The 183,839-nt window shown below is 49.5% G+C and carries 159 protein-coding genes, 13 tRNA genes, 1 other RNA gene, 2 pseudogenes, 1 riboswitch and 1 other annotated feature; of the genes and pseudogenes, 43 read left to right on the forward strand and 132 right to left on the reverse strand.

The window, feature by feature from the left end; translation table 11 throughout:
- Nucleotides 1-140: 140 nt before the first annotated feature.
- Both HMPREF1246_RS01710 and HMPREF1246_RS01715 read right to left on the reverse strand, forming a co-directional pair.
- Nucleotides 141-848: an RraA family protein gene (locus HMPREF1246_RS01710; protein ID WP_009015987.1), complete on the reverse strand. Its 708-nt coding sequence runs from the start codon at nucleotides 846-848 to the stop codon at nucleotides 141-143.
- A 69-nt stretch (nucleotides 849-917) separates the two neighbouring features.
- On the reverse strand, nucleotides 918-1,424 hold the full coding sequence (locus tag HMPREF1246_RS01715; RefSeq protein ID WP_009015988.1) for a transcription repressor NadR: 507 nt from the start codon (nucleotides 1,422-1,424) through the stop codon (nucleotides 918-920).
- Between the two features lie 205 nt (nucleotides 1,425-1,629).
- Here HMPREF1246_RS01715 and HMPREF1246_RS01720 point away from each other — a divergent pair, with 205 nt between their 5' ends.
- Nucleotides 1,630-2,700, forward strand: coding sequence for a DUF2939 domain-containing protein (locus HMPREF1246_RS01720; RefSeq protein WP_231368201.1), 1,071 nt, complete (start codon nucleotides 1,630-1,632; stop codon nucleotides 2,698-2,700).
- A gap of 1,518 nt (nucleotides 2,701-4,218) precedes the next feature.
- Here HMPREF1246_RS01720 and HMPREF1246_RS01730 read toward each other — a convergent pair.
- From HMPREF1246_RS01730 to dnaX, 47 genes are all read right to left on the reverse strand, one after another.
- Complete coding sequence (locus tag HMPREF1246_RS01730) at nucleotides 4,219-4,419, reverse strand: hypothetical protein (protein WP_021736587.1); 201 nt, start codon at nucleotides 4,417-4,419, stop codon at nucleotides 4,219-4,221.
- Nucleotides 4,420-4,662: 243 nt separating this feature from the next.
- Nucleotides 4,663-6,009 (reverse strand): MATE family efflux transporter, encoded by a 1,347-nt coding sequence (locus HMPREF1246_RS01735; RefSeq protein WP_021736609.1) that lies wholly within the window; start codon nucleotides 6,007-6,009, stop codon nucleotides 4,663-4,665.
- Nucleotides 6,010-6,322: 313 nt separating this feature from the next.
- Nucleotides 6,323-7,162, reverse strand: coding sequence for a transporter substrate-binding domain-containing protein (locus tag HMPREF1246_RS01740; RefSeq protein WP_021736584.1), 840 nt, complete (start codon nucleotides 7,160-7,162; stop codon nucleotides 6,323-6,325).
- A gap of 368 nt (nucleotides 7,163-7,530) precedes the next feature.
- Nucleotides 7,531-8,361 (reverse strand): LpxI family protein, encoded by an 831-nt coding sequence (locus HMPREF1246_RS01745; RefSeq protein ID WP_009016379.1) that lies wholly within the window; start codon nucleotides 8,359-8,361, stop codon nucleotides 7,531-7,533.
- A 4-nt stretch (nucleotides 8,362-8,365) separates the two neighbouring features.
- Nucleotides 8,366-9,175: an acyl-ACP--UDP-N-acetylglucosamine O-acyltransferase gene (gene lpxA / locus HMPREF1246_RS01750; protein ID WP_009016380.1), complete on the reverse strand. Its 810-nt coding sequence runs from the start codon at nucleotides 9,173-9,175 to the stop codon at nucleotides 8,366-8,368.
- A gap of 17 nt (nucleotides 9,176-9,192) precedes the next feature.
- Nucleotides 9,193-9,633, reverse strand: coding sequence for a 3-hydroxyacyl-ACP dehydratase FabZ (gene fabZ, locus HMPREF1246_RS01755; protein ID WP_014128804.1), 441 nt, complete (start codon nucleotides 9,631-9,633; stop codon nucleotides 9,193-9,195).
- A gap of 42 nt (nucleotides 9,634-9,675) precedes the next feature.
- The gene (gene lpxC / locus HMPREF1246_RS01760; RefSeq protein WP_021736601.1) at nucleotides 9,676-10,524 is read right to left on the reverse strand and encodes a UDP-3-O-acyl-N-acetylglucosamine deacetylase; all 849 of its coding nucleotides are present in this window, start codon (nucleotides 10,522-10,524) and stop codon (nucleotides 9,676-9,678) included.
- A 20-nt stretch (nucleotides 10,525-10,544) separates the two neighbouring features.
- The gene (locus HMPREF1246_RS01765; RefSeq protein ID WP_009016382.1) at nucleotides 10,545-11,462 is read right to left on the reverse strand and encodes a lysophospholipid acyltransferase family protein; all 918 of its coding nucleotides are present in this window, start codon (nucleotides 11,460-11,462) and stop codon (nucleotides 10,545-10,547) included.
- Between the two features lie 143 nt (nucleotides 11,463-11,605).
- Complete coding sequence (locus HMPREF1246_RS01770; protein ID WP_009016383.1) at nucleotides 11,606-12,214, reverse strand: YjbH domain-containing protein; 609 nt, start codon at nucleotides 12,212-12,214, stop codon at nucleotides 11,606-11,608.
- Nucleotides 12,215-12,229: 15 nt separating this feature from the next.
- Nucleotides 12,230-13,264 carry a UDP-3-O-(3-hydroxymyristoyl)glucosamine N-acyltransferase gene (lpxD, locus tag HMPREF1246_RS01775; RefSeq protein ID WP_021736593.1) on the reverse strand — a complete coding sequence of 345 codons (1,035 nt, stop codon included), beginning with the start codon at nucleotides 13,262-13,264 and terminating at the stop codon, nucleotides 12,230-12,232.
- A gap of 134 nt (nucleotides 13,265-13,398) precedes the next feature.
- Entirely contained in the window at nucleotides 13,399-13,803 is a 405-nt protein-coding gene (locus tag HMPREF1246_RS01780; protein ID WP_009016385.1) for an OmpH family outer membrane protein, read from the reverse strand.
- Between the two features lie 14 nt (nucleotides 13,804-13,817).
- Entirely contained in the window at nucleotides 13,818-14,741 is a 924-nt protein-coding gene (locus tag HMPREF1246_RS01785) for an OmpH family outer membrane protein (protein ID WP_021736547.1), read from the reverse strand.
- Between the two features lie 24 nt (nucleotides 14,742-14,765).
- Complete coding sequence (locus HMPREF1246_RS01790) at nucleotides 14,766-15,254, reverse strand: OmpH family outer membrane protein (RefSeq protein WP_014128806.1); 489 nt, start codon at nucleotides 15,252-15,254, stop codon at nucleotides 14,766-14,768.
- Nucleotides 15,255-15,281: 27 nt separating this feature from the next.
- Complete coding sequence (locus tag HMPREF1246_RS01795; RefSeq protein WP_016459429.1) at nucleotides 15,282-17,480, reverse strand: outer membrane protein assembly factor; 2,199 nt, start codon at nucleotides 17,478-17,480, stop codon at nucleotides 15,282-15,284.
- A 329-nt stretch (nucleotides 17,481-17,809) separates the two neighbouring features.
- Nucleotides 17,810-22,129, reverse strand: a complete 4,320-nt coding sequence (locus HMPREF1246_RS01800; protein WP_021736526.1) for a translocation/assembly module TamB domain-containing protein — start codon at nucleotides 22,127-22,129, stop codon at nucleotides 17,810-17,812.
- 341 nt (nucleotides 22,130-22,470) lie between these two features.
- The gene (locus tag HMPREF1246_RS01805) at nucleotides 22,471-23,790 is read right to left on the reverse strand and encodes a TolC family protein (protein ID WP_021736579.1); all 1,320 of its coding nucleotides are present in this window, start codon (nucleotides 23,788-23,790) and stop codon (nucleotides 22,471-22,473) included.
- A 125-nt stretch (nucleotides 23,791-23,915) separates the two neighbouring features.
- Entirely contained in the window at nucleotides 23,916-25,172 is a 1,257-nt protein-coding gene (locus HMPREF1246_RS01810) for an MlaD family protein (protein WP_021736535.1), read from the reverse strand.
- Nucleotides 25,173-25,176: 4 nt separating this feature from the next.
- Nucleotides 25,177-25,938, reverse strand: coding sequence for an ABC transporter ATP-binding protein (locus HMPREF1246_RS01815; protein WP_021736585.1), 762 nt, complete (start codon nucleotides 25,936-25,938; stop codon nucleotides 25,177-25,179).
- Nucleotide 25,939: 1 nt separating this feature from the next.
- Nucleotides 25,940-26,722 (reverse strand): ABC transporter permease, encoded by a 783-nt coding sequence (locus HMPREF1246_RS01820; RefSeq protein ID WP_021736525.1) that lies wholly within the window; start codon nucleotides 26,720-26,722, stop codon nucleotides 25,940-25,942.
- Nucleotides 26,723-26,984: 262 nt separating this feature from the next.
- Nucleotides 26,985-28,700 (reverse strand): SpoIVB peptidase S55 domain-containing protein, encoded by a 1,716-nt coding sequence (locus HMPREF1246_RS01825; protein ID WP_021736578.1) that lies wholly within the window; start codon nucleotides 28,698-28,700, stop codon nucleotides 26,985-26,987.
- Nucleotides 28,701-28,773: 73 nt separating this feature from the next.
- Entirely contained in the window at nucleotides 28,774-29,082 is a 309-nt protein-coding gene (locus tag HMPREF1246_RS01830) for a biotin/lipoyl-containing protein (protein WP_021736571.1), read from the reverse strand.
- Between the two features lie 87 nt (nucleotides 29,083-29,169).
- A complete protein-coding gene (locus tag HMPREF1246_RS01835; protein WP_021736564.1) occupies nucleotides 29,170-30,582 on the reverse strand; it encodes a phosphodiester glycosidase family protein in 1,413 nt (470 codons plus the stop codon).
- Nucleotides 30,583-30,652: 70 nt separating this feature from the next.
- Nucleotides 30,653-31,693 carry a rod shape-determining protein gene (locus HMPREF1246_RS01840; protein ID WP_021736575.1) on the reverse strand — a complete coding sequence of 347 codons (1,041 nt, stop codon included), beginning with the start codon at nucleotides 31,691-31,693 and terminating at the stop codon, nucleotides 30,653-30,655.
- A gap of 7 nt (nucleotides 31,694-31,700) precedes the next feature.
- The gene (murA, locus tag HMPREF1246_RS01845) at nucleotides 31,701-32,960 is read right to left on the reverse strand and encodes a UDP-N-acetylglucosamine 1-carboxyvinyltransferase (RefSeq protein WP_021736530.1); all 1,260 of its coding nucleotides are present in this window, start codon (nucleotides 32,958-32,960) and stop codon (nucleotides 31,701-31,703) included.
- Nucleotides 32,961-33,034: 74 nt separating this feature from the next.
- Nucleotides 33,035-33,454: a hypothetical protein gene (locus tag HMPREF1246_RS01850; protein ID WP_131219503.1), complete on the reverse strand. Its 420-nt coding sequence runs from the start codon at nucleotides 33,452-33,454 to the stop codon at nucleotides 33,035-33,037.
- Between the two features lie 182 nt (nucleotides 33,455-33,636).
- Entirely contained in the window at nucleotides 33,637-33,825 is a 189-nt protein-coding gene (locus HMPREF1246_RS01855) for a hypothetical protein (RefSeq protein ID WP_014128814.1), read from the reverse strand.
- 48 nt (nucleotides 33,826-33,873) lie between these two features.
- Entirely contained in the window at nucleotides 33,874-34,314 is a 441-nt protein-coding gene (gene atpC, locus HMPREF1246_RS01860; RefSeq protein WP_009015837.1) for an ATP synthase F1 subunit epsilon, read from the reverse strand.
- A 1-nt stretch (nucleotide 34,315) separates the two neighbouring features.
- A complete protein-coding gene (gene atpD, locus HMPREF1246_RS01865) occupies nucleotides 34,316-35,785 on the reverse strand; it encodes a F0F1 ATP synthase subunit beta (protein ID WP_367281716.1) in 1,470 nt (489 codons plus the stop codon).
- A gap of 24 nt (nucleotides 35,786-35,809) precedes the next feature.
- Nucleotides 35,810-36,718, reverse strand: coding sequence for an ATP synthase F1 subunit gamma (gene atpG / locus HMPREF1246_RS01870; RefSeq protein WP_016459423.1), 909 nt, complete (start codon nucleotides 36,716-36,718; stop codon nucleotides 35,810-35,812).
- A gap of 2 nt (nucleotides 36,719-36,720) precedes the next feature.
- Nucleotides 36,721-38,589: a F0F1 ATP synthase subunit alpha gene (gene atpA, locus HMPREF1246_RS01875; RefSeq protein ID WP_009015840.1), complete on the reverse strand. Its 1,869-nt coding sequence runs from the start codon at nucleotides 38,587-38,589 to the stop codon at nucleotides 36,721-36,723.
- Between the two features lie 133 nt (nucleotides 38,590-38,722).
- Nucleotides 38,723-39,208 carry a F0F1 ATP synthase subunit B gene (atpF, locus tag HMPREF1246_RS01880; protein WP_009015841.1) on the reverse strand — a complete coding sequence of 162 codons (486 nt, stop codon included), beginning with the start codon at nucleotides 39,206-39,208 and terminating at the stop codon, nucleotides 38,723-38,725.
- Nucleotides 39,209-39,240: 32 nt separating this feature from the next.
- Nucleotides 39,241-39,501: an ATP synthase F0 subunit C gene (gene atpE, locus HMPREF1246_RS01885; RefSeq protein ID WP_009015842.1), complete on the reverse strand. Its 261-nt coding sequence runs from the start codon at nucleotides 39,499-39,501 to the stop codon at nucleotides 39,241-39,243.
- 30 nt (nucleotides 39,502-39,531) lie between these two features.
- Nucleotides 39,532-40,233 (reverse strand): F0F1 ATP synthase subunit A, encoded by a 702-nt coding sequence (gene atpB, locus HMPREF1246_RS01890; RefSeq protein ID WP_009015843.1) that lies wholly within the window; start codon nucleotides 40,231-40,233, stop codon nucleotides 39,532-39,534.
- A 12-nt stretch (nucleotides 40,234-40,245) separates the two neighbouring features.
- Nucleotides 40,246-40,620, reverse strand: a complete 375-nt coding sequence (locus tag HMPREF1246_RS01895; protein ID WP_231368202.1) for a hypothetical protein — start codon at nucleotides 40,618-40,620, stop codon at nucleotides 40,246-40,248.
- A gap of 22 nt (nucleotides 40,621-40,642) precedes the next feature.
- On the reverse strand, nucleotides 40,643-41,803 hold the full coding sequence (wecB, locus tag HMPREF1246_RS01900; RefSeq protein ID WP_021736573.1) for a non-hydrolyzing UDP-N-acetylglucosamine 2-epimerase: 1,161 nt from the start codon (nucleotides 41,801-41,803) through the stop codon (nucleotides 40,643-40,645).
- Between the two features lie 15 nt (nucleotides 41,804-41,818).
- The gene (locus tag HMPREF1246_RS01905) at nucleotides 41,819-42,829 is read right to left on the reverse strand and encodes a glycosyltransferase family 4 protein (protein ID WP_009015846.1); all 1,011 of its coding nucleotides are present in this window, start codon (nucleotides 42,827-42,829) and stop codon (nucleotides 41,819-41,821) included.
- Between the two features lie 129 nt (nucleotides 42,830-42,958).
- On the reverse strand, nucleotides 42,959-43,606 hold the full coding sequence (locus HMPREF1246_RS01910; RefSeq protein WP_009015847.1) for a hypothetical protein: 648 nt from the start codon (nucleotides 43,604-43,606) through the stop codon (nucleotides 42,959-42,961).
- 440 nt (nucleotides 43,607-44,046) lie between these two features.
- Nucleotides 44,047-44,622 (reverse strand): chromate transporter, encoded by a 576-nt coding sequence (locus HMPREF1246_RS01915; protein ID WP_016459420.1) that lies wholly within the window; start codon nucleotides 44,620-44,622, stop codon nucleotides 44,047-44,049.
- A complete protein-coding gene (locus tag HMPREF1246_RS01920; RefSeq protein WP_009015849.1) occupies nucleotides 44,619-45,158 on the reverse strand; it encodes a chromate transporter in 540 nt (179 codons plus the stop codon). Before HMPREF1246_RS01920 ends, HMPREF1246_RS01915 begins: the two co-directional genes overlap by 4 nt.
- A gap of 451 nt (nucleotides 45,159-45,609) precedes the next feature.
- Complete coding sequence (locus tag HMPREF1246_RS01925) at nucleotides 45,610-46,965, reverse strand: MATE family efflux transporter (protein ID WP_035224139.1); 1,356 nt, start codon at nucleotides 46,963-46,965, stop codon at nucleotides 45,610-45,612.
- A gap of 96 nt (nucleotides 46,966-47,061) precedes the next feature.
- Complete coding sequence (locus HMPREF1246_RS01930) at nucleotides 47,062-49,098, reverse strand: LTA synthase family protein (protein WP_021736566.1); 2,037 nt, start codon at nucleotides 49,096-49,098, stop codon at nucleotides 47,062-47,064.
- A 9-nt stretch (nucleotides 49,099-49,107) separates the two neighbouring features.
- Entirely contained in the window at nucleotides 49,108-50,055 is a 948-nt protein-coding gene (locus HMPREF1246_RS01935) for a diacylglycerol kinase family protein (RefSeq protein WP_021736600.1), read from the reverse strand.
- 45 nt (nucleotides 50,056-50,100) lie between these two features.
- Nucleotides 50,101-50,499, reverse strand: a complete 399-nt coding sequence (locus HMPREF1246_RS01940) for a GtrA family protein (protein WP_009015853.1) — start codon at nucleotides 50,497-50,499, stop codon at nucleotides 50,101-50,103.
- Nucleotides 50,500-50,502: 3 nt separating this feature from the next.
- Nucleotides 50,503-50,748, reverse strand: coding sequence for a pro-sigmaK processing inhibitor BofA family protein (locus HMPREF1246_RS01945; RefSeq protein ID WP_009015854.1), 246 nt, complete (start codon nucleotides 50,746-50,748; stop codon nucleotides 50,503-50,505).
- A 37-nt stretch (nucleotides 50,749-50,785) separates the two neighbouring features.
- Nucleotides 50,786-51,382, reverse strand: coding sequence for a recombination mediator RecR (gene recR, locus HMPREF1246_RS01950; RefSeq protein WP_021736552.1), 597 nt, complete (start codon nucleotides 51,380-51,382; stop codon nucleotides 50,786-50,788).
- Nucleotides 51,383-51,389: 7 nt separating this feature from the next.
- Nucleotides 51,390-51,722 carry a YbaB/EbfC family nucleoid-associated protein gene (locus HMPREF1246_RS01955; protein ID WP_009015856.1) on the reverse strand — a complete coding sequence of 111 codons (333 nt, stop codon included), beginning with the start codon at nucleotides 51,720-51,722 and terminating at the stop codon, nucleotides 51,390-51,392.
- A gap of 12 nt (nucleotides 51,723-51,734) precedes the next feature.
- Nucleotides 51,735-53,630: a DNA polymerase III subunit gamma/tau gene (gene dnaX, locus HMPREF1246_RS01960; RefSeq protein WP_231368203.1), complete on the reverse strand. Its 1,896-nt coding sequence runs from the start codon at nucleotides 53,628-53,630 to the stop codon at nucleotides 51,735-51,737.
- 155 nt (nucleotides 53,631-53,785) lie between these two features.
- Here dnaX and HMPREF1246_RS01965 point away from each other — a divergent pair.
- A tRNA-Ser gene (locus HMPREF1246_RS01965) sits at nucleotides 53,786-53,876 on the forward strand.
- Nucleotides 53,877-53,943: 67 nt separating this feature from the next.
- Nucleotides 53,944-54,043, forward strand: an RNA gene (ffs, locus tag HMPREF1246_RS10120) — signal recognition particle sRNA small type.
- A 395-nt stretch (nucleotides 54,044-54,438) separates the two neighbouring features.
- Here ffs and HMPREF1246_RS01975 read toward each other — a convergent pair.
- Together HMPREF1246_RS01975 and alr are read right to left on the reverse strand one after the other, a co-directional pair.
- A complete protein-coding gene (locus tag HMPREF1246_RS01975) occupies nucleotides 54,439-55,839 on the reverse strand; it encodes an FAD-binding oxidoreductase (protein ID WP_009015858.1) in 1,401 nt (466 codons plus the stop codon).
- Between the two features lie 98 nt (nucleotides 55,840-55,937).
- Nucleotides 55,938-57,083 (reverse strand): alanine racemase, encoded by a 1,146-nt coding sequence (alr, locus tag HMPREF1246_RS01980; protein WP_021736543.1) that lies wholly within the window; start codon nucleotides 57,081-57,083, stop codon nucleotides 55,938-55,940.
- A gap of 251 nt (nucleotides 57,084-57,334) precedes the next feature.
- Nucleotides 57,335-57,575: a binding site (T-box leader), on the forward strand.
- A gap of 41 nt (nucleotides 57,576-57,616) precedes the next feature.
- Between alr and metA the strand changes: the two genes are divergently transcribed.
- From metA to HMPREF1246_RS01995, 3 genes are all read left to right on the forward strand, one after another.
- Nucleotides 57,617-58,540 (forward strand): homoserine O-succinyltransferase, encoded by a 924-nt coding sequence (gene metA, locus HMPREF1246_RS01985; protein ID WP_009015860.1) that lies wholly within the window; start codon nucleotides 57,617-57,619, stop codon nucleotides 58,538-58,540.
- Between the two features lie 10 nt (nucleotides 58,541-58,550).
- The gene (tadA, locus tag HMPREF1246_RS01990) at nucleotides 58,551-59,012 is read left to right on the forward strand and encodes a tRNA adenosine(34) deaminase TadA (RefSeq protein ID WP_009015861.1); all 462 of its coding nucleotides are present in this window, start codon (nucleotides 58,551-58,553) and stop codon (nucleotides 59,010-59,012) included.
- 23 nt (nucleotides 59,013-59,035) lie between these two features.
- A tRNA-Ser gene (locus HMPREF1246_RS01995) sits at nucleotides 59,036-59,123 on the forward strand.
- Nucleotides 59,124-59,243: 120 nt separating this feature from the next.
- Here HMPREF1246_RS01995 and HMPREF1246_RS02000 read toward each other — a convergent pair.
- Nucleotides 59,244-60,128 (reverse strand): LysR family transcriptional regulator, encoded by an 885-nt coding sequence (locus HMPREF1246_RS02000; RefSeq protein WP_009015862.1) that lies wholly within the window; start codon nucleotides 60,126-60,128, stop codon nucleotides 59,244-59,246.
- 156 nt (nucleotides 60,129-60,284) lie between these two features.
- Between HMPREF1246_RS02000 and HMPREF1246_RS02005 the strand changes: the two genes are divergently transcribed.
- Complete coding sequence (locus HMPREF1246_RS02005) at nucleotides 60,285-60,899, forward strand: chromate transporter (RefSeq protein ID WP_035224183.1); 615 nt, start codon at nucleotides 60,285-60,287, stop codon at nucleotides 60,897-60,899.
- Nucleotides 60,887-61,462: a chromate transporter gene (locus HMPREF1246_RS02010; RefSeq protein WP_009015864.1), complete on the forward strand. Its 576-nt coding sequence runs from the start codon at nucleotides 60,887-60,889 to the stop codon at nucleotides 61,460-61,462. The genes HMPREF1246_RS02005 and HMPREF1246_RS02010 overlap by 13 nt, the downstream gene beginning before the upstream one ends.
- Before the next feature lie 155 nt (nucleotides 61,463-61,617).
- Here HMPREF1246_RS02010 and HMPREF1246_RS02015 read toward each other — a convergent pair whose 3' ends face one another.
- Complete coding sequence (locus HMPREF1246_RS02015; RefSeq protein WP_021736551.1) at nucleotides 61,618-62,373, reverse strand: ATP-binding protein; 756 nt, start codon at nucleotides 62,371-62,373, stop codon at nucleotides 61,618-61,620.
- Nucleotides 62,374-62,490: 117 nt separating this feature from the next.
- Between HMPREF1246_RS02015 and HMPREF1246_RS02020 the strand changes: the two genes are divergently transcribed.
- Nucleotides 62,491-63,156, forward strand: a complete 666-nt coding sequence (locus HMPREF1246_RS02020) for a Crp/Fnr family transcriptional regulator (RefSeq protein ID WP_009015866.1) — start codon at nucleotides 62,491-62,493, stop codon at nucleotides 63,154-63,156.
- A gap of 42 nt (nucleotides 63,157-63,198) precedes the next feature.
- Here HMPREF1246_RS02020 and HMPREF1246_RS02025 read toward each other — a convergent pair whose 3' ends face one another.
- A complete protein-coding gene (locus tag HMPREF1246_RS02025) occupies nucleotides 63,199-64,293 on the reverse strand; it encodes a metallophosphoesterase (protein ID WP_158306815.1) in 1,095 nt (364 codons plus the stop codon).
- Between the two features lie 35 nt (nucleotides 64,294-64,328).
- Nucleotides 64,329-64,721: a CrcB family protein gene (locus HMPREF1246_RS02030; protein WP_016459414.1), complete on the reverse strand. Its 393-nt coding sequence runs from the start codon at nucleotides 64,719-64,721 to the stop codon at nucleotides 64,329-64,331.
- A gap of 326 nt (nucleotides 64,722-65,047) precedes the next feature.
- Here HMPREF1246_RS02030 and rlmD point away from each other — a divergent pair, with 326 nt between their 5' ends.
- Both rlmD and HMPREF1246_RS02040 read left to right on the forward strand, forming a co-directional pair.
- Nucleotides 65,048-66,430 carry a 23S rRNA (uracil(1939)-C(5))-methyltransferase RlmD gene (gene rlmD / locus HMPREF1246_RS02035; protein WP_035224186.1) on the forward strand — a complete coding sequence of 461 codons (1,383 nt, stop codon included), beginning with the start codon at nucleotides 65,048-65,050 and terminating at the stop codon, nucleotides 66,428-66,430.
- Between the two features lie 140 nt (nucleotides 66,431-66,570).
- Nucleotides 66,571-66,981, forward strand: coding sequence for a TIGR04076 family protein (locus HMPREF1246_RS02040; protein ID WP_035224150.1), 411 nt, complete (start codon nucleotides 66,571-66,573; stop codon nucleotides 66,979-66,981).
- A gap of 775 nt (nucleotides 66,982-67,756) precedes the next feature.
- Here the strand turns inward: HMPREF1246_RS02040 and HMPREF1246_RS02045 are convergent.
- The 4 genes from HMPREF1246_RS02045 to HMPREF1246_RS02060 form a co-directional block, all read right to left on the reverse strand.
- The gene (locus tag HMPREF1246_RS02045) at nucleotides 67,757-68,440 is read right to left on the reverse strand and encodes a ComF family protein (protein WP_021736582.1); all 684 of its coding nucleotides are present in this window, start codon (nucleotides 68,438-68,440) and stop codon (nucleotides 67,757-67,759) included.
- An 83-nt stretch (nucleotides 68,441-68,523) separates the two neighbouring features.
- Complete coding sequence (locus HMPREF1246_RS02050; protein ID WP_009014581.1) at nucleotides 68,524-69,216, reverse strand: FAD-dependent oxidoreductase; 693 nt, start codon at nucleotides 69,214-69,216, stop codon at nucleotides 68,524-68,526.
- 136 nt (nucleotides 69,217-69,352) lie between these two features.
- Nucleotides 69,353-71,521 (reverse strand): ATP-dependent RecD-like DNA helicase, encoded by a 2,169-nt coding sequence (locus HMPREF1246_RS02055; RefSeq protein ID WP_021736541.1) that lies wholly within the window; start codon nucleotides 71,519-71,521, stop codon nucleotides 69,353-69,355.
- Nucleotides 71,522-71,608: 87 nt separating this feature from the next.
- Nucleotides 71,609-71,953 (reverse strand): helix-turn-helix domain-containing protein, encoded by a 345-nt coding sequence (locus HMPREF1246_RS02060; protein WP_021736554.1) that lies wholly within the window; start codon nucleotides 71,951-71,953, stop codon nucleotides 71,609-71,611.
- 146 nt (nucleotides 71,954-72,099) lie between these two features.
- On the opposite strand from HMPREF1246_RS02060, the gene HMPREF1246_RS02065 reads away from it, so the two are divergent.
- On the forward strand, nucleotides 72,100-72,729 hold the full coding sequence (locus HMPREF1246_RS02065; protein WP_021736605.1) for an NAD(P)-dependent oxidoreductase: 630 nt from the start codon (nucleotides 72,100-72,102) through the stop codon (nucleotides 72,727-72,729).
- A 394-nt stretch (nucleotides 72,730-73,123) separates the two neighbouring features.
- On the opposite strand, the gene HMPREF1246_RS02070 is transcribed toward HMPREF1246_RS02065, so the two are convergent.
- The gene (locus HMPREF1246_RS02070; RefSeq protein ID WP_014128999.1) at nucleotides 73,124-73,672 is read right to left on the reverse strand and encodes a hypothetical protein; all 549 of its coding nucleotides are present in this window, start codon (nucleotides 73,670-73,672) and stop codon (nucleotides 73,124-73,126) included.
- Between the two features lie 123 nt (nucleotides 73,673-73,795).
- Here HMPREF1246_RS02070 and HMPREF1246_RS02075 point away from each other — a divergent pair, with 123 nt between their 5' ends.
- Nucleotides 73,796-74,464 carry an HAD family hydrolase gene (locus HMPREF1246_RS02075; RefSeq protein WP_021736531.1) on the forward strand — a complete coding sequence of 223 codons (669 nt, stop codon included), beginning with the start codon at nucleotides 73,796-73,798 and terminating at the stop codon, nucleotides 74,462-74,464.
- Between the two features lie 315 nt (nucleotides 74,465-74,779).
- On the opposite strand, the gene HMPREF1246_RS02080 is transcribed toward HMPREF1246_RS02075, so the two are convergent.
- From HMPREF1246_RS02080 to HMPREF1246_RS02090, 3 genes are all read right to left on the reverse strand, one after another.
- Nucleotides 74,780-75,532, reverse strand: a complete 753-nt coding sequence (locus tag HMPREF1246_RS02080) for a pentapeptide repeat-containing protein (RefSeq protein WP_009014587.1) — start codon at nucleotides 75,530-75,532, stop codon at nucleotides 74,780-74,782.
- A gap of 5 nt (nucleotides 75,533-75,537) precedes the next feature.
- Nucleotides 75,538-76,224, reverse strand: a complete 687-nt coding sequence (locus HMPREF1246_RS02085; protein ID WP_035224193.1) for an HAD family hydrolase — start codon at nucleotides 76,222-76,224, stop codon at nucleotides 75,538-75,540.
- A 93-nt stretch (nucleotides 76,225-76,317) separates the two neighbouring features.
- Nucleotides 76,318-76,770, reverse strand: coding sequence for an S-adenosylmethionine decarboxylase family protein (locus HMPREF1246_RS02090; protein ID WP_021736546.1), 453 nt, complete (start codon nucleotides 76,768-76,770; stop codon nucleotides 76,318-76,320).
- Between the two features lie 365 nt (nucleotides 76,771-77,135).
- Here HMPREF1246_RS02090 and HMPREF1246_RS02100 point away from each other — a divergent pair, with 365 nt between their 5' ends.
- Both HMPREF1246_RS02100 and gltA read left to right on the forward strand, forming a co-directional pair.
- Nucleotides 77,136-77,993 (forward strand): sulfide/dihydroorotate dehydrogenase-like FAD/NAD-binding protein, encoded by an 858-nt coding sequence (locus HMPREF1246_RS02100; RefSeq protein WP_009014605.1) that lies wholly within the window; start codon nucleotides 77,136-77,138, stop codon nucleotides 77,991-77,993.
- Complete coding sequence (gene gltA, locus HMPREF1246_RS02105; protein WP_009014606.1) at nucleotides 77,990-79,381, forward strand: NADPH-dependent glutamate synthase; 1,392 nt, start codon at nucleotides 77,990-77,992, stop codon at nucleotides 79,379-79,381. Before HMPREF1246_RS02100 ends, gltA begins: the two co-directional genes overlap by 4 nt.
- Before the next feature lie 121 nt (nucleotides 79,382-79,502).
- Here the strand turns inward: gltA and HMPREF1246_RS02110 are convergent, their stop codons facing one another.
- Entirely contained in the window at nucleotides 79,503-80,591 is a 1,089-nt protein-coding gene (locus HMPREF1246_RS02110; RefSeq protein ID WP_009014607.1) for a PTS transporter subunit IIC, read from the reverse strand.
- A 135-nt stretch (nucleotides 80,592-80,726) separates the two neighbouring features.
- Nucleotides 80,727-81,134, reverse strand: coding sequence for a GNAT family N-acetyltransferase (locus tag HMPREF1246_RS02115; RefSeq protein ID WP_009014608.1), 408 nt, complete (start codon nucleotides 81,132-81,134; stop codon nucleotides 80,727-80,729).
- Between the two features lie 167 nt (nucleotides 81,135-81,301).
- Here HMPREF1246_RS02115 and rpoN point away from each other — a divergent pair, with 167 nt between their 5' ends.
- A complete protein-coding gene (gene rpoN / locus HMPREF1246_RS02120; protein WP_021736610.1) occupies nucleotides 81,302-82,660 on the forward strand; it encodes an RNA polymerase factor sigma-54 in 1,359 nt (452 codons plus the stop codon).
- Between the two features lie 171 nt (nucleotides 82,661-82,831).
- A complete protein-coding gene (locus HMPREF1246_RS11030) occupies nucleotides 82,832-83,035 on the forward strand; it encodes a hypothetical protein (protein WP_369794609.1) in 204 nt (67 codons plus the stop codon).
- Between the two features lie 66 nt (nucleotides 83,036-83,101).
- Here the strand turns inward: HMPREF1246_RS11030 and HMPREF1246_RS02125 are convergent, their stop codons facing one another.
- The 11 genes and pseudogenes from HMPREF1246_RS02125 to HMPREF1246_RS02170 form a co-directional block, all read right to left on the reverse strand.
- Nucleotides 83,102-84,565, reverse strand: a complete 1,464-nt coding sequence (locus HMPREF1246_RS02125) for an ATP-binding protein (RefSeq protein WP_009014610.1) — start codon at nucleotides 84,563-84,565, stop codon at nucleotides 83,102-83,104.
- Entirely contained in the window at nucleotides 84,562-85,248 is a 687-nt protein-coding gene (locus HMPREF1246_RS02130) for a response regulator transcription factor (protein WP_035224156.1), read from the reverse strand. Before HMPREF1246_RS02130 ends, HMPREF1246_RS02125 begins: the two co-directional genes overlap by 4 nt.
- A 171-nt stretch (nucleotides 85,249-85,419) precedes the next feature.
- A complete protein-coding gene (gene pta, locus HMPREF1246_RS02135; protein WP_009014612.1) occupies nucleotides 85,420-86,433 on the reverse strand; it encodes a phosphate acetyltransferase in 1,014 nt (337 codons plus the stop codon).
- 117 nt (nucleotides 86,434-86,550) lie between these two features.
- On the reverse strand, nucleotides 86,551-87,075 hold the full coding sequence (locus HMPREF1246_RS02140; protein ID WP_021736559.1) for a cysteine hydrolase family protein: 525 nt from the start codon (nucleotides 87,073-87,075) through the stop codon (nucleotides 86,551-86,553).
- Between the two features lie 85 nt (nucleotides 87,076-87,160).
- Nucleotides 87,161-88,311, reverse strand: a pseudogene (locus HMPREF1246_RS11035) (aldo/keto reductase).
- Between the two features lie 256 nt (nucleotides 88,312-88,567).
- Nucleotides 88,568-89,056, reverse strand: coding sequence for a GNAT family N-acetyltransferase (locus tag HMPREF1246_RS02150; RefSeq protein WP_014129015.1), 489 nt, complete (start codon nucleotides 89,054-89,056; stop codon nucleotides 88,568-88,570).
- Between the two features lie 256 nt (nucleotides 89,057-89,312).
- On the reverse strand, nucleotides 89,313-89,504 hold the full coding sequence (locus HMPREF1246_RS02155) for a helix-turn-helix domain-containing protein (RefSeq protein ID WP_021736523.1): 192 nt from the start codon (nucleotides 89,502-89,504) through the stop codon (nucleotides 89,313-89,315).
- Nucleotides 89,505-90,127: 623 nt separating this feature from the next.
- The gene (locus HMPREF1246_RS02160; protein ID WP_009014623.1) at nucleotides 90,128-90,319 is read right to left on the reverse strand and encodes a helix-turn-helix domain-containing protein; all 192 of its coding nucleotides are present in this window, start codon (nucleotides 90,317-90,319) and stop codon (nucleotides 90,128-90,130) included.
- A gap of 484 nt (nucleotides 90,320-90,803) precedes the next feature.
- Nucleotides 90,804-90,992, reverse strand: a complete 189-nt coding sequence (locus HMPREF1246_RS02165; RefSeq protein ID WP_009014624.1) for a helix-turn-helix domain-containing protein — start codon at nucleotides 90,990-90,992, stop codon at nucleotides 90,804-90,806.
- Nucleotides 90,993-91,412: 420 nt separating this feature from the next.
- Nucleotides 91,413-91,583 carry an excisionase family DNA-binding protein gene (locus HMPREF1246_RS10210; protein WP_108911970.1) on the reverse strand — a complete coding sequence of 57 codons (171 nt, stop codon included), beginning with the start codon at nucleotides 91,581-91,583 and terminating at the stop codon, nucleotides 91,413-91,415.
- A gap of 487 nt (nucleotides 91,584-92,070) precedes the next feature.
- Nucleotides 92,071-92,265, reverse strand: a complete 195-nt coding sequence (locus tag HMPREF1246_RS02170) for a helix-turn-helix domain-containing protein (RefSeq protein WP_009014626.1) — start codon at nucleotides 92,263-92,265, stop codon at nucleotides 92,071-92,073.
- A gap of 427 nt (nucleotides 92,266-92,692) precedes the next feature.
- Between HMPREF1246_RS02170 and HMPREF1246_RS02175 the strand changes: the two genes are divergently transcribed.
- Nucleotides 92,693-92,776 (forward strand) — tRNA-Leu (locus tag HMPREF1246_RS02175).
- A gap of 46 nt (nucleotides 92,777-92,822) precedes the next feature.
- Here the strand turns inward: HMPREF1246_RS02175 and HMPREF1246_RS02180 are convergent.
- From HMPREF1246_RS02180 to HMPREF1246_RS02205, 6 genes are all read right to left on the reverse strand, one after another.
- Nucleotides 92,823-93,299, reverse strand: a complete 477-nt coding sequence (locus tag HMPREF1246_RS02180; RefSeq protein WP_009014627.1) for an S-ribosylhomocysteine lyase — start codon at nucleotides 93,297-93,299, stop codon at nucleotides 92,823-92,825.
- Nucleotides 93,300-93,393: 94 nt separating this feature from the next.
- Nucleotides 93,394-93,469, reverse strand: a tRNA-Lys gene (locus HMPREF1246_RS02185).
- Nucleotides 93,470-93,472: 3 nt separating this feature from the next.
- A tRNA-Gln gene (locus HMPREF1246_RS02190) sits at nucleotides 93,473-93,548 on the reverse strand.
- 16 nt (nucleotides 93,549-93,564) lie between these two features.
- Nucleotides 93,565-93,640 (reverse strand) — tRNA-His (locus tag HMPREF1246_RS02195).
- Between the two features lie 127 nt (nucleotides 93,641-93,767).
- Nucleotides 93,768-94,196, reverse strand: a complete 429-nt coding sequence (locus HMPREF1246_RS02200; RefSeq protein WP_009014628.1) for a HutP family protein — start codon at nucleotides 94,194-94,196, stop codon at nucleotides 93,768-93,770.
- 28 nt (nucleotides 94,197-94,224) lie between these two features.
- Nucleotides 94,225-94,455, reverse strand: a complete 231-nt coding sequence (locus tag HMPREF1246_RS02205; protein ID WP_009014629.1) for a hypothetical protein — start codon at nucleotides 94,453-94,455, stop codon at nucleotides 94,225-94,227.
- A gap of 156 nt (nucleotides 94,456-94,611) precedes the next feature.
- Between HMPREF1246_RS02205 and HMPREF1246_RS02210 the strand changes: the two genes are divergently transcribed.
- On the forward strand, nucleotides 94,612-97,803 hold the full coding sequence (locus tag HMPREF1246_RS02210; RefSeq protein ID WP_021736588.1) for a DUF3427 domain-containing protein: 3,192 nt from the start codon (nucleotides 94,612-94,614) through the stop codon (nucleotides 97,801-97,803).
- A gap of 58 nt (nucleotides 97,804-97,861) precedes the next feature.
- Here HMPREF1246_RS02210 and HMPREF1246_RS02215 read toward each other — a convergent pair whose 3' ends face one another.
- The 13 genes from HMPREF1246_RS02215 to argB all read right to left on the reverse strand — a co-directional run bounded on the left by HMPREF1246_RS02215 (nucleotide 97,862) and on the right by argB (nucleotide 114,245).
- Nucleotides 97,862-98,890, reverse strand: coding sequence for a ribonucleotide-diphosphate reductase subunit beta (locus tag HMPREF1246_RS02215; RefSeq protein WP_009014631.1), 1,029 nt, complete (start codon nucleotides 98,888-98,890; stop codon nucleotides 97,862-97,864).
- Nucleotides 98,891-98,911: 21 nt separating this feature from the next.
- Nucleotides 98,912-101,194, reverse strand: coding sequence for a ribonucleoside-diphosphate reductase subunit alpha (locus HMPREF1246_RS02220; RefSeq protein WP_021736583.1), 2,283 nt, complete (start codon nucleotides 101,192-101,194; stop codon nucleotides 98,912-98,914).
- 159 nt (nucleotides 101,195-101,353) lie between these two features.
- A complete protein-coding gene (locus HMPREF1246_RS02225; RefSeq protein ID WP_016460016.1) occupies nucleotides 101,354-102,454 on the reverse strand; it encodes a glycosyl hydrolase family 18 protein in 1,101 nt (366 codons plus the stop codon).
- Nucleotides 102,455-102,559: 105 nt separating this feature from the next.
- Complete coding sequence (locus HMPREF1246_RS02230) at nucleotides 102,560-103,492, reverse strand: manganese-dependent inorganic pyrophosphatase (RefSeq protein WP_009014634.1); 933 nt, start codon at nucleotides 103,490-103,492, stop codon at nucleotides 102,560-102,562.
- Between the two features lie 46 nt (nucleotides 103,493-103,538).
- Nucleotides 103,539-105,137, reverse strand: a complete 1,599-nt coding sequence (locus tag HMPREF1246_RS02235; protein ID WP_021736553.1) for an NAD(P)/FAD-dependent oxidoreductase — start codon at nucleotides 105,135-105,137, stop codon at nucleotides 103,539-103,541.
- A gap of 3 nt (nucleotides 105,138-105,140) precedes the next feature.
- A complete protein-coding gene (locus HMPREF1246_RS02240; RefSeq protein ID WP_035224158.1) occupies nucleotides 105,141-106,079 on the reverse strand; it encodes a YbbR-like domain-containing protein in 939 nt (312 codons plus the stop codon).
- Entirely contained in the window at nucleotides 106,060-106,920 is an 861-nt protein-coding gene (cdaA, locus tag HMPREF1246_RS02245; protein WP_014129023.1) for a diadenylate cyclase CdaA, read from the reverse strand. Before cdaA ends, HMPREF1246_RS02240 begins: the two co-directional genes overlap by 20 nt.
- Nucleotides 106,921-106,950: 30 nt before the next feature.
- Entirely contained in the window at nucleotides 106,951-108,207 is a 1,257-nt protein-coding gene (locus HMPREF1246_RS02250; protein WP_035224195.1) for a M20 family metallopeptidase, read from the reverse strand.
- Between the two features lie 318 nt (nucleotides 108,208-108,525).
- A complete protein-coding gene (argH, locus tag HMPREF1246_RS02255; RefSeq protein WP_009016378.1) occupies nucleotides 108,526-109,938 on the reverse strand; it encodes an argininosuccinate lyase in 1,413 nt (470 codons plus the stop codon).
- Between the two features lies 1 nt (nucleotide 109,939).
- The gene (locus HMPREF1246_RS02260) at nucleotides 109,940-111,163 is read right to left on the reverse strand and encodes an argininosuccinate synthase (RefSeq protein WP_009016377.1); all 1,224 of its coding nucleotides are present in this window, start codon (nucleotides 111,161-111,163) and stop codon (nucleotides 109,940-109,942) included.
- Nucleotides 111,164-111,189: 26 nt separating this feature from the next.
- Entirely contained in the window at nucleotides 111,190-112,131 is a 942-nt protein-coding gene (gene argF, locus HMPREF1246_RS02265; RefSeq protein WP_009016376.1) for an ornithine carbamoyltransferase, read from the reverse strand.
- A gap of 20 nt (nucleotides 112,132-112,151) precedes the next feature.
- Nucleotides 112,152-113,342, reverse strand: a complete 1,191-nt coding sequence (locus HMPREF1246_RS02270) for an aspartate aminotransferase family protein (RefSeq protein WP_009016375.1) — start codon at nucleotides 113,340-113,342, stop codon at nucleotides 112,152-112,154.
- A 15-nt stretch (nucleotides 113,343-113,357) separates the two neighbouring features.
- Nucleotides 113,358-114,245 carry an acetylglutamate kinase gene (gene argB / locus HMPREF1246_RS02275; RefSeq protein ID WP_009016374.1) on the reverse strand — a complete coding sequence of 296 codons (888 nt, stop codon included), beginning with the start codon at nucleotides 114,243-114,245 and terminating at the stop codon, nucleotides 113,358-113,360.
- A 399-nt stretch (nucleotides 114,246-114,644) separates the two neighbouring features.
- On the opposite strand from argB, the gene HMPREF1246_RS02280 reads away from it, so the two are divergent.
- Nucleotides 114,645-115,415 (forward strand): transglycosylase domain-containing protein, encoded by a 771-nt coding sequence (locus HMPREF1246_RS02280; protein ID WP_009016373.1) that lies wholly within the window; start codon nucleotides 114,645-114,647, stop codon nucleotides 115,413-115,415.
- A gap of 442 nt (nucleotides 115,416-115,857) precedes the next feature.
- Here HMPREF1246_RS02280 and HMPREF1246_RS02285 read toward each other — a convergent pair whose 3' ends face one another.
- The gene (locus HMPREF1246_RS02285) at nucleotides 115,858-117,297 is read right to left on the reverse strand and encodes a glucose-6-phosphate isomerase (RefSeq protein WP_021736602.1); all 1,440 of its coding nucleotides are present in this window, start codon (nucleotides 117,295-117,297) and stop codon (nucleotides 115,858-115,860) included.
- Nucleotides 117,298-117,780: 483 nt separating this feature from the next.
- On the opposite strand from HMPREF1246_RS02285, the gene HMPREF1246_RS02290 reads away from it, so the two are divergent.
- A complete protein-coding gene (locus HMPREF1246_RS02290; protein ID WP_016460008.1) occupies nucleotides 117,781-118,794 on the forward strand; it encodes a YafY family protein in 1,014 nt (337 codons plus the stop codon).
- A 44-nt stretch (nucleotides 118,795-118,838) separates the two neighbouring features.
- Here the strand turns inward: HMPREF1246_RS02290 and HMPREF1246_RS02295 are convergent, their stop codons facing one another.
- The 9 genes from HMPREF1246_RS02295 to polA form a co-directional block, all read right to left on the reverse strand.
- Nucleotides 118,839-119,144: an HIRAN domain-containing protein gene (locus HMPREF1246_RS02295; RefSeq protein WP_014129030.1), complete on the reverse strand. Its 306-nt coding sequence runs from the start codon at nucleotides 119,142-119,144 to the stop codon at nucleotides 118,839-118,841.
- Nucleotides 119,145-119,224: 80 nt separating this feature from the next.
- Entirely contained in the window at nucleotides 119,225-120,409 is a 1,185-nt protein-coding gene (locus HMPREF1246_RS02300; protein WP_021736580.1) for a Zn-dependent hydrolase, read from the reverse strand.
- Nucleotides 120,410-120,605: 196 nt separating this feature from the next.
- Nucleotides 120,606-121,820, reverse strand: a complete 1,215-nt coding sequence (locus HMPREF1246_RS02305; protein ID WP_035224162.1) for an NADP-dependent isocitrate dehydrogenase — start codon at nucleotides 121,818-121,820, stop codon at nucleotides 120,606-120,608.
- A gap of 390 nt (nucleotides 121,821-122,210) precedes the next feature.
- A tRNA-Leu gene (locus HMPREF1246_RS02310) sits at nucleotides 122,211-122,296 on the reverse strand.
- A gap of 16 nt (nucleotides 122,297-122,312) precedes the next feature.
- A tRNA-Leu gene (locus HMPREF1246_RS02315) sits at nucleotides 122,313-122,399 on the reverse strand.
- A 101-nt stretch (nucleotides 122,400-122,500) separates the two neighbouring features.
- On the reverse strand, nucleotides 122,501-123,097 hold the full coding sequence (locus HMPREF1246_RS02320) for a lytic transglycosylase domain-containing protein (protein ID WP_009014915.1): 597 nt from the start codon (nucleotides 123,095-123,097) through the stop codon (nucleotides 122,501-122,503).
- A 258-nt stretch (nucleotides 123,098-123,355) separates the two neighbouring features.
- Nucleotides 123,356-123,973 carry a dephospho-CoA kinase gene (gene coaE, locus HMPREF1246_RS10385; protein ID WP_021736565.1) on the reverse strand — a complete coding sequence of 206 codons (618 nt, stop codon included), beginning with the start codon at nucleotides 123,971-123,973 and terminating at the stop codon, nucleotides 123,356-123,358.
- A gap of 9 nt (nucleotides 123,974-123,982) precedes the next feature.
- Entirely contained in the window at nucleotides 123,983-124,807 is an 825-nt protein-coding gene (gene mutM, locus HMPREF1246_RS10390) for a bifunctional DNA-formamidopyrimidine glycosylase/DNA-(apurinic or apyrimidinic site) lyase (RefSeq protein ID WP_081690361.1), read from the reverse strand.
- Between the two features lie 50 nt (nucleotides 124,808-124,857).
- Nucleotides 124,858-127,479 carry a DNA polymerase I gene (gene polA / locus HMPREF1246_RS02335; protein ID WP_009014918.1) on the reverse strand — a complete coding sequence of 874 codons (2,622 nt, stop codon included), beginning with the start codon at nucleotides 127,477-127,479 and terminating at the stop codon, nucleotides 124,858-124,860.
- 314 nt (nucleotides 127,480-127,793) lie between these two features.
- Here polA and HMPREF1246_RS02340 point away from each other — a divergent pair, with 314 nt between their 5' ends.
- Entirely contained in the window at nucleotides 127,794-128,987 is a 1,194-nt protein-coding gene (locus HMPREF1246_RS02340) for a PLP-dependent aminotransferase family protein (protein WP_009014919.1), read from the forward strand.
- 885 nt (nucleotides 128,988-129,872) lie between these two features.
- Here HMPREF1246_RS02340 and HMPREF1246_RS02350 read toward each other — a convergent pair.
- On the reverse strand, nucleotides 129,873-130,628 hold the full coding sequence (locus HMPREF1246_RS02350) for a heparan-alpha-glucosaminide N-acetyltransferase domain-containing protein (protein WP_021736569.1): 756 nt from the start codon (nucleotides 130,626-130,628) through the stop codon (nucleotides 129,873-129,875).
- Nucleotides 130,629-130,639: 11 nt separating this feature from the next.
- Nucleotides 130,640-132,172, reverse strand: coding sequence for a sodium:alanine symporter family protein (locus HMPREF1246_RS02355; protein ID WP_016460004.1), 1,533 nt, complete (start codon nucleotides 132,170-132,172; stop codon nucleotides 130,640-130,642).
- A gap of 178 nt (nucleotides 132,173-132,350) precedes the next feature.
- Between HMPREF1246_RS02355 and HMPREF1246_RS02360 the strand changes: the two genes are divergently transcribed.
- On the forward strand, nucleotides 132,351-133,889 hold the full coding sequence (locus HMPREF1246_RS02360) for a Na+/H+ antiporter NhaC family protein (protein WP_009014922.1): 1,539 nt from the start codon (nucleotides 132,351-132,353) through the stop codon (nucleotides 133,887-133,889).
- Nucleotides 133,890-133,928: 39 nt separating this feature from the next.
- Here HMPREF1246_RS02360 and arsB read toward each other — a convergent pair whose 3' ends face one another.
- Together arsB and HMPREF1246_RS02370 are read right to left on the reverse strand one after the other, a co-directional pair.
- Nucleotides 133,929-134,963, reverse strand: a complete 1,035-nt coding sequence (arsB, locus tag HMPREF1246_RS02365) for an ACR3 family arsenite efflux transporter (RefSeq protein WP_035224198.1) — start codon at nucleotides 134,961-134,963, stop codon at nucleotides 133,929-133,931.
- A 19-nt stretch (nucleotides 134,964-134,982) separates the two neighbouring features.
- Nucleotides 134,983-135,315: a helix-turn-helix transcriptional regulator gene (locus HMPREF1246_RS02370; RefSeq protein ID WP_009014924.1), complete on the reverse strand. Its 333-nt coding sequence runs from the start codon at nucleotides 135,313-135,315 to the stop codon at nucleotides 134,983-134,985.
- 155 nt (nucleotides 135,316-135,470) lie between these two features.
- On the opposite strand from HMPREF1246_RS02370, the gene HMPREF1246_RS02375 reads away from it, so the two are divergent.
- The 10 genes from HMPREF1246_RS02375 (at nucleotide 135,471) to HMPREF1246_RS02420 (ending at nucleotide 146,885) form a co-directional block, all read left to right on the forward strand.
- A complete protein-coding gene (locus HMPREF1246_RS02375; RefSeq protein ID WP_009014925.1) occupies nucleotides 135,471-136,391 on the forward strand; it encodes an AAA family ATPase in 921 nt (306 codons plus the stop codon).
- A gap of 11 nt (nucleotides 136,392-136,402) precedes the next feature.
- Nucleotides 136,403-138,133 (forward strand): hypothetical protein, encoded by a 1,731-nt coding sequence (locus HMPREF1246_RS02380; RefSeq protein WP_021736528.1) that lies wholly within the window; start codon nucleotides 136,403-136,405, stop codon nucleotides 138,131-138,133.
- Nucleotides 138,134-138,185: 52 nt separating this feature from the next.
- Nucleotides 138,186-138,284: riboswitch (TPP riboswitch) on the forward strand.
- A gap of 144 nt (nucleotides 138,285-138,428) precedes the next feature.
- Nucleotides 138,429-138,629, forward strand: coding sequence for a sulfur carrier protein ThiS (gene thiS / locus HMPREF1246_RS02385; protein WP_009014927.1), 201 nt, complete (start codon nucleotides 138,429-138,431; stop codon nucleotides 138,627-138,629).
- Nucleotides 138,613-139,299 (forward strand): sulfur carrier protein ThiS adenylyltransferase ThiF, encoded by a 687-nt coding sequence (gene thiF / locus HMPREF1246_RS02390; RefSeq protein ID WP_035224165.1) that lies wholly within the window; start codon nucleotides 138,613-138,615, stop codon nucleotides 139,297-139,299. Before thiS ends, thiF begins: the two co-directional genes overlap by 17 nt.
- Before the next feature lie 37 nt (nucleotides 139,300-139,336).
- Nucleotides 139,337-140,116, forward strand: a complete 780-nt coding sequence (locus tag HMPREF1246_RS02395) for a thiazole synthase (RefSeq protein WP_009014929.1) — start codon at nucleotides 139,337-139,339, stop codon at nucleotides 140,114-140,116.
- A 6-nt stretch (nucleotides 140,117-140,122) separates the two neighbouring features.
- Nucleotides 140,123-141,340: a 2-iminoacetate synthase ThiH gene (thiH, locus tag HMPREF1246_RS02400; RefSeq protein WP_009014930.1), complete on the forward strand. Its 1,218-nt coding sequence runs from the start codon at nucleotides 140,123-140,125 to the stop codon at nucleotides 141,338-141,340.
- Nucleotides 141,337-141,954 carry a thiamine phosphate synthase gene (locus HMPREF1246_RS02405; RefSeq protein ID WP_021736608.1) on the forward strand — a complete coding sequence of 206 codons (618 nt, stop codon included), beginning with the start codon at nucleotides 141,337-141,339 and terminating at the stop codon, nucleotides 141,952-141,954. Before thiH ends, HMPREF1246_RS02405 begins: the two co-directional genes overlap by 4 nt.
- A 180-nt stretch (nucleotides 141,955-142,134) precedes the next feature.
- Nucleotides 142,135-145,626: an autotransporter outer membrane beta-barrel domain-containing protein gene (locus tag HMPREF1246_RS02410; protein ID WP_021736558.1), complete on the forward strand. Its 3,492-nt coding sequence runs from the start codon at nucleotides 142,135-142,137 to the stop codon at nucleotides 145,624-145,626.
- Nucleotides 145,627-145,747: 121 nt separating this feature from the next.
- Nucleotides 145,748-146,707: a LysR family transcriptional regulator gene (locus HMPREF1246_RS02415; RefSeq protein ID WP_021736607.1), complete on the forward strand. Its 960-nt coding sequence runs from the start codon at nucleotides 145,748-145,750 to the stop codon at nucleotides 146,705-146,707.
- Complete coding sequence (locus HMPREF1246_RS02420; RefSeq protein ID WP_021736562.1) at nucleotides 146,697-146,885, forward strand: hypothetical protein; 189 nt, start codon at nucleotides 146,697-146,699, stop codon at nucleotides 146,883-146,885. The genes HMPREF1246_RS02415 and HMPREF1246_RS02420 overlap by 11 nt, the downstream gene beginning before the upstream one ends.
- A gap of 47 nt (nucleotides 146,886-146,932) precedes the next feature.
- Here HMPREF1246_RS02420 and HMPREF1246_RS02425 read toward each other — a convergent pair whose 3' ends face one another.
- Nucleotides 146,933-147,856, reverse strand: coding sequence for a LysR family transcriptional regulator (locus HMPREF1246_RS02425; RefSeq protein WP_021736532.1), 924 nt, complete (start codon nucleotides 147,854-147,856; stop codon nucleotides 146,933-146,935).
- Nucleotides 147,857-147,993: 137 nt separating this feature from the next.
- On the opposite strand from HMPREF1246_RS02425, the gene HMPREF1246_RS02430 reads away from it, so the two are divergent.
- A complete protein-coding gene (locus HMPREF1246_RS02430; protein ID WP_021736561.1) occupies nucleotides 147,994-149,331 on the forward strand; it encodes an enolase C-terminal domain-like protein in 1,338 nt (445 codons plus the stop codon).
- Between the two features lie 143 nt (nucleotides 149,332-149,474).
- Here HMPREF1246_RS02430 and HMPREF1246_RS02435 read toward each other — a convergent pair whose 3' ends face one another.
- The 4 genes from HMPREF1246_RS02435 to HMPREF1246_RS02450 form a co-directional block, all read right to left on the reverse strand.
- Nucleotides 149,475-150,998 (reverse strand): tripartite tricarboxylate transporter permease, encoded by a 1,524-nt coding sequence (locus HMPREF1246_RS02435; RefSeq protein WP_021736596.1) that lies wholly within the window; start codon nucleotides 150,996-150,998, stop codon nucleotides 149,475-149,477.
- Between the two features lie 20 nt (nucleotides 150,999-151,018).
- Nucleotides 151,019-151,507: a tripartite tricarboxylate transporter TctB family protein gene (locus HMPREF1246_RS02440; RefSeq protein WP_021736606.1), complete on the reverse strand. Its 489-nt coding sequence runs from the start codon at nucleotides 151,505-151,507 to the stop codon at nucleotides 151,019-151,021.
- 153 nt (nucleotides 151,508-151,660) lie between these two features.
- On the reverse strand, nucleotides 151,661-152,647 hold the full coding sequence (locus HMPREF1246_RS02445; protein WP_021736574.1) for a tripartite tricarboxylate transporter substrate binding protein: 987 nt from the start codon (nucleotides 152,645-152,647) through the stop codon (nucleotides 151,661-151,663).
- A gap of 370 nt (nucleotides 152,648-153,017) precedes the next feature.
- Entirely contained in the window at nucleotides 153,018-153,989 is a 972-nt protein-coding gene (locus HMPREF1246_RS02450) for a LysR family transcriptional regulator (protein ID WP_016459998.1), read from the reverse strand.
- Nucleotides 153,990-154,143: 154 nt separating this feature from the next.
- Here HMPREF1246_RS02450 and HMPREF1246_RS02455 point away from each other — a divergent pair, with 154 nt between their 5' ends.
- From HMPREF1246_RS02455 to HMPREF1246_RS02475, 6 genes and pseudogenes are all read left to right on the forward strand, one after another.
- Nucleotides 154,144-154,671, forward strand: coding sequence for a TRAP transporter small permease (locus HMPREF1246_RS02455; protein ID WP_009014939.1), 528 nt, complete (start codon nucleotides 154,144-154,146; stop codon nucleotides 154,669-154,671).
- Nucleotides 154,671-155,954: pseudogene (locus HMPREF1246_RS11040) on the forward strand (TRAP transporter large permease); the annotation flags it as partial. The gene HMPREF1246_RS02455 and the pseudogene HMPREF1246_RS11040, both read left to right, overlap by 1 nt.
- Nucleotides 155,955-156,095: 141 nt before the next feature.
- Complete coding sequence (locus tag HMPREF1246_RS11045) at nucleotides 156,096-157,001, forward strand: TRAP transporter substrate-binding protein (RefSeq protein ID WP_369794610.1); 906 nt, start codon at nucleotides 156,096-156,098, stop codon at nucleotides 156,999-157,001.
- Nucleotides 157,002-157,053: 52 nt separating this feature from the next.
- Nucleotides 157,054-158,193: a metallo-dependent hydrolase gene (locus HMPREF1246_RS02465; protein ID WP_021736603.1), complete on the forward strand. Its 1,140-nt coding sequence runs from the start codon at nucleotides 157,054-157,056 to the stop codon at nucleotides 158,191-158,193.
- 183 nt (nucleotides 158,194-158,376) lie between these two features.
- A complete protein-coding gene (locus HMPREF1246_RS02470) occupies nucleotides 158,377-159,321 on the forward strand; it encodes a LysR family transcriptional regulator (RefSeq protein WP_021736557.1) in 945 nt (314 codons plus the stop codon).
- The gene (locus tag HMPREF1246_RS02475; protein WP_009014943.1) at nucleotides 159,308-160,615 is read left to right on the forward strand and encodes a lactate racemase domain-containing protein; all 1,308 of its coding nucleotides are present in this window, start codon (nucleotides 159,308-159,310) and stop codon (nucleotides 160,613-160,615) included. The genes HMPREF1246_RS02470 and HMPREF1246_RS02475 overlap by 14 nt, the downstream gene beginning before the upstream one ends.
- A gap of 50 nt (nucleotides 160,616-160,665) precedes the next feature.
- Here the strand turns inward: HMPREF1246_RS02475 and HMPREF1246_RS02480 are convergent, their stop codons facing one another.
- From HMPREF1246_RS02480 to HMPREF1246_RS02495, 4 genes are read right to left on the reverse strand one after another with little or no spacing between them, the layout of a single operon-like run.
- Nucleotides 160,666-161,046: a DUF1667 domain-containing protein gene (locus HMPREF1246_RS02480; protein ID WP_009014944.1), complete on the reverse strand. Its 381-nt coding sequence runs from the start codon at nucleotides 161,044-161,046 to the stop codon at nucleotides 160,666-160,668.
- Nucleotides 161,039-162,298 carry an NAD(P)/FAD-dependent oxidoreductase gene (locus tag HMPREF1246_RS02485; RefSeq protein ID WP_021736604.1) on the reverse strand — a complete coding sequence of 420 codons (1,260 nt, stop codon included), beginning with the start codon at nucleotides 162,296-162,298 and terminating at the stop codon, nucleotides 161,039-161,041. Before HMPREF1246_RS02485 ends, HMPREF1246_RS02480 begins: the two co-directional genes overlap by 8 nt.
- 10 nt (nucleotides 162,299-162,308) lie before the next feature.
- Nucleotides 162,309-163,847, reverse strand: a complete 1,539-nt coding sequence (locus HMPREF1246_RS02490; protein WP_009014946.1) for an NAD(P)/FAD-dependent oxidoreductase — start codon at nucleotides 163,845-163,847, stop codon at nucleotides 162,309-162,311.
- 32 nt (nucleotides 163,848-163,879) lie between these two features.
- Nucleotides 163,880-165,211, reverse strand: coding sequence for an SLC13 family permease (locus HMPREF1246_RS02495; protein WP_021736527.1), 1,332 nt, complete (start codon nucleotides 165,209-165,211; stop codon nucleotides 163,880-163,882).
- A 199-nt stretch (nucleotides 165,212-165,410) separates the two neighbouring features.
- Between HMPREF1246_RS02495 and HMPREF1246_RS02500 the strand changes: the two genes are divergently transcribed.
- Nucleotides 165,411-166,220: an AraC family transcriptional regulator gene (locus HMPREF1246_RS02500; protein ID WP_009014948.1), complete on the forward strand. Its 810-nt coding sequence runs from the start codon at nucleotides 165,411-165,413 to the stop codon at nucleotides 166,218-166,220.
- Nucleotides 166,221-166,308: 88 nt separating this feature from the next.
- On the opposite strand, the gene HMPREF1246_RS02505 is transcribed toward HMPREF1246_RS02500, so the two are convergent.
- The 4 genes from HMPREF1246_RS02505 to HMPREF1246_RS02520 all read right to left on the reverse strand — a co-directional run bounded on the left by HMPREF1246_RS02505 (nucleotide 166,309) and on the right by HMPREF1246_RS02520 (nucleotide 171,363).
- A complete protein-coding gene (locus tag HMPREF1246_RS02505) occupies nucleotides 166,309-167,583 on the reverse strand; it encodes a DUF362 domain-containing protein (protein ID WP_021736595.1) in 1,275 nt (424 codons plus the stop codon).
- A 248-nt stretch (nucleotides 167,584-167,831) separates the two neighbouring features.
- Complete coding sequence (locus tag HMPREF1246_RS02510; RefSeq protein WP_035224175.1) at nucleotides 167,832-169,859, reverse strand: TRAP transporter permease; 2,028 nt, start codon at nucleotides 169,857-169,859, stop codon at nucleotides 167,832-167,834.
- Entirely contained in the window at nucleotides 169,801-170,346 is a 546-nt protein-coding gene (locus HMPREF1246_RS02515; RefSeq protein ID WP_009014951.1) for a DUF1850 domain-containing protein, read from the reverse strand. The genes HMPREF1246_RS02510 and HMPREF1246_RS02515 overlap by 59 nt, the downstream gene beginning before the upstream one ends.
- Before the next feature lie 6 nt (nucleotides 170,347-170,352).
- Nucleotides 170,353-171,363 (reverse strand): TAXI family TRAP transporter solute-binding subunit, encoded by a 1,011-nt coding sequence (locus HMPREF1246_RS02520; protein WP_009014952.1) that lies wholly within the window; start codon nucleotides 171,361-171,363, stop codon nucleotides 170,353-170,355.
- A 745-nt stretch (nucleotides 171,364-172,108) separates the two neighbouring features.
- On the opposite strand from HMPREF1246_RS02520, the gene HMPREF1246_RS02525 reads away from it, so the two are divergent.
- Complete coding sequence (locus tag HMPREF1246_RS02525; RefSeq protein ID WP_009014953.1) at nucleotides 172,109-173,140, forward strand: hypothetical protein; 1,032 nt, start codon at nucleotides 172,109-172,111, stop codon at nucleotides 173,138-173,140.
- 617 nt (nucleotides 173,141-173,757) lie between these two features.
- Here HMPREF1246_RS02525 and HMPREF1246_RS02530 read toward each other — a convergent pair.
- The 10 genes from HMPREF1246_RS02530 to HMPREF1246_RS02580 form a co-directional block, all read right to left on the reverse strand.
- Nucleotides 173,758-175,680, reverse strand: a complete 1,923-nt coding sequence (locus HMPREF1246_RS02530; protein WP_226828459.1) for a TonB-dependent siderophore receptor — start codon at nucleotides 175,678-175,680, stop codon at nucleotides 173,758-173,760.
- 193 nt (nucleotides 175,681-175,873) lie between these two features.
- Nucleotides 175,874-176,239 carry a hypothetical protein gene (locus HMPREF1246_RS02535; RefSeq protein ID WP_009014955.1) on the reverse strand — a complete coding sequence of 122 codons (366 nt, stop codon included), beginning with the start codon at nucleotides 176,237-176,239 and terminating at the stop codon, nucleotides 175,874-175,876.
- Between the two features lie 191 nt (nucleotides 176,240-176,430).
- Nucleotides 176,431-176,507, reverse strand: a tRNA-Arg gene (locus tag HMPREF1246_RS02540).
- Between the two features lie 9 nt (nucleotides 176,508-176,516).
- Nucleotides 176,517-176,590: transfer RNA gene (locus HMPREF1246_RS02545), tRNA-Gly, on the reverse strand.
- 10 nt (nucleotides 176,591-176,600) lie between these two features.
- Nucleotides 176,601-176,677: transfer RNA gene (locus tag HMPREF1246_RS02550), tRNA-Pro, on the reverse strand.
- Nucleotides 176,678-176,779: 102 nt separating this feature from the next.
- Nucleotides 176,780-176,854: transfer RNA gene (locus HMPREF1246_RS02560), tRNA-Glu, on the reverse strand.
- A gap of 2 nt (nucleotides 176,855-176,856) precedes the next feature.
- A tRNA-Asn gene (locus tag HMPREF1246_RS02565) sits at nucleotides 176,857-176,931 on the reverse strand.
- A gap of 183 nt (nucleotides 176,932-177,114) precedes the next feature.
- The gene (locus HMPREF1246_RS02570; RefSeq protein ID WP_021736550.1) at nucleotides 177,115-178,659 is read right to left on the reverse strand and encodes an AbgT family transporter; all 1,545 of its coding nucleotides are present in this window, start codon (nucleotides 178,657-178,659) and stop codon (nucleotides 177,115-177,117) included.
- Nucleotides 178,660-179,273: 614 nt separating this feature from the next.
- Nucleotides 179,274-180,821, reverse strand: coding sequence for an AbgT family transporter (locus tag HMPREF1246_RS02575; RefSeq protein ID WP_014129053.1), 1,548 nt, complete (start codon nucleotides 180,819-180,821; stop codon nucleotides 179,274-179,276).
- Nucleotides 180,822-180,952: 131 nt separating this feature from the next.
- Nucleotides 180,953-182,497 (reverse strand): AbgT family transporter, encoded by a 1,545-nt coding sequence (locus HMPREF1246_RS02580; RefSeq protein WP_016459991.1) that lies wholly within the window; start codon nucleotides 182,495-182,497, stop codon nucleotides 180,953-180,955.
- A gap of 186 nt (nucleotides 182,498-182,683) precedes the next feature.
- Here HMPREF1246_RS02580 and HMPREF1246_RS02585 point away from each other — a divergent pair, with 186 nt between their 5' ends.
- Complete coding sequence (locus HMPREF1246_RS02585; RefSeq protein WP_009014959.1) at nucleotides 182,684-183,331, forward strand: NERD domain-containing protein; 648 nt, start codon at nucleotides 182,684-182,686, stop codon at nucleotides 183,329-183,331.
- Nucleotides 183,332-183,839 lie beyond the last annotated feature (508 nt).

The following is a 183,839-nucleotide window of genomic DNA, read 5'->3' on the forward strand; positions in this document are numbered from 1 at the left end:
ACGCCGCTGATAGACCGTAGTGTATGGCGCCAAACCGCCCTACGGGAGGGCGTCGAATTGATCTTTCGATCATACGGTCCTACTGCCTTTTCGCTCGGCAGCCTTGGCATCAAATCAGTTTGCTCTTTAGGCTGACGCCTTTACTTTTCCGAATGATCGGCCATATCTACAAACTCACAATTCAAGGCCTTTAATTTTTCATAGACCCAATCCTGGTTGCAGGATCCCGTTTCTTCGAGTTGGCGTAGGTTGGCCTGGTCCCGGGCCGTAATCTTCTTTGACTGTTCCAGGACCTGTTCGGCCTGGTCCGGACGAATAAAGACAATCCCGTCCGAATCGGCAACAACGATATCACCAGGATACACAATCTGTCCCCCGACAACAATCGGCACGTTGACTTCCCCCGGTCCGTTAAAGAATGGTCCGTTAGGGCTGACGCCTTTGGTAAAGACGAGAAAATCGTCCATTTCAGCAAGGGCCGCCGAGTCACGGGTTGCCCCATCGATGATAAGGCCCTTGACGCCGCGAGCTTTGCAGTATTTGGCCGTCACTTCGCCTGCCACGGCGCGGTCTGCGAACCCACCAGCATCGATGACAACAACATCGCCCCGTTTCGTATACTGGATTGCGGCGCGAAAAAGCAGGTTGTCCCCATGGGGCAGACGGATGGTAAAGGCCGTTCCCACGACAGAACGGGTATATTTCTTAAGAGGCGTAATGCTGTGATCAACAGCCCCAAAACGGCTCATCGTATCGTCCAGATCGGACGTAGCAAGATCATAGAATTGGCGGACAAGTTCCTTTGGCGGACGCGTAAAGTCCTTGATGATGCGGCAACCAATATTCATATAATTATCTCCTTTTTTCTTTAAGTACCAAAATGCCATTATAGACGTTTTACAAAATTTTGCAAGCCTTTACTTAACCAAAAAGCCCGCCGCCTCTAGGGCCTCTTTAATCTCATTGAGGGCCTCCCTACTGGGAGCTTCCACGGTATGGTAATGGACGCCGCCAGCGATATTGGACAAGGGGGCTTCCGGATGGGCCCGGATGGCTTTCATGAAACGCTGCACATCCCGCCGGCTCGATAGATTGAGTTTTCCTTCCAGCGTCCCATAGACAGGATGATCGATGGTCACGTTGCGGACCGTAGCTCCTGCATCAACGAAGATATTGAGTTCCTCTTCCATCCGTGACAGGTCGTGACGGACCTTGAAGCGATGCACGCGGCACGCCTCTCCCAAGATGAGATACCCCCGGTTTGTCGAAATGACCGGCACGTCCTGGGCGCGCAGAAGCGCGATATCTTGCACAATGACCTGACGGCTCACTTGAAAGGCAGCGGCAAGGACCGCCCCTGAAATCGGCGTTTTGGCTCCCTGCAGCCGCTGCCTGAGATTTTCGCGTCGTGTATGTCCATCCATCTAAATTGCCACCCTTCCTCTGATTGGTATTTAACCGACCTTATTAGGGCCATTTTTTCACAAATCACCTGTCCTGTCAATTTTCCCACTCGCCTTAAAAAAGAGAGATAAGATTTTACAAAAAAAATGGATTTTTACGGTTTCTTTGGCAGAAACCTGCTATAATGAGGAACGTGATTTTAATGTAGGAAAGTGAGTGAACACGATGGCAAATATGAATGACCGCTATATGGAAGAATACGAAGCGGCCCGCAGCGGCAGACCCAGCATCCAGGAAACGCTGACGAAGGCGCAGGAACAGGAACGAAAGAAAAAACGGCACCGCTATGAAAAAATAGGGGCCGCCCTCCTCGTCCTGATTGGTGCCTTGAGTTGGTACTTCTTCTACTACACCCAGACGCCGCAGTATACGGTCAAACAGATTCAAAAAGCGGTCCAGCAGCATGACGCCGTAACGGTCCACCAAAAAGTTGATATGGACGGCCTGCTTTCAAAGAGCACCGACGCCATCCGCGATGCCGAGTGGGAGCTCAATCCAGACAGCGAATTCACGGAAGAAGACAAGCCCGAATTCATCAAGCACATGAAAGAAGTCATCGATAACGGCATCCTGACCGGTGACTGGACTGACTCCTACCAAAAGACCCATCCCGAGCGGGCCCTCAAGGTCAACCTGGGAGACCTTACCCTGACCGAGATCAAGGACGTGAAGACGCAAAAAGACGAAGCCCTGGTCAATGTCAAGATGAAAAATGATGCCAGTAAGAGCGATGACATCCTCGTCCTGCGCCTGCGCAAAGACAAAAAAGGCTGGAAGCTCGAGGAAATCATGAACCTCAAATGGTACTACACCAAGATCCTCAAAGGGGAAAGTATGACGAAAAAAGAAAACACCCCCACCCCAGGAACGGACGCCGCCCTCTATGAAGCCGTCAAAAACAAGATTGCCGAAGAAGTCCCAGAAGCCAAAGTCATCTTGAACCAACTGCCGCAGGCATCGGGGACGAAGGGGACCAAGGAAATTACGCCGGAAGACGCCAAAAAAGTCGAGGACGCCGCCCAAAAAATGCAGACAATCTTGGAAAAACCGGTTGCCGGCAAAGTCCTCCGCTCCCTATTGGAACATCAGGATGAACTGCAGGCAAAGACCCAGCAGCTCCTTGAAAAAGTCCAGAACGGAAACAACACCAAGGAAATCGTGGACCAGCTGAAACAAAACGAGACCCTCCTGGAATGGGGGAACAAAATCCTGACCTGGGTCATCAATAACCTCTAACCCTAAGGACGTAAGCGTTTGTCGCTTGCGTCCTTTTTTGCTGCCTCCTCAAGAGGGCGTGCGGCCCAAAAGATCTTCTGTCCTTTCCCTTTTTTCACCGGAACGGGGCGCGCCTTTCAACGTTAGAGGCCAGTACTGTCGTATCATGATCTTTGGATGATAGGAAAAACGATTTTCCTACGATAAACCGCATAATACTGCTCATCTTTTTTTCCACTCTGATTCCATCATCCATGCCCCGTTCACGTTATTTATTTTATTGCAGCACTGGGGAAAGGTGATGCGGGGGCAGTCAATTGGACTGGATTTGTTCAGATCAAAGATCGCTCTGATTCACTACAATGACGTGCCTCCATTACACTATGAAAAATCTATGGAAGTAATGGAGGCATGACGATTCGTACCATGTTTCGTTCCTGATTGGGGATACCTTACGCCTGGGCGCTCCCCCTCCTAACCACGTGTCGTCACTCCCGCGCCCAGCTCATCAAAGCGGGAGCTTTTTACAAATTCGTCCCATAGGCCCATCTACTTTGTCGCCCGCGACCTCAATCTCCTCGACGTACACAAACCGTATGCCTCGTCGCTGAGGCCGAGAGCGCTTCGTATCTGAACCCATCGGAACCGAATTTGTAAAAAGCAAATGGAATAAAAGAATAAAAAAGCAGCACTATTTTTCGTATCAACCCAGATACGTAATACCGGGAAATCTTTGTACGGCGTCGCCCTTCCGCTCTCGCGTTTTTCCTAGCATCTGGACCAATCTGGGCCATATTCGAAAAAGGTAAATGAAAAAAAGACCGTGAGGGAAAAAAATTGAAAGTGCATCCCCATACAAAAAACCTCCCACCCCTACCAACTAGTAGGAACAGGAGGGCTTTTTCTCCTTATAAACTCTCAAACTTAAAAGAAGTCATAGAAATGCAGGAGGCAAAGGATCTTCACTTTACTGAAAATTACCTGCCGCAGATCAGCAAAAAGTCAGGAATGGATTCGCTGCTACATTTATCCTCCAGGGACAAATGAAGAAACACAAATGCTTTCAAGCTATGGGATGAAGCAAAATGCAATGTCCACGACAGGCATTTACATTTTTGACAACCAGTTCCGCGAAGCACAGAAACTCGAGAGGTTTGAGCCATGCCGTCAAGAGGGGGAAACTCTTTTCTATGCTGTAACATATGGAAAAATGAACCCCAACCATTTCTTAAATGGGTAAAAAGGCATTACCTTGGTAAAGGTTCCCCGAAAGGCAATTTTGCAAAAGTTATCAGTCTGGCATCCGAGCAGGAAACCTTCCCGGAAGATGCCAATCTTGATATCACAATCAGCTCTCTCCAGACACGTTACGCCTGCAGCGAAGCCATTCAAACAGCCACGAACCGGTGGAAGGAATACGTAAAAACGCATAATAAAAATTCTTTCTTTTTTCTTACATGCACCCTTCTTACATAGTACAAAGGGGATTCCTTATATCAAGCAACATAGGTGCCTTGGTCTTACAGCCAGTCCTTCAACTTATGACTCATACAGCCTATGGGCGCTTTCCATAAAGGCTTCCAATTCGTCTGCCATCAGACGGTTCGGGTTGTTGTAGTCCATATAAACACAGCAAAGCGTGCCGTTTTGCACCATCTCCACAGGGCAGGCAACAATCTTAGCAAGGTGCTGGTTTTTGAGGAGCCAAAATTCTCCAGTTTGCGGAATGGGTCGATCCATTGTCAGTTCCTTTCTTGAAAGAGGGTAGGTATCATCTTGTCATTTTTTCGTAAGTCTCCCCTAGTATAAGGCACTATCCGGATTCCTTGCAATATCTGGATTCCATTTACCATTTTAGGATACAAGAAGTACAAAAAGCAGGACTCACTTTACGTCTTGCCTATCTTTTCGCATGTTTATGCTTTCATTATTCCGCTCCACTTGCCAGAACTTTACGGGCGTTATGGTACAGGAAAGGGTGCATTACGTTTTCCCCTTTTCCTTTCCGCGAAGAAAAGATATCATCTTAGGCAGCTCATAACAAGTCATGGCAATCCAGCCAATCAGCATGGCATAGGCAACGGAAAGAAAGCCCACAGAAAAATAAAATGCAAGAATGGCGCAGCTTGCGACGCGGACACTAATATTAACAACACTGCTGTAAAGGGTTGTGGATAGCTCACCCATTCCCCTGAAAAATCCCTGCATCACATTCGTCAGGGCGCACAGCAAATAGATCCAGCTCATGGTAAGGAGATAAGCCTCTCCCAATCGGATAATGGCCAGCTCTTGTGTAAAAAGGCCCAAGATCCGTCCACTTGCGCCATACATCACCCCAGCAAAGGCCAACACATAGATAAGGGAAAAGGAAAGACTTGCAAAAACACTCCTGCGCACCCGTGCGGACGTACCCGCTCCGATATTCTGGGCAATGAAGGTGGTCATGGCATAGGCTATCGTCGATAAAGGCACCATGGCATAATCTTCAAACCGGCTGCTGACGCTGTAGGCAGCAATGACGGTCGTACCAAGCGTGTTCACAATCGCTTGGGTGCCCAGTTTGCCAATCTGCAGGGAAGACTGCTGCAGGGCGCTCACCATACTGAAAGAAAAGATTTTTTTTACTATGGTCCACTCAACGGCAAGATGCTGCTTGATCGCAAGTTTACCCATAAAACTTGCAAGAAAAGGCAAACAGAACAAGGATGAGAGCAATTCGCAAAGGACCGTGCTTGCGGCAGCACCTACGATGCCCCAGCCAAAAACAACAACAAAAAGATAATCACCAAGAACATTGAGCCCCGCACTTACAGCGAGAATGAAGAGCGTCGTTTGACTGTCCCCCATGGCCCTTAGGACCGTTGAAAAATAGCCATAGCAAAAATGGAAAAAGAGCCCCACCATGATGATCCTCACGTAGAGCGCTGCTTCCGTTAAGATAGCCACTGGGACTTGAAGAAGAAGCAGGATGGGCCGCGCAAACATAATCAGCACGGCTGAAAGAGCAAGGGACACCAGGGCTCCTGCGGCAAGGCCGCTCACTATCTGGCGGCGCAGGGCTTCCTTGTCTTTTGCCCCATAGGCCTTACCAATAAGGATGCTTGCACCAAGGCAGATGCCATTGATAAAAAGAAGTGAAAACGTCATGAGCGGATTGCTCGTTCCCACCGCTGCAAGAGCCAAATCCCCAATATAGCGGCCGACAATGGCACTATCGACAGCATTGTAGGTCAGGGTGAGATAATTGGACAAAATAAGCGGCAGTAAATAAGAAAGAAGCTGGAGGGAAATATTTCCTTTTGTCAAGTCATGGGTTTTCACGGAAATCACCAACCTTATTATCTTTTCCACCGCAGGATGAGACGATAAAAAGCTTGCGCTGTCTTGATTATACCATTTACTAGGGGCTAACGGCATCTTTAAATGAAGGCTAGGAAACTGAAACTGCAGTCTGGAAGATCCAGCTCGACCACTAAAGCAAATCATAGCTTACCCTTCCCTTTCTGTAGCTTAACAGTCCTTATCCAAGAAACACACCCTCTTCCCGTTGACCCATCCGTTAGTTTCATCGCCTCCCTTCGCATAAAAAACGACCGAATACAGTTTTCTGCATTCGGTCAGGGGAATACATGATGATAATCTTTTACAGTCCCAGTGCTTTTTCTGCACTTTCCGGCAGGTTCGGGGCTTTCTGGTTGAACCATTTCTTATAGAGTTTTGCATACGTGCCATCTTTTTTCATATCCGCAATGGCTTTATTGATGGCATCCTTGAGTTCTTTATCGTCTTGATTTAGGACAAAACCCAAGAGTTCCGATTTAGAATCAGGGATAGGAATGACGCGGACTTTTCCCTTGCCTTTACCTTCAAGGGTGGAAAAATATTCACCCACCGGTTTGTCGACGATGGCAGCTGGCGCATTCCCAACCTGGACTTCAAGAAGGGCGTTAGCGCTGGAATCAAACTGTTTAGCCACCATACCGTGGCTTTCGGCGTATTTGGCGCCTGTTGTGCCAACCATAACGGCGACGTTCTTGCCCTTAAGATCAGCAGCCGACTGGACAGGACTATCCGTGGGAACAACAATGGCCAGTTTCGATTCGTAGAAAGGCGCCGCAAAGGCAACTTTCTTAGCCCGCTCTTTTGTCATGGTCATACCTGTAGCGGCAACGTCGACTTGTTTTGATTGGATGGCTGGAATGATACCGTTAAAAGGAATATTTTCCATCTGCGGCTCGCGGCCAAGGCGCTTTGCCACTTCCCGGATCATATCGATTTCCATGCCTTTATAATCGCTTTCGTCGCCACTCGCGCCTTTATCTTTAAATTCAAAAGGCACATAGGTTGCATTTGTCGCAATCTTGAGAACTTTTTTAGCGTCCGCGTTTTTTGCCGTCTCTTTATTGGTACCGCAGGCCGCGACTGATAGGGCAAGTGCGGCACCCAGTCCGGCGGCAAGAAGTTTTTTATAAAATTTTTTCATGATAGGACCTCCCTGTAAGCATGGGATTATTATACAGCTAAGCGAATTTTTATGCAACAAGAATCAATCCTTCATAATAGGCCAAATGTCCCTATACGCCTTGAGGAATACAGGAGCTTTTTTAGTGCAATCTCAATCGGTCTCTCGAGGATCTCTTTTCCATGGAATCAGTGCAGTCAGCGCCCTTTGTGGATTCTTCCTAAAAAGACGCATGGCGGCATATTTTAGTTCCTTTCGGATGAACCTGCAACGCATGCCTTCTCGTCATGAAACAACATACCCCCATAGCTCTCAAATCGTTTATCTGAGGCTATGGGGGTACGCATCACCCTTTACGATATACGGCGCAATCACAGGCCAAGTGTCTTTTATCTTCCAGCGGTTTCCTCACTCATGGAAACGACAACGAGGTTATGCTCATTGGCAAGGGCAAGGGCCTGTTCTCTTTCTACAAAAAGAGTACGGCCGGTTTCCATGACGATGCCGGCACAGCCCGATTCAATCATGGATTCCATGGTTTTTACACCGACACCGGGCACGTCAAAGCGATGGTCCTGGGCCGGTTTGGCCGTCTTTGCGACAATGGCCCCCCTGCCTAGGCTGCCGCCGCGCTTGATGCAGGCATCGGTACCTTCGATGGCTTCCACGGCCATAATGGCCATGTCCTTGACGACGACCGTTTGACCAATATCAAGACCGCCAATCTTTTTAGCCATCCTGAAACCATATTTCATGTCTTCCCATTCCTTATCCGTCGGTTTACGGCGGCTAAGAACACCTTCTTCCGGCATGATGTGCTTGAGGAAGAGGGTCTGGTCCATGACGTGGATTCCCATCTCTTCAAGTTTTGCCACAAGGGCATTCATGATGGTGTCGTCATGACGATCCGGCAGGGACATAAGGAGCTTTACAGCCTGCCAGTCCGGAATGAGGATGCCTCCTTTGTAGAGGATTTCTTTTGTCACCTTGCCAATCATGGTGACTTCGCTGACCCCTTCATTTTTGAGGGTGCTGAAGATTTTCCCAACTTTGCCGATATTGATTGCATAAAAGACGTCGGCTTCCTTTGGGAGGTCTTCATGGGTTTCGGGCACAAGGGCGATAGCGACGGTGCGGTAGCCTGCCTGTTTGGCGCCGCGTACGACGTCAACGGGCAAGTGTCCTACGCCAGCAAGGACGCCTAAGGTCTTTTCCATCATGGAATCACTCCCTCCCGTGGGAGACGGATGAACGGCAAATACCCCGTTCTACGCTGCGTAAAAAGCGCATAAAATGCTCAACTTCTTCGTAGCTGTCAAGTTCCTGTTCCATAGTGGCAATAGCATCTGGCAGGGAAAGGCCACGTTTATAAAGAATCTTATAAGCCTTTTTCAGCTCCCGGCGAACAGGCATGGCAATTCCTGCACGGGAAATGCCCACGCTGTTAAGGCCTGCCACGACGGGCGGGTTGCCAGCAACGATGACAAAAGGCGGTACATCCTGGTTGATTCGGCTCATGCCGCCGCACATGCAGTTGCGGCCAATCTTGGTGAACTGGTGCACAGCCGTGAGACCGCCGATGACGGCGCGGTCTTCGACAATAACGTGACCGGCCAGAGTCGCCACGTTGCTCATGATGACGTTGTTGCCGACAATACAGTTATGGGCAACATGGGTATAGGCCATCATCAGGACATTGTTGCCGATGCGCGTTTCATTGCCTTCCCCGACAGCGCGATGAACAGAAGCACATTCGCGGATGGTCACATGGTCACCAATGATGGTCGCCGTATCTTCCCCTTTATATTTAAGGTCCTGGGGCACTTCCCCAATGCTGGCCCCCTGGAAGAATTCACAGCCTTTCCCGATGGTCGTACGCCCCGTAATGACGACATGCGGATGAATGATGGTCCCTTCCCCAATCTTGACATCCGGTCCAATGACTGAATAAGGACCAATCTTTACGTTTGGGCCAATCTGTGCATGCGGATCGATGATTGCTGTTTCATGAATTAAACTGGAATCTGCACTCATACTGATTCACCCCTTGTTTATTGCTTGTTCTCGGCCAGAGCAAAGAAGAAGTCCCCTTCGCAGGCTGGTTCCCCATCGACGGTGCCTTCGCAGTGGGCAACGCCCATGTTGCCTTTGATTTTCGTAATGACGGCCGTCGTAACGAGCTGATCACCCGGTTTGATTGGACGGCGGAAACGCACCTTGTCGATCTTGCCAAAGACAGCAATCTTACCGCGGTTTTCTTCCGGATAAAGCAGCGTCACGCCCCCAACCTGTGCCATGGCTTCAATGAGCAGGACACCCGGCATGATGGGATTACCCGGGAAGTGGCCCATGAACTGCGGTTCGTTGAAGGTGATATTCTTGATACCCACAGCCCGTTTCATCGGTTCCAGTTCGACCACACGGTCAACGAGGAGCATGGGATACCGATGGGGAAGGATTTTTTGGATTTCCTGAATGTCTAACGTAATCATTTTCTTGACTCCTTACTTTCAAAATCTAAGGCGCTGCGGCGATTACTGGGCCGGATTCGCCTTGCGGTAGGCATCGATTTGGCGGGAAACGCTGTCGTTGAAGGCGTGCCCCGATTTCATACAGATAACATGGGCCGATATGGGTCCCAACAGATACAAGTCACCAATGACATCAAGGATCTTATGACGGATAAGCTCGTCAGGGAAGCGGACCTTGGACAGGGTTCCCCCGTCCTTAGTAAAGACAACGACATTTTCGACGGTGCCGCCAAGGCCAAGGCCCATCTTGCGCAGTTGGGCAATTTCCTCTTCAAAGGCTACGGTTCTTGCCGGAGCAATTTCCTGGGAAAGCGTATCCCCCGCATCCGTCACATCAAGGACCTGGGTCCCAAGCAGCGGATGGGGATTGATGGAGGTAAAGGTCACGCGAAAGCCGTCATAAGGCAGGACCACAAGATAGCGGTCGCCGTCATAACAGCTGAAGGCGTGATCAATGGCGTAGACGTGACGCGGTGCGTCCTGTTCAAGAAGGCCCATCCTTAAGATAGGATCCATGAAGCCTTTGGCTGAGCCATCACCAACGAGCGGTTCGGCGCTGTTCATTTCGATGTAGCAGTTATCAATGGCAAGGATGGCAAGGGCGGCCATGACGTGTTCGATGGTCGTGACGCTGGCTCCGTTTTCAGTCAGCGTCGTGGCTCGTGTCGTTGCCGAAATATTTGAAGCAATGGCTCGCACACTGGGCCGACCCTCAAGATCCGTACGGATAAAGACAATGCCTGTGTCCGCAGGAGCCGGCTTCAGCGTCATTGCAACTGGGTTGCCGGAGTGGAGCCCAATCCCGTCACAGCAGACATCTGCTTTGAGGGTGTGCTGTTTATTGTTGTCCATATTGAATCACCTTTCTATGTTCAATTGCCCGTCATGGGCGTGCTGAAATGCTTGCGGTCACGGTAACGTCTCTTTCCATCCTTCCAGCGGTCATGGACCCAGAACCACATAGCCGGGTCGCGGCGGATTTCCTCTTCGGCAATCCGGATGAGCTTTTCCATGATAACGTGGCTGTTTTCTTCTCGGCTCAGTTGGGGATCTGCGTGGAAACAGGGATGAATAACGGCCGTAAGCGTCCCATCAGGCTGATTATGCATGAAAAGCGGGACAATGGGAGCTTTGAAGACCCGTGCCAGCTGGGCTGCCCCATCAGGGACGCGGGCCGGTTTCCCAAACAGTTCAAGGTGCTCCCCCGTATGGGCAGAATCTTGATCGTAGAGAATTCCTACAAGATGTTTATCTTTTAGATAACGTCCGATGGAAAGCATGCTGCTCTTTCCATGGTTGTAGGTGACATGCTGGCCGACCATCTGCCGGTATTCGTTGATGAAGCGGTCCGCGTCACCATCGTTTTGTTTGCGGGTGATGGAAAGGATGGGATAGCCCAGAAGGGCCATACTGGCCCCCAGCATTTCCCAATTTCCGTAATGGGCCGTACACATGATGACGCCGCGGCCTTCGGCATAAGCCTCTTCGAGGTGTTCCAGGCCTTCGAAGTGGACAAGGTTCCTAAAATTGGCTTGATTGATGAGGGGATAGCGCAGGACTTCGATGAGCATGCGCCCGAAACGGGTAACGCTCTCCTTGGCGATGCGTTCTGCTTCAGTCTCAGACACGCCAAGACATTCCTTGACGTTTTCCTTGGCCATATAGCGCCGCCATTTGGGTGTAGCCAACCAGCCAATTTGGCCCAAGGCATAGGCCAGGGCATCATTGAAGCAGGTTGGCTGCACGCAGGCAATCCGGCTCATCAGTTTCATGAGGGAATACGCAAGCATTGCAGCAGTGCCTCCTTAAGGCAGGGTCTCCTTCTTTGGCACCCCTTCCCGCGGGAATGAGCTGCCCAAAGGGCCCTTGAAAGGATGCGGCGCTGCCTTGGGACAAATCAGCCCGAAAGGCGGCCGCGGACCTTTCTCATGAGTTAGAAAGTAAAGTTGACGCTCCCATAAAGATGATGGGTCCGATAGCCAACTTCAGCCGTCGTAAATTTAGCAAGGGGAATGGATGCGCCATAGTTGAAATGGCTGCCGTCATATTCCCCCATAAGGGTAAGGGACTGGCTTCCGAGTTTGATGTCCTTTTCAATGGCACCAAATCCCTTTTTGTATTGGTCCGTACCAATCCCGCCATGAATCTTAAACCCAAACGGCAGGGCCTTACTGACGACAACATAACCGCGACGGTCCTTTTCATCCCCCAGGTCGTCGCCGCCAATGGCAATGGCCGGAGTTACAGGGGTTTCGCGCAGAAGCTCCCATTTCGCACTTACTGTGCTGTAGATATCGCTGTCTTTCGGATCAAAGCGGGCGCCTGCCACTTCAAGGCCCAGGGGCAAGGCCACATTGCCATGAAGGATCTGTCCATCCTTTGTCATGTCGTAACCAACGGAAACATGGCCTGGCAAACGGACAAAGGCGCTCGGGGTATTAATAATGCCGCTCGTTCCGTTTGGCGTAATCTTGGCTTCTGCCGCCAGCGGCATGGCAGAAGCAAGCGTCAGAATGGCAAGGGTCGCAACAGTCTTTTTCATGAAACCAAAACTCCTTTATTTATCGTCTTTTTTCTCGAGGGTTTCCACGAGTTTTTCCAGTTTGCGGACTTTTTTCACAAGATCACCGAGCTTACGCTGACTGGCCATCATGCGCAGCCAGTCTACATGGCTCTGCGCCGGGAAGCCAGCCCAGACAACATTGTCCGGGACGTCACTGATGATGCCGGTTCGCCCGGCAAAGGTGCAGTTGCTGCCAATCTTGAGGTGGCCTGCGGTCGCGGCCTGACCGCCAAAAGTCGTATTGTGGCCTACCGTGACAGATCCTGAAATACCGACGTGGGCCACAAGGATGCAGTTTTCTCCGATAACATCATTATGCCCGACATGGACAAGGTTATCGATCTTGGTGCCCTTGCCGATGACCGTACTGTCAACGGTTGCTCGGTCAATACAGGTGTTGCAGCCGATTTCGACATCATCGCCAACAACGACGTTTCCCGTCTGAAGGACCTTGGTATGCTTTCCTTCGCTCGTGATATAGCCAAAGCCATCACCGCCGATGACACAGCCAGACTGGAGGATGACCCGGTCACCGATGATACAGTTTTCACGGACTGTGACATTCGAATAAAAAGTGCAGTCGCTGCCCACTTTTGCATGGCGGCCGATATAAACATGCGGGTAGATGATGGCATTATCCCCAATTTCAGCATCTTCTGCAATATAGGCAAAAGGCAGGATGGCGGCATTTTTTCCAATACGAGCCGTCGGATGGACAAATGCGTACTGACTGATACCTGATTCGACACTTTCAGGCGGACGGAAGAGCATCAGCAGTTTGGCAAAAGCCGCCCGTGGGTTCTTTACACGGATCAGGGCCTGGGGGCCTTTGAGTTCTCCTTCTTCAGGAATCATGATGGCGCCGGCCCGGCTCTTACCGGCCAGTTCCAAATAGGGCGGTACGGCAAAGGAAATTTCCGTAGGGCCTGCTTCCTCAAGGCCGTTCACGCCTGTAAGCTTCAGGGAAGGATCTCCTTGGATAATACTACCCTGTAAGAGATCTGCCAGTTCCTGCAGCGTTTTTTCCATAGCTAACATCCTTTCTTGTGATTTGTTCAGCCTGGGCAGTGCGCTCCCCTGCGTACCTGTCTATCCCAGAGTGACAAAAATGGAGCGTTGGAATACGGGAAAAAGGCGAACACACGGTTCGCCCTTTATGTCCATTATTTCATGGCTTTGATGATGTCTTCCGTGACGTCGACGCCGCCTTGCGGAACAGCTTCCTTCACGAGAATGGCACCGAGGTTCTTTTCCTTGGCAACCTGAGCCGCGGCAGCTTCAAAACTGCTCTTTACTTTATTTTGCTGCTCAGCCTGGAAGGTACGGATTTTGGCACTTTTTTCCGTATAGATTTTTTTTGCTTCTTCATCGCTCTTACCCTCTGTTTCCTTGGTAAGTTCGTCTTCCATAGCCTTGCCTTTTTCCTGCAGTTCCTTTGTGGCATTCTTGAAGACTTCACTGTCCGTCTGGACCTTCTGCATATCTACAACGCCAAACTGCTGATTGCGGCCACAGCCAAAAGCAAAGATGGCCATAACGATCATACCGATTGCCAAAATTTTTTTCATGTTTCTGATCCCTCTTACTCAACTATATTTTGTACTTCTTTTTCCACGTCGTCCGTGATGTCATCGGCCGATATGTTGGCCCGCGGATTCCGAAAAACCAGGGTGTACTTCCTGGTAAGATTGATTTTCTTGATGGCGCTGAGGATATCACTGTCGATTTCCTCACGCAGTTTCTGCGTCTCCGCGTCCTGACGCTGAATCTGAGTATCCATGGAAGCAATGAGCGTATCAAGCTCTTTTTGTCCAGGTTGCTGTTCTTTTTTCGTCAGGTCAAGACCCGTTTCTTCCTTTACAAGATCCACCGTAAGGGATTGTTGGAAGGCATCCATGCGGGCACGGCTTTCGCTGATGTCAGAAGCCATCTGCTCCTTGATCCACGCCGCTTTCTTTTCCTCGATGGCCTCAATGGCCTCACGGCGCTTATCCAAAAGCTCCTGTTCTTCTTGGAGCAAGGCATTTTGGGAGGCTTCACTCATCTTGATACTGCCAAGCTTTAAGCGCACATTAAAGAGCGGGATACGGAAGCGGGTTTCCACATCTTCCCGGTCCTTTTGGACATAGGATTCAGCCGCTGCATCAAGGCTTTCCGCCTTTTTCTGGAGAAGATCCTGTTCCTGGGCTTCTTTTTCCGCAATCTTTGCCGCCAGCTGGGCGGAACGGAAGCGGTCTCGGCCCTTTCCTGCAAGGGAGCGCATCTTACCCAAAATGGCAAGCTGCTGATGACCGTCCTTGAGCTGCCGTTCCCGGAGGGCCTTTGCTGTTTCAAGGTCCGTTTTTTGTTTTTGCCACACCTTGTACTTGGGATGCTGTTTGACGAGCCGGTCCCAATCCACGACGGCAAACCGTGGTACTTCCCTCGAAAGGAGGCCGTTTTTCAGGGACGCACAGCCCGCTGTCACCATAAGGCACGCCACTAGGAGGCAGATAAGCTTCCTCATAGGTCCCTCCTCCTTCATGAGCCCTTAGTTTTTCTTGGCTTGTTTCTGGAGTTCTGCCTGGACATCAGCCGTCACATCAACACCGCCATAAACGACAGCGCCTTCATTGACGATGACCGTAAGCCCCTTGGTCTTGCCGACAGCGACAATGGCGTCATCAACTTTTTTCTTCAAGGGGTCGACAAGTTCTTTCTGCTTATCCTCAAGGCCTTTTTGCAGCTCTTCGTGGAGCTTTTGCTTATCGGCGTCACTCATGTCCTTACTTTTTTCGTTGTACTGGCTTTCAGCATCCTGGGCAGCTTTCTGCATTTCCACCTGAGCATCCTGGATGCCTGGGACGGCCTGGACCAGTTGGTTGTAGTTTACTTTGCCAATGGCAGAATCAGTTGTTCCGCCGGAACCACCCGTGAGACCGGCACCCCGCACAGCAATGGCGAAAGCACCGATGACGAAGATGGCGGCAATCGCAAGGGACACCACTTTCACGTTTTTCTTATTGGCAAATTCAATCATTTCTATCCCTCGTTCCTCGTTTTTCTTTTAGAATTGTCCACCGAAGCTGAAGTGGAAGCGGCCGCCCCGATCAGAACTGTCAAGGCGATAGCCATAGTCCAGACGGATTGGGCCAAGCGGAGAGTTGATGCGCAGTCCCAAGCCCACCGTGTACTTCAGGTCGGACAGGTCAAAATCCGTTTCATCATAATCCTTGCTCCAAGCATAGCCAGCATCCGTAAAGGTGACACCCTGAACCTGCTTGATGATTGGATAACGGAATTCCAGGGAGCCCTTCAGCATGCTGTTGCCCTTGAACTGGTCATCGCGGTAGCCACGCAGGAATTCACTGCCGCCGACGGTAAAGCGCTGGCTGAGCGGCATATCCCCGTTGGCATAGCCGGCACCGAGATTAAGTGCCCAGACATTGTCCTTACCCATGCGATAGTAGTAACGATAATCGGCTTGATATTTTTCAAAGCGGAAGTCACCGCCGAAGTTTGCCCATTCAAAGGAATACATGGTACGCTTGCCTTCGCGGGGATCATAAATGTTATCACGCGTATCAAGGATACGGGCAAAGGTGATACTGCGGGTCGTACCGAAGTTCTTCTTACGGCGTTCCGCAGCAACGTCTTCACCAAGATACCTGCCTTCATCAACGCCTTCAAAGTACTGGTTCGAATCGTAGCCATCGACCTTGCCCTTGTACTTGTCGTCGCGGTTTTTCAAGGTAATCTGGTTAGTGATGAATTCGTTGTCAGTGACGCGGCTGAAGAAAATTTCTTCGCCGATGCGCTTTTTGTAGTAACGGGCAATTTCATCGCCGTCACGATCGTAATCGGCATATTCGTTCGTCATATTATAGAACGTAAAGCCCGCCGTAGTTTCCTTGTCATCAATCCACGGTTTGATGTAGGAGACTTCAAAGTTGGTATTGGTTTCATCATCGCCGCCAAATTCCCAACGGACATTGACACTGTCACCCGTCCCGCGGAAGTTCTTATCGCCGACGCTGACCATGCCTAAGAAACCATCTGCATCGGAGTACCCGGCCCCAATGCCGAAAGTTCCCGTGCTCTGCTCAACGACCGTGATTTCAACGGATACGGTATTGGGCATCTGACCTGGATTCAGTCGGATATTGACATCCTCGAAGAAGCCGAGGTTGTAGATTTTCTGCATGGAACGGCGCGCCAGCTTGGCGTTGAAGGGATCGCCCTTTTTCATGCGCATTTCACGGATGATGACATAATCCTTCGTCTTTGTGTTGCCCTTGACGCGATAATCTTCAATGACGCCTTCAGCAACCTGAAGGATCAGATGACCATCAGGGAGCATGCGGATATCGCTGACTTTGGCCAAAATATAGCCTTGTTCCGCATAGAGGCTTTCCACCTTGCGGGCCCCGACATTGACGTCGCGGGAATTCACCACTTCGCCTTCCTTAAGTCCCATGGCACGGATGATGTCATGGCTCGAGATCTTCGTGTTGCCTTCAACTTCAAGTTCCGTGAGGATGGGGTTTTCAGCGACATGATAGACAATCTGGACGCCTTCGGGAACGCGGGTAAAGGTCGGAACGATATCATAGAACCAGCCAGTTTCATAAAGGGAACGGATGTCGTCCTGCATTTGAACCGCAGTAAACTTCGTACCCGCGCTCATCTTGAGGCTGTCTTGAAGGACTTCCGCCTTTTCATGCTGATTGCCCTCAAAGGTTACTTTTGTCACCGTCAGATTCTCATATCCCTTAACTGAATTGGCAAGCTTATCGTATTCGTCAACAATGCCTGCTCCATCATCAGGCGTAAGGAAACTGCGGCCAGGTGCCTTGCGGTTTTGGGCTTCGGCGATTTCCTTCTGCTGCTGCATACGGGCTGCCAGCTGCTCATCCTGGGCTTCTTGCTCCTTGCTTTCTTTTTGGAGGGTTTCCTTCCCTACCTTTTCGATATAGGTAATGCCATTGCGGCGCACTTCACGATAGATGGGCTTATCAGGCAGGGTTTCTTCTGTCTTGGCACTCTCTTTTTGAGAGTCATCCGTGATTCCGGTTCCGGTGCCAATTCCTTCTTTTGCTTCTTCCGTTACCTCAATGGTTCCGACTTCTCCCGATTGGGTCTGGACCCCATTTTTGGTCAACGTCACTTCCTGGCTGTGGGAAACCTCTGCATAGGCAGGCGAACTCAGCAGTAAAGATGCAAAAATGGCTGCCGACAGCTGTTGCCAATGTAATTTGCTATTCATACATAACCCCCTACAAGTTTCGGTTAGAATCCTTCTAGCTGGTTGGATTCAGTAAATATACGCTACAATTATACCCTTTAGAAAGAAAAATTACTAGTCAAAGGCAGGATTCGAGAAAAAAGTTCACAAAAAAGAATTCCCCTTTCCGGCCTTTTCCTGGGCGGCTCCTAGCGCAGAAAAAGGCAGAAGGGGAAAATGATCAGTCAAAGGGGGCGGGCTCCAGACTGGACGAAGGCGCTCGCTCCCCATAGCCCGTGAGCCCACCGCCACCTTACGCCGAAAAGAAGCAATGGGCCACGCACCTAGGTCAATCAGGGCCGTGCTTTTCTTTAGAACCTCGTATGATACTGTACACCATACCAGGCCCTGTTTTCTTCGTCAACGGATACGCTGAGGTTCAGGCGGCGGTTGAGGAAGTATTCCGCAAAGATGCTCGAGTCTTCCCCATCGAAGCTTGCCGTATAGCCAAGACGAAGTTTGTCGCCGAAACTTTTAGCCACAAGCCAGTTGTATTGCCGCCGATCATCGCCAATCACTTCATTTGCCCGTTTCGCATCGACGCTAAAGCCAATGCCGGACTGGAGACTGCCACTGTAGACGCGCAGTTCGTCCAGCTGCAGGGCCTGTTTGATGGCATCTTCCACATCGGACAGGTAGCTTAGCTGGATACCAGCGTCGATGAGCCCCATCCAATCATTGTTGGTCAGGTCCGCGTTATCCGTCTTCAAGGTCAGGAAGCGTTTGAGCGTATTTTCATCCTTGGGCGGATCACTCTTTAGATGGACCTGCAGTCCATCCATGGACAGCGGTCCTTCGATGGTGGCAAGGATCATGTACTGGCCAAGACGCGTAAAAGCTTTCATATCAAGGTGGGGCGTAAACGTTCCTCGCTCCGGCCAAGTGACGATGCTGCGGCCCATCCTAAAGGGGGTATTGAGGTAATTGAGGGTTCCCTTTGTCAGATTGATGGCGCCTGTAATATCCGGATCTGCTGTCGTTCCCCCGAGGTGGATCTTGCCGCCGCCCCAGATATCGTAGAAGGACGCTGTATGAAGGTGCATCTTCTCCCCGAGGTCAACTGTAAAGTCAAGACCAATAGGCGATCCGCCGCTGCCAAAACTCGGCACGGAGGTCAGTCCGATATAGAGATCCTCCAGATTGAGAGCGCCCGCTACAAATGGCATCCCATTTTTCTGTGTAACGGAAATGTCCCCATTGACCTTGCCTCCAATCTGCCGCGAATCAATGAAGACATCGCGGATGGCCGCCGTAAGGGCATAAGGCGATTCCCCGCCATGAAGTTCATAGCTTCCTGACGCCATGACGCTGCCATGATCGCCAATGACGGCAGACAGTTCCTTAAGATTGACTTTCGTTCCTGCAAATTCTGTATCTAGCTTCACGTGGTCGATGGTATTATTCATGCCCCGCAGCTTGATAGTGCCGTCATCGAGACGAATCGCACCATCTAAGGTATAGTCCTCCAAGGTCCCGCTCACATTGAGGTTTCCTTTCATAGGACCGGTTGCCCACTGGACATATTTCGTAAGCGTCGGCAGGATGTCAAGATTTGCATTGTCAAGGTGCAAGTCAAGGTTCATCCGCGCGTCGGGATTACGGCGATCCTCCTTGGCCCGTAACAGGTCAAGGGGCAGGGTACCGTAGGCAGACAGCTTATAGATTCCGCGCTGGACAAGGAACTGGTTCAAGGTAAACATACCATCCCGCAGTGTGGCCATGCCGTAAATGGAGTCGAAGGTTACTCCGCTTACAGAGCCGCCCGTTACTTCAAGGGAGAAGTTCCCATTTGGATCATCAAAGGGCCCCTTGACCTGTGCGGCCATATTGAGGGCACCCCCAATTTCCGGCGGATCATCAAGGCTTACCGTAAGGATTTTAGGCGAAATGCCATTTGCCGCGACTTCAAGGTCCAAGGTCCGGTTCTTCATATCCACTTCACCTTGGGCAGCAAAGAGACCGCCGCCTTTTTCAAGGGCCTGGAGCTGGTTGATATGCCAAACGCCGAGGTGACCAAAAATATCAAAATCAGCGGAATCAAAGGGAACACCCTGCACTTTTCCATCTTCCACCTTACCTTTGATGGCAAGGCCCGTTCGGCGTCCATTCGGATTAAGGGCAATGGTACCGGAAAGAAACCCATCAATATCAAGGTCGTAGCCGCCCATTTTAAGGAGACTCCGTACGTTCCCCCGCTCCACTTCCGCTTTCCACTGGTAGTAATGGTTCAAAAGGTCAATATGAGCGGACAGGAAATAGTCTCCTCCTGATTTCTGCTGGAAGGAGCCTTCAAGTTCATTGATTTTGCCCCCCGTGGAATCAATGGATAGGGCAAGTCCCGTGAACTCCTCACCGTTGATGATTACGGAATTTGAGGACAATACACCGGTGAAAAGCGGATTGGAAAGGTTGCCGCTTACAGCCCCGTTAAAGTTCACGCTGCCTTGGAGACTGGCTGCTTCCTTAAGCCAAGGCAGACGCTGGAGCATGATGCCGTAGGCGTCGATTCCTAGGGCAAGGTCTCCATTTTTAGCAATGGTCCCTGCAAAGGTTGCGGTCGATGTCAAGGCCTGGAGCTTGAAGTTTTTCATCGTAATAGCGCCGTCATTGACGGAGTAGTCACCAGATAGCTCATCGACAAGGAACTTATTGACCGAGCCATCGTAGGCCCGCACATGACCCGTAATATTAGGATTTTTTAGCGTCCCTGTCACGTGGACCGTATTGGTGAGGTTTCCTGTAACAGGAAGAGGCAGGGCAAAGGCATCGGAGAAAGGTTCAAGACGTACGCCCTTGGTGACGACTGTCAGGTCAAGCCATGGATCATCACCCGTAAGGACAACGGAGCCATCAAGTTCGTGACGGCCTTGCGGCGGATCAAGCTCCACCTTCGTCAGACGGACGACACGATCCTTCCAGCTGACAAGACCGTGGGCTTCTTTTGCGATAAAGCCTTTAACGGAGACATCCTTGAGAGAAAAGGCTGCCGTCCCTTCTGGGTCATCCGTGGTTCCTTCAATCATCATGTGGGCAGAAAGGAGACCCTCTCCTTCTTCTCCGAAGGAGGCAAGGATAGGTCCCACAGGGAGATCCGTAACATAAAAATTTCCCTTAAGGGCTGAGCCTTCAAGACTGCCCGAGCCTGTCACAGAGCCGCCATTTTCCGAATTGGCCGCAAAGCGGTCCAAGGTCAAGCGACCCTTTTCATACACAGCGCCCAAATCAACATGGGTAAAGGAGAGCCCATGGACCGTGAGGGACAGATCATCACTAAGGACGTGGGCAAAAAGGTCATCATCATAGCGTCCCTCAGCATAGAGGTCGCCGGAAAGGACAATGCTGCCTACATCAGGGGCCACCGCTCCCAAATCAAGACTCTCGCTTTTAAGCGTCGCAGCAAAAGTGCGGTCCTGCGTATCATATGAAGCCGTCAAGGTTCCTTTGCCGCCAGCAAGATAGAAGGTTCCGTCCGTAACATTTACTTGGGTTCCCTGAGCCGAAAGGGGCAAGTGAAGGTTATCTATTTCATATCCATTCACGGTCAAGGCCGGACTGTCCACGGTTCCCGCGGCAAGAAGGCTGTCAAAAGAGCCATCCAGGGAGGCACTTGCCGTAACACGGCCTGAAAGAGGAAGGTCCAAGGGAATTGCGTCAAGGTCAAAGTCATCCGTCTTTACAGCAAATTGGTGAAAAACAGGCGTCTGTGCGTCTGTAAGGTCAAGTCCCCCATTCAAGGTAACCGATGACCTATCAAGGGACACCGTAAAATCTGTAAAAGCAAAGTCCTTATTATCAAAGTGGACTGTTCCTACAGCCGTAAGCGGCAGCAGGAGATTGTCCTTATGAACGGATAAGGATAGGGAATCTGCCTTGACGCTCCCCGAAAGCTTACTTTCCTGATCATCGTTGCGCCAGGTAACAGAAAGCTTTGAAAGGGTTCCTGCAAGATCCGCTATAGGGGCATAGTGTGCCACAAGGGCCGCGTAGGGCGTTACGCAAAAAGTTTCAGTGCTCGCCGACACTTCTCCGGTTCCGTCACTTTTAATGGAACCAATCAGCTGCAGCTTCTCCCCCTTTACCGTCGTAAGATCCATGTCAAGACCATAGACAGGGTTATGGACAAGGTCAATGGAACCGGATGCACCGACATGCCATGCGCCATAAGGCGTTGAAAGCTGAATCGAGCCTCGATTGACCGTCACTAAGCCGCGGAAGTCCTCACTGGACGACTCAGACTTTTTAATAAGATTTTCCACGTTCCAGCGATCGCTGCTGTCCATGACCATATACACCGTTGGATCGTTGATGGCAACAAGGCTCACCATCCTGCTAATTCCGTGTCCCAGCAACAGGTTCAATGGATTGACGCGAACAGCGACTTCCGGAATCTTTGCCACAAGGATACCCGCTCGGTCATAGACCGCACTGTCCTTGATGCGGAAGGTCAGGTCCGGGCTGACCTCAATCCGGTCAATATGGAGTTTTCCGTTGATATACTGAGCCGCTGTTTCCTCCACCATGGGCCGCACCGTGGGGAGCACCCTTGGCATGAGAACCTTGAATGTCCCTACATAGAGTGCCGGTATGACAAGGAGAAGGAAAGGCAGGCGTTTTTTCCATTTTGGCCGCATGATCCGCCTTTCTGGAACGGGATACCGTTCCCCTTGGGAAAATCGGGTGAAAAAGGGGCTGGTTGTTCCGTTTTCCCATAGATACAACTATAGTATACCAAAGTGAAGGGAAAGAAGAAAATAAATTTTAGTTGAACGGGATTAGGAATGCTGTAATGCTATGAGGGAGTAACGCTAAAACTGTAAAGCGCGGTGCAAATTCATTCGCAGTCCGACGGGCCGGCCCTTTCCTAAGGTGAGACGTCCATCACACAAAAGAACATGCCCCCATTGTTTCCATAGAACAATGGGGGCATGTCTTCACATCAAATCGGTCGATTTGTGCGCCGAGCACTCCTATCTTATTCTTCCACATCCGTCGGAACACCCATGGACTGTTCAAGCAGTGCCCATGACGTGTTGTAATCATAGAGGGCTTGGATGTAGTTATTTTTGGCGGTCGTCAGGGCAACGGAAGCATCGAGGACGTCCGTGTTCGTTCCCACACCGGCCTGGTAGCGCAGCTGGGCGATACGGTAATCTTCTTCTGCTTGTTCAACCGCGACTTCCGTTGTCTTGATGCGTTTTTCTGCTTCCCGCATGCTAAGGTACGACGTTCTGACAGCAAGGTTCACTTGATCGCTGATCTGGCGATAGCTTTCCTCGGCTTTGACAACGTTAGCCTTGGCCTGACGGATCTTAGCAGCATTGACGCCATAGTCCCAGATGTTGAAGTCCACAGAAGCCCCAACGGACCACTCATATTTATGGGCACCAGGGAAACGGTCATCAGCCCAGCCATTAGCGGCGCTGAGGCTCAATTGTGGCAGGGTTGCCGCGTTGGCAATCTTTTGTTCTGCTTTTGCCATATCAACGGAAGCCTGGGCCTGATGGATCTCGGGCCGGTTCAGCATGGCATAGGACAGGCAGTTATCAAGGGTATAATCATTGGGTTTATATTCCAGTCCTTCACTCAAGGAAAGAGGGGTTCCCGTCGGAAGTCCCAAGACATTGTTCAAGGTGGCTACAGCCACATCATAGTTATTTTGGGCCTGGGTCAGGGTCTGCTGGGCATCGACAAGTTCCACCTGACTGCGAAGAACATCGACTTTTGCGGAAACACCTACATTAAACTGGGACTGGGTATTCCTCAGATGCTCAGCCAGCCGGTCCACGGTTTCTTTCTGGAGGTTCACCGTATTGATGCTTTCAAGGACATCATAATATCCCTTGGCCGCATTGTAGCGCGTCGTCTGGTAGGCGCTATTCATGCCATATTCATAATATTTTTGGTTGGCCTTGGCTTCTTCTATCTGACCTTCGAGTCTCCCGCCCGTGTAGATAGGAACGGAAATGCTCACAGTGTTCGTGCTGCTGTTTGTCCCCACAGGGCCAGTAGCGAGCGTTGCACCAGCAGCCGTCTTATACCTCATGTTCCGCCCCGTGGAATGAGCAAAATCAATGCTTCCCCAACGAGCTGCCCGAGCCGCGTCAAGTCCTGCCTTAGCGGCATCCAGTTCGGACGAGGAAATCTTGACATCAGAGTTATTTTCAAGGGCCATGCGAACGGCCTTATTCAGATCGAGGCTGACAGATTGAGGTGCCTCTTGGGCAAAAGCGGTACCAAGAGACAGGACACTCAAGAAGACAGCGCCGATCAGTGCTTTTTTATGGATATGCATGACGTATCGTACCCTCCTCAAATTCTGACTGGCTAGTCAGTAATACACATTATATGCGCAATATTTTTGAAAGTCAACGGGGTGAGCCGGTTTTTACTCCCGTTCCACCAATTGTTCACAAATCCTTAAAAACGGGCCCTCAGTCCCAAGTAGGTGAGATCACTATGCCCATCAAGGACATCCATGTTTTCTCCAATGAGGGACAGTTTTGGGGAAAAGGCCCACTCAGCGCCTACCTTGAGCTTACCGTCATTGAAGTCATAGTAATCCGTAAAGAGATGGAATTTGGGCGACAAGAGCCAATCCGCACCAACACCAAATTCGCCTTCCATGAGGCCAACACGGCCCACAATGAACTTGCCAAGGCGCTTGTTGTAATGGAAATTGAAATCATCATCGCCGCCGGCGTCGCTCACACCGAGGTAGAAGAAATCATTTTGGCTTGTCGGCAGTTCGGCACCGATATCGGCACGCCATTTACTGTCCTTGTCGCGATACATGACATCTGTCCGAATGCGGGCATCGGCAACGACGCCCATGACGCGGTTTGCTTTTTCGCTTGTTTCAGCCGCGTTATGGATGGTAATCTTAAGATCGTCCTGGACCTTAGGGTCGGTCACAACGCCCTGAAGGGAAGCCGCTGTTTCCTTGATGGTTTCACTGACGTCCTTCATATTGGCCGCCATGAGGGCTACGTTGCGGCCCGTTTCGCCGTTATTGTCAGCCTGGGTCATGATGCTGTTCATGTGGACTGTCATTTCCTTCATTTGGCCGACCATGGCATGGATATCACCTTGGTTATCCTGGGCCATCTGGGCCAAAGCCTTCGTAAAAGCATTGAGGTTCTTTGTGATTTCTCCGGTCTGGACAAAACCTTCCCGCATGGACTTCTGGACAGCTTTATCACCAAAGACGTTGCTGAAGGCATCAGCAACAGTCTCCAATTTTTCCATAACCTTGCCCGATGAATTCATGAGCTTATCAACGCCTCCCGTTGTTTGCCCCGTGATTGTCTCCCCTTCCCGGAAGGTGACACCCGTAGCAATCTCCGGAGGGGTAATGGTAACAAACTTGGTTCCCATGACGCCGTCCATGCCAATGCCAAACTGGGAATTACGGGGCACTTTTTGTTTCTGGTCAATTTTCATGACAACCTTGACTTTGGACCCATCGACGAGAATATCATCGACCTTTCCAATCGGAACACCGGCAAAGCGGACTTCGTTGCCGACTTTGAGACCATTGACATTGTCAAAGATGACATTGAGCTTATACTGCCGGGACGCAAAACTGAATACACCCAAAAAGGTGAGCATCAGCGCCAGGATAACAAACCCGCCCAGCGTCACGGCTCCAACTTTTACTTCGTCTGTGGATTTCATGATTTCACTCCTTTGTTGGGTTCTCTTCAAATAGGTCACTGCGGATGAAGGCCTTTACAAGGGGCTGGTCCGTATGACGGGCCTCGTGGGGCGTCCCAGAAAAGACAATCTTACCCTGATTGAGCATGAGGATTCGGTCCGCGCAGAGGAAGGCGGACGCCATATCGTGGGTTACAAGGACGGACGTAATGCCCCGCTTACGTTTCGTATCAAGGATAAGCTGACTGATGTTTGCCGCCATAATGGGATCAAGGCCAGCCGTAGGTTCATCATAAAGGATGATTTCAGGATCAAGGGCAAGGGCACGGGCGAGGTCAACGCGCTTTTTCATTCCCCCAGAAAGTTCTGCGGGATAGGCTTTTTCGTTCCCAGAAAGTCCTACGGACGAAAGGAGGTCCCTTACCCGCAGTTTGATATCGTCTGTTAGCATGTGGGTATGCTGCTTAAGACCAAAGGCCACATTTTCTTCCACTGTCAGAAAATCAAAAAGGGCAGAATACTGGAAAACCATCCCCATGTGAAGTCGCAGTTCGTTCCACTGTTTTTCCGTAAAATGATTGACCTCACGGCCTTTTATCCGGACACTGCCCCCCATCGGTTCAAGAAGCCCAATAAGAAGTTTCAGGGTCGTACTTTTGCCCGTACCGCTCGGACCGATAATAGCAACGGTCTCTCCTTTTTCAACGGAAAAGGATACATGGTCAAGGACCGTCTTGTCCCCAAAGGACATGTCCACGTCCTTAAATTCAATTACCGTTTCGCTCATATCAGCCTCCATGGACGTACAACATAACGGAGAGGAAATAGTTGAAGATAAAGATCAAGATAATGGAAAGAACAACGGATGCCGTTGTAGCCTTGCCTACCCCTTCGGCCCCTTGCTGAGCATTAAGGCCCTTATGGCATCCGATGACGGCGATGATGGCACCAAAAACGGCACCTTTGATGAGGCCGCCCACAAGGTCCCAAGATTCAACGAAGCCACGAATGGATTCGATGAACATATGGCTCCCGATTCCGGCATAGTTCATAGCAACAAACCCGCCGCCGATATCACCGACGAGGTTGGCATAAATAACCAGGATGGGCATCATGAGCACAATGGCGAGAAAGCGCGGGGCCACAAGATACTGGGTTGGACTAGTCGCCATAACGCGTAGGGCATCGATTTGTTCCGTGACCTTCATAGTACCGATTTCAGCAGCAATGGCGGCTCCGATTCGGCCGGCCACAACAACACCGGCAAGGATAGGTGCCAACTCGCGGGCCATAGCAATGGCCACAATGCCGCCGACGGAATCAGCTGCACCAAAACGGACAAATTCCTTCGCCGTCTGAACGGATAGGACCATGCCCGTACACATACTCGTCATGCTTACAATAGGCAGGGAATCTGCCCCAAGCTTTGCCATCTGGCGCAGGACCTCCCGCGGTGTGGCCTTGGAAAGGGCGCTGCATGTCGCAAAAAAAAGATTCATGATGCGTCCTGTCGCCTGAAAGGCATAAACGGCCCGGCGGCCCAAATAGGCACAGATTGTCTTAAGTCCCATGACGTAACTCCTTTATTGCAGGAACGCAGGCGTTCTGCATACTTAGAAATCATTCTATCATTATACCGCATTTTGTAGAAAAAATTAATGAAAAAATAGGTCTCTTTATGAAGCCTTGCTGGCCCGTCACGACTTGTATGCGAGAAAAATCGTCCGGACAGTTTTCCTGATACGGCATGAGCCCATTGCTTCAGGACCTTCTTTCCTAAAGCAATGGGCTCACTATCGTTATCAAGGTGCCGCAATTATTGCGGGAATCATTTTATCGCTTTTTCACCTGCACTGTAATTCCTGTTTCCCCGCTGATGATGAAGTCCATGGTATATTTCTGCTTGTTTGGGCTTCCTTTGAGGAGGGTCGAAACACCGGAAGCAAAGCTTTGGGCATCTCCGTCCTTAGCTTCTACAGAATCAAGATTCTGGGCAAGATCTACGACAATTTCATTATTGGCATCCATACTATTGAAATCACTCAGGAAATCCTTGAATTCCCGCTGAGCATTGGCCATAGAGCCAGCCATCTGCTCATCCCCCGCATTTTGCTGGTTACGGCGGTTCAAGGCGTTTTGCAGCCATTGTGTCGCGTTGCCGCTGCGTACAATGAGGTTCATGGGCCCCGGTTTCTGCTTATCAGGGACCTTGAAGTGGATGGTCCTCGTAAATTCCTTGGCCCGATAGGGCTTAAAGGTCAGGCGAATGGGCAGATCCCCGCCCTGTACCACAGGCTGATTGGGGAAGGAGGCGCTGACCAGTTCCGCTACTTCGCACTGAGCGCTTGTTTCCACATCAACATTGACATCAAAGATCTTCACCGTGTCAAAGCGGTTGTTCATAAGCATATCAAGCGCGATATTGAGCTCGGAATTCGTGATCTTGCCGATGTCCTTGCTGCTATAGAACATGTTCTCCCGGCGCAGGCGGATGGGACCTTCCTTCTCTCCCTGGGCAGTTACGGTGAAACGGATACGGCTTGTTCCGCCGCCTTTACGGTCCTTGGCAAGGCTTACGGCGTTATACGCAACCCCGTCCACAAGGGTTGGCACAAGGTCCTCATCAGTGACAAGCTGAACATTCGTTGATTGGTGAAGGCCACGGTCCATATCAGTGACAGACACGTACATGGGGATGATCTTGGCATTTTCTCCCAATTTTCCCGCAACGCCGCTTAAGCGATCCTCTGTAATGCGCCCCAAGGTATCACCAAGAGAGCCCACTTTAAAGGCGCTCTGAATATTAGGGACAGCTGCATAGATATAGGCATTTGTCATGAAATAGTCACTCTTACCATGCTGCATAAAGGGATGACCAAAAGCCAGGATATGGCCATCATCCCCCACCCAAGTAACAGTGCCAATGGCACCAATATTCATATCACCCCGGACCAAGGAAACACCGACGGAACTTCCCGGTTCGAGTCCCACACCGGAAAGAGCATCAGCCCCTGTCGGTACGGCATAACTTGTAAGACCAAAGGGTTTCAAGTTCTCGTTGAGGTGATGAAGTCCATCTTCCGTAAACCCACTGACCATGAGGGGCGTGCTTTTTGCCGCGAGGCCCTCAAAGACGGACGGACGCGGATCAGGTTCCTGAAGCATATCGAGCATCTGGCTAATGGGGGTCAAAAAGCAGTAGTTAGGGTCTGAAAAGGCCTGTCCATACGCCACAGCACCGGCTAGGCGTCCATCAATATAGACCGGGCTGCCGCTCATGCCTTGGGAAATACCGCCATTTTTCCTGAGGTTATCTCCAGAAGCACGGATGAGGATGCTATAGCCCCCTGTTTCCGAACCGGTCACGCCAAGGACCTCCACATCAAAGGTCTCTATCTTGGTACCTTGGAAAACGGTCTTGCCGTAGCCCGTCATGCCTGGGCGCAACTCCTCCACCGCAATGGTGGGTACATTGGCAAATGCCACCGAAATGAGCATCATCCAAACAAGGCTTACCATGAGCCCCATTCGTTTCAAAAAGCGTAGCATAGGTCCTCCCTACTTTTGTTATAGATACGAAAAAGAAGCTGCAACCCTTCACGCGCTGCAGCTTTAAGACTTGTTATGGTTCTTCAATCTGGGCAACAACTTGGCCAGCCGAAACCGTACTTCCTGGCTTTGCCGATACGGAAACGACCTTGCCGCTGCAGTTGGCTCTTGCAGCCGACGCCGAACCAGCAAGGGTCTTGACCGTAACCAGGACGCTGCCTTCCTGGACAGAAGCCCCAACGGAAACAGCGGTCACCACCTGTCCGGAAAGACTGGCTGTCTGCGGTCTTGTGGTTGCTGCCTGAGCAATACCCAGCGCAGCAATGACCATAAGGATAGCGAGGGCCCACACATTTCTTTTATGGAGTAAATTTCTCATCATGATATCCACCTTCTTTATGACAACGACAAATTAGGTTTCGTTGTAGCTATCATTATATATCGAAAGTATCCCTTCATGCAAGTCCCCTTAGCGCGGGAAAAGGCCCAGAGCCACACGGACTGGCCGTTCAGCACCATCGCTGGGACGGTTCTTCACGGCTCCATTCACCACCATTTCACTGGATCCTCCGCCGTCAAAGTTCATGGCCCGATCCGCGCCAAGCTGGATCAGGTAACGTGCCAGTTCAGGAAGGGTCATCCCTGCACTGCGGCTTGACCGTCCGTCTGCCACCACAACAAGGATAGTCCCATCCTTCTTGATGCCAACCGCGGTCCGGGGTGCCCGTCCATCCGCGATATCGGAAGGAATCTCTTCAAGACTTGCCGTCACATTCACAAGGCCGTCATAAACCAGAAGAGGCCCTGCCGTACCCACACTAGGCGCCTTATCGGCAAGAGGACTGCCAAGACTGGTCTTGATCTTGACCTTATCCCCAACAGCAAGGGGGCGCAGGAAGTCCGCTGCCGTGCCATGTCCGGAAAGAACGGTCATGTTCCAGCTCATGGGCATGCTGCCTGTTGTGCCAGTCTTTATGACGCGGCCGTTACGGATGGCCACTTCCACGCCTGCCGCGTTCGTATCCGTTGTATCGTCATAGCCATTATTATAAAAAATCAGGTCATTTTCAAGGCGCATGCGATTCAGACCCGTTATCTTCATTTCCGCCCCATCAGGTCGGGTCACGGTGCCCGTAAAAGAAAGCCGCGGCAAGATGGCTGCTTTTCCCTTTTCTTCAAGAACGAGACCTGTGCGGGGCGTTTCTTCCATACCAAGCCACTTGCCACGAATCTTGAGATTTCCAACAACCCAGATATCGGAGTCAAAATAGGAAGCATTGACAAGGGCCTTGGCCCCAGAACGGCGGGAAATCATGGAAAGGGTCCCCTTTTGGATGGTATGGCCATAACCCGGTACAAATTGGAGTTCATAAGCACTGTCAGGCGCAATCGTGAGAACATAGGTGTCAACATTGCCTGCTCCCAAATTAACGCGGCTCTTTCGGTAGGTCACCCCTTTGCCGAGGTTCTCGCCCGTTTTTTGGGGGGATTCCGTGCTGCTTTTGCTCTTTGTCGGAAAATCAATGACCAAGCGGCCTGGCTTCTTAAGGAAAAAGACCTTGTAGTCCGGTACACTTTCCCGGAAGGTGACGACAAGACGGCTCTTTTTTCCCAATGGCGCCAGGACCGCGTTTTTGACGCGCCGGTCCCTCACCCGTACGGACCGCGTCCGGTCCGTCTTGGCGTCAAAGGTAAGGATGAGTGTCCTGCCTTGGGCCCGTTCCTCATAGTGCATAGTCTCATCAATATCCATGACAAGCCGCGCCCGTGTATCCTTGACGCCGCCCCGAAGGTCACTGATGGTTGCTGCCATGGCCGAACCAGCCATAAGACTTGCTAGAAGCGCAATGGTCAGGGTTCGCCCAATTTGTTTTATGTTCATGTTTTTTGTTCCCTCTCATACAGATGAAAACGGGGCGCCGCACAGCAGCACCCCGTCTATGATGTTGTTGCTATTCCTGATGGAGCAGTCCGTCCATGATGACCGAATGGGAAAAAGCCTTGCCGGCTCCGATGGCAACGCAGTCCAAAGGATCTTCAGCGACCTTTGTCCGAATGTGTGTATCAGACTGGACAACGTCGGCCAGTCCCTCCAAAAGAGCACCCCCACCCGTCAGGACAATGCCTTCACTAAGGATATCCGCCGCAAGCTCCGGCGGCGTCTTTTCGAAAACGGAACGGATGCATGATAGGATCTGGGATACGGGTTCCCCCATGGCACGCATTGTGTCACGGCTCGTCATGCGCAGTGCAGTCGGCAGGCCCGTAATCTGATCACGTCCGTGGACGAGCATATCACCGTGCATTCCCAGACGGCTCACACTGCCAATCTGGAGTTTGATTTCTTCGGCCACGTTGTCTGCGACCTGAATGTTCAAATCCTTTTTGAGGTAACGCACAATGGCCTCATCAAATTTATTGCCGCCGATGCGCAGTGCCTTGCTGGCAACAATACCGCCAAGGCTGATGACGGCCACATCCGTCGTCCCGCCGCCAATATCGACGACCATGCGTCCTTTTGCTTCCCGCACGTCGATGCCAGCTCCAATGGCCGCTGCCAAGGGTTCCTCAATGAGAAAGGTCCTTGCCGCGCCAGCCTGGGCACAAGCCTCAATGACAGCTCGCTTTTCAACACTTGTCACTCCCGTCGGGATGCAGACCATAAGACGGGGCTTAAAAAAGATGTTGCGTCCTACGACCCGTTCGAGAACAGTACCAAGCATGCCGGCAGTCGCTTCATAGTCGGCGACAACGCCGCCAGCAAGAGGTTGGACCACATCGATGCGGTCAGGCGTCTTCCCCAGCATTTCCTTTGCCCGCCGACCGACGGCAACGACTTTTCCATTTGTTTTGTCAATGGCCACCATGGAAGGCTCACGGTAAACAATGCCCCGCTCTGGCAGGAAAATAAGCAGATTGCTCGTTCCCAGGTCCACGCCGACGTCAACATTGGTAAAGAGCCTTGACAGGAAACCTTCTTCCAGCCGCTTCATATGCGCCTCAGCCTACGCGCTGGATGTCGGCCCCAAGGGCCGTCATCTTTGTTACTAGATTCTCGTAGCCGCGGTCGATATGGTAGATATCGGTGATTTCCGTTGTACCATCAGCCACAAGTCCCGCAAGGACCATGGCCGCCCCAGCCCGCAGGTCCGTCGCCCGTACCTGGCAGCCATAAAGCTTATCCACGCCTTCAATGAGAGCTGCCCTGCCGCCGCTTGTCTTGATGTTGGCTCCCATGCGCAGGAGCTCATCCACATGCATGAAACGGTTTTCAAAGACCGTTTCAAGGACCGAACTCTGTCCATCGGCAATGCACATCATGGCCATGACCTGGGCCTGCATATCCGTTGGGAACCCTGGGTAAGGCAAGGTCTTGATTGTAATCGGCTTGAGTTTTCTCGGTCCCACGACGCGCACGTCGTTGATTCCTTCTTCAACGGTACAGCCTGCCTCACGGAGTTTGGCAATGAGCGGTTTCATATGTTCGCACAGGACATTTTCCACCTTGATGTCCCCCTGAGTCATGGCACTGGCCACCATATAGGTTCCAGCTTCGATGCGGTCGGGGATGACAATATGCTCACCGCCCTTCATGCATTCCACCCCATCGATATGGATGGCCGTCGTACCTGCGCCGCGCACCTTTCCTCCCATCACATTGATGTAGTTGGCAAGGTCAACGATTTCCGGTTCCTGGGCTGCATTTTCAATGATGGTCGTGCCTTTGGCCATGGAAGCCGCCATCATAAGGTTTTCCGTTGCTCCAACACTGGGGAAATCAAGGTAGATGGTCGTTCCCACAAGTCCGTTCGGAGCCGAGGCCTCAATACTGCCATGACCTTGTTCAATCCGTGCTCCCAGCGCCTCAAAGCCTTTCAGATGGATATCAATGGGACGCGTCCCAATGGCGCAGCCCCCGGGCAGAGAAATCTTGGCTTTTCCCACACGGGCAAGAAGTGATCCCATGACAAGGAACGAAGCCCGCATGGTGCTCACAAGGTCGTAGGGAGCTTCATACCCCGTAACGACATGGCTGTCGATTTTCAGTGTATGAGGTTTGGATGCATCGACTTTAAGGCCCAGGCACTCCAGGACCTTGCAGATGGTCGATACATCTTCCAGTTCAGGCACTTCTGAAATGACGCTGCCTTCCGTCCCCAGGACAGAGGCGGCAATGATGGGCAGGACCGCATTCTTGGCCCCGCTCACGCGAACCGTTCCCGAAAGGCGATGTCCGCCTTTGACTACCAATTTTTCCACTCTGATTCCCTCACTTCTTTGACTGGGGCCTTGACCCAGTACAAGGCTAAACTTCAATCAAAAACCACAGGCGCCTAATGGCGGACGCCCATGCGGTGCTTTCGTAATTTTTCCTGTCTTTCAAGCTCGTCTTCAAACTGCTCGCGCAGGGCTTCTTTCTCCTCTTCTACGCGTTCCTTGGTTTCCTTGAATCCATCTGGATCCCTTTTCTTGTAACCTTTTTCAGCCTTTGACCACGCCTTGCGGTCAGCATCGGCTTTTTTCATCCGCGCCCGGCTCTTGCGGCGTTTGATGAGCTCCCGCACCTGACGTTTGGACAGTTTGGTCTGTGACAGGTGCTGATAGCGGCGAATGAGATACAGGACAAGCATGGGCGGGAAAAAGGCCACCGCAACAATCCAAAAATTTGGATGGTGCATTTTGGTCCTTTTTGCGTCCCAATGGACAAACGCAACAGAAACAACGAGGAACACAACTCCCAGAACGTGTCTCACGCCCAATGGCACCCCCTCAAATGTCCATGGGTCTTGTTACGTCATCATGCGACGATTGATTTTCTTGCTAACTTTTAGATTATACCATACTATACGGCGCTTGCCTACTGTATAGAGCAAAGAAATAAGGCCCTTGGCGCATAAAGCGGGAACCAGGACCATGGCCCCAGTTCCCGCTGAAATCAAAAAATGGAATGCATACGGATACGATCGGCTAGAATGTTATAGTACGTCTCTTTTTCTCGGATGGTCTTTTTAAGGCGCGCCCGCTGCTCGTCTGTATGGGTTTCCTCGAGACGTTCCTTCAGCTCGGCAATCTCGGCCTTTAGTTGACCCATCTTGCTTGCAGCCATCTTGCTGATAAAATCCATTGTGGCTGTCCCCCTCTCGCAAAACATGCTGCAGACAGTTGATTTTCATTAGGTTTCCCATTCATAGGGTGCGACATGCCCCATGAGGTTTGCCGTCTTGAGCCGTGCTTCGGCTCGGCGCAGCGTCTTTTCCGTATGTTCAATATCGGTGAGGACGCCGGGACGGGTTAGGCGCGCCGCAGCTTCATCGCGGACAGCCTCCCATTTTTTCACATCAATATGTTCTGCAAGTTCTGCCTTGGGCGTGAGGATGATGACCTTGTTATCCTTGACTTCGGCGAACCCGCCTTCAACATATAATAGAATAACATGGTTGTTTCCATCCTGCAACTTAAGGGTCCCCTCACCGAGAACGGCAATGAGGGGTCCGTGGTTTGCGAGGATTCCAATGCCGCCTGTGACCGTATTAAGGAGCACATAGGCAATATCCTTTCGCTTCATGAGATACTGATCAGGCGTCAGGACCTCAAGGGTCATTAAACTTGCCATATCACTCGCCTCTCATCTTCCGGCCCTTTTCAATTGCCTCATCAATGGTTCCCACCATATAGAAAGCTGATTCAGGCAAGTCGTCATGCTTGCCTTCAAGGATTTCCTTAAAGCCCCGGATAGTTTCCTTAAGGGGCACATAACAGCCCGGCTGGCCCGTAAACTGTTCGGCGACATGGAAAGGCTGACTCAGGAAGCGCTGGACCTTGCGGGCCCGAGAAACGATAATCTTATCGGCTTCGCCCAGTTCTTCCATGCCGAGAATGGCGATGATGTCCTGGAGTTCCTTATAACGCTGGAGGATTTCCTGAACGCCGCGGGCTACTTTATAGTGCTCTTCGCCGATAATGAGCGGGTCGAGGATTCGGCTCGTCGAAGCTAGGGGATCAACGGCAGGATAAATGCCCAGTTCTACGATTTCACGCGAAAGGACGGTCGTCGCATCGAGGTGGGAGAAGGTAGCTGCCGGCGCCGGGTCGGTGAGGTCATCAGCGGGGACGTAGACAGCCTGGACGGAAGTGATGGATCCATTTTTCGTCGATGTGATTCTCTCTTCCAGGGCCCCCAGTTCATTGGCAAGGGTCGGCTGGTAACCAACGGCACTTGGCATACGCCCCAAAAGGGCAGAAACTTCTGAACCAGCCTGGATGAAACGGAAGATATTATCGATGAAGAGCAGGACATCCTGACTCATGGCGTCACGGAAGTATTCTGCCATAGTCAGTCCTGTCAGGCCAACGCGCATTCTGGCTCCTGGCGGTTCATTCATCTGACCGTATACAAGGGCCGTCTTGTCGATGACACCAGATTCCTTCATTTCACCCCACAGGTCATTGCCTTCGCGGGTCCGCTCACCAACGCCGGAAAATACGGAATAGCCGCCATGGTTGGTGGCCACGTTATGGATCAGTTCCATGATTAGGACGGTCTTACCGACACCAGCCCCGCCAAAAAGACCGATCTTACCACCCAAAGCATAAGGTGCAATTAGATCGACAACCTTGATGCCCGTTTCCATGATCTTCGTTTCTGTTGACTGTTCACTAAGGGCCGGTGCAGGCCGATGGATAGGCCAATATTCACTGGCGTCCACTGGGGTCGGGTCATCATCGACGGCCTCGCCCAGGACGTTGAAGACACGGCCTAGACATCCTTTTCCAACGGGGACGGTAATGGGATGCCCCGTATCAAAGGCTTCCATCCCTCTCACAAGCCCGTCAGTAGAGCTCATGGCGACGCTGCGCACCGTATCGCTGCCGATATGCTGCACGACTTCCGTCGTCAAATGGATATGGATGTCCTTGGTCGGATTCCCGTCAATTTCAATGGCATTGAAAATTGCAGGCAGGGATCCTTCAGGAAATTGAATGTCGACAACAGGTCCCATGACCTGCACAATCTTGCCGACATGACCTTCTTTTTTAGCGGTTAGCCGGGCAACTGCCTGGTCAACACGATTTGTTAACTTAATATCTGACACAGATGGGACCTCCTCTTATTTCAAGGCTTCCGCCCCGCCCACAATTTCATTGATTTCCGTCGTAATGGACGACTGCCGGACCTTCTGGTAATGCAGGCGCAGTTTTCCTAGGAGAGTATTGGCATTATCTGTAGCAGTCGTCATGGCCGTCATACGAGCGGCGAGCTCACTGGCGGAACTTTGGATGAGGGCCGTAAAAATCTGACTCTTGAGATAGTAAGAAGCCAGATAGGGAAGCATCTCCCCAGCTTCCGGTTCGTAGACAAGGGTCGAAAAATCCGTTGGGTCATCTTTTTCCCACACTTCCTGGGCTTGCCATTGCTCATCATTTTCAAAGTTCGTCTTCAGGGGCAGGATGGCATCAGTGCGGGGAATCTGGACCATAGGAGACTTAAAGTACGTAAAGATGAGGTCCACTTCGTCCACTTCGCGGTGCGTAAACATACTAGCCGCATAGTCGGCAATCTCCTCGGCGGCTTCGTAGGTTGGCTTCTCGCTGAATCCTTCCCATTCCCGCACGACGTTGTAGCCGTGGTGCAACAGTCCCAGACGGGCCTGCTTTCCTACAGCAATGAGAGGGGACTCTTCCTTTCCACGAAGCTCGATGGCCGTGTGCTTGACTATGTTGCTGTTATAGGAACCGGCAAGACCCTTATCGGAACCGATCACAATATAGGCCGTCCTGTACAGAGGCCGCCGTTCAAGGAGCGGGTTCTTTACAGGATCCAAATGGGCCAGGACGGACGGATCACTGATGGCTTCCTGAAGGAGGCGCTGGAGCTTCCTTGCAAAGGGCAGGCTCGCCGTGGCTCGCTGCTGGGCCTGATGCATACGGGCCGACGCGACCATCTGCATGGCACCGGTAATTTTTCCGATGCTGCTGACGCTCTTCATGTGGGCCCTGATTCCACTGGTATTGGCCATGATCATTCACTCCCTATAGGGGCATCTTCCGGCGTGGGGATAAAGACCTTGTTATGATCCGTAAGTGCATCATTCAAGGTTTCCTTGACCTCATCCGTCAGTTTCCCCGTACTCGAGATCTGCGCGAGGATGCCTTCGTAATGGGCCTTGATGTAGGTCAGCATCTCATGTTCATAGCGAATGACATCGGACACAGGGATATGGTCCATATATCCCTGTGTCACAGCATACAGTCCAATGACTTCTTCTGCCATGGTCAGGGGATGATACTGGGCTTGTTTCAGCATTTCTGTCACGCGGGCCCCACGGTCAAGCTGCATCTTGGTTGCTTTATCGAGATCGGAACCAAACTGAGCAAAGGCGGCGAGTTCCCGATACTGGGCCAACGTGAGTCGCAGCGTTCCCGCAACGGATTTCATGGCCTTTGTCTGGGCTGCCCCACCAACACGAGAAACGGAAAGACCGGCGTTAATGGCAGGCCGCACACCGGAATTGAAAAGATCCGTTTCCAAATAAATCTGCCCATCCGTAATGGAAATGACGTTCGTTGGAATATACCCGCTCACGTCGCCAGCTTGGGTCTCGATGATAGGAAGAGCCGTCATGCTCCCTCCGCCATGGGCTTTATTTCGGCGGCAAGCACGTTCAAGCAGTCTGGAATGGAGATAGAATACATCGCCCGGATAAGCTTCCCGTCCAGGCGGACGGCGCAGGAGCAGGCTCATGGCGCGGTAAGCCACCGCGTGCTTGCTTAGGTCATCATAAACAATGAGGACATCTTTGCCCTGATCCATGAAGTATTCCCCAACAGCCGCTCCGGCATAAGGCGCCAGATACTGCAGCGGGGCCGTATCGGCAGCGGTCGCGGCAACAATGAGGGTATAGCCGGAAGCTCCATATTTTTCAAAAGCAGCCGATAAACGGGCTACACTGGAAGCTTTCTGCCCAATGGCTACATAAATGCAGATGACGTTCTTACCTTTTTGATTGAGGATAGTATCGATGGCAATGGCCGTTTTTCCCGTTCCGCGGTCACCGATAATGAGTTCACGCTGGCCGCGGCCAATCGGAACAAGGGCATCCACAGCCTTAAGACCTGTTTCCAGAGGCACATCAACAGGCTGTCGCGCTGCAATGCCAGGAGCCGGTGATTCGATGGGACGATAATCGGAAGCTTTGATGCTGCCCCGCCCGTCCAGGGGCAGACCCAAAGGACTGATGATGCGACCCAGCATTTCCTCGCTCACGGGAATGCTCATAATCTTCCCTGTGCGGCGCACCGTGTCCCCTTCCTTGACCTGACTGGCACCGCCCAAAAGGACGATGCCCACCTCTTGTGGCCAAAGGTTCTGGACCATGCCGTAAATCCCATCATGGAGAGAAACAAGTTCACCGCTCATAGCTCCCCCAAGACCCGTCGCTGTACAGATTCCGTCGCCGACAGTCTTGACTATTCCGATTTCCTCAAGACCCACTTCATTATCAAAATGTTCAACGCCGGCTTTCAGTGCGTCTGTCAGATGATCCGTGCCGGACAGGCTCTCTTCTCTTAGGTGGATAGTCTTCATGAGTTCATCCATCTTTTCAAGCTGGCGCTTGACCGTGGCATCGAAGATATGATCTTCATAGCGAACGGCAATGCCGCCCACAACAGAAGGATCCACCGTGCGAGACGCGATTTCAACATTTTTTCCAAACTTTTCACTTAAAAGCTTTGTTACAAGGACTTCTTCGTCCCCGACGAGCGGTCTTGCCGTCGTCACGTCAAGGGGAAGAACGGAACCAGCAGGGAAAATCGCCCTGTCATCGTCCGTTACATGGAGCCGCATGAAGACCTGCTTCCAAAAGCTTTCCTTATTTTGACTATCCATACGTTCTATTTTCCTCCCAAAACGGCTGCCTGCGGCAGCCGTGGAATCTCATGCATCACCTGAGGCCATTGTCACAAAAATGGCCGTTATGACGACGAAAAGAAGCCCGCCACAATGGGGAGCTTCCTTTTTTTCAGCGACTTTGGAGAGCCTCATCCGTCTTACGGGCCACAAGCGCCTGGTCTTCCTCACTGGTAAGTTTTGCCTGCAGGACGCGGCTGGCAATTTCTGTACTGAGGGCAATAACCTGTTCACGCACATCAAGAAGGGCCTTTTTCTTTTCAGCTTCCACCCGCTCGCGGCCGCTTTCAAGGAGAGCATCCCGTTCCTTTTGTGCTTGGGCCAAAGCCTCGTCATGGAGCTTCTGGGCATCAGCGTTAGCCTTAGCAATGATATCGCTGGCTTCCTTACGGGCCGTCTTCAGCTGATTGGCATATTCAAGCTTTAGGGTCTCAGCTTCCTTACGGGCGTGTTCTGCCGAATCAAGGTCCTTGACAATGCGGTTGCGGCGATCATCCATGGCCTTTAACAGCGGCTTGTAGGCGAATTTTGCCAAGATCCAGAGCAGGATGATGAAGTTCACGATCTGGGCAATTATCGTATAGTTCACACTGACCATTCAAAGCACATCCTTTCTCGGAAACTGAAGCCTCATTTCGTCACAAAGGGATTGGCAAAGATGAGGACAATGGCGATAACGGAGGCAATAATAGGAATGGATTCGACAAGACCGATGCCGATCAGCATGTTAGTCTGGAAGCTGCCGGCCTGTTCAGGCTGGCGGGCCATGCATTCGAGGGCCTTTGTGGCGACACTAGAGTCCCCGCGGGTGGCAGCAAAGGAGGCACCGACACCAATGAGGGCAGCCCCTAAGATAGAAGCAACAATGATAATGGTATTCGAATCAAGCATTTTGATCGTCCTTTCGTTTCTCAAAGAAATTTACTCGTGGGCCTGTTTGAAAATAGGCGCCAAAGCAATGATGGTCAGCATGGTAAAGATAAAGGCCTGCAAGAAACCAATGATCAAGCTGAAGCCGATCCAAAGATTAGGGATGATGAACGGGACCAGCTGATACAAGACGGCAAGCAGGATTTCACCGGCAAGGATGTTGCCAAAAAGACGCAGGGCCATGGTCAGTGGCTTTGCGAGCTCTTCCAAAAGATTAAGCGGCAGCATGAGGGCAAAAGGAGAAATGAGATGTTTGAAGTATTTCGGTCCCTGCTTGATGCAGCCAAAGATATAGGTTGCCACCGCAACCATGATGGATAGACCCAGCGCCACGTTGATATCATTCGTAGGTGACGAAAAATGGAAGGCTATGGAGGGCATCAATCCAATTTCGTTCGCCACAAAGATAAACAGGAACAGGGTGATGACAAAGGGAGTCGCCATCCGGCGTCCTTCAATGCCAAGGTTAGCGTCCATGAGTTTATCAAGCCACTCAATGAACATTTCAACGAGGTTCTGGATTCCGTGGGGAATCCGCTCCACGTGGCGGGTAGCCGCAAAGACAATCGCTGCCACAATCAGCATGGTAAGCCATGACATGTACATGGTTTGCATGTTGATGACAACACCGGGCAGGATCTCCGTTGGTCCATAATGGATGATTTCCGTACCCGCAGCTTCTGCTACACCCATGTTATCACTTCCTTAATCTGTAGGGAATTTCCCGATGCCCTTTCGGGCCATCTGGATGAGAAGAAGTCCATAAAAAAGCAAATAGGAAAAAAGCACCCTGTGTCCACCCCAATCAAGCTTGAGACCAATGAGGACAAAGACCAGGACAGTACCAAGCCGCACGAACATCATGCGGTGCATGGAAAGCGCCGCATGATGGGGAGCCTTTTTCATTCCGCTGTAAAGGCCATAAAGGAACAAGGCCGAATCACACCAGCCAGCGAGGCTTCCCAGAAGCCAACCGCCGGGCTGGGGTGAGAACATGAAGGCAAGGCCGCCTACCAAAGGAATTGCCAAGGCCTGGAGGGCCGCAAGACGAAGAACATCACGCTTAAATGAAGGCGGCAAGGGATGTGGCATATTTTTTCCCTTATTTTTCACTTTCAAATTCCGTCATACGCCCCGTTTGATAACCATAGGCTTCCAAGAGATAACTTACGATGCGCTCCGAGGCTTTGCCATCCCCATAGGGATTGACGGCTTCGGCCATACTGCGGTAATAGGCTTCATCACTCAAAAGGCGCATGGTCGCGGCATATACATCTTCCTTGCCCGTCCCGATGAGTTTCACCGTCCCTGCCGTAACTGCTTCAGGACGTTCCGTCGTATTCCGCAGGACAAGGACCGGTTTACCAAGAGCCGGAGCTTCTTCCTGGATTCCGCCCGAATCCGTAAGGACGATATCGACGCGAGCCATGAGATTGGCAAACGGTTCATAATCCATGGGTTCAATGAGGTGTACGCGGTCCATCTTACCAAGGACCTGTTCCGCCACTTCCCGAACTTTGGGATTCTTGTGCATGGGGAAAATGGCTTCCGCTTCCGGATAGTCACGGAGAACTTCCTTCAGGGCCTGATAGACATGGCGCATCGGTGCCCCCAGGTTTTCCCGGCGATGAGTCGTCATGAGGATCAGCTTATGATTGCTCCGGATGGCCGCTTCCAGTTTCGGATTGTGGAAATCAAAGACATCCTTTACAGTCTTTTTAAGGGCATCGATGACCGTATTCCCCGTTACATAAATGGCATCTTCCGGGACATTTTCCTTTAGCAGGTTCCGCTTGGCGTTGCCGGTTGGTGCAAAATGAAAGTCAGCAATGGCACCGGTGAGCTTGCGGTTCATTTCTTCCGGATAGGGAGAATATTTGTTTCCCGTACGCAGACCGGCTTCTACATGCCCAACACGGATTTGACGGTAAAAAGCAGCCAAAGCACCTACAAAAGTGGTTGTCGTATCTCCATGGACAAGGACAAGATCGGGCTGGGCTTTTTCGAGAACATCCCTAAGGCCCATGAGGGCACGGGTCGTGACATCATAAAGGGTCTGTCCAGCTGTCATGATGTTAAGGTCATAATCCGGCTTGATATCAAAAAGGGTCATGACCTGATCCAGCATTTCCCGGTGCTGGGCCGTCACAGCAACAATCGGTTCGATAGTGTTCGGATATTTCCTCATTTCGAGAATAAGCGGACACATCTTGATAGCCTCCGGCCTCGTTCCAAAGATTGTCATGACTTTAAGTTTTTCCATAATTACGCCCCTATTCTAGCGATCCTTCAGGATGCCGATTTTCTTGGCACCAATGAAGATGATGGTAATGAGTACGCCCAGAAGGACAAGGGCATAAACCCCGTCCACTTCTGTAAGCAGTACGGCGGCAAGGCAAAGCCCTGCACTGATGAGATACATGAAAATAACAGCCTGACGCTGACTAAAGCCCATAGCAAGGAGCCGATGGTGGATGTGACCTTTGTCGGGCTGAAAAATGGGCCGGCCATTTTTATAGCGACGCAAAATGGCAAAGGCCGTATCCATAATGGGAAGCCCCAAGGCAATGGCAGGGACCAAAAGTGCAATGGTCGCTGCACTCTTGACAGCGCCAAAGATTGAGATGGCCGCCAACATGTAACCCAAAAACAAGCTTCCCGTATCTCCCATGAATATGGTAGCAGGATTGAAATTGTAACGGATGAACCCAATAATGGCACCAGCAAGGGAAGCCGTCATGATGGCGACTGGATACATGCCCTGCTGGAGCGCAACCATAATGACCGTCACGGAGGCAATGGCCGAGACACCTGCCGCAAGGCCATCAAGACCGTCAATGAGGTTCACGACATTGGTTAGGCTGACAATCCAAAAAACAGTAAAGGGAACGGAAAGATAATCCAGATAAAAATAACCACCCCAAGGGTTATTGAGCCACTCGATGCGGACACCAAAAAGGACGGGGATCAAAGCCGCCACAATCTGTCCCACGAGTTTGACCTTGGCCGACAGCTGGATCATATCGTCGACCATGCCAACAGCTGCAATTGCGGCACCGCCCAAGAGAATCCCGATGACATCCGTTGTCAGTTCAAGTGTTGTGAGCGCCGCCGTCATAAAGCCAATAAAAATGGCAAGACCGCCCATGCGCGGCATGATGCGGTGATGAACCTTTCTAGCATTCGGCCGGTCCACAGCGCCGAGGTGAAATGCCAGTTTTTTGACAGCCGGTGTCAGGATCCAGCTGATAACAAGAGAGAGGCCCAACGCCACAAGATATGGTTTCACAAAAATCCCCTTCTGCGGATGCTTCCGCCTTTGAGTCTATGTATTGCTGAAAGATGGGAAGCATCACTTCTTCCCGTTGGTACATACAAAGTATATTATAGTACATCGTCAGAAAATCTACAATGACTCTTACAGCCTATCCAACGATTTGCCCGTTCCTTCCTGTTCTATTACCGGACGGGAAAAGAGGATGAGTCCCCCTTTTTGTTTATAGCCCGTATCCCAAAGTTCCTTAAGAGAAAGCCAGCGCCAGGATCCATAGGTTGTGACTTTCACCATGACCTCATCGTGGAAAGTCTCATAGCCCGTAAGCAGGAACCAGTGCCAAACAAGATCCCGAAAGCTAGGTGCGCGGTGCTTAAGATTAAGGTACGGCAGGGGCCATCCGGCATCAATCTGGTGTTTTACAAGTTCAGCTGAGGATTCATAGGAATGATTCCCCGACCATCCTGTCAGGATAAGATCATTTATACCGCGGTCACACAAGTAGTTCGTAAAGCCTTCCATATAGATGGAAAGCTTGTCGATGCCCGTGATACGGGGCTTTAGGTAGGGTTTCATGATCATGCCCAGTTCCAGGTAGGCTGCTTTGGTCATTTTTTTCTGGGCCTGGGGCGCTGCATCAGGAAGGTTTTTATAAAGGGAAAAATAAAGGCTGCAGTCTGTAGCTGTAACGGCAGCACAGCCGCCCTTTCGCATCCACCAGTCGTGGGTAAACCATTCCTGGCTGCCCCCAAAAGCACCCTCTATGGAAAAATATGGAAGTTCACGTTTCATGAGTCCGCCCCCTCACAAATAAGTTAGGTATAGGTAATCTCTAGCGTGCCCCTAGTGTATCACATTTTTGTAGGAGAGGAAATATGGAAGGGAAAAACAAAAGGCAGGCTCCCTCACCAGCCAGGAAAAAGACAAATGAAATCAGTCCAGCCAAAATCGCAGGTTAGGGTGACCAAAGATGACTTGAAGCTAGGCGTTCCACTCTTTTCCTTATCTTTGCCTTGCTGCAAGATGGCCTTAGCCTGGAATCGCCTTGACAAGATATGATGTTATCTTGGAATCATCTTTTTTCACTACGCCATAAGGCACAGCATGACAGCAAATCAAAACGGTTTTGTCCTTATTAAAAAGCCATGGGCGACCTTTCCCCTCAGCTCCATAAATAAAAATCAGCCCCCTGCCTTACCCTTTCGGTGGAAACAGGAGAGCTTTTTATTTTTCTACCTTCCAAAATGAAATACGACGCCAACCACGGCAGCTGCAGCAAGCCAGACCACAGGGTGGACCTTTTTGAACTTCGTCGTAAGGATGAGCAGTACAGCTGCCAATAAGAGACGGCTCCCAATGAGAGACGAGAAGAAGTTTCCCGTTTCTTTCCAGACAGCGGCGTCAATCAGGGTCACTTTTGCTACCAACAGTCCTGCTGCCGCTATCAGGCCGCAGGAGGCAGCCCTGAGACCATACATACCAGACTTGACGTAATGATTCTGGCCGAATTTCTTGAGCACACTGTAGATAGCGATTACAACGATAACAGACGGTGTCACAAGGCCAATGGTGGCAGATAACATCCCCGTCAGCCCATCAATATGGAATCCCACATAGGTGGCCGTATTGACGCCAATAGGCCCTGGTGTCGATTCTGAGACGGCAATCATGTTGAGCAAATCCATCTGCGTAAACCAGTGTGTCTTATCAGCGAGTTTCGTTAAGAACGGGATGGTAGCCATGCCGCCGCCTATCGCAAATAGGCCAATCTTGAAATACTCTATGAACAGGGCTAAGAGAAGCATCATGCGTCACCGTCCTTTCTTTTTGCCGCAATTCCGACAAGGCCGGCAGCCACGACGAGATAGGCGGGTGAAATGTCCGTAATCACGTTAATGATAAGGACGAGAAAAAAAAGTACAGCGGTCAGTTTGTCCACGACGGCCTTTGCAAAAAGTTTCCGCACGGCCTGAAAAATCAGGATACATACCCCAACGCGAATTCCGGCAAAAGCATCGGCCACAGCAGGAATATGGGCAAAATTTGACAAAAAGGCCGCTATGGTTGTAATGATGACCATGGATGGGAAAATAACACCAAGCGTGGCCGCCAGTGCACCGGCAACACCTCGCAGCTTCATACCAATAAAGGTTGCCGTATTGACGGCAATGACACCAGGCGTGCACTGTCCAACGGCATAATAGTCGGCCAGTTCTTCATCCGTTGCCCAGTGATATTTGTTTACAACTTCTGCCTGCAAGATGGGCAGCATTGCGTAGCCACCGCCAAAGGTTACCGCACCCATGCGGGCAAACACGCTGAATAATTGCCAAAGTGAGGCCATAGGATCGACTCCTTTCATATTTTACAAGTGTAGCACATCGGCTTCCTAAATACTACCGCCTGATAAAAATGATTCTTTATCCTAGTAAAAAAGAAACAGGAAAAAACATTTGAAATGGTCTTTTCCTGCTATCTTTTGTATTTTTTATATTTTCTTTTATTTTCTTATAAATTATGACATATTTACATAAAAATCATTGCGTACTTTTTGGATAAATCGTATCTATACGCCTTTTCATTATGCGTCGCCATCGCTATTATTGAGTTCAATCATAAGAGCGTGATGAGAGAAACTCAGGCTGAAAGGAAAAGTAGGAAAAGGGCTCACCCCCTATTTAGAGCTGAACTTTCCCACTCCTTAGGAACGCGGCACAGCTTTCTATCAATGATCTGTTATCCCCCAACGAGCGAAGCAGGCTGCAGGTCTCTTTTTTCATAACCCAGACCGCTCTTTACGCATGATATTTCTTTTCAATATAGCGCAGGCGGAGCGTTAAAAACAGGGCCGAAAAGAAGATTCCTGATATCAGGCCCATCCAGTAGCCATCGGCTTCTTTATGGAATCCATAGTCCATCACGAGCCCAATGGGAAGGGCAAGGATCCAATAAGCGGCAAGGGACGAATAGAAAGTTGCTTTGACATCTTTATAACCGCGTAAAATGCCTTGAATAGGCGCCGCCGTACTATCACAGAGCTGGAACGCAATAGCAAAACCAAGAAAATGCTCAATAGGCGCCACAAGGCTCGGATCCTGAGTGTAGAGCCTAGCTATAAGTGTCCGCCCGACAAGCAGGAAAACAGCAAAGGAAAGCCCGACCATGACATTGCCGACGCGTCCTGTCCTGCCATACAGCCGAGCCGCAGCATAATCCTTGGCTCCAACAAAGGCCCCAATAATGATAGTAAGGGAGAGGGAAAAACTAAGAGGCACCATATAGAGCAGATTCGTAAAGCTCATGGCGGCTTGGTTTGCCGCAACCGTCACAGTCCCAAACCTTGATACAAAAAGACATTCCACGCCAAAGATGCTCGTTTCAAGGAAGATTGCAACACCCATGGGAATCCCCACGCGCAGATGCTCCCGCAGGTGACTGAAGGAAAAACCTGTGCGATCAAAGACGCGGAAACTACGAAAGACGCCCAGATGCGTAACCAAAAAAGAAAAGGACAGAAAGAGCAGCCAGCAGGTAATGGCCGTTCCCACACCCGCTCCAGCGCCGCCCATACGGGGCAATCCCAGCTTTCCAAAGATAAAAAGGTAGTTCATGAAGCAGTTGACCGGCATGGTAAGAAGAAAAAGCCGCATGGTGAGCTGCGTATACCCCATGGTATCGACAAAAGAGCGCAGGATACTGGCTCCAAATAAGGGTACAATGCCCATGGCCACGTAGCTTAGATAGTTATGGCTTACAACCTCGACCGAGCTTTCAAGATTCATTAATGACAGGACCTTATCAAGCTGCAGAATACCCACGCTGATGATGCTCACGCTGAGGATCAAGGCAAGCATCAGCCCACTGAAGACCGCGCCGGAAATCTTTTCATAGGCTTTTGCACCGCGGTAGTTGGCGACAATCGGAGTCAAGGCCTGGAGGATGCCATTGAGTCCTGTGAAAATAGGCATCCAAATATTGGCTCCGATGGCAACCCCGGCGAGTTCGGCCGTGCCCGCGTGACCACTCATGATTGTATCGGCGAGGTTCATCCCCGTGATGGCAAGCTGGGTAATCAGGATTGGCACCATCACTTCCAGGATTTTTTTCATCCGTCTTCCAAAGGACGGGGTCACGTTTTCTTGCATCAGCATACACTCCTTACAAATAAACCAAGGGAGGAACCGGCGGCGGGTGGTCCCGCCACTTGGCTCCTCCCCAATTGATAACAGGCTGAGGAAGTATGTGCCTTAAAGGGAAGGCATATACTTAAGATGCCGCTCCACATAGTTGTACATCACATAATTTGCCAGGGCATCCTTTTCCTCCCGATCCGGTGTTGGCTCGTCCAACGTGGAAACAAAGGATAAGTCGGCGGAATAGTAATAGGCTTTACCGCCAAAATAGCCCAAGGCATAGGGATGATCCGTAGGCTGCAGGAGATTTCTCCCCATGAATTCTTCCGGTACGGGGACGCCCATGAGCGCAAGGAGCGTCGGAGCCAGGTCTTCCTGGCTGCCATAATCCGTACTTTCGAGATTTTTCAACGGTTCCAGATTCTTACTCACAAAGATAAGTGGAATCGGCGCCACGCTCTTCTTGTCCTGCGGCTTTTGGACAAGGGTCTTATATTCCCCACCCGAATGGGGATTATGGTCGCTTGTAATCACAAAAAGGGTCCGATCATCCATGAGTCCTTCCTTTTCCGCTTCCTCAAAGAAATGCTTCACGGTCTGATCTACCCAATACATGCCGCACACGGTTACCGTGCCTTGGGTTCGCACGGACTCAGGCATGTTTTCGTAAGTAATCCCATAATAGGGATAAGGTTGGTGCATATCAAGGGTCTTCGTGACAACAAGGAATGACTGACCGCGGCTTTTCTTTAAAAAGCGCAGCATGTTGTCATACATAACATCGTTATGAAAACCCCAGCCACTTGCTCCAGAGTAGCCTTCTTTGGCAATATCTTCCTTAGCAAAATAGTGAGCCATACCAAACTGTTCTGGATACTCGCGGTACTCATTATTGTAGTAGCGGCTTGATGCACTGAAAAATGTCCCCGGAATCCCCGCTTTTTCAAGGGAACGAAACAGTGACGGCTGGTGGGTCCCCGGCAGGTCACCATCATAGATGAGCTGACTGCGGAATGTCGCATTAAGGCCCTGTGTCGTCGGAACTGCCGATGAGTAATAGTGGTCAAGGTGCGGATACTTTTCGACAAGCAAGTCCAGATAAGGCGTCGTTTCCTTGGGAATCGCGGGATTATAGTAATGGAGATAATCCCGATGGACGGACTCAAAGATGATCATGACAATTCGGTCATAAGCAGGTTTATCTCGAACAATGACTGGTGTTTTAGGCAGGATGCCCAGACGTTTCAAGATGGTACGATCCTTATCGGTCAGTTCCCGTTTCTTATATTCACTGGGATCGTGAACAACCTTATCGGTCTTGAAAAAGGCTTTTTGGAAAAAGTTCACGTTCACAGGGTATGCCACAGCATCCCGTGTCGTTTTTCGGTTCTTTTCCAAATCCACTTCAAGATCAAGGCCCGGCACGAGGTCAAGGCCATGATAGACGCCTTCACGGCACAAAAGATAGGTCAGGTTAAGACCCAAGGCAAAAACAGCAACGCACAGGAGCGACCAAGGCAGGTTAGGCTTGCGTCGCTGGGGGCGATCGACACGGAAAAGGGCAGTAAGCACGATAAGAAGCAGGGCGCCAAGAACCAGCTTCCAAGAAGCCGTCGTTGACAGGATGCCTATGGCCGCATAATAATTGAGGTTCTCAAAAAGAACACTCTCTACATGCATGCTCGTATTCCAGAAGTAGACTGCATCCCCCAACATAATGAAGGCTGTTACAAAATAAACAAGGAAATAAAATGCCTTCATTCCCCGATTGGGGTAATGGTGATAGACCATGGCCGTTACCAAAAGGACAACGATATTGTTAAAAAGACCGGCAAGAATTGAAAGGACCGTCATAAATCCCCAGTCAAGCTCAACATAGGTCACCATGAAGAGAGCGTCCAAAAGATACAGCACGCCAATGACCACGACGGGGAAATAGCGCCGGGCCCGATCCTTGATCCGGTGCTTCTTAAGATAAAGGAGTGAGCCCGTCCCAAGAAGCAGAAAATCCCGCAGAAAGTGATTCAAAGTTCGGTACCAGCATTCAGCCAGAGGAAAAGGCGAAATGGCTTTCAGATCATTCCAGCATAAAAAGTATTCCAGGCCCAAAATAAGAAGGGCCGGAAGAATGAGCGCAAGCTTCTTTTTCACAATGCCTCCCTAGGAAATAAAATTAAGCGGAGTCGGTAGGAGGGAAATGGAAAGGGGCGACGTTGCTACGCTATCCCCATCCAATTCGGCCGCAAAGTTCTTCACGTTGCAGCGAATCTGGACCTCCTGGGCCTTACAGATTTCGACCGATTTATCCAAGGAGAGCATATCGGCCGCAATGAGCGCTGTGTAGCGCAGGAAGTCGACACAACGGTCCTTTTTAAATAAGATGACATATAGTGCAGGATTGGATAAGGAGCCCCCGTTAACAAGAGAGAAACGGCCTGCATAGTAACGGCTCTTTGTGACGATAACGGAACTGGCCGCCCGCCATATGCCATCACCGTCAATCATAACCTCAAACTTATACTTCCACGGATGCAGCAGCATTTCATTCCCCGCCACAAGGCCGCTCTGGCGCACATAGGCAAGGGTTGAAAGAAGCTTTTTTTCTTTGGGCGTGACCATATCGACGACGAGGGAATCAACGCCGATGCCGGCCACAGTCAGAAAAATCCGGTCATTGGCCTTTCCTAGCCAGACTGGAGCCGTAATGCCCTTTTCAACGCGCATGAGCCAACTTGTGGCATCGGTTTTCTGGGCCAGTTCCTTGGCAACAAGGTTCACCGTGCCAGCAGGGTAGATACTCACATAGGGCATATAGTCCCGTTCAACGAGTACTTCTGAAATGGCGCGCAGTGTACCATCGCCGCCAGCAATGATGATCCAATCGACTTGTTCATCGCAGGCCTTACGTGCCACGATTTGAGCATCGTTGAAGGTGTTGATGCGGTAATAGGAAAAGGCAGCCGGTCCATACATCGCGATAAACTCGTCGGCAAGGCGCTCCACACTGCGGTGCATGGCAGCAAAGAAAGTCTGCTTACCCGCATTGTGGTTATGAACGAGATATACTTTTTTGAATGACTTGATATCAACTTTTTTTCGAAACATCATGAACCCACCCTTTTTAGTGAGACGGGAGCTGTGGGAGCCGCCGTCTTATGAATAGATCCATTTTTTTCTGGATAGATAGTTCCAAATGGTCACAAGTGCCGATGCAAGGATCTTACTCGGCATGACGCTGCCGCCTAGGGCACCGACGAAAAGGCGCATCAAAAGAAGGTTCAGCAAAAGACCCAGGGTCGATACAATAAGGACCAGGGAAAACTCCTTTTTTCTGCTGTAGCGGACGCCACTGTCAAAAACAAAGCAATTGGTCGCAATATAGTGGCAGACCGTGGAACAAAGATAAGCAAGGCCTGTTGACAAAAGATAATTGAGACCGAGGCGCACGGCAAATAAATACACCAAGGCCCATTCAAAAAGGGCCGCCGTCCCGCCAATCACAAGATAGCACAGGATTCGTACCCTTTCATTTTCTGATTTACTAAATGCCATCGCTTAGTGCCCCATGAGCTGATAAAGCAGCAGGAGAATGACGCCGGGAATTCCAAAGAATCCCGCCACCAAAGCAGAAACAGCACCAATTTCAAGATGCAGACCGACAATTCCCCCTACCAGATTGAACAGCCAAAGAAGGATCATGCCAACAACCCCGTTCCACAAAAGCTTGAGGGAAAGGGAAAAGATATTGACGACTATCAGAAGGATGACAAGGGCCGCAAGGCCAAACACCCAAACTTCCATAACTACGTACCGCCTTTCTTCACATCCTAAGGGACAATCAAAGCTCCCGACGGTTTTCCAAGGCCTTGTAAAGCGTCAATTCATCGGCATATTCAAGGTCCCCACCCATGGGGAGGCCGTGGGCAATGCGGCTGACCTTGATGCCCAAGGGACGGATGAGACTCGCCAGATAGGCTGCTGTTGCCTCCCCCTCCACATCGGAATTGGTTGCAAGGATCACTTCGTGTACCGAACCGTCCTGCAAACGGCGCATGAGTTCGCGGATCTTCAGTTGGTCAGGGCCCACGCCATCAAGGGGAGACAGAACGCCATGAAGGACGTGGTACACCCCTTCAAAACCCTTTGTCCGTTCCATAGCCGCTACATCCTGCGGTTCTTCAACGACACAGATGAGCCCATGATCCCGCTTTTCATCCTCACAAATTTCGCACCGCGTGCCTTCACAAAGATTGAAACAGGACGCACAGAGATGGACCTGATCCTTGACAGCAACCAGCGCCGCTGCCAGAGCTTCCACATCGCTTCGTTTCATATCAAGGACGTGGTAGGAAAGACGCAGCGCCGATTTGGAGCCAATCCCCGGCAATTTGCGCAGCTGCTCATGAAGCCGGGCCAGAGGTTTGATCATGCGCATGGTGTTCTCAGTACATCCCCGGCAGCTTCATGCCGCCCGTTACTTTGCCCATTTCCTTTTCTGTCATTTCATCAACCTTCTTCATTGCTTCGTTGACAGCTGTCACGATGAGATCTTGGAGCATTTCTACATCATCTGGATCGACAGCTTCAGGCGAAATGGCAAGGCTTACGACATTCTTGCTGCCATTTACAACAACCTTGACTGCCTCCCCGCCTGCCGTGGCTTCCACGGTGCGTTCCTTGAGTTCATCCTGGAGTTTCAGCATCTCACTTTGCATCTTCTGGACTTTTTTCAGCATGCCCTGCATACCATTCATTCCCATTCCGCCTTTAAACATTGTTCATTCCTCCTATTGATTCGAATCATCTTTTACAAGGCTTCCGCCAAAGACCATCATGGCCCGTTTGACGGTTTCAGGAAGTTCGTCGTCTTCTTTGGGAAGGGGCGCTTCCTTGGGCGGCGCAGGCGGCGCCGCCTTATGCTGGGGGCGGGAAGCCACGCGAGGCGCAGTTTTCCTTGCCGCTTCCATTTGTTTTTCGCTGGCCTGTTCGACCGCAAATTCGAAATTCTGCCCTGTCCCCGCCTTTAAGATGGCAAGGACCTCGTCCCTTAGATCATTGCGTTCAAGGCGGTCCTTGGCCAATTGCGTTGCCGTCCCCACCGTGAGCCTTTTGCCATCAAAGTCAAGGGGAGTTGCCTCCCGCGCATAGGCAAAAAAGCCCATCTTATGACGCTGTTTGAGACCCTGCAGAACGCCATTCCAGAGTCGCTGGGCCCCTGCTAGATCAGAAGGCTGACGGGGAGCGTCCGTTTTTTCTTCAAAGGGCGGAGTAAAAGAGGCACCCTCGGCTTCCATTTTCTGGCCCGCTCGCTGCGGTACAGCGGATGCCTGCTTTTCAAAAGAAGCTTCTTGCCGTTTTTCCAAAGGAATGGCAGCAGGCCCTTCTGCAGAGGGGAAAGAAGCTTCTTTCTGAGTTACAGAAGGCATGTCCGGTGCCGTTGCCATCGGGGAAGCATAAGCCGCTTCCTGCGTCTTGCTCCTTTTTTCCCTTGGCAGCTCAAATGCGGGTGATACGGCTGGAGCACCGCCTGCCATAAGGTGGGTGACTTTCCCTTCAAGTGTCTCAATACGGGACAGAAGTGCCGCAGGACTCTCCCCTTCGCCGCGGCAGAGATCATAAAGACAAATCTCTGCGACAATCTTTGACCGCAGGGAACGCTTCACATCAAGGGAGGCCTCATGGATACGCGCTGTTGCAGCAAGAATGCGGCTGCGCGTAAAAAGCGGTTCCACAGTTTTGAGATTTTCCGCTGTATCGGTCAAGTAAATCTCCTGATACGCCGGATCAGCCTGATAAAGGAGCAGGGCTCGCATATATTCGAGGAGCTCTGTCAGGACCTGGGTGACATCTTTTCCATCGTCCATGAGCTGATTGAGGAGATCCAAGGCAGCAGGCAGATCGCGGCGGCCAATTTTCTCTACCAAGGCCCGCATCGTATCGCGCCCGGCAATACCAAGGACCTGCCGCACCGTTTCAGCTGTCACGGGATTAGCCATGATACTGCATTGATCCAGAAGACCAACGGCATCGCGCATGCCCCCATCGGCCTGAATGGCCATAAGACGCAGGGCATCCGGTTCCGCATTGATATTGCTGCCTTCTGCTACTTTTTGCAGGTGGGCAGCAATATCGTCGACCGTAACGCGGCGAAAATCAAAACGCTGACACCGGGAATGGATGGTCGTCGGGATCTTCTGCGGCTCCGTTGTCGCAAGGATAAAGACGACATGCTCTGGAGGCTCTTCAAGAGTCTTTAACAGGGCATTGAATGCGTCTGCCGTGATCATATGCACTTCGTCGATAATATAGACCTTGTAACGGCTGGAAACAGGTGCAAAATGGACCTGTTCCCGAAGCTTCCGGATCTCATCAATTCCGCGGTTGCTGGCCGCGTCGATTTCAATGACATCGGCACTGGTACCTTCCGTAATTTCCCGACAATGATCACAAGTATTGCAAGGATGGGGCGTTGGCCCCTTCTCACAGTTCAGGGCCTTAGCAAGGATCCGCGCCGTACTCGTCTTACCCGTACCGCGAGGGCCTGTAAACAGGTAAGCATGGGAAATGCGCCCCGACTCAAGTGCGTTCGTGAGCGCTTTCCTGATGTGTTCCTGCCCCACGAGGCCATCAAAATCCTGGGGTCTCCAAGTACGATATAATGCGACGTAAGACATGGAATCCATCCTTTCTCTCTGTTGTACCATGGTATTATACCTTGTTTCCATAAAAAAATTCAACTTATTTCTTGACAACGGCATGAATATCCTTTATACTAAAACACGCAGTCATTTTTAAAGACTGCATACAATCGAAAAGCTTTGCCTAAGCATTTCAACCTGGAGAGTTGTCCGAGTGGTTGAAGGAGCACGCCTGGAAAGCGTGTATACGGGATAACCGTATCGAGGGTTCGAATCCCTCACTCTCCGCCATTTAAGAATCCGCCGCAGCATGCGGCTTTTCTTTTAAGTACGCTTTTATTTTTTGGATGGACCATAGGGATAGGTCCTGCGCAATGAAGCCCTGTGAACCTTGTCAGGTCCGGAAGGAAGCAGCAATAAGCAGACCGCTTCGTGTGCCGCAGGAGTGCCTGTTCCTGTGGCCCATCGAGAAAATAAAGACGGGAAAGTCCCGCTGGGAAACGAAAAGTCTCCCAGCGGGACTTTTTTGCCGTGGAGGAAAAATGGCGGTCAGGCAATCCATTCAGGAAGAGTCCAGAATGCTGTCTCGAGACGCCGGCTCTGGCTGCCAAGCAAAAGACGTAAAGGTGCCTGCAATGCTGTGATGCCATGGGGCGAAAAGACCGCAGGGGAAAAGACCTTAAGGCCTTCGTGTTGTAACCCACAATTTTTAAACTCACAACTGAACTATCCTGTCCCCAAACGTGAGACGGTCCATCGTACGCTACAACGTGAGCCCCTTGCCTCAGGTCGACTTTTTCTAAAGCAAGTGGCTCAGGTCCTGCATCAAATCAGCCCGATTTTTGAGCCGGCCTCAATATCTTGCAATGACCTTCCCCGGATTGAGTACATCCAAAGGATCCAAGGCCTTCTTGATGGCTGTCATCATGAACATCTGCCCAGGGTCCGTCAAACGCTCGAGCTGTCCTACTTTCTTTGCCCCAATTCCATGTTCACCGGAAAGAAGGCCGTCATGGGCATAGACATAGGCATAGGCCTTTTCATGGAAGGATGAAAGGGTTTCCTCCCAAGCTTCATCGCTGAGCTCCCCTTTAAGGATATTAAAGTGCAAGTTCCCATCTCCCGCATGAGCTAGGGTAAAGACGCGGAAGGGATAGGTTGCGGCAAGTTCCGACAGATCCATGATGGCATCTGAAATCTTATCCAACGGAAAGACAAAATCGTCACTAGTACTGACGCGGCTTAGGATTCTCGTCGCTTCAAGACAATTTTTGCGGATTGTCCACACCCGGTCATCAGCAAGGGACACTTCCACGGCACCATGCGCCTGAGCCAGCTCATCGACCTTTATGAGCTTTTTATCCATCTCATCTTCATCAAAGGTTTCGAGGGTCAAAATAACGTAGCAGCCGTCGTCATAATGACTGAGTCGAATCTTTGAATAGTCGCTGGAAGCCTGCACAAAACCATGGTCCATGAATTCAACACTCGTCGGGTCAAGCCCAGCTTTTAAAAGAATGGGAACAAGGCTCGTGGCCTTCCGTGGATCTGTGAAGACAAGAAGGACGTCCGACCGGTAGGGGGCAATGGGCAGCAGTTTCAGCGTTGCTTTTGTAATGACGCCAAGGGTCCCTTCACTCCCAAGAACGAGCTGATCAAGACAGAAACCAGTTGTATTTTTCTTCGTTCGGGCCCCCAGGTGTGCAATCTCGCCCGTGGGCAGGACCACTTCGATGGCATGGACCTGACTGCGCGTCGTGCCGTAGCGAACGGCCTTATCGCCACCGGCATTTGTCGCAAGGTTGCCGCCAATGAGGCAGCTGTCGGCGCTGCACGGATCACCGGCATAAAAGAGACCTTCCTTCTTGGCCGCTTCCTGCACATCGAGGGTCCTAGCCCCGGCTTCGACAACCATATACATACCATCCGGGTTTACTTCCAAGATGCGGTTCATGCGCTCCATGAGCATGACAATGCCACCGCAGACAGCAATGGCTCCGTCGGAGACGCTGGTCCCGCCGGAGCGGGGTGTTACGGAAAAATGGCGCTTGTTGGCAAGTTTCATGATGGCCGCCACTTCTTCCGTACTTCCTGGCGCTGCAACAGCTTCCGGCACATGGAAGAACCGGGAATCTGTCTCTTGATCCGTTTGATACGTTTCGAGGGTCTCCGGCGTCGTGAGGACATATTTTTCGCCTACAATGGCTTTTAGTTCTTCAATTGTACTTTCTGTTAATTTTTCATAGTGCTCCATACTGCTTTCCTACCTTCCTGATGCAAAAAAGGGCCCGCCTTTCTGCAGAAAAAGAAGCGGAACCCGTGTGTGAACCTAGTGGGCTTACGCCCTTTTTCCTAAAAACGATTGTTTTCGTAATGCTTGATGGTATACGTGTAGGTGTACTTTCTGGGAACGCGCGTTGACAAAAGACACATGAGCTCATAGGGTATGGTTCCCACCCACTTAGCCAATTGGTCAAGGGAAACACCGCCCGGCCCAAAGATAACCGCTTCATCCCCCTTATGGACACCCGGCACATTCGTCACGTCAACCATAAACTGGTCCATACAGATGCGACCCACAACAGGAGCCTTATAACCACGGATCGTAATATAGCCACGGTTTGACAGGGCGCGGGAATAGCCATCAGCATAGCCCAAGGGGATCGTAGCTACCTTCATGGGTGCTTTCGTCTCGTAGGTACAGCCATAACCGATCTTCTCACCGGCTGGAACATCCTTCACAAAGACGACTTCTGCCTTGAGGCTGAGGGCCGGTTTTAGGTCAAGACAGCGTTCTACGTCGTCCGATGGCCACAGTCCATAAAGGGTGATGCCCTGACGGACCATGTCACATTCTGTATGCTTCATCTCCGTGATACCAGCGCTGTTATCGATGTGGACCAAGGGAATCTGGATGCCTCGGTCCTTGACAGCGCGGTCAGCTTCCATGAATTTTCGATACTGGCTTTCAGCAAAACTTTTATCCATTTCATCGGCGCTGGCAAAATGGGAAAACATCCCTTCAAGCTCCACATGGGGCAGCTTGCTGATGGCCTCAGCAAGATCGGCCGCTTCTTCAGGACGGCAGCCGATCCGGTTCATCCCCGTATCGACAGCCAGGTGGACCTTGGCCACCTTGTTTTCCTGCAGGGCTGCTGCCGAAAGCTCCTGGGCCACGGCAAGATCATAGACCGTTTGGGTGATGTTATAGTCCACAAGGGCCTTTTCATGTTCTTCCGTCATGGTCCCCAAAATGAGGATAGGCGCCATGATACCAGCTTCGCGAAGCTCCAGGGCTTCCTGTGTCATGGACACCGCCAGATAATTGACGCCTGCCGCCAGGGCTGCCGTTGCAACGGGCACGGCTCCGTGGCCATAGGCATCAGCTTTGACAACCGCGCAGATTTTTGTCCCCGGTTTGAGGACTTTGCGCGTGACCTGTACGTTATGGGCAATGGCCGACAGATCGACTTCGGCCCAAACATTCCTCGCTCTCATAAAACGCCACCGTTTCCTTAAAATTTACGGGAATTGTTCCCCGGCCCTTTTTTAGAAAAGGGCTATACGCCTTTATCATACTCTTTCCCTTTTTGTTTGGCAACGAAAATTCCAAGGGGGCCTTGCTTTTTTCAGGTCTATTCAAGATGACTTTGTAACAGATTGTACAAGATATCCTTTTCCTACGGAATTTCTCCCCTTGCTCCTTGACGGACCTTTCCATGCATGCTAAAATTTTTCCAATTTCATAGTAAAATGCGATGAAAGGAAGAGTACTTTTTATTGTCTGGTTCCAGAGAACTCCCGCACCGGTGAAAGGGAGTGCAGATGAGAAAAGGAAGATGGTCCTGGAGCTGATTGGCTGAAATCACAGTAGGCCGTACGGATGTGCCCGTTATTGCACTGGGGAATCCGGCTTTGGCCGCGTTTCCAAGAGACCTTGCCCAACAGCAAGGTAAAGCTGGGTGGTACCACGATGCTTTCGTCCCTGCAGGGAGGAAGGCTTTTTTTATTGCAGGAAAGGAGTTTTTGTCATGCCCATTAAAATTGACGGCGGCCTGTCCGCTGTAAACCGTCTCCGTGAAGAAGGAATCGTCACCATTGGAAAAGACCGTGCCATGACGCAGGATATCCGGCCCTTGAAGATCCTGATTCTTAACCTCATGCCCCTTAAAAAGCCGACGGAACTGCAGCTCCTGCGCCTATTGGGCAACTCCCCTATCCAAATCGAGATTGATTTCTGCCGCCCTGTGTCCCGCGTCAGTACGCACACGGATAATTCCTATTTAGACCGAGTCTATCTTGAATGGAATGACATCAAGGACCGCTATTATGATGGCTTCATCATCACCGGCGCACCAGTCGAAAAGATTGACTTTGAAGATGTTGAATACTGGCCTGAACTTGTCCAGTACTTTGAGTGGGCCCGGAGCCATGTCTTTTCTGTTCTCCACTATTGTTGGGGCGCCCAAGCTGGGTTATACTATTACTACAATATACCAAAGATCATGCTCCCCAAAAAGCTCTACGGCATCTATCCCTATGGACTTACGACAAACTTCCATCCGCTCCTGCGCGGCTTTGATGACCGCTACTTCATTCCCCAATCGCGTTATACCCGTGTCGATGACAATAAGATCGACGCTGACCCGCGCCTTGAAGTGTTGAGCCGCAGCGCCGAAAACGGCATCAACATCTGCAGTACGAGCGACATGCGCCATATCTTTGTCATGGGCCATTTTGAATATGACCGAAATTCCCTGCAGGATGAATTCATCCGTGACAAAAACAAGGGCCTTGACCCGGAGCAGCCGAAATTTTACTATCCCGACAATGACAGCAGTGAGCAGCCCTGCTTCAAATGGTGCAGCTATGCTCACCTGTTTTACACCAATTGGGTCAATATGGTCTATCAGGAAACGCCCTATGACCTGCTGCAGCTGACCCGGAAAGAATAGGAATCCTACCATGGAGCTTGCAACAGACGAAGAAAAGATGTATATGGAAGAAGCCCTGAAGGAAGCAGCCTTGGCCGCTCTTGAAGGGGAAATTCCCGTAGGGGCCATTCTCGTCCAGGATGGACGCGTCATTGCCCGGAACCATAACCGGCGGGAAAGAGCGCATGATGCCACGGCCCATGCAGAAATCCTTGTCATCCGGGAAGCCTGTGAAAAGCTCCGGCGCTGGCGCCTAGCTGACTCCACCCTTTATGTGACCATGGAACCCTGCCCCATGTGCGCCGGTGCCATCTATAATGCCCGGATCGGACGCGTTGTCTTTGGGGCGAGCGACAGCGTAGCCGGAGCCTGTGGGAGCCTCTTCCAGATTCCCCTCCACCCCAGTCTCCATGCAAATACCATCATCAAAGCCGGTATCGAAGCAGAGCGCTGTAAAAAAATTTTGCAGGAATTTTTTACACGGCGCCGTTAATATGATATAATAGCCTAGTCTGCGGATGGGTGTCCGAGTGGTCGAAGGTGCTTGACTCGAAATCAAGTATACCGCAAGGTATCGTGGGTTCGAATCCCACCCCATCCGCCATTATTATAAGTCACATCAACCCCCACCATGGGTCACGCCATGGTGGGGGTTTCTTATTGGGTAAAAAAGTCCAGAAGCCAGCCTCCTGCTGATTCAAAATACCGTCCATGCCAGTTGTCCCTATTCCTCCTGATTTTTGTCACGCTCTTTAAAAACAGTAAATAAGGCTTTTGCACTGGCTGAAATATAGGCATCCTTACGAAGTACAAGTTCAAGCGTGGAAACAAGGCCCTTTTCCGCAATCACCCGACGCGTCAGATGGGGATAGCCGCGAAGAGCCTCCAAGGGTGTCACGCTGATTCCCAGTCCATAATCAGCCATCATAAGGCAAGTACGAAGGTCGTCTGCAACACCAACAATTTGCGGCTGCCTTCCAGCGTGAGAAAAAAGATCACGGATCCTTGCTTCCCAGCGTTTATAAAGGATCAGAGGACACGCTGCAAGGTCTTTCATGATGAGCTTCCTATGCGAAGGAATCTCACTGAAAAACGCTCGTTTGCCGGAAGCCATCATCGGATCCTGGCGAAGGGGAAGACGCTCAACATGCTTAAAAGTTTCCGGAGTCCGAACAAAAGCAGCTTCCAGCTCATTTCGAGCCAGTTTTTCTTCCAGTTCAAGCGTATTGCCTTCTACGATTCGCAGCCGGACAAGGGGATATTGCCTGTGAAAAGCATCAAGCCCTTCATAGACTTCCTTCACGTGGGCGGAAGAGATACAACCAAGATGCACGGTCCCAGTTCCGCCTCGGCCCATATCGCGGATTTCTTCCAAGGCTTGCCGTTCTATATCTGTCATTTCCAGTGCATACTGGTAGAACCGGCGTCCGGCCGGTGTCAGCGTGATCTGGCGCGCACCGCGTATAAACAACTCCGTTCCTACCTCTTCTTCCAGCAGCTTGATTTGGGTAGACAGGGGTGGCTGAGAAAGATTCAGTTTCCTGGCTGCTGCTGAAATCGTACCTTCTTCAACGACAGCGATGTAATAGCGCAGTTGATATATATTCATATCATATACCTCATTATAAAACAAATATTATTCATATAGTTAATTCTATGATACGCTATGGTGCAGAAAAAGAAAACCGCCAAAATCCCGTAAACGGTACCTAGATGCGCCTAAGGGGACGAAAGCAGCCTAAAGGAGGAAGCTAAAATGGATGGAATGAAAAAGTGTTGGAAGCTTTTCTGGGTATTTGCCCAAATCGGGATCACCACATTCGGCGGTGGTTATGCCATGCTGTCGATTCTGCAGCGGGAAGTGGTGGAAAAGCGCCACTGGGCAACGGAAGAGGAACTCATGGATGACTATGCCATTGGGCAGTGTACGCCCGGCGTCATCGCCATCAATACGGCTACCTTTATTGGCTACAAGCTGTACGGGATCACAGGCGGCATCATTGCTACACTGGGAGTTATCTTTCCTTCCCTTTTGATTATTACGTCCATTGCCGCCTTTCTTTTGAATTTTGCTGACCTTGCCATTGTAAAACATGCCTTTGACGGGATCCGCGCCTGCGTCACCGTCCTGATTTTTGATGCGGTCATCAAATTAGGGAAAAAAGCCCTCATTGACAAGACCAGCTGGCTGTTATTTTTCATCGTCCTTGTCTTATCTCTCTTGACAAGCATCCCAACTGTCATGCTGATTGTTCTTTCCGGCATAGCAGGCTGTCTCTTTTCCTCAAAGTCTGCCTCTATTAAGACAAGGAGCAAGGAACAAGATCCACAAGACCACGCTGAAAACGACGCAAAGGAGGACGAATCATGGAAACACTGATTCTTTACGGCCAACTATTTTGGCAATTTTTCAAAACCGGGTTATTTGCCGTTGGCGGCGGGCTCGCGACACTGCCTTTTCTTCAGGAGATGAGCCGTCTGACCCATTGGTTTACTACGACCGACATTGCCGATATGGTTGCCGTCTCTGAATCGACGCCGGGGCCCCTGGGCGTCAACATGGCGACCTATGTCGGCTTCAAAACGGCGGGATTTGCAGGCGGTGCCATCGCCACCTTAGGACTCATTGCCCCGTCCATCATCATCATCCTCATCATTGCACGGATGCTCCGTAGATTTCAATCCTCAGCCATCGTCAGCCAGATCTTTTCCGGCCTCCGCCCTGCGTCAGCGGCCCTCATCATGGCTGCAGGCCTGAGTGTCGCACAGATTGCCCTCTTCCAGGTAAATACCTGGAAAGTTACGGGAAACCTGGCCGACCTCTTTAAAGTTAAAATGATGATACTGACAGCCTTCATCTGGTTTTGCTATCGCAAGTGGCAGCTCCATCCCATCATCTACATTGCCTTTTCTGCTGCCGTCGGCATCCTTTTGGAACACTAAAAAATGGCCCCGAACCTAGCGGATTCGAGGCCATTTTGCACTTTTAGAAAGATCATCTGTTCGGAGCTAAATAAAGCCCTGCAACTAGCTTCCAGCTAGAGACGCGCCTTAAGGAAATGCCGAACTTTAAGAAGCGCCTCGTTTCAAAGGCCGCCTTACGTCCGATCAAGAATCCTGCCATCGGTCGAAATCGTTACAACGGACCAAGGGATCATCTTGCCGCTTTCCTGAAGGGCTTTGACGGCAGCATGTTCCAGACCGCCGCAGCAAGGGACTTCCATGCGGACCACGGTCACGCTCTTGATATCATTTGAAGCAAAAATCGCACCTAATTTTTCCGAATAGTCGACGGCATCAAGTTTCGGGCAGCCCACGATGGTAATATGACCTTTGATGAATTCTTCGTGGAAATTTGCATACGCATAAGCTGAACAGTCAGCCGCAATGAGGAGCTTTGCTCCGTCAAAGAACGGAGCCTGGATAGGAACGAGTTTAATCTGCACAGGCCACTGGCGCAGCTGGCTTACAGACGCGGCAGCCGGTGCAGCAGGCGCAGCTGCTTTTCCCGCCTGATCCATTATCTTCATACGGGAACCGGGGCAGCCGCCTTGAGGCGCCATCATGCGTACGCGGGAACCGGGGCAGCCACCTTGAGGTGGTACAGGTTTTCCTTCAGCCCGCATCTTTGCTTCAACAGCTTCCCGGTCATAAGGCAGGGCTTCCCGTTCTTCAAAAGTAATGGCATCGGTCGGGCAGTGCGGCAGACAGTCGCCAAGGCCATCACAATAATCATCGCGCAAGAGCTTGGCTTTGCCATTGACCATGCCGATGGCACCTTCGTGGCAGGCTTTAGCGCAAAGGCCGCAGCCGTTGCATTTATTTTCGTCGATTTTGATGATTCTCCGTTTCATGAGTGTTTCCTCCCCTGTATGTAAAAGATTCATGGTTTCACTTGCTTTTTCGATGGTGTCATTATACGATAGGGGTACAATTAATTACGTTGTTTCAACAACAAAAGGGGAGAAACCATGGATTTTGCATTTTTAGCGAAAACACCCTTTTTCCGTACCTTACGTACGGAGGAAATCAAGTCGGCCCTCACCTGTTTGGGCGCAGTGACCCGCCATTTTGAAAAAGGCAGCTACATTCACCGTGCCGGTGACAAGGTCCACACAGTCAGTCTTATCCTCAAAGGCTGCGTCAACATCGCCTACGATGACATCTGGGGAAACCGGACCATCTTGGGACAGGCCCACAGCGGGGAAATCTTTGCCGAAGCCTATGCCTGCATGGATGACGAGCCGCTCCTTATCAGCGTGGAAGTAGCAGAAGATACGGAAGTCCTTATGATGGATATGCACAAGATACTGACCATCTGTCCCTCAAACTGCAGTCATCATCATAAGCTTGTAGAAAACCTCCTGACCATCTTGGCCCGCAAAAACTTGGGCCTATCCCGGCGTATGGTCTATACAGCATCAAAATCGATTCGCGGCCGTGTCCTGTCCTATCTGTCCTTTCTCGCTGACAAACAAGGAAAAAAGCAGGTTTCCATCCCCTTTGACCGTCAGGAAATGGCGGATTACCTCGGCGTCGACCGTTCTGCTCTCTCAGCGGAACTGAGCCGCATGCAAAAAGACGGACTTATTGCCTACAAAAAGAACCATTTCACCCTTTTCACCGATGAACTTTGAAGTAAAAAGCCGTTACGAACACAGGATTCGTAACGGCCTTTTTTATTTTTTAATTGGTTCTACACTGACAACCACAATTTCCGGCGGTACGCCAAGACGCATGGGAATAACGGACAGGCCATGGCCTGTCGATACAGTCGCCAGCATATTCCCAAAGGCCTGAGTGCCATGGTCCAGCGCAAAAAGTCGCTGTGTAATGAGGTTTAAAGGAATGAATTGTCCTCCATGAGTATGGCCGGCAAAATAAAGGTCATACTCCTTTTGTGATGCTTCCAAAACATGGTATGGTTCATGTTCCGCAAAGATATGGAGGTCACTGCCTTGGGCTGCAGGCGCCTCATAGCCCTTTTTTCCAAAGCGCTCATCATCAAGGCCTGTGATCCAAACGGAACTGCTCACAGGAATGGACTCATTTACAATGAACCGAATGCCCATTCGTTCCAGATAAGTCCGTTCCTGCTCTCCCGTACCTGCCATGAGATCATGATTGCCCATGACGGAATATAGGCCCATAGGAGCGCGGAGGCTGCGCAAGGCATCCATACTGCCCTCGCGCATGACAAAGGAAAGACTGCGGTCCACAAGGTCACCGCCAAAAATCACAAGATCGGGGTCTTCCGCATTAATGCGGCTCACGAGCTTTTGCCCATACCGGCGGCCCCAAAGAGTTCCAAAATGCAGGTCCGAAGCAAAGACGATACGCATGGACCGCGTCAAAGGTTTATACGTGCGAAGGGTGATCCGCCGCACATGGGGATGAAGGGCCTGGTAAACGCCAAGACCGGTCCCCAAAAAAGCGATGAAAAAAATTGTGATGGCCGCATTGGGTGCAAGGTTCGGAGACTGGGAAAACCGGCCAAGGAGCCAACAAACACCATAAAAGATAGATAAGAGCACAGAATAAAAGATAAAACCCATCCACACTCCGCCACTCCAACTAAAATAACGAATCAGCGTAACAGGAAGCGATTCCGTAAAAATATTACCAATGGCAAAAATCAAGGGCATGAGTAAAAAGGGCAGGAGCGTCCAAGCAGAGTGAAGCAGGGAAAATCCCGTTCGGTACATCCCCCAGGAAAAGGTCGATCCCACAAGACCCAAAGCCGTCACAATAAGAAAAAACATATTGATACTCACTTCCATCACCCCTTACAAAGGAGCCGCGGTCATCCTTAAAGCAGCATCTTGCCCAACCAAAAAGCGGCACCGGCAGCAAACATGCCAAGCATGTTCTGCAGGAAAATATAAAGGAATCCCGTAATATGCTCCCCATGCAGGAAAAAATGCATTCCTTCTTTGATAAATGAAGAAAAGGCTGTAAAACCTCCAATGAATCCCCAATAAAAGAGGTTGATCCAACGAGGATGCGGCAATTTCACATATAATACGGCCACAAAAAAACCAACCAAAATGCAGCCAAGCGTATTGACAGCAATCATGTGCCAGGGAAAATCCGTTCCCCCCACACCTTTGAGGCTTCCGGCAACAAGATAACGCCCCACGGAGCCCAAGGCGCCTCCAAGCGCCACATAAAGCAGCATGTGCAAATCTTCTGTAATTGTCATGATTCCCCCCTCAATTCAATAAAGCAACATTCCCAGTCCCGAGCAAACACCCGCTACAAGAATAATCATTTTTTTATTTTCTTACGCTATTTTTGTATACTTTTTACCGTTGAAAAAAGGCGCTTGCTAAAGAAGCGTCTCTCTATCCTGAATAGCTACTCTTATGGTAGATGATGAAGATATTATCTGTCAATCATTAATTTTGCAAGATGATTCATTTTTTCAAAATATCGTTTTTTTGAGGTAAATTTAGCTTTACAATTTTTGTACAAAGAGAAAACAGGGAAAAGTTGCCTTCCCTCTTCTTCCCCGCTATAATGATTGGTATGAAAAGAGATAAACGCACAACCACACCTAACGAACATATTGAAATCACCATAACGGGGCTGGGCAGTTCCGGTGAAGGGGTCGGTAAAGTGAAAGGATTTACCTATTTTATCCCCGGAGCCCTTCCTGGTGAACGAGTAACGGCCGCAGTCACAGCCAAAAAGAAAAACTACGGCCTGGGACGCTTGGAAAAGATCCTGGTCCCCAGTCCGGACCGAATCACACCGCCCTGCCCTGTCTATGAAGCCTGCGGCGGCTGCCAGATCCAGCATCTAGCCTATGAGGCGCAGCTTGTTCAAAAGCGTCAGACCGTCATCGATGCCTTGGAACGCATTGGTCATTTTTCGGGCATCAAAGTGAATCCCACTTTGGGAGCCGATGATCCGTGGCATTACCGCAACAAGATGCAGGTCCCTGTGGCAGAAGGGAAAAAGCACAGCCTGTCTATTGGCTGCTTTGCCCAGGGCACGCACCACGTCATCGACGTAAAGCGCTGCCTCATCCAGCATGATGCAAATAACGAACTTACGGCCGTCGTCCGTGCCTGGATGGAACGCTACCATATCCCGGCGTTAAAAGAAGACGCCCGCACGGGCATCGTGCGCCATATCATGGGCCGCGTCGGCGTCCAGACCAGAGAGGTCATGGCTGTCCTTGTCACCAATACGGACCGTGTACCCCATCTCAAGGAACTGACCCATATGCTGAAAGAAGCCATCCCCGGCTTTGTTACCTTGGTACAGAACGTCAATACCCGCCACACAAACGTCATTATGGGTCCCCACAACAAGGTAATCTACGGGCCCGGTGTCATCCATGACCGCTTGGGCGACCTGACCTTTGTCATTTCCCCCCATTCCTTCTTCCAGGTCAATACGCTGCAGGCGCAGCGCCTTTATGAAACTGCCCTTTCCTATGCCGCCTTGGAAGGAAAGGAAAACGTTATCGACCTTTACTGCGGCACAGGAACGATTACCCTTTTTCTCGCCCAAAAGGCACGGCACGCCTTGGGAATCGAGATTGTCGCACCAGCGATTGCTGACGCCAGAAAAAATGCCCGGGACAATCACATCAAAAACAGTGAATTCATCTGTGCTGATGCGGCTAAAGAACTGCCTCTTCTTGTGAGGGACGGAATCCGCCCCGACGTCGTTGTCCTTGATCCGCCAAGAGCCGGCTGTGAGCGGCCCGTTCTTGACGCCATCCTTGCCGTGCGTCCCAAACGCGTCGTCTACGTTTCCTGCGGACCGGCCTCTCTTGCCCGTGACGCCGCCATCCTTTGTGAAGGCGGCTATAAGATTCGTCAAGTCCAGCCCGTTGATATGTTCCCTCACACGAGCCATGTCGAGTCAGTGGTATTGATGTCAAAGAAAGAACAATAGATACCAGAAAGTGGCTTAAATATGGGCTTTTAGAGATTCATGTTTTGGATAAGTTCCCTCTGGAATTTATCCAAAATTGCTTTATCAGGACTTATCTAGGATTTACTAAAGATGAATCGATATTTTTAAGGAGAATGATAATGAAACATCAGTGCAAAATAACGGTTTTGGAAACTAAGGTATTTCCGGATTTGCAGGAAAAATATCTTGCTGATCCGAAGTCTGGACCATGTCCGTGTTTTAAAGTTGGAGATGAGTTTATTTTGGATAGGACATCCCAAAAAGATGACTTCTATCATCTGATGAATGGTCAGTTTTGCGGTGAAGCGTGGGATGCAGTTAGTCGCTATGTATATACTGCGCTGCAGGGAGGATCCATCATGCACGGCTGGACAAATGACGAACGCATGATGATTGCCTGCTGCAATGATGGAACTAGACCAGTTATCTTCAAGATTGAGCGTATAGATATTCCTGAAAACAGGGATGAAGAAGAATGGCTATCTAAGCAGAACTTCAAAAATACTGCAAATAATGCATATACGGGATAAATCAAAATTCCATTTTATAGAATCGTTATTAGTAAAAAATTATCCTTAAAATACTTCGTGGATATGTTTCCAACAACTAGGACTTTAGACAAAAAACAGTGGGTATGTTCCCGACAACGTTCAACGACTAAAAAAGTGATATGACGTTCTTGCTATCCTCTCATGCCATGTCGAGACAGTCGTTCTCATGACGCGGGCGCAGTAAGGAAGCCTCGCAAAGATGCTGTGATGCTCTCTTGCGGAAAAGGCACCTATCTCAAACGAAAAACAGAGAGTCACCATCCAAATCCGTCTTGTGATTTGGATGGTGACCTCTTTATTTAATGAGTCCCATGTAGAAAAAAGCGTTTTCTACATGGCTCATTTCTTTGGTTTGTACGCTTGTTAAGAAAATTTGTCCCTTACAAAAACGATAAGAGCCAGCCTTAGAACTGTATTTCCTTCAGGAACTCGTCTTGTTTTTCAAAAATATCTTTCAAGGCAGCATCGCGCTTTTTGCATACCTCGTCTTCAGATAGAGTTTCTTCAACATGAGCCCTTACAGCCCGAAGAATCGTCCTCCCCTCCCATTTATCGAAAGATGTTTCCGTATTGGAAAATCGGATTGCCTTCCCATAAAAAATAGAGTCATATCAATCTGATAGGGTTCTATTTTTAAATGGATGACACGACGCCCTAGCGGAACGGACCCGTTTTGAAGAAATCGAGTTCCAAGGCAAAGTGCGTAAAGGCGTAGCGAGAACTTAGAGACCCAATGAGTTTAAATTCTTTCCCATCAGTCCAAATTGGAAACGGACGCCATGGGCGCATTACTGGCAAGGACGAGGCCCACCACCTTTTCCGCCCCGCCTTCTTTGAGGAGGCGGGCCGCTTCTTCAAGGGATGCGCCCGTCGTTGCAATATCATCGATGACGATAACCGTCCCATCAAGCTTCACCGGATGGAAGGCAAAGGAACCTGCTATATTTTCCCGCCGTTCCGCACGGCTGAGCCCATACTGCGGTTTTGTGGCCTTCTGCCGCCAAAGGGCCTGCGTCAGGATCATCGCATGTTTTTTCAGGTAAGGTCCAAAAATAGCGGGCGGGATTTCATAACCCCGCGTCTTTCGGCGTTTGGGGTCTGTCGGAAGGGCTACGACAAAAGGATTTCCTGTAAATAAAGGCTCAAGATCCGCCTCGTGGTGCAGGACTTCCTCCCCCATGCGGTCCAGATAGTCCCGGCGCTTTTCATATTTGAGACCATGAAGGGCCCGTTTGACGCCCCCTTCATAGCGATAGAGACGGTAAACAGCGTCAAGGTGAGGCACCGTTTCTTTTTTAAGTTCCAAATAGCCTGGTGCATAGGTGCTGCGGCGGCAGGCCTCACATAAAAGGCCCGGGCCTTCTACTTCTTCATGGCAGGCAGGACAGTAATGGGGATAAAAAATAGCGAGAATGAGTTCTTTCAGTACTTGCCACATAGTCATCCTTTCAAAAAAGAGCGGGGGCAAAACATGCCCCCGCCCATGAAAAAGTGCCGCCCGCAGGCAGCACGCTTTTCTTTTTAGTAACCAATAAAGACGTCGGTCTTGATATTTTCCTTCTTGATGCCAAGGCCTTCGAGACGTTCCGTAAAGGCATTGTTCATCCCCGGGGACCCAGCGATGAGGTATTCGGCATCATTTTGTACGTCTTTGGCATAAGTGTCCGTATCCTTCATAAAGATTTCCCTGTCCGAAATGAGCCGCACTTCCACACCCGGAACCGTTTCAAGGTCTTTCCAGAAGTCCTTGTAGCAGAATTCGCCGCGGTCATCGGAATAAAGAACCGTAATGGCATGGCCTTCTACAGGGTGATCCTTGTAGGCCCGCAAGAGAGCACGGATGGGCGTAATGCCAATGCCACCGGCAACGATGAGGGTCTTCTTGAAGCCTTCCGCATCCAGGGCGAAGGTCCCCAAGGGGCGCGCGACACCAATCTTATCACCAGGTTTGATTTTACGGAGCAGGGCTTCCTTGAAACTTGTGTGCTTGTCGGCAATACGGGTCGTAAACATGAGATATCCGTCAGCCATGGTTGAGGCAATGGTAAAAACGCGTGTGTTGCGGTCCTCAGCATCAAGTTCAAAGCCGTTTATCTGCCAGGCAACATGCTGGCCGGCTTTCCACGTAAAGCCTTCGGGGATGGTCATGATAAAGCTGTAGGAATCACTGGTTTCTTGTACGATCTTGGTCAGGGTTGCTTCTAAAAATTCCATAGTACACCTCCACATATTGAAAAACTGATATGATTTATTACAGGTTACTTACTTTATCTTATTCGCTGTAAAAGGCAGGATTCCTCTTTTTAATAATCATTTTCCATTATGAAATTTTTAAATTGATTTTTCCATGTCAATCAATACCAAGTTCCCCATGCAGCCGTTCGGCAAGAAGGGAATAGCGCTTGCGCGTCCGGTCGTTCGTGACGGCCATCTGCATCGCTTTCTTGCTGCCGGCAAGATAAACCTGTTTTTTGGCCCTTGTAATGGCCGTATAAAAAAGGTTCCGCTGAAGCATGATATAGTGTCCAGGCACTAGGGGCATGATGACAACAGCGTATTCACTGCCTTGGGCCTTATGGACACTCATCGCATAAGCAAGGCGCAGGTCGTCCACTTCGCCGCCTTCATAGGTCACATTGCCCCCTTCGGGACGGTCCGGAAAGGATACAAAGACCGTCTTGCCGCGAATGAGGTCAATTTGTCCGATGTCCCCATTAAAAACGTTCTTTTCATAGTTGTTGCGGATCTGCATGACCTTGTCCCCTTCACGATAGACCGTGTTCCCCGCCTTATGTTCTGCTTTATCGGGACTTGGCGGATTGACGCGGGCCTGGAGCAGGCGATTCAGGTTTTCTACACCGCAGGGATTGCGGTGCATGGGAGAAAGGACCTGTACATTCTGCCAGGAAAGGGTTCTAACCATACGGGCATACGTATCAACGACGTAACGCACGGTCTCTTCTTCGTTCATGAACTGGCGGAACGTAAAATCCGTTTCTCCATCAACAAGTGGCATAAGGCCTTGGTTGATGCGGTGGGCATTTCGCACAATGGGGCTTAGTTGGGCCTGCCGAAAGACATTTTCGAGCCGTACGACAGGCATGGCGCCGCTGCGGATAATATCCTTGAGGACACTGCCCGGACCTACGGACGGCAGCTGGTCAACGTCGCCAACAAGGACCAGGCGGCAGCCAATGGGCAGGGCCCGTAGGAGATGGTACATGAGGACAATATCCATCATGGACGCTTCATCGACGATAACGGCATCCGCTTCAAGGGGCGTATCCTCGTTGCGCCCCCACAAGGCCTCGTCGCCATTTGGCGTATATTCGAGCATGCGGTGAACCGTCAGGGCCGGCTCGCCGGCTGATTCAGCAAGGCGTTTGGCTGCCCGTCCTGTCGGTGCCGAAAGAAGGATCTTGCAGCCTGCTTCCTTAAGAACGGACAGGATGCCCTTGATGACGGTCGTTTTCCCTGTGCCCGGTCCGCCCGTAAGGACAAAGACGCCGTGATCAACGCTCGTCTTAATGGCTTCTATCTGTTCCGGTGCCAGCGTCAGGTTCTCATCTTTTTCCCACGCTTCGATGATCTTTTGGTAGTCCACCTGCCACAGTTGGTTCACACGGTCACGCAGGACCATGAGGCGTTTAGCAACGCCCACTTCGGCCTGGTAGAGATATTCTGCGTACACGCAGGTTTCCCCGCCCACTTCTTCCGTGCGCAGCCTATTTTCATCAATCAGATGCTGGAAAACCGTCCGCACGTCGACAGGGTCCACAGAAAGAAGGGACGCCGCGCTTTTTACAAGCCATTCATCAGGGACACAGGTATGCCCCTGGGTACCGCTCTGCATGAGGGCAAACCGGATGCCTGCCTGGATGCGCTCCTCGCCGTCAAGGTCCACGCCTAGGCTGACGGCAAGCCGGTCCGCCGTTTTGAAACCGATTCCCTCTACATCTTCGGCAAGACAATAAGGATTATTGGCAATCCGCGTAAGCGCCGTTGACCCATACAGGGATTGGATACGGGGCGCATAGTTGCCGCTGATACCGTGACTTTCAAGGAAAAAGACCAGTTCCCGCGTATCCGTCATCTCACTGTAGGAACTGATGATATCCTCAGCCTTTTTCTTGCCAATACCGGGCACTTCCCGCAGTCGTTCAGGATGCTCATCAATGATGCGGAACGTATCCTCCCCAAAACAATCGACAATGCGCTGCGCCATGGCAGGCCCTACGCCCTTGATGGCGCCGCTGCCGAGCATTTTGACGATGGCGGCTTCTCCGGTAGGCTTGAGGGCTTCCCATGTGCGGCAATCAAATTGGCGGCCAAAACGAGGATGTTCAGTCCACGACCCAGTAAGGCGCACTTTTTCGCCGGCAAAAGGAGCTATGCCCTTATAGACAACAGACACTGCACCGAGATCCCGATTTTCTCCTCGAAAAACGCAAAATGTCCCCTGATCGGATTGAAAGACAATATTTTGGATGGTGACTTCAAGGGTCTGTTCTTCTGCCATGGTCGCTGCTCCTTTTTCGCATCGCTTCAACAATGATTCGCTCTATTATAGCATAGAATAGAGGATGATTGGGGAGTTAGCATAAGGTCAGAGACTTTCCATTACTTTATGGACCGCTTTTTGATACCCTCTGCCCCAATGATCAAGGGCGTCAAGGATGGGCTTTAGGCTCATGCCAAGGTCTGTCAGGGCATATTCAACGCGAGGCGGTACTTCAGCATAGACGGTACGGGTCAATAGTCCGCAGGCTTCCATATCCCGAAGGTTTGCGGTCAGGACCTTTTGGGAGATATGGCCAACGGAATGACGCAGTTCACCAAAACGCTTTTTGCCAGGCAGGAGATCACGCAAAATGAGGACCTTCCATTTATCTCCAATCAGCATAAGGGTGGTTTCCACTGGACAAGCAGGCAGTGATTCAATGAATTTCATAGCATTCCTCCGCAATAGTTTCTTTTAGGTACTTATAGCACTTTATTGTGCCTACTTCACAAAAGTTACTTCTATGAAGTATGATAAATCCATCGAAAGAAAAACACAAGCCCCTAAAGGGCTCCATCTTAAAGGAGGATCTCATTATGAAAATTGCCGTTGTTGCCGCTAATGGAAAAGCCGGTCAGCTGATTGTAAAGGAAGCCCTTGCCCAGGGCCTTGACGTAACGGCCATCGTTCGTCACACCAATCATTCCCTTGCCCAAAGGGTCATTGAAAAGGACCTCTTCGACCTCACACGGGACGATCTTGCCGGGTTCGATGCTGTCGTCGACGCCTTTGGTGCCTGGACGCCGGAAACACTGCCGCTTCATAGCTCATCCTTGAAGCATCTCTGCGATACCTTGAGTGGTACGAAGGTCCGTCTCCTTGTTGTAGGCGGTGCTGGAAGCCTTTACACGGATAAGACCCATACCCTGCAGCTTGTTGATACGCCGGACTTTCCAAGCGCCTTTAAGCCCCTTGCAACGGCCATGGGAAAAGCCCTCACCGAGCTGCGCAGCCGCTCCGACGTCAATTGGACCTACATCAGCCCGGCCGCGGATTTTCAGGCAGATGGAGGGCGCACAGGAAGCTACATACTTGCTGGCGAAGAACTGACGCTCAATAGCCGCGGCGAAAGTGTCATCAGCTACGCTGACTTTGCCCTTGCCATGATTGATGAAATCGTCAAAGGCAGTCACATCAAGGAACGGATTTCTGTGGTTCGTAAGTAATGCTGCTGTCCTAGGTCAGGCATAAAAGTAAACTCATTTGAGGAAGAACGTGAACCCCTTGCTTTAATCTAAAGCAAGGGGTTCACGGCTTATTGTATGATACCTGTATCACGGTTGGGAATAGGGACTGTTGTGAATTGTGAATTGTGAATTGTGAGTTGTGGGTCTTGAGTTGTGTAACCGCTACCCAAGGTCGTTGACACTCTGATTTTTTAAAACCCTTCATTTTTGACAACCTTTTTTGACTATACCCAGCGTTGTTGACACCTTAACTGATTGAAATCGCTGGGAGAAAACTTTATAAAGAGGTTTGCTCTAACGCAGGGAAAGCTAGAAAACATAAAAAGGAGACTGCGAAGAAATGAATGACTCATTTCTCACAGTCTCTTTTTTATCATTTCAGCGATTCAAAATAGGAGAAGCGCCAGCCCTTGGCAGTCTTTACGTACGGGAAATCGACGGATTCCGTTTTGACAAGGGTCTTATGTTCCTTATCGGCATAGACCGGAGTCTTTGCCGTCACAACAATCCGGTCGCTTGACGGACGGCTCAAGCTGTAGGTCGGTGTACCCTTGAGAGGGTTTGCTTTTTTGGCGGCAGGTGCCACAAAAAGTTTGTTATCAGCCTGGCGGTACATCTTATTGCCGCTGATGATGAAGCTTGCCAGGGAATCCGTAAAGATGTCATGGACGGCAGCTTTTAGATCCAACATGTTGTGAATGGTCGGGTCCGATACGGAATAATAGAGCATGTAGCCACTGTCAAAGCGTTCCTTTCCATCCGTCGGCAGGGGGTTATGTTCGAACCACTCAAAGACCGTCGTTGCACGTGTAAGGGCGGTCATCACTTCTTCATTGGTCGGATTTTCAGGGGAAGCAAAGGCCGTCATGGCACCCATGATCAGTGCGAGGGCCGTCAGCATCAAAGTGCGGATTTTTTTCATAACTAGCACTCTCCTTTGTTAGACTGCCTCCATTTTACCATATTCTGAAGTCATAGTATAATAAAAACCTGAAAAAGAATCGATTTCCTCTGGGAAATCAATACAATAAAGGATGGAGAAAATATGAAACCATACAAAGCGGTCATCTTTGACCTTGACGGAACGCTCCTTGATACCTTGGCGGACCTTGCGGCCTCCCTGAACGCCGTCCTCACGCGGCACGGTTACGGGCCCCAGCCCCTTCACGCGGTGCGGCGCTATTTAGGAAACGGAGCAGAACGCCTCTGCCGTCTGGCCCTGCCAAAAAGCGTCAAAGAGGAGGAATTCCAGACCATTTTCAATGAGTTCAAGGCCTACTACAAGGATCACTGCCACATCGCCACAAAACCATATGATGGCATTCTTGGCCTTCTTAAGGGCCTTCAGGCGCAAGGCATCAAGACGGCCATCGTCTCCAATAAACCCGATGAATCTGTCCGCGCCCTGCGGGATGATTTCTTTCCTGCCGTGACCCTTGCCGTGGGGCAAACGGAGGGCATTCCCCGCAAACCGTCCCCCACCATGGTAGAAAAAGCCCTGCATGACCTAGGCATCAAAAAGGATGACGCTGTCTACATTGGCGATTCAGAAGTTGATTTTGAAACCGCCCGGCGCGCCGCCATGGATGTCATCCTTGTAAGCTGGGGATTCCGGGACCGTGCCGAGCTGGAAGCCTTGGGAAAAGCGGTCATTGTCGATACACGGGAGGCATTATCTGCCTATCTTTTGGGATCAGTCCAAAAATCGGACTGATCTGATACAAGTAAGGGTCCCTTTGCTCTATGAAAAAGGGAGAAGAACCATGAGGCAGGCCTACCAGACAACAGCCCATTTGAAGATGGTTATCGTCTAGGCACTTTTAGAGGAGCTTTTGCCCTTTTCTGCCTGTATAGGCCCGCCGCCTTGTCCCCCACTCCTCAACTTTCTTTAGCATACACGAACGATTGCTCTGTCGCAGGTTCTATTCGGAGGACAAGAGGCCCCCATTGTTATAGCATGTTTCGTCTCTCAAAACGCAAAAAGGAGCTGTAAAGCAATGAACAAGCCATTGCTTTACAGCTCCCTCTTTTATTTTTTATAGGCTTCTCGGATACTATCTGCAGTAAACTTGGCATCTTCCATATCTGTACCTGCAAGATTTGCATCGTCAAGATTGGCACTTGTTAGTTCCGCTTTTGTCAGGTTTGACCCCACGACCGTGGCGCTTGTCAAATTGGCGCTGCGCAGGAGGGCTTCTGAGAGGTTGGCTCTCCGGAAACGTGCATCATAGAGGTTTGCCGATGTAAAGTTGGCACTCATGAAGTTGGACCGGAAGAACCAGCTCCTAGCAAGGTTCGCCGAATAAAAATTGGCCATGGCCCCAGAAGCATAGTCAAAATTGCTTTCCCGCAGGTCTGCCGTATAAAGGTTTGCAAAAGTAAGCGATGCATGGGCAAAGCTCGTGCGATACGCCGTTACGCCGATCAGGGAGCCTCGGTTCAAGACCGCGTAAGAAAGGTTGGCGTGGGTAAGGTCTGCCCCATCCAGCTTTGCCTTCACAAGATAGGCTTTGCGCAGATTGGCCTTTTGAAGGTTTGCCTTGGAAAGGTCAGCGCCTTCCAGGACGGCACCGGAAAGATCAGCATAACTGAGATCGGCTCCCGTAAGATCTGCCCCTGTGAGGTCCTTGTTTTTAAGGGTCGCCCCCCGAAGGTCCCCGCCTGGACAGGATCGGGTCTCCACAAGACGCGCCACATCTCCCGCATCAAACGCAAGGACCGGCGACATCACAAGGCACGAAAGGGCCAGCAGGGCCGCGATTTTCCATTTTTTCTTACTCATTCCACTCATTCCTTTATTAACTGCAGCAGCGTTTCCGGTGCTTTGGGTAAAGTCTCAATGATTTTCCAAGGCGTGTATTTTTTTAAATCTTCCGCCTTGTAGGTCGAACCGCCCTTTACAATCAAGGCCCGCACCCCGATGGCATCAGCGCAGGTGATATCATGGGGCGTATCGCCGATCACAACGGCATCACTCGGCGTTACCTCTGGATCAAGGGCTGTCAGTTTTTTCCACAGGGCCCTTGAAAGATCATCGCGAAGCTCACTGATTTCTCCAAAGGCACTGACACGGCGGTCAAAATAGTTATCAATCCCAAAATGGGCAAGTTTTGCCAAAGCGGCCTTTTCACAATTTCCTGTCAAAAGAAGGTTTGTTACATCCGGTGCGGCCTGCGTATAAGCAAGGGTTTCCTTGACAAAAGGCAACAAATGACCATGCCGTTCGGCAAGGGTTTCTGGCAAGCGCTTGGCATAAGCTTCGATGAAGGTCTCTACATCGGATTTTGTGCAGCTTCCTTTGATTTGTTCAATGGCCCGGCGCGCAATATAAGTATCGGTACGTCCGCTCATGCTGTAGGAAAAATTGAAACCATCGACGCCATACAGGTCGCGGATGGTCTCTTTCATAGCCGTAACCCCGGCAAAATTAGTCAGCATCAGCGTTCCATCAATATCCCAAAGTAAATAGTTCATCTTTTTTCCCCATGTCACAAAATCGAGGCGTTCCAGCAAGAAGCTTCTTGCTGGAAAAAAGGCACTGAGCCAATGATTCTTAGCATGCTGGGATCATTTTTTCAGCATGAAATTCTTGAGTTTCACTCCAGCGTTTTTAGCCCGCCGCATAGGTTTTACCATCTTCTGGCGCCGCGGTTTCATATCCTCTATATTGCCAAAATCACCGCGTTTGATGACTGTCATCTTTGACTGATCCGGTCCCATTTCCTTACGGATGGCAATGCCCAGTTCCTCAGGAATGAAGTCCCCATTCATGTTCATGATATCGAGGCCAGCATAACCAAATTCTTCGCAGACTCGCAGAATGACGTGCCCACCCTTTACGGGAACCGTAAAGATAAGACTGCCTTCGTCCGGATCTTCATCCAAATAAAAATGAAGGGCCTTGACGGAAAACCGTTCCATACATTCTTTCAAAATGGTTTCGATTTGAATGGGGTCCTGGATGACCGTTTCTAGACAGCGATACATATCGAGTGCAATTTGTGTTCCTTCTCCAATCACAGGGTTCACATCCTTGTGGGTTTATTTTAAATCTCTTCATTATATCCCACGAATGGATGGACTGTCAAAAAAATAAGGAACAGGGTTAGTCTGCCCTGCATTTCGACTTTCCTTGATTCCATCAAGGAACTTCTTAGGACCTTTCCTCTTCCTGAAAAGTCATCGCCCAGAAGAAGGAATTTGCTAAAATCATTGCGGGAATCGTCGATAAGGATTAAAATAGTAAAATAAGCGTCGTGATACGTTTTAAATCCATCTTTAAAGCGTGACATGATCCTGCGCAAATAAGGCAGACCCGCGCCTACGCCTTTGTAGGTTGGGCCTGCCTTCCCGTTGCAGGCTGTACAGTCACAAAAGGAGAGATAATGCCTAAGAAGTTTGAAATCATCCACAAAAGGGTGCTGAACCCTGAAATGAGCTCGATTTCGGTCTATGCTCCCTGGATTGCTGCCAAAGCAAAACCGGGCCAATTCATCATTCTCCGTTCGAACGAAGAAGCAGAACGGATTCCTCTCACCATTTCCAGCCATGACGACGGACTCATTACGGTCATCTTCCAAAAAGCCGGTGCTGGCACGATGGAACTGGATCTTTTGAATGAAGGCGACTGTCTGGCCGATATGGCAGGTCCCCTTGGCAAACCGACCCCTGTTGAGGGCTATGGCCGTGTTGCCGTGTTAGGCGGCGGTCTTGGCTGCGCCATTGCCCTGCCGGTTGCCCGCGGTCTTCATGAGGCCGGCAACCAAGTTGATCTCATTGCTGGATTCAGAAATGAAGAACGTGTCATTCTCCAAGATGAAATGAAAGCAGCCTGTACCGATCTTCATACCTGTACCGATGATGGTTCCTTCGGCTACCATGGCTTTGTCACCAATAAGCTCGAAGAACTCATCAAAAGCGGCGTCAAGTTCAATCAGATCTTTGCCATTGGGCCCCTTCCCATGATGAAGTTTGCGACCCTCATGGCCAAGAAGTATGATATTCCCTGCATGATCAGCATGTGCCCCCTCATGATTGACGGAACGGGTATGTGCGGTTGCTGCCGCGTCACTGTTGGCGGTGAAACGAAGTTTGCCTGCGTCGATGGACCGGACTTTGACGGCTATCTGGTTGATTTTGATGAAGCCATCGAACGCAACCGCACCTACCAGGCCTTCGAAACGGAGCGTCGCGAGGAAGAAGCAGAACACATCTGCAATCTCACAGGGGAGGTCCGCAAATGAGTATCAACATGCAAGCTGAAAAGACGCCCATGCCGACCCAGGCACCGGACGTGAGAAACCATAATTTCAAGGAAGTAGCCCTGGGCTATACGGAAGAACAAGCCATCAACGAAGCAAAGCGCTGCCTGCAGTGCAAGAAGCCGTTGTGTGTCACGGGCTGTCCTGTCGGGATTCCTATCCCCCAGTTCATTGCCAAAGTCGCTGAAGGCGATTTCCGCGGTGCCTTTGACATCATCTCTTCGGCTAACGCCCTGCCCCGCATCTCGGGCCGCGTCTGCCCTCAGGAAACACAGTGCGAAGGCAAATGCGTCCGCGGCATCAAGAATGAACCGGTTGCCATCGGTCGCCTGGAACGTTTCGTAGCTGACTGGGCCGCTGAACATGCAGCCGATATCATCTGTGTGGATCCCCAAAATGGTCATAAAGCCGCGGTCATCGGCTCCGGCCCGGCGGGTCTTACCTGCGCCGGTGAACTTGCCCGCAAAGGATTTGACGTAACTGTCTTTGAAGCGTTCCACGTAGCGGGCGGTGTATTGAGCTACGGCATTCCTGAATTCCGTCTGCCAAAATCCATCGTGGCTTCCCAGGTTGAAAAACTGAAGGAACTGGGCGTCAAATTTGATACGGACATGGTCATCGGCAAAGTTCTCACCATTACGGAACTCATGAAGGAACATGGCTATGAAGCTGTCTTCATTGCTTCCGGTGCCGGCCTGCCCCAGTTTATGCATATTCCCGGTGAAGGCCATGTGGGCGTCTATTCCGCCAACGAATACCTCACCCGTATCAACCTCATGAAGGCCTATGATGAAAAGAGCAGCACACCGGTCTTAAAAAGTAAGTCCGCAGCAATTGTCGGCGGCGGCAACGTGGCTATGGACGCGGCTCGCTGCGCCAAACGTCTGGGGGCCGATGTCCACATCGTTTATCGCCGCGGTGAAGCTGAACTGCCAGCACGACTCGAAGAAATCCATCACGCCAAGGAAGAAGGAATCCACTTCAACTTCCTTACAAGCCCGGTTGAAATCCGCGCCGATGAAAAAGGCCGCGTTTCTTCCCTTGTCTGCCAGAAGATGGAACTGGGTGAACCGGATGCTTCGGGGCGCCGCCGTCCTGTACCCATCAAGGGCAGCGAATTTGAACTGCCGGTTGATATGGTCATCATGGCTATTGGGACGCGTCCCAACCCCATGAGCTATGACGATACACCGAATCTTGACCGCACGAAGAAAGGTACCGTTGCTGCAAGCGATGACACCTGTGCTACGTCTGTTCCCGGCGTTTACGCTGGCGGTGATGCCGCAACCGGCGCCGCTACAGTCATCCTTGCCATGGGTGCCGGAAAGAAAGCCGCAGCCGCCATGGCAGACTACATGCTAAAAAAATAAAGCATCATCAACGCAACCGTTAACAGCTGCAGATAGTACTCTGCAGCTGTTTTTCTTCATTCAAAAAGGAGGCCCCCTCAGGGAGTCTCCTTTTTCCTTTATGGAAGGGAGCACCATAAGCTCAAAGTTTCATATCCCCGTTTTTGACCCAGCCCAGGCGGCAGCAGCCTTGATTGATGATGGGAGATAGGATGGCTGGCAGGACAAAGGAAATAAAAAGAAGACCCAGCCAGTCAAAGGACGTAATCGCCGCTTTGGTCCCCGCTGCCATATCAGAGATCCATCCTGTAAATACACCAATCTGTCCTACAAGACCACAGGTCCCCATGCCAGAAGAAACGGCCGCTCCATCCATTCGCAGCTTAAAGACACAGGTTGCCAGCGGTCCCGTTATGGCAGAAGCAAAGATGGGCCCAATCCAGATGCGCGGGTTCCTAACGATGTTGGGCATCTGCAGCATGGATGTGCCAAGACCTTGAGACAGCAGGCCGCCCACTCCATTTTCCCGGTAGGACTGGACGGCAAAGCCAATCATCTGAGCCGAGCAGCCTGCTACAGCAGCGCCGCCGGCAAGACCGGTGAGGCCCAAGGCCGCACAGATGGCAGCCGATGAAATCGGAAGGGTAAGGGCAATGCCAACAAAAACGGAAACAAGGATGCCCATAAGAAAGGGCTGCAATTCCGTAGCCCACATGATGACAGTCCCTGTCTGCATCGCAAGTTTCCCTAAGGGCGGCGCACATAAAGCTGCGAGCGTGGCACCGACACCGATGGTCACAAGGGGCGTTACAAGGATATCGACTTTTGTTTCCCCAGCGGCCAGTTTCCCGATTTCACTTGTGGCTATGGCGACAAAAAGCACCGCCAAAGGCCCACCAGCGCCGCCCAGTGCATTGGTTGCAAACCCTACGGTGAGAAGCGAATAAAGGACCAAGGGCGGACAATGCAGCGCGCGGCCAATGGCAACTGCCATGGCAGGTCCGCTCATGGCCATAGCAAGGCCGCCAACCGTATACTTGATGCCGCCTACGGTCGCAACGACAATCTTTAAGGCACGGATATCAAAAAGAAGGCCCATGGCATTGATGATGGTCCCTATGAGCAAGGAACAAAAAAGACCTTGTGCCATGGCCCCCATGGCATCAATGAGATATCGTTTGGTTGAAATTTCTACGTCCTTCTTTTTTAAAAATGCCTGAATCGCTTCCATTTGTTTTCCTCCCTGATGCTCGTGCTCTCTTTCGCATCTTGTATACAAGATATATCAAGAAAAAGGATACGCTCTGGAAAATATCCTGTCAACTTATATGACAAGACAATTATGATTTCAAAAAAAACACCCTTTTTATGCGTCCCCTACATCTTTTTTTCGCATAAAGAAAAAGATGAGGCTTTCTTTGCCTGTCCCACAGTCCTTTTTACGCCGCAAAAGAACGAATTCTTCCCGCTGATAGACCCGGATGACTCCCATCTTTTTGCTAAAAGCTGCAACGGCGAGTGAACTCCCTTCATTTTTGACAGCGTCGATCAGTGCCTTTCCCCTACCTTTTTTCCGATATGCTAGCCCAACAAAAAGACCCTCAATAGAGCTTTTTATAAGATCAATGAAGCCAAGGATGATTCCTGCATCTTTAGCTGCAATCATATGCGCTTCAGGGAAAGGGCTCTTGACACAGGTCAAATTGTCCTCAAAATAGGGAGCATCGATGAAGGGATAGGTGTCAAGATTTCCCTCCAGCCAAAATCCAAGCACTGTATCAAGGCAGCGCTTTTCATGGTGCGCAGGTTCATAACAGCTCCTTTCTCCAATCTTTCCTTTGGCTTAGATGAAAGCCCTCTTTCTGTCAAAGAGGGAACGAAAAGAAAACAAAAATGCAAATGTCCACCCTCTCCCATGATATAATAAAAAGAAGAAAACCTATGAAAGGAGTCCTCGCCATGCCTTTATCCATGACCCTTGAACCGGTCCAAAAACAGCAGCTCACGCAGCACCTCATCCAGCAGATGAACCTCCTCCAAATGACGAGCGAGGAACTGGATGCCTTTGTGGCAAGGGAAGTGGAGCAAAATCCCCTCCTTGACTTCCCTGAAGAGCGGGAAACATGGCGGGAAGAAGGACCGGAATGGCGCCGCATGCACCTAAGGGCGCGAGATCCCAGCGATGATCCCCCTTCAAGCCCTGTGGAAAATGCCCACGCCCTTGAAATGACCTTGGAAGCCTTTTTGGATGACCAGATTGGTTGCCTTTCCCTCTCGCCTCTTGAAGCACGTCTTGCCTATTTCATTGCTGGCACCTTGGATCCCAGCGGATATTGGAGGGAAGATCCTGTCGCTGTTGCAGAACGCTTTGACGCAACGGAAGAAGTGGTCCTTGCCGTCCTTCAACAGGTGCAGCATCTCGAACCCTGCGGCGTTGCAGCCCGTTCCCTCAAAGAGTGTCTCCTCATGCAGCTTGCCCAGCAAAAAGGCGACACATCCCTTGCCCAAAAGATCATCGAAGAGGGGCTTGATGATCTTGCAAGGAATCGGATTCCCCAGCTTGCCTCCCGGTTTAACGTGACAAAAGAGGCAATTCTTGCGGCGCGGGACCTCATCCGCAGCCTGAATCCCAAGCCCGGCACCGCCTTTAGTGAAGCAGGCCCCGTGGAATTTCTCCACGAAGATGCCTTCGTCAAGACGACGGAAAAAGGGCTTAAAATCACCCTGTCAACATCCTATGGCAGGACGCTTGTCATCAACAAGGGATATCTGTCGATCTTAGACAACTCGGATCGGCCCAAAGTTAAGGAATACCTAAAAAAAGAGCTCAAAAGGGCCAAAGAGCTTCAAGCCCTCTTAAAAAGCCGCGAAGATACGCTCGCTGTTGTCCTCGATGCTCTTGCAACGCACCAGGAACGCTTTTTCCGCTATGGGCCGGGACATAAAGTGCCCTTAAAACTGGCGGATCTTGCGGATGATACGGGTTTTGCCATTTCCACAATCAGCCGCGCCCTCTCCCATAAGGTCATCGCCTGCCGTTGGGGCGCTTACCCAGCAGATGCCTTCCTTGTCGGGACGGCTGCCAAAGCCTCTGAGGAAAAAGGAACGGAAACAACGGATGAAGCCTTGGAACTTGCCCTGCAATCCCTCATTGATGACGAAGATAAGCACCATCCCTTGAGCGACCAAACCCTTTGCGACAAGCTCAACGCAATGGGCATTCCCGTAGCCCGCCGGACGGTCAATAAATACCGTACCAAACTTGGTATTCCCGGCAAAAGCGCCCGCAAAGTCTGGTAAAAAGGAATCGAACCAAAGAAAATGGACCCATTGGCTGCAACCTGCGTAGGGTCCATTTTTTACTGATGTGAAACCTCTTTTGAACAGACGGCTGAACACACTCTCAGCAAAGTAAAGGATATCCATTCTGTGAAAAAAAATGGCACAGGAAATCAAAAATGAGCCCCCCGCATCTCTTCCAAGGAATTGGTTGATTTTCTCTTTGAACAGCCTTACTGCAAGATTCGCTTTTTGGTCAGCCGTAACATGGCAAAAGCGCGGACTGCTTCAAAATACTCGTGCCAACTTCACGAAAGAGGATTTTTAGATGTTCCGAGTATTGGCTGTAAAAAAAAGGTTATCAACCCACAATTGTGGGATATCCTGACTCGATAATGTAAAAAAGACACGATGAAAAAATGATTGTTTTCATTCTTTCATCGTGCCTTTTTCGACTTTTCCTTATTCTTTGGGATTATCTTCCTGGTATAGGGGCAGGGTCACGACAATCTTCGTGCCGAAATGTTCGCGGCTTGTGAGGGCGATCGTGCCATGATGCTGCTCAATGATATGCTTGACAATGGAAAGACCTAAGCCCGTACCGCCTATGCGCTTGCTGCGGCTTTCTTCAACGCGGTAGAAACGTTCAAAGACGCGGTCCTGTTTATCCTTGGGGATCCCGATGCCCGTATCTTCAACGGTAAAAAGAAGGTTCCTGCCGGTTTCTGCTTTTTCCATTGTTACGTAGACATGTCCACCAGGGCGATTGTACTTTACAGCATTATCGACAAGGTTCAGAACCACTTCGCGCAGCATATCGCTGTGCCCCATGACCTTATCCTCCGTGAGTGCAAGATGGAGCTGGATTTTCTTATCCGCAATCACGGGTTCCATAAAGCCTGCGACACTTTCCGTAATGGATTTGAGGCTTACGGCTACGGCCAGGTCCTGTGTTTCCGGTCCTTCAATCTTTGTGAGGAAGAGGATGCTGTTGATGAGTTCCAAAAGGCGCTTGGATTCCTTCACGATAAGGGCACCAAAACGCGTCACATCTTCCTTTTTCCCCACCATACCTGCCGCCATCATTTCCGCAAACCCCTGGATGCTTGTAAGCGGCGTCTTCAGTTCATGGGTGACGTTCGCTGTAAACTCGCGTCGCAGCTTTTCCTGCTCCCGACTGATCCGCTTGATGGTCTTTTTATCTTCTTCCAAGGTATAAATATATTCCTGGATGGTACGGCTTTGTTCCGTGATCTTATCGACAAGGGGACTCAGCTCGGGATACGTGGCTGGAAGTTTCGGAATGTCCACTTCCTTATCCGTTGTCACAAGGGGTTTGGTCCCCATGACACGCATGTAATCGGCCGTCTCTGTAAGTGGCCGAAGAAGGCGCTTGGTCAGGTTCGTTGCAACGAAAAAGCAGCCGCTGCCTATGAGGACGAGAAAAATCAGGATATAGGGAATGAGACTGAAATAGGCCGCGTAAACCGTATCCTGACGAATGGCTACCCGCAGAACCGATCCGTCGGGCAGGCGCCGCGCCGCATAATACGTAATATGGTCCAAGGTAGCGGACTGACGCGTAGCAACGCCGTCTACTTCCTTAAGGGCTCGCACAACTTCCGGACGATTGCCATGATTTTCCATTTGGGCAGCGCTGTAATCCGTTTCATAAAGAACGCGCCCATCGTGACCAATCCACGTAAAGCGAAGGCGATGATTGGAAGCCTCAGCAGTTTCCTCAATAAACTCAATGATATCATCCGTACGGGTTGCCTTAGCGGCAATAACCGTGACGGTGTCTTGAAGGACAGTCATGGTCTGCGCCCTAAGGGTTCGCCAAAAGCCAACAGTCAGGAAAAGGAGCGTCAATAGAGCTGCACCGATTCCAATGCCAATAAGACTCAAAAAGATTTTCTTTTTCATGATTCTGGCTCATCAAGCCGGTATCCCACGCCGCGGATTGTCTTGATAATCTGTCCTCCCTCACCGAGCTTCTGACGCAGGCTCTTGATATGCATGTCTATGGTACGGCTTTCACCGGCGTAGGTAAAGCCCCATACAGATTCCATGATCTGTTCCCGTTGGAGCACGATGCCCACGTTCATCATAAGATAGTGGAGCAGTTCAAATTCCTTGGCCGTCAGCATTACCTCTTCCCCATAAGATGAGACGGCATGCTTTAAGGGGTCCAAGGTGACAGGCCCGCACACCAGCATCTCAGAAGGTTTCTCCACTCGGTGGGAACGGCGTAAAACGGCCCTGATCCTTGAAATCAATTCCAAGATGCCAAAAGGTTTGGTGACATAATCATCAGCCCCAATGGTGAGTCCTTTGACAACATCATATTCACTGGTTCGTGCCGTCAGCATGATGACCGGAAGGTCTGCCGTCCTCTCCTTATGCCGGATCTTTTTAAGGATTTCGATTCCACTTTCGCCCGGCAGCATGATATCAAGCAACACCAAATCAGGGATCTTTTTTTCGAGGACTTTATAAAAAGATTCCCCGTCAGCAAATGTCTGTGTCTCAAACTGCTGGCTTTCCAGGGCATAGGCCACAAGTTCACGGATGTTCTCATCATCTTCCACACAGTAGATACAAGGCATCATCACCCCTCCTTTTTTCTTTATTATAATACGAAGTTGGAGTGACGTCCCCTTTTTTGTGTAAAAATTGTGTAAGAATAGAGTACAATTTTTACACAAGGCGAAAAAATAAAAAGCTGCAGGAAAATGAAAATCCATTTTCTTGCAGCTTTTGCAACTTCTTAACCGGAATTACTTCAGGCTGTCAGCAAGGATAGCATCGCTTGCGCAGACAGCAACAACATCAACGATATCGCTGACAGAGCAACCGCGGGACAGGTCGAGGATCGGTTTAGCCAGACCCTGAACCAGAGGCCCAAGGCAGGTAGCGCCGCTGAAGCGTTCAACCAACTTGTAGCCAATGTTAGCGGCAGCAAGGTTCGGGAAAATGAGGACGTTGGCATGGCCAGCTACGCTGGAACCAGGAGCTTTTCTTTCGCCAACTTCAGGAACAAGGGCAGCGTCAGCCTGGAGTTCACCGTCGAAAGCAAAGTCGACATTTCTTTGTTTCAGGATTTCAACAGCCTGCTGAACCTTATCAACGGATTCACCAGTGCCGGATCCCTTCGTGGAATAGGTCAGGAGGGCAACGCGGACATCTTTGATACCCAGGGTATAACGGGCACGGATGGCGCAGCTCGTAGCAATATCAGCAAGCTGTTCAGCTGTCGGGTCAAGGATAACACCGCAGTCACCGAAGACCAGTTTACCGCCTTCACCAAGGTTGGTGTTGCTGAGGACGATAAAGCCGGAGCAAACAGTCTTGTTGCCAGGACGGACACCGATAACCTGGAGACCTGCCTTGATAACATCAGCAGAAGTACGGGTAGAACCAGAAACGCACCCGTCAGCATCGCCCATGGCAACCAAGCCAGCCCCAAAGAAGGTCGTGTCCTTGGTCATGATTTCGCGGGCTTTATCAACGGTCATGCCCTTCTTTTCACGGCGTTTTGCAAAATAAGCGCACAGCTCATCCATGCGTTCATAGGTTGCAGGATTGATGATTTCAATGCCTTCAAAGGAGACACCCAGTCTCTTGGCATCACGGTTCAGCTGTTCAGGATCCCCAACAAGGATGATCTTGGCAAATCCTTCACGAGCAACAATGGCAGCTGCTTTAAGGGCTCTGTCAGAGTTGTTTTCCGGAAGAACGATTCTCTTTTGAATCGGTTTGACGCGAGATTTCAGATGATCAATAAAAGGCATTCCTAACCACTCCTATTTGTTTTTTGAATGAAGAGCTGGGCGCTCCACTTCTAATTTGACATTATATCACGTTTTGTAGATTTGTGCTTGTCCTTGGGACAATTTTTTCTTGAGGGCTCATAAAATTTTCACTTGTGAGCTCCGCATCGTCTCCAGAGCCGCCTCATGGGAATGAGGCGTAACCCCAGCGCAGCAGTGACTGTCGACAAGGACGGGCACTTCGGGCAGGGCTGCCTTGATGATCAGGGCATTGGAAACAACGCAGATATCCGTGCAAAGGCCCACAAGTTCGACGCTCTCGATGGTATCCCGCACTTTTTCAAGCTTTCCAGCAAGAGCAAGGGAGCCAAAAGCTTCCTTTTCCACTTTTTCCGCGCCAAGCCGTTCCGCCAGATTCTCCAGTTCCGGCACAAGGCGATGACCAGCCGTTCCTTTGATGCAATGCGGCACAGGAAGGATCCTGCCTTCCTGCGTTTTGAGGTAATCAGCCCCATGGGTATCGAGGGTGAAAATGACCGTTCCATCAAAATGGGCGGCTTTTTCTGCCACGCGGGGCACAATGGCCTGGGCTTCCTTGGTACCAAGACTTCCTGAAACAAAATCTTCCTGCATATCGACAACAATCAAGACCTTTTTCTTCATGACCCGTCTCCTCCATGCTTTTGCGCCATTATACCATGGGAACTACAGGTCCTTATGCTGTCTGTCTTGTCACTGTGACGTTTTATTATCCTTTCTTTGGTTCTTCAAACGTCGCTGCCGCCTCCTTAAGGAATTTGCGAATCGTCAAATGCTGGGGACAGACATGCTCGCAGGCACCGCAGAGAATGCAGTCACTGGCCTTTCCTGCATTTGCTGTCACAACATTTTCATAGTAAAAATTGGCATTATGATTGTTGAAGACACGCATGGAATTGAGAAGGGAAAAAATATCTGGAATAGGAATCTTCTTCGGGCAGTGATTTTCTTCGATGCAGTAGCGGCACGCCGTACAAGGGACAGCGTCAAGCTGGCTGAAGACTTCGACAACGCCGTCTAGGGTTCTTTTTTCTTTATCCGTAAGAGGTTTGAAATCCTTCATGAAAGACGTATTGTCCGCCACCTGGGAAAGCGTGCTCATGCCCGATAAAACCATGAAAATTCCCTCATGACCTGCCACGAAACGAATGGCATAGCTTGCGTTTGACGCCTTGGGATAAGCGCCCTGCTGGAGGGTATCGAAAAGATGCTGCGCCTTTGGCGGCAGCTTTACAAGACTCCCGCCCTTAACGGGTTCCATGACAATCACGGGTTTATGAAAGCGGAGACATGTCTCATAAACCCGTCTTGCGTCAACGGCAGTGCTTTCCATATCAATATAGTTCATCTGGATCTGGACAAATTCAACATCCGGGTGATCTCCCAAAATCCGTTCCAAGACCTCTGCCTTATCATGGAAAGAAAGGCCCACATGGCGGATCTTGCCTTCTTTTTAAGGGCAAAGGCGGTCTCATAAGCATGGCAGCGCTGGAACTTATCATAGTTGCCAAGATTCTGGGCATGCATCAGGTAAAAGTCAAAATAACTGACGCCGCACCATTGAAGCTGTTTTTCAAAAAAAGGCCGGATATCTGATTCTTGATCAAAATAAGGGGCCGTGAGCTTATTGGCAAGAAGGTAGGCTTCCCGCGGGTAGCGGCTCGTCAAGGCCTCGCGGAGCGCTAGTTCCGATTCACCATTAAGATAAGGATGAGCCGTATCAAAGTAATTGAAGCCTTCCGACAGAAAAAGATCCACCATCTTTGAAAAAGCTGCAAGATCAACTTTCTCCCCAATCATGGGAAGACGCATGGCTCCAAAACCAAGTTTTTTCTTCACTTCTGGAAATCCCGTCTGCATTGTCATCCCTCTCTTTCTAAAAGCGCCGTTTTCATAAAATAATGCGTCCTCGTTCTTTCTCATTATTTTACAATGGAGAAAATAGAAAAGAAAGAATAAAAAACATCGAAGGAATGCGAAAAAGGGTCTCTTCCGAAAGGTACCCCTTAAGGAAAAGACCCCCATGCCCCGCCTTAGGCGGAATAAGGAACGATATAACACCACGAGGTCACCAAGGGTGAACCCAAAAGGCTTTATGTTCTTTCAGGCCTTGATTCTAAACGGCAAAGGTGAGCCTCATCTGGTGCCACACGACATTTCCGTGTGTTGAGCCCGAAACCCCCTCATCGACAAAGCCAAAACGGGCATAGTAATGAATCAAGCGTTTCTTACAGGTAAGGACAAGACCTTTGCGGCCTTCCTTACGGGCCTGTTCAATAAAAGCCATAAGGACCTTAGCAGCAAGACCCTGACATTGATAATCTGGATCCGTATCAAGCCCAAAAATCATCTGCCAGGCCCCATTTTCATCATGCATACCTGCCTTTTCATACATTTCATCCGTAAGATTCCTTTCATCCGTCACAAATCCATTGACAAACGAAACCAGACGTGTCCCGTCAAATAAGAGCAGAAAATGATTCGGGTAGACCGCAACCCGGTCCCTTACAGAAGCTTCCGTCGCCGCCTCCAGTTTGGGAAAACAGCGTGCTTCTAGGGCTGCAATGGCCGCAACATCTTCTTTTGTCGCCTTCTTCAGTTCCATATCCAAGTCCTCCATGATTTCAATCGGCACGACGAAATGATATCACTTCATGTTTAAAAAGACAAAAGGAAAAGGATCCATTGGTTCCACATCCCTTCTGTCCCATAAACAAAAAGAACCAGCCTGAAGCACACAGCCCCCGCCAGTCCTTTCCGCCTGCCTTTATAATTGCGGCAGGTTATCCGATATGGAAATCTCATCCCAGCTATGCTGGGATAAAGTTTTCTGCATCATTTTTCCCAGGCATTTATATGCCTCAAGTAAAACTGCTTTTTCCTGAGCTAATCCATTCATCAATGGATGCTTTTTTGAAACGCCATTGCCGCCCAATCCGCACAGCCGGGATTCCCCTTCCCGACCGGATCCAAAAACGGACAGTTACGGAGCTTACCCCTAGATATTTTGCTACTTGTTCGATTGAAATCCATTGATCTTTAACGTCTGCCATATGTGCCAATCCTCCATATTCTCCAAATTCCTTTTCTGCATTGCATAGAACGTGCACCAGAATTCCACTATTACAGTACCATACCGACATCTATTTTTCACTTCTCAATTTCTTACATTATTTTCTAACAGTTTTTATTCAAAAAAATAATTTACTCTATATCCTTGTCCAAATAAGGACGTTCTGGGCAATCAATTTCCGGTATGTTCATTTTTTCTTTATCTTTTACGGGATCTATCGTTTTTTATGCACGTTTTTTTCTTTTCCCCCATCAAGTGAATCTTTTTCCTATCTGGTTATACCTAATACATCTACTAGTTGATTTCTCTAATCGCAGCGCCTCTTTTCATGGAAACGCCAAAGCGCTTCGTAATCATCTCTTTATTTTACTAAACAAAGAGACTTTATTATTATACTATAGTTCGAATTGTATGGGACTTTAAAAAAATTGAAAAATACGCTATAACAAATAAATATTACTTGCAATAACTTTTTTATCAAAAAGTTAGGGTTAACCATTGGGTTCTCATAAGAAAAAACTCCCCACAGAAGACGTTACCATCCTTCTTTGGGGAGTTCCTACATGAGGGGACCGGCAGCAAACCAACATCCACCCATTCATTTCAACTGAAATTGCTTTTTCCCGATTTAATCCATTCATCAATATCCGAGATCCGAAAACGCCATTGACGGCCAATACGGACAGCAGGGATGTCCTTTCCCGAGCGGATCCAGAAACGTATGGTCACAGCGCTGATGCCAAGATATTCAGAAAGTTCCTCAATGGAGATCCACTGTTTCTCAATCTTTGACATAGAGCATCCTCCTTTCCGTGATTTGATGGGCCATGCCTTCGCAAAGTAAGCAGAAATCATTATAGCAGATTTATATTTCCTTTTCAATTGATTTTAATATATTATTTGATATTTATATTTATTTTATTATTAAATCAATTATCAATTATATAATTTTTTCTTTATACTGAAATTGTTTATTCTTATTCCATCTTTCACTATGATTCTTTTATTCTATTTGTAAAAGATGAAAATTTCATGAAGATTTTACTCTTGCCAATTCATCATCGCGATTTTCTTCTGTTTTCTCTAAATCTCTTTTGTTTTTACCTTTTTATTGTAGTGAATGCATCCTATCAAAACAACAAGTTCCAATCTATAGGAATAGCAAGATCTACAAAATCATAAGAAAAAAATTATTTATGAATGCATGAAAGAAGCGGGGCCTATTCTCTTATGCCCCGCATTTATCATCCGATACGAATCAGCAGCCATTTTCAGGCTGTCATACGAGTTCACTTCTTCCGGATTCAATCCATTCATCAATCTCTTCAATCCGAAAGCGCCATTGACGGCCAATCCGGACAGCCGGAATATCTTTTCCCGAACGGATCCAAGAGCGAATGGTCACGGCACTGATACCAAGATACTCAGACAGCTCTTCAATGGATATCCACTTATGGTCCACCATCATCCTCTCCCATCTCTTTCCGTATTGATAACCATGATACAGCTTCATGGTTATTACGGTTATTATGTTTATTACGGTTATTATGTTTATTACGGTTATTATGGTTATTATGGTTATTATGGTATTTATTTTCTTTAGTTGGTATTATACTACAAAAAGAAATATAATAAAAGTTGCAATTTTCTTACTTATTATCAAAAAAAAAAAAACGCTAATATATTAAATTATATAAAATTATACGAAATTATATAGGATAATATATATATTTTCTTTTTCCTTATAGTTTTTATTATTCGCACAAAAAAGAGACCCCTAAGCTTCATGATGCTTACTGAACCAGCCTCAGGGTCCCTCACTTTTTACCCGATTCTATAAAAAGTCTTCCGATCCTGTAGACGGAGGAATATGTGCACACGCCTTTGTTCAGGCGCTGAAATTGCTTCTTCCTGATTGGGTCCATTCATCGACGTCCTCGATCTTGAAGCGCCACTGACTGCCAACCCGAACAGCTGGAATATCCTTTTTCGAACAGATCCAAGAGCGATTGGTCACGGTACTGACATCAGGATATTCAGAACGTTCTTCAATGGATATCCACTTTCTTTAAATTTGAGATATAGCCAGCCTCTCCTTACATGAAATCCATGAGTGACTGAGAAGAAGACGCATCTCGATTTCCTTGGCATCCTGAGAAAAGCCTGACGCGCATTTATGAGCAGATGGCAATCCTTTTGACCTCTTATTCATGGCGTATTCCGCAGCCCAGCAAATCGTATAAAAAGATGAAATCAGTCCCCACCTTTCGTCATCGTGTCCGAATCCCAAGTCCTCATCAAAAAGAAATCATCTTTCTTATGATTCTTCATATCTACTTTTTCTTATCATTCTATTCATCCTTTGATGATTTAGATTGTACTAAAATTTGAATTACATGTAAATTTAGTATTTTCTAATTATAGCGATATCCATAGTAGATAAGGATCCACCCGCAGGATACAAACACATTGTCTTCATCGCAAAAAAGGCCCTGCCCTTTTTCAGGCAGAGCCTTCTTTCCCATGGAAAAAGAGGAAAAAATCGGTCAATCATCGAAATTGCTTTTTCCTGATTTGATCCATTCATCAATATCCTTGATTCGGAAACGCCACTGCCGCCCCACCCTTTTTCCAGGCAGGTTCTTTCCACTGCGCAGCCAGTAGCGAACCGTCACAGGACTGACACCGATATATTCGGCGACTTCTTCAATATTGATCCAACGCTCTTTGTTTTCATTCATAAGCCCTCGCAATCTACGGCCGCCAGAAAAATCAATTCTGGCTCCTACCGCCCTGCACAGTTCATCCTTATGGAAGGTATGAACCCCTACGACGCTCACCGTATCTCTTTCAGGAATCGTGCTGCGATTTATTTTTTGAATGATGACGATTTATCTTTCATTGAATCATTCTTACATCAAATATATTATATAGTAAATATTTTATAACTTAAAGTTTTGTCCTTTATATCACGATGTTAAAGTAATATTAAGTACCAAGTTTTACAATTTATAAAAATCTACATCTTTTATTTATCAATTTGATAACAAACCCTCCAAATTGTAGACAACTCTTCTCCACGCCTTCCCAAAATCAACATTTGCAATTCTTGTCATTTTAGATTATAATCTTTCATATCCCTGTATGGCTTGACGCGGGGATCTTTATGCGGATGTGGCGGAATTGGCAGACGCGCTAGACTTAGGATCTAGTGTCTTCGACGTGCAGGTTCAAGTCCTGTCATCCGCACCAAAAAAGGACCTATCGCTTTGAGCGACAGGTCCTTTTCCTTTTTCATTTACACCAAACGACGTTCATAGGGATCACTGCTGATTCCCTTTTTTAGGATTTGTTTGGCCCATTCCTGGGCGCAAAAGAGGGAATGGTCCTTATAGTTGCCGCATTCCTTTTCCTTTGTTCCCGGCACGTCTTCCCATTTTGTCGTTACAATAAGTTCCAACGCTTCCTTGAGGGCTTTTGCCACGTCCCTGGGATCATGGTGGCCCCAGCACAGGAGATGGAAGCCCGTGCGGCAGCCAAAGGGAGAGCAGTCAAGATATCCTTTGATGCGAGGGCGTAGATAAAGGGCCAAAAGATGCTCTAAGGTATGCATGCCCCCTGTAGGGATTTCTTCTTTGTTTGGCTGGGCCAGGCGGACATCAAAATTGGAGACAATATCGCCGTGTTCCCCTTGTTCTTCCCCAATGAGACGTACATAGGGGGCAATGACCTTTGTATGGTCAAGGGTAAAGCTTTCGATGATAACTTTTTCCATGATTGTTCCTTTCCGCGTTATCGCATGACAGCAAAAGTCGTACATAAATCAAAACTCCCCACCCTCTTTGAGGATAGGGAGCTTACAGTTGAAGTGGTGATCCACCCGGGATTCGAACCCGGGACACCCTGATTAAAAGTCAGGTGCTCTACCAACTGAGCTAGTGAATCAAATGGCTGGGGCAGCTGGACTCGAACCAACGCATGCGGGAGTCAAAGTCCCGTGCCTTACCGACTTGGCTATGCCCCAATAAGCACAAAAAAAGTGGGGTGGCTAGTGAGGATCGAACTCACGCGTGCCGGAGCCACAATCCGGTGTGTTAACCGCTTCACCATAGCCACCATGTCGTACTTATCAGCGACTTTGTCATTTTACCACATCTTATAGGGTGTGTCAACAAAATTGTAAAAGGAAAAACAGGGCGGCAAAGGGAGCCTTCCGGCAACAGCCCATCTTTTAGACTGCGGTTCAGTCCACACCGGCAAGGGTCCGATGAGCAAGGCCAACAGCCATTTCATTGAGGTTCAGAACGCCAACACTCATGAAGATGGCGACGCAGACGTGTTCCCCATAACGAGCAATGCCCACCTTGCCGCCGACATTAAAGCCCGAGGCTTTGGCAATAACCTGGCTTAGGGCTTCATGGGCAGCACCTGCCACAGTTCCAGCCCCGACGTGACTGTCTGAGACGATATGCTGCCGTTCGGCCGCCACCATGGCACGTTCCACAATCTTTGTGACGCTTGGCAAAAACTCACCGCCAAAATTAACGGCAGCCGTACGGAATCCTTCTTTGGCGTAATTTGCTTTCAGGCGGTCCTCATCGTCCCTTGTTTCAGACATGGCCATGCGCAGGGCCGCTCTCCCAACATCAATGCTGAAAATTTCTTTTTCCATTGTTTTGCTCCATTTCTACTTCGATTCATCAATAGGACCGATCACCCATGAGGGGATGATGGACCCGTTTCAGTGTCAGTTTCTTAGCAATCTCCACAGCTTCCTTGAGGTGAACATCGGTTTTAAAATCCTTGTCCTCAAAAATACACATGGGATCGTCCACACCAATCTCACTGCCCGGCATATATAGATATTGGTCATTATCTGGATCACCGAGGATGTACCCAGCTCTCAGTTCTTCTGCAATGATTACGGACACAGCGAGGCCTCCTTTGCTTTTTCTGTCCTACATACTGCATTTATTGTAACAGGTGCCGGCCATTCATGCAATGGATTTGCCACGCTCCCCCTCTTTCTTTTAGCTGCAGGAAAGGACGCGATCTGCTATACTGGAAAGCATAAAGGAGGATGCCCTATGGAACTTACGCTGCTGCCTGATGGAATCTATGAGCGCGTCATTTCAGACGAACTCGGGAAGGTGCTTGACGAGGCAAGCAAAGAAGAACAGATTTGGAAGGAGACGGAGACGGTCGATTCCCAGGAAGGGGCCCGTTATCTATCTGATTATGCCGGCCGCCTCATTCACTGTTGCCTAAAGGAAATCGCCGATCAGGATGAAGAAGGAAGTACGGCCCTTAGTAAGGAACTTCATCTTGTCAATGACCTCATCCGGCTTCTTTCAAAACGCATGGAAACCTTAGGCGAAGGCCACACCGTAAGCCGTGAGGATTTTCTTCTCACCCAGCTGAAACGGCGTCAGAATACCCTCAAGGAAATCATTCTGGAGCGGCCTTTATCGGGGCTTTCCCATTCCACGCTCTTTACCAACAGCAAAAAGGACGTTTCCCTTGTAACGGAACTGCAGCGGGAAATCCAATCCGCGGACCGCATCGACCTGCTCGTTTCCTTTATCAAATATTCAGGGTATATTATGATCCGCCCCTATCTCCAGGAATTCACCCGCCATGGAGGAAAGCTCCGCGTCCTTACGACAACCTATATGGGTGCGACCGATCCCAAGGCCGTAGCCGAGCTGGCAGCTCTTCCCAATACGGAGGTCCGGATTTCCTACAATGTCAAGGAAACGCGTCTTCATGCCAAGGCCTATATTTTTTACCGCAGCAGCGGCTTTTCCTCGGCTTATGTCGGATCATCAAATCTCTCCCATGCAGCCATCGCCGATGGACTTGAATGGAATATGAAGATCACCCAGCAGGATATGCCCATTGTCATGGAAAAAATCCATACGACCTTTGATACATACTGGCATAGTGATGAATTTCAGGACTTTAGCGAAAAAGACCGTCCGTATCTTGAAGACGCCATTGATGCTGAACGGGGACGGGGCAAAAAGGAAGGTTCCGCCCTTTCCTATGCTTTCCGAATCCGTCCCTACCCGTATCAGGAACAGATCCTTGATGCCCTGCAGGCTGAGCGGCAAATCCATCACCGCACGCGCAATCTCGTTGTTGCCGCTACGGGTACAGGAAAAACCGCCATTGCAGCTTTTGATTACGCTCGCTTTGCCAAAAATAGAAACAAGGAAACCCGTCTTCTTTTTGTGGCCCACCGGGAGGAAATCCTCACCCAATCCCTTTCCGCCTTTCGTCAAGTCCTCCAAGATCCAGGCTTTGGGGAACTTTCCGTAGGAAACTTCAAGGCCAAACGGGCGGACCATCTTTTTATCTCCATTCAAACCTTTCAGCACCAGCGTCTGTGGGAAAAACTTGATTCCCATTACTATGACATGATCATTGTTGACGAATTCCATCATGCAGCAGCACCGAGTTACCAGAAACTACTCTCCTATTTCAAGCCAAGGATCCTTCTGGGCCTTACGGCAACGCCAGAACGCATGGATGGGAAAGACATCCTCTCTTATTTTGATGGTCATATGGCAGCGGAAATCCGTCTTTCTGAAGCGATTGAAAGACGTCTCTTGGTTCCTTTCCATTATTTTGGCGTAGAGGACCCCATCGACTTGAGTCACGTTGCTTGGTCAAAGGGGCAGTATGAAACAGATGAGCTTATCCATCTTTATGCTAGGGATCATACGGCAGAGATCAGGGCCAACGCCATCTTAAGGGCTCTCACTCGCTATACCAGTGATCTGCGGGATGTAAAAGGCATCGGTTTTTGCGTTGGAATCCAGCATGCCGAATTCATGGCCCGTTTCTTCACCAAGGCGGGGATTCCTTCCCTTGCCCTATCGGGGGATACACCTGATGAAGTGCGCCGGAAAGCAGCAGCTGACCTAGCTTCCGGCAGGCTGACCTTCCTTTTTGTTGTCGACATCTTTAATGAAGGCGTCGATATCCCCGCCGTCAATACGGTACTTTTCCTGCGTCCCACGAACAGTCTCACCATTTTTTTACAGCAGCTGGGACGCGGCCTGCGCCTTTTTGAAGGCAAGGACTGCCTTACGGTCCTTGATTTTGTCGCTCAGGCAAACCGAAAATACGACTTTGCTTCCCGTCTTTTTGCCCTCATGGGGACAAGGAACCTCTCCATTCGCCGTGAAGTTCAGCTAGGCTTTCCCCACGCACCCAAGGGCTGCTGCATTCAGCTGGAAAAAGTTGCCCAGCAAAGAATCCTTGAAAATATCAACAGCCAGCTAAAAGGCCTTTCCTACTATCTGGAAACCATTCGTGAACTTTACGAGATAACAGGGAGCGTACCGACACTTGCGGAATTTTTCAAAGCTTCCGGCATCGATTCCCACCTTTTTTATAATGGGAAGCGAACCTACACAAGGCTGCTCATGAAGGCCGGCCTCATAGAAGAACGGGAAGAAAGCCTTGAGGAAAAAGTCCTCATGAGAGCTTATCCGACGCTCCTTTCCCTGGATTCCCCGCACTGGATTTCCTATCTCAAGGAAAACCTGAAAGCTCCTCAACGGCCAACAACGATTCTTGATAGGGAATATGCGGCCATGCTGTACCACACTCTTCTTTCAAAGGATCTGGAAGCCCTTGGGATTATTTCCCCAGAAGCGCTCATCTTGAGCCTTAGCCACTGGCATCCCTTTATCAAGGAACTGGAGGCCTTTTTGACGATGCAGGAAAACGCCTTGTCCTTCCTGCCCCAGTCCCCCGGGGTCCTTTATCCCTGTGCCCTTGAAGTCTATTGTCACTACACAAGAAACCAAATCTTTGCCGCGCTTGGGTACGATCATCCCAGTTCCATCCGCGAGGGCGTCAAGTTCCTGACCCCAGAAAAGAGTTTTGCTGTCACCCATCCAACGGATGTCTTTCTTGTAACCCTGAATAAATCAGACCGCGACTTTTCGGAGACAACACGTTATGAAGACTATTCCATCGATCGGATGACCTTTCACTGGCAAAGCCAAAGTACGACGACACCCCATTCAAAGACGGGGCAGCGTTATGAAAGGCTGTGCAGGGAAAAGGAAAAAGCGGGTTATATTCTTCTTTTTGTTCGTGAAAATAAAAAAGATGCCTACGGCGGCACCCAAAGCTATACGTTTCTTGGCCGTGTAAGCATCGAGCGTCTTCAAGGCTCACAGCCCATGACCGCGATCTTGAAACTTGCCCTGCCCCTATCTGCCGGCCTCCTCACGGAAACCGACGCAAGCGGCGTCCTGTAAATGAAAGATCCCAACAAACGCGTCACATAGACCATTCGTTGGGATCTTTTATGTTATGCTATACCAAATCGTCAAAGTCAAAAGCGGCGGCTTTCGTGTAGTTCGTTACTTTCGCTTCAAAAAAGTCCGTTTTCGTTCCATTGAGATTGGAGAAGCTTTCAATCCATTCCATGGGATTCTGACTGATTTCCGGGTAAAGGGGCGCAAGTCCAATGGCTTCAAGGCGGATATTGGCCAAATACTTGATGTACTTTTCGATCAGGCCATTATTGAGCCCCAGAATCTTATCATCCGTAATATACTGGCCCCATTTGATTTCATTTTCCGCACCCTGACGGATCATGTCGGCAATATGAGCATCCTGCTCCTTTGTAAAAAGATCGGGCCGTTCATGACGCAGTTCGCGGAGGATATTCTGGAAGAGAATGAGGTGCGTCACTTCGTCACGGTTGATATATTTGAAGATGGTGCTCGTTGCGGTCATTTTCCCCTGGCGGGCCAAGGTGTAAAAGAAACTAAAACCTGAGTAGAAATAAATGCCTTCAAGGATATAGTTTGCCACAATGGTATGAAGGAAATTGCCTTCGTTCGGATCATCGCTGAAGCGCTGATACGCATCGGCAATAAACCGATTCCGTTCCAATAGCGTCGAATCCGTGCGCCATTCATCATAAATCTTATCCCGTGTAATGGGATTTGTCACCGTATCAAGGATATAGGAATAACTCTGCGCGTGAATTTCCTCTTGAAAAGCCTGGATGTTTAAGAGGGACGCCACTTCCGGTGCCGTGATATAACGACTTATGTTTGGCAGGTTTTCGCTCTGGACGCTGTCAAGAAAGTTCAGGAAAGAAATAATCTTATCGAAGGCACGGCGCTCGCTGTCCGTAAGGTACGGGAACTGCTTGATATCTTCGTTCAAGGAAATTTCTTCGGGAATCCAGAAGTTATTGAGCATGGTCCGGTAAAGTGTATTGGCCCAATCATATTTGATTCGGTTCCATTCGCGCAGGTTTGTCGTATTACCGCCAATCATTGCCTGGGTCCCGCGCTGCCCATGTTCATTAAAAATAAGTTTCTTTTTCATCTTGCGCTCCTTCTCACACAGTCAGGATGAACAGCTTGTGCATTCATCCATTTCAAGGGACTGGTTCCGCACATAGTAAATGGTCTTGATGCCCTGTTTATAGGCTTCAATATAGAGGTTCAGTATTTCCGAGGCCTTCATGCGGGGCGTGATATAAAGATTAAAGGATTGGGCCTGATCGATGTGGCGCTGACGGGCTGCATTGGCACGAATGGACCACTGCTGGTCAATGGTATGAGCTTCCTTATAGAGCCAGAATGTCTTTGGGTTAAGGTCCGGTGCCGTTTTCGGGGTAAAGGATCCTTGTTTTTCCTCTATGAAGAATTTCTTGAAAATAGGATCGATGCCAGCCGTTGTATTGGCAATGTTGCTCGTTGAACCGGTTGGCGCCACAGCAAGGAGATACCCATTGCGCATACCGTACTTGTGGACGTCGGCAGCAAGACGCTGCCATTTTTCACTGGTATAGCCGCGCCGGGTAAAGTATTTGCCCGTATCCCATTCAGATCCCTTGAAGGCAGGATAAGCCCCCTTTTCTTTGGAAAGTTCCATGGACGCTTTGATGGCATAGTAGGCAATCTTTTCAAAAAGGGCATCAGCCGCGGCTATGTGTTCTTTTGATTCCCAGCGCAGGCCGTGCTTTACAAGATAATGGTGGTAGCCGCTCGTGCCAAGGCCAATGGCCCGGTATTTGTCACAAGTCAGCCGGGACTCCGGTACCGGCGTCTGGTTGATGGTAATGACATTATCGAGCATGCGCACCTGAAGGGCAATCTGTTCTTCCAGGAAATCCTCATCAATCTTGCCAAGGTTGATGGAATTCAAGTTGCAGGTGACCATATCGCCTGGCGCTGTCACTGTCGTAATGGTCCCATCGTCCTCAAGGATTTCTTTTTTGAGGTTCGTAAAGCCCACATTCTGTGCGATTTCATGACACAGGTTCGAAGCATAGATCATCCCCGCGTGCTTATTGGGATTGGCTTCATTGACCGTATCCCGGAAAAAGATGAAAGGGGTTCCCGTTTCAACGGCACTTTTCATGATTTTTTTCATCATCTCAAGGGCGGGGACGCTGATGCCATGGAGACGGGAATCCTTTTCACAAGCAAGGTAATGCTCCGTAAAGGCTTTATCTTCCTCCGTATCGTAGAAGTCTTCCAGAGCAAAGCCCATGACCGTATTCACTTCATGCGGATCAAAGAGGGTAAAATTTTCGCGTTTGATGAGGCGCTCCATGAAGAGGTTCGGAACGGAAATAGAGGGAAAGATATCATGGGCCTTGCGCCGATCATCGCCGTTATTGGTCCTCAGTTCAACAAATTCATAAAAATCCTTGTGCCAAATATCAAGGGTCACCGTCGCGCCGCCCTTGCGCTTACCGAGCTGGTCAACGGCAACAGCCGTATCGTTATAGAGCCGGACCCAGGGAATGACCCCTCCGGAAGAGTTCTTGAATCCCCGGATATCACTGTTGAGGGCCCGAACCTTCCCCAGATAGATGCCTAGGGCCCCTCCATGCTTGGAAACACGGGAGAACTTGCTGTTCACATCATAAATGGACCAAAGGTTGTCATCGACACCTGCCACAAAACAGCTGGACAGCTGATGAAATGGCGTGCCAGCATTAGCAAGGGTCGGCGTTGCCGTTGTCATCTTGAGCTCGCTCATAAGGTCATAGAACTTCTTGGCGTAGGCCACCTTGTTTTTCCCTTCAACGAGAGCAAGATGCATGGCAATGGCCATAAAGCGTTCCTGCGGCAGTTCATAGACTTCCTTGTTAAATCCCCGTACAAGATAACGGTCTGCCAGGAGTTTGAGTCCTTCATAGTTAAAAAGGTAGTCCCGTTTCGGTTTGATATAATCCCCCAATTCCTGGAGCTCATCTTCCGTATAGTCCGTCACAAAAAAATCAGCATATTTCTTCTTGTCAACCAGCATATGGATGAGATTGGAGAAATTCCCATAACCAAAGGCCTTATAACGGCGCTGGATGGCAGCCTCTTTATAGAGGTCAAAGAGGAACAGGCGGGCAGCCACAAACTGCCAATCCGGATTCATCTCCTGAAGGGGTACCCCGCCCCCTTCATGACGGGAGGGAATGACTTTTTCAATGGCCGTGCGGATCAAGGTCTGCTGGATCTGTTTCGTGGTCATACCATCGACAAACTGAAGCTTGGAATCCATTTCAAGCTCCATGGGATCGCATGAATCAAGTCCCAGACAGGCAAAAGCAATCATACGCTTGGTCTTTTCGACGGAAAGGGGTTCAAAATGCCCGTCCCGTTTGCGGATCATGATGTCCATAAGTGGCTTCCTTTCTTGTTCCTAAAAGTAAGAAAGACCACAAGATATAGTGGTCTTTGATTGTTTCTTTGGGTTCCTCATACATTATACGGGCTCATAGTCCATAAATCAAGTAAGAATTATTTTATGATTATTATTATAAAAATAGGAAACAGGACATTATTGTTGGGAAGCATGGGCTCCATTTTTCTGACTGATTTCAAGAAGGTGCCAGACATCGGGCGTTTCAAAGCCATATCGCCAGGCTGCCGTCCCTGCCAGCTGATACTGTATTGCGAGACGGGACTTATAGTAGAGGCTCAAGGCATCTTCCTGCCAAAAGACATAATCCCTGCCGCCTTCCGTATAGGAAACCCGAGTCATCTTTTCCTCTGGGAGCCAGGTCTTCCGGAAGGTCGGAAGGTTCTTTTTATCATGAATGAGCTGCTGGGCCTGCCACATACCAAGGGTTCTCGCCCGATACTCCTTGGTGCCTTCCGGGGCCTCCCATAGGCGCATATAAAGTGGGAGACCAAATAGAAGTTTTTCCGGGGGAACGCCCTGGGCAAGAGTCTCTTGGACCTTCTTTTCATCCCAATTGAAAGAAGCCGTCGGTCCCGGCACTTTACTCAGCCGAGAAAATTGATCATACGTCATGAGAACAAGATAATCCACGCTTTTCGTCAAGGCCTTCCGGTCGTAGCAGCGGGACCAATTGGGATTGCGGCTGGGAGCTGTGACATCCATACTGAGGATCAGTCCCTTCTTTTGGGATTGACGGCGCAGATAGGCCATGAAGCTTGTGAGGGCATCACGATCTTTTTCATAGATGTTCTCAAAATCGATATTGATTCCATCAAAACCGTGCGTTTCAGCCTCTTTCAGGAGCTGGTCAATGATAAAGCGCTGGGCATGGGGGTCTTGAAGGAATTTATGAGTAAGATCCGGATCAAAGGAATTGGTCACAAGCGGCCAGACCTGGTACCCTTTTTTGTGGGCCCGTTCCGTATACCCTGGCACAGCCGCGCCTTCCACCTTTCCATATTCCCCCGTTACACGGTACCAACACGGCGAAACAACGGTCAGGCCTGGGACCTTGGGCAGCGATGAAAGATCCACGCTGGGATCATCCTTATGCTGCCAAACCATACTGATGGGATGCGTCAAGCTAGGCGCCGGTTGGGGCTTAGCTTGGCTGTCCTTTTTAGGGGTGGCGCAGCTTCCCATCCCTATGACAAAGGTGAGGAGTACAAGTCCCAACAAAAAAGAAATTTTTCGCATAGAAGCCTCCTGGATCATTGTTTGTCCTTATTGTATCAGGTACGAAAAAAGAGAGGCCATGAAGAAAATGAAATTCTCATTTTTTCACAGCCTCTCGTACATTTTTTATTTTCTGAAAGCGTCCGTCAGAGGCGGAACAATCTGTTTCTTACGGGACAGGACGCCGGGCATATGGAAGTGACCGTCAGCTTCAGGGTTGCCGAAGGCTTTTTCCAGGACGTCGCCGTTCTTGCCAGCCCAAAGAAGTTCCGTCACTTCCGTCATGATATCCGTAACCATGAGAAGGCTCGTGTCAGATTCACCAGAAGCCACCATTTTTTCCAGTGCGGCCTTCAATGCCGGCCATTTTTCCTTGGCTTTTTCGCCGTCCATGACGTTCACTTGGGCAACGGTGACTTTTCCTTGCGGGAAATCAAATTCCTTCATATCACCGTGGCAGATTTCATCAGGCGTGCTGCTGTTGATGGCAGAACCATGCTGCAGCATATCAAGGGCATAGGCTTTCGGATCCTTGATGCCGGCGATTTCAGCAAGTTCCAGACCAATCTTGCGGTCCGTTTCCGTTGTTGTCGGAGATTTGAAAAAGAGCGTATCAGAGCTAATGGCAGAAAAGAGCAGGCCTGCATACTGCGGCGGCAGGGCAATACCATTTTCCTTGGCCAGTTTGGCAATAATGGTAGAGCAGCAGCCCAGCGGTTCAACGCGCATATAAAGGGGTGCAGCCGTCTTCAGGCCGCCCAAGCGATGGTGATCGATGACTTCCTTTAGGTCCGCATCGGCAAGACCGTCTACAGCTTGGGATTCTTCGTTATGGTCGACGAGGATAAGCTTTTGGCCCGGTTCGACTTCTTCGATGAGTTTCGGTGCTTCCATCTTGAAGGCATCAAGAACGTATTGGGTTTCCTTGCTGACTTTGCCGGCTCTGCAAGCGACAGCCGGTACACCGAGCTGCTGTTTGACATAGGTATAGGTCAAAGCGCAGCAGATGGAATCCGTATCAGGGTTCTTATGACCCGTTACAATCGTCATGTTTTCCATGAATGAACTCTCCTTTTTACCTGTACAGAATTGTATATACACAAAATTATACCACAGTTGGCGCAAATCGTGCCATAAAATGCCGTGCCTCATGGAATCCGTCCATAGCGGCACTCGTGATGCCGCCGGCGTAGCCGGCTCCTTCACCGCAGGGGTAAAGGCCGCGGCAGTTCAGGGACTGTCCATTTTCTCCGCGTACAATGCGCAGGGGCGCGCTGGTTCTTGTTTCCACGCCTATCATAAGACCTTCCCGGCTGAAACCGGGCAGACGGCGTTCAAAATCACGGAGCCCGTTTTCCAAGGGATCGGTGACAAAGTTTGGCAGGATCTTTCTCAAATCATAGGGAACAAGGCCGCGCCGATAGGTTGTCTTAAAAGGAACGGATAGATCCGGTGCCGTATGATCCACAAAGCTGCGGCTTGACTGGGCCGGAGCCCGGTAAGCGCCAGCAGCCCTGTAAGCAAGAGCCTCATAACGGCGCTGAAAGACCATCCCACCCAAAGGACCTTCGGGAAAATCGTCGGGTGTCACAGCAACAACAAGGGCACTGTTGGCCCGACCCGTATCCCTTTTGTAGGGGCTCATGCCATTTACGACAAGTCCTCCTATCTCAGAGCTGGAGGCAACGACTTCGCCGCCCGGGCACATGCAGAAGGAATAAACAGCCCGGCCGGACGCGTCATGATAGATGAGGGCATAGTCAGCAGCCCCCAGCTTCGGATGCGCGGCAAATGGCCCGTATTGAGCCTTGTTGATGAGGGCCTGACTATGCTCAATGCGCACGCCGACAGCAAATGCCTTGGCTTCCATATGGACGCCGCGGGAATAAAGGGCTTCATACGTATCGCGGGCGCTGTGTCCGCAGCAAAGGATGACGCCGTTTGTTTCGAGGCGTTCCCGGCCGTTTAGGGTAACAGCCGTCAGCCCTTTTTTCGAATCCAGATGAAAATCCGTCACCTGTGTTTCATAACGGATTTCCCCACCCGCCTTTTTGATGCGATGGATCAAGCCCGTGACCATGATGCGGAGACGGTCCGTCCCAACATGGGGCTTTTGTTCATACAAGATTTCTTCCGGAGCACCGGCGGCAACAAAGGTTTCAAGGATATGTCCCACAATGGGGTCATTGACCCGCGTCGTGAGTTTTCCATCGGAAAAGGTGCCCGCCCCGCCAGCGCCAAACTGGACATTGCTGACAGGATCAAGTTGTCCCGTTTGCCAAAATGTTTCCACATCTTTTACGCGGTGGGCAAGATCCCGTCCCCGCTCCACTACAAGGGGATGGTAGCCGTTTTCCGCAAGTTCGAGGGCAGCCATCAGCCCGGCAGGGCCAAGTCCCACCACGAGGGGACGCCCGTGCAGCTTTTCGCTTCCAATCTGGGGCTTTGGGGTCTGTGCCCTTTTATAGGGCAGGATGAGCTGCTTTTTTTCAAGACGGCTGCGTTCCCCATTGGTTAGCTCCAAATCAAGGAGCAGATGATAGACAAAGGTGATACTCTTCTTGCGTCGGGCATCGATGGCCTTTTTAAGGAGTGTCACGCGGCGGATCTTTTGGGGAACAATCCCAAGCTGCCGTGCCGCCGCTTCCTCTAGGGTGCGGCGGCTTTCAAGACCGACGCGGAGGTTATTCATTCTAAAAAGCATGGTTTATTGGTCCTTTTCGTTTTTCACGGTGATTTCAACAATGACATTATGCGTATCGGCAAGGACCTTGTCAGGAATCTGGAGAGGCATATTAAGCTCCACATTGCTTGTGATATTGTCAAGGACAATGGGGGCCGTCTTGATTTCCTTCAGTTCTCCCAGGACCTTGGGATCTGCCGTCAGGCGCACGGTCTGGGGCGTGATCTTGGTTCCGACCAGCGTGATGCCACTTGGCAGTTTACCCGAAAGATCGGCTTTGATAGGAAAAACGTTGGTCCCTAGCTGACGCACGATGGTGACCGTCGTCGAAACCTTGCTGGGCGTCACCTTGACATCGTACATTTCGCGGCCCAACTGGTCAACGGCCACGGCGGTCGCATCTGTTTCAAAGTTCTTATCGTGGTTTGAGATATCGACCATGACAAGGACCTTGGCCACTTGATTGATGCGCTCTTCCGCCCCGCTGATTTTCACCTGTAGGGGATTGAGATCCATCCGGCTTACGGTGATGCCGCTATGAGGTACGCCCACAATGCGCGCTTCCAGTTTCATCTCTTTTGAAACCTGTGTATCGATTTCAAGCTGGAGCAGACTCGGCGTGATCTCGATGACCTCGCCGTTCTTGACTTGGGCCGTGACGCGGTAGGTATTGCGTCCTTTGCTGGCCCCCTCAAAATCGATAAAGGCTTTTACATCCGCTGTGCGAAGCGCCGCAATCTGGCTTCGCGTCCCGCTTACGCGCACGTTGACCGTTTCAGGCAAATCCTTGACGAGCATGTCATCCTGAAGATGCACTGTCTGCAAGGGTACGGTAAAGCTACGGGTGGTGATTGGATTCTGTTCATTCATGACATAGACCCAAAGGATGGACGCAACGATGACGCACATGATCCGGGCCAGCCACGAATTTCTTGTTGGGTGTTTACTGCTTAGCATCATCATCGCCTCCTTTGCTGCGATCCTTGAGGCTCAGAAGCTTTGCCTTGATGGAATCTTTCCAGTTGAGCATGGGTTCCTTCATGACAGGACGCAAAAGGTCCTTCACGTCGCGGTGGGTCAGATAGCGCTGGAGTGCGCCGCCGCGGGCAAGGGAAATTGCCCCTGTCTCTTCACTTACGACAAGGATCAGGGCATCAGTCTGTTCCGATAGACCAATGGCCGCACGGTGCCGCGTCCCCAGCTCCTGGCTGAGGTTCCTCGCTTCCGTCAAGGGCAACAGGCAGCTTGCAGCTGCAATGCGGTCGCCGCGGACAATGACAGCTCCGTCATGGAGCGGCGTATTCGGAATAAAGATATTTTCAAATAGGGCCGTGCTGATCAGTCCGTCAATGCGGACGCCCGTTTCAATATAATCGTCAAGGCCTGTTTCCCGTTCAAAGACAATCAGGGCCCCAATCTTGTTGCGGGACAGATCATCAGCCGTCAAAGCCACCGATTCAAGCATGTTTTCTACCTGCATCTCATTAAGGACCGTGCTGCGGCGGAACAGTTTGCCTCGGCCAATCTGCTCTAGGGCACGGCGCAGTTCGGGCTGGAAAACAATAGGCAGGGCAAACATGACAATGGTCATGAATTTTTCAAGGAGCCAGTTGATCACATACAGATTCAGCCATTTGCTGACGAGCATGACCAAAAGCAGCATCAAAAGGCCCTTGACAAGGGACGCCGCCCGTGTGTTTTTCAGCATTTGGTAGAGCTTATTGAGGAAATAAGCAACCACCAAGATATCGATGACATCCAGGAAGGTGATGGTATGGATGAGATCTAGGACATGGGATTCCAAGGGTTTCGCCTCCTCAAGGTTCTGGATTGGTTAAATATTCCGTTCGACCAGTTCTTCAACCGGTTCATCCGTCTTTTTAAAAGGAATGTCTCCTTCATAAGCAAGGAAGGCCAAGGCATAACTGACGGCCATGGCAGAGCCCATCATGAGGCCCCTTTCGTCCATATCAAATTCCGGCGTATGGTGATTGGCCCCGCATCCAAGGTCCGTATTTTGAATGCCTGTAAAGGAAAGGACCCCTGGATAGAGCTTTTGGAAAAGGGCGAAGCTTTCGGACGCCATCCAAGGCGCCGCGTCAACGACAGCGTCTTTTCCAAGATCCCGCACAAGAGCCTTTCGTCCCAGCGCCGCGCAGGTTTCATTATTGCGCACCTCATAAAGGGCCTTGGGCATGTGGGTGATTTTATAGGAACATTGATAAAGGGCCGTAAGATGATCCAAGGTCTTTTTTAGATAGGTCTCAAAAAGGGACCCCGCTTTTTCATAGCTGAAGAAACGAGCCGTACCGCCAAAGGTGAGAGTACCGGGAATGACGTTGTACTGATCACCACTATGGACAAAACCCAAGGAAATGGTCAGGCATTCAAAGGGGTCGACACGGCGCATCCGGAAGCTTGAAAGCTCACTATAAATCGCGTAAAAACAGTCAATCGGGCTCCGGGCAAGATCGGGCCGGGCTCCGTGACCAAACTGACCAGAAAGCTCGACAACAAAAGCGCAGCCTCCACTCATGACAGGACCAGGACAAAGCGATACGGTTCCAGCGGCCATATCCCAGCGCACATGGGTCGCATAGCAGCCATCGATGGAAAGCTTCAGGTCATGAACGATGTAGGGCAGGAGATTCCTAATGTCTCCACTTGTTTCCTCACCGCGTTCAAAACAAAAGACAATCTTGCCGACAAATTCATCCTTATGGGCGGCAAGGATGCGTGCCGCCGTAAGGGTCATGGCCATATGGCCATCGTGCCCGCAGGCGTGACTGACACCGGGGATCTTGGAAATACAGGCTTTGGGTTCTTGCAGGTTTTTCTCACTTTCCTTAATGGGAAGCGCGTCTGTATCACTGCGCATGAGGAGGGTTCTCCCCTTTTTCCCGCTGTCAAGGATGGCCAGAAGGCCCCCGTCAGGGACATTCACGGTTTCAAGGCCGAGGCCCTTGAGATACGATTCGAGGAAGGCAATGGTCTTTTCTTCTTCATTGCTTAGTTCCGGATATTCATGAAAATAACGGCGCAGACGGACCGTTTCCGCAAATTCCGCCTTTGCCTCGCTGAGGATGTTCATAGGCGTTCCTTTCATAATAAGACGCTGCTTGGCAGCTTATGAAGGTGCCCGTAGGGCCCTTCCGGAGACATAAAATTACAGTTTATTATACCATGAATTGCCGATTCTTCCATGCCTTTAGCCTCTTTGCCCCGCAAAAGTTCCATAAAAAGACACAACCTCCTTCCATAGGAAAAGAGACACTCACCGGTGCTTTTATTTTCCTACGGAAGGAGGCTCATGTGGACACGAGGAAATGGACACTCCCGGTCCCCTTTATTTCAAGGTGCCAGATGATTGTGTTTGCGGAAAAGGTAAGCCTTTTCCTATAACAAAAGCTCAGCGCTTTGTTACCAACTCATGAAGGGTCTTCTTCTGCCCATCAACAAGTGACCGTCCCAAGGTCAGTTGCTTAGCATTTTCCTTTGGTGCAGGGCCGCCGTAGGACGTACGGGCAGCCACGCAGTTTTCTGGACGCAGGGCTTCAAGGAGATCCTTTTCAAAAAGAGGCGAAAACTGTTTGTACTCGTCCAAGGTCAACTCTACAAGATACTTGCGGTGCTTGATGCCATAAGCCACGGCTTCGCCAACGACTTTATGGGCCTTACGGAAGGGCAGGCCTTTCTTGACAAGGTAATCAGCAAGGTCTGTCGCATTGGAATAATCCTTATGGACAGCTTCGGCCATGCGATCCTTGTTCACCGTCATAGTAAGGAGCATATCCCGAAAAACAGTGAGGGAAAACTTCACCGTATCAACCGCGTCAAAAAAACCTTCCTTATCTTCCTGCAGATCCTTGTTATAGGCAAGAGGCAGGCCCTTGAGCGTTGTCAAAAGGGCCATGAGGTGACCATAGGTCCGCCCCGTCTTGCCACGAACGAGTTCGGAAATATCGGGATTCTTTTTCTGGGGCATCATGGATGAACCCGTTGCAAAAGCATCATCAAGATCAATGAACCCAAATTCCGTCGATGACCAAAGACAGATTTCCTCACTGAGGCGGGACAGGTGCATCATGAGGATGGACGCGGCAGAAAGAAATTCCAAGAGGTAATCCCGGTCGCTTACAGCGTCCATGCTGTTGCCATAAACCGCGTCAAAATTGAGTTCCTCGGCCACCTGGAAGCGGTCAATGGGAAGCGTTGTCCCCGCCACGGCACCTGCCCCGAGGGGCATGATGTCCGCACCTTTCCACACCCCTTCAAGGCGGCGGAAATCGCGCAGGAACATATTGAAGTAGGCCAAGAGATGATGGCAGAAAGTAATGGGCTGCGCCCGCTGCAAATGGGTGTACCCGGGCATAAGCGTATCCTGGTTTTTATCTGCCACCATTAAAAGTGCTTCTTCAAAGCGGATGACAAGGTCCATGACTTCGGTCACAACCCGTTTCATGTACATATGCATGTCAAGGGCCACCTGGTCATTGCGGCTTCTGGCCGTATGGAGACGAGCACCGGCATCACCGATGCGTTCCGTAAGGGCCGCTTCCACATTCATGTGGATATCTTCCAGTTCGGTCTTGAATTCGAACGTTCCCTTTTCAATATCGTCAAGGATGCTCGTAAGCCCCTTCACGATCTTTTCGGCATCACTTTCCGAAATGATGCCCGTTTTGGCCAGCATATGCGTGTGAGCAATGCTGCCGCGGATATCTTCATGATAGAGGCGCTGATCATATTCAATGGATGCGTTGAAAGCGTCTACCAAGGCATTTGTATCCTTACTGAATCTTCCACCCCATAACTTTGCCATCTTATTTCAGTTTCCCCTGTTTCATGAGGGCCCGAACCGTCAGCGGCAGGCCAAAAAGGGTGATAAAGCCCTTGGCATCGGTCTGATCATATACATCGTCTTCGCCGAAGGTGACATATTCCTTGCTGTAAAGGGAATAAGGGCTCGTCGTGCCGGCAGAAATGATATTGCCTTTATAGAGCTTCAGGCGGACCGTACCGGTCACCGTTTTCTGCGTTTCATCGACAAAGGCCTGGAGGGCTTCCCGCAGCTGGGAGAACCACATGCCGTCATAGACAAGTTCTGCATAACGAATGCCAATCTGTTCCTTATAGTTGTAGGTGGCCCGATCAAGGCAAATATTTTCCAGTTCATTATGGGCATAATAGATGATGGTACCGCCCGGCGTTTCATAGACACCGCGGTCCTTCATGCCAACCAGCCGGTTTTCCACCATGTCAGCAATCCCAATGCCGTTGCGCTTGCCGATTTCGTTAAGGGTGGTGAGAAGTTCCACCGGTTCCATCTTCTTGCCATTGACGGCGACTGGAACCCCTTCAACAAATTCCAGTTCCACATATTCGTCCTTATCGGGAGCGCCTTCAGGGGTACCGGAGAAGATATAGATATCCGGATTGGGTTCATTGGCCGGATCTTCGAGGTCGCTGCCTTCATGGGAAAGATGCCAGATATTCCAGTCCATGCTATAGTCTTTTTTCTTCGTGACCGGAACCGGGATATTATGGGCGGAGGCAAAATCGATGGCATCTTCACGGGATTTGATGTTCCATTCCCGCCAAGGAGCGATGACCTGGAGCTGCGGAGCCAGCGCCTTGATGCCCAGTTCAAAACGAACCTGATCGTTGCCCTTACCTGTAGCACCATGGCAGATGGCATCGGCATTTTCCTTCAGGGCCACTTCAACAAGATGCTTTGCAATGACCGGACGGGCAATGGACGTTCCCAGGAGATATTTCTTTTCATAAACGGCGCCGGATTTGACCATGGGCCAAGCATAATCGCGAAGGAATTCATCCCGCAGATCAAGAACATAAGCCTTGGAAGCCCCGCTCTTTAACGCCTTATCATGAACAAAGCTCATATCATCGCCTTGTCCCAAATCGGCCGTTACGGTAATGACTTCACAGTTATTATAGTTTTCCTTCAGCCAAGGAATGATGACGGACGTATCGAGACCGCCGGAATAAGCAAGAACAACTTTTTTGATTTCGTCTTTTTTCTTCATGATCGGGTTCTCCTTCTTTCTAGGGATTAGAGGACTTCATCGCTCATCAGCAAAGCCATAATGGCCTTTTGGACGTGGAGCCTGTTTTCAGCTTCATCAAAGACAGCAGAGTGTGGTCCTTCAATGACATCATCGGTAATTTCTTCCCCCCTGTGGGCCGGCAGGCAGTGGAGCACCATGGCATCGGGGCGAGCCACATCAAGAAGGGCTTGATTGATCTGGTAACCCTGGAACTTCTTTACCCTTTCCTCGTGCTCTGCCTCCTCGCCCATGGAAGCCCACACATCCGTGTACAGGACGTCGGCCCCTTCAGCCGCTTTCATGACGTCTTCTTCGACAGTAATGGAAGCACCTGTCAGCGCGGCATCTTCCTGGGCCTGTTTCAGGACCTGCGGATCAGGGTAGTACCCCTTGGGGCTTGCACAGACCATGTTCATCCCCACCTTGGCGCAGGCATACATCAGGGAATGGGCCATGTTGTTGCCATCACCGACAAAGACAAGCTTGCGGCCTTTGAGGACTTCCTTGTACTCCATGATGGTAAATAGGTCCGTCAGGGCCTGGCAGGGATGGAGCAAGTCCGTCAGTCCATTGATGACAGGAACAGAAGCATAAGCTGCCAGTTCCTTAACCGCTTCATGAGAATAGGTGCGGATCATGATGCCGTCGACAAAACGGGAAAGGACGCGGGCCGTGTCCTTGACGGGCTCGCCGCGGCCAATCTGGCTTGTGGCCTCACTCATATAGATTGGATGACCACCCAGCTGATGGAACCCCGTTTCAAAGGAAACCCGGGTTCGTGTGGACGCCTTGGAAAAAATCATGGCAAGGGTCTTCCCTTTCAGGTATTCATGAGGTTCGCCCATTTTCTGTTTTTTCTTCAGCTTGCGGCTCACATCAAGGATGGTTGCCACTTCCCCAACACTCAAATCATGGATGGAAATCAAATCTTTATTTTTTAAGGCCATTTTCTTCCCTCTTTTTCTTCTTAGAATTCCGCCAAAAGCTCGTCAAGACATTGAAGGAGCTGATCGATTTCCCCTTCCGTAATGATGAGGGGCGGAACAAAACGCAGAACATTTCCTGCCGTGCAGTTGATGATAAAGCCTTTTTCCAAGGCACGTCCAACAAGACAGGCCCCGGCTTTTGAAAGTTCAGCCCCAATCAGGAGCCCCTTGCCGCGCACATCGGCAATCTTGTCAGGATGCTTTTTTTGAAGTGCCTTAAGGCCCTTTTGGAAATAATCACCTTTCCTAGCAGCGGCTTCATCCATATGGAGTTCCTTTAATGTCTTGAGCGTGGCATAGCAGGAGGCACAGGAAATGGCATTGCCGCCAAAGGTAGAGCCATGATCGCCCGGCTTAAAGACATGGGCAAGACGCTCCGTCGTGACAAAGGCCCCCATGGGGAACCCGCCGCCAATGGCCTTGGCAAGGCTCATGGCATCAGGCTTGACGGTGCTGTGCATATAAGCAAACCATTTGCCCGTGCGGCAGACACCAGTCTGAACCTCATCGAGGAGGAAAAGGGCATCGTGCTTCTCGCACAAGGCCTTGACCCCTTCAAGATACCCCGGAGCTGGGACATGGACGCCGCCTTCGCCCTGGATCGGTTCGATGAGGACGCCGCATACATCATCGTCCATAACGGCTTCGATGGCCGCAAGGTCGCCGAAAGGCACATACGTAAAACCCTCAGGCAGAGGCGTCAGTCCTTCATGATAGTGGTCCTGACCGGTCGCGGTCAGCGTTTCCATGGTGCGGCCGTGAAAAGAATCCTTTGCCGTAATGATGCGAAATTTTGCCGGGTTCTTACGGCTGCCATATTTGCGGGCAAGCTTGATGATTCCTTCATTGGCTTCGGCCCCACTATTGGCAAAAAAAACCCGGTCCATGCCCGTTACTTCAGCAAGCTGCTGCGCCGCCTTGGCCTGGATTTCCGTATAAAACAGGTTTGACGTATGCATAACCTTTTGGGTCTGTTCGCATACCGCCTTGACAATTGCCGGATGATGATAGCCCAGGGCATTGGTTGCGATACCGGCAAGAAAGTCAATATAGGCCTTGCCGTCCGCATCATATAAGGTTGCTCCTTCGCCATGGTCAATGGCAATGGGAAAACGGCCGAAGACGGGAAGGTAATGTGCTTCCGTCATTGCAATGATTTCTTTTGTATTCATGCTTGCTCCCCCTCATCAGCCCTTAATGACTTCCGTACCAACACCCTCATCGGAGAAGATTTCCTGAAGGATGGAGTGTTCCCGGCGCCCATCGATGATGTGCGTCTTGTGTGCCCCGCCGGAAAGGGCCGTAATGCAGGCCTTGACCTTAGGGATCATGCCGCCGTCGATACTTCCCTTGATAATCAGTTCATGTGCCTTTTCGAAGGTCAGCGTAGAAAGGAAAGTACTTTCATCATGATGGTCTTCGTAGATGCCGCGCACATCGGTGAGCATAAGAAGCTTTTCTGCTTTGAGGGCCCCTGCCACTTCACCGGCCACACTGTCGGCATTGATATTGTAGGTCTCACCATCGGCGCCAAGACCAATCGGCGCAATGACGGGAATATAGTCATTTTGGATCAGGAGATTCAAAAGATCCGTGTTAATCTTGTCCACGGTTCCCACAAATCCGATATCGACCAAGTTCACTTGCCCGTCTTCATAAACATCGGCCAAATGTTTCTTGGCTTCAAGGAGTTTGCCATCCTTGCCATTCAGTCCGATGGCGTTACCACCCAGGATGTTCAGTCTTCGGACAAGGTCCGTATTGGTGCGTCCTACAAGGGCCAATTCAGCAATAGCCACCGTTTCCGCGTCCGTAACGCGTAGGCCGCTTACAAATTCGCTCTTTTTGCCTGCTTGCTTCAGCATAGCCGTAATTTCTGGGCCGCCGCCATGAACGACAACGGGACGCATGCCTGCAAGGCGCAGGAACACAATGTCTTGGAGGACCTTGTTTTTGAGGTCATCACTTAGCATGGCGTTACCGCCATATTTGACAACAACGGTCTTTCCTTTGAAAGCACTCAGGTATGGCAGGGCTTCAACTAGGATATTCATTTCATCGCCTTTGATCTGCATCTTGTTTCCTCCTCATGTGCGGAACTCGCATCATCATTAATATTCATGCAATCTTGAATCCCAAGATTCCTCGGTAATTCAGCAGATGCATCGCTGCGGTACCGTCTGCCAAGCCTCTTCAAGGAAAAGGATGATTCCCCCGAAATTTTCCATAAAGCACTATCTCCTCCTTTATGTTGCAATATTATACGTCTTTATGTATAAGTTTGCAATACTTTTTTTCTTTTCTTTTTCCTCTTTTTTTAGGATGCCTACATTATAGTACTCAGGCCCTCATGGTACTAGTCATTTTGCAAAAATATTGCAAGTTTTTTCTCCCCTCTTCCCCATGGATTTTTAGGCCTCTTTCAGGTAGAATTAGAATGAAAAGAAATAAACATCCTTGGAAAGGAGCCATCCATGAAAAAATTACTCTTCATCCTCACCCTCATCCTCAGCGGGCTCCTCTGGTATGTCATGGTCCCTGCTGCACCAACACCCAGTGCGGGCCGGCCGCCCCTCATGGAATCTTTTTCGTATCCCTACCTAGGAAAGAAACTGCCCCGTCCCCTTCGACTCTGCTACCTTGCCTATCATATGAAGGACGTGGCAAAGGAACGGATTGATAAAAGCGACTGGGTCAGTCTTGATAACATGCCCGCCTATCTTCCTCAGGCCCTCATCGCAACAGAAGATCGGCGTTTTTATTCCCACATCGGCATCGATCCCAGTGCCATCATGCGAGCCGTGCTCGTCAATCTTCAGTACGACGAAGTCGCCCAAGGCGGCAGTACTCTAACGCAGCAGCTGGTAAAAAACAATCTCCTGTCGCCGGAACGCTCCTTGGAGCGAAAGCTATGGGAAGCTGGCCTCGCCCTCATCGTCGAAGCCAGGTATTCCAAAGAAGAGATTCTTGAGATGTATTTTAATACAACTTTTTTTGGTAACCACTCGACAGGCATCAGAAGAGCCGCGCGAAATTACTTCGGCATTGAACCTAAGCAGCTCTCCCTCATGGAGTGTGCCGTCCTTGCAGGCCTGCCCAACGCGCCGACGGACCTCAACCCCTATAACGATATGGAAGCCTGCCGCAGGCGGCGGGACCTGGTCCTTGAAAATATGCATGACCAAGGATTCATTACAGGAAACCAGCTGAACCACGCGAAGAAAGCGGACATTGTCCTGAGGTAGGGAAGATAGAAAAAGAAAGAAAGACTGAAAAGCAAGCCCTAAACCAAACGTAGACGCAGGTTTGGTTTAGGGCTCTTATCTTGTCTTATCTTGTATAGAGATTCTCTAAAAGGCTGGTCTTTTGAAATATAGGGAAGACGGCAAGGGTGGGGACAGCCAACGTTCGTGATTTTATCAAGTGCTAAGCGAAAAAGCCTAACGGAAACGATTCAACCCATCCTGCAGCAAACTAAAAAAAAGAGCCTTACCCCAAATCAAGGCCCAAATTCAGGGTAAGGCTTCAGCATGATTTATTTTCAATTGGCGGTCATAGGAAAGGTTCCCTATTACCCGAATTGAGCGGAGTAATGTGAGGAACCTTTAAGACCTTTTTTCTTGAATCTTTTTTTACTCATGGGCTCACGCCGTTCGTCAAAAGGGAGCGATTTTTGCTCCTGCGCCATTATTTTCCTAGTTTCCTTCTCATGATTTTTTTATAGACTTCCACGCCAGGCTGATCAAAAGCATCCACATTGGCCAGCTCACCTTCGTAGGCAATGCTCAGCATGAGGTAGTAGAACATTTGCCCGAGATAAAATTCATCAAGCTGGGGCAGCCGGTAAAGGGCACTCATGCGACCGTCGCTCATAAGGGCCTCTTCATTTGCTTCCATGGCAATTTCCAAGGCCCGCCCGACATCCATATTTTCATAAGGCCGAAGCGACTGGATTTCAGGGAAGGGATTATGAAGATGGATTTTTCCTTTTAGGCTATCAATAAAAAGGAACTGAACCACTTTATCCCTGATTCCATCCTGGTGGAGCTGGGTCTGGGCATGCATATCCGTCGTACCGATAGCAACAAGGGGCGTCCGGCCATAAAAGACGGTCTGGCCATTCCGATCCTCACGCTTGCCCAAGGATTCAGCAAGCAGCTGGACATACCATTCCCCGAGCGCCTTAAGCCGCATCGCATAAGGCATGAAGACTTCGATGGAAGCACCATGATCCCGGGCGGCCAGATATTTCACGGCCGCTCCAAAAAGGGCCGGATTGCGCCGCCAGTCACTGCCGCGGCAAACTTCGTCCATATTGGCAGCACCGGCAAGCAACTGAGAAAGATTCATTCCAAGAGTTGCAGCGACAATAAGTCCCGGAGTCGAAAGAACGCTGAACCGCCCGCCGATTCCATAAGGAACGGGGAACACTTCCCAGTCATAGGCCTTTGAAAGACGCATGAGCGGGCCGTCTTTTTGAGCCGGGTCGGTCACGACGGTAACGGAAAGCTCCATCTTATCCGCATGCTTTTGGCAGCGATCGTAAAAGAAGAGAAAACCTGTCGTCGGTTCCATGGTCGTTCCTGATTTGCTGATGGGAACGAGCATAACGCGAAGCTTGCGCCCTTCCTGTTCTTTGACAGCATTTGCCATGGCAAGAAGGGTAGCTCCAGTATTCTTCATATCTTCCGTGTCCATATTGTTGCCCACGAAAAAGACCTTGGGTGCCGGCGTATCATGATGCGTCCAAAATTCGCTTTGGTAGCAGTCGTAAAGGACCTTACCACCTAAATAGGAACCGCCTACGCCACTGAAGAGCACCACATCAAACCCTTGGGATACTTTCTTGCCAAAAGCTTCCAGCTGCGCCATGAGCTGCGGCGTGTTGGGATAGTCTTCGGCGATATAGGGAAGACGAGTAAAATAAACTGCCTCAGGAACTCCATCTTTTGAAAGATGATGATAGGCCCTGCCTTCCCTGCGAATATAGGAAAGACCTTCTTCAGCCGCCTGCAGCTGAGGAAAAAGCGCATCCAGTTCCTCGTCCTTGAGGCCTCCTGGAGCAAACATATGAGTAAAGTCAAAACAAAATCCGGATAACAAGGTAATGAGATGGGTATCGTCCATGAAATTCCATCCTTTCGGAATGATGCAAATATAGTTTCATTATACCATAATGTCCTAAAAATAGGGGCTATCTAGTTGCTCGTTCATAAGGACAATCGTTTTTCCGTGGCACCTTTTTAGATTGGACACTTGTATCATGGGAATGGATAAGAGAAAAGATATGGCATCTCCCTTTCTCATCTTCCATAGAGGCATGAATAGGGTTTCTTTTTTTCATATCCATCCGGTCTAAATAAATAGTGTCCAAAAGAACGTCCATGTTTAAAGGAGTCCAGAAGTTAAGACTCCATGGATTAGTTGTAAACTTTCCTTTATTTCCCTGCTTTTCTTCCACATTTTGTTAGTTAATTGTGAATGATTCCTACTTGACAAGCTCAAGTATTTAGACTATTATTTATTTTTTGAAATAATTGATGTTTTCCTTTGTTTTGTGATATGATTATGGGAGAAAAAGTTGACAGGGATTTAAAGGAGGGGATCAGTGTGACAAAAGGAACCAACCAGAAGCTGAAAATGCTTTACCTCAAGCAGATCTTTGAAGAAGAAACTGACGATCAGCACAGCCTGACGCTCCAAAATATCACGGAACGCCTCAACAGTTTGGGGGTTAATGCCGACCGCAAGACGCTGTATCAGGACTTCAAGGAACTCAAACGCTACGGCATGGACATCATCGCCATGCAGGAAGGCCGCACGTGGAACTATCATTTGGGAAGCCGTGATTTTGAATTACCGGAAGTCAAGCTCCTCGTCGATTCCGTGCAGGCATCCAAATTCATCAACGAGCACAAATCGGACACCCTTATCCGCAAGCTCGAAAAGCTCGTCAGCCACTATGAAGGGCAGGAGCTGCAGCGCCAAGTCTACATTTTCGGCCGCATCAAGACAAGCAACAAACGTACGTACCTGACCATTGATACGATTTTCAAGGCCATCAATGAAAATTACCAGATTCAGTTCCACTACTGCAAATGGAACATCCACAAGGAACTGGAAAAACGCCGGGACGGCTCTTCCTACACCGTAAGTCCTTGGTGCCTTGTGTGGGACAACGAAAACTATTATCTTCTTGGTTATGATGCCCTTGATAAAAAGCTCAAGCACTATCGCGTGGACAAGATGATGGATATCAGCATCCTGCGGACCCGCCGACTGGGCCGAGATGCCTACCGCCGCATCGATATGCCGGAGTACACGCAGTATCATTTTGGAATGTATGACGGGGATGTGGAAAATGTCACCGTTGAACTCGAAAATGATTTGATTGGTGTCTTCATCGACCGTTTTGGCAAGAAGATCCCCGTCACCCCTGTCGATGATGACCACGTAGCCGTCACGATCACCGCGGCGGTCAGCCGCCAGTTCCTTGGCTGGATCTTTGCACTGGGGCCTGGGGTCAAGATCACCAGTCCTCAGTCCGTTGTCCTTGCCATGCGCCGCGAAGGCGAACGGATTGCCGATGCCTATACGGCAAAGCAGCAGGAACCAAAAGAATAAGCACAGAAAGAGAGACTGTCCTCGTAAGAAGGCAGCCTCTTTTTTTAGTCCTTGAAGGGGCCTTTAACCTTGCAGAGGACTCCTTTGTCCGTAATCACCTCGACGCGGGCCGTGGCTTTTTTGCCAATCTTGTCATAAAGGCGGCCAGCACTGTAGCTTTCGCCAAGAACGGTCTTGGGACTGTTGGCGACATAACCCACTTTGCCAAGGCCTTCCCGATAGACGGCAATGGCCTCGCGGTCCCATTCGTTTTTGGGTTCTTTTTTAAGGATAAGCGCATCGTGCCGGCGAAAGAAGTCCAATCCGCAGCAAAAGTCCGTTCCTGTAATCGTAACATAGATAGTTTTCATATTCTCCCCTCCTCTAGCATTATCATAACACAAATACTGTCCATTATAGGGGACTTTGAGGAGGAATTTAAGGACGTTGCTCAATCCTCCTTATCAAGGATTCGGAGAGCTTCATAAAGAAGGTTCCCAGCAGCGCGCACATCCTTTGCGTCCGTCCATTCCTTTCCATTATGACTGATACCATCGCGGCTCGGGACAAAGATCATCCCCACCGGAACGCGGCGGGCCAGGGCGTGAGCGTCGTGGCTGGCACCGCTGGGCATGACAAAGTAAGGCAGATGAAGGCGGTCCGCGGCATTTTGAAAAACTTCCTGAAGTCCCTTGTCACAGTAGGTGCCGGGCTTTTCTTCCCGCGTTTCAAAGGAAAAGGTGACATCCGAGATTGTTTCGGCGTAGGTCTTGATGTCTGCAATGAGGGCATCTGTCAGGGTCCGGTCCAAGTGGCGCATTTCGAACGTTGCTTCCACACGGTTTGGTACAACATTGGCTGAATTGGGCAAGCACTTGATGGTCCCTGCCGTAAAGACGAGATGATCGTCCAGTTCACGGCACCTCAGATCCCCGTAAACAATCAGTTTTGCCATGCCCACCATGGCGTCATGGCGCCGCTTCATCAGCGTCGTACCACTGTGATTAGCCATGCCGTGGCAGATGACGCGATACCGAAAGACGCCGTCAATGCCCGTAACAATACCCACAGGAAGCTTTCGGGCAGCAAGCTCAGGCCCCTGCTCGATATGGGCCTCGAGATAGCATTTGACGCCAGCAAAATCGCGCCGCGCCGCAGCCATCTCTTCCCCAGTTTTGCCAAAGGAATGCAGTGCATCTTTCATATGGGGCGCTTCGGAATCAAACCAGCCTGTGAGGACGCGGCTTCCAAAAAGCGCTCCCAAGGGGTTGAACTCCTCGCCGTTAAAGGCATAAATCTCCATTGGATGACGGAAAATCACGCCCTCTTTTTGAGCACGGCTAAGCGCTGCAAGAGCCGCTGCGACACCCATGGCGCCGTCATAGAGACCGCCGGAAGGCACAGTGTCAAGATGGGATCCCAGGATAATCGCCGGAAGACCGGGAACGGAGCCTAGAAGAACACCGTGCTCATTTCCAGCGGCATCTCGGTCCGTCTTCATGGAAAGGGCCTTCATCTCGCTCCGGACAAGGTCTGCCGCACGCTCCCATTCAGGGCTAAAAATACGCCGTGTATAGGAGCCATCAGGATTTTTCCCGAACTGGCCAATTTTACGTAAATAACCCATCGTATCCATGGTATCCCTCCTTTTGGATTCAGTTTCATCATAGCAAACGGGGACCGGATTGAAAAACTCGGTGTAAAAAATCACTCCGACACAGTGATGCTATGCTACTGTGAATGCGAAAACCATTGTGATCTGATTATACCCCGTATTTGTAAAAAATCCCCCATGGCAGGGGACAAACGTCCATCGCCACGAGGGATCCCAATCAAGCGAGAAGTTTTTCGAGACGACCTGCAATGGCGTTCAGGAATTCCTCGCTGTTTACTTTTACTTTTTCCGGAAGGCTCGACATGCTGTAAAGATCACCTGTCATGGTGCCACTTTCAGTGGTATCGATAGTGGCTTTTTCAAGGGCGTCGGCGTACGTTTGGAGCTCAGGGAGACCATCGAGCTCACCGCGTTTTCTAAGAGCGCCGGACCAAGCAAAGATAGTTGCCACAGGATTCGTGGAAGTTTTCTCGCCCTTGAGATATTTATAGTAATGACGCTGCACCGTCCCGTGAGCAGCTTCATACTCATAGTTTCCATCAGGAGAAACAAGAACGGAAGTCATCATGGCAAGGGAACCAAAGGCGGTTGCCATCATGTCGCTCATGACGTCGCCATCGTAGTTCTTGCAGGCCCAGACCATTCCACCGCGGGAACGGATGATACGGGCGACAACATCGTCGATGAGAGTATAGAAATATTCAATCCCGCACGCTTCATACCGCGTTTTATATTCCTTGTCATAAATTTCCTGGAAAATGTCCTTGAAGCGATGATCATAGATTTTAGAGACCGTGTCCTTCGTGGCAAACCAGAGGTCTTCCTTGACAGATAGCGCATAGTCAAAGCAGGCATGAGCGTAGCTGCGAATGGATTCATCCGTATTGAAGATGCCCTGCGTGATGCCTTCTCCTTTAAATTCATGAATGGTGCGGCGCGTCTGTCTACCTTGCGCATCCGTCACGACAAGCTCCGCTTTGCCGCCAGCAGGAATACGCAGTTCCGTATTCTTATAGATGTCACCAAAAGCATGACGCGCTATGGTGATGGGCTTTTCCCAGTTACGGACGAGCGGGGCAATCCCCTTGACCATAATGGGTTTACGGAATACGGTTCCATCCAAGATGGCACGGATCGTTCCGTTCGGGCTGGGCCACATTTTCTTAAGGTCATATTCCTTTACACGGGCCGCATTTGCCGTAATGGTGGCGCATTTGACAGCGACTCCGTATTTTTTTGTGGCAAGCGCCGACTCAATGGTGACCTCGTCATCCGTATCATCACGGTGTTTCATCCCCAGATCATAGTATTCACTCTTGAGGTCGATATAGGGAAGAATCAGGATATCTTTGATCATCTTCCAGAGGATGCGGGTCATTTCATCGCCATCCATTTCAACAAGGGGCGTTTTCATCTGAATTTTTTGGGTCATAGGGTCCACTTCCTTTTTCAAGATTTCGGTTCTTTCATCATACCCATATTGTAGCATGGTTCGCCACGTTCTCCCATGGCAGAAAAAAGCCCTATCAGAAAAACTGATGGGATAAGTAAACAGGAAAAGACCGTAGCAGCTTTGGTAAAACAAGAAAAAAGACACTTCTTAAAATGAATAAAGAGTGAATTTTATCCCTTAATAAGAAATTTCCAGCAAAAAGGAAAGAAAGGCGATTTCCCATCCATCGAAAAATACTATAGAAACGGGAAGTCATCCCGCAATCCTTCAAAAAAAGAGAAACGTCCTCCTTTTTTTGTTACGAGGCTGAAAGTTTTACAACAAAAAAATCGTATCGGGCATTTGCTCGATACGATTCATCCTTTGATTTGGTGCGGTTGGTGGGACTTGAACCCACACGAGATTGCTCTCACCAGCCCCTCAAGCTGACGCGTCTGCCGTTCCGCCACAACCGCGTGCACCAGATAAAATTGGTGCGGCCAAGAGGAATTGAACCTCCACGGGGTTGCCCCCACTAGCTCCTGAAGCTAGCGCGTCTGCCTGTTCCGCCATGGCCGCGTTGTCATCAACAACAATGCTATTCTAGCAGAAATCAAAAAGAGAGTCAAGAAGTTTTTTAGGAAATTTCATCAAGCTGCAGTTCGCCCTTTTTCCCATCATCAGTTGCTCACGGTGTGGTAGAGTTCGGCATAACGCTGACGGTCATAAAGGACCTTTCGCACATATTCCCGCGTATCGGAAAAAGGAATGGCGGAAATATCACTGAAGCCAAATCCCCACCCGTTTTCAGCCATCCATTCCTTGACCGTGCCGCGACCTGCATTATAAGCGGCAAGCATGAGGATCTCATTGCCTTGGAACTCTGATTCCAGTTCACTGAGGTACCAACACCCAAATTTGATATTCAGTTCAGGCAGCATCAGCATCTTGGCCTTGAAATTAGGAAAATCCGTACTCTTGGCAATCCAGCTTCCCGTCTCTGGCATAATCTGCATGAGGCCCAAGGCCCCTGTTTTTGATTCCGCATCTGGGTTGAAACCGCTTTCATTTTTGATCACGGCAACGGCAAGAAAGGGATCTACGCGGTACTGCGCACTATATTGATGAATTTCCTTTCCATAAGGCCACTGATAGACCGCACGGCGCTGGAAAAAATCCGTGCGCCATATAAGAAACCCCGCCACAGCCACTAGGATAAGGGCCAAAAGGCCATGGAAGTGTCTTGAAGATTGCTTCTTTTGTTCTTTTTTCTTCAATGAAATCCCTCTCTATGGATCATGGTGCTGCCCTAGCAGACACCCACTTGACAGCTGCATCACGATTAACTTCAGGCGTGCTTTTTGAAGCGGTCCCCCGTAGAGGATGGTCACGACAAAAAGCCTGCTTATTCATTGTAACAAATTGGAAGAGGGTATGACAACTCTCCTTATTTACGGAAGACCAAAGCAAAAAAGCCTTTTGACACGGAAAGATGCCCAAAGTTCCCTTTTAAATACAGAGGAAAAAAGTAAAGTTCATGAAAATTTTTCATTTTCCATAGTGCTGGCTCTTTCCAGCGCCTTCATAAGGGCCTGGTCAACTTGCTCATAAAGGGCTTCCAGCGTTTGACTATTATCAATGATGACATCGGCCATTTTGCGTTTTTCAACAAGGGGCATCTGACGCCTGATGCGCATGAGAACTTCTTTCCGCGTGATTCCAGAGCGTTTCATGGCGCGGCGGACCTGTTCTTCTTCAGGAATAAAAACAAGCCAAACTTCATCACATACGCTTTCCCAGTGTCCTTCAAGAAGGAGGGGGGCGTCAATGACCACGAGGCTGTCGTCCTTATGAAGGCGTAAAAACGCATCCCTTTCTTCTTTGATTGCGCCATGGACGATTGCATTAAGATCCTGTGTGGCCTCTTTTGACGAAAAAGCCAGCGCCGCCAAACGGGTTCGGTCCAAGCGCCCATCTGCCATCAGGATTTCCTCTCCAAACCGCTTGGCAAGCCTTGCTAAACAAGGCGATCCCTTTTCTTCCACATGCCAGCCCGAGCGATCAGCATCGAAAACGGGGATGCCCTTTTGGGCCAAATAAGCGCTCACCGTACTTTTTCCGGACGCAATACCGCCGGTCAGTCCAATGATCATATGAACCTCCTATTTCTGGCAGTGGGCACAGTACACGGTGCCTCGTCCCGCCACTTTCGTTTTCGTGAGCGTTTTCCCACACAATGGACAGGGCTTCCCACCGCGATGATACACCTTGAGGTACCGGAAGTTATCCCCCATTTTTCCGTCTGCATCCTGGTAATTGCGGAACGTTGTTCCATGATGGCGCAAGGCACTTTGAATGACTTCCTTGATGGCAATGGCAAGTCGCTCCCATTCCTTTTTGGTCATTCGGCTAACCCTTTTCGTAGGCCGGATGCCAGCCGCAAAAAGGGATTCATCGGCATAAATATTGCCAAGTCCCGCGATGATGGACTGATCAAGGATAAAGGGTTTAACTTGGGTTTTCTTATGACGCGCCCTTTCTTTAAGATAGGTGCCGGTCATTGCGTCATCAAGCGGTTCCGGTCCCAGCGCTTCAAAGCCCTTATCAAGGGGCTCCCCTTCTTGATAAAGGGCCGCTGTACCAAAAGTCCGGATATCTGTCATCCACAAATCATAAGCTCCGGAAAGAATCAGGCCCCAGCGCGCAAATGGCGGCAGGGGCTCCCCTTTTTTTACAGCGAGGAAGGCACCGGTCATCCGCAGATGCACCATAAGCCTTTCACCGCCTTTGAGCATGAGGGACAAATATTTTCCTCGGCGGAGGACAGCCGTCACGACAGCGTCCCTAAGGCCCTTCCTGAACCCTTCAGGCGAAGGGTGGACAATCATGCGGGGCAATAAGATTCTCACGTCTTCAATTTTCTGTTCCAATACGTACGGCTCCAGGGAGATCCGTACCTGTTCGACTTCTGGAAGTTCCGGCATCATTTCTCCTTTACCTTGAGAGAAAAGGCGCGGGTTCCCCCACACCTTCCCTCTTATTTTGCGTCAGCCCAGGTCTTACCGAAGGCAATATCAGCCACAAGGGGCACCTTCAGGGTGACAGCGCGCTCCATAGCGTTTTTCACGATGGCACTGACTTTATCTTTTTCTTCTTCCACCACTTCAAGGACCAGTTCGTCATGGACCTGGAGAAGGACGCGGCTTTTTACGCCGGCTTCCTTGAGTTCTTTAGCCACATGGAGCATGGCAATCTTGATGATATCCGCTGCCGTCCCTTGGATAGGTGTATTGATGGCCGTCCGTTCCGCAAAACTGCGGCGGTTGAAGTTCTTTGCATGGATGTCCGGCAAATAACGGCGCCGGCCAAAAAGGGTCTCGACATATCCCATTTCACGGGCTTTCTTCTTTTCCCCTTCCATGTATTCCTTAACGCCCGTATAGCGGGCAAAGTAGCTGTCAATATACTGAGCGGCTTCGCTTCTGGGCACACCAAGCTGCCGGCCAAGGCCGAAATCGCTGATGCCATAGATGATGCCAAAATTTACGGTCTTTGCTTTGCTGCGCATGAAAGGCGTTACGTCCTCAATGGGCACGCCAAAGATTTCCGAGGCCGTCCTGCTATGGATATCCTGGCCATGACGGAAGGCGTCAATGAGGCGTTCATCGCCGGCAATGCTTGCCATGACGCGCAGTTCAACCTGGGAATAATCACAGCTCATGAGGAGGTCATACCCTTTGCCGGGTACAAACATCCGGCGCATTTGCTTGCCTACTTCCGTCCGGGTAGGGATGTTCTGCAGATTTGGATCCGTACTGGAAAGCCGTCCGGTCACGGTCGCCATCTGATTGAAATGGGTATGGATGCGGCCCGTATTGGGATTGATGAGGGGATGGAGCGCCACTAAGTACGTGGATAAAAGCTTTGACAGCGTACGGTACTCCATGATGGTCTCGATGATGGGATGTTCTCCCTGCAGCTGTTCCAGGACGCTCACATCCGTGGAATAGCCTGATTTTGTCTTTTTGATGATGGGAAGGCCCAATTTTTCAAAAAGGATAACGCCCAGCTGTTTGGGTGAATTGACATTGAAGTCCTCACCAGCCTCTTCCTTCGCCTTTTGCTCAAGGTCAGCCACCTGTTTTGTCATGCTCTTTGTCACTTCATCAAGCATGCCCTTATCCAGGGTGATACCATTTACTTCCATATTGGCAAGAACCTTCGTAAGGGGAAGCTCAATGTCCCGATAAAGTTCCGTAAGACCGCGTTCAGCCATGAGGCCTTCAAGTACGGGCATAAGGGCTTCCACATCTTGGGCCGTACCGCCGCAGCTGGCAGGAAGATACGTTTCAGCAAGGCTCTTTACGTCATAATGGGTTTCACCCGGCTCATAAAGATAGGCCGCTAGAGACGGATCTCCGATAACGCCTTGCAGGCTAACACCCTTTCCCTGCATGAATTTATACAGTTCTTTTGGGTTTGGGACGATCTTTTTGATCGCGCCATCGCACAAAAGGGCGAGCATATTTGCATCATTCAAAAGGGCCTTATCCCAAACATAGACCTTGTGATCATGGGCACCGGAAAGACTGGTAAGGGTAAGGTGCGGCAAGAGGCCTTCTGTTTCATACATAAGGGACAGGGGCGCACTGCCTTCTTTTACACGCGTCAAAAAGGCTGTGGCAGCTTCTAACGAAGCAAGCGGGACTGTTTCATAGGCATCTTCGGCAATGACCTCGCCAAACATGCTCATTTCACCGCCATCCTGAGCTTTACTCACTCCATCGGCAAGTCCGAGGACCGGGGAAAACCGGTTCCACATATTCTTGAATTGGAGATCATCCATGAGGACACGGCTTTTTTCTGTAAGGCCCGTCAGTCGATACGACGCAGGATCCGTATCCATGGGAACAGTGAGGCAAATAGTGGCAAGTTCCTTGGAAAGGAGAGCTTGATTCCTAAAGGTGATGAGCTTTTCCTTTAGGCTCTTGCCCTTGACCTCTTCGGCATGATCCAAAACGGCTTCCACGGACTGGTACTCCTTGATGAGCTTGAGGGCCGTCTTGGGGCCGACACCAGGCACACCGGGGATATTGTCGCTCGTGTCGCCCATAAGGCCCTTAAGATCGATGATCTGGCGGGGGCTAAGGCCTTCGTATTCTTTCTGGAAGGCCGCTTCGTCGTAATTACCAATTTGGGTGATGCCTTTTTTAGTGAAGTAGACATGGACATTTTCCTTGATGAGCTGGAATTCATCACGGTCGCCCGTTACAATGATGACCTTCATTTCTTTTGGAGCTGTTGCGGAAAGGGTCCCAATCAGATCGTCTGCTTCGTAATTATCCATTTCCAGGGTCGGAATGCCCATGCTCGTTAAGAGCTCAATGGCAAGAGGAAACTGTTCCTTAAGTTCCGGCGGGGTTGCCTTGCGCTGCCCCTTGTAATCGGCAAATTTTTCCGTCCGGAAGCTATGCCGCGATTTATCAAAGGCAACGGCCATATAGCTTGGCTTCACTTCTTCAAGAAGTTTTAGGAGCATATTGCATAATCCATAGACAGCACCTGTATTGACGCCTTTTTTATTGGTAAAGGAAGGCAGGGCAAAGAACGCGCGATGGATCAAGCTGCTGCCATCGATGATAAGGAAGGTCTCGTTCATGAAAATCTCCTTTCAGGATTGAAAAGATGGAAAAAGTCGCTTTTTCCCACCCGTAACTGGATCCCTGTCATTATACCATATTGGACGAAGCGTGAAAAAAGGGTTTATCCCACTAAAAATTGTCCTTTTAGCGACGACGAAACTCCGTATTTAGATACGTTTTTTTCTTTATTTTACATTATAGGTAGATTGCTATATTTTCAATTGACTATTGTAATGATGAGGAATAAAATAGAGTCATTCATAACATACCAATGGATTGTATACAAAGTGCAATCACCGTTACCATGTATTCGAGAGGGGTTTGAAAAATTATGAAGTACCAATTAGCAAGCCGCATGGCCGGTATGAAAGCATCGGCCGTCCGTGAGATCCTGAAAGTAACCCAGCGCCCGGAAGTCATCTCCTTTGCCGGCGGTCTGCCCGCACCGGAACTTTTCCCTGTCGATGAAATCAGTAAGGTTGCCCAGGAAGTCTGCGCCGAAGAAGGCCGCAAAGTTCTCCAGTACGCAACGACCGAAGGCCGACCCACCCTGCGACAAAAGATTGCTGACCGCATGAACAAAATCTACAACTCCGATCTCAAGATGGAAAACATCTTGATTACAACGGGTTCCCAACAGAACCTCGATATGGCCGGCAAGATTTTCCTGAACCCCGGCGACGTGGTCCTCATGGAGGCTCCGACCTACCTTGCTGCCATCAACGCTTTCAAGGCGTACGAATGCACGTTCAAGGAAGTCCCGACCGATGATAAGGGCATGATTCCGGAAGCCCTCGAAAAAATCCTTGAAACGACGGAAAATGTCAAGCTTGTTTATGTCATTACCGACTTCCAAAACCCGACAGGCATCTGCTGGCCTATGGAACGCCGTAAAGCCTTTATGGAAATCATGGCAAAGTATGATATCCCCGTTCTGGAAGATAACCCCTATGGGGAACTGCGCTATGAAGGGACAACAAATCCCTCGCTCCTTAGCATGGATCAGCGCGGTCAGGTCATGGGCATGGGCACCTTCTCCAAGACATTCTGCCCAGGCCTGCGTATCGGCTGGCTGGCCTGCTCCCCGGATATCATGCCTCAGTTCGTCAAGGTCAAGCAAAGTGCGGACCTTCATTCGTCCGCTTTTGATCAGGCCATCATTGACCGCTATATGGACGAATTCAGCCTTGATGAACATGTAAAAGAAATCAACGCCCTTTATGGCCATCGCCGCGACCTCATCATCCAGTGCATGGAAAAGGAATTTACTGACGGCACGACCTGGACCCATCCTGAAGGCGGGCTCTTCCTGTGGCTCACCTTCCCCGAAGGTGTCTCGGCCCGCAAGGTCTTCGATAAATGCATTGAAAAAAATGTAGCTGGCGTCCTCGGGGAATTCTTCTACCCGACAACAAAGAGCGACCGTCATATGCGCATCAACTACTCCAATATGCCTGATGACCGCATCAAAGAAGGCATCCGCCGCATGGGTGAAGCCCTGCGCGAAGTGGCAGCTGGAAAGTAAGGAAAAGAAAGAAATCCCCTAGAAAACGAATTGTTTTCTAGGGGATTTTTTGTAGGCTAATGCGGAAAGCATATAGATACGGGGCCTTCTTTGGCTGAGGCGAGCCAACTTCAACATTCATCATGCCCTTGGCTAAGACGCTGCCAGTGGCAGCCTGACTGAGGCCGCCTGCGGCGGCTGGCTCATAAGGCCGACCCCAAACCACCTTCTTTATTTTTACTTGAAGCAAAAAATCGCTCCGATTCGATGTAATTACGTGCCCCATTACAGAAAACAGAGCTATTTGATGGTAATGGGGCATGCCCCGTCGTAACAAGTTACGTAACACAAATTCAGCTTAAATTCGCCCGAAAAAATGCAGTCGTCGGTCGAACCGCTCCTAGGATTTTTTTCTGATTGCAACGGAAAACGATTTCGTCTACGGTCCATATCGGTCCATCTGCGTTGTTAAACGCGGAACAAGTGACTGCTAAATTTGTAATGGACGTCTGCCATATTTACTCAAATACAGATCCGGAACTTTGGAAGCCGCCCGGTCCTATAAAAGGCGGCTGCAGAAGTAAAGGAACCGTTTTCGTGTAAGAAGGTGTCGCTTACAAAATTCATTAGCACTACTATTTTGTGGAAATTTCAGCAAGTTTATTATGATCAGAATTTCCCGGGTTTGGAGGTGGATGAGGAACGACAGTGACGTCCCTATACGAACGGTAGTGAGGCATATTCGCCCGGAGTTTCAAAGGACGCTTTTGAAACGAAGCGGAAGTCCGAGAAACATGTTTGGGGGTGAATGTAATTCGGCCCCCACCCTTCGAAGAAGGGACGGTTTGGGGCCAGCCTTAGCATCACAGCATCAAAACAAAAACTCGGAGTCATTTATACTCCGAGTTAAATCTTTATCATTCCCATCCCCCACATCACCCCCATGATCACGGGCTGATGCAGCAGGTAGATCCATAGGGACTTTCTGCCTAATGTGCGCAGAAAAGGGACGTCTTTTTTTAGGAGGTCAGGTACAGAGCCTTTTTTGAGCCACAGGGCACCCAGAGCCGCAGCAAACCCAAAAAGGCCCCACCATGGAATCAAAGGAAAATAATCCGCTGAATAAAAGTCCCTTGGTGGGAACCCCCAAAAAGCACTGAAAAGACCGAAATGGGTGAGCATCTCCGGTAAGGCCGGCCCCACCATCCGTTCAAAGCCCCAAAAGCCCTGCGGTGCGTTGCGCAAAAAGAAAAAAAGGGTGCCGCAGAAAAGGGCTGCTCCTTTTGGCTTTTTCTCCATGACAGGCCAGAAGCAAATCGTCAGCAAGGACACTGCACCAAGAAAAAAAATGACGCCAAAATAAATAGGTTCCTGGGGCATGGCCTGCCGCGTCACAAAGGTGATGGCCGTCCCCCACCCCACAAGGACGAGTCGGCTTTTCGCTGCCCTTTTCCGTCCTTTCTTTTTAACTTCAAGGGCAAGGGACATCCCGCTCACAGCAATGAAGGTCCAACAGATGCTCTGCTGCCAAAGATACCCCGCCATTCCATCATACCAAGGAAGGCTGCGGCCACTCAAGTAGACGATATCCCACAGGAGATGGTAGAGCGTCATGGAACAGAGGGAAAACCCGCGCAGGGCGTCAAGGAAGGGATAACGCATGAACACCTGCCTTACCCTTTATGGGAATCGCGGGGCCAGCATGGCGTATGGATACCCATGATACTGCCGTCAAAAGGCTCCGTACTGCCGCTTACAAAGTGTTCCTTGCTCTTTAGGACGTAGGCAAAACCTCGATAAAGAAGTGGCACGTTGACGTAGCAAAGGATGATATTGGCAAGGTCCGAAAACGCCCAGAGATTTCCCAGATCATAGCCCGCAATATTGACCAGAACACCGAAAAGGGCAACACCTAGGGCAAGGACGCGCACCGTTATGAAAAGGCTCTGACTTTTTCCCATACGGGCAGCGGCAATTTCCGAAAAGGAAATCATGCCCACAAGGCAGGTATAGGCAAACAGACAGAAGCAAAGCGTCAGGGCAAAATTGACCGCGGCGTGGAAGGACGCTGTCGGGACCAGTTCCGAAACAGAAAGAAGGTATTTCGGGAGCTTTCCGGCATCCTGCCAAAGAGCAGGATCCTTGTCCCAAGCGTGGGCCATAATAACGATAAACCCCGTCATGGTGCAGATGATATGCGTATCAAGAAAGACGCCGAGGGCAGAAAGCAGTCCTTGTTCACAGGGATGATTGTCGTCTGCTGCGGCGGCACTCATGGTGATGGTCCCCTGGCCGGCTTCGTTTGACATGAGGCCGCGTTTGACGCCTTGAACGAGAACGGTACCGAAGGTTCCGCCAAAAATTGCCGCCGGCGTAAAGGCGCCTTCTAATACAGAACGAAAGAAATAGGGTACGCTGTCAAGGTTTACGGCAATGAGAATCAGTGTCGTTCCCACATAGATTACGGCCATGACAGGAACCATACGATCCGTTACTTTCGTGACTTTCCGGATGCCGCCAAAAGTCAGGATGGCCGTAAGCCCAATGACAATGGCTGCCGCCGCATAATAGAAGGTCGATTGCGTATCGATGGAGCTTTCTGTCACGATTTCGGCCATGGTGCCAAGGGAAGAGACAACATTATACCCTTGGGCGGGCAGGCAGCCCAAGGCGTAGAAAATATAAAGGCCTGAAAGGAAGATTCCTATCGCAGAGCTTCCATTAAGGAGGGCACTGCCGTAAAAAGGAAGACCACCGACAAATTCCCGTCCTTTCTGTTCCTTGAAAAGCTGAGCCAGTGTTCCTTCAACAAAAGCCGTAGCCATGCCAAAAAAGCCGGATACCCACATCCAAAAGATGGCCCCCGGCCCCCCAACAGAAATAGCCCCCGTCACGCCAAGGATGTTACCCGGACCAACGCGCATGGCAGAGCTCAGCATAAAGGCAGCAACAGGAGAAATACCCATATCGGCTTTATTATGCGCCATGAGGCGAATGGCGCGCGGCAGGCCTTTTACTTGGATAAAGCCAAGACGCAGGGTAAAGTAGATTCCGCTTCCCATCAGCAGCACGATAGCAAGGGAAAAAGAGCCCAAGATAGGCAAGGACTTATAGGCATGGAACATAGTCGGCACGTCCCAGAAAAAGTCACTGAGGGGGCCGACAAACTTAAGGACCGAATTGATCCACTGAAAAAGGTTCTCCATCTGCATCGCTCCCTTTTCTGCAACAAAATTGATAGAATTATTTTCAGATAGTTCCATTTTACAGCAAAATGGAGAATTTTTATAGATTTTTGATGTCGAATCCGTGAAATATGGTAAAATAGTAAGGCTTTGTAACAAGCAAATCAATTCACGTAAACAAAAAGGAGACAAAGATTTTATGGAACCCATTGACGTTGGCATATATTCCCTGCTCCCACCCCTCATTGCCATCACCCTTGCCCTCATCACAAAAGAAGTCATTTCTTCCCTCATGCTGGGGATCCTTTCCGGCGGCGTAATCTATTGTGCCTTTACGGGCGCCGGCTTCATGGATATGGTGGCCTTTCCCTTTGAGGTCATGGCAAAGACTGTCGGCACACCGGATAAATTTAACATCATCCTCTTTTTAGCCCTTCTGGGTGCCCTCGTCTGTGTCGTTACCAAAGCGGGCGGCTCCCAAGCGTATGGAGCCTGGGCCACGCAAAAAATCCGCAGCAAACGGTCCGCAGAACTTGCCACCAGTTTTCTCGGTGTGCTCATCTTCATCGATGACTATTTCAACTGCCTCACAGTCGGAACGGTTATGAAGCCAGTTACGGACAAGTACCATATTTCCCGTGCAAAATTAGCCTACATCATTGATACGACGGCCGCTCCGGTCTGCATCATCGCACCGGTTTCGAGCTGGGCTGCCGCCGTAGGCTCCACCCTTTTTGAAACAGGCTCTTTTACCAATGAACTGTCCGCATTCTTTGCCACTATTCCTTTCAATATGTACGCCATCCTGTCCATCCTCATGGTCCTCACCCTTTCCTTTACGGATCTTGAATTTGGTCCCATGGCGGACGCGGAATGGAAGGCAGAGACCCAAGGAGACCTGGGCGCTATTGACCAAAAGGTCAGCCCCACTGACAAAGGGAACCTTCCTAAAGGAACAGTCTGGGACCTCATTATCCCCATTGGAGGCCTCATCATCTTTACCATTCTTGCCATGATCTACAACGGCGGCTACTGGACCAAACCTATGACCATCCAAGAAGCCATCGGCAACTGCAACTCTTCAGCGGCCCTTGTTCTTGGCGGTTTTATGGCCCTTATCCTTGCCTTTATCATGTTTGTTCCTAGAAAGCTCCTGTCTTTCAAGGATTTCATGAGCAACATTGCAACCGGCATCAACACCATGGTACCCGCCTACATCATCCTGACCCTCGCTTGGACCATTGGAACGCTCTGTCAAAGCTATCTTGGCACAGGAAAATTCATCGGCATGCTCGTTGAGCAAAGCCATCTGCCTGTGGAACTGATTCCAGCCATCGTCTTTCTCGTATCCGCAGGATTGTCCTTTTCCATCGGAACGGCATGGGGTACTTTTGGGATCTTTATTCCCATTGTCGTCTTCATCTGCCAGGCTGCTCCCAGTGAGATCATGACCGTGACCTTGGCGGCCACCCTTGCGGGTTCCGTCTTCGGCGATCACTGCTCCCCGATTTCCGATACGACAATCCTGTCATCGTCCGGTGCAGGCTGCAACCACATGCAGCATGTCGCGACCCAGATTCCTTATGCAACGGTCGTTGCCATTTCCTGCTTCATCAGCTACATTGTTGCCGGCGTAACAGGCGGCAGCGCACCCCTGACACTTCTTACCGGTGTCGGCATGCTCTACCTCCTGCTTTTTGTGCTCCATCGACGGGCAAAAAAACGGCACGCAAAATAAAAATGACCTGCTGTCCATATTGAGGCAGCAGGTTTTTTGTTACCATCTAAGCCGATTGGCAACGTTTACTAAAAAAAGCATGACCGGCACTTCCGTAAGGACCCCCACCGTCGTTGCAAGAGCCGCCGGGCTTGAAGTCCCGAAAAGGGCAATGGCAACAGCAACAGCCAGTTCGAAGAAATTTGACGCCCCAATCATGCCCGCCGGTGCAGCAATGGCAAAAGGCAGGTGCAGGAGCCGACAGGTGCCAAAACTGACAGTAAAGATGAAGAGGGTCTGCAGCACCAAGGGAAGCGCAATCAGGACGATATGGAACGGATTACGAAGGATAAGTTCCGCCTGAGAGGCAAAAATGATGACGAGCGTCAAGAGGAGCCCCACCATGGTCACATGGTCAAATCGCGGCAAAAAGACGGATTCAAAATAGGCTATGCCCTTTCGCCGCGTGACCATAAGGCGCGTCAGCGTGCCGACTACAAGGGGGATGAGGACAAAGAGAATGACGCTCAAAAAGAGGGTTCCGTAAGGCACCGCCACTTGGGAAACGCCCAAAAGAAAACGCACGATGGGGATAAATGCCACAAGAATAATGAGATCATTCGTAGCAACCTGCACCACTGTATAGGCGGGGTCCCCCTTTGTGAGCGTGCTCCAGACAAAAACCATGGCCGTGCAGGGCGCCGCCCCTAACAAAACGGCTCCGGCAAGATACTGACGGGCAAGGTCCGTGCTGATCAAGGAGCGGAACAGGACCATCAGGAAAAAGGAGGCCACAAGATACATGGAAAAGGGCTTCACAAGCCAGTTGACAATCCACGTGACAAAAAGACCTTTAGGATTTTTTCCTACGCTGCGGATGCTCTCAAAATCCACCTTCATCATCATAGGAAAAATCATGATCCAAATAAGGACTGTAATGGGAAGAGAAATCCCGCTCACTGTAAGACCATTCAGCAAGGTAACAAGGCCCGACATAAAATGGCCTACTGCAATGCCTGCAGCCATGCATAAAAGGACCCAAAGGGTCAAATAGCGCTGAAAAAAACTGATACCCGATGCAGGTTCAAAGTTCAAGATGGATTCCTTCTTTCTGTTAGGATTCACAGGTACATTTCCCCTTTTTCTGCAAAAAGCAAATACAGTCTTTTTTGGGTGACAGGATATGATGGAGAACCCCTTCGAACTTTTCAAGGGTGTCACCACACAGGGCATAATAGGTATTTTTCCCTGACTTCCGGCTTGTGCAGATACCGCACGCAAGAAGTACCTTCATATCGTGGGACAAGGTGGGCTGGGTAACGGAAAAATAATCAAGCAGGTCGCAGGCACAGCGCTCGCCGCAGGAAAGCATATCGACAATGGCAAGGCGTTTGGGATCGGACAGGGCTTTCAAAAAGCGGGCCAAGTCTTGGTAGCTGTCATTCATTTGCAGCCTCCTACATATAGAATTTTTTCTATATGATTCTACAACCGCTTTTCTTTCCTGTCAACAGAAAAACAGGGAGATTTTATCAGCACCATCAAGTCCCCGTGGTATAATATGAAATAGCAGTGACATTTACTTGATAAGGACTGATCACTATGTTATCACTTGATTTTTTGCGCAGTGAAGGCGTCGAGGAAAGCCTCATCAAAGACCTTGAAGCCTATCGCGGCAAGTTTCCTGTAACAGAAGCGGATAAGGACCGTGTGCCCATGCCCCATTTTCCTTTTTTTGGCAAGGAAGTCTGGGAAGACGCCCTTTCTGCCCTCTTATGTGGGCAGAATTTGCTCCTTGTAGGCCCCAAGGCAACGGGCAAAAACGTTCTTGCTGAAAATCTGGCCCAAGTATTTTCCCGCCCCATGTGGAACATTTCCTTCCATATCAACATGGACGCATCAGCCATGCTGGGCACCGATACCTTTAAAAACGGGGAAGTCCAGTTCCGTCCCGGTCCGGTCTATGAATGCGCTACGAGGGGCGGCTTCGGCGTTTTTGACGAAATCAATATGGCCCGCAACGAAGCCATGGCAGTACTTCATTCCCTCCTCGACTACCGCCGCCGCATCGACATTCCGGGCTATCGCATGATTGAAGTCGACCCGGCGTGCCGCTTCATTGCAACCATGAACTACGGATACTCAGGCACGCGGGAAATGAACGAGGCCCTCATGAGCCGTTTTACGGTCATCCAGCTGCCGCCCATCAAGGAAAAGCCGCTGGCCCGTCTCTTACGGACAGAATTCCCGACCATGAAGGATACGGCCTGCGATGCCTTTGTGCAGATTTTCCTTGATTTGGAGAAAAAATGCAGTGAAGCGGAAATTTCCGATAAGGCCCTTGACCTGCGCGGTCTCCTTGACGCCCTCCATCTCATGAAACGAGGTCTTGAAGCTCACCGGGCCCTCAAAATGGGTATCATCAACAAATCCTTTGACGAATATGAGCCAGCCCTCATCCTCGATGTAATCAACCTCCACATTCCAGGATCCTATGGCAGACGTGATATTTTCAGTGACTAAGAAGGTTCACGATGGCAAAGAAAAGATATGACTACCGGCGGAGACGGGCTCTCAACATCGTCTGGGACGTATCCGGAGACTACACTTACGATCCGGATTTTCTTTCTTTTGTCCCTGACACGCACGAACCGAACCTCTACCTCAATGCCGTCATTGGCATTATTCGAAAATATTATGACATGAAGGTCCTGCAAGCACTTTTTGACGAGATGAAGACCGCCGCCCTTGCCGATCTATTCAGTGACCTTTTGTGGCTGGGGCTAGAAGGCTGCGCCTATGTCAAGGAACTCCCCCAGCGCCCTGTCCTTGCCTATCTTCGCAGGCAGCAGGCCCAAAACTATTTTAACGGGCCCCTTTCCATCCGTCATGGCGTGGCCCAAGAAATGCAAGCGGCCCGCTGGCATGAAGTTCTTGGTGAAAAAACCGGCCTTGTGGATCCTTGGGCCAAGGGGCTTTATGAAGGGCTGCGGTTTGACCCGTCATGGACAGCAGAAGAAATTTGCGACCATTTTCGCAAGCTGACAAAAAAGTACTTTGTTTCCCGCTTCCTTGTTCGAGAAAGCTTGGAAAAGGTCATCATCTCAAGCCCTGTAGCCGCCATCTTGAACTTTCTCGTGCCGCAGTTTAAGACGCGGCATGAATCCATCCTGAACTTTCAGGTCGTGCGTCATGATGAGGAAGAAATCGTAAACGGCAAGAAGGAGCGTAATGGCCTCATGGCCCTGATTACCGGCCAAACTGCCGTAAAAAACCACGATTATATTGTCACCTGCTTTGGGGCCTCCCTTTACAGTGCCGATAAGGTCCTTGCGATTGAACGGCAATACTGCACCGGCCCCCATCGGGGCGCCCACCTGCATTTTACGCGGGGGCGCCTCGGGAGCAAAGGAGCAACGGGAGATGCTTCCCAGTGGCTTTTAAATGCCCGCAGACAGCGCGCCCGCAACATCACCTACTACAAAGAAAATAACGAAAAATATCGCAAGAGCATCACCCGTCTTACGGGGCAGCTGCGCACGGCGCTCCAGATGACGCGCATGAAGCTGCCCATTCCAGCAAAAAGCGGAGACCTTGTGCCTGGACTCATCTGGCGGGGACTCTATTTGGACGACAACAGAGTCTTTTATGGTCAGGAAGATGTCTATACCCCAAACTTTACGGTTGACATTATGCTTGACGCCTCAGCGTCGCGCGGCGAATACCAGCGGGTCATTGCAGCCCAGGCCTACGTCATTGCAGAAGCCCTGCGCGCCTGCGGCATTCCTTACCAAATTTATTCCTTCTGTACCCTCCGAGGCTACACAGTCATGACGCTCTACCAAAGCTATGAAGAAAAGAAAAAAAGCACGAGTGTTTTTAGCTATTGTGCCACGGGCTGGAACCGGGACGGTCTTGCCCTGCGCGGCGCCCGCGTCCTCATGGGGGACCTGACAGATGCCAAAAAAATCCTTGTCATGCTGACGGACGCGTCTCCGAATGATGACCATCCCCTTTATACTGGCAAAGGAACCCTTAGCCAGCACGAATACCGGGACGAGCGGGCCGTTGATGACACGGCGGCCGAAGCCGCGTCCCTGCGCCGCGACGGCGTGCGCATCGTGGGCCTCATCAACGACGAAATTGCAGGCTCCATGGAAGATGCCCAAAAAATCTTTGGTAAGGACCTGGTGCGCGTAAAGACCCTTGACAAGATGGCAGAAAGCGTGGGGAAGGCCCTGTGCCACCAGATTTCGACTTTCTAAAGGGGCGCCTGACTTGACAATGTTATGTAAAAGGACTATGCTTACAAGGCAAACAGAATATTTGGGGAGCTTTTTGCTGAGAGGAAGTTCGACTTCGACCCACAACCTGATTTGGATAATGCCAACGTAGGGATGACGCAATTGACAGGCGGGGATCGAAAAGGTCCCCGCTATTTTGTTTGAAAAAATTCATAGGCTGAGACTGAACCAAAAGGTTCACGAAGGGGGGCACCACCTCGGGTGCCAACTTTCGTGGACCTTTTTTGCCGTTTCAGCAAAAAGGAGGAAGGAAGAAATGGAAATCATGGTAAATGGCAAGGCCTGCACCCTAAAAGAAGGCGCCACTGTTACGGACGCCTTGAAGGCCCTAGGCGCCGTACCTATCTACACGGCCGTAGAAGTGGACGGCAGACTTGTGCCAAAAGAAGATTGGGACGCCATGGCGCTCAAAAAGGACATGCGACTGGAGGTGGTGAGCTTTGTTGGCGGCGGCTGAAAAAACGGCAGTTCTCACCCCTTGGAATACATCGGATCCAGTGGCAGGCGCCATTTATAGCGCCCTTTGCGAGCGCCATGGGAAAAAGGTCCAGGAAAAACTGGACGCTGGCTTTGTCACCATCTGCGGTCTCGGTGGCCTTGGCTCCAATATCGCCGTGAGTCTTGCCCGCATCGGGGTAGGCCATCTGCGCCTTGTCGATTTTGATAACGTGGACTGGACAAACCTCAACCGCCAGTCTTATTTTGTGGAGCACGTGGGCGTCAAAAAAACGGACGCCCTCAAAGGATTCCTCATGAAGATCAATCCTTTCCTTACCTATGAAACCGTCACGGCCCGCGTCACCCCGAAAAACCTTGCATCCTGCGTCGGGGACGCGACCATCATCTGTGAAGCCTTTGATAAGGCGAACCAAAAGGCCATGCTGGCCCGTGAAGTGCGCTGCCAAAAACCGGACGCTTATCTTGTAAGCGGCTCCGGCATGGCGGGCTTCGGGAAAACAGGACTCATGAAAGTGCGGGAAGTGAGCCCCCATTTTTATCTTTGCGGCGACAGTGTCTCGGCCCCTAAACCCGGTGCTGGACTCATGGCGCCCCGCGTTGCCATCTGCAGTGCCATGATGGCAAACGTCGTCACGTGGCTGCTGCTTGGAAAAAACGGCGCCTATTAAGCGCCGCACCTTTTAAAAGAATACGGAGGAATTTAGCATGAAAGAAAACGATACTTGGACCTTGGATGGACACACCTTTTCGTCCCGCTTTATTCTAGGGTCGGGGAAATTTTCCCTGCCCCTTATCGAAGCGGCCATCAAAGGGGCCGGTGCGGAAATGGTGACCCTTGCCCTGCGCCGCGTCAATACAGGCGGCAAGGCCAACATCATGGACTATATTTCCAAATCGGTGACAGTCCTTCCCAACACATCAGGTGCCCGAAACGCTGACGAAGCCGTACGCATCGCCCGTCTTTCCCGAGAAATCTGCCATACGCCCTTTATCAAGATCGAGATCATGAAGGATTCGCGTTACCTCCTTCCTGACAACGCAGAAACCATCAAGGCCACGGAGACTCTTGCAAAGGAGGGTTTTGTCGTCATGCCCTATATGTTCCCGGACCTTACAGCGGCCCGCGCCATGAAAGATGCCGGCGCAAGCTGCATCATGCCCCTTGCCGCCCCCATTGGGTCCAATAAAGGCCTTGTCAATAAGGAATGGATTAACATCCTGCTTGATGAAATTGACCTTCCCATCATCGTTGATGCAGGCATCGGAAAGCCGTCCGAAGCCTGCGCCGCCATGGAAATGGGCGTAACAGCCATCATGGCCAATACGGCCATTGCCACAAGCGGAAACCTCGTCCAAATGGCAGAAGCCTTCCGCCTTGCCATTGAAGCGGGCCGCACAGCCTATCTTGCGGGGCTTGGCCGCGTCCTTCAAAAAGGGGCCGACCCCTCGAGTCCCTTGACGGGATTTTTGCGGGACGAAGACTAGGAGGCGATGACCATGACAGAAGAAAAGATCAACCCCACCATTGTGACGGAAGAAGCCAAAAAGACCCTTGCCTCCTCTATCAAGGACCCCATGACCTACGAGCCCGGCATGGACCAGCTGCCATCCACCATGCTGGAAGATGTGGAGCGCCTCATGAAAGAATTTGAAGAGCAGACCTACTCGGCAAGTGACGTCAAAGCGGCCCTTAGAAAGGACGTCCTTTCGCCCCATGATTTCGGAGCCCTCCTCTCGCCTGCGGCAAGGCCCTACCTTGAAGCCATGGCGCAAAAGGCCAAAGCCGTTAGGGACCGCTATTTCGGCAATAGTGTTGCTCTTTTTACGCCCCTATATCTAGCAAACTACTGCGAAAATTACTGCATCTACTGCGGCTTCAACTGCCACAACAAGATTCACCGGGCCCGTCTTGACCTTGCCCAGATGGAAGAAGAAATGAAGGCCATTGCCGCCACAGGTCTTGAGGAAATCCTCATGCTCACAGGCGAAAGCAGCCACATGTCCCCCGTTTCCTATATTGGAGAAGCGTGCAAGATGGCACGCCGCTACTTCCGCGTTGTCGGTCTTGAAATCTATCCCGTGAACCAAAAAGACTACGAATACCTGCACCAATGCGGCTGCGACTTTGTGACCGTTTTCCAGGAAACCTACGACCATGACCTTTATGGCAAGCTGCACCTTGCGGGCAATAAACGGGTCTTCCCCTACCGCTTCTATACGCAGGAACGGGCCCTTTTAGGCGGCATGCGCGGCGTTGGTCTCGGCGCGCTCCTGGGTCTTTCAGACTTTCGCCGCGACGCCTTTGCTACAGGCCTTCATGGCTACCTCCTGCAGCGCAAGTATCCCCATGCGGAAATCGCCTTTTCCTGCCCTCGCCTGCGCCCCATCAAGGGCAATACGACCATTTACCCCATGGGCGTCGGCGAAGCGGAACTCCTCCAGATTTGCTGTGCCTACCGTCTCTTGATGCCGAGTTCGGCCCTCACGGTCTCAACGCGTGAAGTGCCCCGCGTCAGGGATCACCTCATGCAGATTGCGGCCACAAAGATTTCCGCCGGCGTGAGCACGGGCATTGGTGCCCACAGCCACCAAAAAGAAGAAGGGGACGACCAGTTTGAGATTGCCGACCACCGCTCCGTAGACGCCGTCTTTAACGACCTTGTATCAGAAGGGATGCAGCCCGTCATGGCGGACGCGATTTTCCTATGAACACGTCCTTTCCCTACGTCCTTGTGACGGACCGCATGATTTATCCCGAGCCCTTGATTCCTTATCTAAAAAAACGCATCCCTGACCTTTCACCATTCCCGTCGGCCCTCATCCTTCGCGAAAAAGATCTATCAAAAGAGGCGTACGAGGACCTATTTAAGGAAACGGCTCATCTCTGCAAAGCCTGGAAGCTTCCGCTCCTTGCGCATAATCATCCGGATCTGGCCCTTGATGATGCAATTGCTGGAGTTCATATGCCCTTACGCAGTTGGACTGCATGGTCAAAGATGCATCCTCAAGAAGCAGGATGCCTATTGGAAAAGGGCAAAACGAAGCTGCCCTATCCCCACGGCGTGGGAATTTCCATACACTTTCTAAGTGAAGTTGAAACAGCCCTTCAATCAGGAGCCTCCTACTTGATTGTAAGCCCCCTCTTTCCGACCTCCTGCAAACCCAACAATCTTCCCCTCGGATTAACGCCTCTCCCCAACTTCATACACTCTTCCCCCCTGCCTATCTATGTCTTAGGAGGCCTTTCCTGGCCCGATCCAAGGGCATCCCTTCTGGAGGCTCTTGGCGTCCGTGGAGCCGTGATTCGAAGTGCCATTGTTTAACAGGAATCCGTCCCAATGTTTCATTTTAATCCTCATTTTATGGTAAATACTCATTATTTTATTTACATTCAATAATAATTATCTTTTAAATTATTTTTTTCATTTATCTGTGGTATAATGAAGGGCATATACGATTTCATCAAATATTCACATTATTAAATAGAAAAGAGAGGAAGTAACATGAAACATCGCGGTTCTTTTCGATCTGCAGCAAGTGCGCTAGGCGTGCTGCTCTATGTGCTATCGTTATCACCGGCAGCATCAGCTGAAGTGCTTACCATAGGATCTGATTCAGAAATGACCTATGCGGAAGATACAGTCTTCGAAAATGCTTCCAGCGAATCGACTCTTTCCATGGGGAGCGGGAACACATGGGATAACGATAGCTCGGAGCAAGTGACCATTACAAATGCGGACGGAAGCTTTGCTGTTAAGGGTCCGCGGGCTGGGATTTATGTGCCAAGCGGCAAGACGCTCACCATGAAAGCCCAGGAACTGACCCTTTCTTCCACCACCAACACTCAGCTCATTGATGATTCTAATTGGTTTTTCACCCCTCTCCAAGCAGCCGGCCTTTACGCGGAAGGGGGAAACGTGACTCTGGAAGGAGAAAAAGGGATTACCCTGCAAGGATTCAACCATGGCCTTTATGCGAGTGGACCCAGCGACAATAACGATACAGGATTTTTTCCCGATGCGAGCGATGATTCTGATGGCTTTTGGGAAAGCGAACTTCCTTATGACCCAACCAATCCGGATATGCCACCCAGTGGAATCAATACGGATGAACGCACCCAGATTACCCTTACAACAAAGGGCAGCAACACAATCACAGCCACGGCAGGCAATGCTCTGCAGAATCAAAACCCCTACGGTATTTCAGGCATCCAGACCCTCCTCGGTGCTGATGTAACGCTTTCGGCAGGAAAAGACAATCTCATTTCTGTCAATTCAAACGATGCCTTCAGCAGCGGCATCAGTGTCGGGACAATAGCAAGTGGGGGAGAAGCCGGCCCGGCCTTTGGGACCGTCACCCTCACAGCTGGTGGCAATAACCAAGTCACCGGAGCTACCTATGGCATCCGCGGGAGTGGCTATAGCAGCATCGATGTGACGGCGGAAAGCAGCCCTATCACATCTTACCTTGCCGGGAAAGTCATTCTTAAAGCAGAGGGCGACAATATCATTGATGCGAAACAGACGGCTGTCAACCTATGGAATGGCATGGAAGCCAGTCTATCCGCAAAAGGGACCAACGTCATCTCCGCTGAAAATAGCACAGGGGCCCAGCTGAGCACGGACGCCAAGCTGACCCTCACGGGAAGCACAAAAATTACAGCCCCTCTCTATGGCATCATGACGCGGAACGCGTCCCAAACAAGCGTTGATGCTCAGGGCGGCACCCTTACAATTGCGACGAGCACAGAGCCTATCATGGCTAAGATGACAGATGATGCCACAGGTGAGGAATTTGAGGCCGTGGTGGCGCGTCCTATTGCGGCGGCGTCCCTTACGGGCAGTCAGACAGAAATCAAGAATGCCTCCCTTTCCGTAAAAAGTAGTATTGCCTTCCTGGCAGCCCATGCCGTGGATACGTCCAATGTAGACCCAGGTGTGCCCGATCCCTTTCAGGAAGGAGATGCCAGTGGCTCCGGTCAGTCAGTTCCCGGATGGGACGGAACTGGAGATGATTCCACGGGCGGATTTCCTTCGTCTAGTGAAAATTTGTTTGTCGCAGAAAATGAGACGGCCTCCGAATCAGCTAAATCAAGCGATGGGAGCACCCTTTCTGTAATCTACGGAAAAGGGAGTTCTGTAGAGGGCCATCTTCTCGCCTACGACAAGGGCACCATCATGATGGCACCCACAGATGGTGCAACCCTCACCCTTACGGGCAACTTGTATGCCTATGGAGAGGATGCCTCCGTTGGCAGCGACTTTGGAAATATAACACGGATTTTCCCGACGGACCCTGAGGCAGCCCTTCCGGGCGGGACAATTTCCCTTACGCTCAGTGACGGCTCCCTTTTTACGGGGCAAGCCGATACGGGGCTTCTAAATGAGCGCATCATGGCGGCCTCCATGTCAGAAGAAAGCCTCCTTTCAGGAGAAGATATCATTCCTCCTCCCCTGCCGGGAATAGGAGCCATTGATCTCACCCTTGACGCCGGCAGTACATGGAACATGACGGAGGCTTCTGCCGTAACGATCCTTTCGGGCGACGGCGGGGTCGTGCAGTATCAAAGCGGTGGAGATTCCCTTGAAATCGGAACCCTTTCGGGGAGTCACACCTTTGCCATGGACCTTGATGCCGATGACGGCAGCCAAAGCGATATGCTCTACGTCGAGAACGGAACCAGTGATAAACAGACCCTCGCCATTAAAAACATCAGCACCTTGGATAAGGAGATGGAACCGGGTGACGCCGTTCGTTTTGCAACAGTAAAGAATCCGGGCTTTGGTTTTGGCAGCGGCACACTCGTCGCCGCCCTTTCTTCCGGCATTTATAACAACCTCTACAAGACGGAATACCGTTCCCTTTCGTCCGGCGCCTTGAATACGGCTGCCTACAATAACGACCGAAACGGCGGTTCGACCTACTCTGTTTCTCAGGAAGTCGGTCCTCTAAATTTCGCAAAACCCGGTACGGAAAATGTGGAAGCCCTCTATAATGGGGACAGCGCCGTCAATATCTATGTCGTCAAGAGCCGCGAGCACAATGAAGGCGCAAAGACACCCTCCCGTCTAGCAGATCTTTCTTGGCGCTACCTCACCGACCTGGATACCTTTACCAATCGGAGCGGTCACACGCAGTACTTCACGCCAGACGCTGACGAAGGGGCTTGGATTCGTTTCCGTTACCGCAATCTTGGCATTGATGGGACGGGCGAACTTGACGGCAACACCTATGAACTTGGCTATACAACAGTCTTACGGAACCAGGAGCCTCATAAGCATCGTTTGAGTACCTCTGTGGCCTACACCAAAAATGAAGGTCACTTTGAAGGAACCAGCGGAAACCTAGGGCTTCGTGATACCGCCATCAGCGTTTATGATACCCATGTGTACACCCCGACAGAGCTCACCAGGAAAGCCGACTGGAAAAAAGGCACCTACAGTTACTGGGACAGCTATCTCAAATACCATTATGGCAAGGAAGACTACAGTGTCACTGATGCAATAACAGGCACAGGCTATGCAGCCGATTACACCAGACATTCAGTCAATCTTTCTACCGAATACGGGCGGGTCAACAAGCTCTCAAAAGACTGGAGCGTCGTTCCGCAAGCCCAGGTCCAGGTTTCTTACCTCGGAGGGGTTGATACCGTGGATTCCCAAGGGATTTCCCTCTCCGCGGACCACAGCTGGAGCCTCGTGGGGCGCCTCGGCTTTGACCTCGTAAAGCACCTTGACCCGAAACTTGACAGCAAATGCTATTTCAAGGCGTCCCTGCTCCACGAATTCCTCGATGGAGATGATGTAACAGCGGCATATGGCACCGACCGTTATATCACAACAAATGATCAAAAAGGAACCTGGGGCGTTATCGGCCTTGGCTACAGCGTCAAGACCGGAGATAAACAGTCCATGTACTTTGATATGGAACGCTACGTTGGTCATGACTTTCATCGCACCTACAGCCTGCGAGCTGGATTCAATTGGAAGTTCTGACTACTTCCTTACAAGAAATCTTTCGGAGGTCTTCTCCCTTACATTCAGGGGGAAGGCCTCTTTTTTGCCTTGAAAAAAGCACTGTAGTATAATGACAGCATCAAGTCTAGGGAGAAGCGCCATGGATACTCATCTTATTGAACATATTATCAAGATTGCCGAGGAAAAAAGCATCACCAAGGCGGCGGAAAAGCTTTATCTCACCCAGTCCGCCCTGAATCAGCAGCTCCTCAAGCTAGAGCGGGAGCTCGGGATACCCCTCTTTCGCCGCGCCAAAACGGAAATGATTCCCACCCAGGCTGGCGAAATCTATCTTAAAGGCGCGCGGGAGATCCTCCGCACCAAAAGCAGGACCTATGCCGAAATCAGCGACCTTACGGGCAGCTATAAAGGGACCCTTTCCATTGGCATGACTCCGGTCCGCGGTCCCGACATGTTCGTCCACGTCTATCCGCGCTTTCACAAAAAATATCCCCTCATGGCCGTCGTCCCTTATGAGCTCAATATTTACCGCATGCAGCCCCTCATTGCCCGTGGAGACATCGATTTTGGCTTTATGACCCTCTTTCCAGATCAAGAAACCCCGGATGCTTACGAGACCCTTTTTGAAGAGGAAATCCTGCTTGCCGTACCCGCTTTTCTTGAAGTTGCAGGCATCCTGAAGCCAAAAGAAAGCGTGTATCCCCGGCTTCCCCTATCCGAACTGGCAGATTATCCTTTTATCCTTCTACGAAAGGAAACAACCATGCGTCCCTCTATCGACGCCGCCTTCCGGGAAAGCGGAATTGCGCCCCATGTCCTATTTGAAACGCAGAACCCCTCCACCATCCTCGAAATGGTCAGGGCCGGCATTTCCTGCGGCATCGTCGCCGAATCGACAGCCCGTCACTTCACCAAAGGCATCCGCTATTTTTCCTTTGAAGCACCCCTGCGCTGGTCCATGACGGCAAGCTACCAAAAAGGAACGGCCTTAAGCCGCGCTGCCCGCGACTTCATCGACATGGCCGCAGCCTACTGGAAAAAGCCCCATAGTTACCGAAAAAATGACGAAAGAAAAGAACGAAAAAACGATGAACGATAAAAAGATTGCCCTTCGCTTTGCTAAAAAGAACGGCTTTTCCATTGTCGCTAGCAAGAAAGATGACGCAGGACAAGTCTACTTTGAAGCCTATGCCCTGGACGGGCCGGAATGCAGCCTTGTGATCACGCCCCAAAAAATTGTAGTGACAGAGGGGAAGGCCGCATGGATGGAGAAATAGAAAGAAGTACTTCCTGGATGATTTACTATACAAGAAGTACTTCTTTTTTATCCTTTTAAGAGGTGGGTAACAGCCGGATTGGAAAAATAGGAAAAAATCAGTTCCTTGAGAAGTTTTTCCACATCGTGCAGATTCCAATTCTTCCGTTCTGCATAAATAAAATTGCGAGTTGTTTGTGGGATTAAGGAATAGTACCTGATTTTTCCTTCGTCCTCAGCACAAGACCTGCCCAAGAAAGTCACACCGATGCCCATTGCGACCATAGCCTGCATAGTTTGTACGCTATTTGTCTCAAACATCGTATTCGGAATAAATTCGTAATCAAGGAAGATGCGATCAATACATTCCCTCAGCGTGGATCCACGCTTACTGAGAAGAAAATTTTCATTCTTCAGCTCATCAAACATCATATCCCATGAAATAGCTGCCTGAGGATGACGCCTTGCAAAAGGATGACTGCGAGGAACGGCCAAGAGAATCTCCTCTTCACCCAAAATTGTAACTGAATCAAGGAGCAATGCTTTCATATCTGCAATAGCCATGACGGCACAATCCAAGTTTTCCTCTTGGAGCATACCCACAAGCTGGGTAAGCGTACCTTCCGTTATTTCTATGGTTACTTCTGGATAAGCTTCTTTAACTTGGGGAATGATAACTGTCAGCATCTTGAGACCCAACTGACTGGTCACACCGAGAGTAATGTGTCCTTTATTATGAACAGACTGAATTTCCTGGTATAGATTTTTCTTGATCTGAAGAACCTTTTTTGCGGCCTCAACGTATAATTCACCTGCTGCAGTCAAGATCAGCTTATTATGAGTCCTTTCAAACAAAGCTGTCCCCAATTCCTGTTCCAGTTTTGCAATATATTGACTTAAGGAAGATTGAGATACGTAGAGTTCCTCTGCAGCCTTAGTCATATTTTGTTTTCTTGCGATAGCAAGTACATATTCCAAATGTCTTGTATCCATTGTGAAACTCCTGCCTTATTTTCCGCTCTGAAACTGCCATTACAAAAACCGATTGGATAAATCATTATTACATATTGGAGCTTTGATTTCAAATTCGATAAGATGGAGATGAAAAAATAACTGAAGGAGGCAACATAATGACTACACCTAAAGTTACCGAAATGAAAGTCATTCCTGTTGCAGGATATGACAGCATGGAAATGACGCTAAGCGGCGCCCATGCTCCATTTTTCACCCGCAATATCGTCATTTTAAAAGACTCTGCCAACCATACCGGGATTGGAGAAATTCATGGTGGTGAATATACCAAGGAATGCTTGGAAAGCTATATTCCCCTTGTTGTTGGGGAAGAAATCGGGAAGTACAGATCCATTCTCGGCCGTATCCATCGCGGAGGCAAAAAGGCATCCGAAGATGATGGAGAGGGCATCCAGACTCTTGATATTTCCAAGCTAAAATTTGTTGTCCGTGCTGAGTGGGCCCTTGAATGCGCCCTTCTTGACCTTCTGGGGCAGCACTTGGGCGTTCCCATGTGTGAACTTCTTGCAGAAGGTAAGCAGCGTGACAAGGTCGAAATGCTGGGCTATCTTTTCTACGTGTCAGACAAAAACAAAACGGATCTCCCCTATCTTGATGAATCAAAGAGTACTGATCCATGGTTCCGTTATCGTCGTGAGGAAATCCTGACCCATGACCGAATTGTGGAAGAGGCTCAGATTCTCCAAGAAAAATATGGATTCAAGGCTTTCAAACTAAAGGGCGGCGTCCTTGATGGTGCCTACGAAATGGATACGTGCCGAGCTCTTAAGAAAGCTTTCCCTGATGCAAGAATCAACATCGATCCCAATGGTTGCTGGAGCCTTGAAGAAGCCATTGCACTTTGCAAACCAATGGAAAATGTGCTGAGCTATATTGAAGACCCGACAGGACCGCAAGCAGGTTTTTCTAGCCGTGAAGTGATGGCCGAATTCAAAAATGCCGTCCATCTTCCGGTTGCCACCAATATGATTGCTACGAATTGGCGACAGTTCTACCATGCAGCAGCCTTAAAAGCAGTCGATATCGTCCTTGCCGATCCGCATTTCTGGGGAATGGAAGGCAGTCTGCGCATGGCAGCCCTGCTCAAGGACTGGGGACTTACTTGGGGAAGCCATTCCAACAATCATTTCGATATTACACTTGCAACCTTTGCCCAAGTTGGTGCGGCAGCTCCGGGAAATCCAACGGCTCTCGATACGCATTGGATCTGGCAGGATGGTCAGAATCTCCTTAAAGATACACCACAAATCAAAGATGGCTATCTTGAAGTTCCTGATAAACCAGGTCTTGGTGTTACACTCGATATGGATAAGGTTATGAAGGCCAATAAACTCTACAATGCCATGCCCAGTCATGACCGCAATGATGCTATGGCCATGCAGTATCTCATTCCAAATTGGAAATATGACTGCAATAAGCCCTGCCTCATCCGCTGATTCCAAAAAGGAAGCCCTTTTCTCTCATAGGAAAGGGCTTTTTTATACACATGATTTCTTCTTGAATAATGATAAAGGGGAGCCCCGGAAGGAGGATCCCCCTTTATCATATATGGAATTCTATAGGAGATAAGAGGCACTCTTTATTCCTCGTCCACTTTACGTTCACCACGGGATTCCTTGTAAATGGACCAGAGAAGAATCGCAACAGCAATAAAGAAGAAGGTATCAAAAATCGGGCGATTAAAGAATGCCATAAATGACTTATACTGCATGATGCCGCGTCTCAAATAGGTTTCGACCATACCGCCGACGAGGAAGCAAAGAACAAAGGGCGTCGTTTTGAGTCCCAGTTTGTGGTACAGATAGCCAATCACACCAAACAACAGGGTTGATTGGACGTCGAAAACACGACTGTTGGCAGCATAAGCACCAACGCAGCAGAGCACGAGGATGCAGGGCATCAGGATATATTTAGGAATCTTGAGGAGTTTCACAAAAAAACGAATGCCGAGGCTTTCCACAATGAGCATAATCGTAATGCAAACGACACAGGCTGCAAAAATGCCATAAACAACGTCCGCATTTTTTACAAATAGGAGCGGGCCCGCAGATAAGCCATGGATCAAAAAGCCACCGAGCATCATAGCCGTAACACCATCACCAGGAATCCCTAGGACAAGGAGCGGAATGAGGGCCCCGCCAATAGTCGCGTTATTTGCCGTTTCCGTAGCAACAACCCCATCTGGGCATCCCGTACCAAACTTTTCAGGATATTTTGATGCTTTTTTCGCCATGACATAGGACAGCATTCCGGAAGTAGAACCACCAATACCAGGAAGGATACCAATACCAAGACCAATTAATGCAGAACGGAAAGCATTCGGAATCTGATATTTAAATTCAGCCCAGCTAAGTCCCAGAATACGGCCCAAAATGCCATGACCTTCCTCTTCCATTTGAATCAACTGAACCTGTTCACCCTTATCCTTTTGTTCAGAAGTGATCAAGATTTCAGAAATGGCAAATATACCGATCAAAGTAGAAAGGGTATCGAATCCAGCCATCATGTTCACATTGCCAAAAGTAAAACGAATGGTTCCGTCAATGGGTGCCAGACCAACCATGGTGAACATCAGGCCAAAGAAGCCACTTAGAAGCCCACGAAGTAAATCACCACTCGAAAGGACAGCAACCATGACAAGAGCAAAGAAACAAATTCCAAAGTTTTCAGCCGGCGTAAACTTAAGTGCAATAGCAGCCAGTTTCGGCGCAAAAAAGGTCAAAATAATGAAAGAAAATACAGAACCTACAAAAGAAAAGACAATCCCATAATGCAGGGCTTTTCCGGCCTTGCCATTCATGGCCATAGGATGACCGTCAAAACAGGTAGCAATTGATGAAGCCGTACCAGGCATATTGAGCAAGATGGCAGAAATAAGACCGCCTGAAATTCCGCCAATATACACGGCAACGAGCATATTCATCCCAAGAACTGCTTTCATGCTGAAGGTCAGCGGCAAAATAAGGGCAACAGCCATAGCGGCCGAAAGACCCGGAATAGACCCGAAGATGATACCGATGATAACACCGGCGAGCATGAACAGTAACGAAACAGGTTGACAAACACTTAATAAAGCTTGTCCAAATTGGGTAAATGCATCCATCTTTATTTCCCTCCTCTTGCTTAGAACTGAATCAATCCAGCGGGCAGCACAATCTCGAAAGCATAACGGAACAGGAAATAAACTGCAAACGTGAAAATAATGTCAGTAATCAAAAGTTCAATAATCCGTTTTTTTGTTCTTTCCTGCTTCGGAGCAAGTATAATGAACTGAGGGAGCAAATAAATCAAGGTCGCCGCAATAAACCCAATAGGCTGGAAAATGAAGACGTAGACAAGAATCAGAAGCAGACTGCAAAGCATCTTGCGATAGTCAAATTCTTTCGCTGCAGTTTCCGGTTCTTCTGTTTTCTTTATTGTCCGATAGATGGTTTTAACCAGCAAAAGCGCAGCCAGTATAAAGGTAATGAGACTAATGATTTTCGGCATAAAATCCGGTCCAATAGCCATAATCTTTGATTTTGGGAGCGCTGCTGCCATAAAATACATGGCGACAGAAATTAGCATAAAAAATATGGACGTAACATAGTCCCCATATTTTTTCCAAAACATAAACGGTTCACCTTACCTCTCAGCAAAATGCAGAGACCGTAGAAAGCCACAATCCTTTCTATTTCGGTTCTCTCTTATTTGATAAAAAAGATGCTACTTTTCAAGGCAGCATCTTTTTTACCGAACTTATGGAATCACCTTTACCGTAAAAATTTATTTCTTGCCAAGCTCATCAGCAATTTTCTTCAGGGTTTCATACGTTTCTTTTTCCGTTTTTTCAGTATCGGCCGGGCTCTTATACTGTGGCATGATGCTCAGGTTATCCAAAGCTTTTTTGACGTTAGCGTCATCAAGAAGTTCTTTAGTCAGCTTATCAAACCAAGCAATAACATTGTCAGGCGTATCCTTCGGGAAATAGAACTTAAAGGTTTGGTTCGGATACACAAGATCAACACCTTGTTCCTTCAAAGTTGGGAAATTTTTGATCAGGTCATATCTTTTATCGGTAGGTGCACCAAGCATCGTGAATTTACCAGAAGAGACATAGTCCTTCGTATTAACATAAGCACCAGGCATCAAATCAATCTGGCCGGAAAGCATGGCCGTGATTTTATCGGCATTAGATCCTGCATCAACAAGATCAAGCTTAATATCAGCAGCTTTTTCGAAGGCAAGCAGTTCGTAGTAAGTATAAGCACCAACTTCTGTGCAGGCTTTCAATTTACCAGGATTGGCTTTTGCCTGAGCAATGAAGTCTTTAAGATCCTTGTATTTGCCATTCAGGACATAAAACTGTTGGGCAGGTTCCATAGCAAAGGAAGGCCCCAGTTTAAAAGCACTGTAGTTGAAATCTGTTACGCCAGCAACATTTGCCACATTGACAAGTTCATGGCCATAAAGAACAGTTGTACCATCCGGTTTTGCTGCACGGACCTGGTTCGAAGCAACAGAACCTGCAGCACCTTTGGCGTTAACGACGACAAAGTCATATCCCGTTTTTTCTTTAGCAAATTTTGCAAAAACACGGGCAGAAAGATCCGTATCTCCCCCTGCACCGGCAGGAATGACTATAGAGATGGCACCTTTTGGCTTCCATTCACCGCCATTTGCGCTCTTTTTCTCATCCTTAGCGCCGCCGCAACCGGCCGCCAAGAGAGTAAGCGCACACAGAACACCCGCAATCAAACCTTTCTTTTTCATACGTATCCTCTCCTATAAGAATATTCCCTCATGGTGGACAATTCCACCACAATAAGCCGATTTGAATAGTACCTAGACTCTGAAAAATCTGTCTATTCTTTACAGTTTTTATTTTATCATGCATCTAGTCGAAATAAAACTTATAAAAATCAATTCTTTTTCTTAGAAAAACTGATTATATTATTGCTTATTTCCTATATTATAGTAGTAGAATGATATTTTTATCATGATAAGTCTTATTTGCACTTTTCTGCACATTTTGATATCTTATAGATATGAGGCAATCCCTCACCCATATCTACCCTCACATAGATATGGAAAAGACCTTTCGAGTTTGATCTGCCATTCTCGAAAGGTCTTTTAATATGCATTATTTTAGATAGCCAGGACTTTCAGTTAAAAATATCTTTTCTAATTTTTGACCATACTGATCCATCAAACGGATAAGATCATATATTGATTTGCTGAGTTTATAGTCTTTCCTGTGGACGATAGAGACACTCCACACGGGATTATCAAGCAGGCGAAACCATGCACAATCATCGCGATATGGACTAGATAAGACACGAGAATGCGGGAGGATTGTACAGGAAAGCCCCTTACCCACAATTTGTGTGAGTGCTGTATTGATTGCCGTTTCAAGCATAATGATAGGATGCAGTTGATTTTCCTCAAACATAGGATCAATAACTTCCTTGCGCATGGTAGAATCCTCAAAAATAAGAGAAAATGGCTCATCTTTAAATAGATGGATATCGGTGACTCGGAGCGGCTGGGCAGTTCCAATAGGTACGGCATTTTTAGCCATAGGATGGGTCATTGGAATCCCCAATAGCAAATCTTCCTGATAAACTTCATGAAAGACCAAATCTGGAAAACATTTTGCAGTGTTAATATTGGTCAAGACAATCCCAATATCAAGTTCCCCCTCTTCGATGAGCTGATATTGATCACGTACAATATGTTCTGCCAATTTGCATCGAAGATAAGGGTAATGATGACGAAAAATAGGATAGACAGCCGTAAAAAGATCAATTCCATGTTCATGGGTAAGACCTATGGAAATTTCAGCATGGATATTATTCTTGAGATCACTTAGCTGCATAAGGGTATTACGCTGTATTCGGAGGATTTCCATTGCATTGCGCACATAAATTTTTCCTGCATCAGTAATCCGAAAATGATGATGATCCCGCTCAAAGAGCTTGATTCCAAGATTGCGTTCCAGCTTCAGTAATTGCTGGTTGAGACCGGACTGCGTTAAATAAAGTTTCTCAGCGGCTTTGGAAATGCTCTCACACTTGGCAATCATGACGACGTAATCCAGCATCTTGATATCCATGGAGGATCCTCCTTAATAGTAGTTTTTCTACTTATAAAATAAATTATTATCACCTTCATTTCATTTCGTCAAGCCAGTAAAATGAATCGCAAGAGTTATCGGAATATTTTTTTATTTCATCTCCCTAGGAAAAGGTAAAGAAAGGGGTTTTATCATGAAAGTATTACACTGGCTTGACCGAAATTTCGAGCTCCTGATTTTGGCAATCATGCTCGCTGTCATGTGCGTACTGTCCTTTGCAAATGTTGTCATGCGCTATGGATTCCACCATGCCTTGACTTGGTCAGATGAGGTATGTTGCTACCTGCTTGCACTGTCAGCATTCTTCTGCCTACCTTGCGCCATTCGGAGAGGGGTCAGTCTAAAGGTAGATACCTTTACAAGACTGCTCCCTGAATCAATTCAAAAGTATATTGAAATTCTCATCACCCTTGTCATGATGGGGATTATTTGGTTTCTTTTTCAAGGAACCATTGAACTGATAGGAAAAGCTGATTTGATTCATCAGGCCAGTCCTGCACTCCGGATTCCAGTCGCTTCGCTGTACCGTTTCATGGCCTTAGGCCTTGCACTTGGAATGGTTCGTTACCTTCAGCTTCTATATCGTCTCTTTACAGGAAAAGCGCAAACAGAAGCAGACAACGGAAACGATATGGAAAATGAGAAGGAGGAGATGAACTAATGGGTATCGGGATTTTCTTTCTAGTTCTATTCGTGCTTATCATCGCGGCACTTCCCATTGGAGGCGTTTTTTCCTTTCTCTCCATGTTGCCCCATTTAGCAAATCAAGCCTTTTCCTTTGGTGTAAGTGATGTTGCCCGTGCCATGTTTTCGGGGCTAAACAGCTTCACCCTTCTAGCCGTGCCTATGTTCATGGTCTCCGGTATGATTATGGCAAGGGGCGGTATTTCGAAGAAACTCTTCAATTTCTTTGGTTATTTTATCGGCAATAAAACGGCAGGATTTCCCTGCGCTGTCGTCGTTACCTGTATGTTCTATGCGGCTATTTCCGGATCCTCCCCAGCTACAGTTTCTGCTGTAGGATCCATGACAATTCCATTTCTCGTAGCCAAAGGATACGACAAGATCTTTGCAACTTCAATTGTGACAGTTGCAGGTGGACTTGGAGTCATCATTCCACCGTCCATATCTTACATTGTCTACGCTTCCATCGCCAACTGTTCTCCCTCAAAACTCTTCATTGCCGGAATCATTCCGGGCATCCTCATTGGCGTTGCCCTCATGGTTTATTGCTACATTTACTGCAAGAAGCATGGTGAAGATAAACAAAAACTTCAGGAAAGCTATGCCAAGCTCCACAAAGACGGATTATGGAAGCTCTTTAAAGACAGCTTCTTTGCTCTTATGACACCGGTCATCATTTTGGGAACGATTTATACAGGCATCTGCAGTCCTACTGAAGCTGCTGTAATCAGCGTTTTCTACGGTCTTTTTGTGTGCATCTGTGTCTATCGAACACTTTCTATCAAGGACCTTGGACATGTTTTTATGGAAGGTGCCAAGACATACGTCAATATTCTTTTCGTCATCGCTGCAGCAGCCGCTTTTGCAAAGGTATTGACGCTGCTCCGTTATCCTCAGACCATCAGCCAAGGGGTTCTTGCCCTTTCGGACAATAAGTATGCAGTCCTTCTCATCATGAACCTTGTCATGCTTGTATGCGGCATGTTCATCGACAACATTCCAAATATCATGATTTTAACTCCAATCATGGTTCCAGTCGCTACGGCCTTAGGTGTTGACCCGATTCATTTTGGGATCATCATGACCTGCAACCTAGCTATTGGTATGGTTACTCCTCCCATGGGAATCAATCTTTTTGTTGCATCCGGCATGACAAAAATTCCTATGCTGAGACTTGCCCGTTCCGTCGTTCCCTTCCTCGTTACATTCCTGATTTCCCTAGGTCTAATTACCGCTGTTCCAGGGATTTCTATGGGGCTTGTCAGTGCCCTCTCCAAAGATACTGCAAAAGTTGCAGCAACGACAACACCTGCTTTGGATGCTGATGCCGATTTTTATGGAAAAAACATCAAAGCCTTGGACCCTGCGTCGATTCCTGCAGAATACCATTGGAGAGCCGCCATGACTGTTGCTGACTCATCTATCAACTATAAGATGGTCTCTGAATTTGCGTATTTAATTCACCAAAAATCCGGCGGTAAGATCACGGTTAATATCTATCCAAGCGGTCAGCTGGGCAACACAACGGAATTTACGGAAGCTGTGGTCAGTGGTTCAATAGACATCGGGACAGGAATGACAACAGACCTTGTTGATTTTATCCCCCAATATGCCGTCTTTGACATGCCAAACCTATTTGATGATGTAAAACAAATGAGAGCCGTCCTCAACGGGAATTTTCCTAACATCATGAACCAGTATTGCAATGCGGGCGGCATCCAAATGCTTGGTTACTCTGATGCTGGATTCCGTCAACTCACAACAAACAAGATCGTAAGAAAACTGGATGATCTGAAAGGGCAAAAAATCCGCGTTATGACCAATCCTTACCATCTTGCTTATTGGGATGCCCTAGGTGCAGCAGCAACACCGATGCAGTTCACAGAAGTATTCATGGGACTGCAGCAAGGAACCATTGACGGACAGGAAAACCCTTATATGAACATTGTAGGAAACAATGTTCAGGAAGTGCAGAAATATGTAATCGAAACCAATCATATCGGGCACATCATCACCTTCTTCATGAACAAGGATGTTTATAACTCTCTGCCTGAAAATGTCCGTCAGCTTGTCGATGAATGCGCTGCGGCCGCTACTGCGTATGGCAATACCAAAGCGGATGCCAGCATCAAAGAATATAAACAGATTTGCATTGACGCAGGTGATCAGATTATTACGCTGGATCCCTCTGTCGTAGAAGAAATTCGCCAAAAAGGCAAAGTCGTACAGCAAATGGTCCGGCGCGATGTAGGTAATGAAATTGTTGACCAACTCATGGACGCAATTGCACAAACCAAAAAGCAGTAATTTACAAAAGCCTTGATGCCTGCCATCAAGGCTTTTAGAAAGGATGTACTTTATGAATTTTCTCATCAAGAATGGAGTTTTCTTGGATACAGAAACAGGCACTTGGATTCATTCCAATCTTGCTATCATAGGTGGAAAGATTGCGGAGACGCCACTCCCTCACAAATCGAAAAACTATCGTATCATCGATGCCAAAGATTGTCTCATTACGCCAGGTCTCATTGATTATCACACCCACTACTACGAAGGCGGCAGTGAAAATGGTGTGAATCCAGACGCGACTTCATTCTGCACTGGTATTACAACAGCAGTGGATGCAGGCACAACAGGTGCGGGTGGCTATGAACTTTACTACAAGACCATTATATCGATGTCTGACGTACGGATTCTTAACTGTCTGCTCGTCGCCTCCGGTGGTCAATCCAATAACCGATATCCAGAGAATCTAGACCCCAAATATTTTGATGAAGAAAAGATTATGTCACTATTCAAGAGGTATGGTCATAACCTTGTTGGACTGAAAACAAGACTGTCAAAAAATATTCTCTCTGCAGGAATGGCTCGTATTTCCTTAAAAAAGACCATTGAAATTGCGGATTGCATTGGTACCCGTGTTGTGGTTCACGTCACCGATTCTCCCATTCCCCTTGACGAACTTGCATCGTATCTCCGTCCTGGCGATGTCATCTGCCATATTTTCCACGGAAAGGGTAAACATACCTGTCTAGACAAAGATGGCCATGTTCTCAAAGGCTTATGGGAAGCGCGCCGGCGCGGCGTCCTCTTTGATGCCTGTAATGGAAGAAGCAATTTCGATCTCGTCGTGGCTCAAAAAGCAGTCCAAGAAGGTTTTGTGCCAGACATCATCAGTTCCGATAACAATGCATCCAGTTGGTTTCTTCAACCCCTTCATTCCCTTCCCCGCATTCTCTCAAAATATGTAGATTTCGGGATGAGTTTAGAAAGTGTGCTCTTAACAGCAACAAAGAAACCAGCACATCTCATTGGCCATCCTGAATTAGGAACGCTGAAGGTCGGTACGCCTGCAGATCTTGTAATTTTTAAAGATAAAAGAAAACAAGTCCCCTATGAAGATTGCAATGGTCATACCTTCATTGGCCATCATGTTCTTGTACCTCAAATGACATTTAAAGATGGTCGCTGCGTCTATTGTCAAGCTGACTTCCAATAAGTAAACAAAAGCCTGTGCACTCCAACCTATCAGGAGCTGCCAGGCTTTTGTTTCATCATAGAGAGATTTTTGCAATGCATCGATTACATCAATCCTTCTTGCCTCACAATCCAATATATTTAATTTGAATTTTAGATAATATCATGATATATTATCTTTAAAATTAATTTCCCAGGAGGTGCCATGGATACTGATTTGATTCGTACTTTTTTGACGCTTGCCCAATGCAACAGTTTTTCCACGGCTGCCGAAAAGCTCACCATTTCCCAATCCACGTTGAGTCATCGTCTCCATCAGCTAGAAGAAGAATTGGGAAATATCCTCGTTTGCCGCAGCCGAGGGAAACGGAATTTTCACCTTACTGAAGCAGGGTTGGAGTTTATCCCTCTTGCCGAGGATTGGATGCACCTATCCCGTTCCATCAAGGGGTTTCACCTAGGAAGACGGTCCCAGATGCTGCGTATCGGCAGTATAGAATCCATCAGCATGGTCATGAGCCCGTTTTACAAAAGACTGCTCAATGACAAAGGGGGCTCTTCCCCGCTCCACCTCTTTTACACAACAAGCCCATCCTTTAAACTCTATGATTCCCTGGAAGCCCATCAACTTGACGTGGCTCTGGTCGTAAGGAAGCGGCGCAGTCCCCTTCTTGTAACAGATCCCCTTTTTTCCGAAGAACACTATGTTGTTGGAGATTTTGGAAATCATCCCCAGCCTATTGATCCAACCACTCTCCCACCTGGTCAAGAGCTGCTTGCTGACTGGTCACCAGATTTTGAGCCCTGGCATCAAGAAGTTTTCGGTTCATCGGCAAGTCCCCTTGCCACGGTGGACACATCCCAAGCCCTGCTTTCCCTTTTGGGAAAAGAAACGTGGAGCATTATTCCAGAAGCCTTTGCCCTCTATCTCAAGGACTCTGGAATCTTGGATCGCTTAGGCCTATTTCTCTACGAACTGACTACGCCGCCACCGCGCCGCGTGACGTATAAGGTAACCCATCGGGATCTCGATCCCGTCCGTAAGGAACTGCTAACTTATTTTGAAAAAGAACTGGACCAGTTTGTGTCCGCTACCGGATTTACCCTACGTGCAGGAAACACAAGGAGGAAAAATAATGGAAATTGTTAGAGGCGGTGTTGTTTCAAAACTGCTTGAAGGCGTGCCTATCCCAAAGATGTTCCGGGCAAAGCAAAGCTTTCCCCGGCCTCTCATCAAACGGGAAGATATCCCCGCTGCCGTTTGGCAAGCCATGGAAGGCGAACGTGTAGCTTCACTCATCAAACCAGGTATGAACATTGCCATCACGGCAGGCAGCCGCGGCATTGCCAATGTCGACGTCATCACTAAAGCTATTGTTGATTTCGTAAAGAAAAAGGGTGCTCATCCCTTTATCGTCCCTGCCATGGGAAGCCACGGCGGGGCGACAGCAGAAGGACAGCTCCAGATCCTTGAAGGCTACAACATTACGGAAGAAAGCATGGGTTGCCCTATCCGCTCCTCCATGGAAACCGTCCTTTTGGGAACAAGCGAGCTGGGAAAACCTGTTTACCTAGACAAGATTGCCTATCATTCCGACGGCATCATCGTCTCCTGCCGCGTAAAGCCCCACAATGCCTTTCGCGGCCCCTATGAAAGCGGGTTCTGCAAGATGATGGTTGTTGGCCTCGGCAAACAGGAAGGCGCCGAAAGCGTCCACAGCGACGGCATGGGCGTCATTGCCAAGAATCTTCCAGCAAACGCCAAAGTCATTCTCGATAAAGCCCCCATTCTCATGGGCGTCTGTACCATTGAAAATGCTTACGACGAAACAGCTAGAATTGCAGCGGTTCATCGGGATGACATCCTAACGGAGGAACCGGGGCTTCTTAAAGAAGCCTTTGGCAATATGCCCCGTCTCATCGTTGGTGAATGCGATGTACTCATCGTCGACGAGATTGGGAAGAATTACAGCGGCACCGGCGTTGACCCCAACATTACAGGAACCTTCTCCACGCCTTATGCCCATGGCGGCGTCAACGTGCAGCGGACATGTTTTCTTGATCTAACGGAAGCTTCTCATGGCAACGCCCTCGGGACGGGCCTCGCAAGCTGTATATCTAAGCGCCTCTTTGACAAGATTGACCTGCAGATGATGTATCCCAACACCATTACCAACACGGTCATCCGTTCGGCAGAGCTTCCTATCATCATGGCAACGGACAAGGAAAGCATCCAGTTCTGCATCCGCACGTTAAATGGGGTTGATAAGGTACATGCCCGTGTCATCCGGATTCCCAACAGTCTCCATATCGGAACCATCATGCTTTCCGAAGCCTATTATGCTGATGTCGCAGAAGGCAAATATGAAGGACTGGAAGCCCTAGATACGCCTGAATATATGGAATTTGACGATGAAGGCAACCTTTTGACGAAGATCATCTGATTCTACTAAAAATGGCTCTCTCCTGCATTTCTGTAGGAGAGGGCCATTTGTTATCCTTGCTTCTTTTCCACCCGCTTAGTTGCAATCACGTCAATGCCAAGCCCCAGTACATCTGGAATAAGCACACTTCCTTCTTCGACAGGAGCCTTCACCACCGTCTTCCGGATTTCTTTCATCACGGGGAAAATCATGTTTTTAGGAATCACGCCTTTAGTTCTTACACTCACGAGCGGCAATTCTCCACCTTCAACAAGGACAGAGCTAGCAATACTGCGTTTGGGGGCAATGAGCTCCTGCCGAGCATAGGTTTCCCCCCGCTTACATAGCGCCCCCTCAACGGAAAGGACCTCAATGGTTTCTGCGCTTTTTTCATAGGCGATATGCAGGTCACAGCCATTGGGGCAGACAATACAGGTTAACTCCTTATTCATCAACGCTCACCTCCAAGGACGCTGTTCCAATAATCTGGTTACTCTTAATGGGCAGTTCAATCATATTTGCCGGCAGGGCATTTTTTACAAGCTTTTGGGCAACAACATGATTCCCTTGGCGAACCGTAATTTTGGCATTTTTCTGAGGGCCCCGTACACGAAGGGAAAGGGTTACATCTTCTTTTCCTGTAAGCTTTTGAGGAACCGTGTGTCCCACATTACGGCCCGTTTTGACGTCAATGACAGCCTCATAGCGGCTTCCTTCCAGGTAGCGCTTGATTCCCCGGGCCATAGCTTCTGCTTCCAGGGAGACAAAATCAACCAAGTCATGAACATGTAGGACGTTGCCTGCGGCAAAGATTCCCGGTACGGTCGTTTCAAAGTATTCATCGACAATGGCCCCACTCGTAGCCGGGGTAAGAACAGCGCCTGCACCCAAGGTCAGTTCATTTTCCGGGATCAATCCAACAGAAAGGACAAGGGTGTCACAAGGGATTTCCTCTTCTGTTCCTTCAATCACTTGAAGCTTTTTATCCACTTTGGATACGACAACGCTCGTCACACGATCCGTTCCCTTGATATCTGATATGGTGTATCCCAAGTGCAGGGGAATGTCATAATCGTGGAGACACTGCTCAATATTGCGGGGAAGGCCGCTCGGGATGGGGTTGATCTCGTAGACGCCGATGACATGCGCTCCTTCAAGGGTAAGGCGGCGAGCCATGATAAGGCCAATATCCCCGGACCCTAGGATCACCACTTCTTTGCCAGGCATCCGGTTTTGAAGATTGATATAGGCCTGGGCCACGCCTGCCGTAATGACACCAGCCGGGCGGGTTCCCGGAATAGCAAGGGCTCCTCTTGTCCGTTCCCGGCAGCCCATAGTGAGGACAACCGCTTTTGCTTTAGCAATGATCATGCCCGATTCATGGGCTGCCTGCACCTCATGATCAGGTGTCACGTTAATGACCGTCGTATCCGTCACATAAGGGATCTTCCGTTTTTCCACTTCCTTGATAAAACGGGCTGCATATTCAGGACCGCTTAACGATTCTCCAAACCGTGTGAGGCCAAATCCATCATGGATACACTGTTTGAGTATGCCGCCCAAGGCATGTTCCCGTTCAAGGATCAAAAGATCCGTAATTCCTTCATCATAGAGCTGGACCGCCGCTGCAAGACCAGCTGGGCCGCCGCCGACAATGACGACATCCGTATGCAGCACCTTAGCTTTTTCCGCTTTCATTTCCATCTGCTCCCTCTCATTTCCCGGCTTCATTCCGAACTGTTCCTGTAAAGATCCAGCCGCCTTCACGCTGGTAACGAAGATCTTCCGGAGAAAGCCCCAGTTCCTTTTCGATGAGTTCCGTAATGCGCGTCTGGCAATAACCGCCCTGGCATCTTCCCATCATGGATCGGGTCCGGTTCTTGATTCCCGTCACTGTGTGGACTCCCAAAGGATTATGAAGAGCCGCCAAGACCTCAGCCTTGGTCACGTTTTCACAGCGGCAAAAGATCTGTCCATAGTTTGGATCTTCTCTGATCGCTTCCACCCGTTCTTCCAAGGTCATTTCAGCAAAACGCGGAATCGGTTTGCGGATTGGATCGAAAGCCGCTTTTTTCTTGATGCGGGTTCCTTCATTTTCTTCCGTACCAAGGAGAATGGCTGCCACGCGGCGAGCCAGCGGTGTTGCCGCCGTGACACCAGGAGACTCGATTCCTACAAGGCTGATGGTATGGGGGATCCCTGCATTTGTATCAATCCGGAAATCCAGAGCTTCCTTTGTTGTCGGATTACAGTTGCGCCACCGGATTCCCACAAAATTACGGATGAAATAAGGGCGCGCCATCTTGGGGAACATCTTTTTTCCATCAGTAAAAAGTTTATCCAAACTCTGCTTCTGGTTTGCATAATCCTCGGGGCCTTCCGTATCATACCAATCAGGTCCTACGAGAATATTGCCATCCACCGTAGGCGTTGCGTGCGTCACGAATCCCCCTTGGTCATTTGGAGCTGGATAGACAGGGATCTTGAGAAACTGGCCGGCCTTTTTATCAAGGACGTAATACTCTCCTTTGCATCCATACTGAGGAACATGCGGATAGCCCATCATTTGGCCGATCTTGTTGGCATAGGCACCGGCGCTGTTAATGACCCATCTTGCAAGGAAAATGGCCCGTTCTGTCGTTACCTCATACAAGTCTTCTTTCCCTGATATGGAAGGATTTCGCTTGATAAGAAGAGCCATGTCGGGTGTATCCTTAGCAATCTGCTTAATGCCCGTGACACGGGATCCGAAGTAGAAATGAACGCCATTATGGCAGGCATTTTCAGCAAGTCCAATGGTGTACTGGAAAGGATCCAAGATTCCGGAACTAGGAACATACATGGCAAAATTGCCGCCTGCGTTAGGTTCAATGCGATGCATTTCGTCAGCATCGACCATACGCATACCTTTGACGCCGTTTGCTTCCCCGTTGGCCTTAAAGCGCAGGATATTTTGGCGGTCATGTTCGGTAAATCCAACAACCAATTTTCCCGTTCTCTTAAAAGGCACACCCAGTTCGGAAGCCACTTTATCGAATTCCTGATTGCCTTCTACGGAACACTGGGCCCGCAGCGTCCCCAGTTTATACGTAAACCCACCGTGAAGCATGCCCGTGTTGCGGCTGGAGTTTCCTGTCGCCACATCCAGTTCCTTTTCAAGAACGGCTGTTTTTAGTTCATATCGGGATAGTTCCCTTGCAATGGCGCTTCCTACGACCCCTGCGCCAATGACAATGACATCGTATTGTTCCATTCTTCTTTTTCCTCCTTATTCAAGGTTCCTTTCTAAAATAGCAGGGAAGGCGCTGTTAGGCAAACCACAATCATGAATAACAGCCATAAGGGCCCCCCAATTTTAACGTAATCACTAAATTTATACCCAGCGGGGAGTATCTGCATATTTACAGGCGTCCCGATTGGGGTTGCAATGGCCATATTAGACGCCACAGCTATGAGAATGATAAACGGTACAGGACTGAGCCCCATCTTGAGTGCCAAAGGAATATAAATAGGTGCAAGCATCGCCGAAACCGAAACATTCTGCATAAATAAGGTCAAGAAACTTCCTAAGACAAACATCACACAAATGACGACCGTCAAGGAAGCATTTTCACCTCCGAAAAAATTAAGGATACTACTGGCAATCAGCTCTCCGGCTCCGGTCTTTTCCAATCCCGTTCCCAAAGTGGTAATGGCGCCGACAGTCAGAAGGACACCCCAATTGAGTTCATGCAAGGTTTTCTCAAAAGAAATCGTTTTGGTCATAAAAAGGATCGTCGCGCCAATCAGGGCAACATTTGCAATATTCAAATAGGCACTGAAGGGCCTGAAACCACAAAGGATAAATCCCACAATGCAAATTCCCAACGTAAAGACCGAGATGACCTGCTTTTTCTTAGGAACCTGAGGAATTCCGACCCCATCGAGTTCATCACAGGGCGCTGCTGCATATTGGTTTCCATCATCAAAATGAGGGGACCCTGGCTTTAGGGTCTTTTTAGTAATGGTATACCCAATCGTTGCAAAGTAAAGGACCATGACAATATCAACGATCCACATGATGCGTGTAACATCAAAAACCCCCATTCCCATCTCATACCCTGCTGTCTGCATGAGGAAACTGTTGGCTGTATTCTGTGAAGTTGACCCAACAAGGGTCGTTGCCCCACCAACAATGCAGGCAATTCCGGCGGGCATAATGACCATCTTGGAACGGATTTTTCCTCTCGAACCAGCCGCGACCGCTGCTATGATTGGCATCCACATGGCAATGCATCCAGAATCACTCATGAAAGCAGACATGAAGGTACAGATGGTCACCACAACAACAGTAAAGATCCTTTCATTCTGCACAATCCTTAGTTTTCCAATGGCAACCCCCATCTTTTGAGCCACGCCGGTTTGAAAAATAGCGTCTCCAACAATCATCATCCCGGCAATCATACAGACAGGAGCACTGCCAAATCCCGAATAGATGGCAGATAACTTGACACTGGGGAGCATGATTCCCATTGCCAGTGAGCAAAGGACGGCCGTAACCGCCATAGGGAACGCCCTCGTGATGAATAAGACCATCGTAACTGCGACAATTACGATACATAGTGTAGTCTCGGACATATTTGCGCCTCCTTCAATATGTCTCCGTAAAAATTCAAAGGACTCGTAATATTCAGTTTTCTGCAGTTGTGATCACAATCTCCTCTTTCATCCTAGGAAATATTTAAGTTCTAGTCAATTTATATTGATTATATTGATTTAATTTGTTAATATTCACCTTAAAGGCAAGAATAAATGCAAATTAAAGAAGGCGATTTTCTTGGGTAAGCTTCCTTATTACGCCTATTTTGGATCCTCTATCGTTTATTCCGTTCCACAGCTCCATGATGAAATGGAAATTTATCTCAGTCTGAATCATAATGGCAGCTTTCTGGTCCAAGATACCCGTTATCCCCTCGAAACGGGCAGTCTGATCATCATCCGACCCTTTGAAATCCATTATTTATTCAGTTCAGTCAAGGATCATACAGATCGTTATGCTTTACGCTTTCCTGTTGGTTTCCTTGAAAAGATGTCCACACCGGAAACTAATCTAAAAAAGCTATTTGAAAATGTTCCCCACCATATCATGCTTTCTCAGCATGACCTCATTAAATTTTCGAGTCTTATGGAGGACTTGATTGCTCCTGTACGCCCCCAATTTGGGGAAGATATCTATCGCACCCTTTTGCTAGAAAAATTTCTGCTTGCTGTGGCAAGGAAACTGCACGATTGCAAGACAGACGAAACAGCCGAAATCGAAACGCGCGACCGCACCATTATGGATACCATCACCTATATTTCGGCCCATTACCTGGAGTCCATCCATCTTGACGATATCGCCACCCACCTTTATGTCAGCAAATCCCGTCTCTGCAAGATTTTCAAGGATCATACGGGGATTTCCATTGGCGACTATATGACAATGCTCCGTCTGCAAAAAGCTTGTGTCCTCTTGAAAGAAAATACCATGATGGTACGGGATGTAGCAGCTGCGGTAGGATTTAAGAGCTATCCGCATTTCATTCGAACCTTTACCAATAAAATTGGAATGTCACCGAAAAAATTTGTACGCGAATCAAAAAAGTAACAACAAAAAAGATGGAAGCAACAGCACTTCACATACTGTTGTTTCCATCTTTTTGTTATCCAATACTTTCGTGTAAAGTGACCTCTTATTATTTCCAAAAATGTTTGAGGGCACCATTACCTTCAAAAGGAACAGGGAAATAATCCCCTACCAAGGATCCTCGCTCTGGTTCGAGTTCTTTTGCAAGGGCTTTTGATACCCAGATTCGTTCGAGGTTCCCTGTATTGCGGATAATCGCCATGCGAAGATCTTCCGGGGCAATTCTTCCTGCGGCCTTGATACAGGCTTTAAAAACAAGTTCGTCCGTTTCCATCGTCGGCGGAATCATAGCCGTAAAGGGCTTCATTCCCGTCAAAGCATTAATGACCGTCATGGATTCATCAAGTTCATCCCGAACGCGCCGGGAAATAAAGTTTCCCATGCCGATTCCATTGCCATTGCCTTCGGATTGAGGCGTAATGGAGAGAATCCCCAGCTCCGTCACATCAGGTCCAACATTGGGCCGATTATTGATGGGTCTTCCCACAATTGCAGGGTCCATCCCGGTCCCTGATATATTTTTTCCTAGCTCACAGCAAATCAGCACGTCCATCGCGTCAAAGGGAATGCGCGGGACCATTTTCTTGGCCCGTTCCAGGATTTTGGGTTCTTCTGTTGGGATTTCTTCTTTTCTGAGGGCATAGACATCAGCGAGTTCATCGTAACCATTTTCTATGACCGCAATCCCGCCAACGACTTTAGCGGTTTTAAGAGCCAGAAGCCCCACCCTTGCCATGTTATCGTTCAGATAATCCGTACCAAGGCTGTGGGTCATCGCTGCTCCTTTGTGTTTAGCCAGTCCAATAGCCATCATCTTGACAAGACCACTCTGATAGGCACCATAAATGGATGTATGAGTCTTTACCCGATTGAGCAGCAGGATGCCATCTGCCTCCGATGCAATCCGGTCCAAATAAACAGGAAGTCCCAGTTCCGTTCGGGCAATCTCAACGACATCCATACTTGAATAGATTGGAGCACCCACGGTCTCTTCCGTAATGCCAAGATGCTTTAAGACCTCAACCTGACCTTCTGCAGTGGCCCCGCCATGGCTTCCCATGGCAGGAACGATAAAGGGGACAGCCCCACATGCCTTGATATAACGGACCGCAGCCCTCATCACGGCAGGATAATCCGCAATACCGCGACTTCCACCTGTAATAGCGATTCGCATGTCTGGCCGTATGGGGAGTTTTTTCTCTTGAAGGCGCGCCAAAAGGACCTCTTCTGCCTTAGGCAGACGAGTTTTATCAAATTTCGTTTTGATTTCAATAACAGGAGGAATCCTGTATTCATCAAGCATTTTCTTTAGCGCATCCATCATATCATGACACCTCCCAAGCATTCCTTCCCCTCAAAGTATAACATAAAGAGATGACAGAATATTCTTGTATCATTCAGATTTTCTGATGAATCTTCCAAGAATTTTAAAAGAAAGCCAACAGGAATAGGCTTCTATTTCTGCATCCACAGTACTTCACTCATGCTTCCGTAAGGTCTTCCCCATTAGGTCATTGATGATATCAAAAAGACTTCCCTACGCATTTATAGGGAAGTCTTTCTCCAATCTTATCACGCAGCTGATTTCAGACCGGCTTTTTTCTTTTTCTGAATCAAAATCAGACCCACAAGTACAGCCGCACCAACGATATCGGTCTGGAAGCCCGGAATCATGAGGCACAATGCCCCAGCAAGGGCCACTACTCGAAGAGGGAGAGCAACCGGTGCATAGACGTAGCCTTCACAGGCAACTGCTAGAAGGAATACACCAAGTGCTGCCGTCGCCGTTGTCAGAAGCCCTTCTACAAGGGTCGTATTAATGAGCATGAGCTGTGGGGACAGCACAAAGATGTACGGAATGATAAAGCCTGCAATAGCAAGACGTACGCTTGTCCACCCCGTCTTCATGGGATTGCCGCCAGAAACGCCAGCTGCCGCAAAGGCAGCCAGGGCAACAGGGGGCGTGAGGTTTGCAAACATGGCAAAGTAGAAGCTGAACATATGGGCCGATGCGTTCGGGATCCCCAGCTTAAACAGTGCCGGTGCTGCAATGGAGGACGTGATGATGTAGGACGGAATGGAAGGAAGCCCCATGCCGAGGATCATGCACGTCACCATGGTAAAGACGAGGGTAAAGAGAATGGATGTCTGGCCCAAACTGATAATGGTATTTGCCATGGTCAGGCCAAAACCAGTCTTGGAGGACACGCCAACGACAATACCGACACAAGCACAAGCCATTGCCACACTGACGGTCTGTTTAGCTCCATCGGCTAAAGCATCAACAATTTGTTTAAGGCTCATTCGCGTTGCTTTTTTCACAGCTGCAACGACAATCGTAACACCAATTGTCAGAACGGCAGCATAAACAACGGTAGAACCTGAGAAAAAGAGCATATACAGAAGGAACAGAATGGGAATAATCAAATGGCCCTGTGCTTTCAATACTTCCATAGCTTTAGGCAGTTGTGATTTAGGGACACCTACAAGCCCATCCTTAGAAGCACGCAGTTGAACCTGAATTAAAATACCCATGTAGTAAAGAAGTGCCGGAATGGCTGCCCATACAATGATTTCTGAATACTTGACACCCAAAATTTCTGCCATGATAAAGGCCGCCGCTCCCATGATTGGCGGAAGGAGCTGGCCGCCGACAGAAGCCGCGGCCGATACAGCACCAGAAAATTCGGCACTGTAACCGGTCTTTTTCATAAGCGGAATGGTAAAGGATCCCGTCGTTACAACATTTGCAACGGCACTGCCATTGATGGAACCCAAAAGACCCGCAGCGACAACAGAAACCTTGGCCGGACCGCCTTTTGTATGACCAGCGAGTGCAAGGGATATATCGTTGAAGAATTTACCCATTCCTGACTTTGTCATCACGCAGCCAAAAAGAATGAAAAGGAAGATATAGCTTGCCGAAACGTTGACCGACGTGCCATAGATACCTTCCGTGTTGGCAAAGAAATGATTCGAAAGGCTCAGCCAGTCGTATCCCCGGTGCATAAACATGCCGGGAAACTCACGGCCATATATTCCGTATAGAATGAAGCCAATACTCAAAAGAGGCAAAGCCTTCCCACTGCATCTGCGGGTCGCTTCGAGGACCAGGGCAACAAGGAGCGTAGCCATAATCATATCAGTCTGACTGGCTCGGCCAGCTCGTTCCACGACACCGAGATAATCGGTATAGATATAGATTGGAACTGCGAACGCAGCGAGCGCCAAAATCCAATCAAGAATAGAAGGTTTCGTCCGACTGGATTTCTTGCGCATCGGATACATCAAAAAACACAAGCTCGTCATCATGGCCACATGAAGACTCCGATGCACCAAAGTCACAGGAGGACCAAAGATAGCCGTATAAAGATGATAAAGCGAAACAAGGATACAAAAAATGTAAAAGAACGATTGCATGACGCCAGTAAATTTACGGGTCGCCGATTCCTTATCTACCTTTTCAATAATGGCCGTTGTTTTAGCCATCATTTCTTCGGACATATCACCGGTAATGACACCATCCTTATTAAGTGGTGCATCACTGAAAGAACTTGCCGAGGTAGGGTTGGTTGTGGATGCTTTCTTCAAATCTTCCATCAAAGAATCCCCTCTCTTCAATTACAAGAATCAATCGAGTATGTTCCGGCAGGAGTCTGCCACTGGTGATAAGCTCGTCATTGAGCTTGATTTTCCGTGTCGCGTAATGGGAGTTGATCCAGTCAATCCGTGGAAATGACTGGTCAATTTCATCCATAAAGATGTTGCCCTTCTCATCCACCCATGTTTTCTTCCCTCTATTTTCTGGGATTCCTGCCCCAAAAGCAGGAAACGAGATGGTATCAAGAATCAATGAATGGTCCGGAGCGATGTGGAAGTACTCATGCCAGTGAATATGTTCGAGTGAATGAATCCAACCAAAAAATAAACGATCCCCAGCTTTGGCAGGGAACTCAACATAGATGTGCTGGGTATCATAATTTTTGATTCTCATGACGGTTTGGCTTGCCCAATGCCACCAGGCCAAAAGTCCAATGGCAAGGGGCAGAAAGACCAAACACAAGGCAATTTTTTGTTTGCCTTTCATCCTGGATTAGAGCTTTCCTTTTTCCTTCCAGAACTTTTCAGCACCCGGATGGAGAATCAGCTGAGTTCCCTTAATGCCACGGAGGCCCGTATCCAGTTTAATTTCACGTTTTGCCGTTGCGTGGGAAGCACCGATGGTGGCAAGTCCTTTTTCAGAATAAATTCCTGTCAGAATGTCATAAACAACATCATCCGGCAGTTTCTTATCAACAAGCATAACATTCATAACAGCAGCCGTCGGCGTATCGACTTCGGTATCATAGGAAGTCTTAGGAATGCTGTATGGCATATAGAACGGGTACTTCTTAGTCAAGTTTTCAATAGCTTTCCCGTCAATAGGGATAAAGCGAATCTTTTTCATCGTACCTAGTTCTTTAATGGTTGCGTTGCCAAGACCGCTCGTTACAAAAGCAACGTCGCACTGACCGTTCTTAATCTGATCGATGGCTTCGCCATAGGACAAGTAGTCAACCTTAGCATCATCATAACTCATGCCATTGGCTTCAAAAATCATACGGGCATTTAGTTCAACGCCAGAGTTTGGGGCACCAACACCGACTCTCTTGCCTTTGATATCAGCAAAAGTCTTGATGCCCGTGTCTTCAGTCGTGACAATCTGGACAACGTTAGGCCACAGGCCCATCATAACGCGCAAATCCGGTTCCTTTTTCTTACCTTCAAAAGCGCCGAATGCTTCTTGGCATTGAATAACCGAGTCCGACATAGCAATGGCAAGTTCACCTTTTCCAGTGAGGATGCCATTGATGTTTTCAACCGTTGCACCTGTTGCCGTCGAAGACGTCTTATAGCCCATCTCTCCTACAACCTTAGAGAATGCACCTCCAATGGGGAAATAAATCCCGCTCGTAGGTCCAGTCAGCACGGTTACAAACTGTTTGCTTCGATCAAGCTTACCATCAGCGGATTTCTTATCCCCGCCGCTACCGCCGCAGCCGGCAATGACGGAACCGGCAACAAGCATGGCTAAAATTGAGGTAACGACTTTTTTGACTTTCATGATAACGCCTCCTTTTTAAACCCTTTTCTGCTATGCTTTCACAATTATCCCATATGGCAATCATTTGCAGTGCTCAATAGGGGACCCACGCATCCTCATTGATAAAATGACTCAACCATAAATGGAATTGCGAAACATATTTTATGAATAAAGAATATCATGAACAGAATTTTACGTCAATATTGTGAACTCTCAATTATTTTACATTTTCTATAATTTACGTATTGCAAAATAAGTATATAAAGTTTGATTTTATCAACTATATATAAAAGTATCTACGAATCACATATATTATTCTTTACATTTTTGCAGAAAATTCTAATACTTTTCAAATCAATTCACGAATTCGTCCGTCCGTGACGGAGTGTAAAAAGAAAGCTCCTTACTAAATTCTTCTTTCAGTCCATCACGATGAATGTTCAAATCGATACGAATGACATTTTAGATTTTAGATAAATCGTTTGCTTAAAACCACCTGTATGGGATTTCCCTAAGATGCGGTAACAGAAGCATGCTATAATGGACCTATCAAACCAGTCCTTACCATCCTCAAAAGGAGTGCCTATGTATCTATCTGATTATCTCATGCTTGCTATTTTGGGAGCTTCCTTTCTTTTTCCTTCTGACGCGCGGACCCATACGGTATGGGTCTTCTGCCTTATCTATGTGTTTATACGTATCAAGCACCGTAAATAATAGGTTCCTGCAGGAATCTTCATTTCATTCGTTCCACAAGGAGGATCTTATGAATAAGAAAATTGCTGCCTCTATCCTACTCACTTGTCTTTCCATGGGGTTTATGGGGGCCGCTCAAGCCTTTCCTTCATTACTTGAAAAAAATGAGGCAGCCCTCTATACTCCGCTACGGCACACGGGGACCCGCTGGACCCTTACCCACTTTTTTGCCCTGTTAGGAAAAAATGACAAAGAAGCCGCAGAATTTTTTGGTGGCGGCACGCCCACTGATTCCGCCGATGGAACATTTACAATTGGCCGCACCTATCCGGTCCGCCTCTTTGGTGAAAACCGGGAAGCGGGAACACTCTATGACCGGGACGGCAAGGTGCAGAGCATTACGGTCCAGCTCGAAGATTCCCGGGCCGCTGCCTATGAACCGGTCCTAACGTGGTACTATGGTGCTCCGACAAAGGTCCAATCGGTTCCGTCTGAAGCAGGAGCCACTTATACAGAATGGACCCATGAAAATGCCCGAATTCGGCTCTACCAAATGTATGGACTGTCGGCCCTTGAAGTCACCCCCTCTGAAAAGAGAGGCCACACGGTTACACCGCCTTTATGGGGCGGTAAGTGGATTCCAGAGGACATTCGCCGCATAACAAGCGGCATGAAAAAGTTTCCGCCCCTTGAAAGGGCCATCATAAAAACCTACGGCATCGACGAGGCGGAGCGGAAAGATACAAGATACGCCTATGAAATCCTTGACCTGGATGGAGACGGGACTCTTGACGTCCTTGCGATTGTTTCCGGGCCTTACACAAGTGGCACAGGCGGTGATTCAGCCCTGTGGGGGACCTTCCGGAACGGCACCTTTGAGGTAAAGCAGACCTTCACCCTCATGAGAACGCCCCTTATTGTTACGGCAGATCCAACAAGCCTCATCGTCCGGAGAAGCGGCGGCGGTGCCCCCAGTAAGATTGTGCGCCTTGACTTAAAGGACGGGAAGTTTGCAGAAAGCCAAGACGAAAATGTCATGAAGAACCTCAAGAAAGATAAAGCCGTCGTCCTCTTTGACGGCGTGCGGGAAATGAGATTATAAGAAAATGCAGAACGGGCCACCATTGCAGCGTGCAAGGGTGGCCCGTAGGCTGTGGGAAAAGAAAGGCTGTCAAGCTGTCTATTCAGGCTTGGCCAAAATGGCTGTCACGAGCCTGCGGCTCTGGCTGTCGAGCTAAAAGGCCTGCTTTGATGCTATATCGCTAAGGCTGCCTTCGGCAGCTGGCTGAGGCGGAAAGCATAGGAAAAAGGGTCTTCCTTGGCTAAGACGCTCCGCTTGGCTAAGACCGCCGATGGCGACAGGCTAAAAACTGTGAGGCCGGCGCCAATTGTGTTGTCGGGGATGCGTTTCTTGTCTGAAGAAGGCAGTTATAAGGCAATATAAAGGCAAGAAAGTCCATGTTTCATTCCAGTACTATCCCTGCCTTACGGGCTTTTGCCTTCACATCGCTCCGCTCAGTTCGATCTGCAGAAAATATTTCAACACCTATTGAATCATCTGATTCCGAATGAAAGAAGAAATCAGATTGAAGCTCCCACCCGAACGCGTCTCTTTGTCCAGGTGGGGCTTTTCTCTCTTTTCTTTAGGTTTAGGGTCGGCGTTATGGTTTTTTCACAACACCTTGACTTGATGCAATCTTTGCGCCGAACCAAACTAAACTAAAACTTCCACTCCGCCCCCACCTTCCAAACCCGTCCGGGAATGGCAAAGCTACTGTCCGTATCGAACGTTTTATCAAAAAGGTTATCGATGCCGGCAAAGACCATCATGCGACCCAGTTGTTTAGTAAGCGATAGATCCATCGTGCTGTAGCTATAAAGGCTTGCTAATCCGGTCCTGGCGCTTTCGATGCGGTAACGGTCGTTCCATCTAGCGGCAAGGCTCACAGTAAAGGGGGCTTTCTTACCATCCGTGTAGGAAACTTCCATTAGCCCCGTGGCTCGGGCCATCCCCGAAAGCGGTTCATGGGTTTCGTCGTCACGCCCATCCATATAGGTATAGGCGGCCCGGATACCGTAATGGTCATCAAAGTCATAATGGAAGTCACCTTCGATGCCTTGAATGGTGGCGCGGTCAACATTTGCATAGGAGTTGATGAGCGTCATATGGCCGCGGCCCGGGATCCTGCCTATGACCTTGCTGACAATAAGGTCTCTTGCCTGATTATAAAAGTAGGTCACGCGGCCTTTTGCTTTGCCCCACTCCCCTTCGTAACCGGCATCAAAAGTGCGGGTCTTTTCGGGGCGCAGGTCCTCGTTTCCGTAGACGATGACCGTCATATAGGGTACGGGCGTTTCTTCCATATCACCATAGCGTTCAAAAAGGGATGGTGCACGGTAGGCAAAGCCATAATTCACCTTGAAACGGTTATGGTCATCCATAAGGTAGGTCAGTCCAGCCCGCGGTGACCACTCACTGCCAAAGTCTTCATGATGGTCCCAGCGGATACTAGGCACAAAAAGCAGTTTCTTCCCGATTTTCCATTCATCGGCACCGTAAAAAGCATACTGATCCGTGCCCCGTTCGCTATATCCCTTGGTGAGGCCTCCCTCGCTCTGAAAACGGTCCGTACGGCTTCCGCCATAACGCGTGCTGCCCGCCTCTAGATGACGGTATTCTGTCCCGTAAGTAAAGGTATGGCTTTCATCGGCGCGGTACGTCACGCGCCCTTCGACGGCACTCGTCGCATACTCGGCCCGGTCAAAATTGTACCCAGTTCCTGCACCCAAATAAGAGTGTTTTCCTAAGCGGTTGTGGTACACCTTGAGATCGTACTCATTTTTTCCGTGCGTCCCTTCATAGGCCAAGTGATAGTCCTGACGATTATTGTCATACCAAGTGGTGCCGCGGCTTTGGACGCTTTGCCGCAGGGATTCGCGCATAAAAGACGCTCCAAAGCGGACACTATCTTCATCCGTCATCTCATAGGTTCCTTCAAAAGAAAAATGGCGTCGGGGCCCAAACATATTGGTCCAGCCTTCACTTTCATCCTTACGGACCTTGGTGAGGTCGTAGCTCATGCCAAGGCTCAGTTTTCCCAGCTTATCCGTATTCAAGCCGCCATACAAGGAAGTTTCGCTGGACCCCGTCGTGACGCCGGCATAAGACGATGCCCCCTCGGGCTTTTTCATAAAGATCTGGATTACGCCGCCTACAGCATCACTGCCATAAAGGGCGGAGGCTGCCCCGCGGAGCACTTCAATGCGGTCCACATCATGAAGGTTGATGCGCCGCAATTCGTAGCCATTGATTGTTTCCGGTGCGTCTTCACCGGCTAGCCGCCGCCCATCGACGAGGATCAGTGTTCCCTTATTGCCCATGCCGCGCAGCGACACCTGGTGCGTCACTTGTGACGACTGACCCTGCATGGAAGTCGGCGTCAGGTCAAGATTCGGCACCCGTTTCAGGACATCTTCCACGGTCTGGGCTCCCCATTTGGCAAAGTCTTTCTGCGTCAATACATCAACTGATTGAGGAATCAGCTTGCGGTCGTTTTTGGTCTTCGTCGCCGTAATAACAATCTCCTGAATAGGCTCGTCTGCTGCAGCCGCAGTGCTTCCCGTCAAAAAAAAAGAGGTCATTGCCACAAAGGCAAAAAACGCCCTCGGTCCATTCTCCATTTCCCATGATCTGGGATTTTTACCCATATTTTAATCTCCCCTATTTTACTTCGTATTTATCACGTTCCTATCATACGAAATGCTCACCTTCTTTGCAACAAAAATAACAAAAAAAGCCACGACCTTACCTAGTCATGGCTATGATAGAATCCTTTCAGTGATTGCAGATTTTGTCAAAGATGTATGGCAGGGCTTCCTTTGCCTCGGCATAGCGTTCATCCGTTCCGCTTAGGATCACACTGTTTTCACGCGTCTGTTCGGCCTTACCGCTGCCGATGGTAAGGGGGCTGTTTGCCGGTTTAAATTCAAGGTACCCATTGATGATCGTCGACTGCAGCTTTACCTGGATAGCAGCAATGGACTTAAAAGGAATGACCTTGAAATTGTTGTCCCCCACGATCCAAAGGCCGCCCGTCTTATCGATGACAACGGCATGATCATGAACATAGAGATTGGCGCCGCAGCAGTCAATGGCATAGCGTTCCATCCCCAAAAATTCCCGGGCCGGGCTAAGCTGCATCTGTGCCTTTTGCTAAACTGCACATTCTTCTGCCGCAGCCTTGATCGAATCGAAAAAGCCCCATATTCCGACCCTTTTTTCGTGGTGGTCTGATTTCATTATATTGGGGCCCAAAAAGAATGCGATTTCTTTCAGGAACCGCACCGTGAAACAAAAAAGCCTTCCCCGAAAGGAAGGCTAAAGATTCGACATGGTGACCCCGGAGTGATTCGAACACTCGACACACGGCTTAGAAGGCCGTTGCTCTATCCAGCTGAGCTACGGGGCCAAAATAAAATGGAGCGGGTGATGGGAATCGAACCCACGTAACTAGCTTGGAAGGCTAGGGCTCTACCATTGAGCTACACCCGCAAAAAAAATTTGGTCGGAGCGACAGGATTTGAACCTACGACCCCCTGCTCCCAAGGCAGGTGCTCTACCAAACTGAGCTACGCCCCGTTATAAACAGCAACAAGATGGTGGGCGCTAACAGGATCGAACTGCTGACATTCTGCTTGTAAGGCAGACGCTCTCCCAGCTGAGCTAAGCGCCAAAAAAAAATGGTGACCGGAGGGGGAATCGAACCCCCGATACCGCCGTGAAAGGGCGGTGTCTTAACCGCTTGACCATCCGGCCATTGGCTCCCCGAGTAAGACTCGAACTTACAACAACTCGATTAACAGTCGAGTGCTCTACCATTGAGCTATCGGGGAATCTTGGTGCGTCCTAGGACGCGGTCACAAGCGTCATTATATCGAAGAGTGGCATTTTTGTCAACGGATTTTATAAAAAAATATGGGAAAAGGAAGAAAGATTCCTTCCTCCCCCACTTTTTCCAGGCAACAGGAAAAGAGCGCCGAAGCCAAAGCTCCAGCGCTCAGAAATAAGCCGAACTCTTACAGGATGCCAGAAGGCAGCTGCATCGTAACGCCAGGTCCAATGGGAAGAACCAAAGTCATCCAAATAATCAGGAAAATAATCCACGCAATCTGCAGGCAGACAGCAATCGGAATGAGGTTCGATACAAGGGTCCCAATGGCCGCTTTGGGCATATATTTTTCCTGGGCTACGGAAAGAATCATCCACAAATAAGGGTTCATGGGGGTAAAGCAGTTTGTTGGTGAATCGCCCAGTCGATAAAGCAATTGAGTGAATCCAGGGTGATATCCCAAAAGCATGAACATAGGAACGAAAATCGGTGCGAAAATGGCCCACTTGGCAGAGCCGGAAGACATGAAGATATTAACGAGACTTGTGATGATGATGAAGACTACACACATGGGAAGCCCCGTAAAACCTACCGTTTCAAGGAAATCAGCCCCTGAAATGGCAAGCAGGGTTCCCAGATGGGTCCAACTGAAGAGGGCTTGGAATTGACCGCAGAAGAAGCAGAAAACGACGAACGCACCCATCCCGCTCATTTGGTGGACCATCGCTTTGTTGACATCCTTGATGCAGGTAAAAGATTTTGTTGTCACGCCGTAGGTAATACCGGCCAAACTGAACATGATAAAGAGAAGGGGAATGAGGCCCTTAAGAAGCGGAGACCCTACAAAAGTATGTCCATCCTTAGACAGGATGCCCGAGAAAAAGCCAACAGCCAAGATGGCAATATAAAGGACAATGACCAGACCCGCACGATTAAGTCCTTTGATTTCAAGTTCCGAAACACCGCCCAGTTCCTCATCAGCACCGGGGCCTTCGTATTTGCCAAAGCGCGGCTCTACGATTTTGATGGAAACAAGGGCAATCATGAAGGCACAGAGGAAAGTAGAGACAAACATGAAGTACCAGTTGCACGTCACGTCTACAGCAAAAACTCCCGCTTTGCCAAAGAAACCATCAATGGCTTGGTTAGTAAGGCCTTGGAGCAGGGAATCGGTCCCCGCAATTATGAGGTTAGCGCCAAAACCTGCTTCCGCACCAGCAAAACCGACCATCATCCCAACAACAGGGTGCTTCTTGACACCGATATAGGCAACAGCCGCAAGGGGCGGAATGACAACCATGGCCGTATCAGATGCAATGTTTCCGCAGACGCCAAGAAAGGCAACAATAAAGGGGACGAGAGAGGGCGGTACGTTCTTCATGCTTCGACGCAGCAGCGCGGAGAGCATGCCTGATTCTTCGCAAAAACCAATGGCAAGGGTCATGGTGATAACAAGGCCCAAGGGGGCAAATCCAGTGAAGTTCTTCACCATCGTCGTGAGAAGCCATTGGATGCCTTCTTTAGTAAAGAAGTTCTGGGATGCCACCAGTTTGTGAGAGGCCGGGTTTTCCAGTGCAAATCCGGCCTGGGTGCAAAGAGCCCCAACAATCGCCGTAATCACAAATAAAATGCCAAATAAGATGGCAGGAGGTGGCAATTTATTGCACACCCGTTCGACCGTATCCAGAAAACGATCGAGGAGACTTGCTTTTTCTTGCAGCTTCTTTTCCATGTTTTTTGAGTTCCTCCTTTGATGGATCCGCAGGCAATGGCTTCATCGGCGGAGGATCCGTAAGGGCCAGGGCGAAATTTCCTCGGATTGACAAGAATCCATAAGGTAAGGGTTCAGGGAAATAACGCGATGGCGATTCCAAGATCACAGGGCGAATCAGTCGGTTGAAGAAAGACAGCACCTTTCATATTGTCTGCGCATTGCAAAAAATAAGTGCATGATGCTGAAATGATGGGTCATTTCGTTTTTTTGATTCTGTATCTATTATAACAGATTTTCATTTTTGTATATCATATTTTCCTTATTTTTCTATTAATTTGTCTATTTCAAAGAGACATAATAGGAATTCTTCTCAAAAATTATTCGTCTTTTCTAACCTTCTTTTTATATCCATTTAGCCATGATTAACTATATGATAGTTTCATTTTATATGCTTTGCCAAATTCTTTTATCGATAATTGTAACCACTGTAAATTATGAACCCCCTTTTTTTCTTTCTTTATTCCCTTTTCACGGGCCTTTTCATTACCGCTGAAAAAGGCTTAAAAAAACACTGCCCTGCAAAATGTTCGCAAGGCAGTACACACGATAATCCATCTAAGACTGTTTTTCCCTTACAAGACTCCTGGCGGCAGCGTCGCACCGACACCAGGACCGATGGGGATTCCCAGGAGGGTCCAGGCGATGAGGAAAATGATCCAAATGACCTGGAGGGCAAGGCCCAGGGGGACGAGGCTCGAGACGAGGGTTCCGATGGCGATATCGGGCATGTATTTTTCCTGGGCTACGGCAAGGACCATCCACAGGTAGGGCATGACGGGGGTAAAGCAGTTGGTCGGTGAATCACCCAGGCGATAAAGGAGCTGGGCATAAGCGGGATGATACCCGAGCATCATGAACATCGGGACAAAGATCGGCGCGAAGATGGCCCATTTGGCAGAACCACTTGACATAAAAAGGTTGATGAGCGCCGTGATGAGAATAAAGGCCACGCTGAGGGGAAGTCCAGTAAAGCCAATTTCCCGGAGCAGCTCCGCCCCTTTGATAGAAAGGAGGGTTCCCATATGGGTCCAGTTAAAAAGGGCCTGGAACTGGCCGCAGAAAAAGCAGAAAACAACGTAGGAACCCATGGCACTCATTTGTTTGACCATGGCTTTGTTGATATCCTTTAGATTCATGAATTTTCCTGTGGTGAGACCGTAAGCAATGCCTGCCGCACTGAGGACAAAAAAGAGGATAGGAATGAGCCCTTTGAGGAGCAGGGAGCCCACAAGGGTATGTCCATCTTTGGAAAGGATGCCCGTAAAAAAACCTGCCACGACGATGAGGATGAAGACAAGGACGACAAGTCCCGCGTTTTTTATGCCGCGCTTTTCCGCCGGCCCGATTTCAGCGACGGTCTCCTCTTCCACGGGCCCTTCATAGGTCCCAAAACGGGGTTCTACAATTTTTTGGGAGAGCCACCCAATCACGAGGGCGACAAGGAAGGTGGAGGCAACCATAAAGTACCAGTTGCAGGTGACATCAACGGCAAAGTCCTGATTTCCCAAAAAGCCTTTGATGGCTTCGTTTGTCAAGCCCTGCAGCAGAGAATCCGTACCAGCGACCATGAGATTTGCCGTAAAACCAGCGTTCGCACCGGCGTAGCCCACGATCATCCCGGCCACAGGATGCTTTTTGACGCCAAGATAAACAAGGGCACCCAAGGGCGGGATAACGACGGCCGCGGTATCAGAAGCAATGTTCCCCAAGGTCCCGACAAAGGCGATGAGGTAAGGCACGAGAGCGGGCGGCACGCGGCGCATGGATCGATTCAAAAGGGAAACCAAGAGACCTGATTCCTCACAAAATCCGATGGCCATGGTCATAGTAATGACAAGGCCCAAAGGCGCAAAGCCCGTAAAGTTCTTCACCATATTTGTGAGGAGCCACTGGATACCGGCCTTACTGAAAAAGTTCTGGGCCGTGACGATATGGTGGGTGGCGGGGTTTTCAAGATGTACCCCCATTTCCGTAAAGAGGGCGCCCAACAGGGCGGTCAGGACAAAGAGCAGACAAAAAAGAATAGCTGGAGGCGGCAGCCTGTTGCAGACCCGTTCGACAAGGTTCATGAAGGCGGCAAGGGTACCTTTTTGCTGGGGTACTTTCTGTATTTTCATCATAATCAACTTCTTCCTTAAATAGTAAAATATCCGGCAAGGCACGAAGCCCCGCCGGATGTTCAAAAAGCGCAGCGCTTTTTCAAACTAGAGAGCGTACGGGTTACCTTTCCCTAAAAGGAAAGTCGTTTTAGTCAGAGAATGCCCGGGGGCAGCTGCATGCCGACGCCCGGTCCAATGGGAAGGCCCAAGGTTTCCCAAACGATGAGGAAAACAATCCAGGCAATCTGAAGGACGATGGCAATAGGAATCATGTTGGAAATGAGGGTCCCAATGGCAATGTCAGGCATGTATTTTTCCTGGGCCACAGAAAGGATCATCCAAATGTAGGGAGACATCGGGGTAAAGCAGTTCCCCGGAGAGTCGCCCAAGCGATAGATGAGCTGGGTAAATCCAGGATGGTAGCCAAGGAGCATGAACATCGGAACGAAGATCGGAGCGAGGATGGCCCACTTGGCAGAGCCGCTCGAAACAAAGATGTTGATGAGGGCCGTAATGAGGATAAAGGCGATGCACATGGGAAGGCCCGTAAAGCCGATTCCTCTGAGGAAGTCAGCACCGGAAATCGCCATGAGCGTGCCCAGATGGGTCCAGTTGAAAAGAGCTTGGAACTGGCCGCAGAAAAAGCAGAAAACAACGTAGGCGCCCATGCCGCTCATTTGCTTGACCATGGCTTTGTTGACGTCCTTGACAGATTTAAAGCTGCCCGTCGTGATGCCATACGTGATGCCGGCAATACTGAAGAGGAAAAAGAGAATCGGGATGAGACCTTTGAGGAGCAACGATCCGACGAGGGTATGTCCGTCTTTGGAAAGAACGCCTGCAAAGAAACCGATGGCGAGGATGGCAATATAGAGCACAACGGCAAAACCGGCACGATGAAGTCCTTTTACTTCAAGGGGGGTCACTTCCTGGATGGTCTCGTCTTCATCTTTGCTGTGATAGACGGGGAACCGAGGTTCCACGATCCTAGTTGAAACAAGGCCAATCACAAGGGAGCACAGGAAGGTAGAAGCAATCATGAAGTACCAGTTACAGGTGACATCAACAACAAATTTCCCAGGTGTACCGAGAAACGCATCAATGGCTTGGTTCGTAAGGCCCTGCAGCAGGGAGTCCGTACCAGCAATCATGAGGTTTGCCGTAAAACCAGCCTGGGCACCGGCATAGCCGACAATCATCCCTACAACCGGGTTTTTCTTGACGCCGATGTAAACGAGGGCAGCAAGAGGCGGAATGACGACCATGGCCGTATCGGAGGCAATGTTGCCGACCGTTCCAAGAAAAGCAATGAGAAACGGTACGATATTAGGCGGTACATTCTTCATACTGCGGCGGAGCATGGCAACAAGCATGCCTGATTCTTCACAGAAGCCAATGGCCATAGTCATGGTGATGACAAGTCCCAAAGGTGCAAAACCGGTGAAGTTCTTGACCATGCTGGTCAAAAGCCACTGGACACCTTCTTTGGTAAAGAGGTTCTGGGAATAGACGACCTTATGGGTCGCCGGATTTTCGAGGCCAAAACCAGAGAAGGTAAAGAACATCCCGACAAAAGCCACGATAAGAAACAGGATACAAAATAGGATGGCAGGCGGTGGCAATTTGTTGCAGACACGTTCAATCGTGTTGAGGAACCGGTCCACCCGGGACAGTTCCTTTTCATTTGTTGCAGCCATAATAGGTCCCCCTTTTAAATAGAATGAGTGCGCTGTATGAAAACCCCAGATGGGGAAATCATCTTTTTTCAGAATTTTAGTACATATCCATTATATCATTGGAAAGGGGCCTCGCCTAGTAAAAACTACGAAAGGCTGATATAATGGAGCATGTAAAAATTTCTCCCTACAAAAAGGAGTCTTGTCATGGAAGACGTTGTCATCAAAATCCTTCCTGATTTCACAATCTGGAAGCTTCATAGTTTCAAAGAAATCCTTATTTTTTTCCTCGTACTTGCTACGGGCCTTGTTGTGTTCCGCTGGAAATGGCTCCAGATGAAAAAAGCCCGCACACCGGAAATGGCCATGAAGCGTGTCAAAAAAGCCATCAGAGAAGGTTCCCATAAAAAAACCTATTTCTTTGTGCCCCCAAAAGGCAGCCTTACAGGCGTCGACCTCATTGCCCTTCTCCCCGGAAAGGCGCTGCTCCTTAGGGTCATCCATAAGGGCTACCGCATCTATGGTCATAATCAGGATTCCACATGGCGTGTGACGGATAATGCGTCAAGCCTCATTGTAAAAAATCCTGTACGGGCCCTTGAGGAATCTGAAGCGGTCTTTAAGGAAACCCTGGCAAAAGAAGGTGCCCACCACGTAAAGGTGGAAACTATCGCCGTCTTTGCTGATAACTACGCCGAGCCATCGTTTTTTACGGAGGAAGACGTCCTCCCCCACTTGGCATCGACGCAGACGCTGAAAAAAGAAGTCCAGAGGATTGTGAAGGAAGAAAAGACACCGGTATCGGAAGGACTCAAGAGTGCCTGTCTGAAACACTATGTACCTGCAGATGAATGATAAAAAATAGAATCACAATGACAAGGGAGCGGGGCTCCCTTTTTTGATGGAAAAGGCTGTTATATTATGAACGTTGAATGCCTCTTTATTCATTTCGTTCATAATTAGCATTGGTCTATTTATACAACACAAGCAGTGTCATTGTCAAGGGATTGGGAGAAATATTAGGGACAATTTGAAAGTATATTGTATGCAATATGTAATCATTATGGAATTGTTTGAAAAAGAAAGGACGAAAAAAGAGAATAAGAACAGGATAAAAAGTGGTCAATGGAAAAATAAACAATGAGTAATGTTCGGATAATGAGAAAAGCCTCAAAGGAACGGATCCAAACCGCCCCCATATAGGAGGCAGCGTCGCTGCCTGTACAGTCTCTTTACTCCACCAAACACAAAAAGGTTCTTTGTCAAATTTTGGGGTGCTAAAGTGTCTATGCACTCCTGGAGAGGACATGCACTGAATACAGTGCGTGTCCTTTTTCGTTGCGTGTGTTAATGTACAAGATCC

Origin of the sequence: Acidaminococcus sp. BV3L6, assembly GCF_000468835.1 — a bacterium.
GTDB classification, from domain to species: domain Bacteria; phylum Bacillota; class Negativicutes; order Acidaminococcales; family Acidaminococcaceae; genus Acidaminococcus; species Acidaminococcus intestini.

Excerpts from the sequence above, each read along its gene's own strand:
- atpG (WP_016459423.1), bottom strand. The coding sequence starts at position 36,718 with ATGGCCAATACCAGTGGAATCAGGGCCCACATGAAGAGCGTCAGCAGC.
- fabZ (WP_014128804.1), bottom strand. The coding sequence starts at position 9,633 with ATGATTACGTTAGACATTCAGGAAATCCAAAAAATCCTTCCCCATCGG.
- HMPREF1246_RS02180 (WP_009014627.1), bottom strand. The coding sequence starts at position 93,299 with ATGGAAAAAGTTATCATCGAAAGCTTTACCCTTGACCATACAAAGGTC.
- HMPREF1246_RS02040 (WP_035224150.1), top strand. The coding sequence starts at position 66,571 with ATGAAACATCAGTGCAAAATAACGGTTTTGGAAACTAAGGTATTTCCG.
- rpoN (WP_021736610.1), top strand. The coding sequence starts at position 81,302 with ATGAAAGGAGTCCTCGCCATGCCTTTATCCATGACCCTTGAACCGGTC.
- mutM (WP_081690361.1), bottom strand. The coding sequence starts at position 124,807 with ATGATGCCGGAACTTCCAGAAGTCGAACAGGTACGGATCTCCCTGGAG.
- HMPREF1246_RS02425 (WP_021736532.1), bottom strand. The coding sequence starts at position 147,856 with ATGGATACAAGACATTTGGAATATGTACTTGCTATCGCAAGAAAACAA.
- HMPREF1246_RS02305 (WP_035224162.1), bottom strand. The coding sequence starts at position 121,820 with ATGACCCAAAAAATTCAGATGAAAACGCCCCTTGTTGAAATGGATGGC.
- HMPREF1246_RS02520 (WP_009014952.1), bottom strand. The coding sequence starts at position 171,363 with ATGAAAGTCAAAAAAGTCGTTACCTCAATTTTAGCCATGCTTGTTGCC.
- polA (WP_009014918.1), bottom strand. The coding sequence starts at position 127,479 with ATGAACGAGACCTTCCTTATCATCGATGGCAGCAGCTTGATCCATCGC.
- recR (WP_021736552.1), bottom strand. The coding sequence starts at position 51,382 with ATGCGCATGATCAAACCTCTGGCCCGGCTTCATGAGCAGCTGCGCAAA.
- HMPREF1246_RS02480 (WP_009014944.1), bottom strand. The coding sequence starts at position 161,046 with ATGAATAAGGAGTTAACCTGTATTGTCTGCCCCAATGGCTGTGACCTG.
- HMPREF1246_RS01935 (WP_021736600.1), bottom strand. The coding sequence starts at position 50,055 with ATGATGTTTCGAAAAAAAGTTGATATCAAGTCATTCAAAAAAGTATAT.
- HMPREF1246_RS01820 (WP_021736525.1), bottom strand. The coding sequence starts at position 26,722 with ATGGGACTTAAGACAATCTGTGCCTATTTGGGCCGCCGGGCCGTTTAT.
- HMPREF1246_RS02140 (WP_021736559.1), bottom strand. The coding sequence starts at position 87,075 with ATGAAGAAAAAGGTCTTGATTGTTGTCGATATGCAGGAAGATTTTGTT.
- alr (WP_021736543.1), bottom strand. The coding sequence starts at position 57,083 with ATGAGAGCGAGGAATGTTTGGGCCGAAGTCGATCTGTCGGCCATTGCC.
- HMPREF1246_RS02420 (WP_021736562.1), top strand. The coding sequence starts at position 146,697 with ATGAACGATAAAAAGATTGCCCTTCGCTTTGCTAAAAAGAACGGCTTT.
- thiH (WP_009014930.1), top strand. The coding sequence starts at position 140,123 with ATGACCATGACAGAAGAAAAGATCAACCCCACCATTGTGACGGAAGAA.
- HMPREF1246_RS02015 (WP_021736551.1), bottom strand. The coding sequence starts at position 62,373 with ATGAAACGGAGAATCATCAAAATCGACGAAAATAAATGCAACGGCTGC.
- HMPREF1246_RS02465 (WP_021736603.1), top strand. The coding sequence starts at position 157,054 with ATGAATTTTCTCATCAAGAATGGAGTTTTCTTGGATACAGAAACAGGC.
- HMPREF1246_RS02575 (WP_014129053.1), bottom strand. The coding sequence starts at position 180,821 with ATGATGAAAATACAGAAAGTACCCCAGCAAAAAGGTACCCTTGCCGCC.
- HMPREF1246_RS02340 (WP_009014919.1), top strand. The coding sequence starts at position 127,794 with ATGAAGTACCAATTAGCAAGCCGCATGGCCGGTATGAAAGCATCGGCC.
- HMPREF1246_RS02225 (WP_016460016.1), bottom strand. The coding sequence starts at position 102,454 with ATGCGAAAAATTTCTTTTTTGTTGGGACTTGTACTCCTCACCTTTGTC.
- HMPREF1246_RS02495 (WP_021736527.1), bottom strand. The coding sequence starts at position 165,211 with ATGTCCGAGACTACACTATGTATCGTAATTGTCGCAGTTACGATGGTC.
- atpB (WP_009015843.1), bottom strand. The coding sequence starts at position 40,233 with ATGGGTGTAGCAGAAGCTGCGGGTACGGAAATCATCCATTATGGACCA.
- HMPREF1246_RS02270 (WP_009016375.1), bottom strand. The coding sequence starts at position 113,342 with ATGAATACAAAAGAAATCATTGCAATGACGGAAGCACATTACCTTCCC.
- HMPREF1246_RS02155 (WP_021736523.1), bottom strand. The coding sequence starts at position 89,504 with ATGGCAGACGTTAAAGATCAATGGATTTCAATCGAACAAGTAGCAAAA.
- HMPREF1246_RS01790 (WP_014128806.1), bottom strand. The coding sequence starts at position 15,254 with ATGATTGAATTTGCCAATAAGAAAAACGTGAAAGTGGTGTCCCTTGCG.
- HMPREF1246_RS02125 (WP_009014610.1), bottom strand. The coding sequence starts at position 84,565 with ATGAAAAAGAAAATCTTTTTGAGTCTTATTGGCATTGGAATCGGTGCA.
- atpF (WP_009015841.1), bottom strand. The coding sequence starts at position 39,208 with ATGGTCAGTGTGAACTATACGATAATTGCCCAGATCGTGAACTTCATC.
- HMPREF1246_RS02355 (WP_016460004.1), bottom strand. The coding sequence starts at position 132,172 with ATGGAGAACCTTTTTCAGTGGATCAATTCGGTCCTTAAGTTTGTCGGC.
- HMPREF1246_RS02235 (WP_021736553.1), bottom strand. The coding sequence starts at position 105,137 with ATGCTTTTTAGAATGAATAACCTCCGCGTCGGTCTTGAAAGCCGCCGC.
- HMPREF1246_RS02020 (WP_009015866.1), top strand. The coding sequence starts at position 62,491 with ATGGATTTTGCATTTTTAGCGAAAACACCCTTTTTCCGTACCTTACGT.
- HMPREF1246_RS02405 (WP_021736608.1), top strand. The coding sequence starts at position 141,337 with ATGAACACGTCCTTTCCCTACGTCCTTGTGACGGACCGCATGATTTAT.
- HMPREF1246_RS02210 (WP_021736588.1), top strand. The coding sequence starts at position 94,612 with ATGGAACTTACGCTGCTGCCTGATGGAATCTATGAGCGCGTCATTTCA.
- HMPREF1246_RS02130 (WP_035224156.1), bottom strand. The coding sequence starts at position 85,248 with ATGCCTTGTATCTACTGTGTGGAAGATGATGAGAACATCCGTGAACTT.
- argF (WP_009016376.1), bottom strand. The coding sequence starts at position 112,131 with ATGGCCTTAAAAAATAAAGATTTGATTTCCATCCATGATTTGAGTGTT.
- HMPREF1246_RS02370 (WP_009014924.1), bottom strand. The coding sequence starts at position 135,315 with ATGAATGACAGCTACCAAGACTTGGCCCGCTTTTTGAAAGCCCTGTCC.
- rlmD (WP_035224186.1), top strand. The coding sequence starts at position 65,048 with ATGAAAAGAGATAAACGCACAACCACACCTAACGAACATATTGAAATC.
- lpxA (WP_009016380.1), bottom strand. The coding sequence starts at position 9,175 with ATGAGTGCAGATTCCAGTTTAATTCATGAAACAGCAATCATCGATCCG.
- HMPREF1246_RS01715 (WP_009015988.1), bottom strand. The coding sequence starts at position 1,424 with ATGGATGGACATACACGACGCGAAAATCTCAGGCAGCGGCTGCAGGGA.
- HMPREF1246_RS01830 (WP_021736571.1), bottom strand. The coding sequence starts at position 29,082 with ATGATGAGAAATTTACTCCATAAAAGAAATGTGTGGGCCCTCGCTATC.
- lpxC (WP_021736601.1), bottom strand. The coding sequence starts at position 10,524 with ATGGACAACAATAAACAGCACACCCTCAAAGCAGATGTCTGCTGTGAC.
- HMPREF1246_RS02505 (WP_021736595.1), bottom strand. The coding sequence starts at position 167,583 with ATGATGGATGCGCTAAAGAAAATGCTTGATGAATACAGGATTCCTCCT.
- gltA (WP_009014606.1), top strand. The coding sequence starts at position 77,990 with ATGAGTATCAACATGCAAGCTGAAAAGACGCCCATGCCGACCCAGGCA.
- HMPREF1246_RS02430 (WP_021736561.1), top strand. The coding sequence starts at position 147,994 with ATGACTACACCTAAAGTTACCGAAATGAAAGTCATTCCTGTTGCAGGA.
- HMPREF1246_RS01745 (WP_009016379.1), bottom strand. The coding sequence starts at position 8,361 with ATGATGGAAAAGACCTTAGGCGTCCTTGCTGGCGTAGGACACTTGCCC.
- HMPREF1246_RS02005 (WP_035224183.1), top strand. The coding sequence starts at position 60,285 with ATGAAAAAGTGTTGGAAGCTTTTCTGGGTATTTGCCCAAATCGGGATC.
- metA (WP_009015860.1), top strand. The coding sequence starts at position 57,617 with ATGCCCATTAAAATTGACGGCGGCCTGTCCGCTGTAAACCGTCTCCGT.
- HMPREF1246_RS02510 (WP_035224175.1), bottom strand. The coding sequence starts at position 169,859 with ATGGAAGATTTGAAGAAAGCATCCACAACCAACCCTACCTCGGCAAGT.
- lpxD (WP_021736593.1), bottom strand. The coding sequence starts at position 13,264 with ATGGAAAAAACGCTGCAGGAACTGGCAGATCTCTTACAGGGTAGTATT.
- HMPREF1246_RS02050 (WP_009014581.1), bottom strand. The coding sequence starts at position 69,216 with ATGGAATTTTTAGAAGCAACCCTGACCAAGATCGTACAAGAAACCAGT.
- HMPREF1246_RS01795 (WP_016459429.1), bottom strand. The coding sequence starts at position 17,480 with ATGAATAGCAAATTACATTGGCAACAGCTGTCGGCAGCCATTTTTGCA.
- HMPREF1246_RS01710 (WP_009015987.1), bottom strand. The coding sequence starts at position 848 with ATGAATATTGGTTGCCGCATCATCAAGGACTTTACGCGTCCGCCAAAG.
- HMPREF1246_RS01825 (WP_021736578.1), bottom strand. The coding sequence starts at position 28,700 with ATGCTACGCTTTTTGAAACGAATGGGGCTCATGGTAAGCCTTGTTTGG.
- HMPREF1246_RS02455 (WP_009014939.1), top strand. The coding sequence starts at position 154,144 with ATGAAAGTATTACACTGGCTTGACCGAAATTTCGAGCTCCTGATTTTG.
- HMPREF1246_RS02435 (WP_021736596.1), bottom strand. The coding sequence starts at position 150,998 with ATGGATGCATTTACCCAATTTGGACAAGCTTTATTAAGTGTTTGTCAA.
- HMPREF1246_RS02515 (WP_009014951.1), bottom strand. The coding sequence starts at position 170,346 with ATGAAAGGCAAACAAAAAATTGCCTTGTGTTTGGTCTTTCTGCCCCTT.
- HMPREF1246_RS02150 (WP_014129015.1), bottom strand. The coding sequence starts at position 89,056 with ATGGAACTGAAGAAGGCGACAAAAGAAGATGTTGCGGCCATTGCAGCC.
- HMPREF1246_RS02010 (WP_009015864.1), top strand. The coding sequence starts at position 60,887 with ATGGAAACACTGATTCTTTACGGCCAACTATTTTGGCAATTTTTCAAA.
- HMPREF1246_RS02360 (WP_009014922.1), top strand. The coding sequence starts at position 132,351 with ATGGAACCCATTGACGTTGGCATATATTCCCTGCTCCCACCCCTCATT.
- HMPREF1246_RS02300 (WP_021736580.1), bottom strand. The coding sequence starts at position 120,409 with ATGGATACGATGGGTTATTTACGTAAAATTGGCCAGTTCGGGAAAAAT.
- HMPREF1246_RS02585 (WP_009014959.1), top strand. The coding sequence starts at position 182,684 with ATGGAAGACGTTGTCATCAAAATCCTTCCTGATTTCACAATCTGGAAG.
- HMPREF1246_RS02160 (WP_009014623.1), bottom strand. The coding sequence starts at position 90,319 with ATGTCAAAGATTGAGAAACAGTGGATCTCCATTGAGGAACTTTCTGAA.
- HMPREF1246_RS02000 (WP_009015862.1), bottom strand. The coding sequence starts at position 60,128 with ATGAATATATATCAACTGCGCTATTACATCGCTGTCGTTGAAGAAGGT.
- HMPREF1246_RS02410 (WP_021736558.1), top strand. The coding sequence starts at position 142,135 with ATGAAACATCGCGGTTCTTTTCGATCTGCAGCAAGTGCGCTAGGCGTG.
- HMPREF1246_RS01730 (WP_021736587.1), bottom strand. The coding sequence starts at position 4,419 with ATGGATCGACCCATTCCGCAAACTGGAGAATTTTGGCTCCTCAAAAAC.
- HMPREF1246_RS02215 (WP_009014631.1), bottom strand. The coding sequence starts at position 98,890 with ATGAAAAAGAAACTTATTTTTAATGAACATGGGCAGCGCGGGACCCAG.
- HMPREF1246_RS02415 (WP_021736607.1), top strand. The coding sequence starts at position 145,748 with ATGGATACTCATCTTATTGAACATATTATCAAGATTGCCGAGGAAAAA.
- HMPREF1246_RS02170 (WP_009014626.1), bottom strand. The coding sequence starts at position 92,265 with ATGAATGAAAACAAAGAGCGTTGGATCAATATTGAAGAAGTCGCCGAA.
- HMPREF1246_RS02165 (WP_009014624.1), bottom strand. The coding sequence starts at position 90,992 with ATGATGGTGGACCATAAGTGGATATCCATTGAAGAGCTGTCTGAGTAT.
- HMPREF1246_RS02065 (WP_021736605.1), top strand. The coding sequence starts at position 72,100 with ATGAAAATTGCCGTTGTTGCCGCTAATGGAAAAGCCGGTCAGCTGATT.
- HMPREF1246_RS02240 (WP_035224158.1), bottom strand. The coding sequence starts at position 106,079 with ATGATGATGCTAAGCAGTAAACACCCAACAAGAAATTCGTGGCTGGCC.
- HMPREF1246_RS02295 (WP_014129030.1), bottom strand. The coding sequence starts at position 119,144 with ATGAAAACTATCTATGTTACGATTACAGGAACGGACTTTTGCTGCGGA.
- HMPREF1246_RS01720 (WP_231368201.1), top strand. The coding sequence starts at position 1,630 with ATGGCAAATATGAATGACCGCTATATGGAAGAATACGAAGCGGCCCGC.
- atpC (WP_009015837.1), bottom strand. The coding sequence starts at position 34,314 with ATGGCAAGTTTAATGACCCTTGAGGTCCTGACGCCTGATCAGTATCTC.
- HMPREF1246_RS02285 (WP_021736602.1), bottom strand. The coding sequence starts at position 117,297 with ATGGACGATACCCATCTCATTACCTTGTTATCCGGATTTTGTTTTGAC.
- HMPREF1246_RS02055 (WP_021736541.1), bottom strand. The coding sequence starts at position 71,521 with ATGGCAGAAGAACAGACCCTTGAAGTCACCATCCAAAATATTGTCTTT.
- HMPREF1246_RS01780 (WP_009016385.1), bottom strand. The coding sequence starts at position 13,803 with ATGAAAAAAATTTTGGCAATCGGTATGATCGTTATGGCCATCTTTGCT.
- pta (WP_009014612.1), bottom strand. The coding sequence starts at position 86,433 with ATGCCTTTTATTGATCATCTGAAATCTCGCGTCAAACCGATTCAAAAG.
- argH (WP_009016378.1), bottom strand. The coding sequence starts at position 109,938 with ATGGCAAAGTTATGGGGTGGAAGATTCAGTAAGGATACAAATGCCTTG.
- tadA (WP_009015861.1), top strand. The coding sequence starts at position 58,551 with ATGGAGCTTGCAACAGACGAAGAAAAGATGTATATGGAAGAAGCCCTG.
- HMPREF1246_RS01955 (WP_009015856.1), bottom strand. The coding sequence starts at position 51,722 with ATGTTTAAAGGCGGAATGGGAATGAATGGTATGCAGGGCATGCTGAAA.
- HMPREF1246_RS01910 (WP_009015847.1), bottom strand. The coding sequence starts at position 43,606 with ATGAAACGTGAACTTCCATATTTTTCCATAGAGGGTGCTTTTGGGGGC.
- HMPREF1246_RS02580 (WP_016459991.1), bottom strand. The coding sequence starts at position 182,497 with ATGGCTGCAACAAATGAAAAGGAACTGTCCCGGGTGGACCGGTTCCTC.
- thiS (WP_009014927.1), top strand. The coding sequence starts at position 138,429 with ATGGAAATCATGGTAAATGGCAAGGCCTGCACCCTAAAAGAAGGCGCC.
- HMPREF1246_RS11045 (WP_369794610.1), top strand. The coding sequence starts at position 156,096 with ATGACTGTTGCTGACTCATCTATCAACTATAAGATGGTCTCTGAATTT.
- HMPREF1246_RS02045 (WP_021736582.1), bottom strand. The coding sequence starts at position 68,440 with ATGTGGCAAGTACTGAAAGAACTCATTCTCGCTATTTTTTATCCCCAT.
- HMPREF1246_RS02110 (WP_009014607.1), bottom strand. The coding sequence starts at position 80,591 with ATGGAAGCGATTCAGGCATTTTTAAAAAAGAAGGACGTAGAAATTTCA.
- HMPREF1246_RS02570 (WP_021736550.1), bottom strand. The coding sequence starts at position 178,659 with ATGGAAAAGAAGCTGCAAGAAAAAGCAAGTCTCCTCGATCGTTTTCTG.
- HMPREF1246_RS01975 (WP_009015858.1), bottom strand. The coding sequence starts at position 55,839 with ATGGAGCACTATGAAAAATTAACAGAAAGTACAATTGAAGAACTAAAA.
- dnaX (WP_231368203.1), bottom strand. The coding sequence starts at position 53,630 with ATGGATTCCATGTCTTACGTCGCATTATATCGTACTTGGAGACCCCAG.
- HMPREF1246_RS02470 (WP_021736557.1), top strand. The coding sequence starts at position 158,377 with ATGGATACTGATTTGATTCGTACTTTTTTGACGCTTGCCCAATGCAAC.
- HMPREF1246_RS02440 (WP_021736606.1), bottom strand. The coding sequence starts at position 151,507 with ATGTTTTGGAAAAAATATGGGGACTATGTTACGTCCATATTTTTTATG.
- HMPREF1246_RS02070 (WP_014128999.1), bottom strand. The coding sequence starts at position 73,672 with ATGAAAAAAATCCGCACTTTGATGCTGACGGCCCTCGCACTGATCATG.
- HMPREF1246_RS02030 (WP_016459414.1), bottom strand. The coding sequence starts at position 64,721 with ATGACAATTACAGAAGATTTGCACATGCTGCTTTATGTGGCGCTTGGA.
- HMPREF1246_RS01940 (WP_009015853.1), bottom strand. The coding sequence starts at position 50,499 with ATGGCATTTAGTAAATCAGAAAATGAAAGGGTACGAATCCTGTGCTAT.
- HMPREF1246_RS02280 (WP_009016373.1), top strand. The coding sequence starts at position 114,645 with ATGAAAAAATTACTCTTCATCCTCACCCTCATCCTCAGCGGGCTCCTC.
- HMPREF1246_RS01925 (WP_035224139.1), bottom strand. The coding sequence starts at position 46,965 with ATGCTGATGCAAGAAAACGTGACCCCGTCCTTTGGAAGACGGATGAAA.
- atpA (WP_009015840.1), bottom strand. The coding sequence starts at position 38,589 with ATGGATAGTCAAAATAAGGAAAGCTTTTGGAAGCAGGTCTTCATGCGG.
- HMPREF1246_RS01945 (WP_009015854.1), bottom strand. The coding sequence starts at position 50,748 with ATGGAAGTTTGGGTGTTTGGCCTTGCGGCCCTTGTCATCCTTCTGATA.
- HMPREF1246_RS02445 (WP_021736574.1), bottom strand. The coding sequence starts at position 152,647 with ATGAAAAAGAAAGGTTTGATTGCGGGTGTTCTGTGTGCGCTTACTCTC.
- HMPREF1246_RS02060 (WP_021736554.1), bottom strand. The coding sequence starts at position 71,953 with ATGAAATTCATTGAATCACTGCCTGCTTGTCCAGTGGAAACCACCCTT.
- HMPREF1246_RS02535 (WP_009014955.1), bottom strand. The coding sequence starts at position 176,239 with ATGCAGCTTAGCCCGGCCCGGGAATTTTTGGGGATGGAACGCTATGCC.
- HMPREF1246_RS02525 (WP_009014953.1), top strand. The coding sequence starts at position 172,109 with ATGAATAAGAAAATTGCTGCCTCTATCCTACTCACTTGTCTTTCCATG.
- HMPREF1246_RS02530 (WP_226828459.1), bottom strand. The coding sequence starts at position 175,680 with ATGACCTCTTTTTTTTTGACGGGAAGCACTGCGGCTGCAGCAGACGAG.
- HMPREF1246_RS01810 (WP_021736535.1), bottom strand. The coding sequence starts at position 25,172 with ATGAAATCCACAGACGAAGTAAAAGTTGGAGCCGTGACGCTGGGCGGG.
- wecB (WP_021736573.1), bottom strand. The coding sequence starts at position 41,803 with ATGGAAAAACTTAAAGTCATGACAATCTTTGGAACGAGGCCGGAGGCT.
- HMPREF1246_RS02490 (WP_009014946.1), bottom strand. The coding sequence starts at position 163,847 with ATGGAACAATACGATGTCATTGTCATTGGCGCAGGGGTCGTAGGAAGC.
- HMPREF1246_RS02200 (WP_009014628.1), bottom strand. The coding sequence starts at position 94,196 with ATGGAAAAAGAAATTTTCAGCATTGATGTTGGGAGAGCGGCCCTGCGC.
- HMPREF1246_RS01915 (WP_016459420.1), bottom strand. The coding sequence starts at position 44,622 with ATGATGCTTCTCTTAGCCCTGTTCATAGAGTATTTCAAGATTGGCCTA.
- HMPREF1246_RS01785 (WP_021736547.1), bottom strand. The coding sequence starts at position 14,741 with ATGAGGAAGCTTATCTGCCTCCTAGTGGCGTGCCTTATGGTGACAGCG.
- HMPREF1246_RS01805 (WP_021736579.1), bottom strand. The coding sequence starts at position 23,790 with ATGCATATCCATAAAAAAGCACTGATCGGCGCTGTCTTCTTGAGTGTC.
- HMPREF1246_RS02075 (WP_021736531.1), top strand. The coding sequence starts at position 73,796 with ATGAAACCATACAAAGCGGTCATCTTTGACCTTGACGGAACGCTCCTT.
- HMPREF1246_RS02350 (WP_021736569.1), bottom strand. The coding sequence starts at position 130,628 with ATGCGTTATCCCTTCCTTGACGCCCTGCGCGGGTTTTCCCTCTGTTCC.
- HMPREF1246_RS01840 (WP_021736575.1), bottom strand. The coding sequence starts at position 31,693 with ATGAAGCGGCTGGAAGAAGGTTTCCTGTCAAGGCTCTTTACCAATGTT.
- HMPREF1246_RS02450 (WP_016459998.1), bottom strand. The coding sequence starts at position 153,989 with ATGGATATCAAGATGCTGGATTACGTCGTCATGATTGCCAAGTGTGAG.
- HMPREF1246_RS01770 (WP_009016383.1), bottom strand. The coding sequence starts at position 12,214 with ATGAAAAAGACTGTTGCGACCCTTGCCATTCTGACGCTTGCTTCTGCC.
- HMPREF1246_RS02080 (WP_009014587.1), bottom strand. The coding sequence starts at position 75,532 with ATGAGTAAGAAAAAATGGAAAATCGCGGCCCTGCTGGCCCTTTCGTGC.
- HMPREF1246_RS02375 (WP_009014925.1), top strand. The coding sequence starts at position 135,471 with ATGTTATCACTTGATTTTTTGCGCAGTGAAGGCGTCGAGGAAAGCCTC.
- HMPREF1246_RS02100 (WP_009014605.1), top strand. The coding sequence starts at position 77,136 with ATGCCTAAGAAGTTTGAAATCATCCACAAAAGGGTGCTGAACCCTGAA.
- coaE (WP_021736565.1), bottom strand. The coding sequence starts at position 123,973 with ATGATCATTGGACTGACCGGCGGTATTGCGTCCGGAAAAAGTACGGTG.
- HMPREF1246_RS01765 (WP_009016382.1), bottom strand. The coding sequence starts at position 11,462 with ATGCTTGCGTATTCCCTCATGAAACTGATGAGCCGGATTGCCTGCGTG.
- HMPREF1246_RS01815 (WP_021736585.1), bottom strand. The coding sequence starts at position 25,938 with ATGAGCGAAACGGTAATTGAATTTAAGGACGTGGACATGTCCTTTGGG.
- argB (WP_009016374.1), bottom strand. The coding sequence starts at position 114,245 with ATGCAGATCAAAGGCGATGAAATGAATATCCTAGTTGAAGCCCTGCCA.
- HMPREF1246_RS02230 (WP_009014634.1), bottom strand. The coding sequence starts at position 103,492 with ATGGAAAACATGACGATTGTAACGGGTCATAAGAACCCTGATACGGAT.
- HMPREF1246_RS01835 (WP_021736564.1), bottom strand. The coding sequence starts at position 30,582 with ATGAACATAAAACAAATTGGGCGAACCCTGACCATTGCGCTTCTAGCA.
- HMPREF1246_RS01800 (WP_021736526.1), bottom strand. The coding sequence starts at position 22,129 with ATGCGGCCAAAATGGAAAAAACGCCTGCCTTTCCTTCTCCTTGTCATA.
- HMPREF1246_RS02250 (WP_035224195.1), bottom strand. The coding sequence starts at position 108,207 with ATGAACATCCTCAGCGAGGCAAAGGCGGAATTTGCGGAAACGGTCCGT.
- HMPREF1246_RS02475 (WP_009014943.1), top strand. The coding sequence starts at position 159,308 with ATGGAAATTGTTAGAGGCGGTGTTGTTTCAAAACTGCTTGAAGGCGTG.
- HMPREF1246_RS02485 (WP_021736604.1), bottom strand. The coding sequence starts at position 162,298 with ATGGAAATGAAAGCGGAAAAAGCTAAGGTGCTGCATACGGATGTCGTC.
- HMPREF1246_RS02380 (WP_021736528.1), top strand. The coding sequence starts at position 136,403 with ATGGCAAAGAAAAGATATGACTACCGGCGGAGACGGGCTCTCAACATC.
- HMPREF1246_RS02085 (WP_035224193.1), bottom strand. The coding sequence starts at position 76,224 with ATGAACTATTTACTTTGGGATATTGATGGAACGCTGATGCTGACTAAT.
- atpE (WP_009015842.1), bottom strand. The coding sequence starts at position 39,501 with ATGCTTGATTCGAATACCATTATCATTGTTGCTTCTATCTTAGGGGCT.
- HMPREF1246_RS02220 (WP_021736583.1), bottom strand. The coding sequence starts at position 101,194 with ATGGACATCATGATCCGCAAACGGGACGGGCATTTTGAACCCCTTTCC.
- HMPREF1246_RS02395 (WP_009014929.1), top strand. The coding sequence starts at position 139,337 with ATGAAAGAAAACGATACTTGGACCTTGGATGGACACACCTTTTCGTCC.
- HMPREF1246_RS02260 (WP_009016377.1), bottom strand. The coding sequence starts at position 111,163 with ATGAAGAAAAAAGACGAAATCAAAAAAGTTGTTCTTGCTTATTCCGGC.
- HMPREF1246_RS01855 (WP_014128814.1), bottom strand. The coding sequence starts at position 33,825 with ATGGATTTTATCAGCAAGATGGCTGCAAGCAAGATGGGTCAACTAAAG.
- HMPREF1246_RS01740 (WP_021736584.1), bottom strand. The coding sequence starts at position 7,162 with ATGAAAAAATTTTATAAAAAACTTCTTGCCGCCGGACTGGGTGCCGCA.
- HMPREF1246_RS01920 (WP_009015849.1), bottom strand. The coding sequence starts at position 45,158 with ATGGCCTCACTTTGGCAATTATTCAGCGTGTTTGCCCGCATGGGTGCG.